223 protein-coding genes, 4 tRNA genes and 3 pseudogenes (2 of these 230 running past the window's edge) are annotated in these 222,869 nt (G+C 63.5%); 112 read left to right on the top strand and 118 right to left on the bottom strand.

Features of this window, described 5'->3' with window-relative positions; all coding sequences use genetic code 11:
* Window positions 1-490, bottom strand: the 5' portion of a protein-coding gene (locus tag BM348_RS13720) for a 2-oxoacid:acceptor oxidoreductase subunit alpha (RefSeq protein WP_092905408.1). The gene continues 1,268 nt to the left of window position 1, outside the view; the window shows 490 of its 1,758 coding nt (coding positions 1-490); the start codon lies at window positions 488-490; the stop codon falls past the left edge of the window.
* A 191-nt stretch (window positions 491-681) separates the two neighbouring features.
* On the opposite strand from BM348_RS13720, the gene BM348_RS13715 reads away from it, so the two are divergent.
* Window positions 682-1,320, top strand: coding sequence for a ferredoxin--NADP reductase (locus BM348_RS13715; RefSeq protein WP_092905407.1), 639 nt, complete (start codon window positions 682-684; stop codon window positions 1,318-1,320).
* 30 nt (window positions 1,321-1,350) lie between these two features.
* On the opposite strand, the gene mce is transcribed toward BM348_RS13715, so the two are convergent.
* From mce to BM348_RS13700, 3 genes are all read right to left on the bottom strand, one after another.
* Window positions 1,351-1,734, bottom strand: a complete 384-nt coding sequence (gene mce, locus BM348_RS13710; protein ID WP_092905405.1) for a methylmalonyl-CoA epimerase — start codon at window positions 1,732-1,734, stop codon at window positions 1,351-1,353.
* Window positions 1,735-1,893: 159 nt separating this feature from the next.
* On the bottom strand, window positions 1,894-2,520 hold the full coding sequence (locus BM348_RS13705) for a cupredoxin domain-containing protein (RefSeq protein ID WP_092905403.1): 627 nt from the start codon (window positions 2,518-2,520) through the stop codon (window positions 1,894-1,896).
* A 276-nt stretch (window positions 2,521-2,796) separates the two neighbouring features.
* Window positions 2,797-3,219 carry a universal stress protein gene (locus tag BM348_RS13700; RefSeq protein WP_092905401.1) on the bottom strand — a complete coding sequence of 141 codons (423 nt, stop codon included), beginning with the start codon at window positions 3,217-3,219 and terminating at the stop codon, window positions 2,797-2,799.
* A 230-nt stretch (window positions 3,220-3,449) separates the two neighbouring features.
* Here BM348_RS13700 and BM348_RS13695 point away from each other — a divergent pair, with 230 nt between their 5' ends.
* Together BM348_RS13695 and BM348_RS13690 are read left to right on the top strand one after the other, a co-directional pair.
* Window positions 3,450-4,109, top strand: a complete 660-nt coding sequence (locus BM348_RS13695; protein ID WP_092905399.1) for a helix-turn-helix domain-containing protein — start codon at window positions 3,450-3,452, stop codon at window positions 4,107-4,109.
* Between the two features lie 600 nt (window positions 4,110-4,709).
* Window positions 4,710-5,306 carry a DUF7344 domain-containing protein gene (locus BM348_RS13690; RefSeq protein WP_092905397.1) on the top strand — a complete coding sequence of 199 codons (597 nt, stop codon included), beginning with the start codon at window positions 4,710-4,712 and terminating at the stop codon, window positions 5,304-5,306.
* A gap of 35 nt (window positions 5,307-5,341) precedes the next feature.
* Here the strand turns inward: BM348_RS13690 and BM348_RS13685 are convergent, their stop codons facing one another.
* Complete coding sequence (locus tag BM348_RS13685) at window positions 5,342-5,845, bottom strand: hypothetical protein (RefSeq protein ID WP_245779453.1); 504 nt, start codon at window positions 5,843-5,845, stop codon at window positions 5,342-5,344.
* 174 nt (window positions 5,846-6,019) lie between these two features.
* Between BM348_RS13685 and BM348_RS13680 the strand changes: the two genes are divergently transcribed.
* Both BM348_RS13680 and BM348_RS13675 read left to right on the top strand, forming a co-directional pair.
* A complete protein-coding gene (locus BM348_RS13680; RefSeq protein ID WP_092905395.1) occupies window positions 6,020-6,751 on the top strand; it encodes a GNAT family N-acetyltransferase in 732 nt (243 codons plus the stop codon).
* A 100-nt stretch (window positions 6,752-6,851) separates the two neighbouring features.
* On the top strand, window positions 6,852-7,274 hold the full coding sequence (locus BM348_RS13675) for a thiol-disulfide oxidoreductase DCC family protein (RefSeq protein ID WP_092905393.1): 423 nt from the start codon (window positions 6,852-6,854) through the stop codon (window positions 7,272-7,274).
* Window positions 7,275-7,303: 29 nt separating this feature from the next.
* Here the strand turns inward: BM348_RS13675 and BM348_RS13670 are convergent, their stop codons facing one another.
* Window positions 7,304-7,714 carry a DUF2267 domain-containing protein gene (locus BM348_RS13670; protein ID WP_092905391.1) on the bottom strand — a complete coding sequence of 137 codons (411 nt, stop codon included), beginning with the start codon at window positions 7,712-7,714 and terminating at the stop codon, window positions 7,304-7,306.
* A 296-nt stretch (window positions 7,715-8,010) separates the two neighbouring features.
* Here BM348_RS13670 and BM348_RS13665 point away from each other — a divergent pair, with 296 nt between their 5' ends.
* Window positions 8,011-9,192, top strand: a complete 1,182-nt coding sequence (locus tag BM348_RS13665) for a redox-regulated ATPase YchF (RefSeq protein ID WP_092905389.1) — start codon at window positions 8,011-8,013, stop codon at window positions 9,190-9,192.
* 131 nt (window positions 9,193-9,323) lie between these two features.
* Window positions 9,324-9,572 carry a hypothetical protein gene (locus BM348_RS13660; RefSeq protein WP_092905387.1) on the top strand — a complete coding sequence of 83 codons (249 nt, stop codon included), beginning with the start codon at window positions 9,324-9,326 and terminating at the stop codon, window positions 9,570-9,572.
* Window positions 9,573-9,584: 12 nt separating this feature from the next.
* On the opposite strand, the gene BM348_RS13655 is transcribed toward BM348_RS13660, so the two are convergent.
* The gene (locus BM348_RS13655) at window positions 9,585-10,445 is read right to left on the bottom strand and encodes a UbiA family prenyltransferase (RefSeq protein ID WP_092905385.1); all 861 of its coding nucleotides are present in this window, start codon (window positions 10,443-10,445) and stop codon (window positions 9,585-9,587) included.
* A 56-nt stretch (window positions 10,446-10,501) separates the two neighbouring features.
* Window positions 10,502-10,702, bottom strand: a pseudogene (locus BM348_RS13650) (FAD-binding oxidoreductase); the annotation flags it as partial.
* A gap of 112 nt (window positions 10,703-10,814) precedes the next feature.
* Between BM348_RS13650 and BM348_RS13645 the strand changes: the two are divergent.
* Window positions 10,815-11,822 (top strand): TIGR04024 family LLM class F420-dependent oxidoreductase, encoded by a 1,008-nt coding sequence (locus BM348_RS13645; protein ID WP_092905381.1) that lies wholly within the window; start codon window positions 10,815-10,817, stop codon window positions 11,820-11,822.
* 57 nt (window positions 11,823-11,879) lie between these two features.
* Here BM348_RS13645 and BM348_RS13640 read toward each other — a convergent pair whose 3' ends face one another.
* From BM348_RS13640 to BM348_RS13625, 4 genes are all read right to left on the bottom strand, one after another.
* Window positions 11,880-12,104 (bottom strand): YMGG-like glycine zipper-containing protein, encoded by a 225-nt coding sequence (locus tag BM348_RS13640; RefSeq protein WP_092905379.1) that lies wholly within the window; start codon window positions 12,102-12,104, stop codon window positions 11,880-11,882.
* A 273-nt stretch (window positions 12,105-12,377) separates the two neighbouring features.
* Window positions 12,378-12,683: a HalOD1 output domain-containing protein gene (locus BM348_RS13635; protein ID WP_092905376.1), complete on the bottom strand. Its 306-nt coding sequence runs from the start codon at window positions 12,681-12,683 to the stop codon at window positions 12,378-12,380.
* A gap of 111 nt (window positions 12,684-12,794) precedes the next feature.
* Window positions 12,795-15,926 carry a GAF domain-containing protein gene (locus tag BM348_RS13630; protein ID WP_092905374.1) on the bottom strand — a complete coding sequence of 1,044 codons (3,132 nt, stop codon included), beginning with the start codon at window positions 15,924-15,926 and terminating at the stop codon, window positions 12,795-12,797.
* Window positions 15,927-16,020: 94 nt separating this feature from the next.
* On the bottom strand, window positions 16,021-17,076 hold the full coding sequence (locus BM348_RS13625; protein ID WP_092905371.1) for a DNA-methyltransferase: 1,056 nt from the start codon (window positions 17,074-17,076) through the stop codon (window positions 16,021-16,023).
* Between the two features lie 156 nt (window positions 17,077-17,232).
* Between BM348_RS13625 and BM348_RS13620 the strand changes: the two genes are divergently transcribed.
* The 7 genes and pseudogenes from BM348_RS13620 (at window position 17,233) to BM348_RS13585 (ending at window position 25,116) form a co-directional block, all read left to right on the top strand.
* Entirely contained in the window at window positions 17,233-18,237 is a 1,005-nt protein-coding gene (locus tag BM348_RS13620; protein ID WP_092905369.1) for a 5-methyltetrahydropteroyltriglutamate--homocysteine methyltransferase, read from the top strand.
* On the top strand, window positions 18,234-19,310 hold the full coding sequence (locus BM348_RS13615; protein WP_092905367.1) for a methionine synthase: 1,077 nt from the start codon (window positions 18,234-18,236) through the stop codon (window positions 19,308-19,310). The genes BM348_RS13620 and BM348_RS13615 overlap by 4 nt, the downstream gene beginning before the upstream one ends.
* 101 nt (window positions 19,311-19,411) lie before the next feature.
* Window positions 19,412-19,676: pseudogene (locus BM348_RS13610) on the top strand (AbrB/MazE/SpoVT family DNA-binding domain-containing protein).
* A 202-nt stretch (window positions 19,677-19,878) separates the two neighbouring features.
* A complete protein-coding gene (locus BM348_RS13600) occupies window positions 19,879-20,493 on the top strand; it encodes a nitroreductase family protein (RefSeq protein WP_092905365.1) in 615 nt (204 codons plus the stop codon).
* A 175-nt stretch (window positions 20,494-20,668) separates the two neighbouring features.
* Window positions 20,669-23,245: a glycoside hydrolase family 3 protein gene (locus BM348_RS13595; protein WP_245779451.1), complete on the top strand. Its 2,577-nt coding sequence runs from the start codon at window positions 20,669-20,671 to the stop codon at window positions 23,243-23,245.
* Between the two features lie 99 nt (window positions 23,246-23,344).
* Complete coding sequence (locus BM348_RS13590; RefSeq protein ID WP_092905360.1) at window positions 23,345-24,034, top strand: creatininase family protein; 690 nt, start codon at window positions 23,345-23,347, stop codon at window positions 24,032-24,034.
* An 83-nt stretch (window positions 24,035-24,117) separates the two neighbouring features.
* Entirely contained in the window at window positions 24,118-25,116 is a 999-nt protein-coding gene (locus tag BM348_RS13585; RefSeq protein WP_092905358.1) for a zinc-binding dehydrogenase, read from the top strand.
* A 93-nt stretch (window positions 25,117-25,209) separates the two neighbouring features.
* On the opposite strand, the gene BM348_RS13580 is transcribed toward BM348_RS13585, so the two are convergent.
* From BM348_RS13580 to nikB, 4 genes are read right to left on the bottom strand one after another with little or no spacing between them, the layout of a single operon-like run.
* Window positions 25,210-26,760 (bottom strand): ABC transporter substrate-binding protein, encoded by a 1,551-nt coding sequence (locus tag BM348_RS13580; RefSeq protein WP_092905356.1) that lies wholly within the window; start codon window positions 26,758-26,760, stop codon window positions 25,210-25,212.
* Complete coding sequence (locus BM348_RS13575) at window positions 26,757-29,072, bottom strand: dipeptide ABC transporter ATP-binding protein (RefSeq protein ID WP_092905354.1); 2,316 nt, start codon at window positions 29,070-29,072, stop codon at window positions 26,757-26,759. The genes BM348_RS13580 and BM348_RS13575 overlap by 4 nt, the downstream gene beginning before the upstream one ends.
* Window position 29,073: 1 nt before the next feature.
* Complete coding sequence (gene nikC / locus BM348_RS13570; RefSeq protein ID WP_092905352.1) at window positions 29,074-30,003, bottom strand: nickel transporter permease; 930 nt, start codon at window positions 30,001-30,003, stop codon at window positions 29,074-29,076.
* Window positions 30,000-30,953: a nickel ABC transporter permease gene (gene nikB, locus BM348_RS13565; protein ID WP_092905350.1), complete on the bottom strand. Its 954-nt coding sequence runs from the start codon at window positions 30,951-30,953 to the stop codon at window positions 30,000-30,002. Before nikB ends, nikC begins: the two co-directional genes overlap by 4 nt.
* Before the next feature lie 298 nt (window positions 30,954-31,251).
* Between nikB and BM348_RS13560 the strand changes: the two genes are divergently transcribed.
* Window positions 31,252-32,490, top strand: a complete 1,239-nt coding sequence (locus BM348_RS13560; RefSeq protein ID WP_092905348.1) for an HD domain-containing protein — start codon at window positions 31,252-31,254, stop codon at window positions 32,488-32,490.
* Here BM348_RS13560 and BM348_RS13555 read toward each other — a convergent pair.
* Window positions 32,487-32,951, bottom strand: a complete 465-nt coding sequence (locus BM348_RS13555) for a hypothetical protein (protein ID WP_092905346.1) — start codon at window positions 32,949-32,951, stop codon at window positions 32,487-32,489. The two genes, BM348_RS13560 and BM348_RS13555, sit on opposite strands and share 4 nt — an antisense overlap.
* Before the next feature lie 126 nt (window positions 32,952-33,077).
* Between BM348_RS13555 and BM348_RS13550 the strand changes: the two genes are divergently transcribed.
* The gene (locus BM348_RS13550; RefSeq protein ID WP_092905344.1) at window positions 33,078-34,100 is read left to right on the top strand and encodes an amidohydrolase family protein; all 1,023 of its coding nucleotides are present in this window, start codon (window positions 33,078-33,080) and stop codon (window positions 34,098-34,100) included.
* Window positions 34,101-34,157: 57 nt separating this feature from the next.
* Here BM348_RS13550 and BM348_RS13545 read toward each other — a convergent pair whose 3' ends face one another.
* The 3 genes from BM348_RS13545 to aspS all read right to left on the bottom strand — a co-directional run bounded on the left by BM348_RS13545 (window position 34,158) and on the right by aspS (window position 37,311).
* Window positions 34,158-34,937 (bottom strand): 4-phosphopantoate--beta-alanine ligase, encoded by a 780-nt coding sequence (locus BM348_RS13545; protein ID WP_092905608.1) that lies wholly within the window; start codon window positions 34,935-34,937, stop codon window positions 34,158-34,160.
* Between the two features lie 112 nt (window positions 34,938-35,049).
* A complete protein-coding gene (locus BM348_RS13540) occupies window positions 35,050-35,877 on the bottom strand; it encodes a pantoate kinase (RefSeq protein ID WP_092905342.1) in 828 nt (275 codons plus the stop codon).
* A gap of 129 nt (window positions 35,878-36,006) precedes the next feature.
* Window positions 36,007-37,311, bottom strand: a complete 1,305-nt coding sequence (aspS, locus tag BM348_RS13535) for an aspartate--tRNA(Asn) ligase (protein ID WP_092905606.1) — start codon at window positions 37,309-37,311, stop codon at window positions 36,007-36,009.
* Window positions 37,312-37,482: 171 nt separating this feature from the next.
* Here aspS and BM348_RS13530 point away from each other — a divergent pair, with 171 nt between their 5' ends.
* Window positions 37,483-38,328, top strand: a complete 846-nt coding sequence (locus tag BM348_RS13530; protein WP_092905340.1) for an SIR2 family NAD-dependent protein deacylase — start codon at window positions 37,483-37,485, stop codon at window positions 38,326-38,328.
* Window positions 38,329-38,354: 26 nt separating this feature from the next.
* On the opposite strand, the gene BM348_RS13525 is transcribed toward BM348_RS13530, so the two are convergent.
* The 8 genes from BM348_RS13525 to BM348_RS13490 all read right to left on the bottom strand — a co-directional run bounded on the left by BM348_RS13525 (window position 38,355) and on the right by BM348_RS13490 (window position 43,820).
* Window positions 38,355-38,999: a helix-turn-helix domain-containing protein gene (locus BM348_RS13525; protein WP_092905338.1), complete on the bottom strand. Its 645-nt coding sequence runs from the start codon at window positions 38,997-38,999 to the stop codon at window positions 38,355-38,357.
* Window positions 39,000-39,107: 108 nt separating this feature from the next.
* A complete protein-coding gene (locus tag BM348_RS13520) occupies window positions 39,108-39,809 on the bottom strand; it encodes a phosphoglycerol geranylgeranyltransferase (RefSeq protein ID WP_092905336.1) in 702 nt (233 codons plus the stop codon).
* Window positions 39,810-39,961: 152 nt separating this feature from the next.
* Window positions 39,962-40,282: an AzlD family protein gene (locus BM348_RS13515; RefSeq protein ID WP_092905334.1), complete on the bottom strand. Its 321-nt coding sequence runs from the start codon at window positions 40,280-40,282 to the stop codon at window positions 39,962-39,964.
* Complete coding sequence (locus tag BM348_RS13510) at window positions 40,272-41,045, bottom strand: AzlC family ABC transporter permease (RefSeq protein WP_092905332.1); 774 nt, start codon at window positions 41,043-41,045, stop codon at window positions 40,272-40,274. Before BM348_RS13510 ends, BM348_RS13515 begins: the two co-directional genes overlap by 11 nt.
* A 117-nt stretch (window positions 41,046-41,162) precedes the next feature.
* Window positions 41,163-41,909 (bottom strand): class I SAM-dependent DNA methyltransferase, encoded by a 747-nt coding sequence (locus BM348_RS13505; protein WP_092905330.1) that lies wholly within the window; start codon window positions 41,907-41,909, stop codon window positions 41,163-41,165.
* A gap of 141 nt (window positions 41,910-42,050) precedes the next feature.
* Window positions 42,051-43,244, bottom strand: a complete 1,194-nt coding sequence (locus tag BM348_RS13500; RefSeq protein WP_092905328.1) for a threonine synthase — start codon at window positions 43,242-43,244, stop codon at window positions 42,051-42,053.
* Window positions 43,245-43,419: 175 nt separating this feature from the next.
* The gene (locus BM348_RS13495) at window positions 43,420-43,596 is read right to left on the bottom strand and encodes a 50S ribosomal protein L37e (RefSeq protein WP_092905326.1); all 177 of its coding nucleotides are present in this window, start codon (window positions 43,594-43,596) and stop codon (window positions 43,420-43,422) included.
* A complete protein-coding gene (locus BM348_RS13490) occupies window positions 43,593-43,820 on the bottom strand; it encodes an LSM domain-containing protein (RefSeq protein ID WP_050049854.1) in 228 nt (75 codons plus the stop codon). Before BM348_RS13490 ends, BM348_RS13495 begins: the two co-directional genes overlap by 4 nt.
* A gap of 295 nt (window positions 43,821-44,115) precedes the next feature.
* Here BM348_RS13490 and BM348_RS13485 point away from each other — a divergent pair, with 295 nt between their 5' ends.
* The 3 genes from BM348_RS13485 (at window position 44,116) to BM348_RS13475 (ending at window position 45,883) form a co-directional block, all read left to right on the top strand.
* Window positions 44,116-44,415: a hypothetical protein gene (locus tag BM348_RS13485; RefSeq protein WP_092905324.1), complete on the top strand. Its 300-nt coding sequence runs from the start codon at window positions 44,116-44,118 to the stop codon at window positions 44,413-44,415.
* Between the two features lie 74 nt (window positions 44,416-44,489).
* Entirely contained in the window at window positions 44,490-45,446 is a 957-nt protein-coding gene (locus BM348_RS13480) for a zinc-dependent metalloprotease (protein WP_092905322.1), read from the top strand.
* Between the two features lie 101 nt (window positions 45,447-45,547).
* Window positions 45,548-45,883: a DUF7344 domain-containing protein gene (locus BM348_RS13475; RefSeq protein ID WP_092905320.1), complete on the top strand. Its 336-nt coding sequence runs from the start codon at window positions 45,548-45,550 to the stop codon at window positions 45,881-45,883.
* Between the two features lie 64 nt (window positions 45,884-45,947).
* Here BM348_RS13475 and BM348_RS13470 read toward each other — a convergent pair whose 3' ends face one another.
* The 3 genes from BM348_RS13470 to BM348_RS13460 form a co-directional block, all read right to left on the bottom strand.
* The gene (locus tag BM348_RS13470) at window positions 45,948-46,112 is read right to left on the bottom strand and encodes a hypothetical protein (RefSeq protein ID WP_245779450.1); all 165 of its coding nucleotides are present in this window, start codon (window positions 46,110-46,112) and stop codon (window positions 45,948-45,950) included.
* A 32-nt stretch (window positions 46,113-46,144) separates the two neighbouring features.
* Window positions 46,145-46,531, bottom strand: coding sequence for a nuclear transport factor 2 family protein (locus BM348_RS13465; protein ID WP_092905316.1), 387 nt, complete (start codon window positions 46,529-46,531; stop codon window positions 46,145-46,147).
* A 158-nt stretch (window positions 46,532-46,689) separates the two neighbouring features.
* Complete coding sequence (locus BM348_RS13460; RefSeq protein ID WP_092905314.1) at window positions 46,690-47,241, bottom strand: hypothetical protein; 552 nt, start codon at window positions 47,239-47,241, stop codon at window positions 46,690-46,692.
* Between the two features lie 124 nt (window positions 47,242-47,365).
* On the opposite strand from BM348_RS13460, the gene BM348_RS13455 reads away from it, so the two are divergent.
* Window positions 47,366-47,611 (top strand): hypothetical protein, encoded by a 246-nt coding sequence (locus BM348_RS13455; protein ID WP_092905312.1) that lies wholly within the window; start codon window positions 47,366-47,368, stop codon window positions 47,609-47,611.
* 12 nt (window positions 47,612-47,623) lie between these two features.
* Here BM348_RS13455 and BM348_RS21410 read toward each other — a convergent pair whose 3' ends face one another.
* Window positions 47,624-47,788 (bottom strand): hypothetical protein, encoded by a 165-nt coding sequence (locus BM348_RS21410; protein WP_175507184.1) that lies wholly within the window; start codon window positions 47,786-47,788, stop codon window positions 47,624-47,626.
* A gap of 189 nt (window positions 47,789-47,977) precedes the next feature.
* Window positions 47,978-50,389 (bottom strand): MEDS domain-containing protein, encoded by a 2,412-nt coding sequence (locus BM348_RS13450; RefSeq protein WP_092905310.1) that lies wholly within the window; start codon window positions 50,387-50,389, stop codon window positions 47,978-47,980.
* A 310-nt stretch (window positions 50,390-50,699) separates the two neighbouring features.
* Here BM348_RS13450 and BM348_RS13440 point away from each other — a divergent pair, with 310 nt between their 5' ends.
* Together BM348_RS13440 and BM348_RS13435 are read left to right on the top strand one after the other, a co-directional pair.
* On the top strand, window positions 50,700-51,680 hold the full coding sequence (locus BM348_RS13440) for a tyrosine--tRNA ligase (protein WP_092905306.1): 981 nt from the start codon (window positions 50,700-50,702) through the stop codon (window positions 51,678-51,680).
* A gap of 404 nt (window positions 51,681-52,084) precedes the next feature.
* On the top strand, window positions 52,085-53,230 hold the full coding sequence (locus tag BM348_RS13435) for a M24 family metallopeptidase (RefSeq protein WP_092905304.1): 1,146 nt from the start codon (window positions 52,085-52,087) through the stop codon (window positions 53,228-53,230).
* 110 nt (window positions 53,231-53,340) lie between these two features.
* Here the strand turns inward: BM348_RS13435 and BM348_RS13430 are convergent, their stop codons facing one another.
* The 6 genes from BM348_RS13430 to BM348_RS13405 form a co-directional block, all read right to left on the bottom strand.
* Window positions 53,341-53,919: a helix-turn-helix domain-containing protein gene (locus tag BM348_RS13430; protein WP_092905303.1), complete on the bottom strand. Its 579-nt coding sequence runs from the start codon at window positions 53,917-53,919 to the stop codon at window positions 53,341-53,343.
* Window positions 53,920-54,008: 89 nt separating this feature from the next.
* Window positions 54,009-55,091: a glutamate--cysteine ligase gene (locus tag BM348_RS13425; RefSeq protein WP_092905301.1), complete on the bottom strand. Its 1,083-nt coding sequence runs from the start codon at window positions 55,089-55,091 to the stop codon at window positions 54,009-54,011.
* A gap of 89 nt (window positions 55,092-55,180) precedes the next feature.
* A complete protein-coding gene (locus BM348_RS13420; RefSeq protein WP_092905300.1) occupies window positions 55,181-55,822 on the bottom strand; it encodes a fibrillarin-like rRNA/tRNA 2'-O-methyltransferase in 642 nt (213 codons plus the stop codon).
* On the bottom strand, window positions 55,815-56,723 hold the full coding sequence (locus tag BM348_RS13415; RefSeq protein ID WP_092905298.1) for an NOP5/NOP56 family protein: 909 nt from the start codon (window positions 56,721-56,723) through the stop codon (window positions 55,815-55,817). Before BM348_RS13415 ends, BM348_RS13420 begins: the two co-directional genes overlap by 8 nt.
* A 171-nt stretch (window positions 56,724-56,894) precedes the next feature.
* Window positions 56,895-58,022: a DUF63 family protein gene (locus tag BM348_RS13410; protein WP_092905296.1), complete on the bottom strand. Its 1,128-nt coding sequence runs from the start codon at window positions 58,020-58,022 to the stop codon at window positions 56,895-56,897.
* Between the two features lie 196 nt (window positions 58,023-58,218).
* Window positions 58,219-59,022: an inositol monophosphatase family protein gene (locus BM348_RS13405; RefSeq protein WP_092905295.1), complete on the bottom strand. Its 804-nt coding sequence runs from the start codon at window positions 59,020-59,022 to the stop codon at window positions 58,219-58,221.
* A 131-nt stretch (window positions 59,023-59,153) separates the two neighbouring features.
* Here BM348_RS13405 and BM348_RS13400 point away from each other — a divergent pair, with 131 nt between their 5' ends.
* The gene (locus BM348_RS13400) at window positions 59,154-59,921 is read left to right on the top strand and encodes an SDR family NAD(P)-dependent oxidoreductase (RefSeq protein ID WP_092905293.1); all 768 of its coding nucleotides are present in this window, start codon (window positions 59,154-59,156) and stop codon (window positions 59,919-59,921) included.
* A 169-nt stretch (window positions 59,922-60,090) separates the two neighbouring features.
* Here BM348_RS13400 and BM348_RS13395 read toward each other — a convergent pair.
* Together BM348_RS13395 and BM348_RS21405 are read right to left on the bottom strand one after the other, a co-directional pair.
* Window positions 60,091-60,173: transfer RNA gene (locus BM348_RS13395), tRNA-Leu, on the bottom strand.
* A gap of 123 nt (window positions 60,174-60,296) precedes the next feature.
* The gene (locus tag BM348_RS21405) at window positions 60,297-60,452 is read right to left on the bottom strand and encodes a hypothetical protein (RefSeq protein WP_175507183.1); all 156 of its coding nucleotides are present in this window, start codon (window positions 60,450-60,452) and stop codon (window positions 60,297-60,299) included.
* A gap of 155 nt (window positions 60,453-60,607) precedes the next feature.
* Here BM348_RS21405 and BM348_RS13390 point away from each other — a divergent pair, with 155 nt between their 5' ends.
* From BM348_RS13390 to BM348_RS13365, 6 genes are all read left to right on the top strand, one after another.
* Complete coding sequence (locus tag BM348_RS13390; protein WP_092905291.1) at window positions 60,608-61,090, top strand: DUF309 domain-containing protein; 483 nt, start codon at window positions 60,608-60,610, stop codon at window positions 61,088-61,090.
* A 134-nt stretch (window positions 61,091-61,224) separates the two neighbouring features.
* Window positions 61,225-62,022 (top strand): succinylglutamate desuccinylase/aspartoacylase domain-containing protein, encoded by a 798-nt coding sequence (locus BM348_RS13385; RefSeq protein ID WP_092905290.1) that lies wholly within the window; start codon window positions 61,225-61,227, stop codon window positions 62,020-62,022.
* Between the two features lie 94 nt (window positions 62,023-62,116).
* Window positions 62,117-63,430, top strand: a complete 1,314-nt coding sequence (locus BM348_RS13380) for a PQQ-dependent sugar dehydrogenase (protein WP_092905288.1) — start codon at window positions 62,117-62,119, stop codon at window positions 63,428-63,430.
* Window positions 63,431-63,599: 169 nt separating this feature from the next.
* Window positions 63,600-64,316, top strand: coding sequence for an alpha/beta fold hydrolase (locus BM348_RS13375; RefSeq protein ID WP_092905286.1), 717 nt, complete (start codon window positions 63,600-63,602; stop codon window positions 64,314-64,316).
* A 148-nt stretch (window positions 64,317-64,464) separates the two neighbouring features.
* Window positions 64,465-64,809 carry a glutaredoxin family protein gene (locus BM348_RS13370; protein WP_092905284.1) on the top strand — a complete coding sequence of 115 codons (345 nt, stop codon included), beginning with the start codon at window positions 64,465-64,467 and terminating at the stop codon, window positions 64,807-64,809.
* A gap of 123 nt (window positions 64,810-64,932) precedes the next feature.
* On the top strand, window positions 64,933-65,514 hold the full coding sequence (locus BM348_RS13365; RefSeq protein WP_092905282.1) for a DUF7110 family protein: 582 nt from the start codon (window positions 64,933-64,935) through the stop codon (window positions 65,512-65,514).
* 162 nt (window positions 65,515-65,676) lie between these two features.
* On the opposite strand, the gene BM348_RS13360 is transcribed toward BM348_RS13365, so the two are convergent.
* On the bottom strand, window positions 65,677-67,074 hold the full coding sequence (locus BM348_RS13360; RefSeq protein ID WP_092905280.1) for an SLC13 family permease: 1,398 nt from the start codon (window positions 67,072-67,074) through the stop codon (window positions 65,677-65,679).
* A gap of 147 nt (window positions 67,075-67,221) precedes the next feature.
* Between BM348_RS13360 and BM348_RS13355 the strand changes: the two genes are divergently transcribed.
* From BM348_RS13355 to BM348_RS13340, 4 genes are all read left to right on the top strand, one after another.
* Entirely contained in the window at window positions 67,222-68,169 is a 948-nt protein-coding gene (locus BM348_RS13355; RefSeq protein WP_092905279.1) for a PfkB family carbohydrate kinase, read from the top strand.
* Between the two features lie 100 nt (window positions 68,170-68,269).
* Complete coding sequence (locus tag BM348_RS13350; protein WP_092905278.1) at window positions 68,270-69,268, top strand: Gfo/Idh/MocA family protein; 999 nt, start codon at window positions 68,270-68,272, stop codon at window positions 69,266-69,268.
* A gap of 54 nt (window positions 69,269-69,322) precedes the next feature.
* Window positions 69,323-70,072 carry a hypothetical protein gene (locus BM348_RS13345; protein WP_092905277.1) on the top strand — a complete coding sequence of 250 codons (750 nt, stop codon included), beginning with the start codon at window positions 69,323-69,325 and terminating at the stop codon, window positions 70,070-70,072.
* Window positions 70,073-70,166: 94 nt separating this feature from the next.
* A complete protein-coding gene (locus BM348_RS13340) occupies window positions 70,167-70,376 on the top strand; it encodes a DUF7333 family protein (RefSeq protein WP_092905276.1) in 210 nt (69 codons plus the stop codon).
* Window positions 70,377-70,520: 144 nt separating this feature from the next.
* Here BM348_RS13340 and BM348_RS13335 read toward each other — a convergent pair whose 3' ends face one another.
* The 6 genes from BM348_RS13335 to BM348_RS13310 all read right to left on the bottom strand — a co-directional run bounded on the left by BM348_RS13335 (window position 70,521) and on the right by BM348_RS13310 (window position 77,363).
* Window positions 70,521-71,492, bottom strand: a complete 972-nt coding sequence (locus BM348_RS13335; RefSeq protein ID WP_092905275.1) for a phosphoadenosine phosphosulfate reductase family protein — start codon at window positions 71,490-71,492, stop codon at window positions 70,521-70,523.
* 206 nt (window positions 71,493-71,698) lie between these two features.
* Window positions 71,699-72,814, bottom strand: a complete 1,116-nt coding sequence (gene wecB / locus BM348_RS13330; RefSeq protein ID WP_092905274.1) for a non-hydrolyzing UDP-N-acetylglucosamine 2-epimerase — start codon at window positions 72,812-72,814, stop codon at window positions 71,699-71,701.
* The gene (locus BM348_RS13325; protein ID WP_092905273.1) at window positions 72,811-73,890 is read right to left on the bottom strand and encodes a hypothetical protein; all 1,080 of its coding nucleotides are present in this window, start codon (window positions 73,888-73,890) and stop codon (window positions 72,811-72,813) included. Before BM348_RS13325 ends, wecB begins: the two co-directional genes overlap by 4 nt.
* A gap of 317 nt (window positions 73,891-74,207) precedes the next feature.
* On the bottom strand, window positions 74,208-75,038 hold the full coding sequence (locus BM348_RS13320; protein ID WP_092905272.1) for an aldo/keto reductase: 831 nt from the start codon (window positions 75,036-75,038) through the stop codon (window positions 74,208-74,210).
* 101 nt (window positions 75,039-75,139) lie between these two features.
* Window positions 75,140-76,510, bottom strand: coding sequence for a geranylgeranyl reductase family protein (locus BM348_RS13315; RefSeq protein WP_394328100.1), 1,371 nt, complete (start codon window positions 76,508-76,510; stop codon window positions 75,140-75,142).
* A gap of 112 nt (window positions 76,511-76,622) precedes the next feature.
* Window positions 76,623-77,363: a proteasome assembly chaperone family protein gene (locus BM348_RS13310; RefSeq protein ID WP_092905270.1), complete on the bottom strand. Its 741-nt coding sequence runs from the start codon at window positions 77,361-77,363 to the stop codon at window positions 76,623-76,625.
* A 189-nt stretch (window positions 77,364-77,552) separates the two neighbouring features.
* On the opposite strand from BM348_RS13310, the gene BM348_RS13305 reads away from it, so the two are divergent.
* The 5 genes from BM348_RS13305 to BM348_RS13285 all read left to right on the top strand — a co-directional run bounded on the left by BM348_RS13305 (window position 77,553) and on the right by BM348_RS13285 (window position 80,269).
* Window positions 77,553-78,461 (top strand): RsmB/NOP family class I SAM-dependent RNA methyltransferase, encoded by a 909-nt coding sequence (locus BM348_RS13305; RefSeq protein WP_092905269.1) that lies wholly within the window; start codon window positions 77,553-77,555, stop codon window positions 78,459-78,461.
* Window positions 78,461-79,141 (top strand): DUF7122 family protein, encoded by a 681-nt coding sequence (locus BM348_RS13300; RefSeq protein ID WP_245779449.1) that lies wholly within the window; start codon window positions 78,461-78,463, stop codon window positions 79,139-79,141. The genes BM348_RS13305 and BM348_RS13300 overlap by 1 nt, the downstream gene beginning before the upstream one ends.
* Window positions 79,142-79,242: 101 nt before the next feature.
* Window positions 79,243-79,563 carry a hypothetical protein gene (locus tag BM348_RS13295; RefSeq protein ID WP_175507182.1) on the top strand — a complete coding sequence of 107 codons (321 nt, stop codon included), beginning with the start codon at window positions 79,243-79,245 and terminating at the stop codon, window positions 79,561-79,563.
* 123 nt (window positions 79,564-79,686) lie between these two features.
* Window positions 79,687-79,887 carry a hypothetical protein gene (locus BM348_RS13290; protein ID WP_092905268.1) on the top strand — a complete coding sequence of 67 codons (201 nt, stop codon included), beginning with the start codon at window positions 79,687-79,689 and terminating at the stop codon, window positions 79,885-79,887.
* A gap of 160 nt (window positions 79,888-80,047) precedes the next feature.
* Complete coding sequence (locus BM348_RS13285) at window positions 80,048-80,269, top strand: hypothetical protein (RefSeq protein ID WP_092905267.1); 222 nt, start codon at window positions 80,048-80,050, stop codon at window positions 80,267-80,269.
* A 74-nt stretch (window positions 80,270-80,343) separates the two neighbouring features.
* Here the strand turns inward: BM348_RS13285 and BM348_RS21400 are convergent, their stop codons facing one another.
* Both BM348_RS21400 and BM348_RS13275 read right to left on the bottom strand, forming a co-directional pair.
* A complete protein-coding gene (locus BM348_RS21400; protein WP_175507132.1) occupies window positions 80,344-80,682 on the bottom strand; it encodes a hypothetical protein in 339 nt (112 codons plus the stop codon).
* A 347-nt stretch (window positions 80,683-81,029) separates the two neighbouring features.
* Window positions 81,030-81,380 (bottom strand): hypothetical protein, encoded by a 351-nt coding sequence (locus tag BM348_RS13275; RefSeq protein ID WP_092905266.1) that lies wholly within the window; start codon window positions 81,378-81,380, stop codon window positions 81,030-81,032.
* A 177-nt stretch (window positions 81,381-81,557) separates the two neighbouring features.
* Here BM348_RS13275 and BM348_RS13270 point away from each other — a divergent pair, with 177 nt between their 5' ends.
* The 4 genes from BM348_RS13270 (at window position 81,558) to BM348_RS13255 (ending at window position 88,081) form a co-directional block, all read left to right on the top strand.
* Entirely contained in the window at window positions 81,558-82,292 is a 735-nt protein-coding gene (locus tag BM348_RS13270; protein WP_092905265.1) for an MBL fold metallo-hydrolase, read from the top strand.
* A 296-nt stretch (window positions 82,293-82,588) separates the two neighbouring features.
* Entirely contained in the window at window positions 82,589-85,840 is a 3,252-nt protein-coding gene (locus tag BM348_RS13265; RefSeq protein WP_092905264.1) for an efflux RND transporter permease subunit, read from the top strand.
* A 78-nt stretch (window positions 85,841-85,918) separates the two neighbouring features.
* On the top strand, window positions 85,919-86,836 hold the full coding sequence (locus BM348_RS13260; RefSeq protein ID WP_092905263.1) for a TrmB family transcriptional regulator: 918 nt from the start codon (window positions 85,919-85,921) through the stop codon (window positions 86,834-86,836).
* A 189-nt stretch (window positions 86,837-87,025) separates the two neighbouring features.
* The gene (locus tag BM348_RS13255) at window positions 87,026-88,081 is read left to right on the top strand and encodes a hypothetical protein (RefSeq protein ID WP_139231191.1); all 1,056 of its coding nucleotides are present in this window, start codon (window positions 87,026-87,028) and stop codon (window positions 88,079-88,081) included.
* A 344-nt stretch (window positions 88,082-88,425) separates the two neighbouring features.
* Here BM348_RS13255 and BM348_RS13250 read toward each other — a convergent pair whose 3' ends face one another.
* Window positions 88,426-89,100, bottom strand: a complete 675-nt coding sequence (locus BM348_RS13250) for a helix-turn-helix domain-containing protein (protein ID WP_092905261.1) — start codon at window positions 89,098-89,100, stop codon at window positions 88,426-88,428.
* A 494-nt stretch (window positions 89,101-89,594) separates the two neighbouring features.
* Between BM348_RS13250 and BM348_RS13245 the strand changes: the two genes are divergently transcribed.
* The 3 genes from BM348_RS13245 to BM348_RS13235 all read left to right on the top strand — a co-directional run bounded on the left by BM348_RS13245 (window position 89,595) and on the right by BM348_RS13235 (window position 91,858).
* Window positions 89,595-90,089, top strand: coding sequence for a hypothetical protein (locus tag BM348_RS13245; protein ID WP_092905260.1), 495 nt, complete (start codon window positions 89,595-89,597; stop codon window positions 90,087-90,089).
* A 105-nt stretch (window positions 90,090-90,194) separates the two neighbouring features.
* Entirely contained in the window at window positions 90,195-90,719 is a 525-nt protein-coding gene (locus BM348_RS13240) for a hypothetical protein (protein ID WP_092905259.1), read from the top strand.
* Between the two features lie 155 nt (window positions 90,720-90,874).
* Window positions 90,875-91,858, top strand: coding sequence for a M48 family metalloprotease (locus tag BM348_RS13235; protein ID WP_092905258.1), 984 nt, complete (start codon window positions 90,875-90,877; stop codon window positions 91,856-91,858).
* Window positions 91,859-91,895: 37 nt separating this feature from the next.
* Here BM348_RS13235 and BM348_RS13230 read toward each other — a convergent pair whose 3' ends face one another.
* From BM348_RS13230 to BM348_RS13220, 3 genes are all read right to left on the bottom strand, one after another.
* Complete coding sequence (locus BM348_RS13230; protein ID WP_092905257.1) at window positions 91,896-92,396, bottom strand: hypothetical protein; 501 nt, start codon at window positions 92,394-92,396, stop codon at window positions 91,896-91,898.
* Window positions 92,397-92,616: 220 nt separating this feature from the next.
* Window positions 92,617-93,285 carry an AIM24 family protein gene (locus BM348_RS13225; protein ID WP_092905256.1) on the bottom strand — a complete coding sequence of 223 codons (669 nt, stop codon included), beginning with the start codon at window positions 93,283-93,285 and terminating at the stop codon, window positions 92,617-92,619.
* Window positions 93,286-93,610: 325 nt separating this feature from the next.
* Window positions 93,611-94,735 (bottom strand): DUF4330 family protein, encoded by a 1,125-nt coding sequence (locus BM348_RS13220; protein WP_092905255.1) that lies wholly within the window; start codon window positions 94,733-94,735, stop codon window positions 93,611-93,613.
* Between the two features lie 252 nt (window positions 94,736-94,987).
* Here BM348_RS13220 and BM348_RS13215 point away from each other — a divergent pair, with 252 nt between their 5' ends.
* Window positions 94,988-97,435 carry an MFS transporter gene (locus tag BM348_RS13215; RefSeq protein WP_092905254.1) on the top strand — a complete coding sequence of 816 codons (2,448 nt, stop codon included), beginning with the start codon at window positions 94,988-94,990 and terminating at the stop codon, window positions 97,433-97,435.
* A 102-nt stretch (window positions 97,436-97,537) separates the two neighbouring features.
* On the opposite strand, the gene BM348_RS13210 is transcribed toward BM348_RS13215, so the two are convergent.
* The 3 genes from BM348_RS13210 to BM348_RS13200 form a co-directional block, all read right to left on the bottom strand.
* On the bottom strand, window positions 97,538-98,368 hold the full coding sequence (locus BM348_RS13210) for a hypothetical protein (protein ID WP_092905253.1): 831 nt from the start codon (window positions 98,366-98,368) through the stop codon (window positions 97,538-97,540).
* A gap of 163 nt (window positions 98,369-98,531) precedes the next feature.
* Entirely contained in the window at window positions 98,532-99,467 is a 936-nt protein-coding gene (locus BM348_RS13205) for an NAD-dependent epimerase/dehydratase family protein (protein ID WP_092905252.1), read from the bottom strand.
* A complete protein-coding gene (locus BM348_RS13200) occupies window positions 99,464-100,936 on the bottom strand; it encodes a sugar transferase (RefSeq protein ID WP_092905251.1) in 1,473 nt (490 codons plus the stop codon). The genes BM348_RS13205 and BM348_RS13200 overlap by 4 nt, the downstream gene beginning before the upstream one ends.
* A 1,853-nt stretch (window positions 100,937-102,789) precedes the next feature.
* On the opposite strand from BM348_RS13200, the gene BM348_RS13195 reads away from it, so the two are divergent.
* On the top strand, window positions 102,790-104,133 hold the full coding sequence (locus BM348_RS13195; RefSeq protein ID WP_092905250.1) for a COG1470 family protein: 1,344 nt from the start codon (window positions 102,790-102,792) through the stop codon (window positions 104,131-104,133).
* Here BM348_RS13195 and BM348_RS13190 read toward each other — a convergent pair whose 3' ends face one another.
* The 3 genes from BM348_RS13190 to BM348_RS13180 all read right to left on the bottom strand — a co-directional run bounded on the left by BM348_RS13190 (window position 104,134) and on the right by BM348_RS13180 (window position 106,284).
* Window positions 104,134-104,583, bottom strand: a complete 450-nt coding sequence (locus tag BM348_RS13190; RefSeq protein ID WP_092905249.1) for a CBS domain-containing protein — start codon at window positions 104,581-104,583, stop codon at window positions 104,134-104,136.
* 106 nt (window positions 104,584-104,689) lie between these two features.
* Window positions 104,690-105,028: a DsrE family protein gene (locus tag BM348_RS13185; RefSeq protein WP_092905248.1), complete on the bottom strand. Its 339-nt coding sequence runs from the start codon at window positions 105,026-105,028 to the stop codon at window positions 104,690-104,692.
* A gap of 59 nt (window positions 105,029-105,087) precedes the next feature.
* Window positions 105,088-106,284 (bottom strand): ATP-binding protein, encoded by a 1,197-nt coding sequence (locus BM348_RS13180; protein WP_092905247.1) that lies wholly within the window; start codon window positions 106,282-106,284, stop codon window positions 105,088-105,090.
* 165 nt (window positions 106,285-106,449) lie between these two features.
* Between BM348_RS13180 and BM348_RS21395 the strand changes: the two genes are divergently transcribed.
* Window positions 106,450-106,623, top strand: coding sequence for a hypothetical protein (locus tag BM348_RS21395; protein WP_175507181.1), 174 nt, complete (start codon window positions 106,450-106,452; stop codon window positions 106,621-106,623).
* Window positions 106,624-106,686: 63 nt separating this feature from the next.
* On the opposite strand, the gene BM348_RS13175 is transcribed toward BM348_RS21395, so the two are convergent.
* Complete coding sequence (locus tag BM348_RS13175) at window positions 106,687-107,940, bottom strand: glycosyltransferase (protein ID WP_092905246.1); 1,254 nt, start codon at window positions 107,938-107,940, stop codon at window positions 106,687-106,689.
* Between the two features lie 236 nt (window positions 107,941-108,176).
* Entirely contained in the window at window positions 108,177-110,945 is a 2,769-nt protein-coding gene (locus BM348_RS13170) for an AAA domain-containing protein (RefSeq protein WP_092905245.1), read from the bottom strand.
* 194 nt (window positions 110,946-111,139) lie between these two features.
* Between BM348_RS13170 and BM348_RS13165 the strand changes: the two genes are divergently transcribed.
* The 3 genes from BM348_RS13165 to BM348_RS13155 all read left to right on the top strand — a co-directional run bounded on the left by BM348_RS13165 (window position 111,140) and on the right by BM348_RS13155 (window position 115,319).
* Entirely contained in the window at window positions 111,140-111,616 is a 477-nt protein-coding gene (locus tag BM348_RS13165) for a universal stress protein (protein ID WP_092905244.1), read from the top strand.
* A 152-nt stretch (window positions 111,617-111,768) separates the two neighbouring features.
* Window positions 111,769-114,231 carry a DNA topoisomerase VI subunit B gene (locus tag BM348_RS13160; protein WP_092905243.1) on the top strand — a complete coding sequence of 821 codons (2,463 nt, stop codon included), beginning with the start codon at window positions 111,769-111,771 and terminating at the stop codon, window positions 114,229-114,231.
* Window positions 114,228-115,319 carry a DNA topoisomerase IV subunit A gene (locus BM348_RS13155; RefSeq protein WP_092905242.1) on the top strand — a complete coding sequence of 364 codons (1,092 nt, stop codon included), beginning with the start codon at window positions 114,228-114,230 and terminating at the stop codon, window positions 115,317-115,319. The genes BM348_RS13160 and BM348_RS13155 overlap by 4 nt, the downstream gene beginning before the upstream one ends.
* 578 nt (window positions 115,320-115,897) lie before the next feature.
* On the opposite strand, the gene BM348_RS13145 is transcribed toward BM348_RS13155, so the two are convergent.
* Together BM348_RS13145 and BM348_RS13140 are read right to left on the bottom strand one after the other, a co-directional pair.
* Complete coding sequence (locus BM348_RS13145) at window positions 115,898-116,509, bottom strand: DUF7342 family protein (RefSeq protein WP_092905240.1); 612 nt, start codon at window positions 116,507-116,509, stop codon at window positions 115,898-115,900.
* A 110-nt stretch (window positions 116,510-116,619) separates the two neighbouring features.
* Window positions 116,620-117,474 carry a polysaccharide deacetylase family protein gene (locus BM348_RS13140; protein WP_175507180.1) on the bottom strand — a complete coding sequence of 285 codons (855 nt, stop codon included), beginning with the start codon at window positions 117,472-117,474 and terminating at the stop codon, window positions 116,620-116,622.
* A 206-nt stretch (window positions 117,475-117,680) separates the two neighbouring features.
* Between BM348_RS13140 and BM348_RS13135 the strand changes: the two genes are divergently transcribed.
* On the top strand, window positions 117,681-118,115 hold the full coding sequence (locus BM348_RS13135) for a hypothetical protein (RefSeq protein ID WP_092905239.1): 435 nt from the start codon (window positions 117,681-117,683) through the stop codon (window positions 118,113-118,115).
* A 31-nt stretch (window positions 118,116-118,146) separates the two neighbouring features.
* Here BM348_RS13135 and BM348_RS13130 read toward each other — a convergent pair whose 3' ends face one another.
* Complete coding sequence (locus tag BM348_RS13130) at window positions 118,147-118,905, bottom strand: MBL fold metallo-hydrolase (RefSeq protein WP_092905238.1); 759 nt, start codon at window positions 118,903-118,905, stop codon at window positions 118,147-118,149.
* Window positions 118,906-118,967: 62 nt separating this feature from the next.
* A complete protein-coding gene (locus BM348_RS13125; RefSeq protein ID WP_092905600.1) occupies window positions 118,968-119,705 on the bottom strand; it encodes a fumarylacetoacetate hydrolase family protein in 738 nt (245 codons plus the stop codon).
* Window positions 119,706-120,027: 322 nt separating this feature from the next.
* Between BM348_RS13125 and BM348_RS13120 the strand changes: the two genes are divergently transcribed.
* The 3 genes from BM348_RS13120 (at window position 120,028) to BM348_RS13110 (ending at window position 121,104) form a co-directional block, all read left to right on the top strand.
* A tRNA-Glu gene (locus BM348_RS13120) sits at window positions 120,028-120,102 on the top strand.
* Between the two features lie 384 nt (window positions 120,103-120,486).
* A complete protein-coding gene (locus tag BM348_RS13115; RefSeq protein ID WP_092905237.1) occupies window positions 120,487-120,756 on the top strand; it encodes a PadR family transcriptional regulator in 270 nt (89 codons plus the stop codon).
* A gap of 120 nt (window positions 120,757-120,876) precedes the next feature.
* Entirely contained in the window at window positions 120,877-121,104 is a 228-nt protein-coding gene (locus BM348_RS13110) for a DUF5795 family protein (RefSeq protein ID WP_092905236.1), read from the top strand.
* A 32-nt stretch (window positions 121,105-121,136) separates the two neighbouring features.
* On the opposite strand, the gene BM348_RS13105 is transcribed toward BM348_RS13110, so the two are convergent.
* Complete coding sequence (locus BM348_RS13105) at window positions 121,137-122,009, bottom strand: UbiA family prenyltransferase (protein WP_394328098.1); 873 nt, start codon at window positions 122,007-122,009, stop codon at window positions 121,137-121,139.
* Window positions 122,010-122,540: 531 nt separating this feature from the next.
* On the opposite strand from BM348_RS13105, the gene sucC reads away from it, so the two are divergent.
* Window positions 122,541-123,689, top strand: a complete 1,149-nt coding sequence (sucC, locus tag BM348_RS13100; protein ID WP_092905234.1) for an ADP-forming succinate--CoA ligase subunit beta — start codon at window positions 122,541-122,543, stop codon at window positions 123,687-123,689.
* A complete protein-coding gene (gene sucD, locus BM348_RS13095) occupies window positions 123,686-124,555 on the top strand; it encodes a succinate--CoA ligase subunit alpha (RefSeq protein WP_092905233.1) in 870 nt (289 codons plus the stop codon). The genes sucC and sucD overlap by 4 nt, the downstream gene beginning before the upstream one ends.
* 122 nt (window positions 124,556-124,677) lie before the next feature.
* On the opposite strand, the gene BM348_RS13090 is transcribed toward sucD, so the two are convergent.
* Window positions 124,678-125,169 (bottom strand): pyridoxamine 5'-phosphate oxidase family protein, encoded by a 492-nt coding sequence (locus BM348_RS13090; RefSeq protein WP_092905232.1) that lies wholly within the window; start codon window positions 125,167-125,169, stop codon window positions 124,678-124,680.
* Window positions 125,170-125,307: 138 nt separating this feature from the next.
* Here BM348_RS13090 and bioB point away from each other — a divergent pair, with 138 nt between their 5' ends.
* The 5 genes from bioB to BM348_RS13065 all read left to right on the top strand — a co-directional run bounded on the left by bioB (window position 125,308) and on the right by BM348_RS13065 (window position 130,752).
* A complete protein-coding gene (bioB, locus tag BM348_RS13085; protein WP_092905231.1) occupies window positions 125,308-126,447 on the top strand; it encodes a biotin synthase BioB in 1,140 nt (379 codons plus the stop codon).
* Window positions 126,448-126,513: 66 nt separating this feature from the next.
* Window positions 126,514-127,608 carry a transcriptional regulator gene (locus tag BM348_RS13080; protein WP_092905230.1) on the top strand — a complete coding sequence of 365 codons (1,095 nt, stop codon included), beginning with the start codon at window positions 126,514-126,516 and terminating at the stop codon, window positions 127,606-127,608.
* Between the two features lie 334 nt (window positions 127,609-127,942).
* Window positions 127,943-129,577, top strand: a complete 1,635-nt coding sequence (locus BM348_RS13075) for a hypothetical protein (RefSeq protein ID WP_092905229.1) — start codon at window positions 127,943-127,945, stop codon at window positions 129,575-129,577.
* Window positions 129,578-129,634: 57 nt separating this feature from the next.
* The gene (locus BM348_RS13070; protein ID WP_092905228.1) at window positions 129,635-130,378 is read left to right on the top strand and encodes an ABC transporter ATP-binding protein; all 744 of its coding nucleotides are present in this window, start codon (window positions 129,635-129,637) and stop codon (window positions 130,376-130,378) included.
* A gap of 68 nt (window positions 130,379-130,446) precedes the next feature.
* Window positions 130,447-130,752, top strand: a complete 306-nt coding sequence (locus tag BM348_RS13065; protein ID WP_092905227.1) for a hypothetical protein — start codon at window positions 130,447-130,449, stop codon at window positions 130,750-130,752.
* Between the two features lie 15 nt (window positions 130,753-130,767).
* On the opposite strand, the gene BM348_RS13060 is transcribed toward BM348_RS13065, so the two are convergent.
* Together BM348_RS13060 and BM348_RS13055 are read right to left on the bottom strand one after the other, a co-directional pair.
* Window positions 130,768-133,488: a heavy metal translocating P-type ATPase gene (locus BM348_RS13060; RefSeq protein ID WP_092905226.1), complete on the bottom strand. Its 2,721-nt coding sequence runs from the start codon at window positions 133,486-133,488 to the stop codon at window positions 130,768-130,770.
* 50 nt (window positions 133,489-133,538) lie between these two features.
* Window positions 133,539-134,339, bottom strand: coding sequence for a sulfite exporter TauE/SafE family protein (locus BM348_RS13055; protein ID WP_092905225.1), 801 nt, complete (start codon window positions 134,337-134,339; stop codon window positions 133,539-133,541).
* A gap of 303 nt (window positions 134,340-134,642) precedes the next feature.
* Between BM348_RS13055 and BM348_RS13050 the strand changes: the two genes are divergently transcribed.
* From BM348_RS13050 to BM348_RS13035, 4 genes are all read left to right on the top strand, one after another.
* Window positions 134,643-135,065, top strand: a complete 423-nt coding sequence (locus BM348_RS13050; RefSeq protein WP_092905224.1) for a universal stress protein — start codon at window positions 134,643-134,645, stop codon at window positions 135,063-135,065.
* A gap of 271 nt (window positions 135,066-135,336) precedes the next feature.
* A complete protein-coding gene (locus tag BM348_RS13045; protein WP_092905223.1) occupies window positions 135,337-137,679 on the top strand; it encodes an amino acid permease in 2,343 nt (780 codons plus the stop codon).
* A gap of 275 nt (window positions 137,680-137,954) precedes the next feature.
* Complete coding sequence (locus BM348_RS13040; RefSeq protein ID WP_092905222.1) at window positions 137,955-138,698, top strand: ribonuclease H-like domain-containing protein; 744 nt, start codon at window positions 137,955-137,957, stop codon at window positions 138,696-138,698.
* A 54-nt stretch (window positions 138,699-138,752) separates the two neighbouring features.
* A complete protein-coding gene (locus tag BM348_RS13035; protein ID WP_092905221.1) occupies window positions 138,753-139,151 on the top strand; it encodes an acyl-CoA thioesterase in 399 nt (132 codons plus the stop codon).
* Between the two features lie 57 nt (window positions 139,152-139,208).
* On the opposite strand, the gene BM348_RS13030 is transcribed toward BM348_RS13035, so the two are convergent.
* A complete protein-coding gene (locus tag BM348_RS13030) occupies window positions 139,209-139,484 on the bottom strand; it encodes a HalOD1 output domain-containing protein (protein WP_092905220.1) in 276 nt (91 codons plus the stop codon).
* A 217-nt stretch (window positions 139,485-139,701) separates the two neighbouring features.
* On the opposite strand from BM348_RS13030, the gene BM348_RS21390 reads away from it, so the two are divergent.
* The 3 genes from BM348_RS21390 to BM348_RS13020 all read left to right on the top strand — a co-directional run bounded on the left by BM348_RS21390 (window position 139,702) and on the right by BM348_RS13020 (window position 142,211).
* Complete coding sequence (locus BM348_RS21390; RefSeq protein ID WP_175507131.1) at window positions 139,702-139,878, top strand: hypothetical protein; 177 nt, start codon at window positions 139,702-139,704, stop codon at window positions 139,876-139,878.
* 474 nt (window positions 139,879-140,352) lie between these two features.
* On the top strand, window positions 140,353-140,799 hold the full coding sequence (locus BM348_RS13025) for a hypothetical protein (protein ID WP_139231190.1): 447 nt from the start codon (window positions 140,353-140,355) through the stop codon (window positions 140,797-140,799).
* Between the two features lie 5 nt (window positions 140,800-140,804).
* Window positions 140,805-142,211 carry a hypothetical protein gene (locus BM348_RS13020; protein ID WP_092905218.1) on the top strand — a complete coding sequence of 469 codons (1,407 nt, stop codon included), beginning with the start codon at window positions 140,805-140,807 and terminating at the stop codon, window positions 142,209-142,211.
* Between the two features lie 517 nt (window positions 142,212-142,728).
* Here the strand turns inward: BM348_RS13020 and BM348_RS13015 are convergent.
* From BM348_RS13015 to mct, 7 genes are all read right to left on the bottom strand, one after another.
* Window positions 142,729-142,802, bottom strand: a tRNA-Thr gene (locus BM348_RS13015).
* A gap of 12 nt (window positions 142,803-142,814) precedes the next feature.
* Window positions 142,815-143,324: a GNAT family N-acetyltransferase gene (locus BM348_RS13010; protein WP_092905217.1), complete on the bottom strand. Its 510-nt coding sequence runs from the start codon at window positions 143,322-143,324 to the stop codon at window positions 142,815-142,817.
* Window positions 143,321-144,535, bottom strand: coding sequence for a phosphoglycerate kinase (locus tag BM348_RS13005; protein WP_092905216.1), 1,215 nt, complete (start codon window positions 144,533-144,535; stop codon window positions 143,321-143,323). Before BM348_RS13005 ends, BM348_RS13010 begins: the two co-directional genes overlap by 4 nt.
* A gap of 105 nt (window positions 144,536-144,640) precedes the next feature.
* On the bottom strand, window positions 144,641-145,255 hold the full coding sequence (locus tag BM348_RS13000; RefSeq protein WP_092905215.1) for a CBS domain-containing protein: 615 nt from the start codon (window positions 145,253-145,255) through the stop codon (window positions 144,641-144,643).
* A 147-nt stretch (window positions 145,256-145,402) separates the two neighbouring features.
* On the bottom strand, window positions 145,403-146,167 hold the full coding sequence (locus tag BM348_RS12995; RefSeq protein ID WP_092905214.1) for a GTP cyclohydrolase III: 765 nt from the start codon (window positions 146,165-146,167) through the stop codon (window positions 145,403-145,405).
* Between the two features lie 176 nt (window positions 146,168-146,343).
* A complete protein-coding gene (locus BM348_RS12990) occupies window positions 146,344-146,670 on the bottom strand; it encodes a DUF5785 family protein (RefSeq protein ID WP_092905213.1) in 327 nt (108 codons plus the stop codon).
* A gap of 173 nt (window positions 146,671-146,843) precedes the next feature.
* Entirely contained in the window at window positions 146,844-148,019 is a 1,176-nt protein-coding gene (mct, locus tag BM348_RS12985; RefSeq protein ID WP_092905212.1) for a succinyl-CoA:mesaconate CoA-transferase, read from the bottom strand.
* Window positions 148,020-148,169: 150 nt separating this feature from the next.
* Here mct and glmS point away from each other — a divergent pair, with 150 nt between their 5' ends.
* Genes glmS through citE form a run of 5 tightly spaced genes read left to right on the top strand, consistent with a single transcriptional unit; the run spans window position 148,170 to window position 153,507 of the window.
* Window positions 148,170-148,610, top strand: coding sequence for a methylaspartate mutase subunit S (gene glmS / locus BM348_RS12980; protein ID WP_394328097.1), 441 nt, complete (start codon window positions 148,170-148,172; stop codon window positions 148,608-148,610).
* Window positions 148,611-148,625: 15 nt separating this feature from the next.
* Window positions 148,626-150,059 (top strand): methylaspartate mutase subunit E, encoded by a 1,434-nt coding sequence (locus BM348_RS12975; RefSeq protein WP_092905211.1) that lies wholly within the window; start codon window positions 148,626-148,628, stop codon window positions 150,057-150,059.
* Window position 150,060: 1 nt separating this feature from the next.
* Entirely contained in the window at window positions 150,061-151,353 is a 1,293-nt protein-coding gene (locus BM348_RS12970) for a methylaspartate ammonia-lyase (RefSeq protein ID WP_092905210.1), read from the top strand.
* Window positions 151,346-152,416: a 2-methylfumaryl-CoA hydratase gene (gene mch, locus BM348_RS12965; RefSeq protein WP_092905209.1), complete on the top strand. Its 1,071-nt coding sequence runs from the start codon at window positions 151,346-151,348 to the stop codon at window positions 152,414-152,416. The genes BM348_RS12970 and mch overlap by 8 nt, the downstream gene beginning before the upstream one ends.
* A 47-nt stretch (window positions 152,417-152,463) precedes the next feature.
* Window positions 152,464-153,507, top strand: a complete 1,044-nt coding sequence (gene citE, locus BM348_RS12960; RefSeq protein WP_092905208.1) for an L-malyl-CoA/beta-methylmalyl-CoA lyase — start codon at window positions 152,464-152,466, stop codon at window positions 153,505-153,507.
* A gap of 78 nt (window positions 153,508-153,585) precedes the next feature.
* Here the strand turns inward: citE and BM348_RS12955 are convergent, their stop codons facing one another.
* The gene (locus BM348_RS12955; protein WP_092905207.1) at window positions 153,586-154,011 is read right to left on the bottom strand and encodes a methylated-DNA--[protein]-cysteine S-methyltransferase; all 426 of its coding nucleotides are present in this window, start codon (window positions 154,009-154,011) and stop codon (window positions 153,586-153,588) included.
* Window positions 154,012-154,116: 105 nt separating this feature from the next.
* On the opposite strand from BM348_RS12955, the gene BM348_RS12950 reads away from it, so the two are divergent.
* Window positions 154,117-154,731 (top strand): DUF7437 domain-containing protein, encoded by a 615-nt coding sequence (locus tag BM348_RS12950; protein WP_217642014.1) that lies wholly within the window; start codon window positions 154,117-154,119, stop codon window positions 154,729-154,731.
* Window positions 154,732-154,763: 32 nt separating this feature from the next.
* On the opposite strand, the gene BM348_RS21385 is transcribed toward BM348_RS12950, so the two are convergent.
* The 3 genes from BM348_RS21385 to BM348_RS12935 form a co-directional block, all read right to left on the bottom strand.
* On the bottom strand, window positions 154,764-155,168 hold the full coding sequence (locus BM348_RS21385; protein ID WP_175507179.1) for a hypothetical protein: 405 nt from the start codon (window positions 155,166-155,168) through the stop codon (window positions 154,764-154,766).
* 367 nt (window positions 155,169-155,535) lie between these two features.
* A tRNA-Ser gene (locus BM348_RS12940) sits at window positions 155,536-155,617 on the bottom strand.
* Between the two features lie 23 nt (window positions 155,618-155,640).
* Window positions 155,641-156,405, bottom strand: a complete 765-nt coding sequence (locus BM348_RS12935; RefSeq protein ID WP_092905205.1) for a hypothetical protein — start codon at window positions 156,403-156,405, stop codon at window positions 155,641-155,643.
* Between the two features lie 130 nt (window positions 156,406-156,535).
* Here BM348_RS12935 and BM348_RS12930 point away from each other — a divergent pair, with 130 nt between their 5' ends.
* Entirely contained in the window at window positions 156,536-156,754 is a 219-nt protein-coding gene (locus tag BM348_RS12930) for a hypothetical protein (protein WP_092905204.1), read from the top strand.
* Between the two features lie 32 nt (window positions 156,755-156,786).
* Here BM348_RS12930 and BM348_RS12925 read toward each other — a convergent pair whose 3' ends face one another.
* From BM348_RS12925 to BM348_RS12915, 3 genes are all read right to left on the bottom strand, one after another.
* Complete coding sequence (locus BM348_RS12925) at window positions 156,787-157,443, bottom strand: uracil-DNA glycosylase (protein WP_092905593.1); 657 nt, start codon at window positions 157,441-157,443, stop codon at window positions 156,787-156,789.
* A gap of 94 nt (window positions 157,444-157,537) precedes the next feature.
* A complete protein-coding gene (locus tag BM348_RS12920) occupies window positions 157,538-157,816 on the bottom strand; it encodes a hypothetical protein (protein WP_092905203.1) in 279 nt (92 codons plus the stop codon).
* Window positions 157,813-158,886 carry an Mrp/NBP35 family ATP-binding protein gene (locus BM348_RS12915; RefSeq protein WP_092905202.1) on the bottom strand — a complete coding sequence of 358 codons (1,074 nt, stop codon included), beginning with the start codon at window positions 158,884-158,886 and terminating at the stop codon, window positions 157,813-157,815. The genes BM348_RS12920 and BM348_RS12915 overlap by 4 nt, the downstream gene beginning before the upstream one ends.
* A 164-nt stretch (window positions 158,887-159,050) precedes the next feature.
* Between BM348_RS12915 and BM348_RS12910 the strand changes: the two genes are divergently transcribed.
* Entirely contained in the window at window positions 159,051-159,902 is an 852-nt protein-coding gene (locus BM348_RS12910; protein WP_092905201.1) for a translation initiation factor eIF-2B, read from the top strand.
* Window positions 159,903-160,009: 107 nt separating this feature from the next.
* Here BM348_RS12910 and BM348_RS12905 read toward each other — a convergent pair whose 3' ends face one another.
* Complete coding sequence (locus BM348_RS12905; RefSeq protein WP_092905591.1) at window positions 160,010-160,675, bottom strand: DUF7344 domain-containing protein; 666 nt, start codon at window positions 160,673-160,675, stop codon at window positions 160,010-160,012.
* A 401-nt stretch (window positions 160,676-161,076) separates the two neighbouring features.
* Here BM348_RS12905 and BM348_RS12900 point away from each other — a divergent pair, with 401 nt between their 5' ends.
* From BM348_RS12900 to BM348_RS12890, 3 genes are all read left to right on the top strand, one after another.
* On the top strand, window positions 161,077-161,604 hold the full coding sequence (locus BM348_RS12900; RefSeq protein ID WP_092905200.1) for a hypothetical protein: 528 nt from the start codon (window positions 161,077-161,079) through the stop codon (window positions 161,602-161,604).
* Window positions 161,605-161,883: 279 nt separating this feature from the next.
* On the top strand, window positions 161,884-163,167 hold the full coding sequence (locus tag BM348_RS12895) for a TIGR00341 family protein (RefSeq protein WP_092905199.1): 1,284 nt from the start codon (window positions 161,884-161,886) through the stop codon (window positions 163,165-163,167).
* Between the two features lie 294 nt (window positions 163,168-163,461).
* Window positions 163,462-164,568 (top strand): Gfo/Idh/MocA family protein, encoded by a 1,107-nt coding sequence (locus BM348_RS12890; protein ID WP_092905198.1) that lies wholly within the window; start codon window positions 163,462-163,464, stop codon window positions 164,566-164,568.
* Between the two features lie 36 nt (window positions 164,569-164,604).
* On the opposite strand, the gene BM348_RS12885 is transcribed toward BM348_RS12890, so the two are convergent.
* From BM348_RS12885 to BM348_RS12850, 8 genes are all read right to left on the bottom strand, one after another.
* Window positions 164,605-165,003: a secondary thiamine-phosphate synthase enzyme YjbQ gene (locus BM348_RS12885; RefSeq protein ID WP_092905197.1), complete on the bottom strand. Its 399-nt coding sequence runs from the start codon at window positions 165,001-165,003 to the stop codon at window positions 164,605-164,607.
* Between the two features lie 37 nt (window positions 165,004-165,040).
* Window positions 165,041-166,048, bottom strand: coding sequence for a sister chromatid cohesion protein PDS5 (locus tag BM348_RS12880; protein ID WP_092905196.1), 1,008 nt, complete (start codon window positions 166,046-166,048; stop codon window positions 165,041-165,043).
* Window positions 166,049-166,124: 76 nt separating this feature from the next.
* A complete protein-coding gene (locus BM348_RS12875) occupies window positions 166,125-168,155 on the bottom strand; it encodes a SpoVR family protein (RefSeq protein ID WP_092905195.1) in 2,031 nt (676 codons plus the stop codon).
* Between the two features lie 19 nt (window positions 168,156-168,174).
* Window positions 168,175-169,503: a YeaH/YhbH family protein gene (locus tag BM348_RS12870; RefSeq protein WP_092905194.1), complete on the bottom strand. Its 1,329-nt coding sequence runs from the start codon at window positions 169,501-169,503 to the stop codon at window positions 168,175-168,177.
* Window positions 169,494-169,688: a hypothetical protein gene (locus BM348_RS12865; RefSeq protein ID WP_092905193.1), complete on the bottom strand. Its 195-nt coding sequence runs from the start codon at window positions 169,686-169,688 to the stop codon at window positions 169,494-169,496. Before BM348_RS12865 ends, BM348_RS12870 begins: the two co-directional genes overlap by 10 nt.
* Window positions 169,679-171,961, bottom strand: coding sequence for a PrkA family serine protein kinase (locus BM348_RS12860; protein ID WP_092905192.1), 2,283 nt, complete (start codon window positions 171,959-171,961; stop codon window positions 169,679-169,681). The genes BM348_RS12865 and BM348_RS12860 overlap by 10 nt, the downstream gene beginning before the upstream one ends.
* 18 nt (window positions 171,962-171,979) lie before the next feature.
* Complete coding sequence (locus tag BM348_RS12855; RefSeq protein ID WP_092905191.1) at window positions 171,980-174,052, bottom strand: PrkA family serine protein kinase; 2,073 nt, start codon at window positions 174,050-174,052, stop codon at window positions 171,980-171,982.
* Window positions 174,042-174,311, bottom strand: coding sequence for a hypothetical protein (locus BM348_RS12850; protein WP_092905190.1), 270 nt, complete (start codon window positions 174,309-174,311; stop codon window positions 174,042-174,044). The genes BM348_RS12855 and BM348_RS12850 overlap by 11 nt, the downstream gene beginning before the upstream one ends.
* Window positions 174,312-174,698: 387 nt before the next feature.
* On the opposite strand from BM348_RS12850, the gene BM348_RS12845 reads away from it, so the two are divergent.
* The 3 genes from BM348_RS12845 (at window position 174,699) to BM348_RS12835 (ending at window position 176,143) form a co-directional block, all read left to right on the top strand.
* Window positions 174,699-175,103: a DUF5820 family protein gene (locus BM348_RS12845; protein WP_092905189.1), complete on the top strand. Its 405-nt coding sequence runs from the start codon at window positions 174,699-174,701 to the stop codon at window positions 175,101-175,103.
* Between the two features lie 79 nt (window positions 175,104-175,182).
* A complete protein-coding gene (locus BM348_RS12840; protein ID WP_092905188.1) occupies window positions 175,183-175,629 on the top strand; it encodes a UPF0179 family protein in 447 nt (148 codons plus the stop codon).
* A 76-nt stretch (window positions 175,630-175,705) separates the two neighbouring features.
* A complete protein-coding gene (locus tag BM348_RS12835; RefSeq protein WP_092905187.1) occupies window positions 175,706-176,143 on the top strand; it encodes an SPW repeat domain-containing protein in 438 nt (145 codons plus the stop codon).
* 202 nt (window positions 176,144-176,345) lie between these two features.
* Here BM348_RS12835 and BM348_RS12830 read toward each other — a convergent pair whose 3' ends face one another.
* Window positions 176,346-176,708 (bottom strand): winged helix-turn-helix transcriptional regulator, encoded by a 363-nt coding sequence (locus BM348_RS12830; protein WP_092905186.1) that lies wholly within the window; start codon window positions 176,706-176,708, stop codon window positions 176,346-176,348.
* A gap of 183 nt (window positions 176,709-176,891) precedes the next feature.
* Here BM348_RS12830 and BM348_RS12825 point away from each other — a divergent pair, with 183 nt between their 5' ends.
* Entirely contained in the window at window positions 176,892-177,362 is a 471-nt protein-coding gene (locus tag BM348_RS12825; protein WP_092905185.1) for a VOC family protein, read from the top strand.
* Between the two features lie 26 nt (window positions 177,363-177,388).
* Window positions 177,389-178,000, top strand: coding sequence for a flavin reductase family protein (locus BM348_RS12820; RefSeq protein ID WP_092905184.1), 612 nt, complete (start codon window positions 177,389-177,391; stop codon window positions 177,998-178,000).
* Window positions 178,001-178,092: 92 nt separating this feature from the next.
* Here the strand turns inward: BM348_RS12820 and BM348_RS12815 are convergent, their stop codons facing one another.
* Complete coding sequence (locus tag BM348_RS12815) at window positions 178,093-178,602, bottom strand: SRPBCC family protein (protein ID WP_092905183.1); 510 nt, start codon at window positions 178,600-178,602, stop codon at window positions 178,093-178,095.
* 431 nt (window positions 178,603-179,033) lie between these two features.
* On the opposite strand from BM348_RS12815, the gene BM348_RS12810 reads away from it, so the two are divergent.
* Window positions 179,034-180,011 carry an aldo/keto reductase gene (locus BM348_RS12810; RefSeq protein WP_092905182.1) on the top strand — a complete coding sequence of 326 codons (978 nt, stop codon included), beginning with the start codon at window positions 179,034-179,036 and terminating at the stop codon, window positions 180,009-180,011.
* A gap of 78 nt (window positions 180,012-180,089) precedes the next feature.
* Window positions 180,090-180,560 carry a hypothetical protein gene (locus tag BM348_RS12805; RefSeq protein WP_245779447.1) on the top strand — a complete coding sequence of 157 codons (471 nt, stop codon included), beginning with the start codon at window positions 180,090-180,092 and terminating at the stop codon, window positions 180,558-180,560.
* A 42-nt stretch (window positions 180,561-180,602) separates the two neighbouring features.
* On the opposite strand, the gene BM348_RS12800 is transcribed toward BM348_RS12805, so the two are convergent.
* The 7 genes from BM348_RS12800 to BM348_RS12770 form a co-directional block, all read right to left on the bottom strand.
* Complete coding sequence (locus BM348_RS12800) at window positions 180,603-181,370, bottom strand: urease accessory protein UreF (protein WP_092905587.1); 768 nt, start codon at window positions 181,368-181,370, stop codon at window positions 180,603-180,605.
* The gene (gene ureE / locus BM348_RS12795; protein WP_092905181.1) at window positions 181,360-181,995 is read right to left on the bottom strand and encodes an urease accessory protein UreE; all 636 of its coding nucleotides are present in this window, start codon (window positions 181,993-181,995) and stop codon (window positions 181,360-181,362) included. The genes BM348_RS12800 and ureE overlap by 11 nt, the downstream gene beginning before the upstream one ends.
* The gene (locus BM348_RS12790) at window positions 181,995-183,035 is read right to left on the bottom strand and encodes an urease accessory protein UreD (RefSeq protein ID WP_092905180.1); all 1,041 of its coding nucleotides are present in this window, start codon (window positions 183,033-183,035) and stop codon (window positions 181,995-181,997) included. The genes ureE and BM348_RS12790 overlap by 1 nt, the downstream gene beginning before the upstream one ends.
* The gene (gene ureG / locus BM348_RS12785) at window positions 183,032-183,652 is read right to left on the bottom strand and encodes an urease accessory protein UreG (RefSeq protein ID WP_092905179.1); all 621 of its coding nucleotides are present in this window, start codon (window positions 183,650-183,652) and stop codon (window positions 183,032-183,034) included. Before ureG ends, BM348_RS12790 begins: the two co-directional genes overlap by 4 nt.
* Window positions 183,652-184,038: an urease subunit gamma gene (locus BM348_RS12780; RefSeq protein ID WP_092905178.1), complete on the bottom strand. Its 387-nt coding sequence runs from the start codon at window positions 184,036-184,038 to the stop codon at window positions 183,652-183,654. Before BM348_RS12780 ends, ureG begins: the two co-directional genes overlap by 1 nt.
* Before the next feature lie 124 nt (window positions 184,039-184,162).
* Window positions 184,163-185,869: an urease subunit alpha gene (gene ureC / locus BM348_RS12775; protein WP_092905177.1), complete on the bottom strand. Its 1,707-nt coding sequence runs from the start codon at window positions 185,867-185,869 to the stop codon at window positions 184,163-184,165.
* Window positions 185,866-186,267, bottom strand: a complete 402-nt coding sequence (locus BM348_RS12770) for an urease subunit beta (RefSeq protein ID WP_092905176.1) — start codon at window positions 186,265-186,267, stop codon at window positions 185,866-185,868. The genes ureC and BM348_RS12770 overlap by 4 nt, the downstream gene beginning before the upstream one ends.
* 902 nt (window positions 186,268-187,169) lie before the next feature.
* On the opposite strand from BM348_RS12770, the gene BM348_RS12765 reads away from it, so the two are divergent.
* From BM348_RS12765 to BM348_RS12745, 5 genes are read left to right on the top strand one after another with little or no spacing between them, the layout of a single operon-like run.
* On the top strand, window positions 187,170-188,438 hold the full coding sequence (locus BM348_RS12765) for an urea ABC transporter substrate-binding protein (RefSeq protein WP_092905175.1): 1,269 nt from the start codon (window positions 187,170-187,172) through the stop codon (window positions 188,436-188,438).
* A complete protein-coding gene (urtB, locus tag BM348_RS12760) occupies window positions 188,439-189,323 on the top strand; it encodes an urea ABC transporter, permease protein UrtB (RefSeq protein ID WP_092905174.1) in 885 nt (294 codons plus the stop codon).
* The gene (locus BM348_RS12755; RefSeq protein ID WP_092905173.1) at window positions 189,320-190,438 is read left to right on the top strand and encodes an ABC transporter permease subunit; all 1,119 of its coding nucleotides are present in this window, start codon (window positions 189,320-189,322) and stop codon (window positions 190,436-190,438) included. The genes urtB and BM348_RS12755 overlap by 4 nt, the downstream gene beginning before the upstream one ends.
* Window positions 190,438-191,217 (top strand): ABC transporter ATP-binding protein, encoded by a 780-nt coding sequence (locus BM348_RS12750; protein ID WP_092905172.1) that lies wholly within the window; start codon window positions 190,438-190,440, stop codon window positions 191,215-191,217. Before BM348_RS12755 ends, BM348_RS12750 begins: the two co-directional genes overlap by 1 nt.
* Window positions 191,217-191,915: an ABC transporter ATP-binding protein gene (locus BM348_RS12745; RefSeq protein ID WP_092905171.1), complete on the top strand. Its 699-nt coding sequence runs from the start codon at window positions 191,217-191,219 to the stop codon at window positions 191,913-191,915. The genes BM348_RS12750 and BM348_RS12745 overlap by 1 nt, the downstream gene beginning before the upstream one ends.
* Before the next feature lie 49 nt (window positions 191,916-191,964).
* Here BM348_RS12745 and tenA read toward each other — a convergent pair whose 3' ends face one another.
* The 3 genes from tenA to BM348_RS12730 form a co-directional block, all read right to left on the bottom strand.
* Complete coding sequence (gene tenA, locus BM348_RS12740; RefSeq protein WP_092905170.1) at window positions 191,965-192,624, bottom strand: thiaminase II; 660 nt, start codon at window positions 192,622-192,624, stop codon at window positions 191,965-191,967.
* 104 nt (window positions 192,625-192,728) lie between these two features.
* On the bottom strand, window positions 192,729-193,268 hold the full coding sequence (locus BM348_RS12735; protein WP_092905169.1) for a CBS domain-containing protein: 540 nt from the start codon (window positions 193,266-193,268) through the stop codon (window positions 192,729-192,731).
* Window positions 193,269-193,327: 59 nt separating this feature from the next.
* The gene (locus tag BM348_RS12730; RefSeq protein WP_092905168.1) at window positions 193,328-193,687 is read right to left on the bottom strand and encodes a DUF555 domain-containing protein; all 360 of its coding nucleotides are present in this window, start codon (window positions 193,685-193,687) and stop codon (window positions 193,328-193,330) included.
* Window positions 193,688-193,972: 285 nt separating this feature from the next.
* Here BM348_RS12730 and BM348_RS21380 point away from each other — a divergent pair, with 285 nt between their 5' ends.
* Both BM348_RS21380 and psmB read left to right on the top strand, forming a co-directional pair.
* Window positions 193,973-194,143 carry a hypothetical protein gene (locus BM348_RS21380; RefSeq protein WP_175507178.1) on the top strand — a complete coding sequence of 57 codons (171 nt, stop codon included), beginning with the start codon at window positions 193,973-193,975 and terminating at the stop codon, window positions 194,141-194,143.
* A 303-nt stretch (window positions 194,144-194,446) separates the two neighbouring features.
* A complete protein-coding gene (gene psmB / locus BM348_RS12725; RefSeq protein ID WP_092905167.1) occupies window positions 194,447-195,178 on the top strand; it encodes an archaeal proteasome endopeptidase complex subunit beta in 732 nt (243 codons plus the stop codon).
* A 193-nt stretch (window positions 195,179-195,371) separates the two neighbouring features.
* Here the strand turns inward: psmB and BM348_RS12720 are convergent, their stop codons facing one another.
* On the bottom strand, window positions 195,372-195,578 hold the full coding sequence (locus BM348_RS12720; RefSeq protein ID WP_008418277.1) for a cold-shock protein: 207 nt from the start codon (window positions 195,576-195,578) through the stop codon (window positions 195,372-195,374).
* Window positions 195,579-195,726: 148 nt separating this feature from the next.
* On the opposite strand from BM348_RS12720, the gene BM348_RS12715 reads away from it, so the two are divergent.
* The 3 genes from BM348_RS12715 to BM348_RS12705 all read left to right on the top strand — a co-directional run bounded on the left by BM348_RS12715 (window position 195,727) and on the right by BM348_RS12705 (window position 198,219).
* The gene (locus tag BM348_RS12715) at window positions 195,727-196,221 is read left to right on the top strand and encodes a hypothetical protein (protein WP_245779446.1); all 495 of its coding nucleotides are present in this window, start codon (window positions 195,727-195,729) and stop codon (window positions 196,219-196,221) included.
* A 211-nt stretch (window positions 196,222-196,432) separates the two neighbouring features.
* Window positions 196,433-197,389 carry an NADPH:quinone reductase gene (locus BM348_RS12710; protein WP_092905165.1) on the top strand — a complete coding sequence of 319 codons (957 nt, stop codon included), beginning with the start codon at window positions 196,433-196,435 and terminating at the stop codon, window positions 197,387-197,389.
* 119 nt (window positions 197,390-197,508) lie between these two features.
* Window positions 197,509-198,219 carry an SDR family oxidoreductase gene (locus tag BM348_RS12705; protein WP_092905164.1) on the top strand — a complete coding sequence of 237 codons (711 nt, stop codon included), beginning with the start codon at window positions 197,509-197,511 and terminating at the stop codon, window positions 198,217-198,219.
* Between the two features lie 21 nt (window positions 198,220-198,240).
* Here the strand turns inward: BM348_RS12705 and BM348_RS12700 are convergent.
* A pseudogene (locus BM348_RS12700) lies at window positions 198,241-199,651 on the bottom strand (sodium-dependent transporter).
* A 159-nt stretch (window positions 199,652-199,810) separates the two neighbouring features.
* Between BM348_RS12700 and BM348_RS12695 the strand changes: the two are divergent.
* The 3 genes from BM348_RS12695 (at window position 199,811) to BM348_RS12685 (ending at window position 203,586) form a co-directional block, all read left to right on the top strand.
* A complete protein-coding gene (locus BM348_RS12695) occupies window positions 199,811-201,355 on the top strand; it encodes an acyl-CoA carboxylase subunit beta (protein ID WP_092905584.1) in 1,545 nt (514 codons plus the stop codon).
* A 1-nt stretch (window position 201,356) separates the two neighbouring features.
* Complete coding sequence (locus tag BM348_RS12690; protein WP_245779445.1) at window positions 201,357-201,671, top strand: hypothetical protein; 315 nt, start codon at window positions 201,357-201,359, stop codon at window positions 201,669-201,671.
* An 82-nt stretch (window positions 201,672-201,753) separates the two neighbouring features.
* The gene (locus BM348_RS12685) at window positions 201,754-203,586 is read left to right on the top strand and encodes an acetyl-CoA carboxylase biotin carboxylase subunit (RefSeq protein ID WP_092905163.1); all 1,833 of its coding nucleotides are present in this window, start codon (window positions 201,754-201,756) and stop codon (window positions 203,584-203,586) included.
* Between the two features lie 92 nt (window positions 203,587-203,678).
* Here BM348_RS12685 and BM348_RS12680 read toward each other — a convergent pair whose 3' ends face one another.
* The 3 genes from BM348_RS12680 to BM348_RS12670 all read right to left on the bottom strand — a co-directional run bounded on the left by BM348_RS12680 (window position 203,679) and on the right by BM348_RS12670 (window position 206,265).
* Window positions 203,679-204,923, bottom strand: a complete 1,245-nt coding sequence (locus BM348_RS12680) for a hypothetical protein (protein WP_092905162.1) — start codon at window positions 204,921-204,923, stop codon at window positions 203,679-203,681.
* An 81-nt stretch (window positions 204,924-205,004) separates the two neighbouring features.
* Window positions 205,005-205,709, bottom strand: coding sequence for a universal stress protein (locus BM348_RS12675; protein ID WP_092905161.1), 705 nt, complete (start codon window positions 205,707-205,709; stop codon window positions 205,005-205,007).
* A 79-nt stretch (window positions 205,710-205,788) separates the two neighbouring features.
* The gene (locus BM348_RS12670) at window positions 205,789-206,265 is read right to left on the bottom strand and encodes a dCTP deaminase (RefSeq protein WP_092905160.1); all 477 of its coding nucleotides are present in this window, start codon (window positions 206,263-206,265) and stop codon (window positions 205,789-205,791) included.
* A gap of 128 nt (window positions 206,266-206,393) precedes the next feature.
* Between BM348_RS12670 and BM348_RS12665 the strand changes: the two genes are divergently transcribed.
* Window positions 206,394-207,104 (top strand): O-methyltransferase, encoded by a 711-nt coding sequence (locus tag BM348_RS12665; protein WP_092905159.1) that lies wholly within the window; start codon window positions 206,394-206,396, stop codon window positions 207,102-207,104.
* Here BM348_RS12665 and BM348_RS12660 read toward each other — a convergent pair.
* Both BM348_RS12660 and BM348_RS12655 read right to left on the bottom strand, forming a co-directional pair.
* A complete protein-coding gene (locus BM348_RS12660; RefSeq protein ID WP_245779444.1) occupies window positions 207,089-207,535 on the bottom strand; it encodes a hypothetical protein in 447 nt (148 codons plus the stop codon). The two genes, BM348_RS12665 and BM348_RS12660, sit on opposite strands and share 16 nt — an antisense overlap.
* Window positions 207,536-207,771: 236 nt before the next feature.
* Window positions 207,772-208,569: a creatininase family protein gene (locus BM348_RS12655; RefSeq protein ID WP_092905157.1), complete on the bottom strand. Its 798-nt coding sequence runs from the start codon at window positions 208,567-208,569 to the stop codon at window positions 207,772-207,774.
* A gap of 213 nt (window positions 208,570-208,782) precedes the next feature.
* Between BM348_RS12655 and BM348_RS12650 the strand changes: the two genes are divergently transcribed.
* The 5 genes from BM348_RS12650 (at window position 208,783) to BM348_RS12630 (ending at window position 213,166) form a co-directional block, all read left to right on the top strand.
* Complete coding sequence (locus tag BM348_RS12650; protein WP_092905156.1) at window positions 208,783-209,271, top strand: PH domain-containing protein; 489 nt, start codon at window positions 208,783-208,785, stop codon at window positions 209,269-209,271.
* Window positions 209,272-209,297: 26 nt separating this feature from the next.
* Window positions 209,298-210,812, top strand: coding sequence for a PH domain-containing protein (locus BM348_RS12645; protein WP_175507177.1), 1,515 nt, complete (start codon window positions 209,298-209,300; stop codon window positions 210,810-210,812).
* Window positions 210,813-210,932: 120 nt separating this feature from the next.
* Window positions 210,933-211,361 (top strand): CopG family ribbon-helix-helix protein, encoded by a 429-nt coding sequence (locus BM348_RS12640; protein WP_092905155.1) that lies wholly within the window; start codon window positions 210,933-210,935, stop codon window positions 211,359-211,361.
* Between the two features lie 173 nt (window positions 211,362-211,534).
* Window positions 211,535-211,912, top strand: a complete 378-nt coding sequence (locus BM348_RS12635; protein ID WP_092905154.1) for a cupin domain-containing protein — start codon at window positions 211,535-211,537, stop codon at window positions 211,910-211,912.
* A 102-nt stretch (window positions 211,913-212,014) separates the two neighbouring features.
* On the top strand, window positions 212,015-213,166 hold the full coding sequence (locus tag BM348_RS12630; protein ID WP_092905153.1) for an acyl-CoA dehydrogenase family protein: 1,152 nt from the start codon (window positions 212,015-212,017) through the stop codon (window positions 213,164-213,166).
* Window positions 213,167-213,233: 67 nt separating this feature from the next.
* On the opposite strand, the gene BM348_RS12625 is transcribed toward BM348_RS12630, so the two are convergent.
* From BM348_RS12625 to BM348_RS12615, 3 genes are all read right to left on the bottom strand, one after another.
* A complete protein-coding gene (locus BM348_RS12625; protein ID WP_092905152.1) occupies window positions 213,234-216,020 on the bottom strand; it encodes a DNA double-strand break repair ATPase Rad50 in 2,787 nt (928 codons plus the stop codon).
* Entirely contained in the window at window positions 216,017-217,519 is a 1,503-nt protein-coding gene (mre11, locus tag BM348_RS12620; RefSeq protein ID WP_092905151.1) for a DNA double-strand break repair protein Mre11, read from the bottom strand. The genes BM348_RS12625 and mre11 overlap by 4 nt, the downstream gene beginning before the upstream one ends.
* Before the next feature lie 98 nt (window positions 217,520-217,617).
* Window positions 217,618-217,887: a MarR family transcriptional regulator gene (locus tag BM348_RS12615; RefSeq protein ID WP_092905150.1), complete on the bottom strand. Its 270-nt coding sequence runs from the start codon at window positions 217,885-217,887 to the stop codon at window positions 217,618-217,620.
* 123 nt (window positions 217,888-218,010) lie between these two features.
* Between BM348_RS12615 and pan1 the strand changes: the two genes are divergently transcribed.
* Window positions 218,011-219,228, top strand: coding sequence for a proteasome-activating nucleotidase Pan1 (pan1, locus tag BM348_RS12610; RefSeq protein ID WP_092905149.1), 1,218 nt, complete (start codon window positions 218,011-218,013; stop codon window positions 219,226-219,228).
* A gap of 452 nt (window positions 219,229-219,680) precedes the next feature.
* On the opposite strand, the gene BM348_RS21375 is transcribed toward pan1, so the two are convergent.
* The gene (locus BM348_RS21375; protein WP_175507176.1) at window positions 219,681-219,818 is read right to left on the bottom strand and encodes a hypothetical protein; all 138 of its coding nucleotides are present in this window, start codon (window positions 219,816-219,818) and stop codon (window positions 219,681-219,683) included.
* A gap of 226 nt (window positions 219,819-220,044) precedes the next feature.
* On the opposite strand from BM348_RS21375, the gene BM348_RS12605 reads away from it, so the two are divergent.
* Window positions 220,045-220,599, top strand: a complete 555-nt coding sequence (locus tag BM348_RS12605) for a GMP synthase subunit A (protein WP_092905580.1) — start codon at window positions 220,045-220,047, stop codon at window positions 220,597-220,599.
* 45 nt (window positions 220,600-220,644) lie between these two features.
* Here the strand turns inward: BM348_RS12605 and BM348_RS12600 are convergent, their stop codons facing one another.
* Complete coding sequence (locus BM348_RS12600) at window positions 220,645-221,925, bottom strand: M24 family metallopeptidase (protein WP_092905148.1); 1,281 nt, start codon at window positions 221,923-221,925, stop codon at window positions 220,645-220,647.
* 138 nt (window positions 221,926-222,063) lie between these two features.
* On the opposite strand from BM348_RS12600, the gene BM348_RS21845 reads away from it, so the two are divergent.
* Both BM348_RS21845 and BM348_RS21840 read left to right on the top strand, forming a co-directional pair.
* Complete coding sequence (locus tag BM348_RS21845; RefSeq protein ID WP_245779443.1) at window positions 222,064-222,624, top strand: LolA family protein; 561 nt, start codon at window positions 222,064-222,066, stop codon at window positions 222,622-222,624.
* Between the two features lie 118 nt (window positions 222,625-222,742).
* Window positions 222,743-222,869, top strand: partial view of a hypothetical protein gene (locus tag BM348_RS21840; RefSeq protein ID WP_245779442.1) — the 5' end (the start) only. 347 nt of this gene lie beyond the right edge of the window; 127 of the gene's 474 nt are visible here — the first part of the coding sequence; the start codon lies at window positions 222,743-222,745; its stop codon lies off the right edge, out of view.

Here is a 222,869-nt window from a genome sequence, read left to right as displayed (position 1 = left end):
CGACGATCTTCGAGCCCTTCCCCCCGAAGCGCTTCTCGAGAGATTCGTCGAGGTACTCGACGTCGAAGTTCGTGATCTCACACGCCGCGCCGAGCGCAACGATGTTTCGCATGATCGCTCCCCCCGCGTCTTCGGCGAGCGACTTCAACGGAACGTCGACGGCGGTGATCTCGTCGGGGATCTCTGCCTCCCACGACCGCTCGCCGTCGTAGATGACTGCACTACCGTCGTGGAGTTCGTCGAGGTTCTCGTCGATGGTTCGCTGGGTCAGCGCGACCAAGATGTCGAGTCGATCGACGACGCTCTGTACCTGATCGACCGACGTCCGAATCTTGTAAGCGGTGTACCCGCCGCGGATTCGGGACGCGAAGTCCTTGGATGTGAATACGTGCCGTCCTGCCCTGGAGAGCGCCTGAGCGAAGATCTTCCCGGTGGAGTCGATCCCGTCCCCGGCCTCACCTCCGATTGCCCAATTTAGGTCCGCAGCCATGTTATGTCGCACCTTGCCCCCACCAAATGAAAAGCCTTCTGAAAGCTCAACCGTCCCCACGGAGCACCGGCCGATATGTTGCCGGTAAACCGGGTTACGGGCCGTTTCTGTCCCAGTATTGTGGACGATCGTAGTGAAGGTTTTCGGCGGAGAACGGAACGACTTTTCGCGCCTCGGCCGAACGCCCACCCATGGATGGTACGCAAGTCCGCGTCGAATCGGTTCGCGACGTCGGACCGGGAACGGTCGCGATCGAACTCGAGTCACCCCAGTCGTTCGACCCCCGCCCGGGGCAGTTCGTGCTCCTGCGGGCGGCGCCCGACGGCGAGGAACTCGCGCGCCACTACACGCTCTCGTCGCCGACGGCCGAAGACACGTTCGAGATCACGGTCGGGATCGATCCCGACGGCGACCTCTCCCCGTGGCTCGCGTCCCTCGAGGGCGGGGAAACGGTCGCCATCGAAGGACCGATGGGGACTATCGCCTACGACGGCTCGACCGACGTCGTCGCGGTCGCGGGCGGACCCGGCGTCGGGCCGGCGGTCGCGATCGCCGAAGCAGCACAAGAAAACGGCCGAGACGCCGCGATCATCTACCAGGACGACGAGCCGGCACACCGCGATCGACTCGAGGCGCTCGAGGCCGACGGCGCGCCCGTTACGATCCTCGAGGACGGTGCTACCGAGGCTCTCGAGGGAGCGGTGTCGGATCGCCTCGGAGACGGACAGTTCTACGTGTTCGGGTTCAGCGAGTTCGTGACGACGGTCGCCGAGAGTATCGACGCCGCGGGCGGCGATTCGGACGACGCGCTTATCGAGAGCTTCGGTTGAGCGGTTCTCGTACTCGAACAAGCGCGGTTCTCAGTGCTCGACCAGCTCGATCAAAATGCCGCCCGTGTCCGACGGGTGGACGAACGCGACCGAGTGTCCCCACGCGCCAGGCCGCGGTTCCTCGTCGATGAGCGTCACACCGTGTTCGCGTGCGCGATCGAGCGCTCCCTCGAGGTCGTCGGTCGCCAACGCGAGGTGGTGAATGCCGGACCCCTGGTTCTCGAGATAGCGTGCGATCGTTCCCTCCTCGAGGGGCTCGAGGAGTTCGAAATAACCCGAGCCACACTCGAGGAAGACGACGCGAAGCCCGTCGAACTCCTCTTCGTGGGCGACCTCGAGGCCGAAGAGATCGGCGTACAGCGTAGCGAGCGAGCGCGCATCGTCGGTCGCGATTCCCGCGTGATCGAAGTGCATCGTCGAACCGTCACGCTGAACCCGCCTTATTCTTGCGTTCGATCGTCGATTCACTCGCGCGCGAAGGCCGCTCGCTACTCGCGGACGGGTGTGGCTCCCGAGTGACCTCGAAAAAGTGGCGCTGCGCTTCGGTCGGCGGTATCTAACGGATTTTCGTGACTACGCCGATTCGTTTCCGTTCGTTTCGTTTCCGCCGTCGGTTTCGTTCCCAGTCTCGTTGCCGGTTCCCGTCTCGGATTCGTTGCCAGTAGCCGTTTCGTTTCCAGTGCCGTCCTCGGATTCGTTGCCCGCCCCGTCGCCTCCGCCGCCGTTTTCTTCGATCTGGATGTCGCCGTCCATCGTGTTTTGGTGGGGTTCACAGATGTAGTTCGTCATCTCGTCGCTGGCCTGAACTCCCTCGAGCGTCGCGGATTCGCCCTCGCTCGAGATGAGGTCGGTTTCGTAATCGTCGACGACCTCCCCCTCGCCGTTGAGGATCTGTAAGTTGTGTTCCTGGCCGTCGCCGTTCTCCCACGTGATCGTGTACTCCTGACCGTTGAACAGGACCAGCGTCGGGTTCTCCTCGTCGGCGATCGGATCGGGTGCGATGCCGACCCATCCCGAGGTCACGCCCTCGAGTTCGATCTCTTCGACGCCTTCCCACGCGGAGACGTCGGTTTCACCGCCGTTGCCGCCGCCCCCATCGCCGCCGTCACCGCCATTACCGCCGTCGCCGTCGTCGCCGCCGCTACCGCCACAGCCCGCAATGACCGCCGTCGTTGCGGCGGCACCTGTATACTGAATCATCCGTCGTCGGGACAGTCTTTTTTCAGATGGCATCACGTAGGTATCGGGTTCGAAGCTGGATAACCCGACGCCCGTCATTCGCTTGATATTGATATACGAGGTTTCACTAGCTATTTGCGACGAAATTCTCGATTCGATAACTGTGCGTGATTGCAACAACCTCGTCGAAGCGACGGGTGGTGGGGAGACGAGTGTGCCGGAATGGCCAGTTCGTCTCATGATAGCCGGGTAATGAGAACCTTCCAGAAACCGCAATTCGCGCCGGTGTCGACCGCCTTACTCCGCGGGCTGGACGGTCACGACGGGAACGCTCGAGTTGCGGACGATCTCTTCGGCGACGCTGCCGAGCAGTACGTGATCGAGCCCCGTCCGCCCGACGGTCCCGAGGACGATCATATCCGCACCGATTTCGCCTGCGTACTCGAGGATCGCCTCCTGTGGGACGCCCTCGCGAACCTCGCTCGTCACGTCGACGCCGCCGTCTTCCGCGGCGGACTCGACGAGCCGGTTGGCCTCGCGGGCTTCTTCCTGTGGCTCTGCGCGTAACTCGTCTCGTTTCATGGCACCGTGTGGTCCCTCGGGAACGATCGAGAGAGCGTGCACCGTCGCCTCGAGTCGTTCGGCAAGCGCGATGCCGTGATCGATCGCCGCGCGAGACTCCTCGCTGCCGTCGGTCGGGATCAAGAGCGTCTCGTACATCGTACCCGAACAGTCGTCGTGACCGAACAAATACCGCGGGCTTGCTTTTGCATGTTCGCCCCTCGAGGGCCGACGGTCGGGTGATCAGTTCAGCGGGTGGAGACCGGGGATGGTCGCGACTGCTAACTACCCGTGAGCCTCACGGCGACGGGACTGTCTCCCGGTGATGGAGGCGGGAAAGGCTACCGCTAACACAACGCGTCTATACGTGTTTGTGGTGGGTGTGGATCATGACGACAGTGGTCGAACTCGACGTGCCGGCCGAGCACCTCGGATTCGCACAGACGTTCGATCGCGTGCCGACGTTCGAGTTTCTGATAAGCGGGCTGATCGGCGGCGGCCCGCCGCTCGTGTACGTCACGGGACCCGACTGGGAGCAGATCGAATCGGCGCTCGAGTCGGACCCGTCCGCCGACATCGTCGCGTCGGTGGACGACGCGAGCGACGGGCGGTGGGTCGTCCGCCTCGAGTTCAACCAGGGAATCCAAACGTTCCAGCGGATCGTCTCGGAGCACGACGGCGCGATCCTCGAGGCGAGCGGGGCGGACGGTCGCTGGTCGCTCAAGTTGCTCTTTCACGAGCGAGCGGACGTCTCCGAGTGTCACGCCGCGTTCGACGAGGAGGACTTCGGCGTCCGGGTCACGCGGGTCAGTCCGATGGACGATTCGCCGGACAGCCAGACACCGCTGACGAAGACGCAGTACGAGACGATCGTGAAAGCCCACGAGCTCGGCTACTTCGACGTTCCGCGACAGGTCACGCTCGAGGAACTGGCATCGGAACTCGACATCTCCCACCAGGCGCTCTCCGAACGGTTGCGCCGAAGTCACTCGGCGCTCGTGAGCGCCGAACTCTCGAACCGAATCGCTCCCACTGGACTGGACTCCTGACGATTGGCAACTCGAGACGCGATTCGATCCCCGGGAGTTCATCGACCGGCGTGTCTTGATCGACGTCTGTCGGGTACTGATCGCCGTTGTTCGAGTAGTGATCGACGACGGGCGAGCCAGTGGGTTGTGACTCGCGCAACTTTCCTTCCTCGAACCAATATATTTAGATGTATGTGGGACTTCTGGGGCATTTCTGGCTGTATTCTGCATTTTAACTCCGAACTATCTGGATATTGCGCCCATAGTTAGCTTTAATATTGGATAGAACCACAGTACTGATGTCGGTGTGGTTCCGACGATCGAACGCGACGAATCGGCTCCTGACTATCCCTGTGAGTGCCGGTGGACCGCGGTTCCCAGCCGCGGACGAGGGGTACATCCCCTGTGTACCCCGTGGATCACTCATGCTCAATCAGCGTTTTACGGCCACTCGTGGCTGTGTGGCCACCTACTGGGCCCGATCGGGTCCGATGACGGACCCGCTGGGTCTTTTCGGCGTCGGAAACGGCGGTCGCGTGTTCTCGAGCATCGTCGTCTGTGACCCGGATGTATGACAACATGTCACAGTTTTATGTGAGGTGAGAATAGTGTTCACGAATAATGGGTGTTGGTGGCGAAAACAAATTTCGACGGCGGTCGGTCGAGTCCGGTTCGTCGACCGAGCCGACGGACCGACCGACGGCGATCGCGAAAGACGACGCGTTTCACCTCCTGCAGACGAGCCGCCGTCGCGACGTGGTTCGATACATGGCTCGAGCGGACGGGCGGGTCGAACTGCGCGATCTCGCCGAACAGGTCGCCGCCTGGGAGGAGGAAACGACGGTCGAGTCACTCTCCTCCTCGGATCGCCAGCGCGTCTACATTTCGCTGTACCAGACCCACCTCCCGAAACTCGACGAGCACGGCATCGTCGAGTACGACAAGGATCGCGGCATCGTCGAGCGGCGTCGCCGAGCGCGACAGCTCGAGTCTTACCTCGCGGTCGATCCGGTCGACGCCACGCCGGATCCGTGGCCCCGTCGATACGGGGTCGCGGTCCTCCTCTGCGTCGTATTTACGGGCGCGAGTATCCACGAGTTCGGCGTGGGGCCCTCGACTGGACTCGCCCTGCTCGTCTTAGCGACGGTCGGCGCCGTCGCCGTCGGCCACTGGTGGTCGAAACGGGACGGCTCCGAGACGGTTCCGTCAGTATCGTGATCGGCGTCTCTCGAGCGCGTAGTCTCGTCGCGGGGTCACGAGTCGCGGGCTGCTGACCCGTCACAGAGCGGTGACTCGTCGTCGGATGGTGACTCGTCGCGGGTTGGTCTTTCTCGTCGGTCGCTCGAGCGACTGCCGCCGCGGCGGTGAGCGTAGAACGCCACGGAGAAGTCCTGCGGGCTCGGCAACGCACAGGCCAGGACGCCGATCGCGATCCCCGCGACGATCGGATCGTCGGCTGGGACGATCCCGCTCGCGGCGAGGACGAAGACCGGACTCGAGAGCGCGAGCGGCGATACCGCGGCGAGGCGGAGCACCCAGGTCCTGTCGGCGTCGGCCGCGACCGGTTCGACCACCGCCCACGGATAGCTCGCGAGCGCGCCGATCACGCCGCCCGACCGCGCGGGGAAGTACGACACGTCGTACTCGACGTTTCCGAGCCGCAAAACCAGAGCGTGAGTCCACTCGTGGGCGACCAGTCCGAGGCCGATCGTGACCGCGAGCGCTGTTCCGACGCCGACGACTTCGAGGCCGATCATACTCCGTTCGAACCGCTACTCGCTCTCGAGGACTCGAGTATCAATCTCTCGGTTCCGACCGCTGGCTCGCGCGCCGGATCGCTTCCCGGCGCTGTACGAAACGAACGCACCCGCCAGGACAGTCTCGCGCGTTCGGAGCCAAGGACTAAGTATTTTGGGATGGACTAGCATACCATGGCCTTCAGCGAAGAACTCGAGTTCGGCCACGACGACCGAAAACGAATCTACGAACACGTCGAGCGAAAGGGGGCCGTCGATCCCGAGGGCGTCCGCCGAGCCCTCGGTATCGATCCGGGCGGCTTTCGCCATCACGTTGCCATCCTCAAACGTGACGGCCGCCTCGAGTCGGAGGCTGGCAAGCTCAGGGTGACGATCGACGGCGGCGCTCGAGAGGAGTACACCACCGAGGCGTTCGAGTTCCAGATACGACCGGCGAGACAGGAGGACCTGTCCGGCATCGTCGGCGCGATCCGGCGGGTCGCCGAGGAGAAGACCTACATCGTCGCCGAGAGCGTCGCGGACGAAATCGACCGCGAGGACGCGTTGCTCCGGTACAACGAACTCGAGTCGCGGATGTTCTTCGTCGCGACGGTCGACGGTGAAGTCGTCGGCTGGGTGCACCTCAACGCGCCCGAACTCGAGAAGTTGAGCCACACCGCAGAGCTCACCGTCGGCGTCCTCGAGGAGTACCGCGGCAACGGTCTGGGGGCGCATCTGCTCTCGCGAGGCCTCGAGTGGGCCGGGGTCAACGGCTACGAAAAAGTTTACCAGAGCGTTCCATCGGTGAACCAGGAGGCGATCGACTTCCTCGAGTCCCAGGGCTGGCAGACCGAAGCCGTCCGAGCGGACCACTACAAACTCGACGGCGAGTACGCCGACGAGGTGATGATGGCGATCGAGCTGTAGACCGTAGGCGTAGGTCGCGTTCAACAGGTCGCTCGAGCGTTCGCGACGGCGTTCGTGACCGGAAGCCTGAATTACGAACGCGCCGTAGAGACGGTATCCAATGGGCGAGGAGATTCCGGACGACGGCCCGATCGTACTCTTCGACGGCGTCTGTACGCTCTGTAACGGCTTCGTGCAGTTCATCATCCCGCGAGATACCGAGGAGCGATTTTACTTCGCGTCGCTGCAATCCGACGCGGGCCAGCGCCTGCTCGCCGAGCACGACCTCCCGACGGACGAACTCGAGTCGGTCGTGTTGATCGAGGGCGAGGACTCCTACGTGAAGTCGGGAGCCATTATTCGAATCGCGACGTTGCTCGGCGGCGTCTACCGGCTCCTGTGGCCGCTCCAGTACCTGCCGCAACGGCTTCGCGATTTCGCGTACGATTTCGTCGCTGACCGGCGCTATCGCTGGTTCGGGAAGAAAGACCGGTGTGCGATACCCGAAACCAGCGGGAACGTGCAGGCGCGGTTTCTCGAGTGAGCGCCTGTAACGTCTTCCGAAAACGACCGTTATGCGGGATATCCTTCGCTCTCGGCGATTTCGAAGAGCACGTCGTACCCCTCCTCGAGCGGGAGTTGCATGCGAACGTCCTCGAGCGCACCCGCTTCGACCCCCTCTGCGAGAACGTCCATGACGACCTGCGCGTGAAATGCCGCTTCCGACGGATCCTCCTCGCCGAGTTCGTTGCGTTCGTCCACGCGGTCGACGAACTCGTCGTAGTCGAAGCGTTCTACGTCGTCGACCTGCTCGAGGAATCGGCCGAGTTCGTCGGGTAACTGAGCGGCGAGGTTCGACGCCTCGCCGGGTTGTATTCGCTCCGACAGCGTCGTCAGCGTCGCACGCGAAATACTCAGCGCGTCCTCTCGAGAGTCGAGTTGAGCGCGGTGTTGTACCTCGCCGGTGAATTCTTCGTACTGCATGTGCGGGCGTTCACGCGCAGCGGTGATGAGTTCGAAGCCTTCAGCTGAAAGGATGTCGGTGGATGGATTCTGGGCGGCTGCTGTCCCGGTTTTGCCACGATCGGCGTACAAGGACACGTCGAGTACGGTCCGACGAGGGAGTCACGCCGAACGAGGCCGGTCGAACAGCACAGGTCGAGCGCGGTCCGTCGACAGGGCGGCGAGTACCGCCAGACCCGAACATTGATGGGGCCAGAACCGCGCCGCCAGACTCCCTGAACCGAAAGACAGTTTTCGGGACCGAACGACGAGTAGGTATGCTCTCGATCGCACTTGCCGGAAAGCCAAACGCCGGCAAGTCCACGTTCTACACCGCGGCGACCATGGCAGAAGTCGATGTCGCCAACTATCCCTTTACGACTATCGACGCGAACCGAGGCGTGAGCTACGTTCGGACCGACTGCCCGTGTCTCGAGCGCGAGGAGCGCTGTACGAGCGACGACTGCGAGGACGGCAAACGGTACGTCCCGATCGAACTGCTCGACGTCGCCGGGCTGGTTCCGGGGGCTCACGAGGGCAAGGGACTCGGCAATCAGTTCCTCGACGAACTGACGAACGCGGACGTCATCGTCAACGTCGTCGACGCGTCGGGCGCCACCAACGAGAAGGGCGAACCCGTCGACATCGGCACGCACGACCCGCTCGAGGACATCGACTTCGTCGAAGAAGAGATGGACCTCTGGCTGGCGGACATCGTCGATCGGAACTGGGAGTCGATCGAGCGGAAGTCTCGGTCGCCGGATTTCGACATCGACGACGCGCTCGCCGACATGCTCACGGGATTCGGGGCGACGCCGACGGACGTCGCCCGCACGCTTCGGGACTTCGAGTACCCCGACGATCCAATTCAGTGGACAGACGACCACCGAGAAACCCTCGCTCGAGACGTTCGCCGGCGCACGAAACCGATCGTCGTCGCGGCGAACAAGATCGATATCGCGCCCGAGGAGAACGTCGAGCGCTTGCTCGATCTCGACAAGCCGGTCGTTCCGACGACCGCGGAGGGCGAACTCGCGCTCAGACGGGCGGCCGGCGCCGGACTCGCGGCGTACGATCCCGGAGACGAGACGGTCGAGATCGGCGACGACGTGAGCGACGCCCAGCGCGACGCGCTCTCGGATCTCTCTGAGACGATGGCCGACTGGAACGGTACCGGCGTCCAGCAAGCCCTCGATTACGCCGTCTACGACCTGCTCGAGTACATCACGGCCTACCCCGTCGAGGATGCCTCGAAGTGGTCCGACGGCAGCGGGAACGTGTTGCCCGACGCGTTCTTGTTACCCGACGGCTCGACGCCTGTCGATCTCGCGTACGCAGTTCACTCCGACATCGGCGACGGTTACCTCCACGCCGTCGACGCGAAATCGAGCCGCGAAATCGCCGACACGCACGAACTCGAGGAGGGCGACGTCGTCAAAATCGTCTCGACGGCCTCCTGAACGAAACCTAGGTCGGTTTGTGCGGAATTTGGCGGCGAAATTTGGCGAACGTACGCTTCGCTGTGGTAACGCAACATCCTGACTGACCGGTCAGTTTAAACGTATCTAGCCCGTAGCACCGCTCGAGAGCCATGAATTCCACGACCCCATCGATCGTCGACGACCTGAAGCTGGCGAACGAACGGAACCCGGCCCACCTCTGGGGTGCGGTGATTTCCGCGCTCGGGTCGCTGTTCGTTCCGATCGTCGGTCTCGTCGCGACCTACAGCGGCTACAAGCTGACGGACCTGATGAGTCGTTCGTGGATCGGGTATCTGTTCGCCGCGTTCGGTCTCACGAACGTCACGGTCTGGATTCTGTACCTAATAACGGTCTTCTAGCGCGATCGGGGCTCACCGCAACGAAGCGAGGGGTTCGAACCAGACCGCGGCCACGAGGACGGCGAGGAACACGTAGGAGCCTCGAACGAGGAGCATGGTCGCGATTTCCGGTCCGCTTCGGCGAGCGAAGAGCGCGACGACACCGAACGCGAGCGAAGCGAGGACCGTGGTCGGCGGGAAGACCCGAACGGCGGCGAAGCCGACGACGGCGAACAGGGCCGTCAGTATCAGCCCGTACGCGACGGCGGTCGCTCGTTCCGGACCGAGCGCGACGGCGACGGTTCGTTTTCGGATCGAGCGGTCGTACTCGTAATCCTGCGAGTCGTCGATCACTTTGATTCCCGACAGCAGCGTGAGGAAGACGAGCGCGAACGCGACGACGACGGGGGTGAGCGTCCCGGTCTGGACGAAAAAGCCGCCGAGGATGGCGAGGGAGATCCCGAGGGGATATCCGGTCGTCGCCGTCACGGGATTCGTATCGAGTTGCGGCGCGTGGTGGTACGCGATTACCCACGTCGGCGCAGTGAGCGCGACGGCGATCGGTCCGACCAGCGCCCAGAGAAGGAGACAACACGCGACGAAAACGACGGTCGATGCCGCGAGCGCGAGGCGACACCCGCGCTCGGTGAGCGGGTGGTCGTCGTCTTCGCCCCGCCCGTGAAAATCGACGTACCCGTCTTTGACGTGGGCGGTGTACACGGCCGCGAAGATTGCGACGACGTGGATCGTCGCGAGCGCCGGATCGATTTCACGGGCGAGGATCGCACCGAACACGGCGGCGGCGAGGGGCGGCAACATGAACACGGGGTGGACCTGCGAGAGGTATGCCCGAGCGGTCGCCTCGAAGCCGGACCCGTGTCGTGACAGTGACATAGCACGAATAACGACGGAGAAACCCATAATACTGCAGCCAATTTCGGCGGTGATCGTCACCGACTCCGACCCTCGTCGCTGTCCGCGCGTTCCGGAAATATCTTTCCGGGGTTGAGAATCCCGTCCGGGTCGAACGTCCGCTTGATCGCTCTCATCGCGTCCGTGGCGTGACTGCCGTGTTCGTCCTCGAGGGAGTCGCGTTTACCGAGTCCGATGTCGTGTTCGCCCGTCGCGGTTCCGCCGAGGGCGATCGCCCTCCGCGACGATCCGACGGGGAGCGGTAGCTCGACGCAGAAGTTTATAATGATTCAACACGCCAATGGAGGTAATGGCAACGACCGCTGCGGTCGCCGGCCGGAGGGCAGCACAGTGAACGCCGACCTCGACCTCCTCGTGAGACTCGACTCTCACGACACGCCCCAGTCGGTCGCCGAGCGCGCACGCCTCGCCGAATCGCTCGGATTCAGTCGCGTCACGATGGGCGAAACGACCGGGTGGAACGTCGTTCCGGCCCTGACGCTCGTCGCCGATCGGACGAGCGACATCGGTATCTCCAACGACGTTATTTCCCCGTTCGGTCGCTCGCCAGCGATGCTGGCCCAGACCGCCCTCACGCTTCAGGAGGTGTCCGACGGCCGCTACCGCATCGGCCTCGGCCCGAGTTCGCCGGCGATCACCGAACGCTGGCACGGGTCGGATTTCGATCGACCGCTGCGTCGGACGCGCGAAACGATCGAGATCATCCGAACGGTCTACGAGAACGGAACGCCCGCTTACGAGGGTGAGATCTTCGACATTGCCGGACTGGACTACGAACGTGACCTACCCGAGCGCCCGCCGCCGATAGACGTCGCGACGCTCGGTCCCAAAGCGACCGAAATGGCCGGTCGCTTCGGCGACGGCTGGGCACCGCAGCTGTTCACGGCGGACGGGCTCGAGACGCGACTCGAGGACTTAGAACGCGGTGCCGACCTCGCCGGGCGGGACCGCTCTGCGCTCAGAGTGAGCCCGATCGTTCGGGGAATCGCCTCGGAGGATCGCGAACGAGCGCGTCGGCTCGCGCGGTCGACGCTCGCGTTCATGCTCGGCGCGTACGGGCCCTACTATGGTGATTCAGTCGCCGAACAGGGGTATCGATCGGTGGTTTCGGAAATTAGGGAGGCCTGGAGCGAGCGGGACACGGAGGCGATGGCGGCGGCGCTGCCCGACGAACTGCTCGACGAACTCGCCCCCGCCGGCACACCCGAAGAAGTTCGCGACTGGGTCGAATCCTACGCGGCGATCGATGGCGTCGACGCCGTTCGAGTCGGATCGGTTCGCGGGGCGGCCGAGGCGGACATCGAGCGAACGATGGAGGCGCTCGGAGAACTCGTCTAAAAGAGCGTTCTCTCGAGACCAAAAACGAGCCGATGCGACCGATCGAAGCGATTCGATTCAGTCTCCGTCCGCGGGTCTGGCTCCGTCCCGATCTTTGACTCGGCCGACGAGTGAACTCGCGGCGATCCGCTTTTCACCGACCACCGCTCCGACGACCCCGCCGATTGCGCCGCCGGTACTCGCGCCGTTTCTGCTCACGAACCCGCCGATCGCCGCGCCGACCGCCGCGCCGATTGCAGCGTAGCGTGCGCGGCTCAGCCGTCGTTTGATCTCGCTTTTCATACGACTAGTTTCGTGAGTGTCCATTATAAACGTTGGCCGACTTCGGGTCGGAAATTCAAACGGCGACCCGAGTGGGCGAGTCCGGTTACTCGACTTTGCCCCGGTCCCAGACGTTCGTAACCGAGTTGCCGTTCGGGGGCGTGTGGCTCACGTCTTTCATCGTCCGTCCCGCTTCGCCAGGTTTCATGCACACTGGTAACATTCGACAATACATAGCTGTTTCCCTCCACTCGGCCGGGTATCGATGGACGGGAGAAGACGAATTCGATCCGTTTACTCGAGCGAGCCAGACTCGACGGTGATCTCGCCGTCGGCGGTTACCGTCACCAGACACTCGTTGTACTCGAAGGTGACCGATCCGCCGGATCGAAGGCCGTTCGACCGGGGTTCGAACAGTCGCTCGAGGGCGTCGGCGTTGATCGCGTAGTGGAGCGGCTCGAGTTCCGTCACCTCCTCGTCGCAGAACTCGGCGACCGCTTCGGCGACGGCGACGCTGATCGGTCGTGAGTCGAGTCGGTTGTACTGTGTAACGTTTTGCTCGTCAGTCGTAAGCGAAGACTCTGTAGTCATTTCGGTCATGGTATTTGCGTATCCCCATACGCGTCTCGGAGACAGCGCCCACTTTGAGAGTCGCGGTAAAGAGTTTGACCGTTAACTGTGTAATGGCCGATCTGAGATGGGGTTAATCAGTTAACCACCATCAGTGGTTATCTCCGTATCGAACAGCGACGAAAACACCGTCTGCTCGGTCGCGCGGACGTGTTTGTGAAACGCCGGCGGCGAAATATCGAGTGAGGCCGCGACGTCTTCCCCGGTCGTTCGGCGCGGCCACTCGAAGAATCCGCTGTGAAACGCCGTCTGAACGACCTCCCGTTGTCGGTCGGTGAACTCCTCGAGAAGCGGCTTCCCGGAACGTCGGCCGATCGCTGGCGGGTGCGTCGACGATTTGTCCCGTTTCGAAACCATCGTCGCGGCGAACCTGCGGCGGTTGATACCCGAGATCACTTCTCGGACGTCGACCGTATTGGGGACGTCGACCGTCGCTCGCGCGGTCGATCCGTCGGTCCGCAACTCCCGCAACGCGCCGCCGTTTGCCTCGACGACCGAGCCGAAAAACGGCCCCTCGAGGCGTATCTGGACCGTCGCGGAGTCCTCGGTCTCCGTAATAATCGACGCGCTCCGGACGCCCTCGAGCGACGACCACTCGAGTTCGGCGGCGTCTCGAACCGTTCGGACGAAGACGGTCGTCGAGCCGTCGGCCTGCGGAATCGTTCCCTCGACGCGTCCCTCGACGTCGAACGCGTCGGCAATGGCGTTTACGATCGTCCCGGATTCGATCTCGAGTTCGATCTCCGTTCGCTCGGTTTCGCCCACCGGGTTGGTTCGTTTGACCGTATCGATCGCGTACGCGATCGTCTCGCCGAGTTCCGCCAGCATCGACCTGATCGTTTCGTCGAACCCCTCGAACTGGGGCCCGTAGAGGATCAGTACGCCGTAGGTAAACTCGTCGTAGACCAGCGGGACGGCGTAGACCGACTGGAAGTTTCGAGAGAGCGCTTCGGTTCGCCACTCCCCGTTTCGGAGGTCGCTGGCGACGTTTTCGACGTAGGTCGGCTGCCGGGTGCGGACCGTTCGGCCCGCGGGCTCCGTCGCCGAGTCGTCGACGGTCGTCACCGACACCGACTCGAGATAGCCGGTTCCGTGTCCGGCGTCCGCTCGAGGCACGACGTGGTTCCCGCCCGGATCCGGCTCGCCGATCCACGCGAACGAACACTCGGTCATCGACGCCAGTCGCTCGCAGATCCCGCTTTCGATCTCCGAGCGCGTGTTCGCACGCAGCAGGTGCTCTTCGATCTCCTCGCGCAACCGGCTCGCGCGGTTCAGGCGCTCGAGGCGCGTGTTCTGTCGCTCGAGTTCCTGTTCGCGCTCGCGAAGGCGGTGCGTCCGCCCGATCCGATCCAGCGCGGCCTCGGCGGTCGCGCCGAACAACTGCGCGAGTTCGAACGTCTCCTCGTCGTATCGACCGCGCTCCGTCGACACCGCGGCGATCACGCCGTGTTCGCCGAACGGGACGTAGAGGGCGCTTCGAACGCTCGTCGATTCGTCGTACAGCGCCGGAGAGTCTCTGATGTCGTCGAACAGCCGCGGTTCGCCGGCGACGAACGTCTCCCAGGCGATGCTGTCGCCCGGCGTGAATCGGTCCGGGATTTCTATCGAGTCTTCGATCTCAGCGCCGGAGGCGGCGGGAACGAGCTCGTTCGCCCGCTCGTCGAAGCGGAACACGACGGTATCGAGGTCGAGGACGTCGGCGGCGACGTCGACGATGTACTCGCAGGCCTCCTGTTTCGTATCGACCGAAAGCAGGTGTCGAGTCGCTTCCTGCAGCGCGCTCAAGGTGTCCTCGTACTGCGCTCGCTCCGTGACGTCGACCGACGCGTTGATGACCCTGTCGACGGTCTCGCCGTCCATGATCGGACGGTACCACGTCTCGAACACGCGGTCGCCGATCCGTCGGCGGGAGTGGACGGGAGCGCCCTCGAGGGCCCGCTCCGCGTCGGCACAGGCAGCCCGATACTCGCCGAACTCGTCGAAAAACGATTCGCCGACGACCTCGCCGGGTTCGAGATCGAGCCGCTCGAGGGCCTTCCCCCTCGAGAACGTGAAGGTCCCCTTGTCGTCGAGGACCGAAACGATGAGGGGAACGTTCTCGATGATGGTCTCGAGGCGCTCGGTCCGTTCGACGAGCGTTCGTTCGCGGTCGACTCGATCGGAGACGTCCCGGAAGTAGATCGAGATGCCGGATTCCGACGGGAACAGCCGGGCTTCGATCCAGCGCTGGTATCGCTCGAGGTAGCCTTCGACCGTTCTCGGCTCCTGACTGTCGATCACGTCGAGGGACTCGGCCTCGAATTCGGTTCCCTCGAGTTCGGGAAAGACGTCGAGGAACTGTCGACCGATCAGCTCCGATCGGGAGAATCCGAGGAACTCCTCGGCGCGGTCGTTGACGTACGTGAACCTGTTCTGCGAATCGAGCGCGATGAACGCGTCGGTCACTCGTTCGAACGATTTGCGCAACTCCCGCTCGATTTGCGTACTCTCGGTGCGGTCACGGATCGCAACGGTGACGCCGTCGATCACGCCGTCGTCGAGTTCGTTCGTGAGGACGGCCTCGTGAACGTGCCAGGTGTCGTCCGCGTGCTGGAACCGGTACTCGCAGGTCGTCGTGGTTCCCGGTCCGCCCGCGATAACCGACTCGAACGCCTCGACGAAATCGTCTGCGTCGGCCGGATGGATCACGTCGTCGATGAGTTCGCCCCGACACGCTTCGGGTCCGGTGCCGGTAAACCGCTCGATAGCCGGACTGACGAATCGCTGTCGCCGATCTTCGTCCAGTACCAGTATCGGCTCTCGAGTGTGCTCGAGCAGTTTTCGACACAGGCGGTCACTCGCCGCGTCCGATCGGGACGGCGAACACGCGATCGCTCGCTCGATCCGATGGGTGAGCAGACTCGAGTTCCGCGCGTCGTCGCTTCGAATCACGTCCGTCGCGCCCGCCTCGAGGAGCCGACCGATCTGCGGTTGCTCGTCGTCAACTGAGACGATTACCGGGACCGTCGGGTCGACGCTCGAGAGCGCCGTTCGGTCGTTCGTGAGCAGACAATCGGCATCCTCGAGGCGCTCGGAGTCGAGCCGATCGACCGGCCCCTCGACCGATAGGTCGCTCGACTCGAGCGACGAGGCGACTGCCGAGGTCCACGGCGACGTGCCCGCGACGAGAACGTGGATCGACGATCGATCGAGATCCGCGATACCACGGTTCATACAGTGTGTGAGTGCTCTGGAAGGAAAAGCTTCGCGCCGCTGACGCCCTCGAATCGAACGATCGGGCCGTCGAGCGCCTCGCCGGTCGCGGTCGTCAGTTCCGCGTCTCGAGTGGAACGTGCTCGACCGCGTACCCCGAATCGGTGCGGTTCACCGACTCGACTTCCCTGAACAGAACCTCCGACTCCATCTTCGTCATCACGGGCGTCTCGTAGTTGACGGCCTCGTAGCCGAGGTCGTCGCCGTCGGCCCGTCGCCGGTCGACGAATTCGCGGTGGCGCTCGAGGCGGGTTCGGCCGACGCTCCTCGAGAGCGTTCCGATATCGTCGATTCTGTCTTCGAAGACCTCGAGGAAGGTGTCCTCGAGTTCGTAGCCGATCGAGTTCCGGCCGGCACACATCGCGGCGAGGGTGGTCGTTCCGGTGCCCCAGAACGGATCGAGCACCGTGTCACCGTACGCGGAGTACATACAGAGCAGCCGGTAGGGGATCTCGAGCGGGTACGCGCCCGAGCGCTCGCGAACGTCGTCGGGGACGCCCTCGAGGCCCTGTAGTTCGCCTTTGACATCGGTCCAGACGTCCGTGAACCAGCGGTTGCGCTCCTCCCAGAAGTAGGCGGCTTCGTAGCGCCGGTCCGCGCCCGGTTCGAACGCCCGCCGATCCCCGCCGTTGCGGAAGATCAGGACGTACTCGTGTTCAAGCGTGACGTACGCGTTGGGCGGGATCATCCCGCTTCCCATGAACTTCGCCGCGCTGTTCGTCGGCTTCCGCCAGAGGATATCCGGGAGCGGATCGAATCCGCGATCCTCGAACGCCTCGGTCACGCGGGCGTGGTTCGGATAGACCCGGAAGCTGTCCTCGAGCGATCGGGTCGCGTCGCCGACGTTGATACAGGCGATGCCGCCGTCGACCAGCACTCGCTCGAGTTCGTCCCAGACTTGATCGAGCTGGGTGTGCATCGCCTCGAACGCCGCCTGTCCGTTTCCAGACTCGAGTTCGCTCGAGATAGCCGGATCCAGATCCGCAAAGAGATCGTCCCACATTTCGATCATCGGGTACGGCGGGGACGTCACGACGAGTTCCACAGAATCGTCGGCGACCGCCCGCAAGTCCCGCGAGTCGTCGACGAACAACCGATGGGTCGTCTCCATTGACACACACTGTCGCCGTTCGCCCCTTAGATCCTTCGTCACCGGCTCCGCTCGAGCGCGCTCGCATCAATCCGAGACGCAGCCGGCGTAATTACTGCTGTGTATTACTATGGATGGAAAATATTAAGCGTCGGCATAGCCTAGCCGGGACCACGCATGACCGAATACGTTTCGACCGCGGCGGGGCTGTTCGCGCTCCCCGACTGGGCGAAAGATGATCTCTCGGATCTCAAAGGGCACCAGAAACACGACCTCATCGACGGCGACGAGGGGGGCGAGATCGCCTCGACCTACGAGCGGGCACGCGAAGAAGTCGTCTCCGTCCAGCGGGAGGCCGGCCTCGACCGCATCGGCGACGGTCAACTTCGCTGGGACGACATGCTCGCACATCCGCTCGCGGTCCACGACGCCGTCGAGACGCGGGGCATCGTCCGCTACTACGACAACAACAACTTCTACCGCGAGCCCGTGGTCTCGGGCGAACTCGATTTCTCCGGCGACGTCGCCTCCGAACTCGAGGCGACCGCCGAACTCGCCGACGGCGAGGATCTGCAGGCGGTCCTTCCCGGTCCCTACTCGCTGGCCGAACTCGCGACCGACGAGCACTACGGCGACGACGCGGACTTTCTCGCGGCTATCGCCGACTTTCTCGCCGGCGAGGTCGAGGCCTTCCCCGAGGTCGAAACGCTGTACTTACTCGAGCCGTCGCTCGTCGAGGACGCTCCCGAAGACGGTCTCGACGAACGCGCGAGCCAGGCGATCGATACCGTCGCCGCCGCGACCGACGCGGACGTCGTCGCCCACCCCTACTGGGGCGCACTCGAGGAGAAGACCTACGCGCACTTACTCGACGCCGACATCGACGCCGTCGGCTTCGACTTCGTCTCCGAACAGGAGGACAACCTCTACAACATTCAGGAGTACGGCGCGACCGACGACATTTCGCTGGCGCTCGCCGACGGACAGAACACGCTCGTCGAGGACCCCGAAGCGGTTCGGGACCGGACCGACTGGGTCTTCGACCAGATTCCCGTCACCGACTTCGAGACCGTCTACCTGTCGACGAACACCGGGACCTTCCACCTGCCGTACAACAAACACGAAGCGAAACTCGAGATCCTTGCGGAAGCCGCGGATCTCGCCGAGGTGACAGCCGCATGAGCACGAACCAGAACAAAGACCAGTTCCGACCGGACGGCCACGAAAACGACCACTTCCTGCTCTCGACCGTCGTCGGGAGCTACCCCAAACCGAAGTGGCTCAATCGCGCGAAAGAACTCTATCAGGACGAGGATCACGGATTCGACGAGGACGACTATCAGGAGGCAAAAGACGACGCCGCCCGCCTCATCACCAACGAACACGAGCGCGCGGGCCTCGATGTCGTCGTCGACGGCGAGATGCGGCGCAACGAGATGGTCGAGTTCTTCGCCCACCGGATCGACGGCTACGAGTTCAACGGGCCCGTCAAGGTCTGGGGACACAACTACTTCGACAAACCGAGCGTCGTCAGCGAGGTCGGGTACGACGAGAGCTGGCTCGTCGACGAGTACGAGTTCACCGCCGCGGCGACGAACCGGCCGGTCAAGGTCCCAATCACGGGGCCGTACACCCTCGCGAACTGGTCGTTCAACGAGGCCTACGACGACGATGACGACCTCACGCTCGAGCTCGCGGACCTCGTCAACGAGGAGATCGAAAAGCTCGTCGACGCCGGCGCGCGCTACATCCAGATCGACGAGCCCGCGCTCGCGACCACGCCGGACGACCACGCCATCGTCGGCGAGGCCCTAGAGCACATCGTCAGCGACATCCCCGAAGAGGTCCGCATCGGCCTCCACGTCTGTTACGGCGACTACTCCCGCATCTACCCCGAGATCCTCGAGTTCCCCGTCGACGAGTTCGACCTCGAACTCGCCAACGGCGATTACGACCAGCTCGAGGTCTTCAAAGATCCCGAGTTCACCGCGGATCTCGCACTCGGCGTCACCGACGTCCACGTCGCCGAGGTCGAATCGGTCGAACAGATCGAGCAGAACATCCAGAAGGGACTCGAGATCGTTCCGCCGGAACAGCTCGTCGTCTCGCCCGACTGCGGCGTGAAGTTGCTCCCGCGCGAGGTCGCCTACGGCAAGATGGCGAACATGGTCGAGGCCGCCCGGAACGTCGAGGCGAAACTCGACGCCGGCGAGATCGACGTCGAACGCGAGTCACCCGCGCCGGCCGACGACTAGGCGCACTGGTAGCGAGACGGCTCCTCGACTGACCGAGAGTGGGAAAATACACTACATACACGGGAACGGTTTTGGCTTCTCCCGTATGATGCGTGTCTAGTATGTCGAAATCGACGGACGAACAGGGACGGATCTACCTCCCGAAGGACGTCCGCGAGCGGTTCGGTGATCGGTATCGCATCGTCGAACTCCCGAGCCACGTCGCGCTCTTCCCCGTCGACGAGGACCCGTTGGAGGCTCCGAGACGCCGTTGGCGATGCCTTCGCAGAGACGGATGCCGACGAACGGAAAGCGGATGCACGCGAGGTGATCTCTCGAGAGATTCAAGCGGAAGCGAAAGACCGGTCGCGGGACGGTGAGGAGTAAGCCGTGTACGTCGAAACTGACTCCCTCATAGCACTGATGGAAGACGACGGCTGGCTTCGGGACGCCGCAATTCGTGCCCTCGAAGAGCGCGATGACACCCCCTCCATTTGATATTCGGTATCACTCTCCGACGACGCGAGCGTTACCTGGTTACCACCCCGTCCAAAAATACCCACATACTCGGGGCTCCTATGACGAGACGATGCAAGAAACAGCAGTCGCGAAACGCGAACTCGAGGACGAAGTTGCCGAGAACCGCGACCCTGACCACGACATCGACCCGCTTTTCGTCAACCGCTGGTCGCCCCGTGCGATGACCGGCGAACCGCTCGCGGAAGACGAGTACCTCCCACTGTTCGAAGCCGCTCGATGGGCTCCCTCCGCGTTTAACAACCAGCATTGGCGGTTCGTCTACGCGACTCGAGAGGACGACGAATGGGACCAGTTCGTCGACTTCCTGAACGAGGGCAACGCCTGGGCCGAAGACGCTGCCATCCTCACGGTTATCCTCTCCAAGACGACGTTCGACCACAACGGCGAGCCCGCGCCGGTCCACTCCTTCGATACCGGTGCGGCGTGGCAGAACCTCGCGCTCGAGGGCGCACGTCGCGGTCTCGTCGTTCACGGCATGTCCGGGTTCGATTACGAGCGAGCGGCTGACGAACTCGAGATTCCCGACGAGTTCGAGGTCGAGGCGATGTTCGCGGTCGGCGAGCGTGCTCCGCCCGAAACGTTGCCGGACGAACTCGAGGAACGAGAAGCGCCGAACGGTCGAAAACCGCTCTCGGAGATCGTTCACCGCGGCGACTTCGAGTAAGGATTTAGGGCGAACTGACTGGCCTCAGTGTCGACATAACGGGCGGATTTTCGGTTTTCATCGGCGTTCTGTGTACGCTGATCGTACGGAACTCTATTTCTCCCTTACAGTCGCCGTTCGTACTCCCTACCCCGGAAAATTATTTACCCAGGATATAGTTGTCTCTCTCAGTATCATGACAGATAATGACAAACTCGAGTCTGACGAAACGGACGCGTCCCGGCGCAGCTTCATGAAAGCGGCCGGGACTGCGACGGCGACCTCGGGCGTCGCCATCGGATCGAACACCGTTGCAGCCGGCGAGAAGGGAGATCGGATGAACGCACGAGAAGTCGATCAGTTGCTCGAGGAGCTAACACTCGAGCAGAAGGTCGGACAGATGACGCAGGTCGCGATCGACAACCTCGGCGATGGGTTCGGTCCCGACACCGCGTTCAACGACCACGACGACGTCGACACGGTGGGAGAGCTCTTTACGGAACTCCACGTCGGTTCGCTGCTCAACGGTGCCGCGACGGGGCCGACGTTCGACGGCGAGAAGTTCGTCGCGGGACTCAACAGGCTCCAGAAGTTCGCCGTGAATCACACCGATCCCGCGATCCCCTTCATCTGGGGCTGTGACGCCCTGCACGGGAACACCCTGCTCGAGGGCTGTACGAGCTTCCCACAACGGCTGAACATGGGCGTCACCCGCGACATCGATCTGGTCGAGCGGGCGGCGACCCACACCGGCGGGGAGATCGCGGCGATGGGCGGCCACTGGATCTTCGGGCCGACGCTCGATGTCCTCCGCGACATGCGCTGGGGACGATACTTCGAAGGCCACAGCGAGGATTCGATGCTGCTCGGCGAGATGGGGAAAGCTCGCGCCCGCGGCTTCCAGCGTACGGGACGGGTCACCGCGACCGTCAAACACTTCGCCGGCTACGGCACGCCGAACACCGGCTCGGACCGGACTCACGCCCGGACCTCGATGCGGGACCTTCGAACCAGGCAATTCGACCCCTATCGGCGCGGACTCGAGGAGGCCAAGACGGTGATGGTAAACAGCGGCGCGGTCAACGGCAAGCCGGCCCACGTCTCGCGCTGGCTCCTGACGACCGTGCTGCGGGACCGGTTCGGCTTCGAGGGCGTCGTCCTGACCGACTGGGACGACTTCGAGCGGCTGATCAGCAACCACGAGTACCTGCCGGACACCGACGAGGGGTGGCGAGAGGCCGTCCGGCGGGGTATCGAGGCCGGCGTCGACATGCACATGTGCGGCGGCGAGGTCGCGCCGACGCAGTTCATCGACACCGCCGTCGACCTCGTCGAGAGCGGCGAGCTTTCCGAAGCCCGCATCGACGAGTCCGTTCGACGCATTCTCGCGCTCAAGGCCGACCTCGGACTGTTCGAGGAGCCGCTCGTGCCGGAAGACGAGATCGGCGACCTCGTCGGCGGCGCACGAGATGTCTCCGAGCGCCTCGCCAAGGAGTCGCTGGTCCTCCTGCGAAACGAGGAAGAGACGCTGCCGCTCGAGGGCGTCGAGAACCTGCTTTTGACCGGTCCCGGCGTCCTTGAGGGGACCGAGAACCGGTTCCTGATGCAACACGGCGGCTGGACGCTCGGTTGGCAGGGGATCGAGGACGGCAACCTGACCGAGGACGGCCCGCGCCCTCGCCAGAACACGATCGAGGGCGAACTGAAATCGCGGCTCGGCGACGGGCTCACGCACGTGCCGACGGAGTACGACCCGGCCGCCTTCGAGAGTCTCTACGAGAATTTCGACAACGGCTTCTTCGACGTGACCGACGAGCAGGAGGCGGCGATCCGATCGGCCGCGCCCGGGTCCGACGCCGTCGTCGTCGTCCTCGGCGAGGGGACGCACAACGAGGGCTTTGGCGACCGGGACAAGATGCGGTTCCCGCCCGCCCAGCGCGAACTCGTCGAACTTGTCGACGCCGAGACCAGCGATGATGTCCCACTCGTCGGCGTGATCCTCGCCGGGTGTCCGCGCGGCACGGCGGAGACGTTCGAACACCTAGACGCCGTGATCTTTGCCGGCCAGCCTGGGAGCGACACCGGCGTCGCGGTCGTCGATACGCTGTTCGGCGACTACAACCCCTCGGGGAAGCTCCCGTTCACTTGGGAGTCCCACGTCGGGCACGTCCCGCAGATTTACGACGAGTACCCGCCGCGTCACCCGGACGGAGCCGGCAATCAGATGGTTCAGTTCGAGTTCGGCTACGGCCTCTCCTACACCGACTGGGAGTATTCCGACCTGTCGCTGTCGACCGACGCCGTCAAAAATCCCGCGTCGACGCCGACGATTACCGCACAAGTGACCGTCCACAACACTGGCGACACGGGCGGCGAACACATCGTCGAGGTGTACAACACCGAATCCTACGGCTCCGTGCTCCAGCCCCACCGGCGACTGATGGGCTTCGAGCGGGTATCCGTAGCCGCCGGGAACAGCGAAACCGTCTCTCTCGAGCTCGACCTGTCGACGCTCGAGGTCGTCCCCGGTGACGTGCCCGGCTGGCGCTCGAGAGTCGTCGAAGCCGGCGAGTACGAGCTCACGGTCGGCTCCGACTGGGGCGTGAACGCGAGCGACGAGGACGGCGGTGAGACGACGACGCTGACCGTCGGGAAGACCGCTTCGATCACCGACCCCGAACCGACGCCGGGTCGCTACGACATCGACAACGACGGCGACGAGGACTTCATGGACGTGATGGAACTCTATCGCCAGCTCAAACACCGGCGCTGACTGGCACACCTACGGTGTTGCCTGCGCACCCGACTCGGTGGCGCTAACTGGCGCACGCGAATCGATATTTCTTATGCGCTGACTCGAGTTTTTCCCATAATGCGACTCGAGACGAGTTCCTGGACCGAGGTAGAAGAGACAGCGCCGACGACCGCGCTCTTACCCGTCGGCAGCACGGAACAACACGGCCCGCACGCGCCGGTCGGGACCGACACGATCATCTCGCGGGCGATGGCCGAGGCGGCAGACCGCGAGTCGACGGCGGATTCGGTCGTGCTACCGGCGCTTCCCGTCGGCGTCGCACCGTACCACGGACACTTTCCCGGGACGCTTTCGGTTTCGACCGAGACGCTTGCCAGCTACGTCCGCGACATCCTCAAGTCGCTGTCTGACTCGAGCGTCGAACGGGTCGTGTTCGTCAACGGCCACGGCGGCAACGGCGGGACGCTCGGGAACCTGGCCCGCGAGGTCGCCGACGCTGCGGAACCCGACCTTGAGGCGTTCCTCTGGGAGTGGATGCGCGCCGTCGACGAACACGTCGGCCACGCAGGGGAACTCGAGACGGCCGTCTTGCTCTACCTGTATCCCGACGACGTCGGCGACCCCGTCGCCGGCGACGCCCTCGAGTGGGACGACACGGTAGACGGCGGCGTCGTCCACCGGTTCACGGAGGAGTTCAGCGAGAACGGCGCAGTCGGGGACCCAACGGGCGCGACAGCGGAACAGGGCGAAGCGGTGTTCGAGACGGCGGTCGACGCGCTCTGCTCGTTTCTGGATCGGATCGAGTAATCCACTCCCGACACCACAACTCTCCACACTCGATCGCCGCAACCGCCGCATATTCCCCGCCGGCGGCCGAACGGCGAATCGACATGTCTTCCGAGATGACTGCCCACGTGATCGAAGAGTACGGCGATCCGGAGGTCTTCGAGAAAACCACGCGCGACGTTCCGGAGCCCGAATCCGAGGAGATTCGCGTCGAGGTCGTCGCCTCGAGCGTCAACCCCGTCGATTACAAGATCCGGCAGGGTGCGATTCCCGACTTCACACCCGACCTCCCCGCGGCGCTTCACTGTGACGTGTCCGGCGTCGTCGACGCCGTTGGCGCGGACGTCACGCGGTTCGAGGAGGGAGACGAGGTGTACGGAATGCCCGGCGGCGCGGGGCGACAGGGCTCGCTCGCCGACTACGTCGTCGGCCACGCGGGAACGTTCGCCCGCGCTCCGGAATCGATCTCGCTCGAGGAGAGCGCGGCGCTGCCGGTCGTCGCGCTCACCGCCTGGGAGATGCTCGTCGAGAAGGCGACGGTCTCGCTCGGCGACGACGTGCTCGTCTACGGCGCGACGGGCGGCGTCGGCCACGTCGGCGTGCAGGTGGCGGACTGGCTCGGTGCGCACACGGTCGCGACGGCCTCGAGCGACGACAAACGCGAACTCGCGAGCGCGCTCGGAGCGGACGCGACGGTCGACTACACCGCAACCGAGGTCGAATCCTACGTCGCAGAACACACGGGCGGCAGCGGCTTCGACGTCGTCTTCGATCCGGTCGGCGACGACCACATCCAGACGGCCTTCGAGGCCGTTCGACCGTACGGCACAGTCGTCACGACCGAGTCGAGTTCGACCCAGGACCTCTCGGCGATGCACCAGCGCTCGCTCGAGCTCGGCGTCGTGCTCGTTATCCTCCCGGTCTTGCTCGGCGAGCACCAGGAACGGATCGGGCGCGAACTCGAGGATATCGCGACGCTGGTCGACGACGAAGTCATCGAACCGCACGTCGACGACCGGTTCGCGTTCGAGAACGTCGCCGAAGCGCATCGACGCGCCGAAGAAGGGGATTTCAGCGGCAAGATACTGCTCGTCAACGAGTGATCGACTCGCCGTTAGGTACGCTGAATCGACTCGCCGTTTACCTCGCCGGAGTGATCGGCTCGGCGTCCGCCACGCTGGTATCCGTTCCCGATTTCACTCGTCGCCGACGGTGATCGACTCGAGGCCGTACCGCGATTCGACCGGGTGCGGTTCGTAGCCGTTCACATCGGTCTGGGTCGCGACGACGGTCGTGTAGTTCGTGAGAAACGCGACCGGCGACTCCTCGAGAACGATCGATTGGATCTCGTAATAGCGGTCTTTTCGCGCCCTCCGACTCGTTAGTTTGCGCGCTTCCTCGAGGAGCGTATCGACGGTCTCGTTTTCGTAGCCGTGGTGGAGCGTCGCCTCCTCGGAGTGGAACAGCTCGGCGAGTCGGTCGGGGTCCGGATAGTAGAGCGTCCCCCACGACGTGAGGTAGGCGTCGAACGAGCCCTGGCTGACCTGCTCGAGCATGGCGTTGTACTCGATCGTCCGCACGTCGACGTCGAAGCCGACCGCCGAGAGGTCCGATTGCAACACCTTGGCGATCAGCGGGAGGCTCCTGGCGTCGAACGTGGGGATCTCGATCTCGAGCGGCTCTCCGTCGCGCGTTCGAACGCCGTCTTGCCCGGGGTCGGCCGACCAACCCGCATCTGAGAGCAGGCCGCGAGCCCGCTCGGGGTCGTGGCCGTAGCCGTCCAGATCGGGGTTCGCCCACTCGGTGACGTCCGTCGAAAACGGTCCCACGGCCGGATCGTCGACGCCCTCGAGGACCGACTCGGTGAGCGACTCGAGATCCATCGCGTAGTTCGCCGCCCGCCGGACGCGTTCGTCGTCGAACGGCGCCGAGGTCGTATCGAACGTCAGGAACCTGATCCGTGGGATCTCGGGCGTGTACACGTCGATACCGTCGGCCGATTCGAGCGCGTCGATCGCCCGTCGCGGCAGGATTCTCGCCATCTCGAGTTCGCCGCCCTCGAGTTTCATGCGCCGCGTCTGGTCGTCCTCGACGCGTTCGTAGCGGACGGATTCGATCGCCGGCTCGTCGCCGTGATACGCCGCGTGTCGAGTACACGAGAGCCCGCCGGCGCTCTCGAAGGAGTCGACGGCGAACGGCCCGGTGCTGACCGGCTCCGAGACCGAGCCGTCCTCGTCGAACGTGGCCGGGTTCAGAATCACCGCCTCGTTTCGCGAGAGGTGGGCCGGAAGGGGCGAAAACGGGGTTTCGGTCTCGACGATGACCGTGGCGTCGTCCGTGGCCTCGACCCCTTCGATCGGAAGCGCCGCGAAGGCGGCCGACTCGAGCGTGCGCTCTAGCGATTCGACTGCGGCCGCCGCGTCGAGGGAGTCGCCGTCGTGGAAGGTCACGTCCTCGCGCAGCGTGAACTGCCAGCGGCGCTCGTCGCGGCGCTCCCAGTCGGTCGCGAGTTCGGGTGCCGGGTTCGCGTCGTAATCGACGCCCACCAGCGCTTCCGTGACGCCGAGGCGTCGGAGCATGCTGCCGCCGTCGAGCGGATCGGGGGAGGCTTCCCACGGCGCGCCGATGCGCATGTCGGCCGTCTCGATATCGCTCGAGAGACAACCGGCGAGCGCGAGGACGCCGGCTCCGGCGGCCGTTTTCAGCGCGGTACGTCGATTTAGCTGCGTCGGTATTCGATCGCTCATTTTGAGTTAGCGTCGTTCGATCGGCCCGCCCGATCGGTATTCGACCGCTGGTCTGTTGCCGTCCAATCCGGCGCGTACAGGCACCGAGACTTCGAATCGCCCGTCGCCTCGAGCGACGGATCGACTCGAGTGCACTCCTCGGTCGCGGCCGGGCAGCGGGGGTGGAACGCACATCCCTCTGGCGGCGCCGACGGGTCCGGCGGGTCACCGGCGAGCCGACGGTCGTCGGACCCATCAGACGCGGATAGCCGCGGGCTGGCGTCCAGCAACGCCTGAGTGTACGGATGCGTCGGGTCGGACATCGTCCGATCGACCGGTCCGACCTCGACGAACCGCCCGAGGTACATCGTCGCGACGCGGTCGGCGACGGTCCGCACGACCGCGAGATCGTGGGAAACGAACAGGTACGCGATCTCGAGTCGGTCCTGAAGGTCCGCGAGGAGGCTTAGTATCGTCGCCTGCGTCGACGGGTCGAGGGCGGCCGTCGGCTCGTCGAGGACGAGCACCGACGGCTCCGGCGCGAGCGCTCGAGCGATCGCGACGCGCTGGCGTTGCCCGCCCGAGAGCTGACGCGGATACCGATTGGCCAGATCGGGCGAGAGCGCCACGAGCGAGAGGACTTCGTCGACGCGATCCGCCCGCCGCGCGTCGTCCCACCCGGCCTCGATCAGCGGCTCTGCGATCGACTGGCCGACCGTCCGCTTCGGATTGAGACTCGCTCCCGGATTTTGGAAGACGGTGCCGATCTCGGCGAGCTGGTCGTTCGTCCGGGAGTCGACGCCGCCGACGGCCTCTCCGCGAAGGCGAACGGCCCCCGCCGTCGGCACCTCGATTCCGGTGACGAGCCGCGCGAGCGTCGATTTCCCGCAGCCGCTCTCGCCGACGAGCCCGAGCGTCTCGCCCGACGATAGCTCGAGCGAGACGCCTCTGACCGCGCGGATGGGGTCGTCCGCTCCGAGCCACGGGAGCCGATCGACGAGCGATTCGGACCGTCGGAAGCGCTTTCGCACGTCCTCGAGTTCGATCAGGGGTCGGTCCGAGCGCTCGCCGGACGGACCGGAAGCGTTCGGGGCGGAGGTGGCGGACTCTATCGACGCCTCGGCATCGACGCGCCGACGGCGGACGGTCGACCCACCGTCGACCATCGGCTTCGGGTCGCTGCCTCGCTCACGAGACGAACCGTTCGCGTCGAGGCCGTCCGTGGACCGGGTTGGGTCCCGCGTCGGCATCGACTCGAGCGTCGCCTCCCTCGCCTCCCGCACGCCGCAGCGAACGGTGTGGGCGTCGCTCTCGAGTCGGCTCGAGCGCTCGCCGCCCACGGCGACCGTCGGCTGACTCCGTTCCCGACAGGTCGATCGCGCGAACGAACAGCGATCGGCGAAGACGCACCCGGACGGCGGAGCCGAGCGATCCGACGGCGATCCGGAGGACATCGACGGTCGCGACCCTGGATCGGACCGATCGAATACTCGGGGGTCGGATCGGCCGGGAAGACAGCCGAGAAGCGTCTTCGTGTACGGGTGAGCGGGGTTCGAACGAATCGAATCGACCGGCCCCCGCTCGACGATGTCGCCGTCGTACATGACGAGAACGCGGTCGCAGCGTTCGGCGACGACCCCGAAGTCGTGACTGATCAGGAGCACGCCCATCTCGGTGGCGTCAGTGAGCGCCTCGAGTCGATCGAGAACCGCGCGCTGGGTCGTCGTGTCGAGTCCCGTTGTCGGCTCGTCGGCGATCAGGATCTCGGGCCGGCGAGCGAGCGCGATGGCGAGCAGTATCCGCTGACGCATGCCGCCGCTACACTGGTGGGGGTAGGCGTCGATCAGCGCCTCGGGCCGCGGGATGCCCACGGTCTCTAACAACTCGAGGACGCGCTGTCTCGTCCGTCGAGTCCGAAGACGAGAACGTACGCTCGTGGCGAGTTCCTCTAGTATCGACTGCCCGCCTACCCTTCTCGATGCTCGGATCGCCTCCGCGATCTGCTCGCCGACCGTGTAGACCGGATTGAGCGCCGTCGACGGGTCTTGAAACACGAGCGCGAGCGCTCGAGCGCGCAGGCGTCGACGCGTGCGGTCGTCGGCGGTCGTCGTCTCGATTCCGTCGAACTCGATGCTCCCCTCGACGATTTCCCCCGGCTCCTCGAGGCCGACGATCGATCGCGCCGTGACCGACTTGCCACAGCCGCTCTCGCCGACGAGTCCGACGGTTTCGCCGGCCCTGAGTTCGAACGACGCCCCGTTGACGGCGTATACCGGGTCCGAGCCGTTCTGGAACCGAACGTGGAGGTCCTCGACCGTCAGCGTCGCACCCACGTCAAGATCGCCTCCGTTTTCCGTCCTCGAGGTGGTTCGGATCCAGGGCGTCGCGCAGTCCGTCCCCCAGCGAGTTACACCCGATCACGGTGAGCGCGATCGCGACGCCGGGAGCGGTGATGAGCCACGGTGCGGACCGAAGGTACGTGCGGCCGTCGGCGATCATCGTCCCCCACTCGGCCGTCGGCGGTTGCGCGCCGAGGCCGAGAAACGAGAGGCCGGCGGCGGCCAGGATAACGGTGCCGAGGTTGAGCGTCGCCAGAACGACGACCGGACTGACGACGCTCGGCAACAGGTGGCGTCTCGCGATCCGGCGGACGGGGGTGCCATAGAGGCGGGCCGACTCCACGAACGGCTGTTCTTTGACGCCGAGGACGGCCCCGCGGACGACCCGCGCGTAGGTGGCCCACCCGACCACCGAGAGCGCGATTACAACGTTGGGCAGGCTCGGTCCGAGCGTGCCCGCGATCACGAGCGCGAGGATCAGGCCCGGAAACGCGAGTTGGACGTCGACCAGTCGCATCAACGCCGCGTCGACGATGCCCCCGCTGACACCCGCTAGGAGCCCGATCGTCGTACCGAGAACGACCCGGACGCCCGTCGCAACCAGGGAGAGCCCGAGCGAGACGCGCGCCCCGTAGACGATGCGGGTGGCCACGTCCCGGCCCAGCGCGTCGGTTCCGAGCGGGTGGGCGAGCGTCGGGCCCCGAAGTCGAGCCTCGAGCACCTGCGCGGTCGGATCGTAGGGTGCGACCAGCGGGCCGACGAGAGCGACGAGAGCGAGCGTGCCGACGATCGCGCTGCCGAGGCGAACCTGTCCGTTCGAACGGAGCCTCGTCCCGGCGCGCGTGGCGGAACGTTCGCGAACCGCGTCGACGAGCCGACTCGCGACGAGACGCGCTCGGTCACCGGCGGTGTCCGACTCGCTCATCGGGCACCACCGCCGATCGACGTCGGCTCGAGTCTCGGATCGAGCGCGAGCGAGGCGAGGTCCACGAGCTGGTTGATGGCGACGAACGCGGTCGCGGTCACGAGCACGACGCCCTGGATAACCGGAACGTCTCGAGCGAAGACCGCGTCGACGAGCAGGGTTCCGAGGCCCGGTCGCTGGAAGACGACTTCGACGACGACCGCGCCGTTGAGCACGAACCCGAACTGGAGGCCGACGAGCGCCAGGACGGGGACGAGGGCGTTTCGAAGCGCGTGTTTGGTCACCACGACCCGCTCGCGGACGCCTTTCGACCGCGCGGTATCGACGTACTCCGCCTCGAGCGCCTCGAGCATCGAGGCGCGAACCAATCGCGTGAGGACCGCCGCCGTCGCGGTGCCGAGCGTGATCGCGGGGAGCACGAGGTGATCGATCGTTCCAGCGCCCGAAACGGGCGTCAGCCCGAGCCGGAGCGAGCAGACGAGAATCAGGAGGTATCCGAGCCAGAAGTTCGGCATCGAAACGCCCAGGGTCGCGACGAGCTGGCCGGTTCGATCGATCCAGGTGTCGTGATAGACGGCGCTGACGACGCCCGTCGGAACGGCCAGCAGCAGCGAGATACCGATCGCCGCGAGGGCTAGCTCGAGCGTGTTCGGAAGGTACTCGATCAGCAGCGACGATACCGGCTCCGAACGGGCATAAGAGGTGCCGAGATCGCCTCGAACTGCGTCCGTCAGCCACGAAACGTACTGCGTCACGAACGGTTCGTCGAGGCCGTGTTCCGCGCGAAACGCTTCGGTTGCGGCGCTCGATGGCGGGCTCTGACGTTGCTCTCGAAGGATCGTCGACGCCGGATCGCCCGGCGTGAGAAACACGAGCCCGTAGGTGAGAAAGGAAACGCCGGCGAGCACGACCGCGAACGACCCGAGGCGTCGAAAGAGGGCACGTATCACGGGGTATCAACTCCGGGCACGTCGCAGCCGACGACTAGACGTTCTGCGGTCTCGAGACGCCTGCCGCCTGACCGACCGTAATCGAACCACCAGCGCACGGTAATCAATTTAACTTTAGGTAGTGAAAGATTGGTTGTAATACTTTGGGTTTGGCCGTCGTGACGGTGGGGCCATCAGTTCCATTTGGATTTTACTAATACTGCTATAGCGCGTGGACGGCCGTCTCAGAGGATGTAACCGGGAAACAATCTCCACTGTGACACGACGGTTTTTGTAGTATCCGGCCGAAACGCCGGTGATGAAGGTGATCAAGGATAGCGTCCACGACCACATTCAGATCGAGGGCGTCGCTCGAGAGCTGATCGACACGCCCCAGATGCAACGGCTCCGACGGATCAGACAACTCGGAACCGTGTCGCTGGTCTATCCATCGGCGAACCACACCCGATTCGAGCACAGCCTCGGCGTCTATCACCTCGCGTGTCAGGCACTCGAGCAACTCGGCGTGGACGGGCCACTGGCCAAGCGCGTCCAGGCCGCCGCGCTCTTGCACGACGTGGGACACGGTCCGTTCAGTCACAACCTCGAGTCGGTGACCCACCGCCGGACGGGCCGATACCACGACGACGTCCACGACCTGCTGGCCGACGGCGCGGTCGGGGACGTCCTTCGAGCGCACGACCTCGACCCGGCGTCGGTCGCGGATCTCGTCGCCGGCGACGGACGATTCGGCCAGCTGATATCGGGCGAACTCGACGTGGATCGGATGGACTACCTCGTCCGAGACGCCCACCACACCGGCGTCCCGTACGGAACCATCGACCACGGACGCCTCGTTCGCGAACTCTCCTTCGTCGACGGCGAACTCGTCCTCGCCGAGGGGAACGTCCAGACCGCAGAGAGCCTCCTCGTCGCGCGGGCGCTCATGAACCCGACCGTCTACAGTCACAGCGTCGCTCGGATCAGCAAGGCGATGCTCAGACGAGCGGGCGAGCGGCTCATAGAGCGGACCGAGACCGACGCGGCGACGCTCCAGCGCATGGACGACTACGATCTGATCGCCGCGTTGCGCTCGAGTCCCGAGACGGCGGCGTACGCCCGTAGGCTCGATCACCGTGACCTCTACAAGCGCGCCGTCTGGGCGGAAATCGACGACGTGCCCGGCGGGATCATCGAGGCCGACCACGAGACGATTCGCGAGTTCGAACGCGAGATCGCCGCCGAGGCCGGCGTCGACGCGGACGCGGTGATCCTGGACGTTCCGGGCCGACCGTCGATGACGGAGTCGACGTCTCGAGTGATGGTAAACGGCGAGGTACGGTCGCTTGGCCAGCAGTCACCGCTCGTCGACGCCTTGCGCGGGGCCCAGTACTCACAGTGGCGACTCGGCGTCTACTCGCCTGCAGACTCGAGCGTGCGGGTCGGTCGTGCGGCCCTCGACGTTCTCGGACTGGACATCGACGGGCCGCTGGTCAGCGACGTTCGGGACGGGTTGTACACGACACTGGATCAGTTCGGCGGCGACTCGAGCGCCTAGGATTCGTCGGTGGTGATCTCGATCCGCAGGTCGTCGCCGTCGGCCAGCGTGTATTCGGCTGGGTCGACCTCCTCGCCGTCGACGAAACTCGAGATTTCGGTTCCGTCCTCGCTCTCGTCGTACGTCGTGCCGTCGATCGTGAGCCGACGCGTTCCGTTCTCCTGTGTGTACTCGAACGCCGGGAGCAAGTCGAGGCCCTCCGCGATGGTCACGCGGCTCTTCCCTTCCATATACCAGTCGTCGTCGCCCTCGTGGAGGTGAAAGGAGAGCGACTCGTCGTCGACGTTCTCGGACTGGAACTTGTCCTGCGAGAGGTCGAACTCGGAGCCGTCGATAAGCAGTTCGATATCGCCGGTCTCCCTGATCCGATCCGAGCCCTGATTCCCGCGACCTCGCCCCCTGTTCAGGCAGCCGGCGAGCGAAATCGCAACGGATCCGGCGAGCACGGCCCGTCTGTTCATATCGATTCGTAGCGGTTCGGTGGCCAAAAGATGTCCGTTCCAGCTCTCCCATTGTCGGATTTCCGACAACGGGTCTCGCCCGACCACCAGCGAACGGTTCAAGGGGATGACAGCGAAAGGGGACCTATGGAACGTACGGGCACGATTCTTCGGGGGAGGGAGTTCGAACCCGTCGAAGGACGACTCGTCGTCGGCAGCGACGGCCGTATCGACCGAATCGAAGAAGAACGCGTCGAGAGCGACGACGTCATCGTCCCCGCGTTCATCAACGCACACACCCACATCGGTGACTCGATCGCCAAGGAGGCCGGCGGCGGCCTCTCGCTCGAGGAACTCGTCGCGCCTCCGGACGGGCTGAAACACCGCCTGTTGCGCGAGGCGTCGCGAAACGAACTCGTCTCTGCGATGAGCCAGTCGCTCCAGTACATGGAACGTGCGGGCACGGCCGCCTGCCTCGACTTCCGCGAGGGAGACGTCGAGGGCGTCGAAATGTTCCGCGAGGCCGCCGCCGAGAAGGACATCGAGGCGCTAGCGATGGCTCGCGGCTCGATCGAGGCGATGGAGGCGGGCGACGGGTTCGGGGCCAGCGGCGCGAACGACGACGTCTTCGACCGCGAGCGCAGGGCGACCCGAAACGCGGGCAAGCCCTTCGGCATCCACGCCGGCGAGGTCGACGAGAGCGACATCAACCCGGCGCTCGATCTCGATCCGGACTTTCTCGTCCACGTCGTCCATCCGCAACCGCTTCACCTAGAGCGGATCGAAGACAGCGAGGTGCCGATCGCCATCTGCCCCCGCTCGAATCTCGTCACGGGCGTCGGCCTGCCGCCCGTCTCGGACCTCCTCGAGCGCACGACCGTCGCGCTCGGGACCGACAATGTGATGCTCAACTCGCCGTCGATGTTCCGGGAGATGGCGATGCTCTCGAAGCTCACCGACGTCCCTGCCGAGGAGATTCTCCGAATGGCCACGGTCAACGGCGCTGAAATAGCCGATCTCGAGTACGGCGTGCTCGAGCCCGGCAAGAAGGGGAAGTTCATCGTCTTCGACGGCGACTCGAGAAACCTCGGCGGCGCCAGAGACCCAGTCCGCGCGGTCGTTCGGCGCGCGAGCGTCGACGACATTCGCGAGGTCGTCCTCTCGAACTGAGCGGTCGTTCTCTCGAACTGCGCCGTCGTCCGTTCGAACTGAGGGAGATGCGCTGCCTCAAAGCCGCCCGGATCGAATCCGCTGTTCGGCCGCCTCGAGCGCTTCGTCCCGATCGAACTCCTCGACGATCGCTTGAAGGGTCGACTCCGTCTCACCCTCGAGCTCCCGTGCGTGCTCGGTCATATTCGGCACGGCGCGAATGATGTTGTCGACGATCGGAATTTCGGCGACCTGCGGTGACCGCGAGAGCGGGTTGAGGTCGATGACGATTTCAGTTTTGCCCATGGCCTCGAGCGCTTCGGCTCGGTCGCCGTCCTCGAGGGGAACCACGACGACGTCAGCCGCGTAAATGCCGTCCGAGTCGACCTTCGCGCGCTTGTGGTCCAAGTTCGGAATGCGTGCGTCCGCCTCGATCCCCTTTACGTCCTCGGCCCCGTGCTCGGCGAGATGGTCGACGATAGCGTCGATCCGCTCGGGCGTGCGATTGAACAGGTTGACCTCGAGGTCGGCGTCGACGGCGGCGGCGAGTTGGACCATCTCTCCGGGAACCAGGGCGGCGACGTTCCCGTTGATCGAGAGAACCGGCTCGTCCGCGAGCAACAGTCGTGCGGCGGCCGCGCGCTCGGCGGCCGCGGCGCTCGGAATCGTCTCCTCGCCGAGGAGGTAATCGAAGGCGCTCCCGCGGCCTTCAGCGTGCATTCCCTGTAGATGCGTGATCCCCTTCTCCACGCCGGCCTCGATCCGGTGGCGCGTGAGCAGGTCCTGATATCTCGGGTGATCCTCGGGAATCTCCTCCTCGTGGTCGACCTCGGCGGGGACGGTCTCGTGATCGCTCACGACTCGTCGCTCGCGTTCTCCGATAAAAAGCCGACCGATTCTCGAGGCGTTCGTCTCCCTGACTAACAGCTTTGGCTCGCCGGTGGCGAGATCACTGCGAGAAGCGACGGCGTTATCTGAGGACCGCACCCGCCGGATACGTTTCGCACGAATCGGGTTCGTAGCCGGCGTCCGAGAGCCCGGTTCCGAGCGCGAACACCGTGTCGCCAAGCATCGCCATCGACGCCCGCCCGTCGACCTCGGCGACCTCATCGAGCGCGTCGCGAACGGTCGGCGTGAGCAACTCCGCCTCGCGAGCGAAGCCGCTCGAGGCCTCGACGAACGTCTCGAGGGTCGGCTCGTCGACGACGCGCGAGAGCGCCCGCTCGCCCGCGGCCGACAGCACCTCCGTATCGCCCGACAGCACCTCGGCAGTCGAGAGTTGTCCGAACGAGACGTACTCGACGCGGGATCGCGCCGGAATCCCGTCCAGTTCGTTCGCCGCCGGGCCGCCCGGCTCGAGACGGATCGGAACGCCACCGCGAGCCTGCGCGACGACGTCGCCGAGGCCGGTTCCGGCTCGCACTTCCGCGACGTGGGCGATCGTCACCAGTTCGTTTCGCGAGCGCCGACGGTCGAAGACCTGATTGGCCGCGAGCGCCGTTCCGAGCGCCATCGCGCCCGAGACGCCGAACCCGGCACCGAGGGGTATCTCGGCTCGAGCCTCGACGCGAGCGGACACCTCGAGGGACTCGAGCACTCTCGTGACGGGTTCGACGTCGATCTCCCGACCGTCGAGGACGACGACGGATTCTTCGGCCGGACTGACCGTCACTTCGACGCCGTCCGATAGGGTGAGTCCCGCGCCTCGAGAGCCGGCCTTGGCCGGGTCCTCGTTCGGATGTGCGCTAAAAAATCCCGTAATGTGGCCCGGGACGAACGCCGTCGCTTCCTCGCGCATGTGACCGTGCTTTCGTCCCGGCGGGTATAACGTTGAAGATTTCGTCGGAGGCCCAGTCGCTGACGATCACGCGGGAATAACGCAGGATCGGAGATCCTGCGAACTCCCCCTCGACAGTTGCGCTGTCGCCTATGGCGACAGACGCTGTCTGTCTCGCGGGAACAGAACTGCCTCTCGAATGTTCTCGAGGCCGAGAATCGTCATCACGAGTCGCTCGCCGCCAAGACCGAAGCCGGCGTGAGGCGGCATGCCGTACTTGAACATCTTCGTGTAGTACTCGAACTGGTCGGGGTCGAGTCCCTGCTGCTCGAAGCCTTCGATGAGCTTCTCGTGTCGGTGCTCGCGTTGGCCGCCGGAGACGAGCTCCATCCGCGGGTGCATCAGATCGAAGCCGGTAGAGAGCTGTTCGTCGTCGTCGTGATCCTTGATGTAGAACGGCTTGATCTCGCTCGGCCAGTCGGTGATGAAGTAGTGGCCGCCGACGTCTGCGCCGAGGGCCTCCTCGGCCGCCGTCGAGAGGTCGTCGCCCCAGACGAGCTGTTCGTCCAGTTCCCCCGTGGCGTTGATCCGTTCGATGGCGTCCTCGTAGCTGATGCGCGGGAACGCTTTGTCAGGCACCTCGAACTCCTCCTCGAGGCTGAGCGCCTCGAGTTCGTCCTGACAGTTCGCCGAGATCGCCTCATAAGCCGCGGTGACGACGCCTTCGACGACATCCATCGCGTCGTTCTGGTCGCAAAAGGCCCCCTCGAAGTCGATCGAGGTCGCCTCGTTCAGGTGTCGCGGCGTGTTGTGCTCTTCGGCGCGGAAGATCGGGCCGATCTCGAAGACGCGTTCGATGTTCGAACCGGCGATGAGCTGTTTGAACAGCTGTGGCGACTGGTTCATGAAGGCCTCCTCGCCGAAGTACGTGATCGGGAACAGCTCCGTCCCGCCCTCGGTCCCCGTCGCGACGATCTTCGGCGTGGTGATCTCCGTCGAGTCGAACTCGCGGAACTGCTCGCGAACGGCCCGGAGGATCTCCGCACGGATCTCGAAGACGGCCTGTACCTCCTCTTTGCGGAGGTCGAGGGTCCGGTTGTCGAGTCGGGTCGACATCTCCGCGTCGACCTTCCCCGACGGGTCGAGCGGCAGTTCGGGATCCGCGGCCGAGACGACCTCGAGCGATTCGGGCGTCACTTCGACGCCCGTCGGCGCGCGCGGCTCTTCCTCGACGGCGCCGGAGACTTTCACGACGCTCTCTCGAGCGACGCCCAGTCCCGTCTCGACGAGGTCCTCGTCCATCTCGTCTTTCTCGAACTTGATCTGGATCTTCCCGGTCGCGTCGCGGAGGATCAGGAAGGCGATGCCGCCGAGGTCTCGGATCTCGTGGACCCACCCGGCGACGGTGACGTCGTCGCCCGGCTCGGCGTCGGCAGTGTAGGTTCTGTCCTGCATACCCACCGATTCTCGGAGCCGCAACTTAAGCGCCATCGTTCGCGCTCGCGGCCGATTCGACCCCGGTCGTCGAGACGACTCGAGTTCCAGCGACCGCTCGGCGGTTGCGGGGCAGCTCGCCGTCTCTCCGTCCATCACACAGCCTTTGGTGTGGCGCCTCGAGTATCGAGTATGGACGACCTCGAGCGACTCGCCGACGAGATCGAACGAGCGGAGACGGTCGTGGCGTTCACCGGCGCGGGAATCTCGGCGCCCTCGGGCGTTCCGACGTTTCGAGGGGAAGGCGGCGTCTGGGAGCGCTTCGACGAAGGCCAGTTCACCTACGGGCGATTTCGACGAGACCCCGAGGGATTCTGGGAGGATCGACTCGAGCTTCACGAGGCGATGTTCGGCGACGGCTACGAACCGAACGTCGCACACGAAGCGCTCGCGGCGCTTGGATCGGCGGGCTATCTCGACGCGATCGTTACCCAGAACACGGACGGATTGCACGAACGGACGCTGCCAGCTGGCGAACCGAAAACCGACGAGGAACGCCAGAACGACGCCGGTACCAATCTCGACGAGGGAAACCGGACCGGCTCCGATACCGACCGCGACGAGGAGACGACACTCCTCGAGCTACACGGAAACGCACACCGGGCGGTTTGTGCGATGTGTAGCCGTCGCATCGACGCCGAGGACGCTCGCGAGCGAGTCGCTGACGGCGAACTTCCGCCGACCTGTGACTGCGGGGGGACGTACAAACCCGACGTCGTCCTGTTCGGCGAGCAGCTTCCGGGTGCGACGCTCCAGCGTGCCCGTTCGCTCGCCCGCGAAAGCGACGTCTTCCTCGCGATCGGCTCCTCGCTCGTCGTCGAACCCGCCGCGTCGCTCCCTCGGGCGGCGAGTTCGACCGGCGCGACGCTCGGGATCGTCAACCTCGAGTCGACGCCCAGTGACGACGCTGCGGAGATCGTCCACCGCGAAAACGTGACGGCGGCGCTGCCGAAACTCGAAACGCTGCTTCTCGAGTGAAATCGCTCGAATCTCCGGCCGATCGCCTACGCAAGGTACGCTTCTATCAAACGCGCCTGTCCTCGCCGGATGCGTTCGCTGACCGCCTGATCCGAGATGCCGAGCGCGCCGGCGATATCGCTCAGGGTCGCCTCGCGGGGCACCGAAAAGAACCCGTACTCGTTCGCAAGCGTCAGGGCCTCACGCTGGGATTGAGTCAGAACGCTCTCTCCCGTCTGCTCGCCGTCGGCTATTCGCAGCAAGTCGAACTCGACGCCCTGCCGCTCGAGGAACCGGTGGTACTCGGTAAAGGAGCCGCGATCAGGAAACCGCATCTCGAACGTCCAGCGGCCGTCGACGGCCCGACTGGTGAGCAGTTCGCCCCCGAGTGCGACCCACCGTCGGTAGCTCTCGATGACCTCCGTTCGGCTTCGATCACTTCGCTCGAGGCGATAGAGGTCTCGACCACCGCTTCGCTCGAGGCGATCGAATCGCGCGACCGTCCGATCTCGCTCGAGCGCGCGGTCGACGTTCGTCTCGTCGGGAGAGCGGATCCAGCAGAAGAGAATTGGTTGCTCCGGCACGAGCGCGTACTGGCGCTCGAGTTCGATGTCGAGCGCCGGTGCGGCCTCGAGCGTCGGCCCCAGCACGAAATCTGGAGACGCCACTTCGAATTCGGCGAGGAGGCTCATACCCCACGTCGCCGGGCAACACGCAAAACCGTTTAGGCCAGTGATACATTTTCCAGCGCGATCGGCGTAAGTACAATCTCGGCCGCTGGTCACATCACCAAGAATACGTTAGGCGTCGTTAGCGGCCTCGACCGTTTCGCGGACCGCCTCGACGCCTGCTTCGTGAGCGAGGTTGCCGACGACGATCACGTCGGCGTGGGTCGCCATTCGGAAGGCCGAATCGTAGCCGTCGATGCCGCCGCCGTAGAACAGGGTCGACTCGTCTGTCGCCTCGGCCGCCGCTTCGACGATGGATGGGTCGCCGAAGGTCCCCGAGTACTCGAGGTAGACGATCTCCTGTCCGAACATACGCTCGGCGATCTGCGCGTAGGCGGCGACGTCTTCGGCCGAGAGGTCGCAGTCGGCTTCCGTGTAGGTCGCGACGTCCGCGTCGGGGTTCATGACGATGTACGCCTCCGTCGACGTTCGCTCCCAGTCGAGTTCGGTGTCGAGTCGAACCCACTCCTTGTGCGCGCCGGTGATCCAGAACGGCGAGCCAGCGTTGAACACCGTCGGAATGAGGTAGCCGTCGAGCGCGTCGTCTTCGACGACCACGTCGGGGCTCGAGGGCTCCTGATAGAGCGCGACGTCGTGTTCGGCACAGGCCTCGATGACGGCGCTCATGTTCTCCTCGGTGATTCCCATCGTCCCCCCGACTTCGATGGCGTCAGTTCCGGTCGCACAGAGGTCGCCGTAGGTGACACCCTCCGGAAGATCCTTGTCGGGATCGATCTTGAGGATGTGGTTCCAGTCCTCCCATGGCGTAGTCATACCGCCCCGTTTTCCGACAACGAGCAAAAGCCCTGCGAATCGGTCGCTTCCCGAGAATCGGTCCGTATAACGCTCCGGGCCGGTATTCTGTGGTCTCGGGTCCAACGGTATCGAACGCGGGTACGGAACTCGAGCGCCCCGATCATCGGCGCTCAGACGACCGCTCTGAAAGCGACGACGGAGACGACGCCAGACACCAGCGCCAGCAAGATGTTCTCCGTTCGCCACATGACGAGCAGTACGACGCCGCCGGCGCCCCACTCGGCGGGTCCGCCAGCCGCGAGTTCGGGACCCAGCAGCGCGATCACGATCGCGCCCGGTAACACCGAGAGTCCCGCCTCGAGGCGGTCGCTCACGTCGAATCGGCTCAACAGCCACAGGCCGCCGACTTTCGTGAGGACCGTGGCGGCCGCCATCGCCAGGATCACGGCGACGACGATCGGCTCGAGCGAGAGCGCACCCTCACCCGTCATGGCGAATCACCTCGACGAGCGCGGCCGCGAGACCGCCAACGATGACGTACCACTGTCCGGGGAGGACGTTCGCGGCGGCGATGGCCGTTCCCAGCGCGACGAGCCACGGGACCAGCGTCGAGGTCCCCTCCCAGAGTTCGACCGCGAGCGCGACGAACACCGCGGCCAGGATGAAATCGAAGCCGTACTGCTGCGGGTCGCCGATCGCGCCGCCGACGGTCGCCCCGAGGACGGTCGAGACGACCCAGAACAGCCAGAGTGCGAGTCCGCTTCCCAGCAGGAACGCGCCACGCCCGCTGCCCGACTTCAGATCGCGCATCGTCAGCGCCCAGTTCTCGTCAGCCATGAAAAACAGGCTCCCGTAGGCCTGCCTCGAGGTGAGTTTGCGAAACCACGGCCTGAGCGCTGCGCCCATCAGCGAGTACCGCAGGTTGATCGCGAACGTCGCGAGGAGGATGGCCGCCACCGGGATCGGATCGGCCCAGAGTTCGACCGCGACGATCTGGGACGCGCCGGCGAGCACCACCGCGCTCATCAGCGCGGCTTCGGCGACGCTCAGTCCGGACTGGCGCGCGAGCACGCCGAAGGCGACGCCGTAGCCGCCGACGCCGATCGCGATCGGGATGCACGTGAGGATTCCGGTCCGGATCCCGTCTCGAGAGAACGTCACTGAGCCGGTCTGCGTTTCTGCCGGAGGGCGTTCGCTCTCGGGCGGGGACGAGTCTGGCGGGGCGGATCCGCCCGTCTCCGTATCAGTCGACATTGATTCGGTCTCCCCGAATCGAACGCGTCCGGTGCCTAAATCGCTCTCGAAACCGCGCGAGGACGGCCGGTTTCCGTGTCACGTGCACCCACGCCGTCGGCCACAATGGAGAACGAGTCATTCGGCGATCCAGACCATCTCCTGACTCGCCTTCTCGAGCGGTTCGCGGTCGAAGCCGCCGAACGCTCGCCACGAAGCGAACGGTGAGAGTCGAAAGAGCAGTTCGAACTCGCGTCTCGAGACCAGCGCCAATGGCGTATCAGTTTGGAAGAGCCGGTCGCCGTCCCCATCGAAAACTACCGCCCGGACCCGGGCGAGTTGTTCGACCTCGTCGATGATTTCGGTTTTCGTTCGGTACGTGTACGACGCTCCGTCGACCTCGAGATGGCGTTTTTCCCACGTGCCGTACTGTTGGCAGATGACCTCGAAACTCGGGGCGAACGCGTTGAGGACGAGACGGCCGTCGGACGCGAGGGAGTCGTGAATCCGCTCGAGGGCCTCGAGTTGCTCGTCGATTTCAGTGAGGTGCAAGAACGCGCGAAACGGGACGGTCACGAGCGCGTACTCCCGGCCGGCCTCGAACTCCGTCACGTCGGCTTCCCACACGGTCGGCTCGAGGCCGTCTTCGGCCGCCTTCCCGCGAAGAACGTCCAGCATTCCGCTCGAGACGTCGATGCCGTCGGCGTCGACGCCCGCTCGAAGCAACTCGAGGTAGATCCGGCCCGTCCCACAGCCGATCTCGAGGACGGGGCCGTCCACATCGGTGGCCAGGTCTCGATAGAACTCGCGGTCGCCGTCGACGCTTTCGCCGTAGACGGCGTCGTAAAACGCGGCGGTATCGTCGAAGTACTCCTCAACCTCCATGCGACAGGCAACGAATCGTGACACAAAAACGGTAGCCGTGGTTTGTCCCGCGATACCAAAGCACAATATGTCTCCTCTTGATTCGCCGGTCAAGCGACCACTAAGGGTTCCGCTACCGGTGCTCGAAATCGACTACGGGCCTCAGATCCCGTGGCCCATCAGGTGACTGCGCAACACGTCGGCTTCCTTGTTCCCGGTGCCGGTGTTCAGGATCACGATCGTTTCGTCGCCGTCGAACTCTCCGTTCTCCGCCAGTTCCCACGCCCCGCTCGCGGCGGCGGCGCAGGTGGGTGCCATCTCGAGCCCCTCCCCTTTCGCCACCGCGATCGCGGCCTCTAAGATGTCGTCGTCGTCGGTAGCGACCGCGCCGCCGTCGGTCTCTCTGAGCGCCTCGAGAATCCACGGGCTCGCGCCGGGATCGGGGATCTCGATCCCGCCGCAGATCGTGTCCGGGTGTTCGACGGGTTCGTGCTCGTCGCGTCCCGCCTCGAAGGCTTCGACGATGGGCGCACAGCCCTCGGCCTGTGCGGCGTAGAGTTTCGGCAGTTCGTCGGTAATTCCGAGGCGCTCGAACTCTTGGGCGGCTTTGTACATCCCCACGAGCCCGACCCCGCCGCCGGTCGGGTAGACGATCGCGTCGGGGATATCCCACTCGAGCTGTTCGACGATCTCGTAGAACATCGTCTTCTTTCCCTCGTGGCGGTACGGCGTCGAGAACGTCTGCAGGGAGTACCAGTCATCGTTCTCCGCGAGCGCCTCCTCGAAGGCGGTGCCGGCGTCGCCGATTCGCCCCCCGACGACGTTCATCTCGCCGCCGTGGACGTTGATCATCGCCTTGTTCGTGAAACTCGAGCGGGAGGGAACGAAGACCTCCGAGTCGAGGTCGGCCCGTCCGGCGTAGGCCGCCCCGGCCTGGCCCGCGTTGCCCGCGGACGCCAGCGCGACGGTGTCGGCTCCGTGCTGCGTTGCGGCCGTCACCGCGACGGTCTGGCCCCGATCCTTGAACGTCCCCGTCGGGTTCCGACCCTCGTCTTTAACCAGCACGCGACCGACGCCCAACTCCTCGGCCAGCTTTTCGCACTCGACCAGCGGCGTCGTCCCCTCGTCCATCGTCACCGCCGAGTCTCGGGCGAACGGGAGGAGTTCCTCGTAGCGCCACAGCGAGTCGAACGGCCGCGACTCGATCGAGTCGCGATCGAGGTCGATCGCCCCGTACTCGTAGGTCGGGTTGAGAATCCCCCCGCAGTCCGGGCACTCGTGGGTCGCGTCCTCGGCGTCGAAGGTCGCCCCGCAGTCGATACACTCGAGGCCGCGGAAGGCGTCTGTCGTCTCCATACCGTCCGGTTCGTCGCCCAGAACTAAGGACTGTCCATTAGCGGTGGTCGCCCCGCTCGAGCGACTCACTGGGTACAAAACGGGACCGACATACCGATTACGAAGCGGTCAATCGAATCGAAAACCGCAGATAGTAGACGGCAGACGGTACCAGCAGACGCGAATATCCGCAGAATCAGTTGTCGCCGGTCTTCGACTGCCACTCGTAGTCGCGTCGTTTGGCGGACTTGCCAAAGCCACACGAGGAGCACTTGCCCTTCTTGACGTGGTACGATTTCTCGCCACAGCGTCGACACTTGACGTGTGTCGTCTTGTTCTTCTTTCCTTGGCTCGGGGTTCCTGCGCCAGTCATGGAGTGATCGAAACGACGTTATCGCCGCGTATAATGGTTGTGTCTTCGCCCGGCGCGTCGTCCGTGAGTTCGTCTTCGACGGGAATCGAGACGTCCTCCAAGACGAGGTTCATGTGTTGGTCGTAACCCGTGAGGTCGCCGACGTACTCGTCGCCGCTTTTCAATCGGACGGTGACCCGTTCGTCGAGTGACGCCTCGAGGACGTCCAGCGGTCGTCCACTCATACGAAAGAGCGCAAGTGATGAACACTTAATCGTACCGGTCGTCTCCGATACGGGTCAAATACCACGAAAACGCCAATCTCGTTCTCTGAGACGCTATAATTCCGACGAATGAATAGTAGCAAATCTTCGATACCTACCCCGAGACGAGTAGCGCTGGCCGACAGAGAGGAGCGAGAAGACGCGACCGACTCGACGGGATCGCCCGTTTGAAGCCGTCGGTGGTCTCTCCCACTCACCGAAAACACTCGTTCGACCCAGCACAACGGCTAAGTGGACGCCCGTGGACTGGTTCCGTATGGGAAAGAAATTCACCCTCATCGAGTTGCATCTGGACGGCGACACGCAACTGGGTCCGAAAACGATCAACGACGCGCTCCCCTTCGGCGAGACCGCCGAGGCTGACGACGTCGAATCCGATGACCGCGACGACGAGGCGGCGGCCGACGACGACTCGAGCGGGAAAGGGGCACTCGGCGTCCTCGTCGGACTCGCCCTCCTGGTCGGCATCGGCGTCGCGATGAAGAAGTTCCGTGGCGAGGACGACGAGGAAGAAGAGTTCGAGCAACGAGACGAACCGGACGTCATCGTCAACTAGCCGTACTCGCCGCCGAGGACACGCAGCCAGCAACCGAGCCGAACGCTTTTGCGTCCGCTTGTTCTACTCACTCTATGAACCTCTATCGCAGCGCTCGAGCGGTTGCGGGCGCGTCGGGGGACGACGCGGTCGATTGGCGCTCCGCCGCCGAGGCCGCCAAGGCCGCGACCGATGCCGGGTCGCTCGAGCTGGCCCCGGGTGAGCGCGAGGCCTACGCTCGAGACGTTCGCGAAGCGCGAGCGGGGATTCGAGAGGTCTCGGGGGCAACGTTCGACGTTCCCGACACCATCGAGATCCAGAACCGCCATCACTGGATCGACGCCAACGTCGCGACCTTTGAGCGGGTGATGGCACCAATCGAGAGCCACACCGAGGCGTTCCCGGGCGTCGCTCGCACGATCAACACGGGAACGATGACAGTCCTGCTGTCCTTTCTCGGTCGAAACGTTCTGGGCCAGTACGATCCGCTGTTGCTCGCCGACCGGCCCACGGACGATCACGCGCTCTACTTCGTCAGACCCAACATTCTCAACGCGGCCGCGGCCCTCGAGGTCGATCCGAATCGGTTCCGGCGCTGGATCGCGTTCCACGAGGTGACACACGCCGCCGAGTTTGGGGCCGCGCCGTGGCTCTCCGATCACCTCGAGCGTCGGATGGAACGGGGGATCGACTCGCTCGCCGACGGGAGCTTCGACAAGGCGACGTTCCGCGAGCTAGACGCCGCGATGACCGTCGTCGAGGGCTACGCCGAGTTGCTGATGGACCACGCGTTCGACGACGAATACGCGGACCTTCGGCGAAAGCTAGACGCGCGGCGACAGGGTCGGGGTCCACTCCAGCGGCTGTTCCGTCGACTGCTCGGGCTGGGACTCAAACAACGCCAGTACGAACGCGGGAAGAACTTCTTCGAACACGTCGTTCGAATTCGCGACCTCGAGACGGCGAGTCGGGTGTGGGAACAGCCCGAAGCCCTGCCGAGTCACGACGAACTCGACGCGCCGGAAACGTGGGTTCGACGCATCGAACGCTAGGTGCTCGTCGTCCGCGCCATCGGACCGTTCTTTTTCGCTGATACTCAGGCGGGCTGATGACTAACACGCCAGCTATATCGATCGGATACCACTAGGTAGCAATGGTTTCGCTCGATACCGTCTTCGACCTGCTGGGAGACGAACGGCGCCGTCACGTCCTCTATCACCTGAAAGATAGCGGGGGCGAGGTTTCGGTCGAGGAACTGTTAGACGTCGTCGCCGCCTGGGAGACGAACACGCCGCCCCCCGAGATACCCGAGGAGTTCCTCGCCGAACTCGAACTCGAGTTACAGCACGTCCACCTTCCGAAGGCGAGCACCGTCGAGTTCATCGAGTACGATCCGGCCGAGCAAACCGTGAAAATCCGCGGCGCGCCGTCAGAATTTAACACGGTCGTGACGGTCGCCCGTCTGATCGAACGCCCGACCGAGGAGTGATCGACGTTCGTTCATCGACTCTCTTCTGTGGTCGGGACAGTGGCCAGTTCGGTTCCCCCGGTTCTCAGCTGGTAATCCAGCGAATGTACCAGAGCAGGCTGGCCCCCACCACCAGTCCGGCCAGCACCGAGAGTGCGACGACGAGCACCGTCCCGCCCCCGAAAAGCGCCATCAGACCGCTCGAGAGGGAGACGAGCGCGACGAACCCGGCTTGTAGCCGAGCGCTCACCGACCGTCCGCTCCGGGGGACGTTCCGTCGGCTCACAGCTGGTGTGGCGCGCTGACGTGCATCGCTCGGAACCGCCAGTCCGCGCCAGCGTCCCCGTCTCGTCGCTCGAGCGTCCCGCTCCAGCGCGTCTCGAATCGCCACCGCTCCCCGCTCTGCGTGTCCGTCCACGCCAACGTCACCTCGTCGGCGACGGTCGCGTACGCGCCGTGGTCCGTCGCGACGAGGTTATGGCTGTCGACGGTCCAGTCGGCGGTCGTCTCGGTCTGTTCGGCCAGCGCGTCGGCGACCGCGTCGTAGCCGAACAGCGACTCGCTCACGCCGAATTTTGTCGTCGACGGCGCCTCGAGAAAGTACGACTCCAACTGCCCGCCTCGACGCAGCGTCTCGTAGTACTCGCGAACCGTGTCCTCGACGGTCATACGTAGCGACTGGGGACCGGCGTACAAAGCCTCACCGGCGAGCGGCCAACGGGTCGCCAGCGAAGCAGTTAGTGGGCCACCACCGAGGGGGTTGGCGGCTCCCAGCGGACGGTTAGCGGGTCACCACCGAGACGGTTAGCAGGCCGCCAGCGATGTGCTCACATGAACCCGCGGTCGACCTCGTCCGCCTCGATGAGGTCGTCGAGTTCCTCGCTCAGGAGCTTCTCCGCTTCGTCGAAGCGGTCCGCGAGGCTGTCGAGTTCGTCCGGCCGGTCGTACTGATCGTACGCCATCGGCCCGAAGGCCGGACTCTCGAGGGCGTCCATCACGTCGTCGAAGAAGTCCTCCGGCGTCGTCGGGGCGTCTGCGTGGGTCTCGACGACCGTCTCGAGTCGGTTTGCGACCGATTCGGCGTGGTCTTCGTCCTCGGGCGGAGACTGGACTGCAAACCGGCCGCCGCTCTCGCGTTCGGGCAGGAAAGACCCGATTTCGTCGTCGAGACTGCGAGCGACCCGCGTCCCGACGCCGTGGACCTCGAAGGGATTCTTGGCGTAGGTCTTCAGAAAGAATACGCCCGCGCTGGGATGGGCGAGGTACATGTCTTCTCCGACGCCACCGGCCCGGTCGCCGGCGACCGCCCGCCAGCCCTCCGGGTCGGCGTCGTGGTCGGTGACGTCCTCGAGCACGTCCTTGAACTCTCGGATCCGCATAGTCCCCCTTGGGAAGCGGGGAGAAAGAACGTATCGGTCCGGCGCGTCGGCGAGTAGCGACCGACGAACGGACCAAAAAGAATACGATACCGCATCCCTCAGAACGGATAGCTTCGCTCGCACTATGGCACTGCCCGACATTCAACGGTTCACCGAACTCTTTCACGAATCGCCGATCGAAAGTTCGCTCGTCTCGATCGCGCCGCTGCTCCTCGCGCTCGGCCAGCTGGGTAATAGTTACGTCAACGACGTCTCGCCGGCGATCGCCGTCGGCTTCACGGTCGCGATGGTCGTCTTCGCCGTCGTCGCGACCGGCCATCACGCCGCCGCTCACCGGCTCCGAACCCTCGAGTCGACACGCACGCAGTAGGCGGGCCCACGGTCATCCTCGGTCGGAGTCTGACACGATGGCGCTCGCTTCTCGCGATTCGTAGGCGTCGTATCCCGACAGACAAGCGACGACCAGCCCGGAGCCGGCAGTACTCCGGAACGAACCGCCGCTCGGCTCGAGGAACGTCGCTCCGACGAACAGCCAGAGCCCGATCACCGCAACGGCGACGCTTGCGAACCCGGCGGGCCGCCATCCGTCGCTCGCGTCCGGCGGGCCGTCGGCTCGCGACGTTTCGCTCGTGGGGGACCGGTCGATGGGGTGTCTATCGTTTACGGTGTCGATCGGCTCGAGTGGCGTTAATTCGCCCTCTCGCAGTTACTCGGTGACGAATCCTCCCATCCCCCTCTATCGGGCGTCCGCCGCCCGTAGCGAAAACGAGAACGTCGACCCCTCGCCGGGTTCGGAGTCGACCCAGATGTCCCCGCCGTGGCGTTCGACGATCCGCTCGCAGATCGCGAGGCCGATACCGGTTCCCTCGTACTCTCTCCGGCTGTGGAGTCGATCGAAGACGTCGAACACCCGGGCGGTGTCGTCCGAGTCGATGCCGATCCCGTCGTCGCTGACAGAGACGATCACCTCCCCGCCGCGTCGCTCGCTCGAGACGCGAATGCGGGGCGATCCCTCGCCGCTGTACTTGATCGCATTGGTGAACAGGTTCTGCAGGACCTGTCGCAACTGGCTCTGATCTCCGATGACGCAGGGGAGCGCATCGACGGTGATCTCCGCGTCCTGCTCGTCGATACGGATACTGATACTCTCGCGAACGTCCGCGACGACGTCGTCTAACTCGACCGGTTCGAAGTTGTTCCCGTGGGTCTCGACGCGGGAGTAGGTGAGCAACGCCTCGATCATCTTCCGCATGCGCTCTGCGCCGTCGACGGCGAACTCGAGGAACTCTCGTCCGGTGTCGTCGAGTTCGTCGCCGTACTGACTGTCGATGAGTTCGAGGTAACTCGAGATCATGCGCAGCGGTTCCTGCAGGTCGTGTGAGGCCGCGTACGCGAACTGCTCGAGTCGTTCGTTCGATTCTCTCAGAGCCTCTTCGCGGTGTTTCTGTTGTAGTTCGTACTTGACCCACTGGCCCATCAGGTGGTGGAACGTCCGTTCCGCCGGGGAAAACTCGCGCGAGCGTTCCTCGCTCGAGACGAAAAAGAACGTGCGGTTCTGACACTCCTCGAGTTCGATTCGCGTCCCGAGGTAGGTCTCGATACCGTACTCCTCGTAGGCCGCTATCCCTTCGAATCCGTCACCGGCCGGATCGGTGATACTGACAGTTTCCCGACCGCTGGCGATTGTCTGACAGTAGGCTTCCGAAAGCGGGACCGTTCGATCGGTGAGAACGGTCTCGGCGGGGTCGCTCGTCAGTTCGATCTCGAGTTCGTTGCTGGATTCGTCGATCCGCGCGATGCAACCGGCCTCGAGGTCGAAGCGCTCACAGCCGAGCGCGAAAATCGCGTCCAGTTTCTCCTCGAACGTGCGATCGGTGTCGGCGGCAATCTCGTACAACGTCCGCTGGTGTCGCTCGCGTTCTTCTTGCTGAAGTTCGTATCTGACCCACTGGCTCAGCAGTCGATGGAACGCTCGCTCGTCGTCGGTAAATCCCTCCGGCCTCGAGTCGCTGGCGGCGAAAAAGAACGTCCGATCACTCGCGGCTTCGAACGGCAGATGGGTTCCGATGTACGTCGAGAGCTCACATTCCTGATGGGCCGTCGTCTCGCCGATGTCGGCGACCGATGGCTCGGTGACGGTCGCGACGTCGGGGCCGTCGATCACCGCGGGACAGAACGTCTCCGAAAGCGGGAGCTCGAGACCCGGTTCGAACGTCTCGCAAGGAGCGTTCGTGTGCTCTAGTTCGAACGAGTTCTCGTCCGGGTCGACGCGAGCCAACCCGCCGAAATCGAGATCGAACCGCTCGCAGCCGAGTTCGAACACCGACTGGAGCTTTTCCTCGAAGCTCTGGCTCCCGTCGGCCATAATCTCGTTTTGTCGCTGCAGGGACCGGCGGCGCTCTTTCAGTTCGTTTTTCGTCGTCGATCGGTCGTGGAGCGTCTCCAGCATCCGATCGACGGTGTTTTCCGTACTCTCCGCGCCGAAGAACTCCTCGGGCGGCGTGTAGTAGAAATTCTGGCAGATGGTCTGGTTCTGAACGACGTACGGATGCGTCTCGATGATATCCTGAATCAGTTCCGCCGAGAGCCGCTCGCGGTCGTACTGACAGAGCGCGATAGCGTCTGCGCAGGGAGTCAACTGATCGAGCTTGGTTTCGTACTCGATGAGATCTTCGAGACCGACCGCAGCGTCGAGCATCCACGTCATCTCCCCGGTTACTCGAAAGCCCTCGTACGCGTCGGCGGCATCGGCTATCTCCGTCGAAAGCCGCGATAGCATTTGGTCGGGGTCGAAGTCGCCGTTTCGGAGGTACGTATTCTCGACCGTATCGATCGTCAACGCGCCGGACTCGAGGGCCGCTTCCGTGTCGATTCCTGCACGTTCCATCACCGATTTGATCTCCGCCCTGTCGTGTTCGTCCACGATGTACAGACACCGCTCGCCCCGTTCGAGCCCCTGTCGAACGAACGGGATCGCGGTCTGGAGCTGTTCGTCCCTCGAGTCGTAGACGAGCGCGAGGTGATCGTTCGACTCGTGATGTCTCGAGGATTCGACCGGGCCTCGAAAGTCGGGGCTCGTCTGAAGAGATTCGACGCCGCGATGGGCTCCCGACTCGTCTGACTTCGTGTTGTGTTTGGTTTTGCTCATGATCACTATCGTGTCCTGCCTCGGGGAATCTCCGGAGTACGTATCAGGTGGTCACAACGAGATCAGCGAGAGCGACGGGACGGCGGGTCGCAACGACTCAGCAGTGGGCGACGGATTCGGTCTGGTCCCCGAAGGGGAAATCGTATACTACGAAGTCAACGGACGAATACCTAAAAGTCCGGGGTGAGTTGTGCGAGTTCTGCCCAGTGACACGCCCAGGATGTACCGGGGCGCTTTGCGCCTGGGAAGACCCCCAGAATCGGTGGCACCGTTCAAGAACGCATAAATCCCTGCCGCGGTTGGTCCACCTATGGACGCGTATGAGCTGATTATGCGAAACGCCGAGGAGGTCGTCACCGACGAGGAGGTACGGGAACTCGCCGCCGATCCGGCGGGCAAGCGCGCCTACGTCGGCTACGAACCCTCGGGAGTCTTGCATCTCGGGCATCTTCTAACCGCGAACAAGCTGATCGATTTGCAGGATGCCGGCCTCGAGGTCGTCGTCTTGCTCGCGGACGTCCACGCCTACCTGAACGGCAAGGGGACCTTCGAGGAGATCCGCGAGACCGCAGAGCAGATGAAAGCCCAGTTCATCGCCTATGGGCTCGACGAGGACTCGGCGGAGTTCGTCTACGGCTCCGAGTTCCAACTCGACGAGGAGTACACGCTCGATCTCCATACACTCGAACTCGAGACGACGCTGAACCGCGCCCAGCGCGCGATGGCCGAAATTCAGGGCGGCGACACCGCGAAGGTGAGCCACGTCGTCTACCCGCTGATGCAGACCCTGGACATCGAGTACCTCGATCTGGACCTCGCTGTGGGCGGGATCGACCAGCGCAAGGTCCACATGCTCGCGCGCGAGGAGCTGCCCGAACTGGGATACGACGTTCGCCCCGCGTTGCACACGCCGATCGTCGCCGACCTCACGACCGGCGAGGGGAAGATGTCCTCGAGCGACGGCGTCACCATCTCGATGGAGGACTCGACCGAGGAACTCGAGGAGAAGGTAAATTCCGCGTTCTGTCCGCCGACCGCGGATCCCGAGGGCGACCTCGAGAACCCGGTCCTCGAACTGTTCGAGTACCACGTCTTCCCGCGCTTTAGCGAAATCGTCGTCGAGCGCCCCGACGAGTACGGGGGGAACATCAGCTACGAACGGTACGAGGCGCTCGAGGCAGACCTCGAGTCGGGCGAACTCCACCCCGCGGACGCGAAGGGGACCCTCGCGAGCTACCTCGACGAGCTGATCGAACCGGGCCGCCAGAAGCTTCGGGAGATTCGCTCCTGAGGATGTTCGGGACGGACGACTAGTTGCAGTGGACCGGGACTGATTTTCGCGAACTCCAGACCGAGATATCCATCCACGGTGGCGCGCGCCCGATCGCGGTTCGGAACCGCGATCGGAAGCCGTGCGAGGGATGAGGGAACGAGCATGCGAGTGACCGAATCGGTTGGGGAGTGCGGGATCCGAACGTAGTGAGGATCTCGAAATGTGAACGGGGAACGTAGTGACCCGTGAGCGGTGTGGAAATCAGTGTTGCCAGCATAAGTCAGATATTGTCATCCTGAGTCAGACACGCGAAAGCCATGGCGTTCTTAGCAAAATTAATCCCCTCCATCGAGCCCTATTCTCGAGACCGGAAAAAGAAGCGGCTTCGTCGCATTCAAGAGCCAGCCACGCAAGCACCCGGCATGGAAAAACTCGAGCGACTCGAGGACTATCTCGAGGATCGCGACCTCGACTCGATCTGGTTCGCCCGGCCGAACTCCTTCGCCTGGCTCACGGGCGGTTCGAACGTCGTCGATCGATCGGCCGACGCCGGCGTCGCGGCGATCGGCTACGACGGCGACGAACTGACGCTGCTCGCCGACAACATCGAAGCCGACCGGATCCTTACCGAGGAGTGTCCCGATCTCGAACAAACACCCGAAATCGAGCGGTTCCCGTGGTACGAAACGGACCTCGCGGACGCACTCGCCGAATACGCCGGCGAAAACGCCGCAGCCGATATCGACCTCCCGTGGTTCGAACGCGTCGACTCGAGCGCGCTTCGCCAACCCCTTACCGAGCAGGACCGAGAGCGATACCGCGACCTCGGCGCGGAAACCGCCGCCGCCGTCGAATCGGTGTGTCACGAACTACAGAGCGAGGACACCGAACACGAGGTCGCCTCGGCGCTGCGAGTCGCGCTCTCGGCTCGAGAGATCGAAGCCCCAGTGGTGCTCGTCGGCGGCTCCGAGCGTGCCCCGACGTATCGCCACTACACGCCCAAACGCGAGCAACTGGGCGACTACGCGCTCGTCTCGGTGACCGCGGAGCGAGACGGACTGCACGCGAGTTGTACCCGAACCGTCGCGTTCGATCCGCCCGAGTGGCTCGAGGGGCGCCACGAGGCCGCGACTCGCGTCGAGACAACGGCCCTCGCGGCCACGCGGGAGTGTGCCACCTCGAGCGTGTATTCGGTGGAAACAGACTCGAGCGAGACGAAAACCTCAGCCGCAGCAGGTGCCGCTGGCGACGTCTTCGAAGCAATTCAGCACGCCTACGACGCGGTCGGCTGGGACGGCGAGTGGCAGAACCACCATCAGGGCGGTGCGGCCGGATTCGCTGGCCGGGAGTGGATCGCCACGCCGGACCTCGAGGCGGCCGTCCGGACGCCGATGGCATACGCCTGGAATCCGACGGTTCAGGGGGCAAAGAGCGAGGGGACTGTCCTCGTCACAGACGACGGGTTCGAACCGCTGACGACCACCGGCCAGTGGCCGACGGTGACCGCTCGAGCGGTCGACCGAGACCTCGAACTCGAGCGTCCGGGGATTCTCGGAATCCACGACTGAGAGGGGCGACAGCCGATCGCGAACGCTGATACCTACGACACTCCATCTGGCGAAAGAACGTTGAGCGGTGGTCTCGCTCGAGTTCAGCCTGCTACTTTGAGAACGAGCAGTCAGTCGCTACTCGAACGCGACGCTGAATCGTCGTCGGGTTCTGTCTCGTCGTCGGATTCCCCCTCGGAACTCTCGTCGTCGACCGTGATCGTGACCGGATCGACGTCTCCGTCGCCCTCGAGTTCCGTCGCCCGGTCTCGATCGAGCAGTCTGTCGAGCGTGAAGATGGTGTTTAGCTCCTGTTGGACCTGATCGACGACGCCGCCGACGAGTTCGCTCGGCTGAATCGCCGTGTACTCGTATGGGTTGTTTCCCGCGCCCTCGCTGGCGCGTTTTTCACGGATGACGCGGTCTTCCTCGTGCAGTTCCGCGAGCGCCTCGCGGACGGTGCTCGGGTAGAGGCCGGTCCCCTTCGCGACCTCCTCGGACGTGCTCCCGGCGTTGGCCAGCAAGTAAACGTAGATCTTCGCCCGCGTCTCCGTATCGAGGATCCACGAGAGGAGATCGACGATCCGCTGGTCGACCTCGTCAGCAGCCGTTTCGCGCGGCCGGTCGCCAGACCCGCCGGGGCCCGTCGCCCCCTCGCTGCGATCGTCCGAATCGTCTGGCTGGTGGCCGTCGATCTCGTCCGAAGCCATGTCTCTCCGTTGAGTTAAGTCATCCGTACTGTTAAAGGTTTGCTGACGGCCGCCTGAACGGTGAACGCGCGCGATTCCACTCGATTCCGTTACGCTGCCTCGAGGAACAACGAGTCACAGAGCGCGTCCTCGCCGCGAGTCTGTCGCAGCCGTCGCTGGGACTCGGCGCCGCTCGGGGCCTCGTAGACGGCTTTGATTCCGTCGATTCCGAGCCGTTCGCACTCGCGGTCGACGACTTCTCCCAGTCCGATCGTTCCCTCGAGGTCGCGGTCGATGAACGTCGCGTCGTGGCCGTAGCGGATCGCCCGCCACTTGTTCTCGTCTAAGAGTTCGCGTCGGTGTCTTCGGCCCGGCGTTCCGTCCTCGTACTCCTCGGCGAGCGCTTCGACCAGTGCGTGGGCGTACTCGACGAACGCGAGGACGACGTTCGGATCGGCCTGCCCGTCGGGCGTTCGGATCTCGACGGTCCCGTGTTCGGTGTGCGGGCGGACGTCGTACCAGAGTTCGCCCCGGTCGCGGATCGAGTCCGTCTCGAGCATCCGCCGCTCGAAGGTGTCGAAGGCCTCGTAGTCCTCGAAGTGGGTCGGCATCCCCGTGTTCGGCAGGGCTTCGAAAATCTTCGCCCGAGCCGACTCGAGGCCAGTGTCGAACCCGCACCAGTACGGCGAGTTCGCAGAGAGCGCGAGCATGATCGGGACGTACCACCGGAGTTCGTTCGCGATCCAGACCGCCTTGTCGGCGTCGTCGACGCCGACGTGTACGTGGACGCCCGCAGTTGTGTTGCGGTGCTGTGGGTACTGGATCCGGTCGAGCTGGGACTGGTACCGCGGCTTCTCGGCGTGCTCGAGTTCGCGCCACTTCGCGAGCGGGTGCAGCCCCGCGGCGGCGATCCGGTAGCCGTGGGCCTCGGCGTGCTCGACCAGCGCCCGCCGGATCTCGAGGAGCGCCTCTCGCGCGTCTTCGGGGCGCTCGATCAGCGGCGTCTGGGTTTCGATGACGAACTTGAACAGTTCGTGATCGAGTCGCCCCTCGAGCACTTCGGGCGGGTCGTGTTCGTAGACGAGTTCGTCCGTCCCGCTCGTGGGCCGTCCGTCGGCGTCGACGACGAAACATTCCTCTTCGATGCCCAGTGTGCCCATCCGTGTGAACGATTCCGAGGACCCGCGTTCCATCGTCTGTGGGTTTACTCCGCGGCGGTAAATACGGTTTGGACTCGACCGCATCGGTCGGCAGGACGGTGGGAGATAGCTTTCGAACGCGGTCACTTCGGCCGTGCGACGACTGCGAGGTGGTCGGTGTGATAATCGTCTACCCGCTGGCTCTCGATGAGTTCGTACCCCATCTCGTCTTCCGTCAGTTCGTCTCGAGCGTTCGCGAAGACGTTCGCCGGCTCCCGCGTCACGTCTTCGCTTCGCGCTTTGATCGCGAGCAACAGGCGGCCGTCGTCGGCCAGAAATCTTCGATTTTCGAGCGCGACGCGTGCTTGCCCGCGAGTTGCGACGTCCTGTACGATCGCGTCGACGCCGGACTCGACGACGTGGGCGTACGTGTCCGGCTTGCGAGCGTCTTTCAACAGCGGAAACAGGTTCGGTCGCGACTCGGCGGCCGAGAGGAGTTCGCGGGCGGGTCGGGGAGCGAACTCCACCGCGTAGGTCGGCCCCGCGAAGTCGGCGACGTGGCTCACCGTCGTTCCACTCGCCGCGCCGAGATACAACACCGTCTCGCCGCCCTCGAGGCCGTGGTCCATCCCGAGTTCGATCATCGCGCCGAGTTTCGACCGATGGGGGTCCCACGCGCGCCACTCGCCGTCGGTCGGTTCCCCGTAGACCGGCGACCCTCGAGTGGTGAGTCGGTCCTCGCCGTCGATCTGCCGTCGCTGGATGCCGTTTGGGAGTTTACTCATCCATCTCCCCTCCGTTCGTTCCCTCGACTGCATCGCTATCGCCGTTCCCACCGTCGTACTCGTCGCCGGTGCGAGCGCGAATCGTCTCGAGTCGCTCGGTCAGTTCGGCCTCGAGGTCGGGCCGGTACTCGCCCGAGTAGTGATCGACGCGCGCGGCGATGGAGAGCTTCCCCGCCAGGGCGCGCGCCGCGGAGCCGCGATTCTCCGGGGCCGTTCCGCGAACGCCGTCGTGCATGTAGATGATCCCGTGTTTCGGCGAGGGAGCGTGCCCGCGGAGGTGCGCGAACAGCGCGTCTTCGGCACCCAGCACCTGCACGGTCCCGCTCGGTTTCTTCGCCAGCGACTCGAGGCCGCCGGCAAGCGAGACGAGCCTCGCCCCGAGTACGGGCCCGGCCAGCGCGGCCAGATTCGGCGCGACGGTCGGCATCGTCTGCTCGACGTACGCACGCAGCCGCTCGGCTTCCGCCTCGAGGTCGACTACCTGTTCGGCCAGCGAGACGACGGCGGTCTCGCCCGGCTCGGGCTCGGTGGCCGCGAGGTCTCGCGCGTACTCGATCCCCGAGCCGGCGTCGGGATCGAGCGTGCCGCCCCACTCCGCGACCCGCTCTGCGAGTTCGTTCGCGGTCCGCTGGCAGTCGTCCATCGCTCGGATCGCGTGGATCAACTGGCTGTCGTCGGCCCGCTCGCGCTCGGTGACGGCCGCTCGAGTCGCGGTCATCGTTGCCCGGTGGAGACGGTCGTAGTAGGCGTCTTCGTCTTCGACCACGCCTTCGTCGACGGCGCTATCGGGCCAGGAGTCCGGTTCGTCGGCGCTGCCGTCGCGTATCGCGGCGACGAGCGCGTCGTCGTCCGCGTCGGGGTCGGCCGCGAGGGCGGCGAACCATCCCGATGATTCAGTCATGCTCGTCCGTTTCCGCCGCGCGCGATTAAAGGCCCCGCTCGGTCGGTCGTGCCGCTCGCCGTCGGTTCACACGGCCGTTCGTCGTTCGGCGAACGGAATGAGAACGGCGCTCGAGTCGATTCAAACGACGATCGGCAAACGAGGACGGGGGCGAGAGAACAGTGCCAGAGTTCAGACGCCGAACGTCGCTCTGATCATGTCTCGCGTTCCGGGACCGAGCCCGACCGCGACGACGGTGATCATGAGCAGTATCGCGTAGCGCGGGCTGTCTTCGAACACCGTCTCGTCGAAGATCCAGATGACGAAGACGGCGGCGGCGAGTTTCACGAGCAAGAACGGCCACGCGTCGCCCGTCACCGCGAGGATGTTTTCGGGGAGGACGGAGCCGGTCGTATTGACGATCCATCGGTTTATCGGATGTTTCGGGATGAGATTGTAATCGTGACCGAAGACGGTCGCCCAGTCGAGGCCGATGACGTTCGCGACGCCGTCGACGGCGTGGGCCCAGATGACGACGATTCCCATGTACTCCGTTCCGCGGTTAATACCGGGTGCGAACCGCTGTATCAACAGCCACGTTATCGCCGTCGCGATCGTCGCGCCGCCAAGGGTAGCGACCAACAGGCCGGGGTAGAACTCCACGTACGACTCCGTCACCGCGAGGTAGCCCAGATAGCCGAGCGAGGACGCGAGCGCGAGCGTTCCGATTCCCGCGAGCGGGTACTCGTAGCCCGAGACGTAGTCGTTGCGCTCGAGCCAGACCGAGACGACGACGGCGAAGAGCGTGAAGAAAAAGACGGTGAAGTAGATGAGCGGGCTGATCAGGATGCCGTTCCAGGGCATCTGGATGGGGAGCTCACCGGTCGCGGTGTAGGCCGCGACGTTCGCGTCCTCGACGACTCGAAGCACGCCGCCGAACAGGAAGAACGGGAACAGGCCGTAAAAGCCCGCGCGGTACCGGTCGATGTCAAGCCAGTCGACGATGAAGATGATCCCGACTAACAGGATGACGAGCGTCGGGATGTAGCCCGCGTACGACTGGAAGGTGTACCCCGGCGAAGCGGTCGGCCCGGCGGCGTTCGGCGCGGTCGCACACTCGACCGGATTCCCACCGGCCCACGTAACGCAGTCCCAGCCGTGGGCGTCGGCGACCACCGGTCCCCAGAAGTACTGCCAGATGATATCGACGTACACTCGCTGCGGAAAGAGGATCGCCCCAAGCGTGATCGCTGACGCGAGGAGTGCGACGGTCGCGGCCCAGACCCGTACCGGACCGTACCGTTCGATGAGGTCGTCCATGACCGATATCCGTTGCGGGGACCGCTTACAGTTTCCGGTTTCGTGGACGGATAGAAGCCGGGCAACTCGTGCCCGGGCTCTCGCCACGAAGTCCCGTCCTCGGTCGCTTCTGTCGAATTTTAGCCGTCAATTACTTGATCGAAGGGGGACCGCCGATCGCTCGAGTCGGCCCGACCACCGACGGTCGGGTCGACTCTCAGTCGTCGATCGCCTGCGCGGCCTCGAGCAGTTCTTCGTGGATTGCGCCGTTCGAGGCCACCAACCCGACGCTGTCGTGGCGCCAGCGCTCGCCATCGAGGTCCGTGACGGTGCCGCCGGCCTCCCGGATCATCGCGACGCCGGCGACGGTGTCCCAGGAATTAGTCGGGAGATTCGTCACCGTGCCGTCGAGACCGCCGCAGGCGACCGTCGCGAGGGTGGCCTGGGCGCTGCCGAAGCGTCGCATGTCGCCGAACCGCTCGACGACTTCGCGGGTAGCGGCGGCGTACTGATCGCGCTGGTCGAACCCCCACCAGAACGTCGGGGAGACGGTCGCAGCTTCGGGATCCGCGGTCTCGCTGACCGAGATCCCGCGGTCGTTCCGGTAGACCCCCGACGGCCCGGCCCGGTAGGTATCCCCCAGTGCGGGAAGGTCGATCGCCCCGGCGACCGGTTCGCCGTCGATCACCGCCGCGACTGCGGTGCCGAAGATCCGCAGGCCGCGAACGTAGTTGCTCGTCCCGTCGATCGGATCGACGATCCAGGCCGGCCCCGATTCGGGGACCTCCTTGAGCGCGCCTTCCTCCTCGCCGACGATCGGATCGTCTGGGAACTCCCCTCGAATCGCTTCGATGACGGCGTCCTGTGCGTCGCGGTCCGCCTGCGTGACGACGTCGGTCTTCTCGCCTTTGGTCTCGACGTCGAGCGTCGTGCGAAACGACTCCTCGGCGACCGAAGCGCCTGCTCTCGCCGCGCGAAGCGCACACGCCGCCCGCTCGTCGGCTCGCTCGAGTTCGTCCATCGGACGAATCTCGGACGCCGAAGCGAAAAGGTGTGGTGGTTCGACGACCCGAGAAGCCCAATTCCGCGAGGAAATCGGCTCGCAGCAATCAAGATGCCCGATCGAGTACGTGAGAACGGTCGAAACTAGCCATGACAGACGCGTTCGATCTCGAGGGCCGAGTCGCAGTCGTAACGGGCGGTGGACGCGGTATCGGGCGAGCGATCGCACTCGAGTTGGCGGCGGCCGGCGCGGCGGTCGTCCCGACGGCGCGAACGAGCGAGGAGGTCGAGGCGGTCGCCGCGGAAATCGAAGACGACGGTGGGACGGCGGAAGCCGGCGTGGCCGACGTGACCGACGGCGATGCGGTCGCGGCGGTGATAGAGCGCGCGGAGGCCGAGTTCGGCGGGATCGATATCGTCGTCAACAACGCCGGATTCAACCCGGACGACGCGCTCGGACGACCGGAAGAGGTGTCGACCGAGAGCCTCGAAAACGTCCTCGCGGTCAACCTCGAGGGGGCCTTCGAGGTGACGACCGCCGCGGCGCAGTCGCTGCTTGAGAGCAACGGTGGCGCGGTGATCAACGTCGCGAGCGTCGGCGGTCTCGTCGGGCTCCCCCGCCAGCATCCCTACGTCGCCTCGAAACACGGCCTCGTCGGGCTCACCAAGAGCATCGCGCTCGACTGGGCACCCGAGGTCAGGGTCAACGCCGTCGCGCCGGGCTACGTCTCGACAGAGCTGACCGAGGACCTCGAGGCGAACGAACGGCTCCGACAGTCGATACTCGATCGGACGCCGCTCGAGCGCTTTGCCGCGCCGGAGGAGATCGCGGGCCCGGTCGTCTTTCTGGCGAGCGACGCCGCCAGCTACGTGACCGGCGAGTGTCTGGCGGCCGACGGCGGCTGGACCGCGCGCTGAGAGACGTCTCGACGGTCCTCGAGTGGCGACAGGACGATCCGGCGGAGGTGGAGCCGTCGCTCGCTCGAGTTTGGTTTCAGGAGTAAGTTGCGAGGGAAGATCGCTTCGTGTTGATCTTCCGCATCGTGGCCGGTCGCTATCGCGTGTGAGCGAAAGCGCCGTGCTGTGATGCGAGGGGAGGGAATTGAACCCACGAACGTCTACACGAACGGATCTTGAGTCCGTCGCCGTTGACCGCTTGGCTACCCTCGCACACACGCAGGCGTTCGCTCCGGGGCGGTTAAAACGTCCCGATTTCTCTCTCGAGGGTGTTCTCGAGTGAACGCACTCCTACCCGCCGAAAATTGCCGAGAAACAAGCGATACGTCCGGACGGTCAGTTCGTCGAAACGGCGGCCTCCGCGGACCGGGAATCGCCGTCGAAAACCGACTCGTCGTAGCGCGCGCCGCAGTTCCCGCACCTGTACCCGCCGTCGATATGTTCGTAGAGACGCTCACCACAGTCCTCGCACCGTCCGTACGGCTGTTTCATTAGCTGAAACTTTCGAAGGATCACGGATAAAGACTCTGGCCGTTTTCGAATTCGGATCCGAGCGCTCGAGAGTCTGGGTCCGGCTGTGTTCGAACTGAACGAGCCGATTCGGCGGCGACCCGAACCGATATTCCGCTGGCCGGGCTGGTATCTCCATGGACGAGCACACGAACGATCCGACCGTCGACCCGCCCGATGGAGATCCCGCGGGCTGGCTCGCCGACCGCGAGCGCTGGGAACACGCCACGCTCCGTCGAGCCACGGTCCACGGCGTTCGATTGTTCAACGCAGGCGAGTACCACCGCAGTCACGATTGCTTCGAGGACGAGTGGTACAACTACGGCCGCGGGCGCACCGAGAGTGCGTTCCTCCACGGGATGGTCCAGGTCGCCGCCGGAGCCTACAAACGCGTCGACTTTCGGGACGACGGCGGCATGCGATCGCTGTTTCGAACGGCCCTCGAGTACCTTCGCGGCGTCCCCGGCGATTACTACGGCGTCGACGTCCTCGACGTTCGGACCGCCCTGACGAACGCGCTCGAGTCGCCCGACCGGATCGACGGCTGGCGGATTCGCCTCGACGGCGAGTACCCGACGGCTCGAGAGATCGACCGCGCGTACGCGGACGGCCTCGAGTGATCGAGTCGGGGCTCGCTCGTTCGTGTTCGACGGCGCGAAACGACGCTGGATGGACGCGCGTTTCTCCATGGCACCCCGCCCCGAAGTCGTTCGTAATCGAACTGCCTTTGAGGCTGACGAACCTATAGCTGGTAATGAGAGTTGCACAGATTGGGTCAGGAACGCCGGAGATAGCGATTCTCGCCGGCGTTCACGGCGACGAGCCCTGCGGCGTTCGAGCCGTCGAGCGGTTGCTCGAACAGCGGCCGTCCGTCGAGCGGCCCGTCAAACTCGTCGTCGCGAACGAGCGAGCCCTAGAGAAACAGGTTCGGTACGTCGACGAGGACCTCAACCGCGCGTTTCCCGGCGACCCGAACGCCGAGACGCACGAAGGGCAGTTAGCGGCGAAACTCACGGATGAACTCGAGGGGTGTCTCACCTTCTCGATGCACTCGACCCAGAGCCACAGCGAACCGTTCGCCATCGTCAAGGCCGTAACCGACACTGCGAGAAAGCTCTGTCCGCAACTTCCCGTGGCGGCGATGGTGGAGACGGGGAACTTCTCGGAGGGGCGACTGTTCACCGAGATCGACACGATCGAAGTCGAGTGCGGACTGCAGGGGAGCGAAACGGCCGCAGAAAACGCCTACAGTCTCACGCGGGCGTTTCTGACCGCGACCGGCGCGCTGCCGGGGGATACGGTGAGCCGCGAGCTGCCCATCTACCGGCTCGTCGACTGCATCTGGAAGGACCAGGCCGACACTTACGAGGTGTTCGTCGACAACTTCACTCGAGTCGAGAAAGGCGATTCCTTCGCCGCCGCGGACGGCGACGAGCAGGTTGCAGACGAGCCGTTCTATCCCGTGTTGATGTCGGCCAACGGCTACCGCGACGTGTTCGGGTACACCGCGGAGAAACTCGACGTGCTCTCCTCGTCCGCGACCGCGGACTGACGCGGTCGAACCGTCTCGATTTCTCTCGTTAGTAGACCGAGCCGGCTCACCGCCGACCAAAGCACAGTCGTGTCTCCGCGTCGTTCTCGTTCGTATGGATCGTCCGTCACGACGACGCGTCCTGCAGACGGCCGGTACGGTCTCGATTCTGGCCGCAGGGTGTCTTCGAGGGAGGACCCAGACGGAGCTCGCTGAACCGGGAGACGCGCCCGGCTACGAGTGGTCCGAACCGGACTGGGAGCCCGCCGGGGGCGTCCCCGCAGAAGCCGACGTCGAACCGACGACGGTCGTTTCCGGCCTCGAGATCCCGTGGGATCTCACGTTCGCCGGAGCCGACGCGTTCCTCACCGAACGAGACGGCGGCGTCCGGCGCTTCGATGGCGCTGCGATGCGCGAGGAGACGGAACTCGAGCCGTCGGTTGGCGAGACGATCCTCGCGGCCGAGGACCTGCCGGATCGATCGGCCCCGGGCGAAGGCGGAACGCTCGGCGTCGCGGCCCATCCTTCCTATCCCGACGAGCCGTCGTTGTTCGTCTACTACACCGTCGACGCCGGCGAGATCGAGAACCGCGTCGTCCGGTACGACCTCGAGCGAGAGGACCTCTCGCCGGTCGTCGAGGAAATTCCGGGAGCGGCGATTCACAACGGCGGACGCATCGAGTTCGGTCCCGACGGCAATCTCTGGGTGACGACGGGCGACGCGGAAACGCCGTCGCAGACGCAGGATTCGGAATCGCTCGCGGGGGCGATCCTTCGCGTTACGCCCAACGGCGACGCCGCGCCGGGGAATCCCGACTTCGGTGACGGAAGCGATCCCCGGACGTACTCGCTCGGTCATCGAAACCCGCAGGGAATCGATTTCGGACCCGACGGAACGGCGTTCGCGGCCGAACACGGACCGACCAGCCGGGACGAGGTTTCTATCGTCGATCCCGGCGGGAACTACGGGTGGGACGTCGTTCGCGGCGGCCCGGACGATCCGGAGTACGGCGCTTACGGCGAGTACGACCGGGTTACGCCGCCCCTCCTCAACACGGGTCCCGAAACGACCTGGGCACCCTCGGGGATCACGTTCGCCGACGGAGACGCGATCCCGAACTGGCAGAATCGGCTGTTCGCCTGCGGCCTCGCTTCGCAAACGCTGTACGCGGTCACCCTCACCGTGTCCCGCGAATCCTCGAGCGCTGGCGACGGCGGTGACGGGATCGTGTACGACCAGTCCTGGCTCGACGATCGGCTGACTGCGATCGCACACCCCCTCTTCGAGGGAGAGTACGGCCGTCTCCGACACATCGAACAGGGACCCGACGGTGCGTTGTACCTCCTCACGTCGAACCGGGACGGTCGAGCGGGTGGCGAGTTCCCGCGAGCGGCCGACGACCGGATCGTCCGCCTCGAGCAGTCGTGAAATGATTCTTCGAACGACAATTGCGCACGTTCTATATCTAATTCTGATACAACTTGTTCTGGGATAACGTCTCTCCCGTCGGAATTTTCTATCATGGTAATACTTTTGATACACCTGTTGGATTTCCCCGTATGGAGAACGTAATGCCAGCTGTTTCCGGTGATCGGTTATGAGTACGTTCGTTCTAGTTCACGGAGCATGGCACGGCGCTTGGGCCTGGTACAAGGTCGTACCGAAACTCGAGGAAGCCGGTCACGATGTCGTCACGATCGATCTTCCTGCACACGGAACCGACACGACTCCGGTCGAGGAAGTCACTCTCGAGAGCCACGTCGAACGCGTCGGAGAGGTGCTCGAAGCCCAAGATAACCCGTCGATTCTGGTCGGACACAGTATGGCGGGCGTGATAATTACGCAAACGGCCGAGTACTACGCCGACAAGATTGATACGCTCGTCTACCTCACAGCGTTCCTTCCCGAACGCGGCAACTCGCTCATCGATTACTCGAAATCGGACGAGGAATCGGTAGTGACGCAGAACCTCGTCATCGACGAGGACGCCGGGGAGACTCGTGTCCCAGACGATGCAACTCGAGAGGCATTCTACGGCGACTGCTCGGAAGCCGACGTGGAACTCGCTCAATCACTGCTTCGGCCCGAACCCTTGGCGGGAATGGTCACCCCGGTGGAAACTACCCCGGACGAGTTCGGGAGTGTCCCGCGGGTCTACCTGCGCTGCAAACAGGATCGGGCGATCACGCCCGGGGCCCAACGGAAGATGCTTGAGGAGCTCCCCTGTGATGAAGTCTATGCACTCGATACGAGCCACTCGCCCTTTTTCTCGGCCCCGGAAACGCTCGTCGAGAAGTTACTCACTGTGGTCTAACCGCCGCCGAATCGACTTTGCATGTGTAGATTCGCTTCGACGAAGACTGTATCGCTTCAGTGGAAATCGTATTTTCCGACAGATATCGGGCCAGTGAATGCAGGAGAATGACGCAAGGCCTATCTGACACACTCCCGTATGGGTAGACATGGACTTCCCACCGAACCAGGGCCTCGATCAGGACGAAGTCGACGAACACGTCGAAGAAACCCTCGAAGCGAACGAGGTCGTCTTGTTCATGAAGGGAACCGAACTGATGCCCCAGTGTGGGTACTCCCGGAACGCGCTGGGTCTGATCAGCGAGCACCGCGAGGAGTTCGAAACCGTGGACGTGCTCGACTCGCTCGCGGAGTATCGCGCGGCGCTCGAAGAACACAGCGGCTGGGAGACGATCCCGCAGACGTACGTTGACGGCGAGTTCGTCGGCGGCTCGGACATCCTCTCGGAACTCGAGGAGCGAGGCGAACTCGCCGAGACGCTCAACGCGGCCTGAGCGCGTTTCGATCCGATCGAACCGAGATTGGTACGGGCTCGACGTGTCCGTATATAACAGCAGGTCATATATGGCACGCTCCCGTATTACAACCAACGACTGTCGCCGGCACACCTTCCCACCATGTCAACAGAGGATTCAAGACACGTATATCGGCTCCACTCGACGCTCGAATTGCCACTCGAAGACCTTCGCGACCATCTGGACGAGGCCACCTACCCGGATGGCGTGACCGATGTCGAACTCACGCGTCGGAACAACACGCTCATACTCAAGGCCGTCTCCGAAGACGAATCGGTCAGCAAGTACACGCCCGCGGCACAGCTCAAAGCGAGCGTAACGGAGAACAGGGTCTACGAGGAAGACCCCGAGGAGCGGCGAAACTCCTTCCGCTGGGACGAAGAGGACGAAGAGGAGATCGAGTCCGAACTCGTCGAGTTCGCCGCGTTCAAAGGCGACCGGGAGACGGTTCTCCAGAACTCCCTGTTGCAGTACGAGATGTTCCTCGTGCTCTGTGACATCGCACAGGCCGCCGAGAAGGGAACGCTGACGGCGATCTCCGAACACGACGGCGACCTCGAGGCGACCCGGATCGTCGACGGCGAACCCCGACCGGCGGACGTCGAAGTCGTCGAGGGACCGGGCGACCGCAAGGCCGCCCAGACGGGCGTCAACTGGCGCGACAACAAGTTCATCAGCGACTGACTTTTCGGGCCGACTCGTTGCTGACGGCACTGCTCTGTGGCCGATCCGACGTTCGGCGAGCGATCGCTCTCTGACTCCCGAATTCTCTCAGGTCTCTTCTCCTCGAGCAGCCGCCACCTCCCCTCGAGGGAGGCGAATTCGGCGACGAGCGCGAGCGTGCGGTCAGTAAAGCAGCGTGAACACCCCGAACTGAATCGGAAGCAAGACCACGATAGTCGCGAGCGAACACGCGATCGTCGTGGTGATCAACTCCCTCGTCTCGACGTCGCCTTCCGCGAGCATCACGATCAGCACCGCGGACTGGTACGGGAAGAAGTACGAACTCAGCGCCACCACTTCGGACATCAAGACGGGCGTCAGCGGCAGTCCCGCAGCTTCGGCGTAGGGGATCAAAATCGGGGTGAGAACGCTCGCGACGGCCAGCCCCTCCATCACGAAGGTCAGCGCGAACGTGATGAAAAAGACACACGCGAAGATGATCGCGAGGGGCGCGTCGGTCGGGATCAACTCGAGCAGATACGTGGACGCGCCGTCGGAGAACCCGGTCTGGGAGAGACCGTCGCCGATGGCGAAAACGGCCGCGATGAAAAACAGGATCGAAAAGTCCGTCTCTTCGACGACCGTCCGGAAGTCCACGACGCCGACGTTCGGGAGGAACGCGAGGACGACGACGACGAGCGCGCCGACGACGGGGTGAAAGCTGTGGACGAAGTCGGTCGCCCAGACGGCCGCGCCGACGAGCAAGATGAGTAACATTCGCTTTTCGGCGTCTCCGACGGTCCCGCCGTCGGTATTTGGAAGCTCGAACGCCGACTCCGGTGCCGGCCGGAACAGGTAGTAGACAATCCCGACGACAAGCAACACCCGCAAGAGCCCCATCACGGGGTACATGTTGATCGCCCACTCAGTCCAGGTGATCTGTTGGCCGGCGATCGACTGTGCGAATCCGCTGAGGATGATGTTAGGCAGATCGGCGGTCAGGATGCCGGCGGAGCCGTAAAACGTGGCGAACAGCGGTCCCAGGTAGATGCCGACGCGGGCCTCTCGCGATTCGAACAGCGAGCCGGTCTCCTTGAGAATCGGTGCGAGTACGAGAATGCGCACGAGCGAGGACGGAACGAGCAGCGCGAGCGCGTGGGCACCGAGCGAAAGCGCGAGGAGCAGTCGCCGATAGGCCTGAACCGGACTCGAACTCACCGCGGGCGAAACGCTCCGGCTCGTCATCCAGTCGCCGGCCCAGTTCGCGAGACCGCTGCGCCGCGTCGCCTCGCCCATGAGCAGCCCGAATCCGATGAGCCAGGTCGCCGGTTTCTGAAAGCCACTGAGCGCCAGCTCAGTCGAGAACGCGACCGCGATGAGGCCGATGCCGAGGACGCCCGTAAAAGACGGTGGGACCGGCGTGAGAACCCAGAGTACGATACAGAAGAGCGTGATCGAGAGCATCGTCGCCATCGATCCCGTGTCGGCGATGGCGAGCCACGTCGCGAGCCCGACCGCCACGGCGAGAAAAAACGCGACCGGCGGCGACTTGACGCCCGCGAGGACCGTCCGACGTTCCATTGGCGGCACTCTGCAGTCCGGCTATAAATGACGCCTGATCGCGGCATTCGTCGCCGACAGACAGTCCGCGAGTAATATATAATTCGGCCGAACGAACTCGAGCGGATCAGAACGACGATATACCGCGAACCGGTACCTCGAGTACGAATGTCGAACGTCGTTACGGTTGGCAGCGTCAACGTCGACAGGACAACGTTCCGCTCCCGGGCCGAGATCCGGACGCTCGAGTCGTCCTACGAGTGGTTCCCGGCACCGGGCGAGACCGTCCGAACGGAACACGTTCTGACGGCGATCGCCGACGAGGAGTTTCGAGACGGAATCGGCGGCAAAGGGTCGAACCAGGCGGTCGCGGCAGCCTGCGGCGGGGCCGAGTCCACGTTTCTCGGCACCGTCGGCGAAGACGAGCGAACCTACGACGTTCTATCGACGCTCGCGGATCGCGGCGTAACGGTCGACTCGGTCGCGGTGGCCGAGCGCGAGACCGGCAAGGCCTACATCTTCGTCGACGGCGACGGCGAGTCCTGGATCGCGATCCTCGGCGGCGCGAACGAGGCGGTCGACGCTCGCTACGTCGACCGCCACTACGACCGGATTCGGAACGCGGACGTGTGTCTCCTGCAGAACGAGATTCCCGTTTCGACGATGCGATCGTTGCTCGAGAGACTAAGCGAGGAGGCGGCGGGACCGACAGTCGTCCTCAATCCCGTACCAACTGACGGCGTTGACCCGCTCCTCGCGGAACCCACCGTCGACGTCGTCGTCGTCAACGAGACCGAGTACGACGCGCTCGAGGGCCACCTCGAGGCGTTCGCCGGAACCGTCGTCCGTACGCGCGGGGCCGACGACGTGATCGTTTCGGGCGAGAGCGAGTATCGAGTTACGCCGCCGTCGGTCGACCCGGTGGACACAACCGGTGCCGGCGACGTCTTCTGTGGCTACCTCGGCGCGCAATTGGCGGCCGGCCGATCGATCGACGCGGCGGCCGACCTCGCGACGGCAGCGGCCTCGATTTCGACCGAAACGGAAGGCGCACAGGGGTCGATCCCGACGCTCGAGGAAGTGATGGCTCTCGAACCGACGGCCCCGCGCCAGTAACAGCGGCCCGTCGCGTCGCGACGACGACGCGCTGTCCCGCCGAACCGAATCCATTCCGAATACATACAGGTTTTAATAGCAATCGGTCTTCTGTTCGTGCATGGATTTCGGTGTACTCAGCACGGCGGGAATCGCCCAGAAAGCGTTCCTCCCGGCCGTCGATGCGAGCGACCACCAGACGGTCGCGATCGCGTCCCGAAGTGAAGGTCGAGCCGACGCCGTCGCGGCGGAGTACGGCATCGAGCACGTCTACGAGGGGTACGATCGCCTGCTCGAGGACGCGCCGATCGACGCCGTGTACATTCCGCTGCCGAACGCCCTGCACGCCGAGTGGACGAAGGCCGCGGCGGACGCGGGTATCGACGTACTCTGCGAGAAGCCCCTGGCGGTCGACACGGTCGAAGCGCGGGACGTCGTCGACTACTGCGAGCAACGCGACGTGACGCTGATGGAGGGGTTCATGTACCTCTACCATCCCCGGACCCGCCGCGCGCTCGAGATCGCGGACGACCACTTCGGGACGATTCGCTCGGTCACGGCGTCGTTCAAGTTCTCGTTGACCGGCCGGCCGGACGACATCCGCCTCTCTCCCGACTTAGACGGCGGCAGCCTCATGGACGTCGGCTGCTACCCGGTTTCGGTGGCTCGCCAGTTCCTCGGCGAACCCGCCCGCGTCTACGCCCACGCCGACGACTCGCGCGATTCCGGCGTCGACACCGAACTGGCCGCCATTCTCGAGTACGCCAGCGGCGCGTCGGCCCGCATCGCCTCCGGGTTCGACACCCAGAAAGTGCAGTACTACCGCGTCGAGGCCGAAAACGGCTGGCTCGAGGTCAGAGACGCCTTCGACGTTCCGGGCGGGGAACCGCTGGAACTCGAGTACGAGGTCGACGGCCGTCACGCCCTCGAGACGTTCGAGCCGGTCGATCAGTACCGCCTCGAGGTCGAACACTTCGCGGACTGCGTCGAGAACGGCGCGACGCCGCGAACGGATGGGTCGGAAGCGATCGCGAACATGGCCGTGCTGGACGCGATCTCCCAGAGCGCTGCGAGCGGCGCTGCGGTCGATATCGGAGCGGCGGTCGACGTCGAATACTGACTCCCTCGAAACGTAGCAGGAAAACTTACGGTGTATCGGTAGATTGAATCCCGTATGTCTACTCGATCTCGCTCTGGTGGCGGCGGTGGTATCGTGGGTGCGGTGAGAGTCGATTTACAGCGGTTGCACGGCGCCTGGATGGAACTGATCTTCCCTCGCCAGCGCGGTCGCGGCCACTCGGTCATGGGTAAGTGGGAGCCCGAAACGCTTCCCCAGCAGATCGGCTACCGCGTCTGGAGCATTCTCGGACTGGTCGGGTTGCTCGCACTGTACCCGATGACCGTCGTCGGATTCGCGATGCGGTTTTACGCCTCGAAGCTGGATTCGACCCGGACGCGGCTCGGCGTCGTCGGCGTGACCGCGATCGCGCTGGTCTTCTGGGGTGCGGTGACCGTCGTCGCTCACTTACAGTTACCGACCGAGACTGTGATTCCGATCGCGGCCGCGAGCGCCGTCGCCGTCGTCTCGACCGCGCTTGCCGCCACGTTCTCGAAGGTCGGCGGACGGCTCGTCTCGGTGGTGCTCGCCTACCCGTTCGCGATGACGGCGATCTTTCTGCCCCCCGTCGTCGCCGCGCTGGTCATGCCCTCGCTCGAGGGGGCGGTCCTCGAGCCGAGCTACGACTTCGCGGTCTGGATCCTCGACAACGTCCTGTTCGTCGGCGGGATCAACGACCTCCTTCGCGAGAACTTCCAGCTCGAGGGTCCGGCCTACGCCGGGATGTGGCTCGGGATCTCCTTCCCGCTGGGCTGGTTCTTCGGCGTTCTGATCGCGCTCGCGAACCTCGTTCGCCCGTCCGGATAGGCCGGTCGCGCTCGTGATTCGTCGGTTCGGCCCGCGTTCGCGACGGCGTTTCTGGTTCCGTTCAGCTTACAAGAACCGACTCCTCAGTACGGGTATGGGACTCGATGTACCGAAGACGGTCGGCGCGTTCGTCCTCGTACTGCTCGTCGGAATCGGCGGACTGGTCGTCCTCCCCGAAATCACGCCGATGACGCCGATGGGGATGGACACGATCATGATGATGGTGCTGCCGTCGATGGCGCTGTTCGGCGCGATCATGCTCGCGATCGGCGTCAAACACGGCGAGTATCGAGCGACGAACTGACGACGTTCCTTCTCAGTATCGCGTTCATCACGACACGCACAGAGCGTTTCGGGATCGAACCACAGGTGGTTCGGCACGCTCTCAAGAGGGAACCAACGGTCGAAAACGATGATCGTTCACGTCCCGATTCTCGTCCGATTTGGCCTACATGTAGCCCAGATCGCGCAGGCGCTCCATCAGGTCCTCTTTGTCCTGGGCGCGGCCCGCGCGTTCGGTCGTCTCCTCTAGGTTCTGCAGCCACGCGGGTTCGGTGTCTGCCTTCTCGGTCGATACTTCGCTGCCGAGCGAGCGGAAGCCGGCGAAGTACTTCGGCGAGACCGGAATGTCCTCCTGCGTGAGGTCGTTCGGCAGGTCGTCGTCGCTCTGTGGGACGTAGCCGTCGTCGGGGAACTCGGGGACGGTGTCCGGCACCGCGAAGTTCCAGAACGCCTCCCAGACGGCGGCCTCGTCGAACTGGAGGATGGGCTGGATGCGGTCGTGAGGCGGGTAGATGTCCGGATCGTGTCGCGGTGAGAAGAACGTCTCGTCGGCGCGTGCCTCCTGTTCGTCCCAGCGGACGCCCGAGAGGATGCCGTCGATGTCGTACTCCTCGAGCGCGTCGTTGAGCGCGACCGTCTTGAGGAGGTGGTTGCCCGCGTAGGTATCGAGCAGGAACGGGAAGGTGTCCTCCTCGTACTCGAGGATGTTGTCGACGTGGTGGCGGTTGTGCTCCGAAAGCTCGGAGATATCGATCTCGTCGCCCGGCTCGAGGTCGTTTTCCTCGACGTAGCTGCCGATGTCCTCGTTGCGCGCGTAGACGACCTCCAGATCCCACTCGTCGGCCCAGTGGTCGACGAAGTCGTGGATCTCGTCGAAGTGCTGGTAGTGATCGATGAAGATCGCCGGCGGAACCTCGAGATCGAACCGATCCGCGACCTCCTTGACGAAGTAGAGCACGAGCGTCGAGTCCTTGCCGCCGGTCCACATGACCGCGGGGTTCTCGTACTGCTCGAGGCCCTCTCGAGTCACCTCGATCGCCTTCTCGATTTTGTCGTGTATGTGTGGATACTCCTCGGGCGTCTGACCCTCGCCGTCGTCGTAGTCGACGTCGACGTAGTCGGGGAAGTTCTCGGTCATCGTCTGTAATTAGATATAATTACTTCGCTTAAACCGTTTGTGGGAGCGGAAACGTCTGTCGGAATTTCGGATCGCCGGACACGCTCTCGTATGCGGCGTATTCGCACGGAATTGCCGCTCCGACGATTGAGCATATCGAGTCGCGACGCGCTCGCTTGTCATCTTTATGGTCCGCCGTTGATCGATCTGGTTTGGACTTTAGTGATTCAATCCGCGAGCCCGTTCGGTAACGGTTCGACGGCCGGACTCGCATCCTCGTCGACGGCCTGCTGAAGGAGTCCCACGATCCGGCGACTTGCAACCCCGTCGCCGTACGGTTGCGACCTCGAGTGGGCGTCTCGTTCGCACGCTATCGCCTCGCGAATTTGGTCCGCGTCCGGACCGACGAGTTCGTTCCACCCGGCCTCGACCGTCTCGGTCCACTCCGTTTCGCGACGGAGGGTCACGCAGGGCGTCTCGAGGAAGAACGCCTCCTTCTGGACGCCGCCCGAATCGGTCACGACCCGCTCTGCGGCGTCGAGAAGTAGAATGAAGTCGAGATAGCCCTGCGAGTCGATCAGTCGAAGGTCGTCTTCGGCCCTGTCGCGAAGGTCGTACTCCTCGAGTCGGGCGATCGTCCGCGGGTGGGCGGGAAAGACGACCGGCAGCGGCGACGACGCGAGGCCGTCGAGGATCGACTCGAGGTTCGACCGGTCGTCCGTGTTGCTCGCGCGGTGGACCGTCGCGAGCACGAACTCGTCGGGCGCGAGATCGAGGTCCTCGAGGATCGTCGACCGGTCGTGCGCGCGAGTGCGCGCCTCGAGAATCGTGTCGTACATCACATCGCCGGTCCAGTGGACGCCGTCGTCGATTCCCTCCGCAGCGAGGTTCTCGACGGCCGCCTCGCTCGGCGCGAAACACAGATCCGAGACGTGGTCCGTGAGGACGCGGTTCGTCTCCTCGGGCATGTCGCGGTTGTAACTTCGCAGTCCTGCCTCGACGTGCGCGACGGAAACGTCGCGCTTGGACCCGACGACCGCCCCGGCGAGCGTCGAGTTCGTATCGCCGTACAACAGGAGGACATCGGGATCGGTCTCCTCGAGCACCGGCTCGAGGCCGGCGATCATCGCCGCCGTCTGGCGTCCATGCGTGTCCGACTCGACGCCGAGGTTGTAGTCCGGTTCCGGAATCTCGAGTTCGTCGAAGAAGACGTCCGAGAGCTCCTCGTCGTAGTGTTGGCCGGTGTGGACGAGGACTTCCTCGCCGACCGCTCGCAGCTCTCTCGAGACGACCGCGGCCTTGACGAACTGCGGTCTGGCACCGACGACCGAACAGACCTTCATCCGCTCACCTCCGCGACGTCGCCGAGGGTCGTTCCGCGGGCCGACTCGGTGAATGTCAGCGCGACGGTACACAGCAGCTCCGTGAGGTTCACCATCTCGGAAACGTACTCGTCGCGGCGTCGTTCCCACTGTTCGGGCACCGACTCGTCGGCCAGCAGCGTCCGCGATCGGTCGAGGACAGCATCGAACGACGAGAGGTTGTAGATGAGCTCCTCGTCTTCGAGTTCGAGGAAGTTGCCCATATCCGACTCGCCGACGAAAGAGTTCGACCTGATCGCGGGGGTCCCGAGTAAGGCGGCTTCGGTCACCATCGTCTGGGTATCCGCGACCAGCAGATCGGCTTCCGAAAGCGCGTCGTGGAGTTTCGCCGGGTGGAGGTCGAACGGGCGAGCGTCCAGGTGCTCGAGATCGAGATTGCTCCCTTCGTCCGAGACGAAGACGGTCGTCTCGGTCGCTAGTTCCCCGAGCAATCGGCGTCGCTGCTCGAGCGAGAACCCCTTCCGTCCGACGTCGTGGTGGCCGTTGAAGGAGTTGAGACGGACGATCGCGAACGACTCGTCGGGATCGACGCCGAGCGCGTCGCGAATACTGGGATCGGGTTCGAAGATATCCGGGTGGAGGTAGGCGGACTCTTTGAATCCCCGGAACCGGTAGTGGTTCTCGCCCAGATCTTTCTGGAAGGCCTCCGGCGTGAGGAACGCGCGGACGAACGGTCGGGCGACGACGTGGTCCAGTGAGGGCTCCGAGTCGAGGACCGCGATCGCGGGCGACCTCGTTACGAGGCCGGTATAGGCGGCGTAGGGTCCGATTCCGAAGATCACGTCAGGGCCGAACTTCCGGGCTCGCCGGACGATACGGCCGAGTTGAACGGGCAGTTCCCACAGCAGCGAGTGTTTCTCCTCCCCCCGGCCCCCGTAGATCACGTACGGGAGTTCGTGGGCCCGCAGCAGGGCCTCCGTACACTCGTCGCTTCTGGCGAACACGAGTACGTCGTGGCCCAGCTCCTCGAGGCGATCGATGGTGTGTTTATAGAGATGAACGTGTGCCGGCGTGTTCGTAAAAAAGAGACAGTTCATTCAGGTACACCTCGTGCATTCATTACACGTCGGGCTACACGTCGGCCGTATATTGTTATGAGACGGCTATGGCTCGAGGCGATCGTTTCGCCGGTTTAGCCGCCTCTATCGGCGTGATACCGCTGTTATCGTTTCCGCGTAAGTGAGTCCCTCACTTGCTGAAACGGTCACCTTCTCTGATAGGTGTGCGCGTGCTCGTCGGTCAACCACACCACTCCGATCGGCCGCCGCTCAGTGTGCTCAAGCAGTGTCGCTTGCAGGATAGAAACGGGCATGTCGCGAGTGAACGATCGATTACTCCGCGATTCCGTCGACTCTCAGTTCCAGGGGCCGAACGCCGGGTCGACCTCCCGGTGGGTCTCCTCGATCGCGTCGATCGCCTCGAGGTCCTCCCGGTCGAGCTCGAGCGTCAGCGACTCCCAGTTGTCCTGGATGTGGGCTTCGCCGGTCGCTTTCGGAATCGCGGTGACGCCGCGTTCGCGGAGCCACGCGAGGCTGACCTGCACTTCGTTCGTGTCGTGTTTGGCCGCGATTTCTCCCAGGACCGGCTGGTCGAAGACGCCGCCGCGGGCCAGCGGGGAGTAGGCGACGACTTCGACGTCGAGGTTCTCGCAGGTCTCGCGGATGTGCTCCTGGGGAAGCAGCGGATGCAACTCGACCTGGTTGGCGAAGATCGGCGCGTCGCAGACGTCGACGGCGACCTCGAGCTGTTCGGGTTCGAAGTTGCTCACGCCGACGTTGTCGATCAGCCCGTCGTCGTACAGTTCCGAGAGGGCACCGAGGGTCTCCTCGGGGTCGTAGGCCTCGGTCGGCCAGTGGATGTACAGCAGGTCGACCGAGTCGACGCCGAGGCGCTCGAGGCTCTCGCGAGTCGTCTCGAGGACGTCTTCGCGGCCGAGATTTTCCGGGCGGAGTTTGGTCGCGAGGAAGATATCCTCCCGGTCGACGTCGGCTCGAGCGATGCCGTCGCCGACGGCCGACTCGTTCTCGTACATCTGGGCGGTATCGATGTGCCGATACCCCGTCTCGAGGGCGGTGCGAACGCTTTCGGCGCACTGCTCCGGATCGGTGTTTTGCCACGTTCCGAGCCCGAGCATCGGCATGCCACTCGTCGTCGGACACGTACCGGGTGCGATTTCGTCTGCCATGTGCGAGTGTTGGGCGACGAACGAAAAAGGGGATTGTGAAAGCGGAAGCGAAGGTGGGGTGGACCGGCCAGCCCCTCCTCCGGGCGGGTAACCCGCGGTGGTCAGTACTTGGGTTCTGCGCCGGTGAGATCGTAGACGGAGTCCATCACGCCGTCTCGGTCCCGCCGCCAGGCGTCGAAGTATTTCGGACTCGAGGGGTAGCTATCGTAGATCTCCTTGAGCGAGTTCGCCTCCTGCTGGAGTTTGTAGAGCTTGTAGAGGACGTCCCAGTGGCCGACCGTCTTGAGGAGGGTTTTGAGCTTCAGCCCGAGAGTCATCTCGGCGGTGCCTTTCTTGCCCAGTGCGTCGACGAGTTGCTGGCCCGGCAGGGCGGTGATGACGCCGATCAGATCGTCGATGTCGTGTGCCCCGCCGAAGATGTTGTACAGGTCCATCGCGGCGAAGCGCTTGCCGAAATCGGTCTGGACGCGGCGGTTGTACTCCCAGAGGCCCGCCTCGCTCACGTCGCCATCGCTGATGGCCTCGGTCGCGACCTTGGCCGCCCAGTGGCCGGCCTTCGCGGCGCCCGGAATCCCGCCGCCGGTACAGGGGTTGACGTGGCCCGCCGAGTCGCCGACGGCGACGTAGCCCGGATGCACCGCCGAATCGTAGGGCCGTCGCGTCGGGAGCGCGGCGCCGAGTTTGTTCTTGACCGTCGCGCCCTGAAACTCGGGATGGGCCTCGAGGTCGTCTTTGAGGACGTCGACGAGCTTCATCGACGGCTTGTTCATCTGGAAACCGAGGCCGGCGTTGATCTCGGTCGAGGAACGCGGGAAGTACCAGAGGTACCCGAGTTCCTCGGTCGGCTTGAATACGAGCGCGTCGTCCCACTCGACCGGTTCGGGGACCTCGAGGACCTCGCGGTAGGCTGAGCAAAACTGCGAGTAGTCGACGCGAGTGTCGAAGGTAGACGCGGAGAAATCGGCCTTGTCTTGCAGCAGCGAGAGCGCGCCGGCACCGTCGATGACGACCTCGGCCTCGTACTCGACCGGGTCGCCGTCGCGGACTGCTCTGACGCCTTCGACGCGGTCTTCCGGCTGGATAACGTCCGATACGACCGTATTGTAGTGGAGGTCGACCCCGGCTCTGTCCGCTTCGTCGAGGAGGATCTGGCCGTACTTCCAGCGGTCGATGACGGCCCCGGTTTCGTTGAAGGGGATGTCGACTTCCTCGCCCGTCCGGGGGTTCTGGAAGATCGCCCGGTTGATATTTCGATTGGTGAACGACTCCGATTTGAGCCGGTCCCTGTCGATCACGTCCGGCAGCGAACTCTTGCCTTTCAACCCGTCTCCACACGCGATCTTCCCGCCTTCGTCCTCGGTTTTCCGCTCGAGAAGCACGACGTCGAGGCCCTCTCGAGCGGCGGTCGCCGAGGCGAAACAGCCGGCCGTCCCGCCGCCGACGACCACTACGTCGTGGGATTCGGTAGTCATCTCTATCGCTTCTGAAAGGCCGCCGCACTAAAAAATACGTGGAACCTTTCTGATGGAAACAAACCAACAGGAACGAGACAGTCGTTGCCGTCTCGACTCGAGCGTCGACCGGCTACTGATACATCCGTAGCGGCCGCGCCTGGGTGCTCTCGTCCTGTCCCATCTCTTGCATCCGTTGGGCGAACTCCTCGCGGTGTTGCTGAATCTCCTCGTCTCGCTCTCGCAGTCGCTCGACGTCGATCGAGAGGTCGGCCAGCGGCGCAATCGCCCGTTCGATGAGTTCGCTCGCGGCTTCCGGGTCCGGGAAGTTCGGGCTGCACTCGACGACCAGCCCGATGGCGTCGAGATCTGACTGTGCGGCTCGATTGAGCAACGCACCGGTGGGGCCGCTGATAATGCCGTCTTCGGACGGTAGTTCGACGTCGATCGCGTCCAGGGCGTCTCCTCCGTCCCCCGTCGCGACGCCCGCGAGGGCGTGTGCCCCGTCCTCGTCGGCCGGCCGCCCACTCAGGTAGATCGGGCGCACGCCCTCGTCGACGAGCCAGCCGGTGAGACAGGACGCGACGGTCTCGGCGGCATCGGCGCTGATCGGCGTATCGCTCTGGAGCGCGAGGAGCCCCTCGTCTTCGCTGACGTAGAGGCGAACCGGCGGGCGAACGGTGCGATCGCCTTCGCGGTAGATCCCGACCCGCGGGAGCCCGTCGCAGTGGACGCTGGCGTAGTAGCGCATGTCCAGCTCCTCGATGAGGTGGTCAGTGGCGATCTTGCCGACCAGCCCGATGCCCGGGAACCCCTCGACGAGCGTCGCGTTCTCGAGGTCGGCCTCCGGCCCCTGGATGCGGATGCGTGGCATACCTGATCGATGTTTCGGAGGACCCATAAACTATCGGGCGACCGACCATCCCGAATCCACGAGAACGGCTACGGAGCCGACGGCGACTGCCCCGGTCCCGACAGCTGGTCGACTGCGGGTGGATTCGAACCCCGAACGGCGACGCGCGCTTCGAAACCCACAAACGAGGTGCGGCCGAAGGTGGGGCCAATGGAGCCACTCGAGCGGTACCGACCCATTATCGACGATTTCGAGGCGTTTCTCGAGGCCTGCCGGCGGCCGCTCGGGACCGCCGTCCGGGTGAACACGATCAAGGCGTCGGTCGAACGAGCGATCGCGGTGCTCGAGGAGACGGGCACCGCGTACGAACGGGTCGATTGGAACCCGCGCGTGTTGCGCCTCGAGACCGATTCGCCGGGGTCGACGTGGACCTCGTTTCACGGATTCACCTACGGGCAGGAGGAGGTCTCGGCGGTGCCGGCGGGCGTCCTCGACCCCCAACCGGGCGAGCGGGTCTGGGACGCCTGCGGCGCACCGGGCGGGAAGACCACCCAGATCGCGGCGCTGATGGACGACCGCGGAACCGTCGTCGCGAACGACAACAACCTCGGTCGCCTGTCGGCGCTGCGGTTCAACGCCGAGCGACTCGGCGCGACAAACCTGGCGGTAACGAACCAAGATGCCAGAAACTTCTCGATGAAGCCCTTCGAGTTCGACCGCTTCGATCGGGCGCTGGTCGACGCCCCGTGTTCCTGCGAGGGGACGATCCGGAAGAACCCCGACGCGCTCGAGGACTGGTCCGAGGACCACCTCCACTCGGTCGCCGGCATCCAGAAGGGGATCCTCCGGCGGGCGATCCAGACGACCCGCGAGGGCGGCACCGTCGTCTACTCGACGTGTACGTTCGCACCCGAGGAGAACGAGGCCGTCGTCCAGCACGCCCTCGAGAACGAGCCCTGCGAGGTCGTCGACTTCGATCTCGGTCTGGAGCACTCGCCGGGCGTTACGGCCTGGGACGGCGAGGACTTCGACTCGTCGCTCGAGCAGACTGCCCGCATCTACCCCCACCAGAACGACACCGGCGGATTCTTCGTCGCGAAACTCGAGGTGACCGCCTGATGGCGGGAGACGACGAGCCGACGGCCGAAGCCGACGGCGAATCGGCGGTCGAAGCCGACGGCGAGCCGACGATCGAATCTGACGATGAGACGGTAGTCGAACCCGACGGCGAAGCGCTCGAGGAAAACGTCGGCCAGCGGTTCGACCGACTGCCGTCAACCGCGGCCGAGCGTCGAGTCGAGGGCCGAGCGACCCGCGAGGAGGTCGTCGACTACTTCGCGGATCGATTCGGCATCCCCGCCGAAACCTTCGAGGAGTACACTTTCTGGGAGAAGGGCGCGGGCAAGATCTGGATCTACGCGGGCGAGGCCCCCTCGCCGATCGAAATCGAAGCGATCGGGATGACTTGTCTACGGACCCGCCAGGAACACTGGAAGCCGACGACCGACTTCGTCCAGCGCTTCGGCCGCCGCGCGACCGACTGCGTCATCGAACTCTCCCGCGAGGAGGCTCGAGCGTTCATCGACGGTCAGGATCAGGACCTCGAGTGGGACGGCGACTGGGGGTATCTGATTGCGGCCCACGAAATCGGGGTCGGGACGGAGGGCCGACCAGAGCGAGACGGCGACGCCGTCGAGGGGGCGACACTCGAGCCGCTGGGCGTCGGGCTCTACGTCCACGGCGAACTGCAGTCGGTGGTTCCGAAAGGCCGCCAACGGTCGGTTTCCGACCGTCGGTGAACGGTTTCAGAGAATATCGTTGCAATTGTGATCTTCGTTACGCAGTCAATATCTAGAACTATTTGATTAACTTTATACAGATGTAATAACTGTCATGTATTATGGCAAACGTCAATGCAATTGAGGGGATCAGGTACGGGTTTAGACTGATGGGATATATAGTGGTAGTTTACCTTATTGGGGCTCTTCTGTCATTTATCGGTGTCGGGATGATTGACAGTGGTTCAGAAATCATCGGTGGATTGCTCGCGCTCATCGGAATCGTTGCTATCCTTGCAGGATTTCTCGGTATGGGCTACAAAGTGATCGCTGATGGGGTCGAAAAGGGAATCAATGCGGCAAACAGCGGTTCGTCTTCAGGGGGTAATTCTCTCCAACCGTCTCAATCTGATCAGCGACTCTCCAATCTCAAGCAGAAGTAGAGAGGCGGTTTAGAGCCCGCTGTATAGTTGATTTCGCCTTATAGCTCCAAGCTAGGCGGAATCTATCTCTGTTTCTGCAATCGCTCGCATTACATTTTTCACAGGACAATCGAATGGTATCTTATGGTCATCTCGAGCGAACCCGCTGTCGATCCTGCCGATCTCCTCGAGCGAGCGTACGACGACGCCATTGTGTACGGCGATATCGACGGCGAGACTGTCCTTCACGAAGGGCCCGTTCGAATCCTCGCAAACGGCTGGGTCGAACTCCCGACGGATCGGTTGTTGTCTCCCGATGCGGTTCATCACATCGACACACAGTGAGCGAGTGAGTAATTGACGGTACTCGAGGGTCGTACTTGACCTAATCGCCGATAAATGCCGTTACCGGGGCCGTAAACCCGTTTCCGAACGGGTTATTCAAATACGGTCGCTGTGTTGAATGTCACAAAGCCTTTACTATTGAGGGTCTGACAGCGAAGATATGAGTACGAGGTCCCTCCCGGACGAGATCCCCCGAGCCGTTCCGCTCGGGATCACCGTCCTTTTCGTTGTGAGCCTAGTTTTCACCGTCATCTCGAGAGTATCACCACTCCTGTTTATGGCTTTCTGGGGTGGATTGCTCTCGATCGGATTCTATACTGCGATCACCTATCTGCTCTACCGGCTCGTGCTGGCAGTCGAGCGCATCGCGGATAGCCAATAGCGTACTGACCGCAGTCCGCCTGCGAATAGATGTGGCCGTGAAATACGCAACCGGTTCCGTCTCGAGCGATACCCCTACTCGAGTGACTCCCCCTCGACCGGACAGCCACATGGGTAGGCGGTGCGGTGGGTCGGAACGAGTTGGATGACTGCCGTCACGTCACGTCCACATCGCGGGCACTCGGGCGGGGACGACGGCGGGTCGTCGGTCACCCAGACGCCGCTGTTCGTCACGGCGAGCGAGACGCCCTGTACCTCGAGACGCACTTCGATCGCACTGTCGGCTGACTCGAGCAGTCGGGCGAGCGCCTCGGGATCGATTTCTCGACCGAGCTGGTAGGTGTCTCGAGGAACGCCCTCCTTCTCGAGCGTGCGGACGATCTCGAGGACCAGACTGTTCGTCGACGTGGTCATGGCTCGCGCTCACCCTCGAGTGCGTGTGCCCCGCTCGGCGGTGCGGTCGCTGTCGCCGTTACCGTCGCTGGCGGTGCGTGCGCGGCGGCTGGCGGTAATTGGGTTCGATTCGTCTGTCGGACGGGATGTTTAAGCCCGCGGAGAAGATATCCAATCATGGCAACCGATCCAATGTGCGGTCGGAAGCCACGTCTCGGGTGCTCCAATCACCCGGGGCATTTCAATACAAAACGCCCCCTTGCCGTGGAGTGTGTGGCTTCCGTTTGATCCAACGACCTGTAGTGTCATATAACTACTGTTTTTGGACGGGAATAATGTCGTGACGGAAACCGGTGCGGTCTCGATTGCTACCGCTCGCGTTGGATTGCGGATTCCATGACGCCGATTGAGAGTGAAAACAGCATGAGGCCGATCGCCGTTATGCCGACGGCAACAGAAACGTCCACCAGTAACGAGATCGAGAACGCGCTGACCCCTCCGATAGTAGCGCCACGGATTCGGGAGGAAATATCCTGATCCGTCATTCGAAGGCTCCGGGACCACTCGGACGTGTGGCTCAGGACGAACGCGGTCGTCGTCGCGTAAAGCGGAAACACCGCCAAAAATAGCCAATCCTCGGTTCCTGCGACCTGCAGTGTGAGTGCGGTAACGCTCAGTCCGACTACGATCGAGACGATGTAGCGGATGACGCGATTCATGATTCGAATTACACTAATCGCCGGAAATATCCATCGGAATCGACACGAAAGCGCTGGAAACACGCTTTGATCTCAGCGGGTACAGCGGAGTACCGACCAGCGGGGTTGCCGATTGATGTTGCTCATCGCCACGGGTGGAGAGCCACGTTTATCGGTGCGGGCGGTGTCGACTCGAGCATGCGAGTCACCTTTCTCGGAACCGGCAGCGCGATGCCCACCGGCGAGCGGTTCCAGACGGGAATCGTCGTTCAGGAAGCCGAACACACCCTCCTGATCGACTGCGGATCGGGCGTCCTCCACCGGCTCCAGCAATCGGGGATCGGCTACGAGTCGATCGCGAGCGTCCTGCTGACTCACCACCACCTCGACCACGTCGCCGACTTGCTCCCGCTGATGAAAGCCCGCTGGCTCGCGGGCGAGGAAACCTTCGAGGTCGTCGGCCCGCAGGGAACCAAAGCGATGGTCGACGGGCTTCTCGAGGTCCACGAGTACATGCAGGGCAAACTCGAGGTGCAGGTCAGGGAGGTCGTCCCCGGCGAGTTCGACGTGGCGGGATTCGACGTGTCGGCGTACGAGACCCGCCACTCGATGCCCTGTCTCGCCTACCGGTTCGACGATCGGTTCGCTTACAGCGGCGACAGCGAGGCGTTCACCGGACTGGCGAACTTCGCCGACGAGTGTGCGATTTTGGTCCACGACTGCTCGTTCCCCGACGACGTCGATGTCTCGAACCACCCGACCCCCGAGAAACTCGGCGCGGCGCTCGAGGGATCGGACATCGGCCGCGTCTATCTGACTCACCTCTACCCGCACACCGACGGTCGTCACGAGGAGATGCTCGAGTCCATCTCGAGTCGCTACGACGGCGACGTTCGGTTCGCCGAGGACTTACAGACCGTGTCGATCAAGTGAGCCGATGCGGCCGGCGCTCGTGACGAGCGATGCATTCCGGTTTCGTCTTCGAACTCCCATTGTGGTCGCTCACCCACTCGGTGCCGAATACATCAAAACAAGATAATGTTCTCTCGAGGAAACACTCGGATACGATTGAATTAGGGCCTTCCACCGATCTCTCCCGTATTCATCAACAGTTGCGACTTTCACGATTATGTTAATTTCCCAATAAGTACTTGGCCGAGCGTTTTGTAGGATCGTAACAACAGAATGGTTTCCGCCAACCTTGCAGTCCCCTTCGGAGGGCCGCATCGATGAGCGTCCCCGAGCGTATCGCTGACCTGGTGACGTCGCGGACCAAAACGGTCCTCGTCGTCCTCCTGGTACTGACCGCGCTCGTGGGAGCGGGGGCGACGATGGTCGACGACGATTCCTCGCTCGACCAGTTCGAGAGCGACTCGCCGGAAGGTGAGGCACAGGCCTACATCAACGAGAATTTCACTTCCGAGGAGGCGGCGAACACGACGAGCGTCCAGTTGATCTATACGACCGACAGCGACGCCGTCGACGGTGGTGACGCGTCGTCCGTCGACGCCTCGAGCGAGAACGCCCTCTCCCGGGAGTCGTTGCTCGCTTCCCTCGAGTTCCAACAGCAGCTACGGGACAACGAGTCGATCAACGAAACCCTCGCCGACGAGAATCCGATCGTCGGCGTCGAAAACCTCGTGGCCTACACCGCGATCGCCGACGAACGGGTCGCCGAACTCGAACAGCGGGGGAGCGAACTCGAGAACCGAAGCGCCGAACTCAACGCGACCAGCGAGCGACTCAGCGCGGGTATCGACGACGTTCGGGAAAGCCAGCGCGCCTACGAGGAGTTGAACGCGACGGCCGAGCCCGGGACTCCGGAGTACGAGGCACAGGCTGAAGCATACGAGGCGCAGATCGACGAAACCGTCTCCGAGGCGACCGCGGGACTCGACGAGGAACAGACCGCCGCCTACGAAGACGCGGTCGAGAACGCCCGCTCGATCGAGTCCCAACTCGTCGCGCTCGAAGCGGAGTACGGCGAGCAGGCCCAGGAGCAGGAGGCCTACAGCGAACTGACGGCGCAGATGGAGGAGGTCTACACCGCCGCGACGATGGGCGTCCTCGAGGACGAGTACGCGGCCCTCGAGTCCGAATCCGAGCAACTCGAGGAAGAGCAAGCGGCGCTCGAGGAGAGCGGCCAAGATAGCGAACGGCCCTCGCTCGAAGAACAGATCGAGGCGCTCGAGGGCCTCGACGATGAGGAGTTCGAAAACGCCGTCGAGCGGACCTTGAGCGACGACGCATCGGGCGGGGACACGGCGCTCGGACTGATGCCCTCGTCGTACGAACCCGGATCGACCGAGGCCGACGCGCGGATGACCCTGATCACGCAGTCCGGTTCGGACGGCGGAAGCGGCGGAACCGGAATGGGCGCGGTCAGCGACCGAATCGTCGAGAGCCAACTCGACCTCCGTGAACTCGCGACCGACTACGACGACGGGCTCGCGGGCGGCTACATCGTCTTCGGCGGCGGTATCCTCACCGACGAGATCGACGGCTCCATGGCGGACAGTCTGGCCATCGTCGGCCCCCTCGCGCTCTTGTTCGTCGTCGCTGCGCTCGCGGTCGCCTACCGCGATCCGATCGATATCGTCCTCGGAGTGGTCGGCATCGGGGCCGTCCTGCTCTGGACGTTCGGGTTCATGGGGTGGGCCGGAATCGCGTTCAACCAGATGTTCGTCGCCGTCCCGGTCTTGCTCATCGGGCTCTCCATCGACTACGCGATTCACGTCTTCATGCGCCACCGCGAGCAACGCGGGGTGGAAGGCGAGTCGACCGCGGAGTCGGGAGCCGAGGCGACCGGTGGGCGACAGGAGCCGGACGACGTACGCGGATCGATGCGGATCGCTCTCGCGGGCGTCGGCATCGCGCTCGTCTGGGTCACCGCGACGACCGCCATCGGGTTCCTCGCGAACCTCGTGAGTCCCATCGGCCCGATTCAGGAGTTCGGTATCGTGAGCTCCGTCGGGATCATCGCCGCGTTGATCGTCTTCGGCGGCCTCATCCCCGCGGCCAAAATCGAGATCGATTCGTTCCTCGAGGCCCGCGGCTACGACCGACGAAAGCGGGCCTTCGGGACCGGCGAAGGCCGGTTCAGTGACGTCCTCGCCGTGGGATCGACCGCAGCACGGAAGGCCCCGCTGATCCTCATCGTCGCCGTCCTGTTGCTGACCGCCGGCGGCGTCTACGGTGCGACGCAGGTCGACACCAGTTTCAATCAGGAGGACTTCCTCGCGGAGAGCCCGCCCGGGTGGACTGAGAACCTGCCCGGACCGATGAGCCCCGGCGAGTATCGGGCCACCGACGACCTCGATTACGTCAACGAGAACTTCCAGCGCGCTGACTCGCAAGCCGAAATACTCACGCACGGGGCGGTTGCCGACAACGAGACGCTCGAGCGAATAGCGGAGGCAGAAGCGGAGGCGGCCGAGAGCGACGTCGCCTACACGCTCGCGAACGGGGAGGCCGAGGTGCAGAGCCCGCTCTCGGTGATGGAAGAGACCGCCGCACAGAACGAATCGTTCAACGAGTCGTACGCCGCCGCGGACACGAACGGCGACGACGTGCCCGACGAGAACGTCTCCGCGCTGTACGACGAACTCTTCGAGGTCAACGAGGAGGGCGCAACCCAGGTCATCCACCGAACTGACGGCGGCGAGTACGAGTCCGTTCGCATGGTCGTCGCTGTCGACGGGGACGCCGGCTTCGACGAGACGACCGAGGAGATGCGAGCGATCGCCGCGGGCATCGGCGACAGCGGCGGGGGCGGCGAGCAGTTCGTCACCGAGCCCGACGGCCGCTGGAGCGCGATCGCGACGGGCGACCCGATCGTCAGCTACGTCGTCGAACAGGACCTGCTCGAGACGGTCCTGCAGAGTCTCGCGATCACGCTCGTATCCGTCTTCGTCTTCCTCTCCGTGGCCTACCGACTGACCGGCAACAGCGCGACGCTGGGCGCCGTAACGTTGCTCCCGGTCGCGTTCTCGGTGAGCTGGATCCTCGGGACGATGTATCTCATCGGGATGCCGTTTAACGTCCTGACGGGGATGATCACGAGCCTGACCATCGGGCTCGGCGTGGCCTACAGCATCCACGTCAGCGCCCGCTACACCCTCGAACTCGAGCGCCAGGGCAACGTCTGGCACGCGATGTACACCACCGTCACCGGAACCGGCGGCGCGCTGCTCGGGAGCGCGGCGACGACGGTCGGCGGTTTCGGGACGCTCGCGTTCGCGATCCTGCCCGTGCTCAGGCAGTTCGGGATCATCACCGCGCTGACGATCACGTACGCGTTCCTCGCCAGCGTCGTCGTCTTGCCGACGCTGCTCGTCCTCTGGACGCGCTATTTCGGGCCGGACGTCTCCTTCGATCCCTCGAGCCGACCGGCGTCCGCGACCGCGGCGAGCGACGGCGGCCGCCCCGAACCCCAGTCTGAGGAAGCCGAGTCCGCGGATTCGGACGGTGACGAGCGATGACACCGATTCGGCCCCGTGATTCGCGGTGGAGAAGCGACTCGAGACGGCGGCCCGCGACCGTAGACGAGGTGATGACGCGTGACCGCAGATGACGACGAATCCGGAGCGAGCGAGTCGGAACGCCGGTCCGAAGCGGACGGCTCGGGACGGCCCGGTGACCGTCCGAAATCGGATTCCGATCCGCGTTCCGACGATGCTTCGGGCACTGATAACGCCGGAGGCGACGACGCTCCTGACACCGACGACGAAGGGAGCGCGGTCGAGGCGTTCGAGCGCCTCGGGCTCACCGGCTACGAGGCGAAGGTCTTCATCGCGCTTCACCGCCTGGGGTCGGGAACCGCGCGCGACGTCGCCGAGATCACCGACGTTCCCCGCTCGCAGGTCTACAGCGTCGCCGAGAACCTCGAGCGACGCGGCCTGCTCGAGGTCAACCACGCCAGTCCGATTCGGTACCGGCCGGTCCGGGTCGAAGAAGCCAGAGAGACGCTTCGCTCGCGGTTCGAACGCGAACAGGACCGGGCCCTCGAGTACGTCGAGCGCGTGCAGGCGGAAACGCCGACCGAGGAGACCACCGAAGAGATATGGACGGTCCGGGGACGCGGGCGCGTCGACGACCGCGTCGTCGACCTGCTCTCGAACGCCGACGAGCGGATCGTCTTCGCCGTCCGATTGCCGGCGCTGTTTGACTCCGAGATAGGGCGCGTTCTCGAGGACCGCGCGGCAGACGGCGTCTCGGTCACCGCCATCAGCACCGCACCGTCGGTTCGCGATCGACTCGCGGACTGTGAGAACGTCCGCGTTCACGAACCGTGCGAACCGCGAACGGAAGACGAACGATCCGGGCGGATCGCCGTCGTCGACGACGACAGCGTGCTCCTGAGCGTCGTCGACGACGACGGCAGCGAGACCGCGATCTGGAGCGTCGAATCGCTGTTCGCATCCGTCCTGATCCAACTGATCGAGGCCAACGAGGACACGCTCGAGCGGCTGGCATAGCGGCTCCGTTACTGCCGCCGAGACGGACTGACCTCGAGCGTACTGGGCGAGGAACTGAGACAAAATAGTCAGAGTTATGAACGATCCGCTCCATTAGTAGTAGCGCCTGGAACTTGCCGTGCAAGGGTTAAGCTAGCTGATCAGTCTGGGCCAGAACAGTTATCTCCCATTGATATCAGTTTTATGAGTATGGGGGAAGACCTATCACGTCGGAGTCTCATCCGGCGCGGAAGTACAGGTGTTGCAGCAGTGGGTATCGCGAGTCTCGCCGGCTGTACGGGAAGTATCCCGTTCGTCGGGGGCGACGAGTACGGTGGTGTGCCTATGGGTAACTGGCTCGCCGATCCAGCGTTCGAGGAGCTACTGGATACGTCGGGAGGCCAGGACTTCGAGATTTCGGAAAGTACGCGAACCGACGCGGAGTTCGAGTACGTACTCCCCGAACCGATATTCGAGTACGCGGACGAACTCGATGGCTACCAGCAACTCCAAGGCGGTTCGGCGGCCGAGTTCCGGGATCGCGTCGGCGTTCCCGCCTCCGACCTCGACTGGCAGCTAACACAGAGTCTCTCGTGGGAGTGGGAGAACACTCGACAGACGCAGTATGGTCGGACGACCACGGCACAGCAACGCTCTACCGTCACCATCGACATCCTCGGGGGCGCGTTCGAAGCCGGCGACGTCGAAGACACCCTCGAGAACTGGGCCGGCGACAGCCTCTCGAGCGAAGGGGAGTACGAGGGGTACGATTTCTACGATACCGGAAACGCCGCGATCGGCGTCGGTGAGGAAGCGATTATTCGGATCACGTCCGACCAGAGTAACATCGATCACATCACGGCACTCGAGATCACGATTGACGCGAACGTCGACGGCTCTCCGCGCCTGACCGACGATGACGACGCCAACGAACTGTTGTCACAGTTCGATCAGGGCCACATCAACAGAGGGGTGCTAACCGAAAACCCCGAAGAACGGTTCGGAACTGGAAGCGAGGAAGCCGGGTGGGAAACGGGACTCATCGGCCGCTCGAGAGCGAGTTCGATCGACGGCGAGTCAGCGGAGATTTCCGTCGTCTTCCTGTACGAATCGGAACGAAACGCGGTCGCGGACGAGGTCGAGACGTACGTCGAGCGCAATCGCGACATCTACGACGAATTCGCGACGCTCGAGGATTACTCGGTCGAGGAAGACGGCCGATCGGTGACCGTCACGGGAACCGTCGAGACGCAGGCATACTTCTGAACTGAGCGAGGCATCTCGCTCGTATTCGTCTCGAAAACGCCGAACGACCCCGTTTGACGGGGTCGGCGCTCACAGGGCAAGCGACCGATGCCGTCGCCAGCCACGGTCGCTTTCGGACAGTTCTCGCGGAGGTGTGGGCGACCCGGGGACGAGGTGCCCACGCGCTACTGGTACCACGCCCCCCTACGTAGCTAACCGCAGGCTGTCGCCGCGACAGGCGGCGTCGAACCGTCGTGGGGGAGCCACTACGCCGTCTGTATGGTGACCGAACCGTCACTACTCCGAGACTAGCGCGGGTATTGACACGTTCCGCCGGTCGGTTCGCACACGGCGGGTCCGTTCGCTTAGTTCCGGACGATTTCGCCTCGCGGCTGGTTCAGTTGTTCGCCGGCGAGCACGCGATTCGCTCGACGGAGCCGTTCGGAGAGCGCCTGATGCGAGATGTTCAGTTCCCGCGCGAGCTCCTCGAGCGAAATCTCTCGCGGAACGTCGTAGTAGCCCTGTCGGTAGGCTTCCGCGATCGCTTCGCGCTGGGGTTCGGTCAGCGCCGCGCTCGATTCGAGATCGGCGTTCCGGCCCGCCTCGACCATCCGTCGGACGTCGACGGTGACCTCGTGGCCCTCGATAGCTCCCATCGCGCTCGAGAGGCTCTCCCGACGCGGGAAAAGTAGTCTGAGCGTCCACTGGCCGTTCGAGACGCTCGCCTCGAGTATCGAGCCCTCGTAATCGAAGACGCAATCGCACACGTCGACGACACTCGAGTCGTACTCGAGGCGATAGAGCCGCTCCGTGCCGTCGGAACTGGTGAGCAGTTGCCGAAATTCGCGCACCGTCGGATCGTCGGCGAGCGCAGACTCTATCGTCTCTCGGTCGACGTTCGAGAACCAGATGAGCGGCATCGGTTGGGATCCTTCCCCGGCGATGCTCTCGACTCGAAGCTCGAGATCGGAGGTGGACTGGCAGGTGTCCGCGAGCGCGAAATCGGCGGCGGTGACCGTTATCTCCGCGATCGTCGTCATAGTTTCTCACCGGTAGAACGGACGTTCGAGTCCGGGTGCGTACTGGTACTACTGGCGCGGTCTGGGGGGGACTCGAATCGTATCATAATATCTCATCCGATCCGGATCGGGGGCGGGAGTCGTCGAAGAAGCGTCCCCCGGAGCGGATCGAAGTGAGATGAACGAACAGCGCCGAACTGATTGACCGGCGGGCTTTGGTACTCCGGTCGTTTAAGACAGCGTGTGAGCGGCCGTGACAGTTCGGAACCGAGGCTATTCGGATGTAAGAACAGGTTACGGAGGACAATCGTCTCGAGCGCTTGGGCGATAGGCCTCGGTTGCACCCGACGGTCTCGACACAGCTTGTTCGTTCCTCTCCTCGGCTGTCGAACCGCTCGAGAGTAGCTTTCGAACCCCTCGAGTGCAGCCGGTCGAACCGCTTGCTGGAAAGTGGTCACGCGCCGCTCGTATCGAACTCATAACAAACGACCGATCGCTCGAGGGGACTTGCACAAATGGCCGTCGAACGATCGGTCGGGATTCGCGAGGCCGAAGACGAAGCCTTCGCCAGCGCCGTGATCGGCGCGCTCGTCGCCGGGGTAGTGTTTGGAATCTTGCTGCACCGAGCCGGGAGAATGACGGCGGTCGCCGCCCTGTACGGGCAGGACGGCGTGGCCGTCGCGTGGGCGTTTCACTTCCTCCACAGCTTCCTCGCGGGGGTCGTCTTTCTCGCCGTCGTAGTGTTGCTTTCGCGTCTCGATCCGTTCGGCGCGACGAGTCTCGGGCGGCCCATCGGCTTTCCGGTCGCGACGGCCGTCGCCGGACTCCTGTACGGGATCGTCCTCTGGGGACTGCTCGTCGCGACGTTGGTGCCGCTGTGGGGGAGGATCGTCGGCTTCGAGCGGCCGTTCCCGTTTCTCCATCGACCGACTCTGGTCGGCCTCGCGGTGTTCGGCGGGCTTCTCGGATCGCTCTACGGAATCTTCTTTCTGTTGTCGACCCGCCAGTGAGCGGTGTTTCGGTACGGGTTGCTCGACGAACGGCGGCGGTCTCTGTTACGTTCGTTTTCCGACCAGTGACCCAACTGACTTGCACCCCGAGTCCCAACGTGGGGTATGGGCGAGGACGACGCGAATTCGGTGTCGGTCGACGAACTCCTCGAGTACTGCCGGACGCAGGCGGGCTTGCTCTCGGGATCCGTCGAACGGATGGGTGCGGAAGCCGACGCCTTACTGGACGAGATCGACGACGAGATGGCGGCGATCCGAGCGCGCCTCGAGGAGCGCCCGGACTCGGTGACCGGCCCCGAATCCCCCTCCTCGGCCGTCGGTCCCGGCGGTCGCGAATCCGAGGTCGACCTCGAGGAAATCGAGGAACTCGAAGCGGATCTCGAGCAGAAACAGACCATCGTCGAAGCGAAACAGGCCCGAATGGACGCCTTTCAGAGTCTCGCAGCCGACTACACCGACCTCGCGACCACGCTGCAACAGGGCGACGAGGGGTGGCGCGACGCACTCGAGCGCGTGATCCAGTTCGAGGCCGACCACGACGCGCCGGCGTACTTCCAGGATCGGCAGACCCTTCTCGAGGCGGCAACCGTCGATTCCGAAGCCGATGTCGAGTCGGAAGTCGGCGAGTAGTTCCGCTGATCGGTGGACTGCTCTCGTATGAACACTGTAGGAGTGTTCTCTCATCGGAATCGATCGCGGCCGATTCGACAGTTCGATAGTACTCACACGACGTGATGGCGGTCGTGTCAAACAAGACTATATCCTAGCAGTGAAACGACACGACCATGCCCACTCGAGCAGCGAGTCTCCGCCTTCGGATGGTCGCCGCCATACTCGGGTTGTTGGTCGTGACTGTCGGACTACTCGCGGGCGTCTGGGTCGTTTTCTACGCGCTCTTTGCCGTCGCCGAGAGCTCTCTCGCACCTCAGATCGCCTTCATCGTTACCGCTGGGGTGCTACTGACGATCGGTTATCTCGAGTACACGCATATCGGAACGGTAGAACGGCTCGCGGACGCACACCCCGTGGACCGAGAAACGGCACCTGACTTGTACGAGACGACGACGCGCGTCGCCGCCCAGCTCGACGTTCCCGTCCCGACCATCGCGGTCTCAGAGCGGGAGACGCCGGAGGCCCTGACCGTTGGCTTTCGGCCGGACTCTGTCCACCTGATCCTCTCGCTCGGGACGATCGAATCGCTCGAGCCCGCCGAACTCGAGGCGGTGATCGCCCACGAACTCGCACACGTCAAAAACAGGGATACGATGGTGATGACTGTCGTCTCCCTCCCGATCGTTCTCGCCGACGGCATTCGATCGCGGATCACGGCGATCGAGCGGCCCGGATGGACGATCGTCATCATCGTCCCGCTTGCGGCGCTGTCGGCCGTTATCTGGGTCGTCGGCAGAACGATCGCGGCCCACCTCTCGAGAGCCAGAGAGGTCGCCGCCGATCGAGCGGCGGCGGAGGTAACCGGGTCGCCGGCCGCCCTCGCCGATGCGCTGGCGAAGTTAGACCATCACATATCCGAGACGCCCGCTCGCGACCTCCGGGAGGTCTCCGGGGTCTCTTCGCTGTCGATCCTCCCGCTCGAGCCGGCCGAACTCGAGAAGGTCATGCTCGGTCCCGAAGGTGAGACCGAGCCAGCCTACTGGGAGCTTCGACGGCGACTTCACCGGCTCGAGCGCTGGCTGTTCGGTAGCCACCCGTCGACGGAGGATCGAATCGCCGCGTTGCGGGACCGACAGCGAGAGGTAGAGGCGAGGTAATTACCGCCCACGTTTCGCGAAAGAAGCGAACGCACAGTCAGCCAATGAGGAGAAGCGGTATTGCGGTAGCAATGATAGCTAGCGCGACGAAGACGTATCGCCACGTTCCGTAGACCGGTTCTTCGACCACTCCGTGTCGTCGATTCAACTCGTAGACGGGCCATGCGCCGAGTACGATCGCCAAGATCGCGAGCGAGGCAACGGTAAATATACCGAAACCCCAGCCATCCTGAATCGCGAACACACAAAAGCCACCGAGCGTGCCGAGGATCTCACCGCCGAGGAGTGCATCCGTGGGGAGTCTCACCCACCCGCCGAGTAACAGTGTTCCCAGCGCAATCAGGGCCATCCATGCGAATGGGAAGCCTGCCGACAGCGTCAACACGACACGTTCTGGAACGGCTGCAGTCGTCATGCCGTACAGCCAACCGGCCGTGACAACCACTCCGAATGCAAAAGAGATGCCAACGAGAACGAAATCCGGTTTCTCTTTCATGATCTCTCTACGCAAACAGATGGTGAAGTACTTGTCGACCATCTATAACGACGTGGGCTCAGTCGAACGAGCCTGCTGTGGACCCGGAACGAGTTGACCGAACGCTCACCCGAGGTCCGTAACCCGCCCCTCGACGGGCCGAGCGAACTCGAGCGTGGTCGATCGGTTCAGGCGAAATGTCTCGCCGCGAACTATCTCAGTCATGCCGGTTTCGGAGTTGCCGATGACGCTACCCGGAACGAAACGGCACGGTTGACGTCTCTTACTGGGCCTGTGTTACGGATCCTTCTTCGTTCGGCTGGACGACGACGAACCCTTCCGATCCAGTGAACTCCATCTGAACCGATTCACCGGAGGTCTGACCGATCTCGAACAGCTTGTTCGTCTCGAACGACGGGGAGAGATTGGCGCTCCACGCGACCGTCGCATCCGGATCCGTGTAGACCGGCGGCGTCATGACGAGCGGATCGCCATGGGTCGAAATCGCGACTTCCCCCGGACCCGAGAGGTACACGTTCGTCAGGCCGCCCGCCGCCATCCCCGAGATGCTCTTGACGGTGTTGATCTCGTAGTCGACGCTCGTTTCGAACGCGAGAACGTCGTTTCCGTTGACTGAGATCGATTCGTCGGCATCGAGATCGAGCAACTGTACCTTCTTGCTCTGCTCGGCGATATACAGGTGACCGTTTCCTGTCGCCTCCATAATGGGCGTCCCTTCACCGCTTACGGCTTCCTTTACCATTCCGGTGAGACCGCCTTCGGCCGACGATTTACCCGTGAACGTGATGTCGCCGGTGTAGGCGACCATCGATCCGGCTTTGACCATCACTGTTCCGTCGAGTGGGATATCTAGCAGCCGGTTGTTCTCCTTTTGAAATCCGTCGCCGCCTTCGTCTGGTGCATTGGACTGCGTGAATTCTTGTAACTCCATGATGACAGATGTGGTGTTTCTCCTCCGATCATATAGGCTTTCATTGGTAGTTTCTGTGTCGGCAACAGGTGTCGGCGTTTTCCTAACCAGTGATCTACAGGCGGAGCAGGCCGAGGCTGCCCACAGAGACAGGCAGTTCTGTGGGATCCGTACTCGAGTCGTATCTGTTCGAATCGTAACGAGTCCTGTCCGCTCGGATCACAACTGCGAACGCAACGTGTCGGACGGGAGAACTGCCAACTCGCTTCGACTCTCATCCGTAGTGTCGGCCCGAGGACTGTGCTTTTGGTCGGTTTGGCTTCCGGAAAAGAGAGCTACGCCGCGTTCAGTCGACGATCCAGGCGCGCTCTTCGACGGTCGTGACGCCGAAGTCGAGGTAGATAGTATCGCCGGTACGCAATGTCTCGCTCTTAAACTCCGTTCCGAGATCCGTCTCGCGAGTCTCGAGTTCGACGGTGAGCGTCACGTCGTCTTTCGTGGGGTGGGCCTGTTCGTTGAGCGACCCGTCCTCGGCCTTGACGACGACGGTGGCGGGCTCGCGGTCAACGCCCGTGATCGTTGCCCGGGTTTCCCCGCCAGTCGTCTCGGTTAGTCCGGGTTCGAACAGGTCGGCTTCACGGTCTGAAAGTTCGTCCAGATCGATCTCGACTGTGGTCGTCGTGGCTTCACCCGGTTCGTCAGTCGTGCCAGTCTCGAGGATCGTCGGCTCGATGGTGTAGGAGTCGGTCGCGAACGGAATCGTCGCGCCGGATTCGATCGGTTGCTGTCCGTATCGAACGTCGTCCTCGGTCTCGAGCGTCGTGAGCGTCGCCCCGGCGGTGACGCGATATCGATCGTCGCCGATCGGATATACCGAGGTCGACTCGAGCGTCCCAACCGTTTCGTTGCCGACTGCGGACTCGTCTCCGGCACGTATCTGTTCGGCGGTCTCCTGGTCGACGGTATCCTCGAACAGTGCCTCCGTTTCGGTGGTAGAGAGCGTCGTCGTACTGGATTCGACGACGTCGACACTGCCGCTCACGTCGTACTCGTCGGTCTGGATCGAGACGTTCCGGCCGGGTGCGAACTGATCACCGTTGAACGCGACCGTTCCGTCCTCGCGTTGGGTGGCCGCGACTTCGGCGCGGACGGTGACGTCGGCGGTGTCGCTCGAGGTCGGCGTCGCGTACACGTCAGTGATCGTGAGCCGCTCGTCGTCGGCCGTCATCTCGTCGCCAGCGGTGATGGACTCGGCGGTATCGATCGACAGCGTGCCGAGCGAGAGTGTTGCGTACTTGGTCTCGGTCGAGGACGCTCCGTCGTCGCCGTTCCCAGCGGGTCCGCCTCCGATACCGAGCACGCCGACGACTGCGATTCCGGCGACGACGACCGCGAGCGCGAGGGCGATAGCGAGCGCGTCGATGACGTTCACGACGCCGAAGAGGTTTCCGTTTTCGTCGATTAATTCCATAGTTTCCCCGGGGAGTTCATATTCGTGGTACGTCTCTTGCAGTACTATAGGTGTTTTGTCCTGATACACGATGTTGCTGGCTTCCAAAGACGGGAACGGAGACCAGGTGCGGAAACGAGGAACGGGGACCAAGGCTTAGTTTACAAGTCCGCCGCCAGACTCGCCATCGAATCCGAGAACCAGGGGCACACCCTTCTCAAACAGTCAAACAGAGCGAAAGGATAATCAGGCCACACTCGGACGTACGCGATAATGGCCGATCCTGCTGAGGTCGCACGACGGGCGGCACGCTTTCGCGAGGAGCGAGCCGACGGGAAAGCGACCCTCGAGACGCTACTCGAGGTCGACGACGCCCACGAGACGTGGACGTTCGACGATCTCCCCGTCGATTCGGGCACCTTCGGCGAACTCGTCTCTCGCGATCTCGTGACGAAAGTCGACGGCGAGTACCGCGTTGCGAGCCGGGAGGGAATCCGGGCGGGTCTGACGGGCGAGTCCGTCGCGTCGTCGTCGAACGCAGACGACGGTTTCGAGTTCGAACTCCCGGTCTCGCTCGAGCGCCCAACCGTAGGTGCCGTCCTCGCCTCGCTGGTCTTTCTCGTCGCGATGCGGCTCTTGAACGCTCCGGCGGTGTTCCGCGATGGGACGATCCTCTCGCCGGGAAACGACCCGTACTACTTTCGTTACTGGATGGACCGGTTTCTCGCCGAATCGAACGGACCGACTGATATCGGTCTCCTCGCGGACATGCCGGGCGACGCTGCACTCAAACGCCCGCTCACGCACGCGACGAACTGGTTTCTCGCGGAGTTCGTCGGTCCAGACGCGGTTGCCGCCTGGCTCCCCGTCGTCGCGACGCTGCTGCTCGGCGTGCTCGTCTACTGGCTCGCCGTGATCGTCACCGACGACGTTCGCGTCGGCATCGCCGCGATCGTTCTGCTCGCGCTGACGCCCGTTCACGCGGTCTACTCCGGTGTCGGCTTCCTCGAGCACCTCCTCCACCAGTACCTCTGGCTCGGTGTGACGCTGGTCGCGTTCGCCTGGCTCGCCGTCGATGTCCGCCGTCGACGATTACAGCAGCCGAACTCGGACTCGGATCGACCGCTCTCGGAAGCGCTTTCCGCGCACCTTCGAACGCCCTGGACCTGGGTCGCGGCCGTCGCACTCGGGGTCGGGCTCAGCTTCTCCGCGCTCGCCTGGGGCGGTTCGATCCTCATGTTCGTCCCCGCGGCGGGCTACATCGGTCTGAAAGTCGCGATGGACGCTCGAGACGGCGTCTCCCCCGCTCTGGCCGCCGCACCGATCGTCGCCGGCCTGCTCGTCGCCAGCGGGCTTACCGCCTTCTTTCACTTTCAGTGGGACTGGCAGAACTCGTTCGTCGCCATCGTTCCCGTCCTCACCGTCGTCGCCACCATCGTTATCGCAGCGCTCGCCGAGGGATGGGTGCGCCTCGAGTGGCCGACGACGGGTCTGGTCGGTCTCGAGGTGGTGTGCGCTGTGGCGGGGATCTTCCTCTTTCGACAGCTGCGCCCGGCGGACTGGGCGCGCCTGACTGAACGCGCGGACGACCTCTTCCTCCGCGAGGGGCTCACCGAATCCGCGTCGTTGTTCTCGGCGGACCTCGCCGTGATCCACGGCCCGATGTCCCAGCTCGGCATCCAGTTCTACGTCGCGCTCGTCGTCCTCCTGTGGACCTGCTGGGTGGCCTACAGACGCTACGAGCCCGCCTGGTTGTTGCTAAGCGTCTACGTCGTCTTCTGGGTCGCTATGGCCGCGATTCAGGTTCGTTTCGCCGCACAGCTGGCGATCCCGCTCTCGATACTCGGAGGGCTTGGACTCGTCCACCTGACGGCCTGGGTCGATCTGGCACGCGTCCCCGTACCGTTCCGTACGGACAGCGAGTCGACTCGAGCCGGCCCGTCCACCGCGGGCAGGGCTCGCAGGGCGGATACCGACGGCGGCGAGTCAGACCCGAACATCGTTCGTCCGACGGACGCCTCGACGGTCGCGTATCTGACCATCATCGCATTGATCGTCTGCGGTATGAGCCTCATCTTCGTCCCCTCGCTGGTCGCCCAGACCGCTCACACCGATGGTCAGTACGAGGCCGCAACGGCGATCGACGACCACGCCGAATCGATCGATCGGGAGTATCCCCAGAATTTCGTCCTGAGCGAGTGGCCGGACAACCGGATGTACAACTACCTCGTCAACGGGGAGGCCGACAGCTTCGCGTACGCGAACGCCCACTACGACGAGTTCCAGACGGCCGACGATCCGGATAGCTGGTACGAGGAGTTCCGAAGCGACGACGTGGGGTACGTCGTCGTCGGCGATACCGAGGCCTCGGTGCCGGAGAACGCGACCCAGTCGCAACTCCACGACGAACTCGGTACCGGCGGCGAGGACGGCGACGGACTCTCACACTACCGGCTCCTCGCGACGAGCGACGACGTGAGCGCCTTCGCGGTCGTCCCAGGTGCCACTATCGAAACGACCACCGACGCCGACGGCCCGGTGACGGTCACGACCGAACAGCGAATCGACGGCGAGTCGATCACCTACGAGCGCGAGGTCGAGCCACGAGACGGCACCCTCGAGGTGACGGTCCCCTACAGCGGCGAGTACACCGTTGACGGGGAAACGGTCACCGTCGACGAAGCCGACGTGCTCGAGGGCAACGCCGTCGACGCGTCCTGACGCCGACGCCGGTGATGGGGCGTGAGCAGCGCTGTTTTCGATTTACGACCGAAGCGATAGGTGCTCGAGAGGAGACCAACTGCCCCGTCGGACCGGAAATCGCTAGCGCGGCGGGGCCGACGAGTCGAGCACGCGTCGAGTGGTCGGATAGACGAGACCAACCACCAGACCGAAGACCACGAGTCCGGCCAGGCTCGCTAGGTGGAGGTACGGGATCGGACGCGGGAGATCCAACGCGACGCGCATCCAGATCGGAACGGCCACTGCGACGACCGTTCCCCAGGCGATCACCGCGCCTGCGAGCCCTATACCCGCACCGAACGTTGGGCGCAGAACCGGCCATCGGCGATCGAGCACCTCGAGAACGAGCGCGAAGACGCCACTGGCTCCGAGGCTACAGGCGAGCAGGAACACCCAGCCCGCGGTTGCGCTCTCGCGACCCCACAGCGCGGCCAGCGGCTCCATTCGACCGGTGTGGGCGAGTACGAGACCCGAACAGACGCCCGCGAGAGCGCCGGTGAGGATCGCCGCGTACCCAGACAGCACCGCCCGAGTCAGCAACCGATTTCGCGGCGAGCGAGTGTCGCGGCGACCTCGCTCACCGACGGTCGCGGCGCTGGAAAACCCGAAGACGCCGACGACGAACCCCATGACGGCGACGCCGGTACTGGTCAGGGCTCGAGTCGCGAACGCGGGCCGGTCGAGCGCGTGGTGGCCGGCGAAGACGTTCGCCCACTGTGAGCCGTGCAGCGCGGCCAATTGCGATTCGAAGACGGGTGTCACGTAGTTGCCGTCTGGGGCCATTCCCCAGAGGCCGCCGATGACGACGAGCCACAGGTGTCGCCGCGCAAGCCGACCGCGGAGCGCGAACGGCATCGCTACGAACAGCGCGAGCGTCGCGCCTGCGAGGAAGTGGACGAGCGGGGGAGCCATCGATACTCGAGCAGCGGGAACTGCGATCGATACTTCCTACCGCGAGCGCCGTCTTAAATCGCAGGACATCGTCTCGAGGCGTAAGAGTGAGAACAGCATATAAGTAAGTCTGATATACATGTAAGACAGGCTAAAACTCGATAGTCGTATCCGCTATGTGACCTCACCCCAATGCTGTGATCAGTTCCTCCATTCCCGATTCGATCGAAATCGTCGGTTCGTATCCTAACTGGGACCTGATCGCAGCGAGATCAGCCTCGCTGTCGGAAATGTCGCCCGTCCGCTCGCGTCGGTGGACGATCTCCGACTCCGATCCGGCAACGGATCGGACGATTTTTGCCAGCTCCAGAATCGAGTGGCTCTCGCCGGACCCGACGTTGAACACGGCGTCACAGTCGTCTGCGGCCCCGGCGAGGAGGTTCGCTCGCACCACGTCTCGGACGTGGACGAAATCCCGCGTCTGGGACCCGTCACCGTCTACCGTAATCGGATCGCCGTTCAGCGCTTGGTCGACGAAGACGCTAATGACGGCGCTGTAATCGCCGCTGACTTGCCCGGCTCCGTAGACGTTGAAGTATCGCAACGACACCGCCTGCAGGTCGTAGAGGTCGTCGTACAACCGCACGTACTGCTCCGCTGCGAGTTTCGACGCCCCGTACGGCGACGTCGGCTCGGTCGGAGCCGATTCCGATAGCGGAATCGACTCGGGATGCCCGTAGACCGCCGCACTCGAGGCGAACACGAACCGCGCGGACTCGCGTCGAGCGCACTCGAGGAGTTTCACTGTCGCGGCGACGTTTACCTCGTGGGTCAACTCCGGCGTTTCGAACGACCGCTCGACGTTTATCTGTCCTGCCTGATGAAAAATGATGTCGATGCCTTCCGTCGCGTCCCGTAGCGTGGCGTCGTCCCTGATATCGCCCTCGATGAACGTCGCGCTCGGGGGGACGTTAGATCGAGCCCCGCTCGAGAGATTATCGAGCACGCGAACGTCGTTTTCGGGCACGAGCGCTTCGACGATATTGCTTCCAATAAATCCCGCCCCGCCCGTCACCAGAACGCACTGTCCAGAAATCGCCACCGGCGACTCGTCACTCATCTACTAGCGACGAATTCCCTGATATCGGATAACACTTTCCAGATCTGGCGGATGACGATTTTGAGGTCGAACCTGAACGACTGGCGGCGGACGTACTCGAGATCGTAGCGAAGTTTGCTCTCGGCTTCGTGGCCCGTAATGTCGTTGACCTGCGCGAGTCCGGTTAGTCCCGGTTTGACGAACCACCGTTTGCTCCAGTCGACCCCGTCGCTCTGGATTTCGCTGTCGAGTTCCGGACGCTCCGGCCGCGGGCCGACGACGCTCATATCGCTGGCGAGAATCGCCCACAGCTGCGGAATTTCGTCGAGGTGGGTCTTTCGGAGGATCTTCCCGACGCGCGTGACGCGCGGATCGACGCCGCCTGCGTCCTCGTCGCTGATCTTCGCTCCGGTCTCGGACTCCGCGTTCTGGACCATGCTCCGGAACTTGTACACCTGAAACGACTCGCCGAACACGGCCGTTCGCTCCTGTTTGTACAGGACGGGACCGGAGCTATCGAGTTTGATCGCGACGGCGATCAGTGCGATCACCGGCGCGAGCGCGACGAGCGCAGTCAGCGAGAACAGGACATCGAAGCCGCGCTTAAACAGGTGGTCTATCGGATCCCACGGCTCGAGATCGACGGTCACCAGTTCGCCGATCTGGTCGTCGGAAATCAGCACCGAGTCAGTGTACTCTTGGTGAACTTTCACGTCGACGCCGTGTTCATAACAGGCGTCGAGCGAACCGAAGAACTCGGCGCGGTCGGCTCGTCGAAACGCCAACACGACGGTGTCGACGTCGTACTCGACTAGCACGTCTTCGATCCTCGAGAGGCCGCCGAGTCGGTCGAGGTCAGTAAATTCGTCGTACTCGAGGATGAGTCCGTCCTCGGATACGGAACCGCCGTCGGGGACGGCCTCGATGGCCGTCGAGTCCCCCTCCGCGACGAACTGGCTAGAAAGTGCGCTGGTCGGACAGAGATATCCCAAGACGGGACCCGCCAGCTGCGCGGAGATCTGTTCGATCTGATCCGGATCGTCGCCGACGAGGAGCGTCCGGCCCGAATCGTTCGCCGGACGGCGTCGCATTCGGACGAACCACGCCGGTATCGCGACCGACAGCAGGCCGACCACCATCACGAGCGTCGCCCGAGGAAGCCGGTGGGACATCTTGAAAAAACCGAACGCCGCGATCGCGAGTCCACCAGTTACCACGCGTTTTTGTGCGAGGAAAACCGTATCAAGTACGCGCCGCGGCCGGGGTTTGTACAGCGGAAGCAGGCAGCCGACCATGACGACCGAGCAGAGAGCGATAGCCCACAGGAGCATCCCGCCGGAGAGTGTGTCTACTTCCAGGCGATTGAATAGGGGAACGTAGGTGGTAAATTGCTTTTGGACCGTCGGATGGTTCGCCACGAGCACGGAGAGAGTGGTCACTCCGACCACTCCGGCCGCGCTGACGATTCGGTAGCGCCATCCGGTCAACATTCGTTCGTCAGGACAGACGGAACGTACATAACACCTGTTATGTTATGATCGAGTCAATATGACGTTATTCTATCACCATCGAGTTCACCGCGAGATACGCGACAGAACGCATCGGATACAACGTGGGACGATTTCCGAACGATCGCTTGACGGGACGCAGTTGCGAAGTGACCGGACTCATTTCGGCGAGAAAACGAATCGTAACTGACCGAAACTACCTCTCTCGGCGGACAGCCATGTAGACGTGAACGATGGGGACTCGACTCTCGGACACCACTGACAGTGCGTGATAGTGTCGTGGTTCCTTTGGATCACTCTGTTCCGAAATGAATTCGTTCAGTGGTCGCCTGTAGCTCGAGACAGCTACCGAAACTGATCGCTCAGGATCAGTTTCCCGTCCCGAACCCGTTCAAATGGCCCTCTATATATCTATCCAACTTTAGTATATAATATATTAATACTTAAAAAATAGGATATATTATGATAATCGCCCAGAGAGTATTTCAACACGCCATCGAAATAAGTCGAATCAGAGTATCGGTGTCGGTTCGATGAATGCGAATGCGCCAACGAAGCCGCCCGCCGGTCCCTCCGGAGTCACCACTATGTTCGCGAACGTCTGGTCTCGGTCGATCCGGTCGTGTCGTGTGTCCGAGCGTCAGAGACACGCCCTCGTCGGGTTGATCGTGACGCTGACTCTGACTGGCGCAGTCCTTGGGGGTGGTATTGGAACTGGTACAGCGGTTGCCGCTAACGACGCCTCGACCGGGTCAACTGAACGGGAAGTTCTGGGATCATCAAACGAAACGGAAGTTACGCTCGCAGGAACGACTACGACCTCAAGTCATCCAGACGATGTCGTAGTTGTTCAACTCGAGAACGGACTTGTCGTCAGTGGGAAATCGGTAAACGAAACGTCGGAAGCGACGTTCTTGAAGCACAAATCTCCTGGTTTTGGAGAAGAAAATCTAGTAATTTCTGGCTGGAGAGGCCAAGATGTTGTACAGTACGACGGTAAGCCTGTGAAGGTGAACGGAACGGAAAAGAAGGTCGTATACAAGGATGGTGACTCCCCGGATTTAGTCGTAGAAGATTCGTCGACGAAGATCGAGATTAATCCAAATAATGGAACGCTTCAGACCAGAGAAGGGGAGGAAGAGGAGGGAGTCCCTATCGTTGACGATCAAAACGAAGAAAACATCACATACCGGAATTTTGGTGAACCCGTTCTCGAGACTGAGATAACCAGCGTCAATGATCCTGCCGAGGGTGAAACCCTAACCGTTACTGCGACGATTAGTAATGATGGCTTCCAGTACTTTACTGGAACTCCCACACTCTCGTGGCGTAATGAAGATTCCGGCGGGTGGAGTAACGTTAGTGAAAATTACGTCGTTATCGACCCTGACGAAGAAGAAGAGCTATCGTTCGAAGTCGAAACTGAAAAAGGGGATAACTCGGTCGACAAAATCCGCTTAGATGCCGATAACTCGAGAGAGTTCGGAGACAGCCAAGACAGTCAGGACATAGAAATCGAAGCGGCCGATGTCACCATTAGTGCAATCGGGGCTCCGACCACGGTCGTGGGAGATGACTTACAAATCGGGGCCGAATTTAAGCGAATAGGTGATGTTCCGGTAGAAGACATGACCGTTGAGTTTATCGTTGGAAACGAAACTGTCGAAACTGATGACCTCAATATCGATCCCGGCAGTACACAAGGGGGTAAAATTTCCTATGAAACTAGTTCCAGTGACGTTCCGGAACTCGATGTGTCGGTTAGAATCCCTGAAATAAACGAATCAGCGGAGACCCAGGCAACCATCCTTTCACAGGCTGCTCACGAAGAGAACATGAACGTCAATATCGACAGGGATGATGCCATTGAGATCGGAAATTTCAGCGAAGAACTCGAGGTGACGGGAGAATTCGAGTACAACGGCGACGAAACGTCGGTGTCTGACTTCCTGAATAGTGAGATAGAGATTCCAGTCGAGTTCCTCGTCAACGGCAATGTTACAGAACAACGAGATGTAACTATCGATGAGTCACCGTACGAGGAAACGTTTTCGTTAGAACTCAACGAGAGTACCGTACCGATCGAGAACATCTCAATCCAGACGCCTGGCGGAAACGACGTGGTAAAGTTCGATCAGGACATAAATATCGAGTTCGAGGAGTTCGACGAGACGGTCTCCTCGAGCGAACCCTTCGAGGCGACAGTAAGTGTCGAAAACGAGGGAGAGGTACCGGAGTTACAGAATCTCACCGTGAGCGTCGCAGACCCGGACAACGTCGTCTCGGACGCGACGCAGACGCGGGAGTTCTTGCTCAACGCTTCGGAACGAACCGAGGAAACGTTCTCGTTCGAGCTAACAGACAGCGCGTCGTCGGGAGTCGAACTCACCGCGAACACGAGTCGCGTCTCGAAAAACGTGACGGCGAACCGATCGACGTTCGAGGCCAGCGACCTCGAGTTAGCCGGTGCGTCGAATCCGACCTCGAACGTATCGATGTCCGGAAACATCACGAACGTCGGGGATCTCACCGACACCCAGATCGTCCAGTTCGTACTCGGCGGTGAGACGATGGTCGAAGAGGAACTCACGCTCGAGCCGTCCGAATCCGAGACAGTCACCGCCGAGTTCGAACCGCCCGAAGAGAGCGGCGAGTACACCTACGGGATCGCGACCAACAACGAGTCGTTGAACGCCTCGTCGGCCGTCGAACGCAGCGCCACGTTCGAGGGATCGTCCAGCCAGGGACTGCTCGACCGGATCTCGCCGATTCAGTTCGTCGCAGCCGTACTCGGACTGCTTGCACTCGTTGGCATACTTTTCGTCTACCAAAACAATCAGGAGGAGTTCAACTCGCGCGCGTCGGCTATCGTGGCCAGAGCACAACAGACAGTACGGGGGATCATCGGGGGCGGTGACACGGTCGTCGTCGAGAACGGCCTCTCTCGGGACGCGACGGTTCGACTCCGAGTGCGAAACTCGGACGAGGTCGTCTTCCTCGAGGACCTCACTCTGGCCGACGGCGAGCAGCGCGAATTCAGGTGCTTGCCCGACAGCGGCGAGTTCGAAGTGGGAGCCGGTGTCGACGACATCGACTCCCACGCGGAGGTGTTCCAGACGAAACCCAACGGCGTCGGCGTCCGACTCGAGCCGGATGGAATCAGTATCACCGAACAGTAGTTAGAAGTCCTCTCGGGGCCACTCCTTCGACTGTTGGTGACTGGACTGGCGGATCTCCTCGACCTCTTTGTTCAACTCGCCGTAGTGATCGATGAGGTCCTGCGTCGTCAGGATACCCGCGATATCGAGTCCGTCGACGACGACGAGCTTTTTGACTCCCTCCTCACGCATCCGCTTCGCTGCGAGCCGAAGCGTTTGTGTCGGTTCTGTAGTTACGACCGGGTGGCTCGCGACCTTTCGCGTTGGAATCTCTGCGAGCGACGCCCCCGTTTTGTAGGTCGCAAAGACGATATCCGTCTCCGTGACGATACCGTATGAGTTCCCCTCCGTCGTAACGACGACGCTGCCGATTTCGTGGCGGAGCATCCGCTCGGCGACGGCCTCGAGACCGGTATCGGCCCCACAGGTAACGACGTCTTCGGTCATCACATCCATGACTCGAGTCCCCATGCCACACACTTCGAACCGCTGTCGCTTAACTGCCGTGGCCCGCCGAGACGGCTCGATCCGGGTCGTCCTCGATCAGACGGTCCGTCGCACTCGCCACTGCGAACAGCTACGGCCGGAGGTACGCGTACCCCTCGTCCTGCAGTCGGGTTACTTCGACCGCGCCCTCGGGAACGGTCTCGACGCCCGAAACGAGATCCGACTCCTCGAGGTCCATCATATCGAGCGTGTTCGAACAGGCGCTCACCGCGACGCCGTCCTCGAGAAGCGACTTGATCTTGTCGACGGTGTCGCCGTCGTCCCTGACGGTCGCAATCCCACCGCCCTGAGCGACGAGGGCGACCTCGTCGATACTGTCGGTTTCGTCCTCGAGTAAGTTGCGCGCGATGGCGAGTCCGGTCTCCTGTTCGGCTTCGTCTCCCGTGGGAATGTGTACGACGGTTCGCATGCGTGGACGGATGCGTATCTGCGGTGAGTAACTAGTGCTTGCAACAGCGAGTCACCGGGTCAGGTGAAACGGGTCCCGCCAGCTCCCCCCGCGACTCGGCTCGAGTTCGCGTCGCGGGTTACCGCGGGAAGCGTGAGCGAAAACGTCGCACCCTCGCCGGGTTCGGAGTCGACCCAGATGTCCCCACCGTGGCGCTCGACGATCCGCCTGCAGAGTGCGAGACCGATACCGGTGCCGGCGTGTTCGTCGTGTGTGTGCAGGCGCTCGAACACCTCGAAAACGTCCTCCTGGTGTTCCGGAGGTATCCCGATGCCATGATCTCGGACGGAGACGGTCCACATCGAGTCGTCGCGGTCAGCGGAAATGGTGACGCGAGGCGGTTCGTCCTCGCTGTACTCGATCGCGTTGCTCAACAGGTTCTGAAAGACGTGCTGGAGTTGTCCCCGATCGCCCAGCACTCGCGGCAACGTCTGACGTTCGATGGTCGCATCACTCTCCTCGACCTGGACCTCGAGGTTCTTCCTGACGGTCGCGAGCACTTCTTCCAGGTCGACCGGTTCCAGTGGCTCCCCTTGCGTCTCGACTCGGGAGTACTGGAGAAGCGCATCGATCATCGCCTTCATGCGCTCTGCGCCGTCGACCGCGTACTCGATGAACTCCTCGGCGTCCTCGTCGAGGTCGTCCGCGTACCGGTCCTCGAGCAGGGAGAGATAACTGGTGACCATCCGGAGCGGCTCTTCGAGGTCGTGAGAGGCGGCGTAGGCGAACTGCTCGAGGCGCTCGTTAGAGCGCTCGAGTTCGGCCCGCACGCGCCGCAGTTCCCGGTTCCGTTTTGCCACTTCGCGCGCTCGCGTCTTCGCTCGCGCGTCGTGAATGCCGACGCCGAAGCCGGCGACACTGCTCAAAGCCGAGAGAATGAGGATACCACGTCTCGGATTGCTGAGATCGTCGGCCGGCTGGACGTGGTAGACGACGAGGACGCCGATTATCGCACCGATACTCGCGAGACACCATCGACCGACGACTCCGTAGAAGTCCGGATCGATGTCCGTCTGCGAGAGTCGATACGACCCGAGTACGAGCACGACGCCCGGAGTACCGACCATCAGCGGCACGGTCAAGAGGTTTACGAGCGGCTCGCCGTGGACCAACTGTCCGATCGTCCATCCGAGCGCTAACGCGATATATACCGCTCCAATGAGGGTGATAAGCGGTCGTCCGCTGACTCGAGAAGCGAGCGGCCGAACGAGGCCCATTGTCGCTACTGGGAAAGGGATCGCTATAGGCTTTTGTGTGACTTTGAGCGGATCGTCACTATCTTCGAAGTATGTGTGTTATGAGTCGACGTGGTATCACCCGTCTTTAGACGACTCGAGGCATTCACGCGGAGCGCTTATGGTCTGTGCTACCATTGCACAAGTATGGGCAGAGACGAGCCTCGAGAAACGACCGATACGGAACAGCTACCCCGTGTCCGTGCGACGATCGATCACGGACACGCGGTTCCTCGATTTCGACTCGACGGGAGCGCCGAGGAAGATGCCTGGCTGTCGGTCCGGTGCGACGCGGTCGTTCCCCTCCGACAGTGGGACTGATCGGCGGGTGCCGTCGTTCTAGAGGGGTCCTCGAGTTGCGACGTGGAATCGAGTTGTAGTCGCTCAATCGTCGTCGAGGATGTTCGCGTTCATATCGAACTCGTTCTCGGAATCTCTGACGAGTCGGTCCGTTCCCTCGTGTTCTGCGAGATCACCTTTCTCGAGTTCGCTGTGGACTGTTTCGATCGTTTCCGGCGCCACCTTCTCGGTCACCTCGAACGTTTCGACCGGGCTGAGGGCCCCCCACAGCGCACCGATCGAGTGGGCGGCGACCGCGATCGGCGTGAGAGCGAGCAGCAGCGGCCAGATGACGGGATGCTTTCGATAGCCGATGAGACCGACAATCATGTAGACGAACAGAATGCCAACCAGACCGATCGAGAGCAGGGCGTACCACTCGAGCGTCGGAATCGAACCCGGGAACATCGCCGCGACGAGCGCGAGAACCACGACGAGCGGTGAAAACGCCCACGCGATGATCCGAGTGTAGTAGAGGGGCTGGTACCACCTCGGGAGAATGTGACCGTCCGCCATCGTTCCGGAGATCCACCGACGGCGCTGGTGGATCATCGCACGGAGAGACGGCGGCGCCTGATTTCGAAAGCGAGCGTTGAGTAGCGTATAGGAAAGGTCCCGAGTATCGGCCGCTCGCCACAGGAAGTTCGTGTCTTCGGTGATCGTCGCGACGTCCCAGGTGATGTCGTCTTCGATGGACGAGCGAACGGCGATGCCACCTCCCCACGCGTAGAGGGGATAGGTGAGCCGGTGGAATCCGAACTGTTCGAACTGGTAGCCGATTCGGAACACCTCGCTGAGATAGGAGAGTCGAGAGCCGGTGTAGATCGGTTTCTCGGTGAACTGAATCACGTCGGCGTCCGGCAGCCCGTTGAACCCCGCCATGAGCGTATCCTCGTCCAAGTACAGCACGTACTCCTTGTCACAGTAGACGCGTCGACGCGCCCACTCGACCGCTCGTCCCTTGTTCGTCGCGGTACAGTCGTAGTCGTCGGGAACGACGTGGACGGTCGCACCGTCGATTTCGAGGTCTGCTTCGGCGATTACGCGGACATCCTCGATACCGTCTGGAACCGCGTTGACCGTCGTCTGGACGACTTGCTCGGCGTCAATCGTGAGGATCCGGATCTGTATATCGTCGAACCCCCACTCGATATCGGTGGCATCGGTCTTCCACCCGCGAGCCAGAACAACCGCCTCGAGCAACCACCAGCACGCCGACAGCAAGTACAGGAGCAGGCCGACCCAGAGCAAAACGAGAATCGCTCCAGCCAGTGGATTCTCCTGCACGAAAACAATCATGTCTCCTTATCTGTTTCTCCTTACATTAGCGTTTGTATTTCTCGGCCACTGCGGCTATGAACGCCGCTCCTACGGCGAATCAGTCCTTACAGAAATTTTAATGCTCCTTCGAGTGTAGAAATGGATCGCTGAAATCACACGTTCTGCTCTCCGCAGCGGTCGACGATCGAGAGTTTCTCGCCTTCGAAAACCGACACCGCCTCACTCCGACCGGAAGCGACGGGTGACGGCGGTCGTTACTGGTGCGCCCACTCGAGCATCCGGCCGTACACCGGATCGGTCGCGAGCGCGTCGGCGTCGCCGACTAGCACGAGCGCGCGTTTCGGTCGCGTCAGCGCGACGTTGATCCGCCGGTAGTCCTCGAAGATCGGTCCCTCGAGGGTGCCGGTCGCGGTAAAGGAGACGATGATGACCTCCTGACTCGAACCCTGGAACCGGTCGACGGTGTCGACGGCGACGCCGTCGGGAACGTAGTTCGAAATATTCGACACCTGCGCGCGAAACGGCGCGATGACCCCGATATCGGACCGCTCGAGGCCCGCGGCTTCGTACCGTTCGATCAGTTCCGCGATCCGGGCGGCTTCGGCGTCGTCGGTATACTGGCCGTCGTCGCCCGCCACCGGGACTAAGCTTACGGGATCCCGAAGTTCGGGAGGCAAGCCGTCCCGAGAGACGCCCTCGAGGTCGTCGAGCGTTCGCGTCGCGACGGTCGGCTCCGCGGGGCGGAGTTCGCCGTCGTAGAACTCCCGCGAGGCGAACGCCTGAATGCGCTGGTTCATCCGGTACTGTCGGTCGAGCATGATCCCTGCGTTGGGGTGTCGCTCGACGAGTCGCTCGAACAGCGACGTCGTCAGGTCGTTTTCGGCCTGGACGACCGGCGGGAGCTGTTCGTGGTCGCCGACGAGGACGAACCGACTGGCGAGATTGATCGCCGCGTAAGTCCCCGGTTCGGTCAACTGCGCGGCTTCGTCGACGAGCACCGCGTCGAAGGCCTGCTCTTTCATGACCCGCGAGCCGCAGGTCGCCGTCGTCGCGGCGACGACCTTCGCGTTCTGTAGCTCCGCGACGCGTTCCTCGGGATCGCCCGCGAAGTCGAGCCGGTGGGCTTGCATGTCCTCGCGGACGCCGCTCTCGGAGCCGACCCGGACCACGTCGGTCGTGTCGATCCCCTGCTCGAGCAAGGCCTCGAGCGCGTTGTCGACCGCCCGGTTGGTAAACGCCGACAGGAGGACGCGCTCGCCGCGCTCGACCATCGCGCGGATCGCTCGAGCGATGGTGTAGGTCTTTCCCGTCCCGGGCGGGCCGTGGATCAATGCGCAATCCTGCGCTCCCACCGCCTTTCGAACGGCCTCGTCCTGCGCGTCGTTGTTGTCGATGAACGTCTCTCCCGGATCGTCGAATTCGGGGTCGGCGCGCCCGAAGAGGACGTCCTTGCGACGGTCACTCCCTTTGAGCAGGGCGTCGTGAAGCGCGACGAGCAACCGGTCGGTGGTCAGTTCGGACGGGTAGACGTCGAGCCGGGTGACCTCGACGGGTTCGTCGGCCGTGAGGACGATCTCGTCGTCCAGCCGCTCGATCTGAGCGAGTTCCGAGTTGCCGCTCACCGGGTGGCCGTCGCTGGCCAGCACGAGGTCCCCTTCGCGCAGTTTGGAGGTCGACGCGCCGCGCTGGCGGGTCCGAAGCTCCCAGCGGCCGCCCTCGAGTTCCCGCCGTTCGACGAACTCGAGATCGATGATCGCCCGGTCGTCCTCGGCGCGCTCTTCGGCGTCCTGTTCCCAGAGTTTGGCGTACTCTGCGTGGATCTCGCGACGTTCTTCCTCGATGGCGTGGTAGAGCCGCTCGAAGTACTCGAGCTCCTCCGGCGGAAGCGACTGGCCGATCTGGCCCGCCTTCGACTCCTGGTCGAGCCGTCCGGAGACGACCATGCAGGTGTCCTGTTCGAAGCAGTACTCGCACTTGGCGTCGCCTTCGTACCCCGTCGGCACGTCGCCGGCGACTTCCATCACCGCGATCTCGTTTCGCACGCGAACGACGAACTTCAGGAGGCCCTCGCCCATCGTGAACTCCTTGGCCGGCGTGAGGTCGCCGGTCTCCTCGTTCCGATCGAGCGCGGAGTTTTTCGTGTAGAGCAAGGTACCCATATCGACGTCGCCACCGTGTTCCTCGAGCAAGAGCGCGTAGCAGGCGGCCTGAACCTTGTCCTTGAACCGCGGATCCTTCCGCAGGTTCTTGCCGGTCTTGAGTTCGACCGGCGCGCCGCGTCGAATGGCGTCGGCGCGCCCGCGGATGCCGAACGTCTCGCTGATGAGTAGCTGTTCCGAGCGCCAGCTATCTTGTTCTGTGAGTCGGCCCTGCTCGAGCCAGCCCTCGATCGCGGCGGCGTTGTCGCGGACGTCCTCGGCGACGCCTTCGGGGGTCTCGCCCAGTAAGCCGAGTTCGAGGCCCCGTTCGTCGATTCGCTCGTCGATCGCCGCCTCGAGGTCCCGTCCCCGAAGGAGGTCCCCGAAGACCTCGTGGACGATGGTCCCCTTGAGGACCGGATAGTTCAGCGGCACCCCCGAGAGCTTGTTGAGGTAGTACAGGCGCGGACACTCGACCCAGTTGCGGACATCGGTCACGTTCACCAGAAAGCTCGGCTCGACGACGACGTAGGACTCGCCCGTCGTGGAGTACTGCGTCTCGCCCTGGTACTCGTCCTCGTCGACGTTCGTCACGAGCAGTTCCATCCCCGGCTCGAGCAGCTCCGCCGATTCGGTCCACTTGCCCCACAACGTGACCGTCGTCGCGTCCCGTCCGTCGACCGCGCCCGACGATTCGTAATTGGACGCGCCGTCGGACCCGGAACCGGACCCATCGTCGGACTCGAAACTGGACGCGTCGGCCGGGGCCGTCGAATCTTCGTGTCGATCGAACCGCAGCGGAACTTCCGCGAGGTCGCTCTCGCCGTAGCTTGTCGTCACCGTTCGCACGTCGACCTCACCCGCGACGCTCCCGCGTACGTTCACGGATCCGTGAACGGGTCGGCGGCGAAAAATGCTATCGGTCGCCGTCGACCCGGGCGTCGGGGATGCTCGCCATCGTCCGCAACCGCGCTCGAGACCCGACAGAACGCCACGACGGCACGTTTGTGCGATAGACTCCGTCGGGGCGGTGAACAACACAGTTATTACTACTGCGCGTTATATGATAACATATGACAATGTACGATCGAATCCTCGTTCCGACCGACGGTTCGGCCGAGGGCGAGCACGCGCTCGAGTACGCGATCGAACTCGCTCGAACCCACGATGCGACGATCCGTGCGGTGTACGTCATCAACGCCGCGAGTTACGGTGGCCTCGCGATGGAGACGGCGTGGGACGGCATCACCGGCGCCCTCCGAGAGGAAGGCGAGGTGGCGGTCGAACGGGTGAAAGAGCTCGCCCCATCCGACGTCGACGTCGAGACGAACGTACTCGAGGGCTCGCCGAGCAGGGTCATCGTCGACGAGGCCGCACCCGAAAACTGCGATCTCGTCGTGATGGGGACCCACGGCCGAGGCGGAATCGACCGACTCCTGCTCGGGAGCGTCGCCGAGCGGGTCGTTCGCCGGTCGCCGGTCCCCGTGTTGACGGTCCACCTCGACGCGGACGATCAGGAGTCCGCGCCTGCAGACCCGAGGGCGACGGTCGAGTGACCTCGGTGGCTGGTGATCCGATTCGCTGGCAGATCGTCCTCGAGCGCCGGGAGCGAGGCTTCGTTCCGGTCCACGATGCCGGACCGAGCGTACCAATCACTTTCACCGCGGTAGCACACAGCTTTTAGCCCCGCCGCTAATAAGGGGAAACGATGACGTCGTTCCAGTCGACGCTCGGCGAGGAGGAGGGGATCGCCGAAGAGCTGGCCGAAAACCAGCGCGCGATCTCCATCGCCGAGTTCTTCGAGAAGAACAAGCACATGCTCGGCTTCGACAGCGGTGCTCGAGGCCTCGTGACGGCCGTCAAAGAGGCCGTCGACAACGCGCTCGACGCCGCCGAGGAAGCCGGTATTCTCCCCGATATCTACGTCGAAATTCAGGAGGAGGGCGATTACTACCGGCTGATCGTCGAGGACAACGGGCCGGGGCTAACGAAGGAATCGCTGCCGAAAGTCTTCGGGAAACTACTCTACGGCTCGCGATTTCACGCTCGCGAACAGTCTCGCGGACAGCAGGGGATCGGGATCTCCGCGGCCGTCCTCTACTCGCAACTGACAAGCGGGAAACCCGCCAAGATCACGAGTCGCACGCAGGGCTCGAGTGAGGCGGAGTACTTCGAGCTGATCATCGACACCGACGACAACGAGCCCGAGATCAGCGTCGAAGAGACTGCCTCGTGGGACCGCCCCCACGGCACGCGCATCGAACTCGAGATGGAGGCGAACATGCGTGCGCGTGCACAGCTCCACGATTACATCAAGCACACGGCGGTCGTCAACCCCCACGCCCGACTCGAGCTCAAGGAGCCGAACGAGCACTTCAAGGCCGAACGGGCGACCGACGAACTGCCCGAGGAGACCGAAGAGATCCGGCCCCACCCTCACGGCGTCGAACTCGGCACCGTGATGAAGATGCTCTCGGCGACGGACTCACACAGCATCTCCGGGTTCCTCCAGGAGGAGTTCACCCGCGTCGGGAAGAAGACCGCTACCTCGGTCATCGACGAGTTCCGCGACCGGCACTTCGGCCGGGAGATGTCCTGGGCGACGCCGGACGCCGACGACGGGGATGCGGTCGCGGCTGCCATCGAGGACGCGACGGCGAACAAGGGAGCGACTGCGACGGCAGACTTTGCAGAAACCATCGCCACGACCGTCGAAAACCGCGAGCGGCTCTGTCACCACAAACTGGTCGATATCGTCGAGTCCGCCGCCGAATCGGCCGAGGACGAGCACGGAACGACCTTCGGCGAGACGGTTCGAGAGAACGCCGTCGCGGCGGCGTGGGCCGAACTCGTCGAACTCGAGGGCGAATCCGACGAGAGCGGTTCCGCGGAGGCCGAGTCAGACAGCGACTCCCGAATCGTCGCCGACCTCTACGCGCTTGCCGACGACGCGACGAGCACGCGAAAGGACGACGCGGTTATCCACGCCTTCGCCGAGCGGCTCGCGGGCAAGTTCGAAGACGCGGACGACCGACGCCACCGATTCACCCATGCGGCGCTCCGCTCGGCCGTCGACCGCGCCGCCGAGTTGACCGAGGAGTACGACGACGCCGCGTTCGGCGACACCGCCCGAGAGAACGTCGTCGAGGCCATCTGGGGCGTCATGCGGACGGTTCCCGACGACCCGCCGCTGGTTCGAGAGCTCACGGAGGACCGGGACGCCTCGAGCCAGCTCGTCGACGGGATGCGCGCGACCGACATCATGGCGCCGCCGACGCGGTGTCTCTCGCCGATCACCGACGAACTCATCGAAGCCGGACTGCGAAAGGAGTTCGACGCCGACTTCTACGCGGCTGCGACGCGCGATGCTGGCGTTTCCGGCGGCGATCCGTTCATCGTCGAGGCGGGAATCGCCTACGGCGGCGACCTCGAGGCGGAGGGGAGCGCGGACGTGCTCCGATTCGCGAACCGCGTGCCGCTGGTCTACCAGCGCGGTGCCTGTGCGACGACCGACGTCGTCAAACAGATCGGCTGGCGGAACTACGGGCTCGACCAGCCCGGCGGCTCCGGGGTTCCAAACGGCCCCGCCGTGATCATGGTCCACGTGGCGTCGACGAACGTGCCGTTCACGAGCGAGTCCAAAGACGCCGTCGCGAACGTTCCCGAGATCGAAGACGAGATCGAACTCGCCATCCGCGAGGCCGCTCGAGAGCTCAAGAGCTACCTCAACAAGCGCCGCTCGATGGAGAAACGCCGGCGCAAGCAGAGCGTCCTCGGCCAGATCCTCCCGGAGATGGCCGAGAAGGTCGCCGAAGTGACCGACAATCCCGAGCCGAACATCGACGACGCCGTCGCCCGGATCATGAACAACGTGCTCGTCGAGCGCGAACTCGAGGAAAACGGCGACGGACAGTCGGTCTCGATCGTCGTCGAGAACCACACGAGCACGACCGAGTCGTTCGAACTGACTGACATCGTCAGCGCCGAACCGCGCGAACTGTCCGACGGCGCGAACGTCGTCGAGATGGACGGCGAGTGGTTCGTCAAGTGGGACGGCGACGTCTCGAGCGGCGAGGAAGCGACCCTCGAGTACGAAATCGATACGGACGCGTCGTTCGACCTCGACGTGAGCGGCGTCGAAAGCGAGAAACTAACCGTGACAGACCAATGAGTTCGGACACCAACCAGGAAGCGAGAGAACAGTTGATCGACCTCGCCGCGGAGTTTTACGAGCAGTTCGAGGGGGGAGAGATACCGAGCATGACGCTCCCGACTCGAACGAAGAGCAACATCGAGTACGACGAGGACAAGGGCGTCTGGGTCTACGGCGACCGGACGTCGACCCGATCCGCGAACTCGGTCCGCGGCGCCCGGAAGCTCCTGCGAGCCGTCTACACCATCGAGTTCCTCGCAGACCAACTCGAGGAAGACCGCTCGTCGACGTTGCGTGAGTTGTACTACCTCTCCGAAAGCTGGGACAACGACAACGCCCAGTTCAACGATCAGGACGAGTCCAACCAGTTGATCGAGGACCTAGAGATCGTCTCGGAGGTCACCCGTGAGGACTTTCACATGCGACCCGAGGAGTCGGGCGCGAAGGTGATGGGGCCGCTCCACATCCGCGAGCAGACGAACCGCGGCGAACGCGACATCCACTGTCAACTCGACGTGGGACAGGGTGGCTACCAGATCCCGAACAACCCCGACACGATCGAGTTCCTCGACAACGACGCCGACTTCGTCCTCTGTGTCGAGACCGGCGGGATGCGAGACCGGCTGGTCGAAAACGGATTCGACGCCGACTACGACGCCCTGATCGTCCACCTCGGCGGCCAGCCGGCACGGGCGACGCGTCGACTGATCAGACGGCTCCACGACGAACTCGAGCTTCCGGTGACGGTCTTCGCCGACGGCGACCCGTGGTCCTACCGCATCTACGGCTCGGTCGCCTACGGCTCGATCAAGTCCGCGCACCTCTCGGAGTACCTCGCGACGCCCGAAGCGAAATATATCGGCATCCAGCCGGCCGACATCGTCGAGTACGACCTGCCGACGGACCCGCTCTCGGATTCGGACATCAACGCCTTAGAGAGCGAACTCTCCGATCCGCGCTTCCAGACCGACTACTGGGAAGAGCAGATCGAACTCCAGCTCGAGATCGGAAAGAAAGCGGAACAGCAGTCCCTCGCGGCGCGCGGACTGGACTTCGTGACGGATACGTACCTGCCCGAACGCCTCGAGGCGATGGGCGTTCTGTGAGCGTCCTACCTTCGCTTCCGTGATTGGAGACTCACCGGCCGAGTCGGGACGTGTCGCCGTCTGTGAGACGATATCCTGCAGAGACGCCGTTCGTTTTCGCTGAACTCATGGTGGATTTTCTGCCGTATTGATCTCGGCCACCGAATCGGTCTCGTATGCTCGTCGCCAGAGCTTTAGGACCGCTCGTGCCACCAAGCGCGGTTCAGTGACGGTAATACACGACCGCTCTGCGGTGTGAGATTCCGCGTCCGGTGGCGCATGAAAGTGCATCTCGGGCGAGTGTGGGTTCGGGTGGCGATCGAATCGCCAGTTCACGTCGGCAGAATCCGTGTAGTGAGACGAGTACGCACCGGACGTATACCAGACGACATCGATCCGAGCACGGTCTGCGTTTCCGATCCCATCATCGAAAGACAGCCGAAGCTCTCGAGGACTCAGGACGCTATCGAACGCCTCGTCCGCGAGTAGCGGTTCCCCTCGACGAAACACGTCACGAATCGTCCGGAGTTCAGCCACGTCCGGCGCGCACCGAGATCTCCCGTCAACTCAGTTTGTCGAATCCCTCCCATCGATGGAGGCTAGACCGAGACGTTTCCCGTGCTATCGGAAAACGCGCCGCGGGAGGTCGACGTGTCGTCATTTTCTGGGGAGTTTCCATCGCCAGTGCCGGCATCTGGATCGAAATCGTACAGTGCGAGGGCCGCTTTTGCGATATCGAGATCGGTTTCCGCAGCCCGCCAAGCGGTAACGGTTTCCCACGCGTCGGCCTCGTCTGATTCGATTTGAAACGCGAGGTCGTCGGGATCCGAGGCTTCGAACTCGTTCTGATATGTTCGTATCTGCCCGCGAAGTTCTTTGATACCTTCCGTTAGCTCCTCGCGAGAGAGTGATTGATGGGTGTCACTGATACGCTGCATGGCGACGGTCTGGCGGGAACGTTTGTACCGTTTGCCTCGGCCAGTCGTCACCACATCACCGAATCCGGACGCCGCGAGCGCCTCGAGGTGTTTTCGAGCGGTCGGCTCGCTCACTCTGGCTCTTTCGCCGATTTCTTTCGCGTACTGTGGCGTCGTCGTCGAGAGCAGTACCTCCCGGACGCGTTCGAACTTCGTCGTCGAATCGATCCACTCCTCGAGCACCGCTTCGTTAACGTCCCCGTCCCACGCTCCGGGATTCTCATGCTCAGTCATTGCTGTATCGTTACTGCCACACCCATAAAATATTTTCTTCTGAAAAACATACAAAGGGGTAGTTCGGCAGAGGCGAAGTCCAAGGCCCGAGAGAGCTCCAAAGTGACCAATCACTGAGCCGACGGTGGATTTCGTTCTCGAAAGTCAGTGGCAACCGTTTGCATCCGCTCGAACTCGACGTCTTCTCGAGAGTACATGTGCTCGAACAGTTCCTCGAGGCGGCCGATTCGGTGTGCTTGTCCGATCACCTGCGGGTGCAGCGTCAGGACGTAGACGCCGCCGTCGACGTGTTCAACCATCCAGTCGAACTGGTCGCGCCACTTCCGGAAGATCATCTCCTCGTCGGTGTAACCCATCCGGTGGGGGTCCGCCCAGGTGTAGGTAAACGGCGGGAAGTCGTCGCGCTCCCACGACGGGGGGAGTTCGACGATGTCGGTCGGTTCGCCGCGTTCGTAGGGCGCGTCGGCGGGCGCACGCCACCCCCGCCGGAGGTAGTGCGGTTCGAAATCGGCGGCCATCACGCTCGAGTCCCACTCGAACCCCAACTCGAGGAGGATGTCGAGGGTGTGTGCCGAGAAGTCCCATGCCGGCGAGGCGTACCCCGTCGGACGCTCGCCCGTCAGTTCGACGATGCTCTCGATGCCGCGCTCGATATCCGCCCGTTCGGCCTCCCTGCTCTCGTAGCTCGAGGGGCCGCGGTGGGTCCAGCCGTGGTGTTGGATTCCGTGGCCGGCGTCGGCGACCGCCTCGCAGGCCGCCGGAAAGCTCTCGATGGTGTGGCCGGGGATACACCACGTCGAGGGGAGGTTGTGTTCGTCGTGGAGGTCGAGGAGCCGCGGGGTCCCGACGTCCGCGCCGTAGACCCCTCGGGAGTGTCGCGTCGGCATGTCCCAGGCGTCGAACGCCCAGAGCCACGTCGAGACGGCGTCGAAGTGATACGAAACGCAGACCGTTGCACTCGCCATGTTCGGCGGACGACACGCAGGTGAATATAGCTATCACGGCCAGCGAGTCGATGGAATCGATGGTGATGGCTCCGGGCGTGATAGCGATGGTCCTGAGATCGGTGGGGTGGGTCCGTAGGAGTGGCGACGGTTCCGGTATCGGAAACGGTGCGCGAGTATCCGACAACCGACCACTTACGTGGATGGCGACCCGCCGATAGGGACGAATGCCAGCAGCAGATTTTCAGTACTCGGAGCCGGGTACTGACGACGGTCGTCCGCCAGTCCAGTGTGAGGCGTGCCGTTCCGCTTTCGAATCTGACAGCCGGCAGGCGGTCTCGTTTCTGCTCGTGGATCAGCTCACGATTCCTCTCGTCAGCTGTGAGGACCACCTCGAGCAGTTCGCCTCGGTCTGCGGGTTGACGACCGAAGACGCCGCCGAGACGCTGGACCACCGACCGGCGGGCGGCGTTCGGTGCCCGGGCTGCCAGCACGCACCGCACAGCGGGACCCAGCCCGTGATCCCGGTTCGCGAGGGGGCGGTCCTCGTCGTGGCGTGTCCCGAACACCAGTCGAAGATCCTCCAGCGGTTTCAGGCGGGGATCCAGACGCGACGGACCCTCTCCTCGAGCGTCGATGCCGCGACGCCCTCGTTGCGCTGATCCTGACACGGCGTTCGAGAACGTAGACGGCTTACTCGATCGTTCGGTCGTCCTCGATCCCAGCCGCCGATGGGTTCGGATTCTCGAGAACGACCGGAACCCCTCGAGTCGCCACGTCGACGACGAACGCCTCCGTATTCACCGAAGCCACCTCGTCGTAGATCGGACAGACGAGTCGCGGAGCCATTCGCTCTGCGAGCGTCGCGGCATCGTGTCGATCCATCGTGGTGTCGCCGCAGATCGGCGGAAAGAAAACGTCGACGTCGAGATCCTCGTGGTACTCGAGGGCGTCCGTGTGGCCCGCGAAAAAGGCCCGAACGCCGTCGACGGTGACCGCGTACCCACAGCCCGTTCCCTCGGGGTGGTACGCCGAGCCGTCTCCGCGGGTGTGTGGCCCGTCCGGCTCGTTGTGCGCGGGCGTCGTGAACAGATCCAGCGGGCCGAGTACGAACGACTCGTCGGCGCGAACGCGTTCGACATCGCAGGAGAGATCGGTTGGCGGGGCGCGGACTCGCGCCGTCCGATCCTCCCCACGGGCGTCGATCCCCTGCCCGTCGATCGACTCGTGGATCACCACGACTGCGTCGTCGCGTGCGACCCGTTCGATCCCGTCGGGATCGTAGTGGTGCTCGTGGGTTACCAACACCAGATCGCCGTCTCGAGGGGCCGCGTCCTCGCGGACGGCCGCTCGGTCGGGATCGACGTAGATCACCACGCCCGTTTGGGACTCGAGTCGAACCGTCGCGCGGCCGAGCCAGTCGAACGCCACGGCGCCGTAGCTGACTGTCATGGACGGTCGTTCGGTCGATACGTCGAAAAACGTTCGTCTCCCCGCGATTGGTCGGACCCAATTCAGGGGATTCGAACCGAGTGCGAGAGCGTGCCGACGCCCTCGACTTCGATCTCGACCTCGTCGCCGTCGGCAAGCGGTCCGACGCCTTCCGGCGTGCCGGTCGCGATCACGTCGCCCTCCTCGAGGGTCTGGTAGGTCGTGATTTCGGCGATCAGCTCAGGAATCGGGAAGATGAGCTGATCGAGCGTCCCGTCCTGTTTCAGTTCGCCGTTGACTCGGGACCGAACTGCCGCGTCGTCTGGCACTTCGTCGGGGGTCGCAAGCACCGGTCCGATGGGCGCCGCGCCGTCGAAGGCCTTGCCGCGGACCCAGTTGCGCTCTTCGGACTGGTCGTCGCGGTTCGAGAGGTCGTTCACGCAGGTGAAGCCAGCGATGACGTCCTCCGCGTCCGAGACCGGCACGTGCCGGCACTGCTCGCCGATGACGACACCCAGTTCCGCTTCGTGGTCGATCCGCTCTTTGCCCGCCGGCACGGTCACCGTGTCGCCGTGACTCGAGACCGTGTTCGGCGGTTTGAGAAAGAGCATCGGTCGATCGGGGAGATCCGACCCCATCTCGTCGGCGTGGTCCGCATAGTTGCGTCCGATACAGACGATCTTCGACGGCTCGGTCGGCGGGAGGATATCGATTTCGTCCCCGTCGAAATCGTAGCTCTCGTTCGCGAAGTGGACGGTGCCGTCCTCGAGTTCGCCTCGGCGAACCGCACCGGCGGGGTCACGGAATCTGACGTATTTCATACGAGGTCGTTTGCCGTAGAGATAGAAAAACGTTGAGAACCGCCTCGAGTTCGCCCGCGATCTTCCGCGTTCACTGTATTCTCGCGCTCGAATCGACTTGACGGCATCGAGTACGGCGGGTAGTCCGGTGTACTCCGTCTTCGGTCGGTTGCAGGTGGTCGCGACTCTCGAGGCGTCGCGATGCGTTCGACGCCCGTTTCGGTGCGTCATTCACTGCCACTGGAGGGATGGAACGGAACGCTTTTTATTAGCCCCCGGCAACGGTTGGGTGTAGCTTCACACGACCGCACCGAACTGCGGTAGGGTGTCGAAGCGAACGATCGCTCCGTTGGTGTAGTCCGGCCAATCATTTCGGCCTTTCGAGCCGATGACCAGGGTTCAAATCCCTGACGGAGCACTACAGCGAATAATTCTTTGAGAGAAGTCTCTTCACAATCACCTATCAGCAGGTCGTGATGTTCCACGATCGGCCGGTTCGCTCACATGGCAGTTGTGGGATAAGTGCCGCCTCGAGTCTCGAGACGGCTCGTGATCGACACCAGCTCGAGAGCGCGTTTAGGGACCGATTACCGGGCGTCGCCGTGAACCCACAGTCGAACCGCCGCGGGGCGACCGGCTGACTCGGCGGATTACGGGCCGGGTACGCCACGATCCCGGTCTGACCGCCGTCGCGTTGACAGCCCCTACGCAGCGACCAGGAGTGCCTACTCACTCGAGCGGTCGCCTACAATCCCGTACGAGAATAATAACAAATACTAGATCAGTGGCAGGGGTTCGTGGAATGAACGATCTCACCGGGTTCCAACGAGACCTGTTGTACGTGATCGCCGGCGCCGACCAACCCTCCGGCCAGGACATCAAAGAGGAAATCGAGCAGTACTATAGCTCCGACATCAATCACGGCCGGTTGTACCCGAACCTCGATACGATCGTCAACAAGGAACTAGTCGAGAAGGGGCAACTCGACAGGCGAACGAACTACTACGCGATCACGGAGTCGGGTGAACAAGAGATCGTCGAACGACGCGAGTGGGAGTCACAGTTCCTCTGAGTTCCGTACCGGACCCCCGAGCGCCCGATTGGCGTCACGGCGTTACCCCGGACCGCGATCTCGTTGCCGGTGAATCCGCGCGGTTGAAAGGCTTACGGGCTTGCAGACGGAGTGGAGAGTATGGCCGCAAATCGAGTCGTTCAGGGACGAATGGTCGATTCGAACAAGCTAGCCGAGCTAATCGAAGGCGATTCGGTGATGGAAACCGACGCCATCGAGGAGGCGGATCGATCCTGCCCCGAGTGCGGTGAGAACGTCCTACAGGTCGGCTACATGCCGTCCGTCACCGAGTTCGTCACGGGGTGGAAGTGCCAGGAGTGTGACTGGCGCGAGACGGACAGGGAGTAGGTCGCCGGTCGTTCTCGGCGGTTCCAGGCCGATCACCAGAGCGTTAGCTCGAGGGCAAGCACGCAACAGGCCAGAAAGATCTGTTCGCCGTCGATGACGAAGCCGTAGAAGAGGACGCTCCGATCGCGGGTGGCGAACGGGATGTAGGTGCCCACGTACGCGTTGAACGCGAGCAGGACGAGGAACGTCACTGGAACGAGATTGCCGACGACGCAGACGACGACGCTCGCGGCGACAGCCACGTTCGAAAACTGTGCGAGGATGCGCGTCCGGCGCGTATCGAAAACGACCGGGACCGTCCTGATCCCCGCCGCTCGGTCCCCGTCGATGTCCTTGATGTCGAAGACGATCGCCGCGACCGTCAACATCGTTGTCACGTAGGCGGCCAGAAAGACGATGCCCGGAGCCTCGAGGACGCCGTAGTAGTAACCGACCCCGAGCGGGATCAGCCCCCAGGCGACGCCGACGGTCAGGTTTTTCACGAGGAAGACCCGCTTCAGACGGAAAAACGAGTAGGCGATCGTCACGAGTAGCGGGATCACCGTGTATCTCGCACCCGGTAGTTCGAGGACGACGGCGACGCCGATCGCGAGCACGTAGAGACCGACCCCCAGCGCGAGCAGGAGGCGGCCGTACTCCCGCGTAAACGCCGCGCGGCCGGGGACGTTCCGTGCGTCCTCCTCTAAGTCGGTCACGCGGTTGATGCTGTAGACGAACATCGTCGCGGCGAAGACGATAAAGAGCGGGACCACCTCGAGGCGGAGATCGATGAGGAGCACCGTGACCAGGGCGATACTCGTCGCGGAGAGGGAAATGTGGAGGTTGCTGTTGACGAGAAAGAGAGCGATCGCTTCGAGCCGAGTACGGGCTGACTCGAGGCGCGGAGCCGATCTAAATGAAATCACGGCGTGTACTGTTCTCGTGTGCATTCGGGGGTAGCGAGGGCATTAATGCTGGGGTGGGGATGTCCGGACATGTGCGGTCACTCGTCGATCGATACCGGAATGGAACGCGAGCATTCATCGTTGTCAGAAGGAAACGGGAGCACCGCGTGCCAATGGTCGGCCTCGGGCGGCGGAGAGTCTGCCCCGAGCGAAGATGGGTCTGCCTCGAGCGAAGGCGAATCTCCCCCTGACGAAGTAGATGCGGGAGTACCGAAATTGCGGCGAAACTGCTGCTCGAGCGCGAGATACTTCGGGCAAATTATGACGGTAACTAAGTGGGTTGGTAGCATTATTCAAGCCATGCTACAGGCTGCTGAAATCCACGAACGTCTTTTGTAACCGGATTTGAATTCGGGTTCTTCCAAAGGAAGCCCCGTCGAATTCCGGATACTACCCGAAAGACGAATTACGGTGGTACGTGACAGGGCAACGGTTCTCGCGAGTGGAAACTGCCATGATTTAAGCGACGTGGGAACAGCCGTTCAAACGGACATGAAGCTACACGAGTATCAGGCGAAGCAAGTCTTCGCCGACGCCGGAGTTCCGACGCCGGAGTCGACTCTCGCCTCCGACGTCGACGGCGTCGTCGCCGCGGCCGAGGAGATTAGATACCCAGTCGCGGTCAAAGCGCAGGTACAGGTCGGTGGCCGCGGGAAGGCGGGGGGAATCAAACTCGCCGACGACGAGGATGAAGCCCGTGACGCCGCCGACTCCATTCTCGGGATGGACCTCAAGGGCTACCAGGTGGATCGGGTTCTGGTCGAGGAAGCGGTCGACTTCACGGACGAACTCTACGTCGGTATCACGATGGACCGGGGCGAGGGCAAACCCGTCGCGATGGTCTCGACGAAAGGCGGCGTCGACATCGAAGCCGTCGCCGAGGAAACGCCGGAAGCCATCGCGCGCGAACACATCGACCCCTCGTTCGGGATGCACCCCTACCAGGCTCGGAAGGCAGTCTACGACGCGGGCGTCGACAGGGAGATCGCACGCGACGTCTCGAGCGTCCTCACGACGCTCTACCAGCTCTGGTCGGACCGGGACGGCTCCGACGCGGAGATCAACCCGCTGATGGTCACCAGCGACGACGAGGTCATCGCGGCCGACGCCGTGATGAACATCGACGAGGACGCGCTGTTCCGCCAGCCCGAACTCGCCGAGATGGAAGAGGAAGCGGCAACTGGCGACGCCTTAGAGCAAAAGGCAGACGAGTACGACTTCGACTACGTCCGACTCGAGGGTAACACGGGAATCATCGGCAACGGTGCCGGTCTCGTGATGACCACCCTCGACCTCGTGGACCACTACGGCGGCGAACCCGCCAACTTCCTCGACGTGGGTGGCGGCGCGAAAGCCGACCGAATCGCGAACGCGCTCGATATGGTGTTCTCCGACGAGAACGTCGATTCGGTCGTGTTCAACATCTTCGGGGGTATCACCCGCGGCGACGAGGTCGCCAAGGGGATCAACGAAGCGCTCGAGCAGTTCGACGAGATCCCGAAACCGGTCGTCGTCCGACTGGCCGGCACCAACTGGGAGGAAGGCATGGAAATTCTCAACGAAGACCTCGTGACGGTCGAACAGACCCTCGAGGACGCGGTCCAGCGTGCCGTCGAATACGCTGACGAGGTGGAAGCATGAGTGTACTAGTCGACGACGACACGCGCGTCGTGGTACAGGGCATCACCGGCGGGGAAGGCAAGTTCCACGCCGAACAGATGATGGAGTACGGAACGAACGTCGTCGCCGGTGCGGTCCCCGGCAAAGGCGGGCAGGAGGCCGCCGGCGTTCCAGTCTACGATACGGTCCACGAAGCCGTCGAGGAAGAAAACGCCGACACGTCGGTCATCTTCGTCCCGCCGGCGTTCGCGGGCGACGCCATCTTCGAGTCGCTCGACACCGATCTCGACCTCGCGGTCGCGATCACCGAGGGTATCCCGACTCAGGATATGGCTCGCGTGAACAAGCGACTCTCCGAGACCGATACGCGGCTCATCGGTCCGAACTGCCCCGGTCTCATCACCCCCGGCGAGGCCAAACTCGGCATCCTGCCGGGCAACATCTTCGCCTCGGGCGACGTCGGGCTCGTCTCGCGCTCGGGGACGCTTACCTACCAGGTCGTCGATAGCCTCACGAACCGGGGTATCGGCCAGACCACCGCGATCGGTATCGGCGGCGACCCGATCATCGGCACCGACTTCGTCGACGCCCTCGAGCTCTTCGAGAACGACCCGGACACGAAGGCAATCGCCATGTGCGGCGAGATCGGCGGCGAAGACGAGGAGGAAGCGGCGGCCTACATCGACGAGCACGTCGACACGCCCGTCGCCGGCTTCATCGCCGGTCGAACGGCCCCGCCGGGGAAACGCATGGGCCACGCCGGCGCGATCGTCTCCGGTTCCGGAACCGGCACCGCAGAGAGTAAGATCAGCGCGCTCAACGACGCCGGCGTTCCGGTCGGCGACACGCCCGAGGAAGTCGCGGATCACGTCGAGAGCTTCCTCTAATAACCGAACGGCGTTTCGGCGTCGTGAGACGTTTCGGCATCGCGATTTTTTAACCGACGGTCTCGAACGGGCACGAAGAACGGGGAGGTCAGTCTTCCAATCGACTCGCCGGAATCGAGCAGCTACCCTCTCGTTTCGGAGCCATTCGCCACGTCACGCATTCGATCAGAGAAATCCCATCCGTAGACCGTCGCGGGTTCGATGCTGATCGTCACCTCGTCACGATCCTCGTCGAGTAGGTCCTGTGCGAGTTTCGAGTCCGTTCCTCCGAGGTACCGCTCTACGAGCGACCGGAGGACGTTCTTTTCAGGGTCGGGTTCGACGGTCGCCGTTCCCCAGCCGCGGACGCCTCTGTACGGCGGGTGGTTCGTCGACACTTCGAACGAGAGCTCTGGGGTCTCGGTGAGATACGTGACGACCTTCGCCTCTTTCCCGGTCGCACACTCGAGGACCCACTCCGAACTTCCATCGTTCTCGAGCACGCGAGGGCGATACCACATCGAGAGCATCCACGGCGTCCCAGCGGGCGTTTGACAGCCCAGTCGGATCGGGATCGTTTGCGCCGAGAGGAACTGTTGTATCGCCTCGCTCGAGAGCGAGCCACGGACGTTCATACATGCCCAATTGCGTACCGCCGGTATAGCCTCCCTCCCTCAGAATGTAGGCCGTTGATTCGGCGAGCACAGAGTGAAACTGCCTTCCACGACGGACTGTCCCCAAGAATTATAGTTCCGTAAACTGCTGTAGCTAGCGTGGTTTACGAGACGACCAACCGGACGATCGACGACGCACTCGAGCGGGTGTTCGCCGGCGAACGCCTCGATCGGACCGACGGGCTGGCGCTTATGGCACAGCCGGTCGAACCGCTCGCGGAGGCGGGGGCCGCCGTTCGGGACCGCTTCGGCGACGGCACCGTCGACGCTTGCTCGATCGTCAACGCGAAGGCGGGCAACTGCGCCGAGGACTGCGGTTTTTGCGCGCAGTCGGTCCACTTCGACACCGGCATCGACACCTACGGTTTCCTCGGTCCGGAGAAGATCCTCGAGGCGGCCAAACGCGCCGAACGAGACGGCGCACAGCGTTTCGGCATCGTGGTCGCCGAACGCGGCGTCTCGAAGGAACACCGTCCCGAGGAGTGGGCGGAAGTCCTCGAGTCGATCCGCCTCGTCCGCGAGGAGTGCGACCTCGAGGTCGACGCCTCGCTGGGGATCCTCACGCCCGAAGAGGCCGAAATACTCGCCGCCGAAGGGATCAACCACTACAATCACAACATCGAGACCTCGCCGCGATACTTCCCCGAAATCGTCGACTCCCACAGCTTCGAGGATCGGGTCCACACGCTCGAGGTCGCAAAAGAGGCGGGAATGGACCTCTGTGCGGGCGTCATCCTCGGGATGGGCGAGACGCCGACCGACCGCGTCGACGCGGCCGTCGCGCTCCAGGACATCGGCATCTCGTCGCTGCCGGTCAACGTTCTGAACCCGGTCGCGGGGACCCCGCTGGCCGAGCGGGGCGTCGAGATCAGCACGAAGGAGATCGTCAAGACCGTCGCGGTCTACAAACTGCTCCACCCCGAATCGCGCGTTCGGCTGACGGGCGGACGCGAGGTCAACCTCGCGCCCGACGAACAGCACCTGCCTCTCGAGGCGGGCGCCGACGGCCTGCTCACCGGCGATTATCTGACGACCGAAGGCCAGTCGGCCGGCGACGACATCGAGATCATCGAGCGGGCAGGCCTCGAGCCGAACCAGTCTGTCAACGAGTTCGATCCGGAGGCGGTGAAGGCTCGCGGGCGGCAGGCGGCGGAATCGTCGGCGGAGACGGCAGCGGGAACGTCCACTGAAGCAGCCGGCAACGCCGGCAGTGCCAACGCGGAATCGAGTGACGACTGAGCGATCATCGATGACGAAGCGATTGCCGACGACTGGGAGACGACCGACTTCACGACACGATCAGCAATGAACGATACCACGTTTGCGGTGCTCGGAACGGGAGGAATCGGCCGACGAACGCTCGAGGTGAGCCAACACAAAGACGGGCTCACGCCAGTTGCGGCGTGTGACCGCCACGGCGTCGCGATGGACTTCGACGGGTTGGACGTCGACGAACTGCTCGAGGCGACCGAAGGGAACATCGACAGCGGACCGGGAACTGGTGAGTCCGACGGAGCTGACGCGTCCAGAGACGACCTCGAGACGGACGGCGGCGCGGTGGCGTCGTCCGGCGTCAAACAACACGGCGAGAACGCGGGCGTCGTCGCCTCCGCGCAGGCCCGTCCGTCCGAAGATCCGATTCAGGAGATCATCGACCGCGGCGACGCCATCGACGCCGTCCTGCTGGCGCTGCCGAACTACGAACACGACTTCATTCCCCGGGTCGCTGATCGGTTCGTAGCGGGCGGGTACGCCGGCGTGCTGGTCGACGTGCTCAAACGCTCTCGAGTCATCGGGATGCTCGACGAGCGCACAGGGGCGTTCGAAGACGCCGGAATCACGTTCGTCTGCGGGGCCGGCGCAACGCCCGGCTTTCTCACCGGCGCGGCGGCGCTCGCCGCCCAGTCGTTCGTCGAGGTCGAGTCCGTCGACATCTGGTGGGGCGTCGGCCTGAAATCGGGCTACGAGGACAACCGCGGCACCGTCCGCGAGGACATCGCCCACCTGCCGGAGTACGACATCGACACTGCCCGGACGCTCTCCGAGGACGAGATCGAGGCCGTCATCGACGAGCACGACGGCGTCCTCGAGTTCGATGATATGGAGCACGCGGACGACGTCTTGCTCGAGCGAGCGGGCATCTGCGACGCCGAGGACGTGACCGTCGGCGGAATCCTCGACGTCGAACGCGACGAGAAGCCGACGACGACGACCGTCTCCGTGACCGGCACCACGTTCGACGGCGAGACGGGGACCAACACGTTCGAACTCGACGACGCCACGAGTATGGCGGCGAACGTCAACGGACCGGCGATCGGCTACCTGAAGACCGCCGTCTGCCGAAACCGGGCCGGCGAGTACGGCGTCTTCGGCCCCGCCGAACTGATGCCCGGCTTTTGAGCGCTCGAGCACTGCTTCTGGGAACCGCTCTACCGATTATCGGGAGCGGCAACCCTCGAACCGGCGACTGCGTTCACAGTCACGACGTGTGCCGGAAACGGTGATGGTGCGTTTCCGGGTGGAAAATCCATGGTATGCTCGGACGGTCTCACGGCCTCGCATCGAACGTGGTCGGGATCGCTCGAGGCGTCCATTTCGCCACGCCCCGGTAGACGGTCATCACAGTAGATCTCTCGCCTCGAGATTTCCACGTGCGATGCGAAAGAATATACCCCTCTCTCGACAACGATCGTGATGGATCAAAAACAGGTCTCTGCGAGATATTTCAAACGAGATGATGCAGTCGTGGGTCGACGCGAGCGTTCGAATCGCGCGGATCGAGTGGCGACGCCGCCAGCGGGAAGCCGCGGCCGGAACGCAGCGTACGCGGCGACGGGTGACTCTCGTCGCAACGGTCGCACTCGCCGTCGTGTTCGGAGCGCTCTCTCGCTCCGCGGGGGCGTCGATCGCGACGAGTGGATCGATCCCCCTTGACGTACTGGGAATCGGTGTGACCCTCCTGTTCGGAGTACTTGCAATGCGAAGTTCGAATCTCGCGCACGCGAGATTCGAGGGCCTCGAGCCCGCCTTCCTCCTGACGACCGTTCCGACGAGAGCGCCAGCGCTGGGACTGCTCGTGTTCGTCTTCGCCCGCATCGGCGTCTTTCTCGTCGGACCGGCCGCGGGCGTAGCGGTCGGTGCCGCGCTCGGACTCCGTTCGCCGCTGGTCGCGCCGACGATGCTCGTCGCGATCGCGGGAATCACAGCGCTCGCCGTCGCCGTCGGCGTGGCTGGCAGACTCGCCGCACAACTCATCGGCCGACGGCTGTCTCGAGGAAGCTTCTACCGCGATCTGCTCGTCGTGTTCGGCTGGGTCCCCGTGCTACTCGCGTGGCTCGTCCTCGATTCGATGTCGGTGCCGGTCGGGTCCCTGCTCGAGCGGTTCGACTCGCTGCCGGTGACGTGGATCGTCGACCTTGCATTCCTCGGTGCGACCGGACTCGGTGCTGACACCGTTCGCGCACTGGCTGCGATCGGGACACTGACGCTGGCGGTTCCGCTTTTCGTTGGTTTGACGACAGTTCTCGTCCGCCGGATCTGGGAACAAGAACCGGGCGGTTCGACGGGGCCGCACGGCTCACACTCGCTCGTCACAGAGGGATGGATCGAGAAATTGCTCGGTGACCATGTTTCGCGTGCCACATTGACCGTTGCTCGAGAACGGTGGCTCATCGAGCGCCGCGTTCCGCGCGGACTGTTGTCGATGGGATACGCGTTTCTCTTCGTCGGCGTTCTCGTGTTGCCAGCGCTAATCGTCGGCGGAAGCGCGAATATTCCGCTCGTGCTACTGGCAGTCGCGACCGGTCTTTCTGCCGCGATCGCCTTCGCCTCCGATCCGGTGGGCACCGAGTACCGCGTCATGACTATGCTCTTGACCTCGGTTCCGGCACGGCAGTTCGTCACTGGGCTCGTCGTCGCCTCGACCGTCGTCGGGACTGTCTTCGCCGTACCAGTCGCGTTGATCGGATTCGCAAGTCCGGCCGACCTGCTCGCGGCGGTGTTAATCGCTCTGGTCACCGTCGCCATCAGCGCGTGTGCCGCTTCGGTCAGCATCGCGGTCGGGCTGGGTATCGAGCGCTACGAGTTCTTTCCCGTCCCGTTTTTCTTCACTGACGTTCCGATCTACGCCGAAGTGGGTGTACAGTCGTTCGTTCGGGCCGGATCGATTCTGGCGATCGTCTCGCTCGTCGCGGCACCCGCTCTATTGGGAAATCTCGAGCCGGTTTACGAACTAGCGGCAGCGATCGGTCTCCCCGGCGGTATCGTTCAGATCGGATCGATTCTGGTGACGATCGCCCTCGCAGTCGCCGTCTCGAAATCCGCCTATCGGTCCGCCGTTGGCCGATACCGAGACTACCAGATACGTTGAAACGAGGAGAACCCGATCTGAACATCGAACCGGAACACAGCACAGAACGAGATACACATGACTGGAACACCCACAATCGTGACGAACGAACTGACCAAGGAGTACCTCGAGACGACCGCCGTTGACGGCCTTTCTCTCGAGATCGAACCGGGAACCGTGTACGGCTTTCTCGGACCGAACGGCGCGGGGAAGACGACCACGATAAAGATGCTAACCGCGCTGATTCGGCCGACCAGCGGGTCCGGTCGCGTCGCGGAGGTCCCGATCACCGACCGGGAGCGACTCGTCGAACACATCGGCTACCTGCCCGAATCGCCGCCGATTCACGAGGAACTCACCGCGCGCGAGCAACTCGAGTACCACGGCGGATTACGGGGGCTGGGATCGACTGAGATCGACGAGCGAATCGAACCCCTGCTCGAGCGACTGGACCTCGCGGCGGATGCAGACGACCGGATCGTGACCTACTCGAAGGGAATGCGCCAGAAGACCGGGTTGATACAGGCGATCATGCACGAACCGGAGGTCGTCTTTCTGGACGAACCGACCTCCGGGCTCGATCCCCGCGCCGCGCGGACGGTACGAGAGGTCATCACCGAGCTCGCGGACTCGGGGACGACCGTGTTCCTCTCGACGCACATCCTCCCGGTCGTCGAGCGAATCGCCACCGAGGTCGGGATCCTCTACGAGGGCGAACTCGTCGAAGAAGGCGCTCCCGAGGCGCTCGTCGAACGGATGGAAACCGGCGATGATTCGACGCTCGAGGACGTCTTCTTGGACGTGACGACCACGGCTGAGTAGGCCACGGCCGATCCGTGTGGGGGACATATAAGTCTCTGAACGTCTTTTCCCCGACCAGTTGATCGAAAATGATCGGAACGACGCCGGAGCGCGACATCGTCGACTGGGAGCGTTCGGAGGACGACGGAACCACTGTCTATACGATCGAGTACGATGCACCCGTAACCGAGCCAACGTTTCAATCCTCGAGCCTGTTCGGGACCAGCACCGGCGGACCGGTTCCGGCCGACGACCGCGAAATACGGTTCCCCGACGGCGAAACGCTCCCGGCGAACGAACTGAGCTTCGACGCCGAGGGAACGACGCTCCGCGTTCGCCACGGCGGCGAGTCGATTTTCGGTCGAATTCGTCGGGTCCTGTTCCCGTGGTTGTGACACCGAAACTGCTTTTCACTCCTCTTCGAGCAGCGATCGCGCGGAGTTCGCCACCACGAGCAAGCTGCTTGTCCCCATCGCGACCGCGGCGAAAAGCGGGTTGAGCACGCCCGCGACGGCCAGCGGGATCGCGACGCCGTTGTAACAGAACGCCCAGCCGATGTTGGTTTTGACGCGCCGATCGGTCGCTCGAGCGAGGTCGAAGACTGTCTCGACCGACGAGAGGTCGTCGTCGACGAGCGCGACGTCGGCCGCGTCGGCGGCCATCGCCGTGCCGCCGCCGAGCGAAATCCCGAGGTCTGCGGCCGCGAGCGCCGGCGCGTCGTTGGTCCCGTCGCCGACCATGACCGTCTCGCCGGTTCCCTTCAGTCGTTCGACCGTCTCGGCTTTCCCCTCCGGCGGAACGCCGGCGAAGACGCGGTCGATAGCGTCTTCCTCGCGGAATCGGTCCGCCGCTCGAGCGTCGTCGCCGGTCAGCACGACGACGTCGATACCGGCCTCGGAAATCGCCGCGAGCGTCTCGTCCCACTCCGCGCGGAGTTCGTCGCCGACGACGATCGCGCCCTCGGCCTCCCCGTCGCGGCCGACGGCGACCGGAACGCGCCCGGTTTCCCGGGCGCTTTCGATCCGTTCTGCGATCGCATCGGACACCGTCCAGCCCCGGGCCGCGAACAGGTCCGGATGCCCGACGACGATCTCCTCGCCGTCGACCACGCCCGAGACGCCGTTGCGGTGGCTCTCGAAGGACTCGACGGAGTCGCTTCTCGAGCCTACCGAAGCCGGGTCATCGGGCAGCGAACCATCCGACTCGTCGCCCAGCGAATCGGCCGACGCGTCGCCCTGTGGGTCGGACGAATCGCCGGCCGTTCGCCGCTGTTTCCGTTCGTACGCCGTCAGTTCGCGACCGTCTCCGCCGTCGTCCGGCACATCCGCTCGTTCCCGAGACGTCCCGCCGTCGGTGATTCGCGTCGGCCGATCCCACGAGGTCGCGATCGCCCGTCCGATCGGGTGGGACGACTGGGACTCGAGCGCCGCGGCCTTCTCGAGGAGATCGGGACCGAGATTCGAGTCGTCGGTCGAAGCGTCGGGGATCGAGTCGTCTGCCGTAGCGTCCGAAATCGTTTCGACGACGCTCATCTCGCCGGTCGTCAGCGTTCCCGTCTTGTCGAAGACGATCGTCTCGGCGTTGCGGATGCGCTCGAAGACGCTGTCGTCGAAGACCACGATCGAGTTCTCGAGCGCGTCTCGAATGCCGGCGGCGACCGCCAGCGGAGTCGCCAGCCCGAGCGCACAGGGACATGAGACGATCAGAACGGTCAGTCCGTCGAGCAACGCCTTCGTGACGCCCGCGCCGAGTGCGAGGCGGACGGCGACGACCACGACTGCGAGCGCGAGGACGACCGGCACGAAGATCGTCGCCAGTTTGTCGGCGAGTTTCTGGATGCCGTGGGTACCGCTCTGGAGGTCCCAGACGAGTTCGGTGATCCGGTCGAGGCTGCTCGTCGCGTCCGGGCCGACCCGAACGGTCAGCGCGCCGTCGGCGACCATCGACCCACCGACGACCTCGTCGCCGACCGACTTTCGCTCGGGGAGCGACTCGCCGGTGACGACCGCCTCGTCGACCGCGGCGTCGCCATCAACGACCTCGCCGTCGACCGGGATCCGCTCGCCCGTTCGAACGAGGACGTGATCGCCCGCCTCGAGGTCCTCGAGCGGCACGTCTTCCGCTGCTGGATTCTCTTCGGTCCCGGAGTGAGATACATTCGCAGCCACATCCGAGCCTCGACGGACGCGCCGGGCCTGATCGACCTGGACGGCGGTCAGATCGGAGAGGCGTTCGGTCGCCTTGCGCTTGATCGAGGACTCGTAGTAGCCGCCGGCGCTGACGATGACGACGATGGCGACAGTCACGTCGTAGTAGATGTGCGCGCCACCGGTGATAGCAGAGAGCGTGCTGTAGAGGTACGCGCTTACGGCCGCGATGGCGACGAGCAGGTCCATGTTCGGCTGGCGAGTCTTCGCACTGACGTAGGCGCCCTGCAGGATCGGCTTGCCGGTCACGAGCAGGATGATCGTCGTCAGCGCGGCGATGACGAGGTAGAATATTATCGCGCTCTCGTGGGCCAGCGCGTCCTCGATGAACGTCGTCGTCCCCTCGTCGTAGAACAGGCCGCCGAAGTAGACGGGGTAGATGAGCACCACGTACTGGAGCATCACCATCATCCCCATCAACACGCCGACGATGACCCGTCCGATCGCCCAGTTGTCGGCCTGCCGTCGGCTGAACGCGTCGTCTCGAGGGTAGGCGCTGTAGCCGAGCCCGCTGATCGAATCTCGCAGATCGGACTCGGAGACGGCCTCCGGATCGTGGTCGATCCGAACCGTCTCCGTCACGTAACTCGAGCTGGCGTTGCTGACCCCGTCCGTTCGTTCCGCGGCCGACTCGATGAACGCCTCGCAGGTCGCACAGTGCATCCCGTCGACCTCCAGGTACGTCGCCTCGTGGTCGTCCGGCACGTCCCGTCCGGCCTCGAGCGCACCGCCTCCTTCCTCGGATTCCGCCCGCCGCTGGCGAACGTCTTCGGCCTCGAGGTCATCGACGTCGCCCAGCGCTTCGTAGACGTCACGACAGCCGACACAGCAGAACGCGTTGCCGTCGCTGTCGCTGACGTCGACCCCCTCGACCGGGAGGTCACAGAGCGTGCAGCCGTCGGCCGACGAGTGGGTTTCCGTCATGGATCGGTCGATGTGGAGTTCGTGGTCGAAACGCGATTAGCGGTCATCGGTCAGTGGTGAGAACCCGCCATCGTGGTCGCCTCGAGGCCGTCGTAAAACGGCAACATCGGATGTGGAATGTGGTAGCCGAGACTCATCAGTCCGTGCGCGAACAGGACGTATCCCAGCGCGACGAACGCGACGCCGAGCAGGCGGTGAACCCGGCGGCGGTGAACCGCGTCGACGGCCTCGATGACGGTTCCGTACGCGAAGACCGCGGGAATCGTTCCGACGCCGAGCGCGGCGAGCGCGAGTCCGCCCCCCAGTGGTGATCCGGTCGCGAACGCGTACAGGAATGCGGGATAGAGGATCGGACAGGGCAACAGTCCGTGAACGGCACCGAGCCCGACGATACCGGGACCGTTGGCGAGTCGATCGACGCGGCTCGCGAGCCAGCCGCTCACCCGCTCGAGGCCGGGGATCGAAATCCCGCCGGTCGTGCGCCCGAGGAGGTAGTAGATTCCGATCGCGACGACGAAGGCACCGATGAGGACGCCGACGCCGCCTCGAGCGAGGTCGACGACTGGAGTCAGCGACTCGGTCGTGACGAAAAACAGGCTTCCGAGCGCGCCGAACAGCGCCCCGATGAGCGTGTAACTCGCCGTACGCCCGATGTTGAACAGCGCGTGCTGGCGAACCTCGTACGTCGAGAGGTGTCCGCCCGCCCGGGCACCGTCGCTCTGCCCGCCGTCCATTCGACTGGCGTAGATCGTCACGAGCGGCCCGCACATGCCGATACAGTGGGCACCCGCGAGAAGCCCGATGACTAGAAACAGCGCGACGTCGACGCCGAGGAGTGTGAACGGGTCCATTGGTGATTCATCCTCGAGAGACCGGTCTTGCCCGACCTACTGACCGAAGGAGGTAATGGGTTTCGTTGTTTCCCATCGTCTCGGACTGGTGACCCGTTTCGACTCGAGTCGAAGCGGTGGCGGTGTGGCCGCAGGCTAATCAGTGGCGGTCATGGCGCGTGTGCGGATCAGTGGTGGTCAGGGCGCGTAGGCGAAGACGAACTCCCATCAGGACGACGCGAAGACGACCAACTAAGACCACGGGGACAAACGTAGGTGTATGTGCGCTCTCACGAAGCCAGTCGAGCCGCGAGGTGACCGTCGATGGTAGCCCCCCTGTTAGACCGACCGATCGTGCCGGTCGCGAACCCCGACGACGCCGCGACGACCTACGAGAAGCTGCGACCGTACCTTCTCGAGGAGGAGTCAGACGTTACAGTCGTCAACGTCATCGAGAAAGCCGGGGGTGCCCCAGATAAAGCGGGCGTCGAACAACGCCAGGAGCACGCCAAAAAGATGTTCGACGCCTTTCAGGAGGCGGCGGAAGTCGACGGCATCACGGTCGACACGCAGCTCCTGTACGGGACCGATGTCGTCGAGACGATCAACGACGCCGCCGCGGACATCGATGCCTCGGCTATCGTCTTCGCCTCTCGGGGCGGCGGCCGGTGGCTCGATCTCGTCTCCGGTCGCGTTCGCTCCCGACTCGTCTCCGACAGCGAGTATCCCGTCGTCGTCCTCCCCTGATAGCTGCCCTCAGGTGTGGACGCGTGATCGAATCCGTCGGTTGCACAACCAATGCAAAAGGTTCAACTCCCCTCCGCCGCCGAACTCCTATATTGACTCTCAGGAGATTCGGTTGGTCGGTCGGTCGACAGCAAGGTCGGATCCGATCGGCGGATTTGGCGGATGTACGCACAGGCCTGCGGGGTGGCTGCCGCCGGCGTTGGTGGACGACAGTCGTCCTCGCGGGCGGAGCAGGTACCAGCGGTCGCTCGAGTACGGGCGGTGATCTACCATGAGTAGTGACGAAGAACTCGCGAAAGACCTCGGACTGTTCGCCGCGTTGACGATCGGAATCGGGACGATGATCGGCGCGGGCATTTTCGTCCTCCCCGGCGAGGCCGTCGCGGACGCGGGCCCGCTGACGATTCTCACGTTCGTTATCGGCGGCGTGATCGCCATTTTCACCGCGCTCTCTGCGTCCGAACTCGGGACGGCGATGCCGAAGTCGGGCGGCGCGTACTTCTACGTCAATCGAGCGCTCGGCCCGCTTTTCGGGTCGATCGCCGGCTGGGCGAACTGGATCGGCCTCGCCTTCGCCTCCGCGTTCTACATGTTCGGACTCGGCGAGTACATCAACGACTTCCTCGGTATGGGGACGATCGGTATCGGGCCGGTGACGCTCTTGCCCGCGCAGGTGATCGGCCTCGTCGGCGCACTGGTGTTCATCGGTATCAACTACGCCGGTGCGAAGGAGACGGGGACGCTCCAGATTATCATCGTCTCGGTGCTTCTGGCGATCCTAGGAGCGTTCTCGGGCGTCGCGATCTTCAACGGCGACGTCGACTCGCTGCGACCGATCGCGCCGCCGGGAACGACCGGCGAAGTGTTGCCCGTCACCGGAGTCATCTTCGTCTCCTATCTCGGCTTCGTCCAGATCACGTCGGTCGCCGAAGAGATCAAAAACCCCGGAAAGAACCTTCCTCGAGCCGTCATCGGCTCCGTCCTCATCGTGACGACGATCTACGCCGTGTTTCTCACCTTGCTTCTCGCGTCGGTTCCCACGGAGCTCGTAAACGGGAACAAGACCGCAGTCGTCGACGCCGCACAACTCCTCTTCGGGCAGTACAGCGTTTTCGGATTCGATCTCGGCTCGATTGGACGCGGTCTCCTGCTGTTCGGGGGGCTGTTGGCGACGGCCTCCTCGGCGAACGCGTCGATCCTCTCCTCGTCGCGGATCAACTTCGCGATGGGCAGGGAGAAAATCGTGACGCCGAAGCTCAACGATATCCACCCGCGATTCGGCACGCCCTACAGGTCGATCGCGATCACCGGATCGCTGATCCTGGTGTTCCTGGTCGCGGGCAACCTCGAAACCCTCGCGACGGCCAGTTCGGTGTTGCACCTGATCGTCTACGGCCTGCTCAACATCGCGCTCATCGTCATGCGAGAGGCCGATCCCGAGGGGTACGACCCCGACTTCGAGGTTCCGCTCTATCCGATCGTTCCCATCATCGGAGCGATCACCTCGTTCGCGCTGATCGTGTACATCAATCCACAGATCGTCCTCCTATCGATGCTGTTCGTGGTCTTTGCGGCGGTCTGGTACCTCGCCTACGCCCGTCAGAAGGTCGAATCCGCCGGCGTCCTCGCCGGGTGGATTCTCGACCGATCCGACGACCTTCCCGACGCGGCCGTCTCGGCCGCCACGTCCGTTCAGCCCGAAAAGAGCGATTATCGCGTGCTCGTCCCGCTCGCGAACCCGAGCAACGAAACGCACCTGATAACGCTGGCGTCCGCCATCGCGAACGAGCGCGACGGAACCGTCGTCGCCGTCAACATCGAGAAGATTCCGGATCAGACCTCGCTTCAGAGCGCTCGAGAGCAGGGCGATTACGAGGCGGCGGAGCAACTCTTAGAGCAGGCACAGGCCGACGCGGAGACATACGGAGCGGACATCGAAACCCACGTCGTCCTCTCTCACCGCGCGTTCGAGGAGGTGTTCGACACCGCGAGTCGCTACGGTGTGGACATGACGGTCATGGGATGGGGGCCGGACTCCCACGGTGCGCCCGGCCGCGCCGAGGGTGCCATCGACGAACTCGCCCACTCGCTTCCGAGCGATTTCCTCGTGTTCCGAGATCGCGGATTCGATCCGTCTCGAGTGCTCCTGCCGACCGCCGGCGGTCCGGACTCGGATCTGGCGGCGGCGGTCGCACACACCCTGCGCGATCAGTTCGACGCCGAGGTGACGCTGTTTCACGTCGCCGAGGACCGCGAACGCGGCGAGGAGTTCCTCAGGGCGTGGGCCGCCGATCACGACCTCGAAGACGCCGATGTCCGGGTCGAAACCGGCGACATTCAGACGCGTATCACCGAGGCCGCTGCCGACGCGACGATGCTCCTGATCGGCGCGACCGAACAGGGCCTCGTCTCGCGGCTCATCCGCGGGTCGCTCGTCATCGACGTGCTGGACGAGGTTGAGTGCTCGGTGCTCCTCGCGGAGAAGAGTCACACACGAAGCATTCGCGAGCGAATCTTCGGAACCGACGATCACAGCCGGGCGTCCGAACAAACGGGACCGGACGCGGAATCGCCCGCTTCCGACGCCGAGACGCTCGAGAACGAGTCCGACTGACCGCGTCGGCTTCGCGGACATCTACGCTCGTCTCCCCCTTCGATTCGGCATCGGCGACGGCGCGATCTACTATCGCCGACGCTGGATCGATCGCGGCACGTCGATGATGCGAGAACGCGGGAGCATCGGAGAGGGACCAGCGGAGGATTGAGGCGGGGACGAACTGACGACCGGCGGCGTTCCAGTGAAACCAACGCGTCGACTCCTCGAGGCCGCCTCGAGTCTCGAACACGGCGATCCAAGCGTTTTTGTCCCCTCCAATCCCCTGCACAGACGTGCAAATCGAGAACAGTTTCATCCCGGTTCGGGGAGTCGGCGAGGCGACCGAACGGCGACTCTGGGCCAACGGCGTCACCCACTGGGACGAATTCGAGGGCGAGGTCGTCGGCGAGACCCTCGCGGATCGGATCGAGTCGTTCATCGACGAGGGAACGACCCACCTGTCCCGCGGCGACATGTCGTTTTTCGCGGACGCGTTCCCCGACTCGAGCCACTGGCGGCTCTACGAGAACGTCGCGGACGAGGCGTGTTTTCTGGACATCGAGACGACCGGACTGAGCTCGGAGACCGACGACGTGACGACGGTCAGCGTCCACCGCGGCGGCGAGACGAAGACGTTCGTCAACGGCGATGACCTCACCGCCGGCAGACTGCAGACCGAACTCGAGGCGGCCTCGCTTTTGGTCACGTTCAACGGAAAGCGATTCGACGTGCCGTTTCTCGAGACCTGCTACGACGTCGACGTCTCGGTTCCGCACGTCGACCTCATGTATCCGTGCAAGAAACTCGGATTCGATGGCGGCCTCAAGCAGATCGAACGGGACCTCGGGATCGACCGGGACAAACCCGACCTCTCCGGTCGGGACGCCGTTCGACTCTGGCACGAGTACGAACGCGGCGACGAGGCGGCCCTCGAGACGCTGATCGAGTACAACCGCGACGACACAGCGAATCTCGAGCCATTGATGGAGATCGTTTCCTCCCGGCTCCACGAAACCGTCTTCGAGGCGAACTGTTAGCGTCTGAGACGAATCGGTGCCTATAGCTCCCCGCGGTCCGTATCGTGGGGTAGAATGACCGAGTACGCCTACGAGACGGCCGTCGACGTCCGGCTCCGCGACGTCGATTTCATGGGTCACGTAAACAACGCGATCTACGCGACGTACCTTGAGCAAGCCCGCGAGGCGTACTTCACCGATGTCGTCGGACAATCACTTGTCGACCTCGATACGGTCCTGGCGTCGCTCGAGATCGAATACGAAACGCCGATCGAGGCGGGACAGGCCGTGACGGTCGGACTGAGGGTCGCCGATCTCGGTACCTCGAGCATCCCGATCGAGTACGAACTGAACGCCGACGGCTCGCGAGCGGCGACGGCCCGGTCGGTTCAGGTCTTCGTCGACCGCGAGAGCGGCCAGGCGAGTCCGATACCACCGTCGCTGCGGACCCGGCTCGAGAGCGATCCCTCCTAGACCGACCGGAAACGGGAATTAACTCCGTACAGCGCTTCAGGAGGCTGTAAACGGTGGCTACTCGCTGACGGTGATCTCGCCGTCGCTCGAGACCGTGACTCGATATCCACAGTAGGGAAATTCGACTCGGCCCTTCGAACGTGGGGTTCCGTCTTCTCGAGGGGCAAACAGCGCGTCGAGCGCTTCCGGATTGAGAACTTCGTACAGCGGCTCGTATTCCGGCGGCTCGATCGCCGTCGGCTCGACGCCCTCTTTCTCTGCGATCGCAGCGATAATCTCGAAGCTCAGCGATTGCCCCGTTCGCTCGTTAGACCGGTCGACTGAGAGCAGCATTGGACCCACTCTTACCACGATCCGGTATAAATCCTGTGGCCTGCACCCGGCCTCAGCGGATAGTTCTGCTCGCTAGTGTACGTATGTGTTCTCTCGAGCGTTAATTGGGGATCTCGTCAAAACTAGGATAGAGAATGTCAACTCAGCTGTCAGTACCGGATTTGCTCGCCCAACCTCAGGGGGGCGAAACGTTCCGACAGAGACTCCTGTCTGCGGTGTGACGGTCGATCCGATGGACCTGAACCGACTCAAACCGATCTATCTCTTCGGGATCGTGCTCAACGCCTGTGCGTTGGTGTATGCGGGCATGGCCGGGTCGTGGCTCTACGCAGGCGCGTTCGTGCTCGTACTGGGCTATCTCGCCTTCCGGTATCGAATGATCGCACGAACCTGAGAGGCTGGGATGGTACCCTACACTCGATTTGGACGGACTCTCACACCATCGTTTAATCGTCTTCGTTCGGCAGAAAAGTGGGGGAAGAGTGTCGGGGGAGTTGTGCAGCCTCCAGATCGGGGGAAATCTGGATGGGCAATTAGTTATTAACGGTAACACCTAATAACTATTTCCCTCGGTATCAAACTCACCTCGGCCCGCCAGTTCCAGCGTGTCTGAAACGCTGCGGACCGAAACCGTCGGATGGTAGACGGCGGACGCGACACTCGGCGAAACTGCGTCGGACTCGAGGAAGAGACCAATACGACAGCGAAAAATCATCGTAAGCTAGAGAGCTGCTGATCGACGCCAGCAAGCCAGAGCACGCTCTCGAGTGCAGCGGATTTGGTCTGACCATGCCCGTGATACAACCCCGACGAAACCGCTGTATGTTAGTAACCATGACTTTATAGTGATTTGGTATGAAGAACAACTATGCGATTGACACGGCGCATGATGCTGGGGGCCGTTGGGGCTGCCGGCCTCGGAGGCACGGCGACGGTAGACGGAGCAGAGACAGTCACGATCGCCGAGGAGGACGACGCTCCAGGTCTCTACGGGGCCGGCGTCTACGGCACGGGACTCTATACTGCTGCTGCCGAGGCCGACTCTGGCGGCTCGATCGGTGACAGCGGCTCATCGGGCGCTGACGAATCGTCCATCGATCCCGAACCGGAGCCAGAGCTCGACGACAACGAGTCACCCGACGAGACGCTGACTCCCGATGGCAACTCGAGCAGCACGGACGAACCGAGCGGCGACGAGCCCGACCAAGCCGACGACAGCACGCCCGCGATCGGCGCAGTCGGCACGGCGGCGACGGTCGGCACGGCGGCGTACGCGTACTCGAAACTGAACGACGACACCGAAGACGGAGACTGATACTAATGAGTGACTACGATCCAGAAGACCTACCCCGAACTGACGGCCTCGAACTGGCGCTGCTTTCCGAGGCTGAGAACGCCGAGGACTACCGCGACCTCTGGGGGACGATCCTCGATGACGAAGTGTTTAAGAAAATTGACGATAAGCTGACCGACGGCGAGGCAGATCTCGACGTCAATTCGCTCAGTTCAGCGGAAGCACGGATCGGAGAGAGTCCAGCATACCGCTATGTCTCAAACGGGGGCGTTGAAGTTACTGTCCCTGACGACTACGACACAATCCAAGAGGCGATCGACGCCGCTCCGAAGCGGCTCCGTCATCTCTATCGTATCAACGTTGAGGACGGCGATTACGATGATGAAGACCTACTCCTACGGGGGTTCTCCTCGGAAGGATATCAGGATAATGGCGAACATGGACAGATCCAAATCTGGGGCGATTCGGACGATCCCAGTAACGTCAAAGTGAGGTCAGCCGCGGTAGTCGGATGCTCTGGGGTCGAAACGCCGCAATTAGTCGGCCTCTCGTTCAGCGGGCAAGAAACCCCATATGTTGATGAAAGCACGTGTGTATCGATATCGGGTTGTCGCGAAGGATGGATGAAAGACTGTGAGTTCCGGGAAGGGGATGCCTCCGACGCGATCACTGCCTACCGTTCGGGCTTTCGGGTCATATCAACCAATTTTGGAGAGGATTATTATGACAAGGCCGTGCGGGGGAAACGTGCCTCTCTTATAACTGCAGAAAGGTTGGAGGGGTCCGTAAATTACATCTTTCACACGCTTCAGATGGCTCTCTATTTTGAGGAAGATATGGAAGATATTAACGGAGAGTATCAGCTTAATTCCGGCGGACTCCGTTCTGACGAGGACACGCTCTATACGGACAGACTTGATGTCAATGAGTTAGCCATTGATTCGATTAGATATCTCGAGCCAGTAGATAAAATCGACAAAACTGACTCGTTTATTACAGTTCCGTTCGACGAATTAGACATTGGTGAGTATCTCCTTTTGCGGATCACACAACTCGGTCTGGACGATGCCGGAGAAGTCCTGCTGAAAACAGACGCCATCGGAGACGGAGAGTACGGGCATCGGCTGAATGATGGTTCGACAAGTTTCGAGAACGACGCATGGACTGTCTTAGATGGGGGAGCGTCCAACACACGGGCAAACGGGGATCTTAAAATCAAGTGTGGATATGGACGAGTTGGCGTCTCAAACGTCTCCTTGGGTGTGTCTCGAATGGATGGCGGCCAAGTGCATGGAGACGCGACATGGATAGAGGACGGATACAGCGAGCCAGCCTTTCCAAATCCAACTAAAATAACATTTCAGATGAGTGGTGATGCGACTGAGATAGACCTTACTGCGACAGTCTACAAAGGGAGGTTGACTGAAGAATAACAGGATGATTTTACAAATATTACATAAGGGATATGAAAATATAATTATATGGTGGGATAGCGATGAAGTGTCGAAACCACGGTTAGCGGTCGGATAACTGGGTGGAGAAACGGTTATCCAGCAACCGACGACGTTCATGACGCCGTATCGGGTCTGATACAATCGACTGAAACTCCCGAATGGATTGCTATGCAATTCGATCTGAATTACGGGTTTGACAAATAGTGAGACGTAGTGTACGTCGGCCGGGTCGGGTTCAGGGCGCTCAGTAATCGACTGGTAGATCGCATCGATCGAACTGCCGGAGAGACTGACGGCCGATCATGCCGTCCCACCTTGGAAAGTGGCGCTCGCGGCGACTCGGTTTGACTGATCCACGTTACTAACCGTGTGACAGTCGAAACAGAGGCTCGCGTGCGGGTGGTCGTGATCGTCTAGCGATTCGTACTGCTCGTGGTCCACGTTCTCGGGGCGGAGTATCCGACCACAGAGTATCGTGTGCTAAGAAACTTAATGAAGCCAGAGCAGGGATTTGAACCCCGGGAGTCTCGATTACAAGTCGAGTGCATGAACCACCCATGCTCCCCTGGCCCTATCACGTGGTTACTCGTCCCCCTTTGAGTGTGTATCGTTTTCGGTTCGATCGGAGAGGGATCGCTCCATCGCGACGCGGAACGGTTCGTAGCCGGCTCGACGATAGAACCGCCGCGCCGCCTCGTTGCCCGCCATCGTCTCGAGAATCAGGTCGTCGGCCCCGCGTGCTGCGGCGGCGTTCTCGACGGCCCGGAGCAGTTGGGTTCCGATTCCCCGATCGCGGTAGGCCGGTCGAACGTACAGATTCGAGAGGAACGCGCGACTCGAGGAAAGCGACAGCGCTCCCTCCTCGATCGAAAACGACGCGAACCCGGCGACGGTGTCGTCGACTCGAGCGACGAGCAATCGGCCGTCGAAGCTGTGGGCCGCCAGAATCTCGCGCATCGCGTCCCGGTTCCGGTCGGGGAGAATGTAGGAGCCGTACTCGCGCTGGTCGCGGGCGAGGGCGACCCAGTAGTCGACGATCGCCTCGAGGTCGGCCGTCGTCGCGGGTTCGACGACCGGTTCGTCCACGATCATTCACTGACTCGCTCGTCGCCCTCGAGCGCCGAGACGGCGGGGAGCGGTTCGGCGGTGAGCATCCGAAGGGCGGCACCGCCGCCGGTGCTGACGTGCGAGAAGCCGTCGATCCCGAGCGACCGCAGCGCCGAGGCGGTATCGCCGCCGCCGACGATGCTGGTGTCGACGTCGGTCGCCGCCTCGTACAACCCGCGCGTGCCGGTCTCGAACCGGTCGTCCTCGAAAACCCCTGCCGGTCCGTTGAGGATGACGGTGCCGGCGTCCGAGAGGATGCGCTCGTAGTACGCGAGCGTCGAACTGCCGATGTCGAGCGCCCCCTCGTCGTTCTTGGGTGGGAGCGCGTTGATCCCCAGTTCGTAGCGCTTTCCCTCTCGGTCGATTGCAACGTCGCGTGGCAGCGCGATCCGTTCACCGTAGGCGTCGAGCAGGTCTCGAGCGCGGTCGATCTCGTCCCAGTATCCCTCGTCGTAGATGAAATCGGAGCTCTCGTCGCCGAGGTCGACGCCGTCGGCGATCAGAAAGACGTTGCCGACGACGCCCGCGGTCAGCACGTGATCTGCGAGGTCCTTCTCGAGGACGCTCCAGGCGACGTCGATCGAGTCCGAGACTTTGGCCCCGCCGAGCACGTAGACTCGGGGTTCCGGCGTCTCTTCGATCGAGCCGAGGACCTCGAGTTCGCTCTCCATCACGCGCCCGGCGTAGCTCGGGAGCACCATCGGAAAGCCGACAAGCGACGGCTGGGAGCGGTGTGCGGCGGCGAACGCGTCGTTCACGTACGCGTCGAGAACCGACGACAGCCCCTCGACGAGGTGGGTTTCTGCTGCGCGCTCGGGCTCGAACTCCATGTACTCCTCGCTGTAGAAGCGGGTGTTCTCGAGGACGACGCAGTCGCCGTTCTCGAGCGACTCGACCAGCTCGCAGGCGGCGTCGCTGAAGGTCACGTCGGCGTAGCCGACGGGGCGGTCGAGCAGATCCGCGAGATGTGACGCGTGGGTTTCGAGTCCGGTGAAATCGTCGCTTCCGGGGCGGCCCTGGTGGGCCAGAACCGCGACGCGACCGCCGCGGTCCAGTAGTTCCGAGAGGGTATCGACGTGGGCCTGCAACCGTGCATCGTCGGCGAGCGAGCCGTCGTCGCCGATCGGACTATTGATGTCGACACGGACGCCCACGGTCGTCCCTTCGACGTCCAGATCGTCGAGGGTCTCGATCATTATCGACCCTCCATCGTCTCCCCCGAAAGGTCTTTCTATCGGTCTGAGAGTGTGATTGCGGTTGACAGCTCTCCGCGGTCGCCGGCGGGATCGAACCGGTCGTCCTCAGACGGACCGACAGTCCGCACAGACGAGTTGGCCGTTGGTTTCCCACAGCGAGTCCGAGAGCGATCCACAGGCTTCACAGATGCCCTGTGTCGAGTACTCGTCCCCACCGTTCGGGCGAACTTCGGTGTCCTCTCCCGGTTGCGATGCCAGCGGTTCGGTGATCGAACCGCCACCAGCAAGTGACTCGTCTGCCGGTCGAGATCCACTCATCGATCGCGACGTGGTGGCCTGGAACGATCCGGCCGCCGCGATGACGTCCCGCTGGGTGAGGACGCCGAGGATGTCCGCCTCCGCTTCGACGAGGAGGTTTCGAATGTTCTCTCGAGCCATGAGATCGGCGGCGTCGGTGAGCGGTCGATCGCCCGCGACGGAGATGACGGGCGTCGACATCACGGTGTCGACGGTCGTCTCCCCGACGTCTTTTTCGCCGGCGACGAGTCCGAGCACGTCCCACTCGGTGACGATGCCGACCGGCTCCGACCCGCGGAGGACGAGCACGCACCCGACCCGTTCCTCGCGCATGAGTCGGACCGCGCCCAGAACGGTGTCTGACTCGCTCACGCCCACGTACTCCGTCGTCAGAACCTCCGAGACCGATAGTTCCGATTCCATATGTGAACAATACGCACAGCGACTCTAAAAGCTACCTCCGCCACATTTAATCGCGGCGCGAGCGAACGATTCAGGTTGGTACTCGATTCGCTCTCCGAGCGAGCACCGCGGGCCCGCTCGCCGTCTCGGTACGCGTCGAAGGGTCGACTACTCCCACTCGAGTTCGACGCGCGTTCCGTCGGCCCGACAGGTCTCGAGGGCGTGTTTTGCTCCCATTCCCGCCTCGTGGGCGTACGTTCCCCGGCCGACGCCGACCTGAAGTTCGACCCCCGCTTCCGCTTCGACGTGGCCGATCGCCTCGCGGTAGTCGGGTCGCTCGAGATCAGGACAGACGACGATTATGTTGTCGCCGCCGACGAAAAACGAGAGGCTGTCGTGGGCGTACCGCATGTGTCGCATGAGTTCCGCGTAGCCCTGCTCGATCTCGATGAAGGTGTCGAAGGCGTTGAGTTCGTCCGTGTAGTTGCCCGTCGCGTTGATCACGTCGAAGTGGGCGATCTGGACGTCGTCGCCGGTTCCGTGCTCGTCCGCGACGGCGCGGCCGTCGAGGATTTCCCGGCGGTGTTTGTCCTGTGCGCTGCCCGCCTCCTGAACCAGTTCCGTCGCGTCGGCGAGCGCCTGAATCGGGCTGGTCCCCGTCGCGACGCCGAGGCTGAGCGTGACCGGGTATCGGTTGCCGACGGACTCCTGTAAGACGGCGTGGTCCTCGAGCGAGAGGCCGTTCGTCACGGCGATCATGTTGTCAAAGCGCGTGAAGAAGGTATAGCCGCCGTGGTTGCCGACGAACTGCGAAATATCCGCGTACAGCCGCGACTGCATCGTCTGCAGGTCGGCTTCGCGGCGAGGTTCGGGCGTCACCGTCCACGGGCCGTAGTTGTCAATCTGAACGAGCGTAACCTGCGTATTAGTCACTGTGCCCGATGTTTCGAACCTGTTCGTATAAGTGATACGTAATCCAGATCCGTGATGGGGATCGTCGACCACGTGTCGGTCGCGTTCGCGCGTCGGCCGCTCAGTCGTCGGTCACCCCGCCTACGTCGATAGCTCTGTCGGCGACGACGGTGACCCCGTCCGCGCCGGTCGCGGGCTCACGCGTGTTTCTTCTCCGGAGAGGACCCCTTCGGGTGGTACTCCCAGAAGCCGCCGGCGCGCATCGCGTTCCCGACTGCCTTGTGCATGTCAACGATAGTTTCGAACTCCTCGGCGTCGACGTATTCGAAGATGTCGCTCATCGGGACGACCGTCTTGTAGTTGACCCGAATCGGATACTCGCCGTACTCCGCGACGAACTCGTCGGGGTCCATCGGGAAGTCCTCCTCCTCGTCGACCTTGTCCGCGATGATCCGCATGTCGTATTTTCGCATTCCGTCGCTTCCCTCCTCGCCGTCGGGATCGACCGGCCAGTTGTCGCTCATACCCGACCGTGTGCGGGGGACCCGCAAAAGGATTACTCTCCGTCTCCGCCGCGACGCCGTCGATCCGTCATCGATCCGCCATCGGTCCGTCATCGATTCGCCGTCGATCCGGCCCTCGAGGCTAGCCGAAGCTCTCCTCAGTCGAGTTGAGAACGAAAACGGAGAATCGACGCTCAGTCGTCGGCAGCCGTGGCGTCGGCCGTTTCGCTCAGTACCTCCTCGCGGTGCTCGTCGAGCAGCGGCGCGCGACCGCGAGGCGCCGGGTTCGTCTCGCTCATCTTGATCGGGTTACCCGCGATCTCGACCTCGCGGTCGGTGCCGGGCTGTTCGACCGGCACGAGCATGTCCCGCGCGTGGACGTGCGGATCGTCGAAGATCTCCTCGGTGGTCTGGACGGGCGCGGCCGGAACGCTTCCCTCGAGCTTTCCGACGAGTTCGTCGGTGGTCTGCTCGAGCGCCCAGTCGGCGATTTCCTCGCGAAGCGCCTCGCGGTTCTCGAGGCGTTCGGCGGCAGTCGGGTACGCGTCGGCGAGATCTTCGCGGCCCATCACGTCACAGAGGGCCGCCCAGTGGTTGTTGTTGAACGCCGCGATGACAGCATAGCCGTCATTGGTCTCGAAGGCGTCGTAGGGAAACAGCGTCGGGTGGGCGTTCCCGCGGCGGGTCGGCGCGTCCCCGGAGTACGACTGCTGGTAGACGGCGCGCTCGGTGAAGCTGATCATCGAGTCGTACATGGCGGTGTCGACGTACTGGCCCTCGCCGGTCTGTTCGCGGTGGGTGACCGCCGCGAGGATGCCGATGCAGTTCAGCGTCGCGGTAAAGAGGTCGCCGACGCCGGGGCCGGTCTTCGTCGGCGGGCCGTCGGGTTGGCCGGTGGTCTCCATGACGCCGCCCAGCGCCTGCGCGATCAGATCGAAGGAGGGTTGACCCTGTCGATGGGTCTCGCCCGTCCGCGGGTCGCCGAAGCCGCGGATCGAGGAGTAGATCAGCTCCGAGTTGTACTTTCGGAGGGTTTCGTAGCCGAGGTCGTACTTCTCCATCGTCCCCGACCGGTAGTTCTCGACGACGACGTCGGCTTCCTCGACGAGCGAGAGGAAGTCCGCTCGATCGGCGTCGTCACCAAGGTCCAGTTCGATACTCCGCTTGCCCCGGTTGACGCTCTGGAAGTACCCGCCGTAGGCTTCCTCGCTCCCGTCGTCGACGAACGGGGGATTCGAGCGGATCATATCGCCGCCCGGACGCTCTACTTTGACGACGTCGGCTCCCATGTCCGCGAGCAACATCGTACAGTACGGGCCTGCGAGGACCTGCGTGAGATCCAACACGCGAAGGTGTGACAGCGCTCCCATACGTCGGTCTTCCCGGCACGCCCCAATAATCTTTGCTATTAATCATGATGTTGTGGTTGTGTCACACAGGCACGATGAAAGGATGTTTAAAGAATATTATCATGGAAGATCATTAAGTTTATGTCCCGGTGTCCCATCGATCCGGGTACGATGTCCCAAACGGTCGTCCTCGGCGTGATCGGCTCCGACGCCCACGTCGTCGGCATCACGATACTCGAGCAGGCGTTCAACGCGGCAGGCTTCGACGTCATCAACCTCGGCGTACAGACCTCCCAGGAGGAGTTCGCCGAGGCCGCACTCGAGCACGACGCGGCGGCCGTACTCGTATCCTCGCTCTACGGGCACGCGGAGCAGGACTGCCAGGGATTCCACGAGACCCTCGAGTCCGCCGGCGTCGACGCGACGACGTACATCGGCGGCAACCTCGCGGTCGGTCAGGACGACTTCGAGGAGACGCGAGCGACGTTCGAGGCGCTCGGGTTCGATCGCGTCTTCGATTCGGAAACCGACACCGAGGAGGCGGTCGCGGCCCTGACGCGGGATCTCAGACAGCAGACGCCAGAGACGGAACGAGCGACTATCAGTTCCTAAATGATCCGTTGGTAAATGATACGAGACGAACGAATTTCGGCCGACGAGCTACGGCGCATCGACGAGGAAATCAGATCGAACTGGTCGACCGGCGACGCCGTCGACTTCGAGGAAGCGATCGACTACCACGAATCGCTGCCCCCGAAAAAGCGGTTCGCGGACGTCCTCGAGTCGGCGGAGAAACCGCTCTTGCAGCCCCGAGCCGGCGTTCCCCGACTCGACGATCAGGTCGAACTCCTCGAGTACTTACACGGCGAGGGGAAGGCGGATCTCCTCCCGACGACGATCGATTCGTACACCCGCGACAACGAGTACGAGAAGGCCCAGGAAGGCCTCGAGAAAGCCAGAGACACCGGTGAGGACACGCTCAACGGTTTTCCCGCTGTCAACCACGGTGTCGAGGGCTGCCGGGAACTCATCGAGGCGATCGATGCGCCGATCGAGGTCCGCCACGGCACGCCCGACGCACGACTGTTGGCCGCGATAACCTTCGCCGGCGGCTTCCAGAGTTTCGAGGGCGGACCGATCTCCTACAACATCCCCTACACGAAACGCCACGGGCTCGAGGAGACCATCGAGAAGTGGCAGTTCGTCGACCGGCTCGCAGGGGCCTACACCGAGCGCGGCGTTCGGATCAACCGCGAGCCGTTCGGCCCGCTGACCGGGACACTCGTCCCGCCCTCGATCGCGATCGCGATCATGCTGGTCGAGGGGAAACTCGCCGCTACACAAGGCGTACGATCGATCACGCTCGGCTACGGACAGGTCGGCAACATCGTTCAGGACGTGGCGGCGCTGAACGCCCTGAAGAAGCTGGGCAACGAGTACCTCCCCGACGAGGTGGTCGTCACGACCGTCTTCCACGAGTGGATGGGCGGGTTCCCGCCCGACGAGGCGCGGGCCAACGGCGTCATCAGCCTCGGCGGGATGACCGCCTCGATCGCACAACCGGATAAGGTCATCACGAAGTCGCCCCAGGAGTTCCAGGGCGTCCCGACGAAGGAGGCCAACTCCGCGGGGCTGCGGACCACGCGACAGGTCATCGACATGGCTATCGAACAACAGATCGACATCGACGGTATCGAGGAGGAACAGGACCTCATCGAGCGAGAGACGCGGTGTCTGATGGACACCATCTTCGAACACGGCGACGGCGACGTCGTGCAGGGAACGATAAAAGCGTTCGACTCGGGCGCACTCGACGTGCCCTTCGCGCCCAGCGACAGCGCGGCGGGGGCCGTCCTGCCGGCTCGAGACGACGACGGCCGGGTGCGAATCTTCGAGTGGGCCGACCTCGCAATGGACGACGACATCAAGGAGATCCACAAGGCCCGGCTCTCACAGCGCGCCGACACCGAAGGGCGCGACCAGTCGTTCCGGATGGTCGCCGACGACGTCGATGCGATCAGCGACGGCAAACTCATCGGCCGGCCGCAGGGGGGTGCCTGAGATGGAGATCGAAGCGATCCACGCCACGCCGGGCTACTCGGGGTTTTTCTTCGACGACCAGCGGGCGATCAAGGCTGGAGCCGAACACGACGGGTTCACCTACGACGGCGACCCGGTCACCGACGGGTTCGACGAGATCCGACAGGCGGGCGAGTCGATCATCGTCGACGTGGAACTCGCCGACGGCACCGAAATCCGCGGGGACTGCGCGGCGGTGCAGTACTCGGGTGCCGGCGGCCGCGACCCACTGTTTCAGGCCGACGCGTACGCCGACGTCATCGAGGGCCCAGTCGCTGATACCCTCGAGGGGCGAGACGCGAGTCGGTTCCTCGAGAACGCTGGACGGCTCGAGGAACTCGAGATTGGCGGCGATCGGCTTCACACGGCGATCCGTTACGGGGTCTCCCAGGCCCTGCTCGGCGCGGCCGCACACGTGACCGGAACCACGCGGACCGACGTGCTGGCCGACGCGCTGGGCACGGAGCCGGCGACCGAGCCGGTACCCGTCTTCGGACAGTCCGGCGACGATCGGTACACCAACACCGAGAAGATGTTCATCAAGGGCGTCCCCGTCCTCCCCCACGCGCTGATCAACAGCGTCGAAAAGATTGGCGAGGACGGCGAGACGCTGCTCGAGTACGTCGAGTGGCTCGTCGAGCGCTCGCAGGAACTCGGGCCCACGGACTACGATCCCCGGTTCCACATCGACGTCTACGGCATGATCGGCGAAATTTTCGACGCGCCCTACGACCGCGACGAGGTGGTCGAGTACTTCGGGGCGCTCGAGGACGCGGCGGCCCCGTACCCGATCCAGATCGAGGGCCCGATGGACGTCGGCGATCGAGCCGCGCAGATCGAGGCGATGGCCGAGCTGCGCGACGGACTGGCGGAAGCTGGCGTCCACGTCGACATCGTCGCCGACGAGTGGTGTAACACCTTCGAGGACGTGCGGGCGTTCGTCGACGCCGAAGCGGCGGACGTGGTCCAGATCAAGACGCCCGATCTCGGCGGCATTCACCGGAGCGGACAGGCGGTCCGCTACTGCGAGGGCACCGAGACGCGGGCCTACCTCGGGGGGACCTGCAACGAGACCGAGACCTCCGCTCGAGCCTGCGCGCACGTCGCGCTCGCGACGAACGCCGCACAAGTGCTGGCAAAGCCCGGCATGGGCTTCGACGAGGGCTACATGATCGTCGAGAACGAGATGCGCCGAACGATCGCCCGCCGGGAGCGCACAGCGCGGGCGGATGCCGACGCCGATGCACCCGTCGACGAGGTGACCGTCAATGACTGAGTGGACCGACGCCGAAACGTTCGCCCGGGCGCTCGAGCGCGCCGACACGAAGGAGAAGGGCAACTGCTTCGAGGATTTCGAGGAGGGAGATCTCCTCGAGCACGATCCCGGCCTCACGCTGACGAGGTGGGGCAACGAGTCGTGGATGAGCCAGACGCTGAACCACGACCCGGCCTACTGGCGGACCGACGCCGCGACCGCTCGCGGGTTCGACGAACCGCCGATCCACCCCGACTTCCTCACCGCCGCGACGCTCGGGATCACCGTCGAGGACCTGAGCGAGAAGGGCGGCTACTTCCTCGGGCGGACGAACGTTCGGTTTCCGGAAGCCCCGGTCTATCCCGGCACCGAACTCCGCGTCGAGAGCGAGGTCGTCGAGACGGCCACCTCGAGTTCCCGTCCGCAGTACGGGATCGTCACCTGGCGAACGCGCGGCCTCGACGCCGCGACCGGCGACGTGCTCTGCTCGTACGAGCGCACGAACATGATCCCGCGCCGCCAGCCGGTCGAAACCGACGGCGGCTCAGCGGGGGCCACGTCGGCGGACGATGACCCCGACGGCGGGCTCCCCGCCGAGTTTGTGACGCCCGAAGGGGGCTACTTCGAGGACTTCGCCGCGGCGCTCGAGGACGCCGACGGTCGCGACGCCGCGGTCGCGTATCGCCACGAACGCGGCCGCACGCAGGACGATGTGACCGTCGCGTCGTTGCCGCTTGCGACGCTCAACACGGCGAAGCAACACCACAACGCAGACGTGATGGGCGACTCGCCGTCGGGCGGCATCGTCACCTACGGCGACGTCACGCGCTCGACCGCGCTCGGGCACGCCCGCTCGGACGAGCGGACCTGGCGGGAGGTCGGGTTCGACGACGAGCGGTTCCACACGTTCGTCGCCAGCGGCGACACCGTCTACGCGTTCACGCGCGTGCTCGGAGCCGAGGACGACGCCGACTCGCCCGAGGCGGGCACCGTCCGCTTCGAGCATATCGCGTTCAATCAGGACGACGAACCGGTGTACTCCGGCACCCGAACCGCGGAGATTCAGAAACGCTCCAGGAACTAACTGAGCGCATCGATAGCTACCAAACCCCACGCATACACACCAAATACATGACAGACGACATCCGACTCTGCCGTACGTTCCAGACCGCACCGGCCGCCGTTCCGAAAGACGACTCGGCGAAGTACCTCGTCTCGGCCCTCGAGTCCGAGGGCTTCCAGGCACCGGACTGGCTGGTCCCCGACATGGAAGACGGGACCGCGCCGGACATGAAAGCCGAAGGCCTCGAGAACACGATCGAACTGGTCCCCGAGTACGAGTTCCCCGGCGAAATATGGCCGCGCGTCGAGTGGAGCTACGAGGACGAGGAGTACTGCGACAAGGGTCGCGACCAGATCGACCGGCTGGTCGCCGAAATCGGTGACGAGATCGACGGCGTCGTCGTGCCGAAGGTCGGACGCCTCGAGGACGTGAAACGAGCCACGGAAGTCGTCGCGGAGGCCGAAGCCGAACACGGCTACGCCGACGGCTCGATCGGGCTCTCGATCATCGTCGAGACCGGCCGCGCTCGCTCGGACCTGCGGGAAATCTCGAAGTTCGGCGCGGACTCGCGACTCACCGCGCTGATCTTCGGCCCCGTCGACTACGCGGCCGAGCTCGGCGGTCGAAACCTCGGCGACGGCATGCCCCGATGGGACGGCCTCCTCGAGGCGCTCTCGAATGAAGCCAGCGCCGGCGACCTGCTCTCGATCGGCGGCCCGTTCGACGACCTGTTCAAAGAACGCGCCGGACTGACCTACTACAACGCCGACGCGTACGCGGATCAGGTCGAACACGAGGCCAAACTGGGGCTGGACGGCTCCTGGTCGCTCTATCCGAAACAGACCATCCAGGCCAACACGATCCACATGCCGACGCCCGAGGAACTCGAGCGCGACGTCCACAAGATCGAGCGGTTCAACGAGGCAAAACGCGAGGGCACCGGCGCGGTCACCATCGACGGCCAGATGGTCGACGAGGCGACGTTCAAAACGTTCCGCAACACCGTCCAGCAGGTGCGCGCGATCGATAGCACGCGCCCGGCACAGACGGAGGACTACTACGAGGCCGACCTCCTCGAGCGCGCACGCGAACTCGAGCTTTCGTATCGGTAGCGACCGGTCTGTTTCTCCCGGTCGCAACTGATTGGTTTTCGTATCGGTAGCACCTCTTCAGCGGCCGATCCGCGATTGCTACGAATCCGTCTGTAACTGTGTTTGCACTGTCTTCTGTTCTCGAGCCTCGTGCTCGAGCAGTCGCCGTTTCGTCGCCACGCCGTCGGCCGCCGAGTAGCCGTTGAGGCTTCCGTCGCTCCCGACGACGCGGTGACAGGGGACGAGTATCGGCACGGGATTTCGCCCGCAGGCCTGCCCGACGGCGATCGGACTGGTCTCGAGGGCCGACGCGAGGTCGCCATAGGAGCGCGTCTCCCCGTATGGAATTTCCGCCATCGCGTCCATTACATCGCCGAGGATTCCGTCGGGTGTGGCGATCTCGAGGTCGAACGCTTGGCGGTCGCCACGTTCGTACTCGCGAACTTGGGAACGGATTTTTTCGGAAGATCCCTCGACGAACGATTCGTCGATTTCGATGATAGAGGTGAGAATGCCAACTTCCATGGCTTGGCACGACCCCTTCCAAGTGCTTCACTTTTGCGTGAGTTCTCGTCTACAACTGGCCCCACCGGTGGGTTTTAATCCTCAGTCCACGTACTGTGGACTAGAATGGCGTACGCTCCCCCCCACACTTCATCCGAGGCCGAGGAGAAGAGAGAAGAGTTCTTCACGATCCACGAGCTGCTCCACAGACCGGAACTCGCAGTCTTCTACACTGATATGCTTCTCAACTCTCCTACCACAGTCGGAGAGAGTGTCGAGCGCGTAGACCTCTCCAGTAGCGCCGCCCACAACTATGCGAAGACCCTCCAGCAACTAGGCGCAGCAGAACAACTGGACGAGAAACGGAACAGAGCTATCCTCTGGGAAGCAACGCCGGTGGGTGGTGTGTGGAACGGTGCAGAACCTATTGGTCCAGTCATGATTGCCGTGTACGGCGCGATCGAACTGGACGAAGACATCGAACTCTTCGTCGAGCGTCACGGAAAGGCGAAACTCGGCTCCGCTATCGCGCAAACTGTCGAGTACCTCCGTGGAAACACGAGTCGCCGCGGAGCAGCAGACGCGCTCGATGTCCCTGCCGTCGAAGGAATTGCAATCACGCAGGCGCTCGAGAAGATCGTCTACCTACTGAAGGACCGAGACCCTTCCATCCCGGCTTCTGAATTTGACGTTTCACTTCCTGATAGGGCCCTCGACGAAGCGCCGTATATGCACGAATGAGCAGGGACGATCTCACGCCGTTCCCCTCTGCGTTAATCTTGGACACGAGTTTTCTTCGGACGCTCGGCGGAACTCGAACGGAGAAATACCAGACCTTCATCGAATACGTGAAACGAGAAGAAGTGAGACTCTTCTTGACACGGCGAGTCATCACTGAACTTGACGAACAGCAGGCGTACATGAGTATCGACTGGGTGGACAAAGCCCAAACTGCAGAGTGGATCGAACGGACGGGCGAACTCCAACCGGGAATTCGTATTCACGACGGGCCACGCGCCGGAGAAATATTCGATCGCGCACACCGAAAAATCGCCGAGCGAGAACAGGAAGAACCTGACGAACTCCGAAAGACAGACGCGTCGCTTCCAGCCATCTCGGTCATGATACTGGGATCCAGAGAATTCGATCGAATCGCGATTCTCTTCGATGACAGACACGCAGAAGATTCTATCTCATCTGTTCTGCGTAACACCTACTACGAAGGTCGAATCGCTGTTCTGAATATCTGGGACACCCTATCACACATGGAAACAGAAATTTGACTATATCGTTTCTCGCCTGAACCGTGTTCCTTTCGAATAGGAGTCTTTCGGACGTTTCAACGGTTAGGATTGACATCCTTCCCGCGCTGAAGCGTGAGGATTCCCGACCGCGTTGAGATAAACTACACGAGCGAGAAATCGGTCTAAAGACGGACGGATTGGGATTTGAACCACGGTCGTTCCACTCGCTTCGCTCGTTGCACTCTCTGATTCAAATCCCAACGTTCACGCTTCGCTCCTCACGTATTGTTCGTCGCAAAGACGGTGGGGTTGGGATTTGAACCCAAGAGGCTGACGCCACCTGCTTTCAAGGCAGGCGCAATAGGCCGCTCTGCCACCCCACCTCATCCCCCTTTTCCGCATCGGGTTAAAAAGCGTTGTCGGTCTCTCGGCGCTCGAGCCGTTCGTCGTCCCCGACTCTAAGGCCCAACTCGTCGACGACCGTCGCGGTCTCGAGCGCTCGGACCTTCCCCGCGGCGCGCTGGGCCTCGAGGGTCGCAACGGTCGCACAGAGTCCGGGTTCGGTCGCGACGGTCGGAAACATCGCCGCGAAGCCGGTGTCGAATCCGGCGTCGGCCGCTCGAGCCGCGAGCGTCGCCAGCTCCGGGACGGTGTCGGCGTCGTCGAAGTCAATCGAATCTGCAAACGCGGCGAAGTACGTTCGCCCGCTCGAGGACGGCCCGAGCACGACGTCGTGGCGGCGAATTGACATCGCCGCGCCGTCGATTTCGGTTCGGCCGACCAGCGGCGCGGTGGGTTCGAGGACGCCCACGCTCGCCGCATCTTCGCGATCGAGCAGGTGCGTCACCGTGTTGCCGACTCGAGCCGAGCGGGTGGAGCCGACCTGTCGTTCGACTCGAGCGCTGCTCGCGCTCTCGTCCGTGAGCGCGTCGTCGACGAGCGACCGGACTTCGGCTTCCGGGTCGCCGCCGTCGAAATCTGGCGGTAGCGTTTCTTCGTCCCGGTAGTTCACGAGCAGGTCGCCGCCGCTCGCCGCGACAGTTTGGAGCACGTCGGCCGTCGTCGCCTCGTAGAGTCGCCTCGCTTCGGATTCCGAGAGCGGCGTCCGTTCGGCCAGCGACGCGAGTACCAGTCCGTCTCGAGGCGGGTCCACCGGAACGACGACGATCATGGGTAGTCGTCGGCTCCGACGAGCCTTGAAGGCAGTGCTTCGCGGGTTCTCGAGCCGCGGTGACACGCAACTCGCGGAGTACTGGCAAATTACCCGACGAATTATACTCGATCAGCCGAGTACTCCCGGTATGGACTATCGAACACAGAGCGCGGGCCTCGGTCTGCTCGTGATCGGCGCGCTCGCCGCTCTCGGAATCGTCAGCTTCGTCGACAGCTTCGCGCTTCAGACCCCCGAAACCCTGCTCGCGCCGACGATCGGATCTATCGTCCTCGTCGCCGTCGTCGTGGGCGGCCTCGTCGCGCTCGGGTCGCGCTCGAGGCGGTGGCTGGCGAATCCGTACTGGTAGTTTAGAGCGGTTTCAGAGCGCAGCAATTGTGTCTATCGACCCTGTCGTCCCTTCGTCTGTCGATAATCGGTCGCCAGCAGCTCGGCGAAGGCCTCGACCCACGCCTGGGTCTGGGCGTCGGTCTGGTCGGCCGGCGCGATCATCGGCACGAGTTCGAACCCGCGCCCGCGGATTCGCTCGCCGTGTGACTCCTCGAGATCGATTTCTTCGGCCGGCGTGCGCGTGTACTCGGTCGCGATTTCTGCCAGCGCACGCTCGCCCACCGGGACGATGATCTCGGGATTGATCATTCGGATCTCGGCCTCGAGGTACGGCTCGCAGTTCCGAACTTCCTCGTCGGTCGGTCGACGGTCCGGATCGCGACAGCGCGTGAGGTTCGTCAGGTAGACGTCGACCAGTGCGGGTTCGGATCGCGGCGACGTCGCGTCGCAAAGTCCGAGACGCTCGAGGATCCGTCGAAGGCCGCCGCTGGTCGATCCCTGGCCGCCCTCGTCCACACCGGGAGCGACGAACGGGACGCCGACCTCGTCGGCGTCCGAACTCGGCCGCTCACCGACGAACAGGAAGTCAGCCCCCACGTCACCGTAGCCGTGGACGACCTGCGTCCGCGTTTCACAGAGCGCCGAGCAGTTGCGACACGTCTCGTCCATGCCGAAGGGGTTCGCTCGAGAGTGCTGGTTCGCGTCCACAGCGAGTCTCTCGCGTCGCGAGAACAAAAGCGCCGCGTCTGTGGCGGCGGGTGATCGAAACGGCCGACGAGTCAGCACCGGGCACCGAATCAGTCTAGCGCTCGAGACCGCCGCGTTCGGTGACTTCGAGGATAAACTTCACGTTCCGAACGATCTCTTCGGGGCTCGTCTCCTCGTCTGCGTCGTAGAGGTCGCTGGTTCTGTAAAGGACGTTCGCGAGTTGCTTGCGCTCGCTCGAGTCGCCGCGGATGTCGTCGGCGATCGTTCGCAGCGTCTCGACGCGTTCGGGGTCCGGTTCGAACGCGGGCTCGTCCGGGGGAGCGCTTTGATTCTGGTCGTAATCGGTAGGCTCGTCCCCTTCGGTATCGGTCATTCGTCGACGGGCGGCGGCGTCTCGGTGCTGTTGGGTATCGCCCGTCGGTGGACGATACCGACGTTGTTCGAGACGTTTTCGCTGATCTCACGGAAGGCCTCGCCGGTGTCGTCGTCCTCGTCGAGGACCACCGGTGCGCCTTCGTCTCCGCCCTCGCGGACGGTCGGATCGAGCGGCACCGAACCCAGAAACGGCATGTCGTGGGTGGACGCGAACTCCTCGCCGCCGCCCGAGCCGAAGATGTCGTGTTCGCCGCCGCAGTCGGGACACGCGAACGTCGACATGTTCTCGGCGATCCCCAGCACGACGGTGTCGTGCTTCGCGAACATCTCGAGGCCCTTTCGGGCGTCGTCGAGCGCCACGTCCTGGGGTGTCGTCACGATGACCGCGCCCGTCACCGGCATTGTCTGGAGCATCGTTAGTTGGGTGTCGCCGGTTCCCGGCGGCAGGTCGATGACGAGGTAATCGAGGTGCCCCCACTCGACGTCCTCGGTGAGTTGCGTGATGACCTTGTGGACCATCGGTCCGCGCCAGATGACGGGGTCGTCCTCGCCGGTCAGAAACGCCATGCTCATCAGCTTGACGCCGAACTTCTCGGGCGGTACGAGCGTCTCGTCTTCGGTCGCCATCGGGGGCTCGTCGGCATCGACCATGCGCGGAACGTTCGGCCCGTACACGTCGGCGTCGAAGAGCCCGACCCGAGCGCCCTGCTGGGAGAGTCCGGCGGCGAGGTTGACGGCCATCGTCGATTTGCCGACGCCGCCCTTCCCGGACGCGACGGCGATGACGTTTTTGACGTTCGGGAGCACCTGCTCGTCGGTGGTCAGATCGTCCCGATCCGGGATGCTCGCGGAGAGATCGACCTCGAGCCCTTCCGCCTCGAGGGCGGTCCGAACGTCGCCGGCGATGGCCGTCTCCGACGGCGAGTACGGCGCACCCAGCGCGAGGTCGATCGTCACCTCGTCGCCCTCGACGGTGAGATCGTTGATCAGCCCGAGCGAGACGATGTCGTCCTCGAGATCGGGGTCCTCGACCGACCGAAGATGGTCGCGAACGGCGGCTTCGTCCATGGCCGTACGTCCACTCCGTGATCGAAAAAGGGTTGTGTTACTCCGTTCGCAGCGTCGCTCGAGCGCCACGATCGACTCGGGGAGGCGACGCGTTCGGCTCGACGTGGCGCTCCCTGCATCGGGTTCCCGGAACACCTTTTGCGCTCACGGCTGTGGTGACGGGTATGATCGACGAGACGGCCGAGGAAATCAGGGAGATGCAGACACACAGCTCCTCGGTGGTGGCGATAAACGCGACGCGCGCGCTCAGGGACCTGCTCGATCGCGAGTACGCGACCGTCGAGGAGTACCTCCGCGCGTTAGAGCAGAACGGCAAAGTGCTCCGGCGGGCGAACCCCTCGCACGCGTCGTTGCAGAACGCGGTTCGAGCGGTCAACAGGGAGGTCGTTGCCGAGGATCCCGACACCGTCGAAGCGGCCAAGACGGCCACGGAGACGCAGATTCAGGCGGTCATCTCTCGAATCGAATCCGCCAAGCGCCGGGCCGCCGAAAACGCCGCCGAGGTGCTTCAGGGCGGCGACACCCTGCTGACACACGATTACTCCTCGACGGTCCTCGAAGCCCTCGAGATCGCCTCGAACGAGGGCAAGCAGATCGAGGTCTACGTGACCGAAGCGCGCCCGCGGTACATCGGGCGGAAAACCGTCAGGGAACTCGCGGAACTCGAGACCGTCGAACCGACGCTGATCACCGACAGCGCCAACGGCGTCTATCTCGAGGACTGCGACCGCGTCGTCATCGGGATGGATTGTATCGTCGACGAAACGCTGTACAATCGCGTCGGAACGTTTCCGATCGCTGCCACCGCTGACCAGCTCGACGTCCCCGTGACCGTCCTCGGCTCGGCGGCGAAGCTCATCACTGACGGGTTCGTCTTCGAGAACGAGTTTCGGTCCGGTAGTGAGGTATTACTCGAGCCCGCTGAAGGGTTCGACGTCGTAAACCCAGCGTACGATGCGACGCCGGTCTCGCTGCTCGAGAGTGTCATCACCGACAACGGTCGAAAGACGTTTTGAATGGGCGTACTTCCTGTCGGCGTCCGACGGTCGTCGTCATCCCTCTCTGTCAAGGTGCCCACGAACGGCGCGATATCTCCTTTCTGATTCCAGGCTGTGGAAAACGATCAGTCCTCGGAATAGTTCAGCGCTCGTGAATCGTCGGGGGAGGGAGCGTCGTTCGATTTGGACCGACCAGTCACCGTCACCCAGCTAACCGTTCCCAAAAGAGCGATCGCCCCGAGAACTGTGATCGCGAACAACGCGTTGTTCCCGGTGCTAATAGCAGCATAACCGCCGACAACGGAGGCGAAGAGAACGTTCGCGACGGTCGAGAGAAGGACAGTACGTGTCGGTTGTGCTCCCCGCGTGTCGTCGTGTCGCGACGATTCCGTGACTGGACGCGCCCTCTCGCGAATCTCGAGGTACGGCCGAAAGACCTCGAGACGATCCGTCGCGCGGACGATTCCGCGGCTCTTGTTGTAGTCGATGATACCCTCCTCGTCGAGGGTCGGAAGATGTGATTGATACAGCGGAATGTACACGCGCTGGCGCTGAGTGGAATCGAGTTTCGCAACTGTCGTCTCGTGTTCGACCGCGGCGACGTGCTCGGCGACGTCGCGCATTTTGACGGGGCCGTCGGCGGCCAGGAGATATCTGATCGCCTCCCTTCGGCGACTTGTCTGGAGGATGTGGAAAACGGTATCGCTCGAGAGCGCGCTCGCTTGTTCCTCGTGCAAGTCGTCCGAAGGGTCGTCAGGAGCGTGGGATCTATCGCCAGTGGTGAGGGACATGCTCTCCACACAATTGAAGATATGACTCCAATATAGTCTTTTTCCTCTAGTTTCTATTGAAAGGTGCTATTTTAGTTTTGAAATAAAGAGAGAAAGTCGCATTATCCTGAATAAATACAATGTCTGTATATTCGGATACTCGATAGATTTCGGGCACGAAAACGGTTTTGCGTCTCGGTAGATCGTTGCACCGTGCAAACGAACGTTCGAAGTCGGAGAATCACCGCTGAGTCTGGCGACGACGTTGTTTCCGAGTATTCGCTCGGATTGTGACCCCCGTAATATCACATATTCACCTGTGTTCGCTCGAGAATCTTTCTCGGTATTGTGCTTTCTCGACGTAACGTGGTATGCGATTCATAACTCGGTCCGCGATAGCAACGCGTGGGTGTTTCCCACCAATGACACGCGAAGACGACACGGCGTACGACAGTCGTCGGAACGTCCTCCGAACCGCTGCGGTGATCGGAACGGGAGCGGTCGGACTCACGGGAGTCGCGGCTGCGGACGAGCACGGGGAATCCGACAACGAGAGAAGGCGCGACGGGAGGAGAAAACACGACGACAGGCACCACTACGACGACAAGGACCGAAAGAAACACCACGACAAGAGACGCGACGACAGAGACCGGAGAAAGCACCACGAAAAGGAAAAAGACGGGAGAAGACACCACGACGACAAAGATCGGCACCACGATAGAAAGCGCTACGACGAGAAATCTCGGAAGAAACACGATGACAGGCACCACCACGACAAGGATCGAAAGAAACACCGAGACGGGCACCACCACGACGACAGGGATCGAAGGGGACGTCACGACGAGAGACACCGCCACGATTCCGATACCCGTCGTCCCGATCCGATTACCGACACTGACGGATTCGTAGAGTACGTCAAACGCATGGCTCTGCGAGACTTTGACCGGTAGAACAATCAGTGAGAGACAGGGCTTCTCTCGACTGTTTCGCGATCACAGCCGAGAAAACCAGCCCCACAAACCTCGAGGCCGGAGCCGACGACGGACGATTACTCGATTGTGCGTCGTCCCGCTTCGCCGAAGGTTTCGAAGCGACAACTGGCTTCGCACGGTCGCTTGCCACTCGATTACGCTCGAGCGGACGGCCGGGCCTCGAGACTCATTCTTCCGTCCGTGAGTGTCACGCCCGTCGTGATCGGCAGTTATCCCGTTATTTCGCGTACGTACCGCATGCGTCTCTTGCAGATTTTCGTCCCGCGGGGAGATCGCGAGCTGGTCCTCGAGACGCTCGAGGCGGAGGGGATCGAGTACGCGGTGACCGAGGAAACCGGCCCGGGCGGGTTCGAAGCGCTCGTTTCGATTCCGATCACGCCGGCCGGCGTCGAACCGACGCTCGAGAGGCTCCACGAGGCGGGCATGCGAGAAGAGGCCTACACCGTCGTCGTGGCCGCAGAGACGATCGTCTCCGAGCGGTCCGACTCGCTTGCGGACCGGTTCTCCGGAACCCGGATCTCGAGGGAGGAGCTTCGGTCGCGGGCCGTCGAACTCGCGCCGGCGTCGTCGACGTACTTCTCCTTGCTCGTGTTGAGTACGATCATCGCGACGGCGGGGCTCTTGCTCGATTCGACCGCGACCATCGTCGGCGCGATGGTCGTCGCGCCGCTCATGGGGCCGGCGCTCGCGGCGAGCGTCGGCGTCATCGTCGACGACGACGGCCTCGCCACGCGCGGAGTCCGGCTCCAGGTGGTCGGCCTGCTGGCGTCGGTGCTGACCGCGGCGGTGATGGGATATTTGCTCCGTGGGACGGTTCTGTTGCCCCCGGCGTTCGACATCACGACCGTTCCGGCGATACAGGAGCGAATCACGCCCGGCTTCCTCGCACTCTTTCTCGCGCTCGGCTCCGGAGCGGCCGGCGTGATCAGTCTCACGCGCGGCGTGGGGTCGGTGCTGGTCGGCGTCGCTATCGCCGTCGCGTTGATTCCGCCGGCCGCGACAGCCGGTCTCGGTATCGCCTGGGGCCATCCCGAAGTGGTCCTCACCGCCGGCACGCTGGTGTTGATAAACATGCTATCGATCAACCTCACCGCCCTCCTGTTGCTGTGGCTCTCGGGCTATCGACCGCATCGCTCCGCGGGCATCGAACGAGCCTACGGTCGACTGCGCTCGCGCGTCGCGGTCCTTCTGCTCGTGATCGCCTTGCTCTCCGTCGTGCTCGTGGGAGTCACCTACGGAACGTACCAAACCGCGTCCGTCGAACACGACGCGACCGTCGAACTCGAGTCGTTGAGCGACGACCCCGCCTTCGGCGACCTCGAGTTTCGGGAAGTATCGATCGATTACGAGCTGTACGACGTCTACACCGGTTCGCAACCTGTAATTACCGTCCTCGTCGAACGACCGCCCGGCGCGGCGGAACCGCCCGACTTCGCCGAAACGGTTCGCGATCGACTCGAGTCGGCGACCGGCGAGGAGGTGACGGTCGTCGTCGAACTCGTCGACACTCGGCGGGCGTGACGTTCACAGCAGACCATCGTTCTCGACGCGTGGATCTGACCGGTGTGGGTCCCAAGCCGATCTTACCGAACGCCCTAACACTGAATTACCCGTCGAAGAAATACTATATGTGGGTGAAAAATAAAATATAAACTGAATATACGGGTGCTTGTATAGATTATTACTACACAATACTTATTTCGATCGCCCACTCCCTTTCTCTATGGACAGTCGGCATCGCCCTCGAACGAGATCAAAACTATTCGTTGAGAACCGTCCACTCGGTGGTTCCGGACAGAAATCGGTGATTTCTTCATGAGTTCGGTTGGCATTGGCATCGTCGGTCTCGGTGGAATGGGACAATTACACGCACGAAACGTTCTCGAGCACGGCGCCGACGTTTGTGCCGGGGCGGATATCGTCGATTCGAAACGCGCTCGGTTCGGCGAGGAGTTCGGCGCGCGGACGTACGAATCGTACGAGGGACTCCTCGAGGACGACGCCGTCGACGCCGTCGTCGTCACGACGCCGAACCGGTTTCACGAACCGATCGCCGTCGCCGCGCTCGAGGCGGGCCTCGACGTGCTCGTCGAGAAGCCGCTTGCACACACCCTCGAGAGCGCACGGCGAATCGCCGACGCGGAAGCAAAGTCGGACGGCATCTGTATGGTCGGCTTTCACAACCGTCACGCGGCGTCGACGGCGATGTTCGACGAGTACGACGATCGTGGCCGCTTCGGCGAGTTGACCCACGTCGAGGCGAACTACGTTCGTCGCCGCGGCGTCCCGGGTCCGGGTTCGTGGTTCACCGATCCAGGTCTGGCAGGCGGCGGCGCGTTGCTCGACATCGGAGTACACGCGATCGACCTCGCGCTGTACACGCTCGGTTTCCCCGAAGTCACGGAGGTCTCGGGCATCACGAGGACGACCTTCGGCACTCGAGAGGAGTACGCTGACCCCGACGGGTTCGGCGACGACTGGGACGCGGCCGCCGAACCGTACGACGTCGACGACTCCACCAGCGCGTTCGTTCGGTGCGCCGACGGATCGACCATCTCGCTCGAGGCGGCCTGGGCGACGAACCGCGAACCGTGTACCGACTTCGTCGTCCGCGGAACGGAAGCCGGCGCGTCCTTCGAGATTGGCGACAACGATCTCACGATCCTCGAGACCGGCACGGGCGGGTGCGACCACTACGCCGACGTCGACCTCAGCGGCGATCCGTCGATCACCGGCCATCTCGAGCAGGACAAGCGGTTCCTCGAGGCAGTCGCGACCGGGGTCGAGCCACAGACGAATACGATCGAGGAGGCCCTAACCGTACAGCGGGTGATCGACGCTATCTACCGCTCGAGCGAGACCGGGCGAGCCCAGCAACTGGCCGACGCCTCCGATCAGGAGATTCAGGCTCAACTCGACTGACGCTGTTCGAAACCCGTTCGCTATCGCTACCCCACATTACTCGGCCCCGTCTCGAACGGTCGTCACGGACACCGTTCGCGTTCTGGGACCGTCGAACTCGGCCAGCAACACCGACTGCCAGGTCCCCATCGCGAGCGAGCCGTTCTCGACCGGAATCGTCACCGAGGGCCCGACGACCGACGCCCTGAGGTGCGAATCGGCGTTCCCGTCGAGTCGATCGTGTGCGTGGCCCTCGTCGGGAACTACGCCTGCGAAAAAGTCCTCGAGGTCGGTCCGGAGTCGGTCCTCGTCTTCCTGGAGGAGAACGGCCGCCGTCGTGTGCGCGACGAAGACGGTACACAGCCCGCGATCGATATCGCTCGGCACCGCGTCGCGGACGCGGTCGGTGAGGTCGACGGTCGTCAGCCGCTGGTCGGTCTCGACTGTGAACTCCATACTCGAACTGGTGGCGTGATCGAGAAGACGGTTCGCCTTACAACTGTGCCGAAGCCCAGGCGGCGCGTTCGCGGACGGCCGCGTCCGGATCTCGATCCGCGAGTTCCTCGAGCGCGCCTCGAGCGGTTCCAACCCGTCCGTGGCCGATCGCGGTACAGGCGTTCGCGCGGACCTGCGCGTGCTCGTCGGAAAGCAACTCGACCAGCCGGCGCTGTGCTCGGACCTCGTTCGTGTCGGCGGCGAGGCGACCGATCGTCACCGCAGCGTTCGCTCTCGTGGTCGGATCGTCGCTCTCGAGAGCGGTCGCGATCGTCGAACAGTGGGGTTCGATCGTTTCGGGCGCGGTACGTGCAACGTCGCCGAGACAGGCGATCGCGTTGTTTCGCAGCGCGCGGTCGTCGTGGTCGACGAGCGAGACGACGTCGTCGACGAAGTCGAAGGTGGAGACGGCGTCCGCCCTGACTACCCGGCCGATCGCGGTGAGTGCGGATACCCCGCCGGTTCGGGGCGCAGTGTGCAACACTTCACGGAGCAGCGACAACGCCGACGTGATCTCGGTCGGGTACTCCTTCGACAGTTCCGCCATCAGTTCGACGCTCCAGCGATCGACGGACGATCGCTCCTCGAGGACCGCGACGAGTTCGTCGACGTGATCGACGACGGTGTCCGGTCGCTCCTCCGCGACCGCGTGGAGACATCGAAAGAGCTCTTGAGTCGCTTGCTGTGAGAGGTCTTCGGTCACACACGAACTGATTCCCGGCACCGACGGTGCGACGTCGTCGGGCGACTCCTGTGCGAGCTCAGCCAGAGAGTAGGCGATCGGCTCCTCGGCGTCGGACGACTCGGTCTCGAGCAGCGCGCGGAGTTTCGGCACGGTCGGCAGACACGCTTCCGGATCGGTATCGACGGTTTCGCGGACTGCCTCGAGCGCTCGCTTTCTCCGCGCGGGCTCGTCGCTGTCGAGTCCCGCCAGAACGGTCGGTAGTTCGAACCCCTCGCCCCCCGCCAGCGCGCGTCCGTCCGACTCGTTCCCGTCGCTCTCCATGCTACCTGTGGGATACGAGATAACAGGGAAAAATCTTCCGATTATTTTGCCGGAAAATGTCGGGCAGGAAAGACAGTCACGCGAGCCAGTCGTCGGGCTTCGTGTCGTAATCGACGTCCGAGGCGGCGAGGTGTTCGACCTCCTCCCAGGGCACGTCTTCGACGGTCACCTCCGTGCCGTCGTAGCGGAGGCACTTGCCGCGCTCGTCGGCCTCGGGCTCTCGGTTCCGGCGCTTTGCCACTTCGACATCGTGTTCGTCCACTTCCTTGACGATCGTCAGGAGGTTCACCGGCCGACCCCAGAGTTCGAAGACGCGTTTGAGCGTCTCTCGAGCCTGCGCCAGGTCCAGCATGACGCCGTTGTACTGGTGGCCCAGCAGGAGTTCGTTGGCGTTGTTGTAGTTGCCGTCGTAGACCGCGATCGTCGGTTTCCCGAAGTTGGTAAACTGCAGGAGCAGTTTCTTCTTGACGTCCTCGGCTTCGTCGCTCGAGACGTGGAACTGACCCGTGGCCCGGGAGTGTTCGTACGTGAAGTAGTCGTTTTCCGTGATGAACTCCTGGGTCAGGAACTCGTCGAGGAAGGTCACGTCGTTGTGACTCTCGCGAATGTCGAACATCCGGTCCCAACCGGCGGTGAACTCGACGTCTGCCAGCGCCTCCTCGACGCTTCCGTACCGGGCGTCGTCGAACAGGTAGCGACCGATCCGCTCGAGGTCGTTCTGGCTGACCCGCGTCAGGAATCCGCGGTGCTGGCGCTTGACCAGCGAGTAGTGTCGCCGCGCCAGTCCCTCGTAGGTGAGCACCTTCCACGGATACCGCTCGACGTCGATCTCGCCCGCCCGAGCCGCCTCGAGGGCCTCGTCGTCGACGTACGCGGACGGCAGATCGGCCACGTCCTCGAGCGTCTCGGGGGTGATCCGAACGAGCGCCTCGGGCGGCTCGAGCGTCTCGCGCACCGCCTCGAAGTCGACCACGTCGGTGAGGTTGCGCCACGAAACGCCCTCGACGCGAAGCAGGCGTTCGAGGACCTCCCGGCGGTTCGTCTTGTTCTCGACGTACTCCCACAGCTCCATGCCGAGGCTGTAGGGGTTGAGGCCGGGCGAGGCCAGCACCCGCGCCATGTGATCGGCGTAGTTGACGAACTCGTCGTCCCCGGCGAAGCCCTCGTCGCTCATCATCCGCGACTCGTGGTAGGCGGCCCACCCCTCGTTCATCACCTTCGTCATCTTCTGGGCGGCGAAGTAGTACGATTCGGCGCGCATCATGTCGAGGATGTCCCGCTGCCACGGTTCCATCTCGACGGCGCGTCCCGCCTCCTCGTCGAACTGCTTGCCGTGCTCGCGAACGAACGCGAGGACGTCCTTCTGGGGCTGGGCGGGGAACTCTATCGAGGCGTCGTCGCGCTCTACGGCCTCGAGCCACTCCTCGTCGAACACTTCGCCTTTGACCTCCTCGGAGAGCTCGAGGGCGTCGAGTTTCTCCGCCAGATCCTCGTCTAACTCGTCGGTCACGTCGCCGTCGACGTCGAGGCGTCGCGTGTAGATCTGGTGCTGGTCGATGTTGTCTTCCAGCGTCAGACAGTGGTCGATCCACTTCTCGACGTCCGCCCGATCGATCTCCGGGTCGGACATGTAGTCGTCGATGGACTGGGCGTGGCGCTCTAACATCGCCGCGGCGTTGACCGCGCCGTCGTCGGCCTGCCCGCGGGTGAACAGGCCGAACCACTCGTTGTTCGCGAAGAAGTCGGAGTGGGCCTCGACGTGGGTGATGACCGCCTTCTGGTCGGCGATCGTGTTCGACTCCTGCAGGAAGGCGTGTGCCGGGTTGTCGTTGTTGACGATCTCGAAGGCCTTCCCGCCGCCGTACTGGCCCTGTTTCTGTTGCTTGTCGTACTGCATGCCCCACCGCCAGTGTGGGTATCGCGACTGGAACCCGCCGTAGGCGATGAGTTCGTTCATCTCGTCGTAGTCGATGATCCAGTACTTGACCGGGTACGGCTCGAGGCCGAGTTTTTCGGCCAGGTTTCGCGCCTCCGTGACCGGCTCCTCGAGCTCTCCGGCGATCGCCTGCTTTCGGAACCGGTCGGCGTTGGAATTGGTCTTGCTCATAGGTGTCTGTAGTTCTCGATCACTCGTCCGCCTCGCTCTCAGTCGAGAGGATCTCGTAGATGGCGTCGGTCACGTCGTCCTCGCCGTTGACGTACGCCACCGCGACGTCCTCGGCGTCGCGACCGAAGTGTTTCTCCAACTCCTCGGCGTGAGTGGCATTGATCGCGTTACCGCTCGGCTGGGTTTCGACGTAGGCGTGGAGGTTGGCGGGTATCTCCTCCATCCTCGGGATCACTCGCTCGCTCGTGTCGTTCGAGGAGTTCTCGGAGTCGCCCGCGGCGAAGACGTAGCGGTTCCAGTCGCTCCAGGGGTACTCCTCTAACAGTTCGGCCGCGAGGTCGTAGGCGCTCGAGATCTTCGTCCCGCCGCCGCTGCGGATGCCGAAGAACTCCTCGCGGTCGACCTCCCATGCCTCCGCGTCGTGGGCGATGTAGACGAACTCGGCGTTGTCGTACTTGCCCTGCAGGTACCAGTCGAGCGGCGTGAACGTCCGCTCGACCAGTTCGCGTTTCTTCTCGCGCATCGACCCCGATACGTCGCGGATGTTGACTACGACCACGTTCTTTTCTTTCTCCTCGATGATCTCGGGGTAGCGATAGCGCTCGTCCTCCCGGCGGAAGGGGACGTGCTTGATCCCCTCGCGGCGGATCTGCTGTTGGATGGTCTCGCGGGAGACGTTGGCTTCGACGGCTTCGATCGAGTCCCACTTTCCGCGTTCGCCCGCCACGTCGGCGTGGGCCTCCTCGACCCAGGCCATCGATACGGGCAGATTCTCGCCGCGAGCCCACTCGAAGACGTCGCGGGGCGAGATTCCCTCGACCTTGCACAGTTCCCTGAGAAAGTCCTCGTCGAAGTCCATCGCGAGCTTGCGCTTGAGCCCCTCTTTGAACATCCGCTCGAAGTCGAGCGTGCTGTCCGGCCCCGAGCGCGTCATGTCGGTGAACGGCCCCTCTTTCTCCTCGACGACCTGCTTGCCTTTTGGCTCTAGGTCCAGTCCGAGTTCCTCGTCGAGTTCCTGTGCGAACTCCTCGGGATCCATCTCGTAGTACTCGTGTTCGCCGCCTTCCTCGCCGGGTTCGTCCCCCTCCTCGCCGTCGTCGTCTCCCGGCTGTGGCTGGGGCTGGCCGATCGGCTGGCCGACGTCCGGCGTGTCGCCGTCGCCCTGTCCGACGCCGCCCTGATCGCGCTGGTCGTAGGCGAACTCCGGCAGCGAGACGATCTTGACCGGCACACTGACCGATCCGGGTCGACTCTGGCCGAGGTCGCCGTACTGGATGAAATCGGCCAGATCCTCCCGGCGTTTCTCGCCCACCTCGCGGAATCGCTCGAGGTCGTCTCTCAGCCCCATCGGTGCACCCCCGTTCGTGCGGGTACCGCCGGGCGCTCGCGTGTCTCCGTTCGTGCGGGTTCAGTCGGGCGCTCGAGCGCCTCCGTTCGCCCGAACGCCGCCGGCCGCTCGAGCGAGCGGCTGCTACCCGTCGGGTACCGGCTCGATTCGTCCCCCCTCTCGGTCGCGTTCGCGTTCAGTTCCATCGGTAGCTCACCTGTCCCATGATGTGTCTGCTGGTCAGTTCCGCGGAGGCCTCGCTGTACCCGAAGCGATCGACCATCGCCTCGATCGTGCGGTCTTTGACCGCCTCGGTCTCGGTGCCCTTCGGCGGGTCGTCCCACTGGCGCGGGTCGAAGTCCTCGAAGGTCCGCTCGACGTCGTCCCAGTCGTGGCTCTCGAGGACCGAGTTGATGACCGGGATCGCCGTGAGATCCACGTCCTCGACGGCGAAGTCCTCGTCGCGGTGGTCCCAGGCGTGACGGTTCAGCGCCGTGATGACCTTCTCGCGGCGGAACTGGACGACGCTCTCTCGAGGCTGGTTGCCCTGGTAGGCCTCCTCGGAGAACTGCCCGAGGTGCTCGACCTCGAAGAGTTTCATCTTCAGCGCGTCTGGTTCGACCGCCTCGCCGCGGTCGTTGTAGAGCGGCTGGTCGGTCTCCCAGGCGTAGACGTGCTCGACGTACTCGGCGACGGTCTCCTCGTCGACCCGCTTGTCGTGCATGATTGCCTCGACGACATCCGACTCCTGTTGGTCGTAGATGTAGTTCTTGACCGGGACGATCCGGTTCTCGAACTCGGAGCGCTCGCCGGTCGAGAAGACCGGCGCGTCCGCGAGTCCGTCCGCCATCGCGTTCAGCACGTCTCGCGGCATGACCACGTCCTCGACGGAGAGTTCCGGGTGATGGCGATCCCGGTCGGCCTGAAGCAGTTCCGCGAGTCGGTCGCGCGTGTAGGTCACCGGAACGCCGTGTTCGCCGTCGTGGCCGTCGCCGTCGAACTCGAAGTCCTCTTTGGTCCGGCGGGTGTCGCCTTCCTGTAAGTAGCCGCGGTCGAAAAGCAGCGCCTTCTCGACGAGGTCCAGGCCTGCGGGCAGGTTCTCCTCGTCGAGTCGCGTGACCACGGCGTACAGCGCCGCGGCCTCGATGGCGTGGGGCGCGAACTCCCTCGCGGTCGTCTCGCCCTCGCCGTCTCTGACCGTGACCGACACCGGCTCGCGGATCCGCGACTCGAGCTCCTCGTACTCCGCCGCCTCCCAGATCGACGTTTCGTTGGTCAGCTCCCGGCGGATCAGCTCGGTCTCGAGGCTCAGGTTCGTCAGGTAGCCGAACTGGTGTTTATCGAGGCGGCGTTTGAGCGCCTTCAGCGGATCCATCCCGTTCCGATCGGCGTGCTGGTTGAGCTGCGCCTCGAGATCCGGGTTCGAGATGATCACCATCTGCGTGTCGATGTCCATCCCGATCCCCTTGTCCAACTTCACGGACTGCTCGTCGGGCACGTTCAACAGCTTCTGGAGCAGGTCCGCGTGCTGGGCGGCGTCCTCGACGACGGTGAGGACGCCATTGCCCTGCGAGATGACCCCGTCGTAGCTGAAGGCCTGCGGGTTCTTTCGCCCGCGGGAGTCGAGTTCCTGTAACATGCCGTGCATCCACGAGCCGACAAGTCGCTCCTTGGGCGGTCCCTCGTCCTCGGAGTGAAGGACGCCGACGCCCTGACCGACGTCGACGACGTAGTTTTTCACTCGCAGGTGGTTCTCGTCGGTGATCGCCGAGAACAGCGACTCCTCGCCCTGCCGGCGGTAGCGCTCCTCCAAGAACTCGTAGGCCTCCCGCGAGAACGGATCGAGCCGCGAGTCGACGTGGATCGGAACGTGGTCCTCGAGCCGGTCGTTCAGCTCCGCCAGCAGCTCCTCGCGGACCTCCTCGGGGAAGACCGACAGCGGGTGGGCTTGCACCGGGCTCTCGTACCAGTTCTCGTCGTCTCCCGCGGTCGGATCGCCGCCGTAGCTCAGGCCCCTCGAGTCGGCGGCGGTCGTCACGTTCCACTCGACGGTGTAGCGTCGGCCCGCGGGCGTCTTCGAGTACTCGCGAAGCCCGTTGACCAGACAGCGCTTGAGTTCGGACTTGCCGGTCGCGGTCGGCCCCTCGAACCAGACGATCTTCTCGTCTTTGGCCCTGCCCGCGGCGATCGAGCGCAGGTCGTCGACGAAGCCGTTGAGCACCTCGGTGTTGCCCAGGATCGCGTGCTCGCCGTCGTTGTGCGGGTCGTCGAAGAAGCGGTAGCGCTGTTTCTCCTCGCCCTCCTCGACGACGGTCCGCGTGCCTGCGGCTTCGATGGCCTCGAGCAGGTACTTCGAGGCGTGGGATGCGATCGTCGGGTTCTCGAAGATCCGGTCGACGTACGCTCCGAGGGTCATCGGCTCTTCGTAGGTCTCCTCGAGAGCGCGATCGGCCTCGTTCACGTAGTCGTTTCCTCTCATGGTGGTTCCCCGCTCATGTCAGTCCTCGATTTCGGCTTTCGCCACCTCCGCGCCGGCGAACTCGAGCACCTCCTTCGCGCCGCCTTCGGAGTAGCCTTGTTCGATCAGGGCGTCGATCCACGAGGAGCGCTCGTCGTCGTCGACGTCGCTGGCGCTGACCAGCGCGGAGAAGTTGATGTTGTGTTTCTTGTCCTCCCAGAGTTTGCGCTCGAGGGCCCGACGCAGGCGCTCGTTGTCCTGCGGGTTGAACGCCTCTCCCTCTCGCGCGCGCCTCGAGACCCAGTTGCTCACCTCCTGTCGGAAGTCGTTCTTGCGGTCTTCGGGCACGTCGAGTTTCTCCTCGACCGAGCGCAGGAACGTCTCGTCGGGTTCCTGCTCGCGGCCGGTCAGCGAATCCTCGATCGTGTCGTCATCGATGTAGGCCATCACGTGGTCCATGTACTTCTCGCCCTGGCGCTGGATCTCGTCGATGTCGTAGGCCAGCGCGTGGCGCACGTCCTCGATGGCCCGCTCGCGGTACTCCTCGCGAACCGTCTCGAGGTAGCGGTAGTACTTCTCGAAGTTCTCCTCGGGGATCGAGCCGTGGTGCTCGAGATTCTCCTCGAAGAAGTTAAAGACCGTAAGCGGCGAGAGGAAGCCTCGAGAACGGTGTTTCGAGTCCATGATCGCCTCGGCGATCTCGTCGCCGATAAAGCGCGGCGAGATGCCGACCATCCCCTCGCCGACCTCGGCCTTTGCTGCGGCCTCCTCGCGGAGCTTTTTCACGTCGATGTCGTCGCTCTCGTCGATCTCGCCGTTGTAGGCTTTGGCCTTCGAGAGCAGGTCGACCGTCTCGGTGTCGGGCTCTTCGATCCGCGTGAGGACGCCGAACAGCCCCGCCATCTCGAGGGTGTGGGGCTCGACGTTGATGTCGGGCACGTCGGCGTTGTTCAACATCTTGTCGTAGATGTGTGACTCCTGCTCGTAGGAGAGGACGTAGGGGAAGTCGATCCGCTTGGTGCGGTCGTTGAACGCCTCCATCTTCTCGTCGCCTTTCTTGTCCTTGTACTCGGGCATGTTCGTCCGCCCGACGATGACCTGGTCGATGTCGATCCGCGGGTTGTTCTTCGGTTTGATCGTCATCTCCTGGGTCGCGTGCAGGAAGTCATAGAGGAACTCCCGCTGGAGCTTCAGGAGCTCTTCCCCGCTGAATATTCCCCTGTTCGCGTTACAGAACGCGCCCGAGTAATCGAACGCGCGCGGGTCGCTCTCGCCGTAGACGGCGATCTTCGAGTAGTTGACGTCGCCCGTCAGTTCGGTTTCGTCCTGGTTTTTCTTGTCCTTGGGTTCGAACGTCTCGAGGCTCTGGCGCTTGTTCTCGTCTGCGATCAGCCGAACGATCTCGACGTGGTTCTCGAGGACGGCCTGCAAGTCGTCCTCGTAGTACGCGAGCAGCTTGTCCATGTAGAACTCGCTTTCCGGATCCAGGCTCTGCTCGTTTTGAATCGTGTACGGCGCGTCGAGTCGCTCGTTCAGATCCTCGATCACCGAGAGCCGCTGTTCGAGGGGCAACAAGACGAGCGGATCCTGGTTCATCGGCGAACGGACCACGTCGTCGGTCGGGTCCTGATCCTTGATGACGTCACAGAGGTTCGTCCACCGGAAGGTGTACATTCGCCCCTCTTCCTGGAGGGTGTAGTCCTCGAAGTACGCCCTGACCTGTTTGTCGAAGTGAGACTTCCCGGAGCCGACGGGACCGAGCAGGAGTTTGATCCTGCGTTCGGGGCCGAGTCGACGAGCGCCGGATTTGACCTTGTTGACGAACTCGTGGATCGATTGGTGGATCACCTTCCCGTAGAAGGTGTTCTCGCCGTCGCCGAGCGGGTCCTCGCTGGCGAGGTGGTACTCGACGACCCCCTCGGTCTCGTCGTAGGTCGTTCCGTAGTAGTCGAACATGTCCGCGACCCGCTGGTGGGCGTTGCGGGTGATCTTCGGGTCCCGGTAGGCCTCTTCGAGATACCAGTCGAACGACTTGGTCTCGCGGAGGTCTTCGGGCATCGACTCCTTGTAATCGGTACTGAGCGTCTCGAGTGTCTCGGTGTCACCAGTCATGGTATAGCAGTTGTCCGGGATGTCTCTCCGTTCGTCGTGCGTGATCGTCCTCGACGCGAGCCCGACCGGACTCGGTGCGAGCGGGAACGATCGACCGATCGCCGACCGGTCCCGGTACTGCCGGTCGTCGAACGGTGTGGCCCTCGTTGTCTCCGCCGACGGACGCCGACGGGGCTCGAACCGAGAGACGGTCGGGGCTCCTCGAGGGACCAGTCCGCTGGGAGCGGGCGTCTGCGGGCGGCGTCGGTTGTGGTGTCATAGTTGATCGTCACCGCGCGAGCGCACAGTGATCGACACCTCGTCGCGTGACGACAGCACCTGTGGGGTCCACGCGGGACGGCTGACCCTGCGAGCAGGCACGATCCGGCCATCGGATACCGGAAGTATTTAATATGTAGTAATACAGCACCTTAAGCTTGGCCCCAAAGAGTATTTATGAGGAGCGGCTTTGAGGCCAATATTGACAGAATCGCTGATTGTCAATTGGCGGCACACCGTATGTTAGGGAATCGAGCGTATAAACGGACGGCCTGCGAGGACACGCAGTCGCTAACGCGCGGATTCGACGGAACCCGAGGGCGAACTCGTAGCGCCGCACCAGCCGATTGACGACGATACTTTACGTTCGCCGTTCGTCCTTTCCGTAATGGTAGATCTGGCGGCCATCCCCGATAGCTGGACCGTCTGGAACGAGAGCGAGGACGGTCGGGTCGTCCTCGCGTACCGACCGGACGTCTTCAACGGCGACGCCTTTCCGGCAGCGTGTCTGCCGACGCTCTATCTCACCCACGGCAAGCGGACTCGGCGGCCGGGATCGAATCCGGGGACCGCGGACGACGACTGGCACGTCACGCTGTATCTCGAGCCCGAGGTCCACCTGCGCGAGACCAATCGGTTCCCGACGCGCTCGACCGCGCTCGAGCGTCTCGTCGAACTCGCCGTGCAGTTCGATCGCGGGGAGATCGACTACCGCGACCTCTATCAGGTCCCGCGGGAGGCGTACTTCGAGCGACTCGACGAGCTCACCGGATCGGACGAACTCGAGGAGTGATCGAGCGATCGAGTAGCCGCGTCTCGAGGCGTCGGTACGGGACGTGAGGCTTAACCGCGAGTGGCGACTAGCGCCCGATATGTCGACCGTCACCCTCCTCGGGACCCGGCTCGCCGAACCGGGAACCGAATTCGTCTACCACGGCGAGGCCGACGCCTGCGAGGGCTGCCCGTACCGGAGCCAGTGTCTCAATCTCTCCGAGGAAACCAAATACCGCGTCACGTCGATCCGCGAAAACGCCCAGACCCTCGAGTGTGGCGTCCACGACGGCGGCGTCCGAGCCGTCGAGGTCGAACCGGTCTCCGTCACGGCGAACGTCAGGAAGAAAGGCGCGTACGCGGGTAGCACGAACAGCCTCCCGGGATCGTGCCCGTACGTCGAGTGTCCGAGCCACGAGTACTGCGAACCCGACGGCGTCGACCTCGACGGGGAGTATCGCATTCGCGAAATCGTCGGCGACCCGCCACACGACGTCTGTCACCTGAACCGATCGTTACAGCAAGTCGAACTCGAGGTCGAGGACTAGGCCGATTCCGCCCACCCGACAGACGCAGGCACTGCCGTTTTAGCCGGATAGCGGGTAGCTCCGAACGCGTGGTACGATGAGCACTACACCAACGGACAGCGACTCGACTCGAGGCGATGAGCACGGACAGAACACACTCAATACGGATATGATGCAGTGGGTGAGCGCACTCGCCGCACTCGTCGGACTCTATCTCGTCGCGTCGCCGTTTCTCTTCGAGGCGACGAACGCGGCGGTCTGGAACGACACCCTCGTCGGCACGGCCATCTTCCTGCTCGCGGGGTACAACTTCGTCCGCATGTCTCGCGATCGGCTGGCCAGCGTCGGTGTCGCGTCGCTGACGGTCCTCCTCGGGCTGTGGGCGCTCGTCTCGCCGGCGCTCGTCGAGATGGGAAGCGGCCAACTCGCGACCGGGACGGCTCTCTCCGGGCTCGTCGTCGCGATCCTCGCGGGGTATACCGCGTACGCGAACAACAGCGCCGATATGCCCGAGCGGGCGAGAACGAGAGCGTGACGTCAGAGGGAACGCTCGACGACCACCTCGCTTTTTCGCTGCAGGACGACCCCGATTTCACTCGGCGATCGATCGGATCTCCAAACTCGAGAACCGAGCAGAGTTCTCAGACTCGAGGAGTGGCAAAACCGAACGGACCCGAGGAGCGGTCACATTTCACCGGTCCGAGAACCAGCCACCGGCGCGGTTCCGAACGGAGATGTTAGTCCGCCGTGATGTCGTCGCCCTGCTCGAGCCACGAACTCGCCCAGCAGTCGATCTCCTCGAAGACCGGCTCGAGCGATTCGCCCTTCTCGGTGAGGCTGTAGTAGGTCGCGATCGGCGCGTCCTCCTCGATGCGTCGGTCGACGAACCCGTTCTCGCCGAGGTCGTCGAGGACCCGCGAGAGAGTTCGAGCGTTCGCGCCCGTCGAGCGCTTGAGTTCGTTGAACCGGCGTTCTCCCTCGAGTAAGTCGTGCAAGACGGCGAGTCGCCACTGGGAGCCGATCTGCTCGAGCGACTGGATGACCGGACACGCGTCGGCGTTTACCTCCTCGACCGACTGCTGCGTTTGCGCTGGTGACATCGTGTTTACCTGATAACCCGTACGTCGCGAAAGGGTATAGAGGTTCGGAAACGAACCAGCTAACACGAGGTTAGTTCATCGTCCGGTGGCCGACCCCTCGGCATTCGAGCGGCGGGCGACTCTTCGGCGTTCGGAGGTTGTCCAAAAGGAGACAGCGGCCACCCGATACAACTGAGAGACACAATGACCGAAACACCGCCAACGACCGGGTTGCACCACGTGACGAACATCTGCACAGACATGGACGAAACGAAGGCGTTCTACGAGGACGTTCTCGGCTTTCACACGGTCAAGATGACCGAGAACTACGACGATCCGGGAACGCTTCACTACTACTTCTCGTCGACGCCCGAAGGAGAACCGGGGACGAACGTGACCTACTTCGAGTACCCGAACTCGAGGGGACAACCGGGCCCCGGCGCGAGCCACCACTTCGCGATGGGCGTCGAGGACGAGGAGACGCTCCTCGAGTGGCGCGAGCACCTGAAAGACCACGGCGTGCGCGTCTCGCAGGTTCGGGATCGAACGTACTTCAAGAGTATCTACTTCAGCGATCCGGACGGACTCGTGTTCGAACTCGCGACGGGCGGGCCGGGATTCGCCGTCGACGAGGACGAACCGGGAACCGAGTTCGTCGATCCACAGGAACACTAACGGTGAGCGAGGACAGAACACGACCTATGTCCGACGAACCGCCCGAATCCGAGTCCGTCGAGATCGACGTCAGCGAGGTCGAGGGATCGATCTACCGGATCCTCTCGAGCGTCGTGATTCCCCGTCCTATCGCGTGGATCTCGACGACAGACGGCGACGGCGTCGACAACCTCGCCCCCTACAGCTTCTCGACCGTCGCCTCCGTCGACCCGCCGATCGTCCTGTTCGCACCGGTCGACGATGAGAAGGACTCGCCGACGAACGCGAGCGAGACCGGCGAGTTCGTCTTCAACCTCGTCACCGAGGACGTCGTCGAGCGGATGAACGAGACGGCCGCGACGCTCCCCGCCGACGAGAGCGAGTTCGACCGCGTCGGTCTGGATCGCGCGGAATCGACGACCGTCGAGCCGCCGCGGGTCGCCGCGGCGAAGGCCGCCTTCGAGTGTACGCTCCACGAGACCATCGACGTCGGCGGGTCGGTGCTCGTGCTCGGAGAAGTCGAGCACGTCCACCTCGATCCGGACCTGCTCGGCGAGGACGGAAAGATCGACGTCGCGAACGTCGACGCGGTCGGCCGTCTCGCCGGGAGCATGTACGCGACGACCCAGGATCGGTTCGGACTCGAGCGCCCGCCCTGATCGAACCGCTGCCCTGATCGCGTTCGCTCGAGCGCACACGTTAGGTTGCGCTCACCGAAGCGCCAATCGTCTTTTACTGCGACCGCACAGCCTTACTCGTCCGTAGTCGGCGACTCGTCCGACCCGTTTGACTCCGCCGACTCGTCCGATTCTGCCGACGACGCGTCGTCGCTCGAGTCGACGACGGTCTCGCTCGAGAGGCGGTCGTCGATCCGCTCGAGCGCGCGCAGACACACCGGCGCGTTGACGCTCTCGAGCGCACGCAGTTCGAAGGCGATTCGACACCGGTTTGACTCGAGGGCGTCGACGCGGTGTGCCGCCGCCGGGAGGCGGGCAACGTTCCACGCCCACCGTCGCTCGGCGGGGTCACAACTGGTGATCGTAAACGGGAGCCAGACTCCCGGCCGCACGCGAACCCGACCTGTCGTCCCCTCCTCGATCCGGCGGTGGCTCGCCTCGATGTCGGTCACTATCGGCGACCATTCGGGCCATCGGTGCGTGTCCACGAGAAGGTCCCAGGCGGCGTCGGGATCGGCCTCGAGAACGTGGGAGGCCTCGAGGCGGAGACCGTCCGGCGTGGCGACGGTTCGGAGTTGCGTCATACCGTCCCGTAGGACGGGGAGGAACGTTGGCTTTCCGTGATAGCGATCGTGAAAATGGATTCCGTTGTCAAATCGTGCCGCCGACCTATTCTACTCCGATGGCTGACCCAGTGTCCGCGCGCTGGGTCGGTGTTCGCTGCGTTCGGCCACTCCGTAGGAAGTCAGACGGCAGCTACCGGGGACGGTCACTCGGAGAACAACTGGTGAGTAAACGACCGATTCAGGGCGTCAGTCGCGATCGAGGACGCCCTTGATTCGCGAGACGATTTCACTGTCGTCGTCACGATCCGTATCTCGGTCGTTTTGTTCCCGTGTCACGGTCACGAGTAGGAGGGCGAGAAACTAAAAAATTTTGTCAGGTGACGTATGATCGGTCTGCCCGAATCGCCGATGCACGTACTGTTTTTTCCCCGCCCGATGTATGCGAGGCCATGGAGTACACGACACTCGGCGAGACGGGGACGGAAGTGAGCCGACTCTGTCTGGGCTGTATGAGTTTCGGCTCGAGCGACTGGCGCGAGTGGGTCTTGGAGGACGAGCAGAGCCACGAGATCATCGAGCGCGCGATCGATCTGGGGATCAACTTCTTCGATACGGCGAACATGTACTCGAACGGCGAGTCCGAACGCGTGCTCGGGGACGCGCTCGAGGGGTACGACCGGGACGCGCAGGTCGTCGCGACGAAGGTCTATCATCCCATGCGCGAGGACGATCCGAACTCCGGCGGGCTCTCGCGCAAGACCATCGAGCAGGAACTCGAGGCCTCGCTCGAGCGACTCGGAATGGACACGATCGACCTCTACCAGATCCACCGCTGGGACGACGAGACGCCGATCGAGCAGACGATGCGGACGCTCGACGACGCGGTCCGCCGCGGGCAGGTTCGCTACCTCGGCGCGTCCTCGATGTGGGCCCACCAGTTCGCCGAGGCGTTACACGCGAGCGACCGACTGGGCCTCGAGCGATTCGCGACGATGCAAAACCACTACAACCTCGTCTATCGGGAGGAGGAGCGGGAGATGCTCCCGCTGTGTGACAAGGAGAACGTTGGCGTCCTTCCGTGGTCGCCGCTCGCCCGCGGCTATCTCACGCGCCCGCACGAGGACGTCGACGCGACGACGCGCGGCGAGACAGAGGAGCATCTGTACGAACACCCCTACCGCGACGGCGGCGGGCCGACGATCAACGAACGAGTGCAGGAGTTGGCCGACGAGAAGGACGCGAGCATGGCACAGATCGCACTCGCCTGGGAACTGCACAAGGACTGGGTCGACGCACCGATCGTCGGCACGACGAGCGTCGAACATTTAGAGCAGGCCGTCGAAGCGCTCGATATCTCGCTTTCGGAGTCCGACATCGAGTGGCTCGAGGAGCCCTACGAACCAGTCGTCGTCTCCGGACACGCCTGATCCTCGCCCAGAGTAATCGATGATTTCCCGGTCGAGGGTGGTTGTAGAAATATAGTGCTCGAGCGCGTAGCAAGTCGTATGAGCACACCCCTCAAACGCTTCCTCGTCATGCTCGGCGGATCGATCGTTGCCGCTGCCGTCCTCACCGTGTTTCTCGCGCCGGAGAACATCGTGATGGCGACCTCGACGTTCCTCGTCGTCATGGTCGCGGGAACGATGCTCTCGTACGTGATCGGCTATCTGGGCACCTCCTGGGACGACACGGCTTACACCGAGTACGATACGGCGGGTGAGCCGCCCGAGGATCATACCGAAGCCGCACAGGTCGACGTCGAGGAGTTCAGGTGGATGCTTCGCGAGGGGATCGGCGTCGCGATCGCCTCCCTGTTCGGACTGCTCCTGCTCGCTGTGTTCATGCTCGAGGGGACTCGGATATCCGAGTCGGCCGGCTTTACGACCGGCGAGATCGAATCGGTGACGCTCATCGCCGTGCTTGCCGTGGCGCTCGGGGTCATCGGACTCTGGAGCTGGCGCGGCGAGACGAACTAGCGACGCGGCGGGGACGCCGAGTCGTTCCGGTCGCCCACGCAGCTAGCTCATGAACAGCCGCCTGCCGGCGCGTTCGTGGCGCATCCCCATGATCTCGGTCAGCGGGGCGAACGAGGCCATCGCGGCGATATCGTCGTCGGCGTGTCGGTCGCAGACGTCGGTGATGACCGGCAGCAGGGCCGCCAGTATCGACTGGATGTCCGTGTGACTGAACCGACCCAGCCGCTGGGTCGCGCCGAGCACGCCGGTGACGAACGAGTACGCCTGTGCGAGACAGGCCTCGCGTTTCGAAAGCCCCCGTTGGGCGGCGACGACGCCGAAGACGACGGGATAGTGACCTGGCGTTTCCCCGCTCTCGATCGCTTCGGCGTAGGCCGCCTCGAGCGGGCGGTCACTACCTGATTCGCTCGCGTCGTCCCCGCCAGCGCGACGCCGCTGTCCGTCATCGCTAACGCGACGCCCTCCATCCTCGACGAGCACCAGTTCCGAGAGCTGTCGGCCGGCTTTCGTCGAACTCTCGCGGAACTCCGCGGCCATCGTCACCGCGTGGAGTCGTTCGTCGACGGTCAGGAGCCCCTCGAGATCCTCGCTCGTCGCCGCGTCGTGTGCGTTCGCGACGGCGACGGTTTCGCAGGGGCCGACGATCCGCTCGAGGTAGCCCCGGATTATCTCCCCTAACTCGTCGGCCGTCTCGATACGGTCCTCGTTGAGGTACTGCTCGAGGCCGTACGACGACGTGTAGCCGCCGGTCGGGAGAAACGAATCCGAGAGGCGCAACGCGGTCAGGAAGGGGGCCGGCTCAGTCGCCATGCTGGTGATCGTGACCGTGATCCCCGTGGTCATGCGGGTGGTCGTGGTCTAACTCGTGCGTGTGCTCGGATTCGTGTGAGTGGCCGTGGTCACCCGTGTGCGAATGGTCGTGGGGGAGACCGCTCTCGTCATCGCCCTCGAGGTCGGTGACGAATAGTTCCGCGTCGACCGTCTCCGCTCGAACGGTCGCCCCCGGAACGATATCCTCGACGACGCGTTCGACGATGTGGCGGTCCGCCTCGAGCGGGACGTACGCGACCCCGTCGTCGATCGCGAGGTCCCAGTGTTGGTTTCCGACGCGGTGGCCGAGCTCGAGCGCCGCCTCGAGCGCTTCCGCCGTCGGTTCGGGCAGATCGACCGCCAGCGCCTCCAGCGGTTCGAACGCGACGACGATCATCTGCCCTTCCTCGTGGACTAACACGTCGCCGATCGAAAGCGCCGGCTTCTCGAGGACGACGCCCACGTCGGTTCCGGCGTCGGTCGTCGTTCGAAACCTTGAGCGCTGTCGCCGATCAGCCTCGATCACGACCCGCTCGAGAGTGCCCTCGCTCGCGTGGTGTTCTCGAGCGCGCGCGAGGGTCTCGTCGGAGTGGACGTTACCGAGGACCCCGTCGATCCGCCGCATCAGTACCTCCGGTCGGCCGGAACGCCGACATCGAAGAGCTCGCGTCTCGTTTCGTCCCACGCCGAGCGAACCGCGTTCGTCACGTCGAGCTGTCGGTCGCCGAGTACACGGACGACGACGCCAGCCTCGTGTGGGAGCGCCGAAACGCCGACGAGCGTGGAACCCGCTCGGTCGCCGCCGGGTTCGCCCTCGTCGGATTCGTCCCCATCGCGTTCGCCCCCGTCGCGTTCGCTGGCGCTCGCTGACGCGGCCCCGGTTCCGTCTTCGGCCCCATCCTCGAGCCGATCGTGAACCCGGTCGGTCAACGACTGCAGGTCCCGATCGGGTGCGAAGACGTACAGCGAGCCGACGACCGCGTACTCTCCCACGCTCGTCGGGTGACACGGGTCGCGCTCGTCGGTCCGAATGTCGACCGTATCAGCACAGACCAGCGTGCCGTCGCGTTCGGCTTCGACGCGCGCGAGGTAGTGATCGAACGCGAACGGCTCGTGGTCGCTCAACCCGTCCGGAACGAGCACGTCGCCGACGACGACCGCGGCGTCGTCCGCGAGGTCGACGCTGATCGTCTGCAGACAACGCGCGTCCTCGTTGACGATCGTCGGTCCCGGCAGGTACTCGAGGTAACTGCCCGCGCGGGCCTCGAGCGTCGCGTCCAAGTGGGCGTAGTTCGCCCGCATGCTGTGGACTTTCGTCGCGCTCTGGGTGGTGACGTGTGCGCGCGCGCCGGGTCGAGTCTCGACGGTCAGTCGGTGTCTATCGCCCTGGGCGACGCCGCCGGTCGGCTCCTGGGCGATGAGCGTCGTGAGTCCAGAAATCGGATCGGTCTCGAGCGTTCCCGTCAAGTGGTACGGAACGTGGACGCGGTCGCGAACGAGGCGCGTCTGCTCGGTTCCCGAGCGGGCGAGCGTCGCCTCGAGCAGCCCGTTCTTTCCGGGGCCGCCCGCCGGTGCCTGTGCCAGCGATTCGCCGGCGTAGGCCTCGAAGGCGCTCGGAAGTGGCTGCTTGCTCGCTCGAGGGTCTTCCTCCGCGCCAGCGCTCACGCGAACAGCACCTCGTGTTCGACGTGCTCGAGTACGTCGTCGATTCCCCTCCCGGCTTTGCAGTCGGTGAAGACGAAGGGGTCGTCTCCTCTGACGGTCTCCGTATCGCGCTCGATCACGTCGAGATCGGCGTCGACGTAGGGGGCGAGATCGGTCTTGTTGACGATCAGGAGGTCGGCCTGAGTCACGCCGGGCCCGCGCTTGCGGGGGATGTCCTCGCCCTCGGCGACGCTGATGACGAACAGGAAGTAATCCGCCAGTTCGGGGTTGAAGGTCGCGGCGAGGTTGTCGCCGCCGCTCTCGACGATCACCACGTCCAGATCGGGATGGGACTCGGTGAACTCGTCGATCGCCGCGAGGTTCATCGACGGATCTTCGCGGATGCCCGTGTGCGGGCAGGCTCCGGTCTCGACCCCGTCGACGAGGTCTTCGGGGATCATGTCCGCGAACGACTCCCTAAACACGTCTGCGTCCTCCTGAGTCATGATGTCGTTGGCGATGACCCCGACCTCGTAGTCGCGCTCGAGCAACGCCGGCACGAGGTGTCTCACGAGCGCCGTCTTTCCGGAACCGACGGGGCCGCCGATGCCGATCTTCGCGACGTCTCGGTATCCCATTATTCGACCTCCGTTCCGTCTGTGGCCTCACGATCGCTCACAGCTTCACGTTCGTCCAGTTCCTCGAGCTGTTCCCGAGAGTCCGCCCGAATCGGGTCGTGGATGGTAACGAGCTTCGTCCCGTCCGGGAAGACCGGCTCGATCTGGACCATGTCGACCATCTCGGGTACACCGTCCATCACGTCCTCACGGGTGAGTAGCTGGGTCGCCTCGGCTCGGAGCTGTGAGACGGACTTTCCGTCTCGAGCGCCTTCACAGACCCAGTCGGAGATGTATGCGACTGTTTCGGGATGGTTGAGCTTCACGCCGCGGTCCTTGCGCCGACGCGCGAGTTCGGCGGCCGTGAAGACGGTGAGTCGTTCCATCTCCTTTGGCGAGAGCATCATCGGCTGCTCACCTCGAGCGCGCTCGCCGGTCGGTTCTGCAGGACGCTTCCTGCGGCTCGATCGCTGAATCGGATTCGTCGGCTTTCGGGGGTGAGTATCGTTGTGTGTTCGGTCATGAGTTCTCTCAGAGCATGTATCGCTGTGCGAGCGGCACCTCGTCGGCCGGGTCGCAGGTGACGTGTTCGCCGTCGATTGACACCTCGAAGGTCTGGGCGTCGATGTCGATGTCGTCCGGACAGCGGTCGTTGTGGACCATGTCTTCTTTGCGAACCGAGCGGGTTCCGGTCACGGGTCGAACCGGCGTTTTCAGGTCGTAGGCGTCGGCGACGCCGTTTTCGTAAGCGGCCTCGCTCACGAACGAGACCGAAAGCGCCTGTTTAGCGCGCCCCTGTGCGCCGGCCCGTTCGCGGCCGATGATCGGCTCGCAGGTCATGAGCGAGCCGTTGGCTTCGCCCATCTGGGACCAGACGGGGAACCCGCCCTTGATCACTACCTTCGGTTTGATCCCGAAGAACGCGGGCTTCCACAGGACGATGTCGGCCAGTTTTCCGGGCTCGAGCGAGCCGACACAGTCGTCGATGCCGGCCGTGATCGCGGGGTTGATCGTGTACTTGGCGACGTATCGCTCGATGCGGGCGTTGTCAGCTCCGGTCCCCTCGTCGGCGGGGAGCGGCCCGCGCTGATTCTTCATCTTGTGGGCCGTCTGCCAGGTTCGGCTGACGACCTCGGCCATGCGGCCCATCGCTTGAGAGTCCGAGGTCATCATGCTGATCGCGCCCGTATCGTGGAGGACGTCCTCCGCGCCGAGCGTCTCGGCGCGGATCCGCGACTCGGCGAACGCGACGTCCTCGGGAACGTCGGGGTTGAGGTGGTGACAGACCATCACCATATCGAGGTGCTCGTCGAACGTGTTCTCCGTGTAGGGCATCGACGGATTCGTCGAGGACGGAAGCATGTGCTCGTGTCCGACCAGCTCGAGGACGTCCGGCGCATGACCGCCGCCCGCGCCCTCGATGTGGAACGTGTGGATCGCGCGCCCGTCGATGGCGTCGAAGGTATCCTCGACGAAGCCCGACTCGTTGAGCGTGTCCGTGTGGATACAGACCTGCACGTCCTCCTCGTCGGCGACCTCGAGACAGGTGTCGATCGCGGCAGGTGTCGATCCCCAGTCCTCGTGGAGTTTCAACCCGCAGACGCCGGCTTCGATCTGCTCGTAGAGCGCGTCGGGCCGGCTGCTGTTGCCCTTCCCGTAGAAGCCGACGTTCATCGGCCACTCCTCTGCGGCCTGGAGGAATCGCTGGACGTTCCGCGGACCGGGCGTACAGGTCGTCGCGCCGCCGCCGAAGCCGCCGCCGAACATCGTCGTGATGCCGGAGGCGAGGCCGTGTTCGATCAACTGCGGGCTGTTGAAGTGGACGTGAATATCGAGCGCGCCGGCCGTCGCGATTAGGCCGTCCGCCGGGATCGTATCGGTACTCGGTCCGATCACCATGTCGACGCCGTCCATCGTGTTGGGGTTGCCGGCCTTGCCGACGCCGACGATTTCGCCGTCGCGGACTCCGATATCGCCCTTGCAGACCCCGAGCACCGGATCGATGATGACGATGTTCGTAAAGACCCAGTCGAGAGTCCCTTCGGCCTGGGTCGTCCCCGACTGCATCCCCATCCCGTCGCGCATCGTCTTGCCGCCGCCGAAGACAGCCTCCTCGCCGGGAACGCCGTAATCGGTCTCGATTTCCGCGAAGAGGTTCGTATCACCGAGTCTGACCCGGTCGCCTTTCGTCGCGCCGAACAGATCCGTGTACTCGCGGCGGGGCAGCTCTCGAGTCATCGGTCGTCCTCCGTCGGGCGGTCGACGCCCTGATAGCCGTAGCTCGCAGCGCGCTCGAGCGCGCGTTCTCGAACGGCATCGTCGTCGAGTGGGCCGTTTACGAGCCCGCCCATCCCGTGGACGATGCGGTCGCCGCCGATGGCCACGAGGTCGACCTCGCGCTCACAGCCCGGTTCGAACCGGATCGCGGTGCCGGCCGGTACGTTCAGTCGAAAGCCGTAGGCCTCGTTCCGGTCGAACAGGAGGCCGGGATTCGACTCGAAGAAGTGAAAGTGCGACCCGACCTGTACCGGTCGATCGCCGGTGTTCTCGACGGTTACGGCCGTCGTTTCTCGCCCTTCGTTTATCACGACCGGCTCGTCGGCCGGCTCGAGTTCCCCGGGGACGAACTCACTCATTTCCGATCAGTGCCGACCGAATAGTTTGAAAACGTTTGGTCATCACGGGGGAGAATACACAAACGATCGGTGTAAAGGAGTCCGAGTCCAACAATATTTGCCCAGAAGGCTTACGGATGGCTATTCGATACTGTATATTGCGTTGTTCATTCGATACTAATTCATTTAGGACCTACCAAGATCGTTCATTCTACCATTTGCCGACGAATATATCGTTGTTTTAAACGGGTCCAGAGTGACGATCGTCTGTCTCCCCACTATTGTTGCCGTAGAAACGGGGCGCTTCTGACGGATCACTCGAACGAGAGCGTTAATACCACATGTTACAACTTTTCGACGGAAGATTTGGTATATGGAACCCCGGAATCCGTCCCCCGACCGTCGAACCAAAATTACAAAAACTAAACAGTGCACGTCTACTCGCTGTAGATCGGGTTTTACCGGGATACGAGACCGAATCCGCGTAGCCGACTTCACGCCGCTCGAGTTCGGTGTCCTGTGTGAGAGAAGCCGCTATGCCACCGAATATGACCCGACGACAGCTGTGACCGATTGTTTCCGTCTCCGTATTCGCTCGTCGTCCGCCTGCTCGCAGGTCTCATGGTAGACGCGCGTTCAGGTATACCCGAATATAGCTACGTTCGTGAATAATATTATCCTATTCCAACTGATTATTTCCATTTATCCGTTCCAACACATTTTAGCATACATTGTACTTTCTCGAGACAAGTCTTTTATATTGCTACAATATTCGGGGAGACATCGAAATGTTTGGACGAATGAAAACCGAGTACGCGAAACTGGTGCTAGATCCCTCAGAAATGTTTGAGCCGGATGGGGTGCAATAATCGGATGTGCTTACGGTTATCCCGAGACGACGCTCAGACCGTCGGTGATCGACGGTGAGAGATCCCAGCATCTCTCGACGAAAAATCCTCGCCGGCGGTGCAGCCTCAGGGCTCGCTGGACTCGCCGGCTGTGTTACTGAAGCGGGCGTGCTCGGCATCCAATCCGGCTCCGATGGGCCGACGCTTGCCATTCTCGAGGATCGGTCCCAGGACTTCGCCTTGACGGGAACGCCGAAGTACCGGACGTCGATGCTCGCAATCGAGGAGATCAACCGTGACGGCGGGATTCTGGGCGAGGAGGTCGACGTCTTCGCCCCCGATCCCCAGTCGGACAACATGCTGTATCAGGATCTGACTCGCCACGCGATCTATCGGGAAGACGTCGACGCGATCTGGGCGGGGTACTCGAGCGCGACGCGGGAGGCGATCCGTCCGATCATCAACGAACACGAACTCCTGTACTTCTATACGACCCAGTACGAGGGCGGCGTGTGCGATAAAACCGTCTTTCCTATGGGCGCGACGGCGCGCCAGCAACTCGGCGCGGTCGTCCCGTACATGATCGAGGAGTACGGCGACGAGATCTACACGATCGCCGCCGACTACAACTTCGGACAGCTGTCGGGCGACTGGGTGCAGATCATCGCCGAGGAACACGGTGCGGAAGTCGTCGACGAGGAGTACATCCCGCTCAGCGAGTCCCAGTTCGGGTCGACGATCAATCGGATCCAGTCGGCCGATCCCGATTTCGTGATGTCGATGCTCGTCGGGCAGACCCACTCCGCGTTCTACGAACAGCGACTGGCGAGCGGCCTGACGGACATTCCGATCGGCACGTCGACGAATATGGCACAGGAGTACGAGCACCTGCGGATAGACCCGCCTGCCCTCGAAGACGTCTACGCCGGCGTCAACTACATGGAGGAACTCCCGACCGACCGAAACGAGGCGTTCGTCGAGCGCTACTACGAGCGCTGGGACGACGCGGAATACATCAATCAGGAGGCTCAGAACAACTACTTCTCGATCTACCTCTACAAGGAGGCGGTCGAGCGCGCTGGCACCTTCGATACCGACGCGGTCATCGCGGAACTCGAGGGCGGCATCGAGGTCGAAGCGCCGGAGGGCGACGTTACGCTCGACCCGGAGACACACCACATAGAACACAACATGCGCGTTGCACATTCAGACGAAACCCACGAGATAACGTTCGAGGACGCGGGCACGATCGGGCCCGCGTTCTTAGAGAAGGTCGGGTGCGACCTGACCAGCGAGGCCGAACAGACCCAGTACGAGCCCGGCGCGTACTACGAGGGGATCTAAATGACCGGAATCGGTCTCCTGAACTTCGGGTTCGAATTCCTCGAGATCTTCGCGTTCATCGTGCTCGCGACGGTCGGGCTCGCGGTGATCTTCGGCATGATGGGGATCATCAATCTCGCCCACGGCGAGTTCATTCTCGTGGGAGCCTACGCGACGACGTACTCGTTCGCCGCTGGTCTCCCCCTTCCGCTCGCGATGCTTACCGGCGTGGTCCTGACGGCGATTTTCGGACTCGTCCTCGAGCGACTCGTCATCCGTCACCTGTACGGGCGATTGCTCGATTCGATGGTCGTCACCTGGGGGGTCAGCCTCGTGATGGTCCAGCTCGTGCGGATCGTGTTCGGAAACTCCGCTCCCGGGATCGGGATTCCCTTCGGCGAGCTTCCGGTCGTAGACGGCCCGGCCTACTACCTCGTCCTCGGTGTGCTCGCCGTCGGCACCCTCGGTGGGCTCTACGCGCTGTTCATGTGGACGGATTTCGGCGTCCGCGCACGCGCGACGATGCAAGACGCGGAGACCGCACGCAGCATGGGTATCGACACTGACAGGATGTACATGTCGACGTTCGCCATCGGCTCCGCGCTCGCGGGCTTTACCGGAGCCCTCTACGCGCCGGTGATGACGATCACGCCCCAGTACGGGACCGGATTCCTCGTCGAGGCGTTCGTCGCCGTCGTCGTCGGCGGGTCGTCGGTCATCGTCGGGACGTTGCTGGCAAGTGGCTTCCTCGGATCGGTCAACGCGGTGTTCACGAACATTACCGAGAGCACGTTCATTGGACTGGTCGCGATGTTGCTCGCCGCGATCGTCGCGATTCGCCTGATGCCCGACGGGATCACCGGCTTCCTCGAGACGGTTCGCCAACGGTGGGGTGAGAACCGATGAGCCAAGGCACGAGCGACGGGCTTCACGCCAGAGTCGCTGGTCTTCTCGGTGGGCCGAACATGATGGGGAACTCGCCCGCGTTCTGGGCCGGACTGGCGGTCGCCGTGGCGCTTCTCGCCGCGTTGCCGGTCCTCTTTGGCTACTACGCCGCGGAGATCGGTTCGGTCTTTCTCGCGTACGCGTTGCTCGCCATGAGCCTCGCGTTCATCTGGGGGTACTGTGGCATCCTGAGCTTCGGTCAGGTCGCGTTCTTCGGTATCGGCGGCTACGCCTTCGGGATCGTCGCGATCAACGTCTCGACGGTGGGCGGTCTGACGCTCGGACTGCTCACGGCGCTGGTCGTTTCGACGCTCTTCGCCGCGATGCTCGGCTACTTCATGTTCTACGGCGGTGTCCGCGACGTCTACGTCACGATCCTCACGCTCGTCGTCGCGCTCGTCTTGCACACCTTCATGGGCCAGACCGCGGGCGGCGAGTGGTCGATCGGCGACGCTCGTCTCGGCGGATTCAACGGGATGAACAGCGTGCCAGATCTCGGAATCGGGGTCGGATCGATCGGCTACGAGTTCGGCATCGCCGCTCACTACTACGTGACCCTCGGCGCGGTCGTGGCGACCTACCTCGGCCTTCGGGTGTTGCTCAACAGCCGATTCGGATACGCGATCGTCGCGACCCGCGAAGACGAAACGCGGACTGAGATGTTCGGCTACGACACGACGTTCATCAAGTTCGCCGTCTTCACGATCGGCGGCGCTATCGCCGGGTTGAGCGGCGTGTTGTTCACGACCCAGAACAACTACATCGACCCCAGCGTTTTCGGAATCACCGCGGCCGCGCTCCCCGTGGTCTGGGCGAGCGTCGGCGGTCGCACGTCCCTGCTCGGAACCGTGGGTGCCGCTCTCGCGATCCAGTTTCTGGACTACCGACTCGCCATCTCCGGGAGCGAGTGGGCGCTGGTGGTGATCGGATCGCTGCTGGTCTTCGTCGTGCTCGTGATCCCTGAAGGGGTGGCACCGCGCCTTCACGATCTCGTCGCCGGCCGTCGATCGACGTCGACGCCGACGGAGTCGCCGGGGAGCGATGGAGCCGCGAACGCCGAGGAGGTGAGCGACTGATGGGCGTCAGCGATCCAACCGTCAAAACGACGCCCGCGGTCGACGAAACCGGCGAGGGGTCCTCGCGCATTCTCCAGACGAGAGGCCTGACCAAACACTTCGGCGGGCTCACCGCGACCGACGAGGTCGACTTCGCGCTCGAGGAGGGGGAACTGCGCTGTCTCATTGGGCCTAACGGGGCCGGAAAGAGCACGTTCCTCAATCTGCTTACGGGCCAGCTCGAGGCCTCTGCGGGGTCGATATACTACGACGGCCGCGAGATCACTGGAACGTCGCCCCACGAGCGCGTCGATCGGGGAATCACCATGAAGTTCCAGGTTCCCAGCATCTACGACGAGTTCACCGTGGCCCAGAACCTTCGCATTCCGCTCCAGCAGGTCGTCGACGGCGACGAGTACGGGTCGCGGACGCGTGAAATCTTGGAGCGGTTCGATCTGCTCGCCGAGCGCGAAACGACCGCGTCGGACCTCTCACACGGCCAACAACAGCGATTGGAGATCGGGATGGCGATGGCAATGGAGCCGAAGCTCATGCTGCTCGACGAACCGGTCGCCGGCCTCTCGGTCGAGGAAACCGCCGACGTCGCCGAATTGCTCGAGGAAATCGTAGCTGACGACGGCGTCGCCCTGATCGTGATCGAACATGACATCGACTTCGTCGAATCCATCGCGGATCGGGTGACCGTCCTCGATCAGGGCTCGATTTTCCGCGAGGGCTCGATCGAGGAGATCAGGGCCGATCCGGAAGTCAAACGAATTTATCTAGGGGACGATCACTAATGCTCGAACTCACCGACCTGCGCGCATCGTACGGACGAACGCCGATCCTTCGGGACGTCGACGTGACCGTCGACGACGGAGAAATCGTCGGCATCATGGGCAAGAACGGCGTCGGCAAGACGACACTGGTCAAAGCCGTCATGGGGCTTCTCGAAGCCGACGACGGGACGATCGCCTTCGACGGGGAAGACGTGACGGACGAGCCCGCAGACGTTCGCGCTCGTCGCGGAATCGGCTATATTCCGCAGGGACGGGACGTCTTTCCAGAACTAACAGTCGAGGAGAACCTCAGGATGGGCGAGACGATAAACGAGTCGAGTACCGACTTCCAGTACGAGACGGTCTACGACTACTTCCCCATCCTCGAGGAACGGGCCGATCAAGAGGCGGGCACGATGAGCGGCGGCCAACAGCAGATGCTCGCGATCGGTCGTGCGCTGGTCGGCAATCCCGACCTCCTGTTGCTCGACGAACCCTCCGAAGGGGTCCAACCATCGATCGTGCAGGATCTCACGAGGGACCTCACGCAGGTCAACGAGGAACTCGGGACGACGATCCTCTTCGTCGAGCAGAACCTCCACGTCGTCCAGAACCTCGCCGAACGGTGTTACGCCATCGACAAGGGAACGATCGTCGACGAACTCGGCCCGGAGCGACTCGAGTCTCGAGACGCCGTGACCGAGTATCTCGCGGTCTGAACGGACTGGAAACGCTCCCGGTCCGTTCGACGAAAACCGAGTTGCTGCGCTACAGATCCCAGTCCTCTCGAGCGTAGGCCATCTCCCAGAATCGATGCTCGAGTCGGGCGCAGGTCAGGAACGCCTCCTCCATCGCCTCGTGCTCGCCAGGGTACCGTTGCCCACAGCGGTCGACGAATTCTCGCATCCAGTCGACCGCTTCGCGGAAGTCGTCGCTCGTGTACTTCTCGATGAACGGCGTGTACCGGTGCTCGCCGTCGGCGAGTTCGGCCATGTGCTCTGCGATGTCGAGATACCCCTGTCCGCAGGGATAGATCGCGGCCGCGATTTCGGCCAGCGACCCCTCGTGTGCCGTTCGGACGAGGTAGTTCGTGTACGCGATGCAGGTCGGCGACTTCTGTACCGACTCGAGTTCCGATCGATCGATGCCGTAGTCGGCGGCGAACTCCCGGTGCAGATCCATCTCGTAGTCGAGGACGGTGTGTGCGACTCCGAGCAGGTGCGTCATGGTCTCTTCGTCCCGCGCTTTCGTCCCGGCGATGGCGAATACGCGCGCGTAATCAAGCAGATAGCGGTAATCCTGTCGAACCCAGGTGAGAAACGCTTCCTCCTCGAGTTCGCCCGTCGCGAGTTCGCGGACGAAGGGGTGGTCTTTCTGTGCCTCCCAGATGTGGTCGCCGGCTTCGAGTAGCTGATCACTGAACGCCATTATCCGAACGAAAGATCGTCCAGCACAATATAGGTGGCTACTACAATCGGGTTATATTCTGGTGCGAACCACAGACGAATCGTCGACGCCGCTCGTCAGCCGGTTCAGGACAGTCGAGCCGTCAGATCCGCCTCGGTGATGATCCCGATCGTTTCCCCCGCTTCGGTTATCATGACCGCCTTGTAGTGCTCGAGGAGGTTGCTGATCTCGTCGAGCGTGGCGTCTTTCGAAACCGTCGGGAAGCTCTCGCTCATGTGGTTGTCAATCGACTCGTCTCGAGACTCCGAATCGAGGTGGACCAGATCGCTCTGACTGATCGAGCCGACCGGAATCCCGTCCTGAATCACGGCGAGTTGCGAGTAGGCTTCGGACTCCATCTTGCGGGCGGCCTCGCTGATCGGTTCGTCGGGCGAGACGCTGACGACCGCCTCGTTCATGAGGTCCTCGGCTCGGATGACGTCGCTTTCTGCCTCCTCGAGTGCCGTCACTATTCGACGCAGCGTCGAGAGTCGCGGATCGACGTCGCCGCCCTCGATCCGGGCGATCAACGGCTGGGAGACGCTCGCCTTCTCGGCGAGTTCGCTCTGGGTCAGCCCGAGTTCGGTGCGGCGCTGTCGGAGGTCCGCGGGCGTCGGTAACTCCATGGTTTTGAATAACCACGGGTTATAGAAAGTCTTTGGGTCGTGTCGACTTTGGGCGGTAGTTACTCGTCCTCGTCGGCCTCGGTCTCGAAGACTTCGACGACCGAGAGGGGGACGTCTCGAAGCGCGCCGCCGACCTCGCTCTTTGCGATCCGCGAGGCGTGTTCCTCCCCGTCCGCGTTGAAGACGTCCATCTCGAGGGCAAGGCCGACGAGCGCGGTATCGGCCGCGATAAACGCGGAGTCGAAGGGTTCGCCGCAGGCGGGACAGCCAGTCGCGCCGACTTCGACCTCGACGTACTCCATATTCTCCTGGTTGAGTCGCTTCCCTGCTTCGCTTACCGCGACGCCAATTGCGTCGTCGACCTGGTCGACGTCTCGAACGAGCCACGCGGCCTCCATCGCGACGAGATAGTTGCTCATACACGTTCAACGTGGTGGGGGGTTTCTTCTCTTGCGATTCGTCCCGCGCCCTGTCGGCGAGCGCGCACGAGAGCCAGATGATGGGCATAACTTATGAGAATCGCCCGGATCGATTCCAGTCATCATCGGCGTAGTTCGTCAACGAATCCGCCTTCAGTTGCTCCCCGTGCAAGTTAACTTGGATCGCAGTACGGCGTCGAGGCTGGCTCTCGAGACGATCGTGAGAGTGCGGCGAGAGACACGAAGAGTTATATACTCCCTCGAACTGAGCGACGATGAACGCTGATGAAATCCCGCGCACACAACGCGCTGCTGTTCGCAATGTACCAACTGTGTATCGTCGTCGGTATCGCGGCGATGCCGCTTGCAATCGTTGCTAACCAGATCGGTCTCTCCCTCCCAGTACACCGGGTGATCGCCAACGTCGGCGAGGCCTACGAAAACGCCCAAAAGTGAACTCGACAGCACCCACGACACCCGGACCCCGCTGAACCGAATTCTCGACATCGTCGAACCGACGGACGAAACTTTCTCCGTCTCGGTCGACCTTCTCGAGACTGTCCAGAAGACTCGCACTCGCTCGAGTAGCTCCTCACCCGCCCGAGTGACTCTGTGTCCACTCGGGGTGACTCTACACTCACCCGATCCGACTCTACACCTACTCGAGCTGAGAGTACTGACTCCGGCCCCGACAGAGAAGCGGAAACCAGAGCGGTGACCGCCGGTGTTTTATATCGTCCCGGTCGTTAGATACCGATAATGCGAACACCAACCCACGACTCGGACTTCTCTCGAACGGTCGACCAGTTGGCGGACGACCCGGACCCATACGGCCCGGAACTCGGCGCGATGCCACAGAACGATATCTCGAGCGCCGACCTCGACAACGTCAACAAGACCGGGACGACGACCATCGGGATCACGACGGCCGACGGCGTCGTCATCGCGACTGACATGCGCGCGAGCCTCGGCGGCCGATTCGTCTCGAACAAGAACGTCCAGAAGGTCGAACAGATCCACCCGACCGCGGCGCTGACGATGGTCGGCAGCGTCGGCGGCGCACAGTCGTTCATCTCGAGTCTCCGCGCGGAAGTCAACCTCTTCGAGACCCGCCGCGACGAGAGCATGAGCATCAACGCGCTCGCGACGCTCGCGGGGAACTTCGCTCGAGGCGGGCCGTTCTTCGCGATCCACCCGATTCTGGGCGGCGTCGACGAGGAGGGAAGCCACGTCTACAGCATCGACCCGGCGGGCGGCGTCATGGAAGATGACTACACCGTCACCGGCAGCGGAATGCAACTGGCCTACGGCCATCTCGAGCAGACCTACGAGGAAGGGCTCTCGAACGACGAGGCGACGACCATCGCCGCGCAGGGTATCAAGTCCGCGGCCGAGCGCGACACGGGCTCGGGCAACGGTGTCTTCCTCTGTGAGATCACCGAGGACGGCGTCGACATTCAGGGCCACAACGACTTCGAAGAAGTCATATAGGCCGTCTCGGGTCGAATCGGGTCCTTTTCGCTAGGTTTGATGTGTAGAGTACCGTCTGTCGGCCGGTCTGTTCGGTATTCGGCCGAGTCTGTCGGTACGTACAGAGTGTATAGATAGCATCAGCTCAGACGTGTGACCTTCTGAAAAATCGAGAGCGTTGTCTGTCGCTGTGAACGACAGGTGTGTCTCGGTGTTACTGTCGGACGACGTTCGCCGCACGAGGCCCCTTGGGCGAGGACTCGATGTCGAACTCGACCTCCGTCCCTTCCGTGAGGTCCTCGCCGCCGACATCCTCCATGTGGAAGAAAACGTCTTCGTCGTCGTCGAGGTCGCCGTCATCAGTCGAAATGAAACCGTAGCCGCCAGTGTCGTTGAAGAAATCAACCTTACCGTTTGCCATTACGAACAAACAGAGAGGCGGGTGAGGGATAACCCTTCCGAGGGTCACGGTACCACGACCCTTCACACTCATTCGAGCGTGTCGTGACCGCTCGAGAGTACGGTTCGATGGTGCAGAACGCATATTGTGTTAGGAATCTAACTCCAAGATGATGGTCTCGAACCGGACGTTCGTTTCGCTCGGAGTCGTCGTCCTGGTACTCGTCACTGGAATCGGGGTCGTCACGTCGTTCCATCCCCTGTCAGACGAGCCAGAAGAACAGGCACACATCGAGTCCTACCCGGTCGGTCCCGAGAAACCGACACCCATTGACTCCTCGAGTGTTGGGACCTATACTTCGACGTACGAGGAGCGACTCTTCTACAACGACCTCCTCGCGAGCCACGACCACAGTTTCGAATCCGACGAACGGGTGATAGCCGACTGCACCTCCCTCTCGGTTTCGAACGCCAGTACAGGCGCGTTTGACGTCCAACTCGAGTGTCGAGGCGGCGTTACCGACTCCGCGGAGCTGTCCGCGTCCGAGGAGTCCACGTACGAAGTCGACTACCGGGTGACGAATACGACGACGCGACAGACGGCGTTCCAAGACTATCCCTTCGAAACGGATCGAGCGTTCAACAACGACCGGGAGAACGAGTAGCGGGAGTTGGGGCCTTTGCCCCTTTGTTCGGACCCTCAAGCACTATTCCGGAATTAGGCGAGCCGACCAGCCACGCGGAGAGCAGGTGTGCTCCGTCGGGCCGCGGCTCGTGACCAGCGCCACGGGCGTGTTACACCGCGGGCAGGCTGGTAGTGCCACGACTCGCGGTCGATCACGTGCTCCTATATCGCGGGCCGTCCTACAGGCGGGTATGAGAGCCGTTCGATACCACGAACACGGCGACGCGGACGTACTGGAACTCGAGGAAATCCCAACGCCCGAACCCGACGAAGACGAAGTGCTGGTCGAGGTCGGCGCGGCGGGGATCAATCCCGTCGACACCTACTTTCGCGAGGGGTCCTACGCGCCCGCGGAACTGCCGTGGATCCCCGGATCGGATTTCGCCGGGACCGTCGAAGCCGTCGGCGACGAGGTAACCGCGTTCGAGCCGGGCGACCGGGTGTTCGGCACCGGACTCGGGAAGGACATCCCGGGAACCTGTGCGGAGTACGCCGCGTCGCCGACCGATCGGATCGCGACGCTGCCCGACGGTGTATCGCTCGAGACCGGCGCGGCCCTCGGCGTTCCCGCGGTGACCGCTTGGCGGTCGCTGATCGATCACGCCGAACTCGAGCCAGCGGAGCGGTGTCTCGTCCACGGCGGCAGCGGCGGGGTGGGTCACGCTGCAGTGCAGATCGCGGCCGCAACCGGGGCCGAGGTGACGACGACGGCCGCGCCGGAGTACCACGAGAAACTCGAGTCCCTCGGGGCCGATGTCGTACTGGACTACGCGCGCGAGGATCTCGAGGACGCGGTGATCACCGCGGGCGCTCCCGACGTGATCCTCGATCACCGACTCGACGACTACCTCCAGTTCGACGCGAACGTCGCGACGCAGGGGACTCGAGTCGTCGGCATCGGTAACACGGTTCCCGAGGCCGGCTTCTCGAACGTCCCCGCGGCGCGCTCGAAGGAACTGCGGATCCACCTGATCAGCATGTTCAACACGTCGGATCTCGCCGCGGTGCTCCGCCGCGTCGCCACGTTGCTCTCGAGCGGCGAGCTCTCGCCGGAGATCGACCGAACGTACGACCTGTCGGAGGTTCCAGAGGCACACGAGGCCGTACTCTCCGAGAGCTTCTTCGGGAAACTGGTCGTCACGCCGTAGCTCCCGTCGAACGCATCTCTCGTGTTGGGACTGCTCGCTCGGGATCTGGCTCTCGAGCGAGTCGTCGTCGCTCGAGATCCGGGTGGGAACTTTTGCACCTGCGGGTGGCAGGAGTGTGCATGTCTGTCACGTACGATTTCTCGGAGACGGTCGCGGTGGTCACCGGCGCGAGCGGCGCGCTCGGCAGCGCCGCGGTCGAACGGTTTCGAGACGCGGGCGCGACCGTCTGCGCCGTCGACGTCGTCGAACCGGACGCGGACGACAGCCTCCTCGAGCCGGACGACGCCGTCCAGTTCTACGAGGTGGATCTGACTGACGAGGACGAGGTCGCCGAGCTGTTCGAGGATATCGTCGACGACCACGGGCGGGTCGATCACCTGCTCAACATCGCCGGCACGTGGATGGGCGGCCAGCACGTAGCGGAGACGGATCTCGAGGAGTTCGACGCACTGATGAACATCAACCTGAAAACGGCGTTTCTGGCGTCGAAACACGCCCTTCCGCACCTACAGGACAGCGAGGGATCGATCGTCAGCGTGAGCGCGCGCTCGAGTCTCGAGGGCGGCGAGGGCGACGGCCCCTACCGGATCACAAAAGCCGGCCTCCGAATCCTCACCGAGACGCTGGCCGAGGAGAATCGTGGCGTTGTCCGGGCGAACTGCGTCATGCCGAGCGTGATCGACACGCCGATGAACCGCGAGATGATGCCCGATTCGGATCACGACTCGTGGGTCGACCCGCTCGAGATCGCGGACGTGATGGCGTTTCTCTGTAGCGACGGTGCGTCGGTCACGAGCGGCGCTGCTGTCCCGGTCTACGGCGAGGCCTGAGGCGTGAAAACGTTCCAGTGGTCAGCCGAGGAATCCGCCGAGAACACCGCTGATTTCGGTGTATGCTTCTATTCCGTTTAGCGTGAGGACGACGACCAATACGATGATGACCGGAATCCGAAGGACCCAGATCCAGGTGATCCCCCACGCGCCGAGGTCTTTGACTCCCTTTCCGAGTTCCTCGAGTCCCATGTCGGTTTTGACCCAGCCGACGTAGACCGAGAGCAACAGCGCACCGAGGACGAGCAGGACGTAGTTCGCGAGTTGGTCGTAGACCGTGAGCCACGACAGGCTCCCGTCGTACGCCACGGGAACGCCGACGAGGAAGATAGCGGTTCCGACGATGGCGGTCGCGGGGCCGCGATCGACGCCGTGTTCGTCGATCAGGTACGAGGTGACGACCTCGTACCTGATCGACGCCGTGTTCGTCGATCAGGTACGAGGTGACGACCTCGAGGATGCTGATCGCGCTCGAGAGCGCTGCGATGGCGACCGTGGCGAAGAAGACCGCGCCGAGGACGCCACCGAGCGGGAGGTTAGCGAACGCCTGTGAGAGCGAGATGAAGATGAAACCAGCACCGGCACCGACTTCTGTGATCTCAGAAACGCCAACGCCGCCAGAGAAGAGGATCGGGAACGCGACCAATCCGATGGTAAACGCGATCGCCGTATCCAGCGCGACGATGATGAGGCCGTCCTTGGCGAGGTTGCGATCCTCTCCGAGATAAGACGCGTACGTGATCATTACGCCCATCCCCAGTGAGAGCGTGAAGAAGGCCTGACCGGCGGCTGCAGGAAGGATGTCCGTCAAGTTCGTCGCGATGGTACCGAGATCGGGCGAGAGATAGTACGCGTACGCGTCCCCAGCGCCGGGAAGCGTAAACGCGTAAACTGCGAGACCGACCGTCAACACGATGATCGCGGGGACCATCAATTTGACGGCGAGTTCGATACCCTGCCGGATACCGAGCCCGACGACGGCGATGACGGCGGCCATGAAAATCGCGTGTGTGAGAACCGATACCGCGCCACCCGTGGTGGCTCCGAACTGCGCTGCGCCGTCTGTAGCGAAGTTACCCTGCAATCCGTACGCCGTGTACTGCAGGACCCACCCGGCGACGACGCTGTAGTACGACAGAATGACGAATCCGGCGGTGACGAACACCCATCCGATCCGTTTGGCCGGTCCCTGTCCGATCTGTTTGAGTGCGCCGACCGGATTTCGGTCGGTGTATCGACCGACTGTAAACTCGACCATCAACACTGGGAACCCGACCAGCGCGATCAACGCGAGGTAGACGACGAGGAACGCCGCGCCCCCGAATTCGCCGACCTGGTAGGGGAAGCGCCAGACGTTCCCTAGTCCGACGGCGCTTCCCACCGCCGCTAGTATGAACCCTGTTCTCGTTGCCCATGTTTCTCGTTCTACCATGCACGGGATATCAAACCCAGCACCACAAATAACTTACTAGACATGATGTATTGGTGCAATGTCAACTCGAGGGATTTTGCCTGAAAAATGGACGGAAATCTTTTTCCCAGTGGTTACACGACTGTCTGCTATGACTCGGAGCAGGTGGTCGCCGTGACGATGGAGGACCGTATCGCGGAGTTGGAGGAGTTTCGAACGGAGGCGTTGAAAGGCGGCGGCGAGGATCGAATCGAAAGACAACACGAGAAAGGAAAGATGACCGCGCGCGAGCGGATCGATTACTTCCTCGACGAGGATACCTTCACCGAGTTCGATCAGCTCCGAACCCACCAGACGAGCGAGTTCGGGATGGAGGAGAAGAAGATCCCCGGCGACGGCGTCGTCACCGGCTACGGCGAGGTCGACGGGCGGACGGTGTTCGTCTTCGCCCACGACTTCACCGTCTTTGGCGGCTCGCTCGGCGAGGTGTTCGCCGAGAAGATCTGCAAGGTGATGGACATGGCGATGGAAGTCGGCGCGCCCATCGTCGGCCTCAACGATTCGGCCGGCGCGCGCATTCAGGAGGGGGTCAAGAGCCTCGCTGGCTTCACCGAAATCTTCCGCCGGAATCAGGAAGCCAGCGGCGTCGTCCCACAGATCTCGGGCATCATGGGACCGTGTGCGGGTGGTGCGGTGTACTCCCCGTCGATCACGGACTTCATCTTCATGGTCAAGGACACGAGTCACATGTACATCACCGGCCCCGGCGTCACCAAGACCGTCACCGGTGAAGACGTGACCCACGAAGAACTCGGGGGCGCGGTCACCCACGCCAACAAAACCGGCGTCGCCGAGTTCGCCTGCGAAAGCGAAGAGCAGGCTCTAGATAAGATCAAGCGACTGCTCTCGTATCTCCCGCAGAACAATGTCGAGGATCCCCCCCGGGTCGAGCCCTGGGACGACCCGGACCGGCGGGACGACGCGCTCGAGGACATCGTCCCCTCGAGCCCGCAGAAACCCTACGACATGACCAACGTGATCGATTCGGTGGTCGACGAGGGTTCGTTCTTCGAGATCGCGGACAACTTCTCGCAGAACATCGTCGTCGGCTTCGGCCGCCTCGACGGCCGATCCGTCGGCATCGTCGCGAACCAGCCGCGGGTCAACGCGGGGACGCTCACCGTCGACGCGTCGATGAAGGGCTCGCGGTTCGTCCGCTTCTGTGATTCATTTAACATTCCAATCGTCACCTTCGTCGACGTGCCCGGCTACATGCCCGGAACCGATCAGGAACATCGCGGGATCATCCGCCACGGTGCGAAGTTGCTCTACGCGTACTCCGAAGCGACCGTGCCGCTGCTGACGGTTATCACGCGCAAAGCTTACGGCGGAGCCTACTGCGTGATGGCCTCGAAGAACCTCGGCGCAGACGTCAACTACGCCTGGCCGACCGCGGAAATCGCGGTGATGGGACCGCAGGGCGCGGTCAACATCCTCTATCGCGAGGAACTCGAGGAGGCGGAGAACCCGGACGAACTCCGGGACGAACTCATCGAGGAGTACCGCGAGGAGTTCGCGAACCCCTACACGGCGACGGACAAGGGCTTCCTCGACGACGTCATCCTCCCGACCGAAACCCGCCCGCGCCTGATCGCCGACCTCGAGATGCTCGAGACCAAACGCGAGGACAAGCCGGACAAGAAACACGGCAACATCCCACTCTGAGATGGCGTCCCAACAACAGGCTCGCGTCGAGGAGACGCCAGAGGCGGAGCGGACCGGGGAGCGAACCGTTGAGATCAGTATCCCGGACAACGCCGACGAGGCGGAAGCGGCAGCGATCGCCGCGGCCATCGGCGCCCACGTCCGCGATCAGGAACTGGCCGCCGCGGCAGCGGCCGCCGAGGACGAGGAGACCTGGGACGACAGGCGGTGGGCGTTCGCGGGCCGCGTCAGCGCCCAGCAACAGCGGACCGCTCGAGTGCCTCGAACGGCACCGACGAATCCCTGGAGCGCGGCGGGACGAACTGACAGGTTCTGATCGAGGGAGCACTGTTTCGGCGAACGGCCGGCGGATCAGTTGCGAAAAAGTAAGGTAGGGCGCTTACGACTTTTCTTGTAGAATGTTCAGGAAGGTTCTCGTCGCGAACCGCGGTGAGATCGCGGTTCGAGTCATGCGCGCGTGCGAGGAGCTCAACGTCGGAACCGTCGCCGTGTACTCCGAGGCCGACAAGGACTCGGGACACGTCAGATACGCCGACGAGGCGTACAACATCGGCCCTGCGCGCGCGGCCGATTCGTATCTGGACCACGAGGCGGTGATCGAGGCCGCGCTGAAAGCCGACGCCGACGCGATCCACCCCGGCTACGGCTTCCTCGCGGAGAACGCCGAATTCGCCGCCAGAGTCGAGGCCGAAGACGGACTCACCTGGATCGGCCCCTCGAGCGACGCGATGGAAACGCTAGGCGAGAAGACGAAGGCCCGCACCGTCATGAACGAGGCGGACGTGCCGATCGTGCCGGGGACCACGGAGCCGGTTACCGACCCCGAGGAGGTCAAAGCCTTCGGGGACGAACACGGTTACCCGATCGCAATCAAGGCGGAAGGCGGCGGCGGCGGCCGCGGGATGAAAGTCGTCTGGGAGGAGGACGAAGTCGAGGAGCAACTCGAGAGCGCCCAGCGCGAGGGCGAAGCGTACTTCGACAACGATTCGGTCTACCTCGAGCGCTACCTCGAGAACCCGCGACACATCGAGGTCCAGATCGTCGCGGACCACCACGGCAACGTTCGCCACCTGGGCGAACGGGACTGCTCGCTCCAGCGCCGTCACCAGAAGGTCATCGAGGAGGGACCCTCCGCGGCGCTCTCGGACGAACTCCGCGAGCAGATCGGCGACGCTGCCCGCCGCGGCGTCGCGGCCGCGGACTACACGAACGCCGGCACCGTCGAGTTCCTCGTCGAGGAGGACCAGAGTCGCGACGGCGTGCTCGGCCCGGAGACGAACTTCTACTTCCTCGAGGTGAACACGCGGATTCAGGTCGAACACTGCGTCACCGAGCAGATCACGGGAATCGACATCGTCAAACGCCAGATTCGGGTCGCCGACGGGGAGGAACTCGACTTCGAGCAGTCCGACGTCGAGATCGACGGCCACGCAATCGAGTTTCGGATCAACGCCGAGAACGCAGCCGAGGACTTCCAGCCGGCGTCGGGCGGGTCGCTTTCCACCTACGATCCGCCGGGCGGCGTCGGCGTCCGCCTCGACGACGCGCTCCGTCAGGGCGACGAACTCGTCACCGACTACGACTCGATGATCGCGAAGCTGATCGTCTGGGGCGAGGACCGAGACGAGTGTATAGAGCGGTCGCTGCGAGCGCTTCGGGAGTACGACATCGAGGGGATCCCGACGATCATTCCGTTCCACCGCCTCATGTTGACCGACGAGGCGTTCGTCCAGAGTCGACACACGACGAAGTACCTCGACGAGGAGATGGACCCGGACCGAATCGAGGAGGCCCAGCGACAGTGGGGCGGCGACGAGTCGACGGCCGATGGTGAGGACGAGGAGGTCGTCGAACGGGAGTTCACCGTCGAAGTCAACGGCAAGCGGTTCGAGGTCGAACTCGAGGAACGCGGCGCGCCGCCGATTCCGACCGGCGGCGAGGCGAACCCTTCGGGGCCGAATCGCCCGGCGGCAGCGGGGCCGGATTCCAGCGACGACGACGTGGAACTCGCGGGTGAGGGCGAACTCGTCGACGCCGAGATGCAGGGGACGATCCTCTCGGTCGAGGTCGAAGAGGGTGACGAGGTCGCAGCAGGCGACGTGCTGGTCGTGCTCGAGGCCATGAAGATGGAAAACGACATCGTCGCCTCCAGCGGCGGAACCGTCACCCAGATCGCCGTCGAGGAAGACGACAGCGTCGACATGGGCGACAGTCTGGTCGTCCTCGAGTAGTCGGCGCTCGAGCCGATCCGTTTCCGAAGCCGTTTTTGGCGAATTGCGAACGGTCGCTCTCGAGTGGAGAAGCCGACAATTGCGCCGGACAATTAGAGCCGTTCGCGCAACGCCCAGACGTCTTCGGTGGGCTCGAGTCGGTGTGGCTCCGAGCCGCGCTCCGTGACGATGCCGGCGTGGTACAACATCGCCTTTAGCTGGAAGACAGTTGGCGCGTGATAGATCGAACCGTCCGCGAGCGCCTCGGGTCTGAGGTCGCCGTCCTGAGTGAGCACGCGCCGGCGAGTGGCCTCGTCGCCGCGGACGAACAGTTCGACGGCGAAGGCGGGATGGAGGACGTGCAGGTACTCGACCAGCGTCGGCAGCGACGGCGTCGGATTCCCGTCCGCGTGGATGTTCTCGAGTTCGGTCACCAGCAACTGCGTGGCCGGGTACGCGAAGACGACCCGACGGGCCAGTTGGCCCCACGCCGGCGCGGCGTCGATGAACCGCGCGGTCGATCGGTACCAGTCTTCGAACGCCTCGAGCGCGGCTTCGACGGAGCCGTGGCGGCGAACGGCGAACCGAACGACCTCACGGCCGAGCGCGGTCAGCGTTACCCGATCGGGATGGACGGTCACGAGATCGAGAAACGCGGCTCCCTGTCGCGCGGCGTCGGTCGCGTTGACCACCTTGTGCTGTGAGAGCAGCGATGCCGTGTCGCCGTCGGCGTAGTGTGCGAGCGGGTAGCCGAGGTAGTTCTTCGGGTGGTTGAGGCCGAACGACTGGTCGGCGACGCCCTGTGCGCCCGCCTGAAACCGGATCGCGTTCGCCGCGGACGTCGTTCGGTTGCCGACGACGCGGGGCGTCTCGAGCGCCTCGACGGAGCCCGCGGAATCCACGCCGAGTACGCCGACGTTGAGTTCGCGCGCGAGCGTTCGATCGGTCTGGGTCACCGCCTGCTTTGGAGCCGCGAGGAACGCGGCGTTAGCCTCGTGTAATCGATCGTGGGCCTGAACGATCCCTCGTCGGGTATCGACGAGTCCGTTGGCCGTGTGGCCTTTCGCTTCGACGGCGATCAGCGGCTGCTCGTCGCCGAAGCGCTCGACCGCGAGAAACTCCGACTCGAGCGCTCGGACGCCGACGAGGTCGGGATAGCCGCCGCCGACCTCGACGCGGTTGAACGGGGCGAGGGTCTCCCGAACGGTCCGTTCGATCGGCTCGTCGGCCAGCCAGCGCTCGCTCGCGAACTGCGTGTCGACGACGGCGTAGGTGTCGTCGCCGTCGTCGGGAAACAGTCGCTGCTTCGCGTGTGCGAGAACGGTGGGTTCGGAGATCGATCCCCCGGAAACGGACATACCGCCTCATTGGAGACCGGGGTGAAGAACGTTTTTGCTCGAGCGACGATCCGCGGGAGCCGACGTCGCGTCTCGAATCACCTACTCTCGAGCGGCGGTGGTTCTGACGGCACCGGTGACCGCGTCGACGTGGACGTCGACCGGGCCGTCGTCCGTCTCGAGCGGGACGACCCACGCGCCGCTCGTGCGATACGGGTCCTCGAACGCGGTCGGTTCGTCTGTCGGATCGGGCTCGTCGGTCTGATTGGGTTCGTCAGTCGACTCGACGTTCCCGCCCGCTTCCGACTGGTCGGCCGGTGTCGGCTCGTCACCCGACCGCTCCTCGAGCGATCGGCGGGCGATCCGAATCGCCTCCGTCGGGTCCTCGAGTTCGACGTCGTCGGTCATTCGAAGGGTCACGACGGGCGGTTCCGCCATCCGAACGATTCGCTCCGTGACGCTCCCGACGAGAAACCGGTCGAGGCCGGTTCGGCCCTGCGTTCCCATGACGATCACGTCGACGTCGTTTTCCTCGGCGTAGGCGAGCACCCGCTCGTGTGGCACGCCGCGCTCGATGGCCGTCGTGATCGGGACGCCAACGCGCTCGGCCTCGCGTTCGACGTACTGGACCGCCCGCTCTGCGCCCACAGTCACCTCCCCGCTGGTCATCGTTCCGAACGGCCCCTCGGGAACGATCGACAGCGCGTGGACGCGTCCCCCGAATCGATTCGCGATCGCGAGCCCGTGTTCGATCGCTCTTCGGGTCCCGTCGCTCCCGTCCGTCGGAATAAGCACGTTCTGATACATCGATTCGATCGGATTTGGTGCGTCTCGTATAAATATGCTCGAGTCACAGCGCGGCCGACGGCGGGAGAACGAAAAACGGCTAGCCGTCCGCCGAGCGGTTCTCGACGCTCGAGTCCGTGGCCGCGGTCGGCGAAAGAAGCGTCGAAACGCGCGCGTTCTCTTTGATTTCGACGCCGCCGTCCGGCACGCTCAGGGGGACCAACGGGAGGTGCGAACGCACTCGGACGGTCGGGTGGGAACAGCCCCGAGCGAGCAGTTCGTTGCGCGGCTGGAGCACGAACGGCTCCTCGCTATCCGTGAGGAACTCGTTGTGCTGGAGGACGTACCGGCCGCCCTCGAGGACCCACCAGCCGTACTCGTCGTCGGGGTTTCGGGTCGTCGTCTCGACGGCCTCGAAGTCGGCGTCCTCGAGTTCGTCGCCGCCGAAATCGAGTTTTCCTGGCGCGTCGACGGTGTATATCGCGCTCACCGTCAGATCGATACCGTGTTCGTGGACCTGGACCGGCTCGTAGATGAGGTTATCCACGTGAGCCGCGAGCGGCTGCTCGTCGGACATGTTGGGTCGACTGACGGTCTGCACCCTCAAAAAACGGACGCACGAAACGAGATCCCACCCGCTTTCGACGGCGCCGACGGAATTCTCCGGCCCCGGACCTTGATGTGAGCGCGCGCGAATCTATGCCTATGACCGACGTACTGTCCGACGAGGTCGCTCGCTTCGTTCGCGCCGCAGGACCGGCCCCCGACGACACGCTCCGAGAGATGGACGAGTACGCCGCGGAAGCCGGCTTCCCCCACGTTGGCCCCGAGGTCGGTGGCACGCTGACTCTGCTCGCGCGGATGACTGGCGCACGCATCGTCTTCGAGTTCGGCTCGGGATACGGCTACTCCGCGTACTGGTTTTCGCGAGCGCTTCCCGACGACGGGCGGATCGTCCTCACTGAGATCGACGAGGACGAACTCGAGATGGCTCGCGAGTACATGCGAACGGGCGGCTTCGAGGAGCTCGCGGAGTACGAACTGGGCGACGCGCTCGAGATCGTCGACCGGTACGACGGGCCGTTCGATCTCGTCCTGCTCGACCATCAGAAACGCCGCTATCCGGAAGCCTTCGATGCAGTTCGATCGAAGGTGCCGGTCGGCGGCGCGATCGTCGCGGACAACGCGATGACTGCCGGTAGCATTCAGTTCGAGACGGTGCTCGAGATCCTCGAAACGAGCGACAGGGACCCCGACCGTCGAGACGCCGATCTAACCGCGGACGTCCCGAACGATGCGACCGACGCCACTCGAGGGATCGCGACGTATCTCGCGACGGTTCGAGACGATCCGGCGTTCGAAACGATCGTCCTCCCGATCGGCGAGGGAATCGCGGTGAGCTACCGGACGGAGTAATCGGAGTCGTTCTCGACGACCGCGTCTTCGGCGGCGTCCGCGTCGGGCGTCACGCCGTACTCGCGAAAGGCGAGGAAGACGGTCGACGAACAGGCCGAAAGCAGCGTCGCCCACGTGAGCGCTCCGAGGGCGATAGCGAAAACGGGACTCGAGGCGGACGATACAGCCGCGAACGCGCTGGTCTCGAGGGCGTGAACCCCCGCGACCGCGAGAAAGCCACACCAGAGTGAAAGCGACGCCACCGCGAGGCGCTTGCGACTCACGGCCGCAGCGAATCGCGAGACTGCGTACACGCCACCGATCGCAACTGCCGTGCCGGCGGCGGTCGGGACCACCGAATCGGTCGGCGTCGCAATACCGCCGGCGGCTGCGAACAGCGCGAGCGATACGGCCAGAAGCGATCGGTCCGAGTGGGCGGGTATCTGGATCACGGCTGACACTGCGTTGGTGGCACCAACATGCGGTCGGCTATATAGTTATTGGCTGCTCGCGTATGCGGCACACAGTGACAGGGTCGAGGGCCTCCCTAACGAGATCGAGAGCCGACCCGCTCGAGTCGACCGGCGTCGCGAATGTGCTCACTCGAGTCGACGGCAACGTGAACCCGCTCGTTCGAGGCCACCGGCCAGGAGGCCAGGCCACCGGTCCGGCGATCCGGGAGGCCGTCTCACTCGCCGGTGCGTTTCGGTCGGGGAGCGACGTGTTCGTCGGGGAGGAGGTCGGCGAACGGCTGGTCGTCGAGCCACTCGAGGAGCGCACACAGTTGGTCGTTCGCCGCCTCGAAGAGGTCCGAACCGATCGCCGGCGTCGCGTCGGTCTGGTCGCCGAAGACGCCGTTGTCGGAGATCTCGATCGAATCGTAGGTGACCCGAGCGCCGGTGACGGCCATGGCCGCGGGGTCGAACGCCATCATACCACCGTCTCGGGCGTCCTCGAGTCGATCCTCGCGAACCAGTTCTTCGGCGATGTGCATGATCATCGCGGTCTCTTTCGGTCCGCCGTGGGGACCGGGCGTCTCGAAGGACTCCTCGATCAGATCGGGGATCGACTCGTCCCACATCCATTCGAGGGCGTAGGCGGTCCCGTCGTCGCGCAGCCGACGGCCGACCTCGCGCAGGTGCGCGACGTTCCCGCCGTGGGCGTTGACGAAGACGATGCGATCGATTCCGTGATAGGTAAGGTTTCTCGAGAGGTTCTCGACGTAATCGCGAAAGACCGGCGCGTCGACCCACATCGTCCCGTGGAACTGCCGGTGGTGCGGACTGACGCCGATCGGGATCACCGGCGTACAGAGGTGTCCCGTCCGATCGGTGGCCGCTCGAGCGAGCGCGTCGGCGATGAGGTGGTCGGTGCCCTCGGGGAGGTGCGGGCCGTGCTGTTCCGTCGACCCGAGCGGAACGACGGCGAGCGACTCGTCTTCGACGTACTCGCCGAGGTCCGGCCAGGTCCGATGTGGCAGGTACATAGGCTCACATCGGTCTCGAGTCGCAAAACGGTGGGTGGCGAAATCAGGTATCGAAGACCGCGATAAATCAGATGCAGCGATATGAAAACCCGTCTGACCGCGAAGGTGGAAGTCGATCGACCCTGCGTCGGGAGATACGCCGTATTCGAGCCCGGTCGCCGATTACATCGAAACACGTAGATATAACTATATGACGAACGGATTGCCGACAAAATGGACGAACTCTCGAGTCGATCCCCCGCCGACTCGGTGACGAACCGGGTCCATTCTCGCATGCGGATCGTCTGGGCGATCAAGTGGGTGTGCATCGGCATCGCTGTGGCTGCCGTCGGAATTGTCGTACTGTCCTCGAGGTCGGATCTCGAGATGCTCCTCCTCGCCGTCGCCGCCGCGAGCCCCGCCGTCGGAATCTCGCTGGCGTTCCTTCGCTACCGGCGCTTTCGGTACGCGGTCACCGACGAGGGCGTCTACGTGCGCCGCGGACTGCTCACCGTCAACGAGACCGTCGTCCCGCCCGAGAGCATTCAGCAGGTCGACGTGGACGAGCCGCTGCTCTCGAGGCCGTTCGGGCTCGTTGCCGTCCGAATCTACACCGCGGGAACGTTCGGCGGGCGGGTCGCGCTCCCCGGACTCGACAGGGAGACGGCGACCGAACTCGCGGATCGACTCGACCGGCTCGCGAGGGGTGATTCCGGCGTATGAGTGCGAATACGAGTATGAATTCGAGTATGAGCACGAGTCTGAAACCGAGTCTCCGTTCCGTCCCGGCAAGAGCGTTCGAGAACTTCGATCTAGGGATGTTTGCGACGCTCGCCGTAGTGTTGACGCTACTCGACGGCGGCCTAGCGTTCGGGATCGATGCGATCGTCTCGGTAGTACTCCGGCTTGTGTTGATCGCCATCGCCTTCGGGCTTTTTCAACTCGCCATCGAAGCAGTCCGGTGGTGGCACTACGAACTTACCCTCGAGGAGGAGTCGCTCGTCGTCCGTTCGGGAATCCTCCGCCCGAAACGACGGACGATTCCCGTCTCTCGGATCCAGCAGTCGACAGTCTCGACGACGACGGTGAGTCGCCTGTTCGGGCTTGCCGCCCTCGAGTGTGAGACCGCCGGCAATCCCGACGAACCGGATCTCTCCGTGCGATACCTCGAGCGGGCCGACGCCGACGACCTCCAGAGACGGATCGGATCGGTAACCGAGGTCGATACGACCTCGTCTGAACCACCGGCCCGCCATCGCGTCTTCACGCTTCGACCTCGGGAACTCGCCCTGTACGGCGTGGCTCGAACCCACCCCAAGACGATACTTCTGGCGGTGCTGGCGTGGGTCGGAGCTAACTATTTCGAACCGGACGCGATAACCGACCTGCAAACGATCGTCATCACCGCTCTCGAGAATTTGCTACCGCTCTCGCCGGCAGTGATGCTGGTGCTCGTCGTCCTCGCTGGCTGGCTCCTCGGCGTCGGCCTCGCGATCGAACGGATGGGGAACTTTCGCCTCTCCGCGGGCGAGGGCTCGTTCCGGCGACGCCACGGCTTCGTCCGGACGACCGACGCGGACGTCTCGAGCGACCGAATCCAGCTCGCTCGCGTTCGATCGAACCCGCTCCATCGGTTGCTGGGGCTGGCCCAGGCGGACGTCGGCACCGCCGGAATTTCGGAGCCGAGCCCGTTCGGCCTGCAGTGGCCGCTCGCGCCGCTGGCGCGGCGAGACGTCGCGTGGGAGCTGCTCGAACGAGCGGTCGGCGTCGATCGATCGGCGGTCGAGTTACAGCGGCTACCGACCCGTGCGCGCCGGCGGTACGCCGTCAGGTACGCGCTCGGCGTCGTCGTACTGGCCGCCGGGACGGCGCTCGTCCAGCAGGTCGTTCCGGCGACTCGGGCGATTCCGCTCCCGCTTTTCGTTCCGCTCCTCGTCCTTTCGCCGCTCGCGGCCCACGTGACGTGGACCCATCGCGGCTACGCCTTGCTCGACGACCACGTCGTGGCTCGGCGCGGCTTCTGGACGCGTCGGACCTACGTCGTCCCGACCGACACGATCCAGAACCTCACCGTTTCCCAGAGCCCGTTTCAGCGACGAATCGGTCTCGTGACGGTCCGCCTCGACGTCGCTTCGATGCCGTTCTTGCCGGGAGTTCCGCTGCCCGACGTCGACGAGTCGGTCGGCGGTCGCCTCCAGCACCGACTGCTCGAGGACGACGCCGAGGAAGACACCATCGAGACGACGGGCGAACCAGCCCGATGATAGGGCTGGCTCGAAACGAAGCTCAGGAGTCGATCGAGGAACCATCGCGTCGTCGGGGAAGGAGAGCTGGCCCCAGAACCGCTGATAAAGATTAATAAATACTCCTGCGTAGGTTATTATATGGCAGTCGTAAGCGTCTCCATGCCGGACGAACTACTGGACCGACTCGATCAGTTCGCCGAGGATCATGGCTACACCGGGCGAAGCGAAGTCGTCCGCGAGGCCTCGCGCGACCTCCTCGGCGAGTTCGAGGACACGCGACTCGAGGACAGAGAACTCATGGGCATCGTCACGGTGCTTTTCGACTACGAGACGACGAGCGTCGAAGAGCGGATGATGCACCTGCGACACGAACACGAATCGCTCGTCGCCTCGAACTTCCACAGCCACGTCGGCGACCACCACTGTATGGAACTGTTCGTCCTTGAGGGCGCACTCGAGGACATCTCGACGTTCGTCGGGAAGATCCGCGCGACACAGGACGCGCTCACCGTCGACTATTCGGTGACCCCCGTCGACAGCTTCGACCCGCTCAGCCAGGAGCGCTGATCGAAGGGCCGGTGGGCGGCCGAATCCCCGTTCGAACAGCGACCGAGCTCGGTGGAATCCATTCGCGTGCTCACCGTCGTAACGGTTTTCGGATATCGCCCGACGATCGCGGCCCCAAGCGTGCGAGACCGAGGGCGTACTTTTACTATTTCCCGCTCGTAGACTGACTCGAGATGACATACACGAAGGTCAACTACGAGGAGGTCGACCAGGTCTCGAGCGCGATGCACTTTCTGAGCGATCCGCTCGAGACCGAGCAGGTCGGCGTGACGGTCGCCCGGTGTGATCCACACTGGAAGAGCCAACCCCACGACCACAGCGCCAACGACCACGAGGAAGTCTACGTCCTCATCGAAGGCGAAGCGGAGGTCGTCGTCGACGACGAACCAGTCGAGATGACGACGGGCGACGCACTGTGGATCCCGCCGGAGTCGACCAGACAGATCCGCAACGGCGAGACCGAAAGCGCGTTCGTGCTCGTGAGCGCGCCCTCGATCGCCGACGACGACGATACCGACGGCGAGTGGCTCCTGAGTGGCTTTGCCGGATAATCCTCTTTTTGCCGATCCAGCGACCGATCTGTCTCACTCGAGACGGTGATCCGGACTCGCGTTGCCCTCGAATATATCCCGCTCGGGGCCGATGAATGGCCTATGAACCCGCTCGAGGAGACCATCGTTCCCGACCGCGCGCGCGATGTCAAAGCGGAAGCCAGAGAGTTCGCTCGAGAGCACATCGAACCCGCCGCCGCCGAGTACTACCAGTCGGGCGAGTATCCCTGGGAGATCCTCGAGGCCGCTCAGGATGCGGGCCTCGCCGGACAGGACATCCCAGAATCGTTGGGCGGTCGGGGGCTCGATCTCGCGCAACTGCTCGCGCTCACGGAGGAGTTCTACCGGGCCGACGCCGGCATCGCCCTGACGATCCAGCTCGCCAGTTTCGGTTGCGAGATAACCTACGAGTACGGGACCGACGAACAGTGCGAGGAGTACGTCAGACCCGTCGCCGAAGGCGAGCAGATATCCGGACTCGCCGTCTCGGAACCGGAGACCGGAAGCGACCTCGCTGGGATGCAAACCACCGCGGAACGGGACGGCGAGGAGTACGTCCTGAACGGCGAGAAGTACTGGATCGGCAACGGCGTGGAAGCCGACTGGCTCACCGTCTACGCTCGGACCGGCGACGACGAGGACAACCGTTACGGCAATCACTCGATGTTCATCGTCCCTACCGACGCCGACGGCTACGAGGCCGAACACGTTCCGGAGAAGATGGCGATGCCCGCCTCGAAGCAGGCACACATCACGTTCGAGGACTGTCGGATCCCCGCGGAAAACCGGATCGGCCACGAGGGAGCCGGCTTCATGATGCTCGCTGATTTCTTCAACCACGGGCGAGTCGTCGTCGCCGGGCACGGCCTCGGCCTGGCGGCCGCGGCCATCGAGGAAGCCTGGGAGTTCACCCACGACCGCGAGGAGTTCGGCCGAACGATAAACGAGTTCCAGGCCGTCCAGCACGGGCTCGCGGACATGTTAGTCGAGTTCGAGAGCGCTCGAGCGCTCGTCTGGCGAGCGTGCGAAAAGGTCGCGAACGACGACAGCGCGGGCTACTGGGCTGCGATGGCGAAGACGAAAGCGACGGAGACGGCGGTGGACGTCGCCGAACAGGGGATGCAGTTTCACGGCGGCCGGTCGATTCTTGACGAACGCCGGATCGCGCGGGTCTATCGCGACGTTCGCGTCCCGGTCATCTACGAAGGCGCGAACGAGGTCCAACGGAACCTGATTTACCGACAGGCACCCTGAGGATTGAAAACAGCTAGCGGGCAAACCGGCCCGACCGAGCTCGCCAGTCGATCCGTTTCGATTCCGTTCAGTCGGCGCCGAGTAGTTCGATCTCGGGCGGCTCGCCGCGCTCGAGTTGCGAGCGGTTCGACGTGGCGTCCTTTTCGACGCGGACCAGTTCGTCGGCGGCACCGACGAGTTCCTCGTCGTGGCTGACGACGACGATCTGTTCGACGCCCAGATCCCGCATCGATTCGACCAGCGAGACGAGCTGCGTGACGTGTCCCGAGTCGAGAAACACCGTCGGCTCGTCGAGGATCAGCGGCGGCATCGGCGCGGTTCCCTCGACGCCCTCGGCCAGCAGCCGGTAGATCGCACACCGGAGGCTGAGGTTGAAAAGCGCCCGTTCGCCGCCCGAGAGCTGTTCGGGCTCAAGGGGCTCGCCGTCCTTCTGGTAGACGGTGAGCCGATACTCGCCGTCCAGGTCGATCGACGCGTATGAATCGTTCTGGTAGACAAGCTCGAACGTCTCGTTGAGCAGCCGCTCGAGCGTCTCGACGTTTCGCTGGCGAAGCTCGGTTCGGAGGTCGCCGTAGGTCGCCTGCAGGGTCTCGGCCTCGTCGTACAGCGACTCGAGGTCCGCACACCGGGCTTCGATGGTCTCGAGGCGCTCGCGCAGGCGCTCGAGTTCCTCGAGTTCGTTTTCGACGCCGCCGATCGCGTTCTGGATCTCGGTTCGGTTCTCCCGCAGGGTCGAGAGCTTCTCGTCGACCTTCTCGAGGTAGTCCTCGGCATTGTGTTTCTGTTCGCGTGCCCGCTCGATCCGCTGGTCGTCGAACTCGTCCTCGAGGTCTCGCTTTCGCTCCCGCTTTGCAGAGAGCTGCTCTCGGCGCTCGTCGTTCATCGTCCGCCAGTCTTCCCGGCGCTCGCGGGCGGTCTCGATCTCGCGCTCGAGCTCCTCGCGTTCGTCGTCGATCTCGACGAGTCGGCGCAGCTCCTCCAGTTCGCTCCTGATATCGCCTCGCGTGGCGTTGATCTCGCCCAGATCGCCCCGGGCGTCGTCGATCTGGCCCTCGAGGTCGCTCGCGGCGTCTCGGTGCTGTTCGGCGTTGGCCTGGAGTTCGTCCGCGTCCTCGCGGAGCTGTTCGCACCGCTCGCGTCGATCCGCGAGCGTCTCGCGTTTCTCCGCGAGCAACTGGGCGACGTTGTCGCGGTTGTCCGCGAGCCGGTCGACCTCGCGCTCGGCCTCCCGCAGCTCCTCGGCGCGTTCCAGTCGCTCGTCGATCTCGTCTCGTTCGTCCTCGAGCGCGTCGCGTTCGGCCTCGAGTTCGGCGAGTCGCTCCCGCTTTTCCGCGAGCGCGTCGACGTGGGGCGAGTCCTCGACGGGCTGGCCGCACTCGGGACACTTGCCCTCCTCGAGCAACGCTTCGCCCTCCTCGATCGAGCCCTCAACGGCTTTGATCTCCGCGGTCACGTCGCCCAGTTCAGAGACGATCGCTTCCCGCTCTTCGGCGAGGGTCTCACGGTGGTCGGCCGCTTCGCCGAAGCCGACCGGCGCGTCGTCGAACCGCTCGCGGGCGGTCTCGATCCGCTCTTCGAGCGTCGAGAGCTTTTCCGCTCGATCTTCGATCGCGTCCTCGTCGTCGGCTATCTTCGACTCGAGTTCGGCCGCCCGCTCGCGCTTTTCCGTCGCTTCCGACTCACAGTCGTCCGCCTGGCTCTCGAGTCGCTCTTTCTCGTTCGAGCCCTCGCTGATCTCGACGCGAAGCGTTTCGAGGTCGTCGCGAAGTCGTTCGTCCGCTCGCTCAAGCGCGTCGATCCGGTCCTCGACGGCCGCGGTCGACTCGAGCGATTCGGGTGGATCGGATAGCCCGAAAGCATCGCCGTCAGCGCCCGAAGTACCATCAGTATCGGTCTCGTCGACGGTGTCGGCGGAGTTCTCGACGCTGGATTCGCTCACGTGGTCGATAGCCGCGAGAACCCTCTCGCGCTCGTCTGCGAGTTCGTCCCGCCGCGTCTTTCGATCGTCGATCGTCTCTCCCGCGCCCTCGCGTTTTCGCTCGGTCTCGGCGATCTTGGATCGAATCGTCTCTATTTCATCTTCGAGCGTTTCGATCTCCTCGCGGGTCTCCTCGTGGCGCTCGAGGATCTCCGTCGAGGCCTCGAGGGTGTCGCTCGCGTTCTCGCGCTGGGACTCGTAGTTCTCGATGTCCGCCGCGAGGTCGGCCCGCCTTTCCTCGAGTTCGTTCAGGCGTTCGTGGAGGTCCTTGTCCTCCTTTCGTTCGACCTGACTTCGAACGTCCTCGAGGACGTCCTGCTGGCCGTCAAGGACCGTCTTCACGCCCAGCCGCGCGTCGCTCGCGCGCTCGCGGTACTCCTCGAGCGCGCCCAGTTGCAGGAGGTCGTCGATCATGTCCTGGCGGTCGCTTGGCGAGGCGTGGATGAGCTTGTTCACCTCGCCCTGACGGACGTACGCGCAGTTGACGAACGCCTCGGCGTCCATCCGCAGGAGGGTCGTCACTCGCTCGCGAACGTCGGTCGCGCCCTCGACCGTTCCCTCGGGCGTCTCGAGGACGCACTTGGTCGTCGTTGCCCGATCGCCGCGGAGTTTGAGGTGGCGTTCGACCCGGTAGTCGACGTCGTCGTGTCGGAACGCCAGTTCGATTTCGGCTTCCTCCTCGCCGGTCGTGATCACGTCGTCGAGCGTGCGATCGTCCAGCGCTTTCGAGCCGTAGAGCGCGAAGAAGACGCCCTCGAGCAGCGTCGACTTGCCGCTGCCGTTGACGCCGTGGACGATGGTCACACCGCGCTCGAGGCCGAGGTCGGCCTCGCCGTAGCACTTGAAGTTCCGAAGCCGGATGCGTTCGACTTTCACGCGAAATCACCCAGCGAGGTCGTCTCCGAATCGGTCTCGGGATCGTCGGATCGGTCGTCGGACTGAGAGGGGGCTGTCGCCGTCGCGTCCTCCGTTGTCCTTTCTGATTGGGGTCCCCCCTCTTCCGAGGGAGAGCCGGTAGTCTCCTCGCTCGAGTCGGACGGTAGTTCGTCTGTCGTGTCAGTGTCTGTGTCAGCCAACTCGCCGTCTTTATCTGCCGCCTCGACAGCTTCGTCGGCTGGCTCGACACCTTTACCGGCCGTCTCGCTGTCTCCGTCGACCGCCTCGCCGTCTCCATCAGCGATTGCATCGGCGAGCGTCGTGACATCTTCGGGATCGCGATCCGGCGCGGGTTCGAACGCCGAACGATCCTCCTCGAGGAGCTCTCGAACTAGCCGCTCTGCGGTTTCTCGAACGTTCGAGTCCGCGAGATCCGCGCGTCGAACTGTCCGGTCTATGTTCAACGCGGCGTCGCTGAGTCCCAGTTCGCGGACCCGTTCTCGGACGGCGTCGTCGGGATCGGCGAAGCTGACCGAGACCTCCTCGTCCTGTTCGGGAAGCTCTCGGCGGTCGTTGACTCGCGAGACGAGCGCGCCGCGGTCGGTCGCGAACTCCTCGACGGTCGCGGGCGTGATCGGCCGACCGTCCCCTTCGACGGTGACGATCACGACGGCGTCCTCGAGGTCGTACTCCCGAACCCGTTCCTGTACGCGCTCGAGGCCCTCTCCCTCGCCGAGTTCGACGTCGACGAAGACGAACGAGCGCGTGTCGGCGAGCCCGCGTCGGCGGATCGTCACCTCGTCCGTCTCGTCGGATTGTGACTCGGTTGCGGAGTCGAAGGTGACGATGTTGTACCCGCGGTCCTCGCGCTCGCTGGCGCTCGCGCGCTCGGTCGATCCGCAGTAGGTGACCCACGTCTCGAGCACCTCCGCGGTGTCGGGTTTGTGGTTGTCGCCGAGGAGGACGGCGTCGAAGTCGACGGTCGATTCCTCGAGCAGGCGTTCGGTGTCCCAGTCGGCGTGAGCGAACGGCTCGAACAGGCCGTGGGTCACGAGCGCCGCATGGTCTGCGGCGTCCGGGAGCGGGTCGAAATCGTACTCGAGGGCATCCCGACGCGATCGGGGGACGAAATCGAGGCCGTAGAGCGCGACGTCGTCGAGAACGTGGGGTTCGGCGCCGAGTCGAGTCGCGAGGCCGAGGTCGGCAAACAGGTCGAGCCACTGGCCGTCGCGTTTGGACTCGTGGTTGCCGACGACGGCGAGAAACGGAATGTCGGCGTCCTCGAGCGTGCGCAGAATTTCGACCGTGCCCTGCAGATCCACCAGTCCCGGTCGTCGGTCGTGAAACAGGTCGCCCGCGTGGACCACCGCGTCGACGTCGTCCTCGACCGCGTCGTCGACGACTTCGCGGAACGCCTCGAGAAAGTCGCGTCGTCGCTCGGGTGTGTTGTACTGCTGGTACCCGATGTGGGTATCGCCCGTGTGTATCACCCGCGTCATCTACGCCGTTCTTGTTCTGGCTCCCCTAAATGGGTTCCGTGACCGGACTGAAAGTATGACTGGATCGATCGAGGGCGGTCAGAAGCGCGAAAGCGAGTTCAGGATTCGATGTCGAGGCTGTAAAGCCGTTTTCGGGCGTCCGAGAACGAAAAGCGAGAGTCGATGACGTTTTGGTCGTCGAGGCGGTTGAGCGCGTAACGGACGGTTCGCGCCGGAAGCAGGGTCTCGTCTGCAATCTGCTGTTGGGTCATCGTGTCGTTGTACTCGAGGACCTTCGCGACGAGTTTCGCACTCGGCGGCAGATCCCGGACGTCCTCCCAGCTCCCCCGGGGGGTCGACTCCTGTCGAAACGGCTCTGAAGCGCTCATCGAATACCCGTTTCGGATACAGGGTGATAATATTTTCTGTTTCGATAAATGCTCAGCGGTAATAAAATATATCCGATGTATCGACCCGAAGCCTCTTATGAACCAACACCCAAAGGTGGGTTAATGAGCGACACTGTGGACGACGTCGACCTCCCATACGACGAGGACGAGGCGTCCCAACAGGAGAAAATACAGTCGCTCGAGGACCGCCTGGAGATCCTCGAGTCGCAAAACGAGGAGATGCGCGACAAACTCCTCGATGCGAACGCCGAGAACAACAAGTACCAGCAGAAACTCGAGCGACTCACCCACGAAAACAAGAAGCTAAAGCAGTCGCCGCTTTTCGTCGCGACGGTTCAGGAACTGACCGACGAAGGCGTCATCATCAAACAGCACGGAAACAATCAGGAGGCCCTGACCGAGGTCACCGAGGAGATGCGCGAGGACCTCGAGCCCGATTCCCGGGTCGCCGTCAACAACTCCCTCTCGATCGTCAAGACCCTCTCCGGAGAGACCGACGTCCGGGCTCGCGTGATGGAAGTCACCCAGAGCCCCGAAGTCGAGTACGAGGACATCGGCGGGCTCGAGGACCAGCTACAGGAGGTTCGCGAAACCGTCGAGATGCCGATGAAGAAACCCGGCATGTTCGACGACGTCGGTATCGAACCGCCGAGCGGCGTCCTCCTTCACGGACCGCCGGGAACCGGTAAGACGATGCTCGCGAAAGCGGTCGCAAACCAGACCGACGCGACGTTCATCAAGATGGCCGGCTCGGAGCTGGTCCACAAGTTCATCGGTGAAGGTGCGAAACTCGTTCGAGACCTCTTCGAGGTCGCACGCGAGCACGAACCCGCGGTCATCTTCATCGACGAGATCGACGCCATCGCCGCCAAGCGAACCGAGTCCAAGACCTCCGGCGACGCCGAAGTCCAGCGGACGATGATGCAACTGCTCTCGGAGATGGACGGCTTCGAAGAGCGCGGCGAGATCCGCATCATCGCCGCCACCAACCGCTTCGACATGCTCGATCGCGCCATCCTCCGCCCCGGCCGCTTCGACCGACTCATCGAAGTTCCCAAACCCGATCAGGAGGGCCGAGAACTGATCTTCCAGATCCACACTCGAGGCATGAACGTCGCCGACGACGTCGAGTTCGAGTCCCTCGCCGCCGAGGCCGACGAGGCCTCCGGTGCCGACGTCAAGGCGATCTGTACCGAGGCCGGGATGTTCGCCATCCGCGACGACCGAACCGAGATCCGGATGGAGGACTTCCAGAACGCCTGGGAGAAGGTTCAGGCCAGTTCCGACGAGACCGAGGACGTCTCGAAGACGTTCGCCTGAAGCGGCTTCTCGAGCCGGTTTGTAGGAGGACGATTCTCGAGCGCGACGCTGCTGCTATTCTACGCAGGTCGTTCAAACGCGTGCTTCGACGCGATGATCCCGGAAACAGTACTACTCAGCAGCGTATACTTCAGCCCAGAGGTAAACGATTCCGAGTAGCGAGTAAAAGGCTCCCAAACCGGTGGGAATCAACTCGCTTTGTACGGCATAGAGAGACACCTGTACAAGTCCGATTCCAACCATTGCTATCCCGATAATTGTCTTAAACTGCCTGGATGTCATGGTTCGAACATGGAAGCTAAATTTAAATTACTTCTGTCCCATTAATATGAAATTCAATAAACCATGAACCTGTAATGCGAGAACACTGACGGCCAATACCAATCTCTAGAAACCACCTAAGATACGAGCAAGTCGCTTTCGGCGTAGGGATAAGCGACCGAGGGAGCGACTTACAACAGTTCGAAGATGCCCCACGGAACGAGAAAGAGCAGGATAGTCAGCAAAACGAGGATCAACAGGTATCCCACGCCCGTTCCCGCTGCGGTGAGCCACGCCGGATGGTCGAACTCGCTGAGATCGATAGCCATGCGCGGATCATCGTCGGAAATGCGCATAAACGTACCGACTGCGCGCACCGGTAGCAGACGGACGAGTCAGAATCGACGGTACCGATGAATCAGACCGACGATACCGGTGAGTCAGGCCGGTGACACCGACGAATCAGAGCCGACGGGGCCGACGAGTCAGGGCCGACGGCAGCGATCGGGTTCGCTTCCGGACTGCTTTTACCGACTCGCTCGCTATCCCCCGCCAATGACGAAGATCGTCGTGGTGGACAACCACGGACAGTTTACGCACCTGGAGGATCGAGCGCTTCGGGACCTCGGCGTCGACTCGGAACTGATCGACAACGACACGCCACCTGAAGACGTCGACGCCGACGGCGTCGTGCTCTCGGGCGGGCCGGACATGGATCGCACTGGAGAATCGGCGGCGTACCTCGAGTCGGACATGCCGGTGCTGGGAATCTGTCTTGGCATGCAGTTGATCGCCGAGGAACTCGGCGGTCGCGTCGGCGGCGGCGAGTACGGCGGCTACGCCGACGTCACCGTCGACCTGCACTCGGAGGACGACCCGCTCACGGGTTCGCTGTATCCCGAAACCCGCGTCTGGGCGAGTCATGCCGACGAGGTCAAAGAAGTTCCCGATGGATTCGAACGGACCGCCTCGAGCGACGTCTGCGGTGTCGAGGCGATGAGCGACACCGACCGGGATCTCTACGGCGTCCAGTGGCACCCGGAGGTCGCTCACACCGAGGAAGGCGACGAGATCTTCGAGAACTTCCTCGAGATCTGTGCGGGTAACTGAATCTCCCACTCTGTCTCGTTCGAGACCGATTCGTCTCGGTGCCGGCTACGCCCTCGGCTCGAGGCGAACGCCGTACTCGTTGAAATTCCTGTGTCCGTCCTCGGTGACGACGACCAGATCCTCGATTCGGACGCCGCCGACGGCCGGATCGTAGATGCCGGGCTCGATGCTGATGACGTGGCCGGGCTCGAGTTCCCCGCCGGACGGCGACACCGTGGGCTGTTCGTGGATGTCGAGGCCGACGCCGTGGCCCGTGTTGTGAATGTAGCCCGTTTCCGTCGTCGGATCGCTCCGCAGGGTTTCGTAGCCGGCGTCTTCGATCACGTCGCAGGCCACGTCGTGGACCGCCGCTCCCGTTACGCCCGCCTCGACGGCCTCGAGGGCCGCCTCGTAAGCGCGCTGGGTCACGTCGTATCGCCGGCGTTGTTCCTCGCTCGGGACGCCGCGCAGGAACGTGCGGGTCATATCGCCGAAGTAGCCAGTCTCCTTGTCCCGCGGGAAGATGTCGATCACGATCAGTTCGTCCGCCTCGAGTGGGCCGCTGCCGCGGTCGTGGGGGTCCGCGCCGTCGGCCCCGCAGGCGACGATCGTCTCGTCGAGCGCACAGCCGTTGCGAAGCAGTTCGATTTCGATCTCAGTCGTGACGCGCTCGCTCGTCAGCGGGTCGCCGTCGTACACGAGAACGCCGTCCTCGACGTCCGCGGTCGCGATCAACTCCTCGGCGACGGCCATCGCCCGCTCGTTCGCACGCTGGGTCGACTGAATCTGTTCGACCTCCCACCCGGATTTGCGCGCTCGGATCTCCGTTTCGACGATCCTCTGGGATTCGACCGTCACCGAAATCCCCCGTTCCCGAAGTCCGTCCGCGGTCCCCGTCGGGAAGCTCGGGGGAACGGCCACCGACTCGACGTCGTGTGACTCGAGAAACGCCGCGATCGTCCGGACGGTTCCCTCCTGGGGGCCGTATTCCGCGACGCGGTCGCGATAGTCGAAGTCGGCGCGTCGAGCGATCGAGTCGACGGTCGCGTCCGTGCGCGCTCGCCCGTACTCGAGGCCGGAGACTAGGAGATGGACGCCGCGACGCCCGCCGAACTCGTCCGATCCGGGCGACTCTGCTGATTCGGACGAACCAGTCGGCTCGGACGGACCGGCCGATCCGCTCGACTGGCCGGTCGGCGCGGTCGTAACCAGCGTCTGGTAGGGGTCCGGGGCAGTGAAATCGGAGACGTACCGCTGGTCGGAGTCCGATCCGTCGGCGTCGATGAGGTAGCCGTCGATACCCTCGGCCGCGAGCGCGGACCGAAGCGGTTCGAGGTCGATATCCATGGCCGGAACTGTGGCAGGCGAGCACATAATTACGAGGGTCCCGGCACCGGCGCGGAACGGGATCTTCCCTTCGTCCGGCGTCGCCGTAAGTTCGAAACAAATCCCCACGTTTTTCAATAAACCTTACAACGATGACGTATGCGCCGCCGCCGTCTCATCGCAGCAGGTGTCACCGGTGCCCTCGCCGGGTGTCTCGAGAAAACGAGTTCGGCGGACGACCCTTCCGGCGACGACCTCGTTCGAGCGGCCATCGACGCTCGAGAGGCCGTCAACAACCTCGCCGCCGTCCGGACGATGACGGCCGAAACGCCGGAAGAGACCATCGAACGCCGGGAACGACTCTTTCAGCGACCGCCGGACGCCCAGCGACGGGAGGTCCTCGAGTCGTCCGACTCGCGGGCGCCCGAGGGGACAGTGTCGGTCCGAACGCAGGCGGTGACGTGGGGGTACTATCCGACCACGGGAAAAGTTCTCGAACGCCACCACCCGAACCGGTTCGTCGAGGACCGAACCCGTCTGATCCTGCAATCGCTCCTCGAGGAGTACGATCTGGCCCTCGACGGAACTGACACGGTCGACGACAGGGACGCGTACGTCGTCGATGCGACCCCGAAATCGGACGAGGAAGTCGGCCGATCGATCGAGTTGCTGGTCGGGGAAACGATATACACGATTCCGCTCGGGGGGGGGGGTCGATGAGGCTGAGGTCGAGGAGGCGGAGACGGTCCGGTCGATCTGGGTCGATCGCGAGAGTCGATACCCGATCAAAGAGCGGACGGTCGTCGAAACCGACGACCGTACCCTCCACAGCCTCACGGTGACCTACGACGAGCTCGAGATCAACGAGGGGATAGACGACGAGACGTTTACCTACGATCCGCCGCCGAACGCCGAGGTCAAGTCGATCGGCGCCGAACCCATCGGAGTCTTCGACACGCCGGCGG

It is taken from the genome of Halostagnicola kamekurae (assembly GCF_900116205.1).
In the GTDB taxonomy this organism is placed as follows: Archaea; Halobacteriota; Halobacteria; order Halobacteriales; family Natrialbaceae; genus Halostagnicola; species Halostagnicola kamekurae.
Note: the sequence above shows the minus strand (reverse complement) of the source record. Positions and strands in the feature narration are given on the sequence as shown.

What these genes read in the sequence shown, in the direction of transcription:
- BM348_RS13715 (WP_092905407.1), top strand. Translation starts at nt 682, where the DNA reads ATGGATGGTACGCAAGTCCGCGTCGAATCGGTTCGCGACGTCGGACCG.
- mce (WP_092905405.1), bottom strand. Translation starts at nt 1,734, where the DNA reads ATGCACTTCGATCACGCGGGAATCGCGACCGACGATGCGCGCTCGCTC.
- BM348_RS13705 (WP_092905403.1), bottom strand. Translation starts at nt 2,520, where the DNA reads ATGATTCAGTATACAGGTGCCGCCGCAACGACGGCGGTCATTGCGGGC.
- BM348_RS13700 (WP_092905401.1), bottom strand. Translation starts at nt 3,219, where the DNA reads ATGTACGAGACGCTCTTGATCCCGACCGACGGCAGCGAGGAGTCTCGC.
- BM348_RS13695 (WP_092905399.1), top strand. Translation starts at nt 3,450, where the DNA reads ATGACGACAGTGGTCGAACTCGACGTGCCGGCCGAGCACCTCGGATTC.
- BM348_RS13690 (WP_092905397.1), top strand. Translation starts at nt 4,710, where the DNA reads ATGGGTGTTGGTGGCGAAAACAAATTTCGACGGCGGTCGGTCGAGTCC.
- BM348_RS13685 (WP_245779453.1), bottom strand. Translation starts at nt 5,845, where the DNA reads ATGATCGGCCTCGAAGTCGTCGGCGTCGGAACAGCGCTCGCGGTCACG.
- BM348_RS13680 (WP_092905395.1), top strand. Translation starts at nt 6,020, where the DNA reads ATGGCCTTCAGCGAAGAACTCGAGTTCGGCCACGACGACCGAAAACGA.
- BM348_RS13675 (WP_092905393.1), top strand. Translation starts at nt 6,852, where the DNA reads ATGGGCGAGGAGATTCCGGACGACGGCCCGATCGTACTCTTCGACGGC.
- BM348_RS13670 (WP_092905391.1), bottom strand. Translation starts at nt 7,714, where the DNA reads ATGCAGTACGAAGAATTCACCGGCGAGGTACAACACCGCGCTCAACTC.
- BM348_RS13665 (WP_092905389.1), top strand. Translation starts at nt 8,011, where the DNA reads ATGCTCTCGATCGCACTTGCCGGAAAGCCAAACGCCGGCAAGTCCACG.
- BM348_RS13660 (WP_092905387.1), top strand. Translation starts at nt 9,324, where the DNA reads ATGAATTCCACGACCCCATCGATCGTCGACGACCTGAAGCTGGCGAAC.
- BM348_RS13655 (WP_092905385.1), bottom strand. Translation starts at nt 10,445, where the DNA reads ATGTCACTGTCACGACACGGGTCCGGCTTCGAGGCGACCGCTCGGGCA.
- BM348_RS13640 (WP_092905379.1), bottom strand. Translation starts at nt 12,104, where the DNA reads ATGAAAAGCGAGATCAAACGACGGCTGAGCCGCGCACGCTACGCTGCA.
- BM348_RS13635 (WP_092905376.1), bottom strand. Translation starts at nt 12,683, where the DNA reads ATGACCGAAATGACTACAGAGTCTTCGCTTACGACTGACGAGCAAAAC.
- BM348_RS13630 (WP_092905374.1), bottom strand. Translation starts at nt 15,926, where the DNA reads ATGAACCGTGGTATCGCGGATCTCGATCGATCGTCGATCCACGTTCTC.
- BM348_RS13625 (WP_092905371.1), bottom strand. Translation starts at nt 17,076, where the DNA reads ATGGAGACGACCCATCGGTTGTTCGTCGACGACTCGCGGGACTTGCGG.
- BM348_RS13620 (WP_092905369.1), top strand. Translation starts at nt 17,233, where the DNA reads ATGACCGAATACGTTTCGACCGCGGCGGGGCTGTTCGCGCTCCCCGAC.
- BM348_RS13615 (WP_092905367.1), top strand. Translation starts at nt 18,234, where the DNA reads ATGAGCACGAACCAGAACAAAGACCAGTTCCGACCGGACGGCCACGAA.
- BM348_RS13600 (WP_092905365.1), top strand. Translation starts at nt 19,879, where the DNA reads ATGCAAGAAACAGCAGTCGCGAAACGCGAACTCGAGGACGAAGTTGCC.
- BM348_RS13595 (WP_245779451.1), top strand. Translation starts at nt 20,669, where the DNA reads ATGACAGATAATGACAAACTCGAGTCTGACGAAACGGACGCGTCCCGG.
- BM348_RS13590 (WP_092905360.1), top strand. Translation starts at nt 23,345, where the DNA reads ATGCGACTCGAGACGAGTTCCTGGACCGAGGTAGAAGAGACAGCGCCG.
- BM348_RS13585 (WP_092905358.1), top strand. Translation starts at nt 24,118, where the DNA reads ATGTCTTCCGAGATGACTGCCCACGTGATCGAAGAGTACGGCGATCCG.
- BM348_RS13580 (WP_092905356.1), bottom strand. Translation starts at nt 26,760, where the DNA reads ATGAGCGATCGAATACCGACGCAGCTAAATCGACGTACCGCGCTGAAA.
- nikC (WP_092905352.1), bottom strand. Translation starts at nt 30,003, where the DNA reads ATGAGCGAGTCGGACACCGCCGGTGACCGAGCGCGTCTCGTCGCGAGT.
- BM348_RS13560 (WP_092905348.1), top strand. Translation starts at nt 31,252, where the DNA reads ATGAAGGTGATCAAGGATAGCGTCCACGACCACATTCAGATCGAGGGC.
- BM348_RS13555 (WP_092905346.1), bottom strand. Translation starts at nt 32,951, where the DNA reads ATGAACAGACGGGCCGTGCTCGCCGGATCCGTTGCGATTTCGCTCGCC.
- BM348_RS13550 (WP_092905344.1), top strand. Translation starts at nt 33,078, where the DNA reads ATGGAACGTACGGGCACGATTCTTCGGGGGAGGGAGTTCGAACCCGTC.
- BM348_RS13540 (WP_092905342.1), bottom strand. Translation starts at nt 35,877, where the DNA reads ATGCGCGAGGAAGCGACGGCGTTCGTCCCGGGCCACATTACGGGATTT.
- aspS (WP_092905606.1), bottom strand. Translation starts at nt 37,311, where the DNA reads ATGCAGGACAGAACCTACACTGCCGACGCCGAGCCGGGCGACGACGTC.
- BM348_RS13530 (WP_092905340.1), top strand. Translation starts at nt 37,483, where the DNA reads ATGGACGACCTCGAGCGACTCGCCGACGAGATCGAACGAGCGGAGACG.
- BM348_RS13525 (WP_092905338.1), bottom strand. Translation starts at nt 38,999, where the DNA reads ATGAGCCTCCTCGCCGAATTCGAAGTGGCGTCTCCAGATTTCGTGCTG.
- BM348_RS13520 (WP_092905336.1), bottom strand. Translation starts at nt 39,809, where the DNA reads ATGACTACGCCATGGGAGGACTGGAACCACATCCTCAAGATCGATCCC.
- BM348_RS13515 (WP_092905334.1), bottom strand. Translation starts at nt 40,282, where the DNA reads ATGACGGGTGAGGGTGCGCTCTCGCTCGAGCCGATCGTCGTCGCCGTG.
- BM348_RS13510 (WP_092905332.1), bottom strand. Translation starts at nt 41,045, where the DNA reads ATGTCGACTGATACGGAGACGGGCGGATCCGCCCCGCCAGACTCGTCC.
- BM348_RS13505 (WP_092905330.1), bottom strand. Translation starts at nt 41,909, where the DNA reads ATGGAGGTTGAGGAGTACTTCGACGATACCGCCGCGTTTTACGACGCC.
- BM348_RS13500 (WP_092905328.1), bottom strand. Translation starts at nt 43,244, where the DNA reads ATGGAGACGACAGACGCCTTCCGCGGCCTCGAGTGTATCGACTGCGGG.
- BM348_RS13495 (WP_092905326.1), bottom strand. Translation starts at nt 43,596, where the DNA reads ATGACTGGCGCAGGAACCCCGAGCCAAGGAAAGAAGAACAAGACGACA.
- BM348_RS13490 (WP_050049854.1), bottom strand. Translation starts at nt 43,820, where the DNA reads ATGAGTGGACGACCGCTGGACGTCCTCGAGGCGTCACTCGACGAACGG.
- BM348_RS13485 (WP_092905324.1), top strand. Translation starts at nt 44,116, where the DNA reads ATGGGAAAGAAATTCACCCTCATCGAGTTGCATCTGGACGGCGACACG.
- BM348_RS13480 (WP_092905322.1), top strand. Translation starts at nt 44,490, where the DNA reads ATGAACCTCTATCGCAGCGCTCGAGCGGTTGCGGGCGCGTCGGGGGAC.
- BM348_RS13475 (WP_092905320.1), top strand. Translation starts at nt 45,548, where the DNA reads ATGGTTTCGCTCGATACCGTCTTCGACCTGCTGGGAGACGAACGGCGC.
- BM348_RS13465 (WP_092905316.1), bottom strand. Translation starts at nt 46,531, where the DNA reads ATGACCGTCGAGGACACGGTTCGCGAGTACTACGAGACGCTGCGTCGA.
- BM348_RS13460 (WP_092905314.1), bottom strand. Translation starts at nt 47,241, where the DNA reads ATGCGGATCCGAGAGTTCAAGGACGTGCTCGAGGACGTCACCGACCAC.
- BM348_RS13455 (WP_092905312.1), top strand. Translation starts at nt 47,366, where the DNA reads ATGGCACTGCCCGACATTCAACGGTTCACCGAACTCTTTCACGAATCG.
- BM348_RS13450 (WP_092905310.1), bottom strand. Translation starts at nt 50,389, where the DNA reads ATGAGCAAAACCAAACACAACACGAAGTCAGACGAGTCGGGAGCCCAT.
- BM348_RS13440 (WP_092905306.1), top strand. Translation starts at nt 50,700, where the DNA reads ATGGACGCGTATGAGCTGATTATGCGAAACGCCGAGGAGGTCGTCACC.
- BM348_RS13435 (WP_092905304.1), top strand. Translation starts at nt 52,085, where the DNA reads ATGGAAAAACTCGAGCGACTCGAGGACTATCTCGAGGATCGCGACCTC.
- BM348_RS13430 (WP_092905303.1), bottom strand. Translation starts at nt 53,919, where the DNA reads ATGGCTTCGGACGAGATCGACGGCCACCAGCCAGACGATTCGGACGAT.
- BM348_RS13425 (WP_092905301.1), bottom strand. Translation starts at nt 55,091, where the DNA reads ATGGAACGCGGGTCCTCGGAATCGTTCACACGGATGGGCACACTGGGC.
- BM348_RS13420 (WP_092905300.1), bottom strand. Translation starts at nt 55,822, where the DNA reads ATGAGTAAACTCCCAAACGGCATCCAGCGACGGCAGATCGACGGCGAG.
- BM348_RS13415 (WP_092905298.1), bottom strand. Translation starts at nt 56,723, where the DNA reads ATGACTGAATCATCGGGATGGTTCGCCGCCCTCGCGGCCGACCCCGAC.
- BM348_RS13410 (WP_092905296.1), bottom strand. Translation starts at nt 58,022, where the DNA reads ATGGACGACCTCATCGAACGGTACGGTCCGGTACGGGTCTGGGCCGCG.
- BM348_RS13405 (WP_092905295.1), bottom strand. Translation starts at nt 59,022, where the DNA reads ATGGACGAACTCGAGCGAGCCGACGAGCGGGCGGCGTGTGCGCTTCGC.
- BM348_RS13400 (WP_092905293.1), top strand. Translation starts at nt 59,154, where the DNA reads ATGACAGACGCGTTCGATCTCGAGGGCCGAGTCGCAGTCGTAACGGGC.
- BM348_RS21405 (WP_175507183.1), bottom strand. Translation starts at nt 60,452, where the DNA reads ATGAAACAGCCGTACGGACGGTGCGAGGACTGTGGTGAGCGTCTCTAC.
- BM348_RS13390 (WP_092905291.1), top strand. Translation starts at nt 60,608, where the DNA reads ATGGACGAGCACACGAACGATCCGACCGTCGACCCGCCCGATGGAGAT.
- BM348_RS13385 (WP_092905290.1), top strand. Translation starts at nt 61,225, where the DNA reads ATGAGAGTTGCACAGATTGGGTCAGGAACGCCGGAGATAGCGATTCTC.
- BM348_RS13380 (WP_092905288.1), top strand. Translation starts at nt 62,117, where the DNA reads ATGGATCGTCCGTCACGACGACGCGTCCTGCAGACGGCCGGTACGGTC.
- BM348_RS13375 (WP_092905286.1), top strand. Translation starts at nt 63,600, where the DNA reads ATGAGTACGTTCGTTCTAGTTCACGGAGCATGGCACGGCGCTTGGGCC.
- BM348_RS13370 (WP_092905284.1), top strand. Translation starts at nt 64,465, where the DNA reads ATGGACTTCCCACCGAACCAGGGCCTCGATCAGGACGAAGTCGACGAA.
- BM348_RS13365 (WP_092905282.1), top strand. Translation starts at nt 64,933, where the DNA reads ATGTCAACAGAGGATTCAAGACACGTATATCGGCTCCACTCGACGCTC.
- BM348_RS13360 (WP_092905280.1), bottom strand. Translation starts at nt 67,074, where the DNA reads ATGGAACGTCGGACGGTCCTCGCGGGCGTCAAGTCGCCGCCGGTCGCG.
- BM348_RS13355 (WP_092905279.1), top strand. Translation starts at nt 67,222, where the DNA reads ATGTCGAACGTCGTTACGGTTGGCAGCGTCAACGTCGACAGGACAACG.
- BM348_RS13350 (WP_092905278.1), top strand. Translation starts at nt 68,270, where the DNA reads ATGGATTTCGGTGTACTCAGCACGGCGGGAATCGCCCAGAAAGCGTTC.
- BM348_RS13345 (WP_092905277.1), top strand. Translation starts at nt 69,323, where the DNA reads ATGTCTACTCGATCTCGCTCTGGTGGCGGCGGTGGTATCGTGGGTGCG.
- BM348_RS13340 (WP_092905276.1), top strand. Translation starts at nt 70,167, where the DNA reads ATGGGACTCGATGTACCGAAGACGGTCGGCGCGTTCGTCCTCGTACTG.
- BM348_RS13335 (WP_092905275.1), bottom strand. Translation starts at nt 71,492, where the DNA reads ATGACCGAGAACTTCCCCGACTACGTCGACGTCGACTACGACGACGGC.
- wecB (WP_092905274.1), bottom strand. Translation starts at nt 72,814, where the DNA reads ATGAAGGTCTGTTCGGTCGTCGGTGCCAGACCGCAGTTCGTCAAGGCC.
- BM348_RS13325 (WP_092905273.1), bottom strand. Translation starts at nt 73,890, where the DNA reads ATGAACTGTCTCTTTTTTACGAACACGCCGGCACACGTTCATCTCTAT.
- BM348_RS13320 (WP_092905272.1), bottom strand. Translation starts at nt 75,038, where the DNA reads ATGGCAGACGAAATCGCACCCGGTACGTGTCCGACGACGAGTGGCATG.
- BM348_RS13315 (WP_394328100.1), bottom strand. Translation starts at nt 76,510, where the DNA reads ATGACTACCGAATCCCACGACGTAGTGGTCGTCGGCGGCGGGACGGCC.
- BM348_RS13310 (WP_092905270.1), bottom strand. Translation starts at nt 77,363, where the DNA reads ATGCCACGCATCCGCATCCAGGGGCCGGAGGCCGACCTCGAGAACGCG.
- BM348_RS13305 (WP_092905269.1), top strand. Translation starts at nt 77,553, where the DNA reads ATGGAGCCACTCGAGCGGTACCGACCCATTATCGACGATTTCGAGGCG.
- BM348_RS13300 (WP_245779449.1), top strand. Translation starts at nt 78,461, where the DNA reads ATGGCGGGAGACGACGAGCCGACGGCCGAAGCCGACGGCGAATCGGCG.
- BM348_RS13295 (WP_175507182.1), top strand. Translation starts at nt 79,243, where the DNA reads ATGGCAAACGTCAATGCAATTGAGGGGATCAGGTACGGGTTTAGACTG.
- BM348_RS13290 (WP_092905268.1), top strand. Translation starts at nt 79,687, where the DNA reads ATGGTCATCTCGAGCGAACCCGCTGTCGATCCTGCCGATCTCCTCGAG.
- BM348_RS13285 (WP_092905267.1), top strand. Translation starts at nt 80,048, where the DNA reads ATGAGTACGAGGTCCCTCCCGGACGAGATCCCCCGAGCCGTTCCGCTC.
- BM348_RS21400 (WP_175507132.1), bottom strand. Translation starts at nt 80,682, where the DNA reads ATGACCACGTCGACGAACAGTCTGGTCCTCGAGATCGTCCGCACGCTC.
- BM348_RS13275 (WP_092905266.1), bottom strand. Translation starts at nt 81,380, where the DNA reads ATGAATCGCGTCATCCGCTACATCGTCTCGATCGTAGTCGGACTGAGC.
- BM348_RS13270 (WP_092905265.1), top strand. Translation starts at nt 81,558, where the DNA reads ATGCGAGTCACCTTTCTCGGAACCGGCAGCGCGATGCCCACCGGCGAG.
- BM348_RS13265 (WP_092905264.1), top strand. Translation starts at nt 82,589, where the DNA reads ATGAGCGTCCCCGAGCGTATCGCTGACCTGGTGACGTCGCGGACCAAA.
- BM348_RS13255 (WP_139231191.1), top strand. Translation starts at nt 87,026, where the DNA reads ATGGGGGAAGACCTATCACGTCGGAGTCTCATCCGGCGCGGAAGTACA.
- BM348_RS13250 (WP_092905261.1), bottom strand. Translation starts at nt 89,100, where the DNA reads ATGACGACGATCGCGGAGATAACGGTCACCGCCGCCGATTTCGCGCTC.
- BM348_RS13245 (WP_092905260.1), top strand. Translation starts at nt 89,595, where the DNA reads ATGGCCGTCGAACGATCGGTCGGGATTCGCGAGGCCGAAGACGAAGCC.
- BM348_RS13240 (WP_092905259.1), top strand. Translation starts at nt 90,195, where the DNA reads ATGGGCGAGGACGACGCGAATTCGGTGTCGGTCGACGAACTCCTCGAG.
- BM348_RS13235 (WP_092905258.1), top strand. Translation starts at nt 90,875, where the DNA reads ATGCCCACTCGAGCAGCGAGTCTCCGCCTTCGGATGGTCGCCGCCATA.
- BM348_RS13230 (WP_092905257.1), bottom strand. Translation starts at nt 92,396, where the DNA reads ATGGTCGACAAGTACTTCACCATCTGTTTGCGTAGAGAGATCATGAAA.
- BM348_RS13225 (WP_092905256.1), bottom strand. Translation starts at nt 93,285, where the DNA reads ATGGAGTTACAAGAATTCACGCAGTCCAATGCACCAGACGAAGGCGGC.
- BM348_RS13220 (WP_092905255.1), bottom strand. Translation starts at nt 94,735, where the DNA reads ATGGAATTAATCGACGAAAACGGAAACCTCTTCGGCGTCGTGAACGTC.
- BM348_RS13215 (WP_092905254.1), top strand. Translation starts at nt 94,988, where the DNA reads ATGGCCGATCCTGCTGAGGTCGCACGACGGGCGGCACGCTTTCGCGAG.
- BM348_RS13210 (WP_092905253.1), bottom strand. Translation starts at nt 98,368, where the DNA reads ATGGCTCCCCCGCTCGTCCACTTCCTCGCAGGCGCGACGCTCGCGCTG.
- BM348_RS13205 (WP_092905252.1), bottom strand. Translation starts at nt 99,467, where the DNA reads ATGAGTGACGAGTCGCCGGTGGCGATTTCTGGACAGTGCGTTCTGGTG.
- BM348_RS13200 (WP_092905251.1), bottom strand. Translation starts at nt 100,936, where the DNA reads ATGTTGACCGGATGGCGCTACCGAATCGTCAGCGCGGCCGGAGTGGTC.
- BM348_RS13195 (WP_092905250.1), top strand. Translation starts at nt 102,790, where the DNA reads ATGAACGTCAATATCGACAGGGATGATGCCATTGAGATCGGAAATTTC.
- BM348_RS13190 (WP_092905249.1), bottom strand. Translation starts at nt 104,583, where the DNA reads ATGGGGACTCGAGTCATGGATGTGATGACCGAAGACGTCGTTACCTGT.
- BM348_RS13185 (WP_092905248.1), bottom strand. Translation starts at nt 105,028, where the DNA reads ATGCGAACCGTCGTACACATTCCCACGGGAGACGAAGCCGAACAGGAG.
- BM348_RS13180 (WP_092905247.1), bottom strand. Translation starts at nt 106,284, where the DNA reads ATGGGCCTCGTTCGGCCGCTCGCTTCTCGAGTCAGCGGACGACCGCTT.
- BM348_RS21395 (WP_175507181.1), top strand. Translation starts at nt 106,450, where the DNA reads ATGGGCAGAGACGAGCCTCGAGAAACGACCGATACGGAACAGCTACCC.
- BM348_RS13175 (WP_092905246.1), bottom strand. Translation starts at nt 107,940, where the DNA reads ATGATTGTTTTCGTGCAGGAGAATCCACTGGCTGGAGCGATTCTCGTT.
- BM348_RS13165 (WP_092905244.1), top strand. Translation starts at nt 111,140, where the DNA reads ATGTACGATCGAATCCTCGTTCCGACCGACGGTTCGGCCGAGGGCGAG.
- BM348_RS13160 (WP_092905243.1), top strand. Translation starts at nt 111,769, where the DNA reads ATGACGTCGTTCCAGTCGACGCTCGGCGAGGAGGAGGGGATCGCCGAA.
- BM348_RS13155 (WP_092905242.1), top strand. Translation starts at nt 114,228, where the DNA reads ATGAGTTCGGACACCAACCAGGAAGCGAGAGAACAGTTGATCGACCTC.
- BM348_RS13145 (WP_092905240.1), bottom strand. Translation starts at nt 116,509, where the DNA reads ATGACTGAGCATGAGAATCCCGGAGCGTGGGACGGGGACGTTAACGAA.
- BM348_RS13140 (WP_175507180.1), bottom strand. Translation starts at nt 117,474, where the DNA reads ATGGCGAGTGCAACGGTCTGCGTTTCGTATCACTTCGACGCCGTCTCG.
- BM348_RS13135 (WP_092905239.1), top strand. Translation starts at nt 117,681, where the DNA reads ATGCCAGCAGCAGATTTTCAGTACTCGGAGCCGGGTACTGACGACGGT.
- BM348_RS13130 (WP_092905238.1), bottom strand. Translation starts at nt 118,905, where the DNA reads ATGACAGTCAGCTACGGCGCCGTGGCGTTCGACTGGCTCGGCCGCGCG.
- BM348_RS13125 (WP_092905600.1), bottom strand. Translation starts at nt 119,705, where the DNA reads ATGAAATACGTCAGATTCCGTGACCCCGCCGGTGCGGTTCGCCGAGGC.
- BM348_RS13115 (WP_092905237.1), top strand. Translation starts at nt 120,487, where the DNA reads ATGAACGATCTCACCGGGTTCCAACGAGACCTGTTGTACGTGATCGCC.
- BM348_RS13110 (WP_092905236.1), top strand. Translation starts at nt 120,877, where the DNA reads ATGGCCGCAAATCGAGTCGTTCAGGGACGAATGGTCGATTCGAACAAG.
- sucC (WP_092905234.1), top strand. Translation starts at nt 122,541, where the DNA reads ATGAAGCTACACGAGTATCAGGCGAAGCAAGTCTTCGCCGACGCCGGA.
- sucD (WP_092905233.1), top strand. Translation starts at nt 123,686, where the DNA reads ATGAGTGTACTAGTCGACGACGACACGCGCGTCGTGGTACAGGGCATC.
- BM348_RS13090 (WP_092905232.1), bottom strand. Translation starts at nt 125,169, where the DNA reads ATGAACGTCCGTGGCTCGCTCTCGAGCGAGGCGATACAACAGTTCCTC.
- BM348_RS13080 (WP_092905230.1), top strand. Translation starts at nt 126,514, where the DNA reads ATGAACGATACCACGTTTGCGGTGCTCGGAACGGGAGGAATCGGCCGA.
- BM348_RS13075 (WP_092905229.1), top strand. Translation starts at nt 127,943, where the DNA reads ATGATGCAGTCGTGGGTCGACGCGAGCGTTCGAATCGCGCGGATCGAG.
- BM348_RS13070 (WP_092905228.1), top strand. Translation starts at nt 129,635, where the DNA reads ATGACTGGAACACCCACAATCGTGACGAACGAACTGACCAAGGAGTAC.
- BM348_RS13065 (WP_092905227.1), top strand. Translation starts at nt 130,447, where the DNA reads ATGATCGGAACGACGCCGGAGCGCGACATCGTCGACTGGGAGCGTTCG.
- BM348_RS13060 (WP_092905226.1), bottom strand. Translation starts at nt 133,488, where the DNA reads ATGACGGAAACCCACTCGTCGGCCGACGGCTGCACGCTCTGTGACCTC.
- BM348_RS13055 (WP_092905225.1), bottom strand. Translation starts at nt 134,339, where the DNA reads ATGGACCCGTTCACACTCCTCGGCGTCGACGTCGCGCTGTTTCTAGTC.
- BM348_RS13050 (WP_092905224.1), top strand. Translation starts at nt 134,643, where the DNA reads ATGGTAGCCCCCCTGTTAGACCGACCGATCGTGCCGGTCGCGAACCCC.
- BM348_RS13045 (WP_092905223.1), top strand. Translation starts at nt 135,337, where the DNA reads ATGAGTAGTGACGAAGAACTCGCGAAAGACCTCGGACTGTTCGCCGCG.
- BM348_RS13035 (WP_092905221.1), top strand. Translation starts at nt 138,753, where the DNA reads ATGACCGAGTACGCCTACGAGACGGCCGTCGACGTCCGGCTCCGCGAC.
- BM348_RS13030 (WP_092905220.1), bottom strand. Translation starts at nt 139,484, where the DNA reads ATGCTGCTCTCAGTCGACCGGTCTAACGAGCGAACGGGGCAATCGCTG.
- BM348_RS13025 (WP_139231190.1), top strand. Translation starts at nt 140,353, where the DNA reads ATGCGATTGACACGGCGCATGATGCTGGGGGCCGTTGGGGCTGCCGGC.
- BM348_RS13020 (WP_092905218.1), top strand. Translation starts at nt 140,805, where the DNA reads ATGAGTGACTACGATCCAGAAGACCTACCCCGAACTGACGGCCTCGAA.
- BM348_RS13010 (WP_092905217.1), bottom strand. Translation starts at nt 143,324, where the DNA reads ATGATCGTGGACGAACCGGTCGTCGAACCCGCGACGACGGCCGACCTC.
- BM348_RS13005 (WP_092905216.1), bottom strand. Translation starts at nt 144,535, where the DNA reads ATGATCGAGACCCTCGACGATCTGGACGTCGAAGGGACGACCGTGGGC.
- BM348_RS13000 (WP_092905215.1), bottom strand. Translation starts at nt 145,255, where the DNA reads ATGGAATCGGAACTATCGGTCTCGGAGGTTCTGACGACGGAGTACGTG.
- BM348_RS12990 (WP_092905213.1), bottom strand. Translation starts at nt 146,670, where the DNA reads ATGAGCGACAACTGGCCGGTCGATCCCGACGGCGAGGAGGGAAGCGAC.
- mct (WP_092905212.1), bottom strand. Translation starts at nt 148,019, where the DNA reads ATGGGAGCGCTGTCACACCTTCGCGTGTTGGATCTCACGCAGGTCCTC.
- glmS (WP_394328097.1), top strand. Translation starts at nt 148,170, where the DNA reads ATGTCCCAAACGGTCGTCCTCGGCGTGATCGGCTCCGACGCCCACGTC.
- BM348_RS12975 (WP_092905211.1), top strand. Translation starts at nt 148,626, where the DNA reads ATGATACGAGACGAACGAATTTCGGCCGACGAGCTACGGCGCATCGAC.
- BM348_RS12970 (WP_092905210.1), top strand. Translation starts at nt 150,061, where the DNA reads ATGGAGATCGAAGCGATCCACGCCACGCCGGGCTACTCGGGGTTTTTC.
- mch (WP_092905209.1), top strand. Translation starts at nt 151,346, where the DNA reads ATGACTGAGTGGACCGACGCCGAAACGTTCGCCCGGGCGCTCGAGCGC.
- citE (WP_092905208.1), top strand. Translation starts at nt 152,464, where the DNA reads ATGACAGACGACATCCGACTCTGCCGTACGTTCCAGACCGCACCGGCC.
- BM348_RS12955 (WP_092905207.1), bottom strand. Translation starts at nt 154,011, where the DNA reads ATGGAAGTTGGCATTCTCACCTCTATCATCGAAATCGACGAATCGTTC.
- BM348_RS12950 (WP_217642014.1), top strand. Translation starts at nt 154,117, where the DNA reads ATGGCGTACGCTCCCCCCCACACTTCATCCGAGGCCGAGGAGAAGAGA.
- BM348_RS12935 (WP_092905205.1), bottom strand. Translation starts at nt 156,405, where the DNA reads ATGATCGTCGTCGTTCCGGTGGACCCGCCTCGAGACGGACTGGTACTC.
- BM348_RS12930 (WP_092905204.1), top strand. Translation starts at nt 156,536, where the DNA reads ATGGACTATCGAACACAGAGCGCGGGCCTCGGTCTGCTCGTGATCGGC.
- BM348_RS12920 (WP_092905203.1), bottom strand. Translation starts at nt 157,816, where the DNA reads ATGACCGATACCGAAGGGGACGAGCCTACCGATTACGACCAGAATCAA.
- BM348_RS12915 (WP_092905202.1), bottom strand. Translation starts at nt 158,886, where the DNA reads ATGGACGAAGCCGCCGTTCGCGACCATCTTCGGTCGGTCGAGGACCCC.
- BM348_RS12910 (WP_092905201.1), top strand. Translation starts at nt 159,051, where the DNA reads ATGATCGACGAGACGGCCGAGGAAATCAGGGAGATGCAGACACACAGC.
- BM348_RS12905 (WP_092905591.1), bottom strand. Translation starts at nt 160,675, where the DNA reads ATGTCCCTCACCACTGGCGATAGATCCCACGCTCCTGACGACCCTTCG.
- BM348_RS12900 (WP_092905200.1), top strand. Translation starts at nt 161,077, where the DNA reads ATGACACGCGAAGACGACACGGCGTACGACAGTCGTCGGAACGTCCTC.
- BM348_RS12895 (WP_092905199.1), top strand. Translation starts at nt 161,884, where the DNA reads ATGCGTCTCTTGCAGATTTTCGTCCCGCGGGGAGATCGCGAGCTGGTC.
- BM348_RS12890 (WP_092905198.1), top strand. Translation starts at nt 163,462, where the DNA reads ATGAGTTCGGTTGGCATTGGCATCGTCGGTCTCGGTGGAATGGGACAA.
- BM348_RS12885 (WP_092905197.1), bottom strand. Translation starts at nt 165,003, where the DNA reads ATGGAGTTCACAGTCGAGACCGACCAGCGGCTGACGACCGTCGACCTC.
- BM348_RS12880 (WP_092905196.1), bottom strand. Translation starts at nt 166,048, where the DNA reads ATGGAGAGCGACGGGAACGAGTCGGACGGACGCGCGCTGGCGGGGGGC.
- BM348_RS12875 (WP_092905195.1), bottom strand. Translation starts at nt 168,155, where the DNA reads ATGAGCAAGACCAATTCCAACGCCGACCGGTTCCGAAAGCAGGCGATC.
- BM348_RS12870 (WP_092905194.1), bottom strand. Translation starts at nt 169,503, where the DNA reads ATGGGGCTGAGAGACGACCTCGAGCGATTCCGCGAGGTGGGCGAGAAA.
- BM348_RS12865 (WP_092905193.1), bottom strand. Translation starts at nt 169,688, where the DNA reads ATGGAACTGAACGCGAACGCGACCGAGAGGGGGGACGAATCGAGCCGG.
- BM348_RS12860 (WP_092905192.1), bottom strand. Translation starts at nt 171,961, where the DNA reads ATGAGAGGAAACGACTACGTGAACGAGGCCGATCGCGCTCTCGAGGAG.
- BM348_RS12855 (WP_092905191.1), bottom strand. Translation starts at nt 174,052, where the DNA reads ATGACTGGTGACACCGAGACACTCGAGACGCTCAGTACCGATTACAAG.
- BM348_RS12850 (WP_092905190.1), bottom strand. Translation starts at nt 174,311, where the DNA reads ATGACACCACAACCGACGCCGCCCGCAGACGCCCGCTCCCAGCGGACT.
- BM348_RS12845 (WP_092905189.1), top strand. Translation starts at nt 174,699, where the DNA reads ATGGTAGATCTGGCGGCCATCCCCGATAGCTGGACCGTCTGGAACGAG.
- BM348_RS12840 (WP_092905188.1), top strand. Translation starts at nt 175,183, where the DNA reads ATGTCGACCGTCACCCTCCTCGGGACCCGGCTCGCCGAACCGGGAACC.
- BM348_RS12835 (WP_092905187.1), top strand. Translation starts at nt 175,706, where the DNA reads ATGAGCACTACACCAACGGACAGCGACTCGACTCGAGGCGATGAGCAC.
- BM348_RS12830 (WP_092905186.1), bottom strand. Translation starts at nt 176,708, where the DNA reads ATGTCACCAGCGCAAACGCAGCAGTCGGTCGAGGAGGTAAACGCCGAC.
- BM348_RS12825 (WP_092905185.1), top strand. Translation starts at nt 176,892, where the DNA reads ATGACCGAAACACCGCCAACGACCGGGTTGCACCACGTGACGAACATC.
- BM348_RS12820 (WP_092905184.1), top strand. Translation starts at nt 177,389, where the DNA reads ATGTCCGACGAACCGCCCGAATCCGAGTCCGTCGAGATCGACGTCAGC.
- BM348_RS12815 (WP_092905183.1), bottom strand. Translation starts at nt 178,602, where the DNA reads ATGACGCAACTCCGAACCGTCGCCACGCCGGACGGTCTCCGCCTCGAG.
- BM348_RS12810 (WP_092905182.1), top strand. Translation starts at nt 179,034, where the DNA reads ATGGAGTACACGACACTCGGCGAGACGGGGACGGAAGTGAGCCGACTC.
- BM348_RS12805 (WP_245779447.1), top strand. Translation starts at nt 180,090, where the DNA reads ATGAGCACACCCCTCAAACGCTTCCTCGTCATGCTCGGCGGATCGATC.
- BM348_RS12800 (WP_092905587.1), bottom strand. Translation starts at nt 181,370, where the DNA reads ATGGCGACTGAGCCGGCCCCCTTCCTGACCGCGTTGCGCCTCTCGGAT.
- ureE (WP_092905181.1), bottom strand. Translation starts at nt 181,995, where the DNA reads ATGCGGCGGATCGACGGGGTCCTCGGTAACGTCCACTCCGACGAGACC.
- ureG (WP_092905179.1), bottom strand. Translation starts at nt 183,652, where the DNA reads ATGGGATACCGAGACGTCGCGAAGATCGGCATCGGCGGCCCCGTCGGT.
- BM348_RS12780 (WP_092905178.1), bottom strand. Translation starts at nt 184,038, where the DNA reads ATGATGCTCTCGCCAAAGGAGATGGAACGACTCACCGTCTTCACGGCC.
- ureC (WP_092905177.1), bottom strand. Translation starts at nt 185,869, where the DNA reads ATGACTCGAGAGCTGCCCCGCCGCGAGTACACGGATCTGTTCGGCGCG.
- BM348_RS12770 (WP_092905176.1), bottom strand. Translation starts at nt 186,267, where the DNA reads ATGAGTGAGTTCGTCCCCGGGGAACTCGAGCCGGCCGACGAGCCGGTC.
- urtB (WP_092905174.1), top strand. Translation starts at nt 188,439, where the DNA reads ATGACCGGAATCGGTCTCCTGAACTTCGGGTTCGAATTCCTCGAGATC.
- BM348_RS12755 (WP_092905173.1), top strand. Translation starts at nt 189,320, where the DNA reads ATGAGCCAAGGCACGAGCGACGGGCTTCACGCCAGAGTCGCTGGTCTT.
- BM348_RS12750 (WP_092905172.1), top strand. Translation starts at nt 190,438, where the DNA reads ATGGGCGTCAGCGATCCAACCGTCAAAACGACGCCCGCGGTCGACGAA.
- BM348_RS12745 (WP_092905171.1), top strand. Translation starts at nt 191,217, where the DNA reads ATGCTCGAACTCACCGACCTGCGCGCATCGTACGGACGAACGCCGATC.
- tenA (WP_092905170.1), bottom strand. Translation starts at nt 192,624, where the DNA reads ATGGCGTTCAGTGATCAGCTACTCGAAGCCGGCGACCACATCTGGGAG.
- BM348_RS12735 (WP_092905169.1), bottom strand. Translation starts at nt 193,268, where the DNA reads ATGGAGTTACCGACGCCCGCGGACCTCCGACAGCGCCGCACCGAACTC.
- BM348_RS12730 (WP_092905168.1), bottom strand. Translation starts at nt 193,687, where the DNA reads ATGAGCAACTATCTCGTCGCGATGGAGGCCGCGTGGCTCGTTCGAGAC.
- BM348_RS21380 (WP_175507178.1), top strand. Translation starts at nt 193,973, where the DNA reads ATGAAATCCCGCGCACACAACGCGCTGCTGTTCGCAATGTACCAACTG.
- psmB (WP_092905167.1), top strand. Translation starts at nt 194,447, where the DNA reads ATGCGAACACCAACCCACGACTCGGACTTCTCTCGAACGGTCGACCAG.
- BM348_RS12720 (WP_008418277.1), bottom strand. Translation starts at nt 195,578, where the DNA reads ATGGCAAACGGTAAGGTTGATTTCTTCAACGACACTGGCGGCTACGGT.
- BM348_RS12715 (WP_245779446.1), top strand. Translation starts at nt 195,727, where the DNA reads ATGATGGTCTCGAACCGGACGTTCGTTTCGCTCGGAGTCGTCGTCCTG.
- BM348_RS12710 (WP_092905165.1), top strand. Translation starts at nt 196,433, where the DNA reads ATGAGAGCCGTTCGATACCACGAACACGGCGACGCGGACGTACTGGAA.
- BM348_RS12705 (WP_092905164.1), top strand. Translation starts at nt 197,509, where the DNA reads ATGTCTGTCACGTACGATTTCTCGGAGACGGTCGCGGTGGTCACCGGC.
- BM348_RS12695 (WP_092905584.1), top strand. Translation starts at nt 199,811, where the DNA reads ATGGAGGACCGTATCGCGGAGTTGGAGGAGTTTCGAACGGAGGCGTTG.
- BM348_RS12690 (WP_245779445.1), top strand. Translation starts at nt 201,357, where the DNA reads ATGGCGTCCCAACAACAGGCTCGCGTCGAGGAGACGCCAGAGGCGGAG.
- BM348_RS12685 (WP_092905163.1), top strand. Translation starts at nt 201,754, where the DNA reads ATGTTCAGGAAGGTTCTCGTCGCGAACCGCGGTGAGATCGCGGTTCGA.
- BM348_RS12680 (WP_092905162.1), bottom strand. Translation starts at nt 204,923, where the DNA reads ATGTCCGTTTCCGGGGGATCGATCTCCGAACCCACCGTTCTCGCACAC.
- BM348_RS12675 (WP_092905161.1), bottom strand. Translation starts at nt 205,709, where the DNA reads ATGTATCAGAACGTGCTTATTCCGACGGACGGGAGCGACGGGACCCGA.
- BM348_RS12670 (WP_092905160.1), bottom strand. Translation starts at nt 206,265, where the DNA reads ATGTCCGACGAGCAGCCGCTCGCGGCTCACGTGGATAACCTCATCTAC.
- BM348_RS12665 (WP_092905159.1), top strand. Translation starts at nt 206,394, where the DNA reads ATGACCGACGTACTGTCCGACGAGGTCGCTCGCTTCGTTCGCGCCGCA.
- BM348_RS12655 (WP_092905157.1), bottom strand. Translation starts at nt 208,569, where the DNA reads ATGTACCTGCCACATCGGACCTGGCCGGACCTCGGCGAGTACGTCGAA.
- BM348_RS12650 (WP_092905156.1), top strand. Translation starts at nt 208,783, where the DNA reads ATGGACGAACTCTCGAGTCGATCCCCCGCCGACTCGGTGACGAACCGG.
- BM348_RS12645 (WP_175507177.1), top strand. Translation starts at nt 209,298, where the DNA reads ATGAGCACGAGTCTGAAACCGAGTCTCCGTTCCGTCCCGGCAAGAGCG.
- BM348_RS12640 (WP_092905155.1), top strand. Translation starts at nt 210,933, where the DNA reads ATGGCAGTCGTAAGCGTCTCCATGCCGGACGAACTACTGGACCGACTC.
- BM348_RS12635 (WP_092905154.1), top strand. Translation starts at nt 211,535, where the DNA reads ATGACATACACGAAGGTCAACTACGAGGAGGTCGACCAGGTCTCGAGC.
- BM348_RS12630 (WP_092905153.1), top strand. Translation starts at nt 212,015, where the DNA reads ATGAACCCGCTCGAGGAGACCATCGTTCCCGACCGCGCGCGCGATGTC.
- mre11 (WP_092905151.1), bottom strand. Translation starts at nt 217,519, where the DNA reads ATGACGCGGGTGATACACACGGGCGATACCCACATCGGGTACCAGCAG.
- BM348_RS12615 (WP_092905150.1), bottom strand. Translation starts at nt 217,887, where the DNA reads ATGAGCGCTTCAGAGCCGTTTCGACAGGAGTCGACCCCCCGGGGGAGC.
- pan1 (WP_092905149.1), top strand. Translation starts at nt 218,011, where the DNA reads ATGAGCGACACTGTGGACGACGTCGACCTCCCATACGACGAGGACGAG.
- BM348_RS21375 (WP_175507176.1), bottom strand. Translation starts at nt 219,818, where the DNA reads ATGGCTATCGATCTCAGCGAGTTCGACCATCCGGCGTGGCTCACCGCA.
- BM348_RS12605 (WP_092905580.1), top strand. Translation starts at nt 220,045, where the DNA reads ATGACGAAGATCGTCGTGGTGGACAACCACGGACAGTTTACGCACCTG.
- BM348_RS12600 (WP_092905148.1), bottom strand. Translation starts at nt 221,925, where the DNA reads ATGGATATCGACCTCGAACCGCTTCGGTCCGCGCTCGCGGCCGAGGGT.
- BM348_RS21845 (WP_245779443.1), top strand. Translation starts at nt 222,064, where the DNA reads ATGCGCCGCCGCCGTCTCATCGCAGCAGGTGTCACCGGTGCCCTCGCC.